Annotated in this window: 142 protein-coding genes and 3 pseudogenes; 70 read left to right on the plus strand and 75 right to left on the minus strand. The window is 71.9% G+C overall.

What is annotated here, in order from left to right; translation table 11 throughout:
- Window positions 1-437: 437 nt before the first annotated feature.
- Window positions 438-893 (minus strand): TerB family tellurite resistance protein, encoded by a 456-nt coding sequence (locus ABZT03_RS09015; protein ID WP_356035959.1) that lies wholly within the window; start codon window positions 891-893, stop codon window positions 438-440.
- Between the two features lie 192 nt (window positions 894-1,085).
- Between ABZT03_RS09015 and tatA the strand changes: the two genes are divergently transcribed.
- Complete coding sequence (gene tatA / locus ABZT03_RS09020; protein WP_356035599.1) at window positions 1,086-1,277, plus strand: Sec-independent protein translocase subunit TatA; 192 nt, start codon at window positions 1,086-1,088, stop codon at window positions 1,275-1,277.
- Window positions 1,278-1,347: 70 nt separating this feature from the next.
- Here the strand turns inward: tatA and ABZT03_RS09025 are convergent, their stop codons facing one another.
- On the minus strand, window positions 1,348-1,821 hold the full coding sequence (locus tag ABZT03_RS09025) for a DUF6114 domain-containing protein (RefSeq protein WP_356035602.1): 474 nt from the start codon (window positions 1,819-1,821) through the stop codon (window positions 1,348-1,350).
- On the minus strand, window positions 1,821-2,504 hold the full coding sequence (locus ABZT03_RS09030; protein WP_356035605.1) for a DUF6230 family protein: 684 nt from the start codon (window positions 2,502-2,504) through the stop codon (window positions 1,821-1,823). Before ABZT03_RS09030 ends, ABZT03_RS09025 begins: the two co-directional genes overlap by 1 nt.
- A 692-nt stretch (window positions 2,505-3,196) precedes the next feature.
- On the opposite strand from ABZT03_RS09030, the gene ABZT03_RS09035 reads away from it, so the two are divergent.
- Window positions 3,197-3,850: a Tat pathway signal sequence domain protein gene (locus ABZT03_RS09035; protein WP_356035609.1), complete on the plus strand. Its 654-nt coding sequence runs from the start codon at window positions 3,197-3,199 to the stop codon at window positions 3,848-3,850.
- A gap of 18 nt (window positions 3,851-3,868) precedes the next feature.
- Here ABZT03_RS09035 and ABZT03_RS09040 read toward each other — a convergent pair whose 3' ends face one another.
- The 3 genes from ABZT03_RS09040 to ABZT03_RS09050 all read right to left on the minus strand — a co-directional run bounded on the left by ABZT03_RS09040 (window position 3,869) and on the right by ABZT03_RS09050 (window position 6,883).
- On the minus strand, window positions 3,869-4,822 hold the full coding sequence (locus tag ABZT03_RS09040; RefSeq protein WP_356035612.1) for a lytic polysaccharide monooxygenase: 954 nt from the start codon (window positions 4,820-4,822) through the stop codon (window positions 3,869-3,871).
- Between the two features lie 556 nt (window positions 4,823-5,378).
- Window positions 5,379-6,233 carry an NAD(P)H-binding protein gene (locus tag ABZT03_RS09045; protein WP_356035615.1) on the minus strand — a complete coding sequence of 285 codons (855 nt, stop codon included), beginning with the start codon at window positions 6,231-6,233 and terminating at the stop codon, window positions 5,379-5,381.
- A complete protein-coding gene (locus ABZT03_RS09050; protein WP_356035619.1) occupies window positions 6,230-6,883 on the minus strand; it encodes a ScbR family autoregulator-binding transcription factor in 654 nt (217 codons plus the stop codon). Before ABZT03_RS09050 ends, ABZT03_RS09045 begins: the two co-directional genes overlap by 4 nt.
- Before the next feature lie 282 nt (window positions 6,884-7,165).
- Between ABZT03_RS09050 and ABZT03_RS09055 the strand changes: the two genes are divergently transcribed.
- The 7 genes from ABZT03_RS09055 to ABZT03_RS09085 all read left to right on the plus strand — a co-directional run bounded on the left by ABZT03_RS09055 (window position 7,166) and on the right by ABZT03_RS09085 (window position 15,239).
- A complete protein-coding gene (locus ABZT03_RS09055) occupies window positions 7,166-8,020 on the plus strand; it encodes a ScbA/BarX family gamma-butyrolactone biosynthesis protein (RefSeq protein ID WP_356035962.1) in 855 nt (284 codons plus the stop codon).
- 91 nt (window positions 8,021-8,111) lie between these two features.
- Entirely contained in the window at window positions 8,112-8,759 is a 648-nt protein-coding gene (locus ABZT03_RS09060) for a ScbR family autoregulator-binding transcription factor (protein WP_356035622.1), read from the plus strand.
- 22 nt (window positions 8,760-8,781) lie between these two features.
- On the plus strand, window positions 8,782-9,990 hold the full coding sequence (locus ABZT03_RS09065; RefSeq protein WP_356035625.1) for a damage-control phosphatase ARMT1 family protein: 1,209 nt from the start codon (window positions 8,782-8,784) through the stop codon (window positions 9,988-9,990).
- A 79-nt stretch (window positions 9,991-10,069) separates the two neighbouring features.
- Window positions 10,070-12,226 carry a germacradienol/geosmin synthase Cyc2 gene (gene cyc2 / locus ABZT03_RS09070; protein WP_356035628.1) on the plus strand — a complete coding sequence of 719 codons (2,157 nt, stop codon included), beginning with the start codon at window positions 10,070-10,072 and terminating at the stop codon, window positions 12,224-12,226.
- Between the two features lie 167 nt (window positions 12,227-12,393).
- The gene (locus tag ABZT03_RS09075) at window positions 12,394-12,963 is read left to right on the plus strand and encodes a PDZ domain-containing protein (protein ID WP_356035631.1); all 570 of its coding nucleotides are present in this window, start codon (window positions 12,394-12,396) and stop codon (window positions 12,961-12,963) included.
- 122 nt (window positions 12,964-13,085) lie between these two features.
- Window positions 13,086-14,225, plus strand: coding sequence for an aminopeptidase P family protein (locus ABZT03_RS09080; RefSeq protein ID WP_356035634.1), 1,140 nt, complete (start codon window positions 13,086-13,088; stop codon window positions 14,223-14,225).
- A 42-nt stretch (window positions 14,226-14,267) separates the two neighbouring features.
- Window positions 14,268-15,239, plus strand: coding sequence for an aminoglycoside phosphotransferase family protein (locus ABZT03_RS09085; protein ID WP_356035636.1), 972 nt, complete (start codon window positions 14,268-14,270; stop codon window positions 15,237-15,239).
- A gap of 76 nt (window positions 15,240-15,315) precedes the next feature.
- Here ABZT03_RS09085 and treZ read toward each other — a convergent pair whose 3' ends face one another.
- Window positions 15,316-17,061, minus strand: coding sequence for a malto-oligosyltrehalose trehalohydrolase (treZ, locus tag ABZT03_RS09090; RefSeq protein WP_356035638.1), 1,746 nt, complete (start codon window positions 17,059-17,061; stop codon window positions 15,316-15,318).
- A 195-nt stretch (window positions 17,062-17,256) separates the two neighbouring features.
- Here treZ and ABZT03_RS09095 point away from each other — a divergent pair, with 195 nt between their 5' ends.
- The 3 genes from ABZT03_RS09095 (at window position 17,257) to ABZT03_RS09105 (ending at window position 19,756) form a co-directional block, all read left to right on the plus strand.
- Window positions 17,257-17,808: a DUF1707 and FHA domain-containing protein gene (locus ABZT03_RS09095; RefSeq protein ID WP_356035640.1), complete on the plus strand. Its 552-nt coding sequence runs from the start codon at window positions 17,257-17,259 to the stop codon at window positions 17,806-17,808.
- A gap of 149 nt (window positions 17,809-17,957) precedes the next feature.
- Window positions 17,958-19,322, plus strand: coding sequence for a M14 family zinc carboxypeptidase (locus tag ABZT03_RS09100; protein WP_356035642.1), 1,365 nt, complete (start codon window positions 17,958-17,960; stop codon window positions 19,320-19,322).
- Window positions 19,319-19,756, plus strand: a complete 438-nt coding sequence (locus ABZT03_RS09105; RefSeq protein WP_356035644.1) for an SSI family serine proteinase inhibitor — start codon at window positions 19,319-19,321, stop codon at window positions 19,754-19,756. Before ABZT03_RS09100 ends, ABZT03_RS09105 begins: the two co-directional genes overlap by 4 nt.
- A 138-nt stretch (window positions 19,757-19,894) precedes the next feature.
- On the opposite strand, the gene ABZT03_RS09110 is transcribed toward ABZT03_RS09105, so the two are convergent.
- The 3 genes from ABZT03_RS09110 to glgX form a co-directional block, all read right to left on the minus strand.
- A complete protein-coding gene (locus tag ABZT03_RS09110) occupies window positions 19,895-21,145 on the minus strand; it encodes a M14 family zinc carboxypeptidase (protein WP_356035964.1) in 1,251 nt (416 codons plus the stop codon).
- Window positions 21,146-21,371: 226 nt separating this feature from the next.
- Window positions 21,372-23,759: a malto-oligosyltrehalose synthase gene (gene treY / locus ABZT03_RS09115; RefSeq protein ID WP_356035646.1), complete on the minus strand. Its 2,388-nt coding sequence runs from the start codon at window positions 23,757-23,759 to the stop codon at window positions 21,372-21,374.
- Between the two features lie 125 nt (window positions 23,760-23,884).
- Window positions 23,885-26,002: a glycogen debranching protein GlgX gene (glgX, locus tag ABZT03_RS09120; protein WP_356035648.1), complete on the minus strand. Its 2,118-nt coding sequence runs from the start codon at window positions 26,000-26,002 to the stop codon at window positions 23,885-23,887.
- 194 nt (window positions 26,003-26,196) lie between these two features.
- On the opposite strand from glgX, the gene ABZT03_RS09125 reads away from it, so the two are divergent.
- The 4 genes from ABZT03_RS09125 to ABZT03_RS09140 all read left to right on the plus strand — a co-directional run bounded on the left by ABZT03_RS09125 (window position 26,197) and on the right by ABZT03_RS09140 (window position 30,618).
- Complete coding sequence (locus ABZT03_RS09125; protein WP_356035650.1) at window positions 26,197-27,012, plus strand: Tat pathway signal sequence domain protein; 816 nt, start codon at window positions 26,197-26,199, stop codon at window positions 27,010-27,012.
- Between the two features lie 53 nt (window positions 27,013-27,065).
- The gene (locus ABZT03_RS09130; protein ID WP_356035652.1) at window positions 27,066-28,385 is read left to right on the plus strand and encodes a copper amine oxidase; all 1,320 of its coding nucleotides are present in this window, start codon (window positions 27,066-27,068) and stop codon (window positions 28,383-28,385) included.
- A 102-nt stretch (window positions 28,386-28,487) separates the two neighbouring features.
- Window positions 28,488-29,726 carry an SAV2148 family HEPN domain-containing protein gene (locus ABZT03_RS09135; protein ID WP_356035654.1) on the plus strand — a complete coding sequence of 413 codons (1,239 nt, stop codon included), beginning with the start codon at window positions 28,488-28,490 and terminating at the stop codon, window positions 29,724-29,726.
- Between the two features lie 166 nt (window positions 29,727-29,892).
- Window positions 29,893-30,618 (plus strand): 3'-5' exonuclease, encoded by a 726-nt coding sequence (locus tag ABZT03_RS09140; protein WP_356035656.1) that lies wholly within the window; start codon window positions 29,893-29,895, stop codon window positions 30,616-30,618.
- A gap of 322 nt (window positions 30,619-30,940) precedes the next feature.
- On the opposite strand, the gene ABZT03_RS09145 is transcribed toward ABZT03_RS09140, so the two are convergent.
- Window positions 30,941-31,813, minus strand: a complete 873-nt coding sequence (locus ABZT03_RS09145) for an aminoglycoside phosphotransferase family protein (protein WP_356035658.1) — start codon at window positions 31,811-31,813, stop codon at window positions 30,941-30,943.
- 343 nt (window positions 31,814-32,156) lie between these two features.
- On the opposite strand from ABZT03_RS09145, the gene ABZT03_RS09150 reads away from it, so the two are divergent.
- Genes ABZT03_RS09150 through ABZT03_RS09160 form a run of 3 tightly spaced genes read left to right on the plus strand, consistent with a single transcriptional unit; the run spans window position 32,157 to window position 35,208 of the window.
- Window positions 32,157-33,092: a sugar ABC transporter permease gene (locus tag ABZT03_RS09150; RefSeq protein ID WP_356035660.1), complete on the plus strand. Its 936-nt coding sequence runs from the start codon at window positions 32,157-32,159 to the stop codon at window positions 33,090-33,092.
- Window positions 33,089-33,922 (plus strand): carbohydrate ABC transporter permease, encoded by an 834-nt coding sequence (locus ABZT03_RS09155; RefSeq protein ID WP_356035662.1) that lies wholly within the window; start codon window positions 33,089-33,091, stop codon window positions 33,920-33,922. The genes ABZT03_RS09150 and ABZT03_RS09155 overlap by 4 nt, the downstream gene beginning before the upstream one ends.
- Entirely contained in the window at window positions 33,922-35,208 is a 1,287-nt protein-coding gene (locus tag ABZT03_RS09160) for an extracellular solute-binding protein (RefSeq protein ID WP_356035664.1), read from the plus strand. Before ABZT03_RS09155 ends, ABZT03_RS09160 begins: the two co-directional genes overlap by 1 nt.
- Before the next feature lie 199 nt (window positions 35,209-35,407).
- On the opposite strand, the gene ABZT03_RS09165 is transcribed toward ABZT03_RS09160, so the two are convergent.
- Complete coding sequence (locus ABZT03_RS09165; RefSeq protein WP_356035666.1) at window positions 35,408-37,648, minus strand: MMPL family transporter; 2,241 nt, start codon at window positions 37,646-37,648, stop codon at window positions 35,408-35,410.
- A gap of 247 nt (window positions 37,649-37,895) precedes the next feature.
- Between ABZT03_RS09165 and ABZT03_RS09170 the strand changes: the two genes are divergently transcribed.
- Window positions 37,896-38,447: a DUF1697 domain-containing protein gene (locus tag ABZT03_RS09170; RefSeq protein WP_356035668.1), complete on the plus strand. Its 552-nt coding sequence runs from the start codon at window positions 37,896-37,898 to the stop codon at window positions 38,445-38,447.
- Between the two features lie 33 nt (window positions 38,448-38,480).
- Entirely contained in the window at window positions 38,481-39,503 is a 1,023-nt protein-coding gene (locus ABZT03_RS09175) for a 2-dehydropantoate 2-reductase (protein WP_356035670.1), read from the plus strand.
- 40 nt (window positions 39,504-39,543) lie between these two features.
- Here the strand turns inward: ABZT03_RS09175 and ABZT03_RS09180 are convergent, their stop codons facing one another.
- The 15 genes from ABZT03_RS09180 to ABZT03_RS09250 form a co-directional block, all read right to left on the minus strand.
- Window positions 39,544-40,293: a sirohydrochlorin chelatase gene (locus ABZT03_RS09180; RefSeq protein ID WP_356035673.1), complete on the minus strand. Its 750-nt coding sequence runs from the start codon at window positions 40,291-40,293 to the stop codon at window positions 39,544-39,546.
- 6 nt (window positions 40,294-40,299) lie between these two features.
- Complete coding sequence (locus tag ABZT03_RS09185) at window positions 40,300-41,211, minus strand: ABC transporter permease (RefSeq protein ID WP_356035675.1); 912 nt, start codon at window positions 41,209-41,211, stop codon at window positions 40,300-40,302.
- Window positions 41,198-42,007, minus strand: a complete 810-nt coding sequence (locus ABZT03_RS09190) for an ABC transporter ATP-binding protein (protein ID WP_356035677.1) — start codon at window positions 42,005-42,007, stop codon at window positions 41,198-41,200. The genes ABZT03_RS09185 and ABZT03_RS09190 overlap by 14 nt, the downstream gene beginning before the upstream one ends.
- Before the next feature lie 12 nt (window positions 42,008-42,019).
- On the minus strand, window positions 42,020-43,132 hold the full coding sequence (locus tag ABZT03_RS09195) for an aliphatic sulfonate ABC transporter substrate-binding protein (protein ID WP_356035679.1): 1,113 nt from the start codon (window positions 43,130-43,132) through the stop codon (window positions 42,020-42,022).
- 231 nt (window positions 43,133-43,363) lie between these two features.
- Entirely contained in the window at window positions 43,364-44,710 is a 1,347-nt protein-coding gene (locus tag ABZT03_RS09200; protein ID WP_356035681.1) for a GTP-binding protein, read from the minus strand.
- A 2-nt stretch (window positions 44,711-44,712) separates the two neighbouring features.
- Entirely contained in the window at window positions 44,713-45,654 is a 942-nt protein-coding gene (gene cysD, locus ABZT03_RS09205; RefSeq protein ID WP_356035683.1) for a sulfate adenylyltransferase subunit CysD, read from the minus strand.
- The gene (gene cysC, locus ABZT03_RS09210; protein ID WP_356035685.1) at window positions 45,651-46,223 is read right to left on the minus strand and encodes an adenylyl-sulfate kinase; all 573 of its coding nucleotides are present in this window, start codon (window positions 46,221-46,223) and stop codon (window positions 45,651-45,653) included. Before cysC ends, cysD begins: the two co-directional genes overlap by 4 nt.
- Window positions 46,220-46,930 carry a phosphoadenylyl-sulfate reductase gene (locus ABZT03_RS09215; RefSeq protein WP_356035689.1) on the minus strand — a complete coding sequence of 237 codons (711 nt, stop codon included), beginning with the start codon at window positions 46,928-46,930 and terminating at the stop codon, window positions 46,220-46,222. Before ABZT03_RS09215 ends, cysC begins: the two co-directional genes overlap by 4 nt.
- Window positions 46,927-47,106 (minus strand): hypothetical protein, encoded by a 180-nt coding sequence (locus ABZT03_RS09220; protein ID WP_356035692.1) that lies wholly within the window; start codon window positions 47,104-47,106, stop codon window positions 46,927-46,929. The genes ABZT03_RS09215 and ABZT03_RS09220 overlap by 4 nt, the downstream gene beginning before the upstream one ends.
- Window positions 47,103-48,800, minus strand: a complete 1,698-nt coding sequence (locus tag ABZT03_RS09225) for a nitrite/sulfite reductase (protein ID WP_356035695.1) — start codon at window positions 48,798-48,800, stop codon at window positions 47,103-47,105. Before ABZT03_RS09225 ends, ABZT03_RS09220 begins: the two co-directional genes overlap by 4 nt.
- Before the next feature lie 126 nt (window positions 48,801-48,926).
- Window positions 48,927-49,010 carry a putative leader peptide gene (locus ABZT03_RS09230; protein WP_309486338.1) on the minus strand — a complete coding sequence of 28 codons (84 nt, stop codon included), beginning with the start codon at window positions 49,008-49,010 and terminating at the stop codon, window positions 48,927-48,929.
- A gap of 127 nt (window positions 49,011-49,137) precedes the next feature.
- Window positions 49,138-49,710: a GNAT family N-acetyltransferase gene (locus ABZT03_RS09235; RefSeq protein ID WP_356035699.1), complete on the minus strand. Its 573-nt coding sequence runs from the start codon at window positions 49,708-49,710 to the stop codon at window positions 49,138-49,140.
- 5 nt (window positions 49,711-49,715) lie between these two features.
- Window positions 49,716-51,020, minus strand: a complete 1,305-nt coding sequence (locus ABZT03_RS09240; protein ID WP_356035702.1) for a hypothetical protein — start codon at window positions 51,018-51,020, stop codon at window positions 49,716-49,718.
- 166 nt (window positions 51,021-51,186) lie between these two features.
- A complete protein-coding gene (locus ABZT03_RS09245) occupies window positions 51,187-52,476 on the minus strand; it encodes a GAF domain-containing protein (protein ID WP_356035706.1) in 1,290 nt (429 codons plus the stop codon).
- A gap of 287 nt (window positions 52,477-52,763) precedes the next feature.
- Window positions 52,764-54,398 (minus strand): acyl-CoA dehydrogenase family protein, encoded by a 1,635-nt coding sequence (locus ABZT03_RS09250; protein ID WP_356035709.1) that lies wholly within the window; start codon window positions 54,396-54,398, stop codon window positions 52,764-52,766.
- A gap of 256 nt (window positions 54,399-54,654) precedes the next feature.
- Here ABZT03_RS09250 and ABZT03_RS09255 point away from each other — a divergent pair, with 256 nt between their 5' ends.
- Complete coding sequence (locus tag ABZT03_RS09255; protein ID WP_356035712.1) at window positions 54,655-55,812, plus strand: YihY/virulence factor BrkB family protein; 1,158 nt, start codon at window positions 54,655-54,657, stop codon at window positions 55,810-55,812.
- A gap of 27 nt (window positions 55,813-55,839) precedes the next feature.
- Here ABZT03_RS09255 and ABZT03_RS09260 read toward each other — a convergent pair whose 3' ends face one another.
- Window positions 55,840-56,679 carry an NAD(P)H-binding protein gene (locus ABZT03_RS09260; protein ID WP_356035715.1) on the minus strand — a complete coding sequence of 280 codons (840 nt, stop codon included), beginning with the start codon at window positions 56,677-56,679 and terminating at the stop codon, window positions 55,840-55,842.
- 111 nt (window positions 56,680-56,790) lie between these two features.
- On the opposite strand from ABZT03_RS09260, the gene ABZT03_RS09265 reads away from it, so the two are divergent.
- Entirely contained in the window at window positions 56,791-57,486 is a 696-nt protein-coding gene (locus ABZT03_RS09265; protein WP_356035718.1) for a helix-turn-helix transcriptional regulator, read from the plus strand.
- Here ABZT03_RS09265 and ABZT03_RS09270 read toward each other — a convergent pair.
- Entirely contained in the window at window positions 57,463-57,867 is a 405-nt protein-coding gene (locus ABZT03_RS09270) for a VOC family protein (RefSeq protein WP_356035720.1), read from the minus strand. The two genes, ABZT03_RS09265 and ABZT03_RS09270, sit on opposite strands and share 24 nt — an antisense overlap.
- A gap of 168 nt (window positions 57,868-58,035) precedes the next feature.
- Here ABZT03_RS09270 and ABZT03_RS09275 point away from each other — a divergent pair, with 168 nt between their 5' ends.
- Complete coding sequence (locus ABZT03_RS09275; protein ID WP_356035723.1) at window positions 58,036-58,689, plus strand: ThuA domain-containing protein; 654 nt, start codon at window positions 58,036-58,038, stop codon at window positions 58,687-58,689.
- Window positions 58,690-58,932: 243 nt separating this feature from the next.
- A complete protein-coding gene (locus ABZT03_RS09280; protein ID WP_356035726.1) occupies window positions 58,933-59,475 on the plus strand; it encodes a peptidoglycan-binding domain-containing protein in 543 nt (180 codons plus the stop codon).
- Between the two features lie 40 nt (window positions 59,476-59,515).
- On the opposite strand, the gene ABZT03_RS09285 is transcribed toward ABZT03_RS09280, so the two are convergent.
- Complete coding sequence (locus ABZT03_RS09285) at window positions 59,516-59,953, minus strand: helix-turn-helix transcriptional regulator (protein ID WP_356035729.1); 438 nt, start codon at window positions 59,951-59,953, stop codon at window positions 59,516-59,518.
- A 236-nt stretch (window positions 59,954-60,189) separates the two neighbouring features.
- Complete coding sequence (locus tag ABZT03_RS09290) at window positions 60,190-61,245, minus strand: LacI family DNA-binding transcriptional regulator (protein WP_356035732.1); 1,056 nt, start codon at window positions 61,243-61,245, stop codon at window positions 60,190-60,192.
- 478 nt (window positions 61,246-61,723) lie between these two features.
- Here ABZT03_RS09290 and ABZT03_RS09295 point away from each other — a divergent pair, with 478 nt between their 5' ends.
- Complete coding sequence (locus ABZT03_RS09295) at window positions 61,724-63,307, plus strand: carboxylesterase family protein (protein ID WP_356035735.1); 1,584 nt, start codon at window positions 61,724-61,726, stop codon at window positions 63,305-63,307.
- Between the two features lie 206 nt (window positions 63,308-63,513).
- Here ABZT03_RS09295 and mmuM read toward each other — a convergent pair whose 3' ends face one another.
- Window positions 63,514-64,464: a homocysteine S-methyltransferase gene (gene mmuM, locus ABZT03_RS09300; RefSeq protein ID WP_356035738.1), complete on the minus strand. Its 951-nt coding sequence runs from the start codon at window positions 64,462-64,464 to the stop codon at window positions 63,514-63,516.
- A gap of 367 nt (window positions 64,465-64,831) precedes the next feature.
- Between mmuM and ABZT03_RS09305 the strand changes: the two genes are divergently transcribed.
- Entirely contained in the window at window positions 64,832-66,004 is a 1,173-nt protein-coding gene (locus ABZT03_RS09305) for a glycoside hydrolase family 43 protein (RefSeq protein WP_356035741.1), read from the plus strand.
- Between the two features lies 1 nt (window position 66,005).
- The gene (locus ABZT03_RS09310) at window positions 66,006-67,415 is read left to right on the plus strand and encodes an RICIN domain-containing protein (protein WP_356035744.1); all 1,410 of its coding nucleotides are present in this window, start codon (window positions 66,006-66,008) and stop codon (window positions 67,413-67,415) included.
- Window positions 67,416-67,430: 15 nt separating this feature from the next.
- On the opposite strand, the gene ABZT03_RS09315 is transcribed toward ABZT03_RS09310, so the two are convergent.
- Complete coding sequence (locus ABZT03_RS09315) at window positions 67,431-69,110, minus strand: rhamnogalacturonan lyase B N-terminal domain-containing protein (RefSeq protein ID WP_356035747.1); 1,680 nt, start codon at window positions 69,108-69,110, stop codon at window positions 67,431-67,433.
- Between the two features lie 189 nt (window positions 69,111-69,299).
- Here ABZT03_RS09315 and ABZT03_RS09320 point away from each other — a divergent pair, with 189 nt between their 5' ends.
- The 4 genes from ABZT03_RS09320 to ABZT03_RS09335 all read left to right on the plus strand — a co-directional run bounded on the left by ABZT03_RS09320 (window position 69,300) and on the right by ABZT03_RS09335 (window position 74,470).
- Window positions 69,300-70,379: a rhamnogalacturonan acetylesterase gene (locus ABZT03_RS09320; RefSeq protein WP_356035750.1), complete on the plus strand. Its 1,080-nt coding sequence runs from the start codon at window positions 69,300-69,302 to the stop codon at window positions 70,377-70,379.
- 261 nt (window positions 70,380-70,640) lie between these two features.
- Window positions 70,641-72,341, plus strand: coding sequence for a DUF2264 domain-containing protein (locus ABZT03_RS09325; protein ID WP_356035753.1), 1,701 nt, complete (start codon window positions 70,641-70,643; stop codon window positions 72,339-72,341).
- 243 nt (window positions 72,342-72,584) lie between these two features.
- Window positions 72,585-73,616 (plus strand): permease, encoded by a 1,032-nt coding sequence (locus ABZT03_RS09330; RefSeq protein WP_356035967.1) that lies wholly within the window; start codon window positions 72,585-72,587, stop codon window positions 73,614-73,616.
- Window positions 73,613-74,470 carry a TIGR03943 family protein gene (locus tag ABZT03_RS09335; RefSeq protein ID WP_356035756.1) on the plus strand — a complete coding sequence of 286 codons (858 nt, stop codon included), beginning with the start codon at window positions 73,613-73,615 and terminating at the stop codon, window positions 74,468-74,470. The genes ABZT03_RS09330 and ABZT03_RS09335 overlap by 4 nt, the downstream gene beginning before the upstream one ends.
- Window positions 74,471-74,525: 55 nt before the next feature.
- Here ABZT03_RS09335 and ABZT03_RS09340 read toward each other — a convergent pair whose 3' ends face one another.
- Window positions 74,526-75,146 (minus strand): TetR-like C-terminal domain-containing protein, encoded by a 621-nt coding sequence (locus tag ABZT03_RS09340; RefSeq protein ID WP_356035760.1) that lies wholly within the window; start codon window positions 75,144-75,146, stop codon window positions 74,526-74,528.
- Between the two features lie 333 nt (window positions 75,147-75,479).
- Here ABZT03_RS09340 and ABZT03_RS09345 point away from each other — a divergent pair, with 333 nt between their 5' ends.
- Together ABZT03_RS09345 and ABZT03_RS09350 are read left to right on the plus strand one after the other, a co-directional pair.
- Window positions 75,480-77,219, plus strand: a complete 1,740-nt coding sequence (locus tag ABZT03_RS09345; protein ID WP_356035763.1) for a PHP domain-containing protein — start codon at window positions 75,480-75,482, stop codon at window positions 77,217-77,219.
- The gene (locus tag ABZT03_RS09350; protein WP_356035766.1) at window positions 77,216-77,731 is read left to right on the plus strand and encodes a hypothetical protein; all 516 of its coding nucleotides are present in this window, start codon (window positions 77,216-77,218) and stop codon (window positions 77,729-77,731) included. The genes ABZT03_RS09345 and ABZT03_RS09350 overlap by 4 nt, the downstream gene beginning before the upstream one ends.
- 120 nt (window positions 77,732-77,851) lie before the next feature.
- On the opposite strand, the gene ABZT03_RS09355 is transcribed toward ABZT03_RS09350, so the two are convergent.
- From ABZT03_RS09355 to ABZT03_RS09380, 6 genes are all read right to left on the minus strand, one after another.
- On the minus strand, window positions 77,852-80,740 hold the full coding sequence (locus tag ABZT03_RS09355; RefSeq protein WP_356035769.1) for a glycoside hydrolase family 2 TIM barrel-domain containing protein: 2,889 nt from the start codon (window positions 80,738-80,740) through the stop codon (window positions 77,852-77,854).
- Window positions 80,741-80,767: 27 nt separating this feature from the next.
- Window positions 80,768-81,661 carry a carbohydrate ABC transporter permease gene (locus ABZT03_RS09360; protein ID WP_356035772.1) on the minus strand — a complete coding sequence of 298 codons (894 nt, stop codon included), beginning with the start codon at window positions 81,659-81,661 and terminating at the stop codon, window positions 80,768-80,770.
- On the minus strand, window positions 81,658-82,623 hold the full coding sequence (locus tag ABZT03_RS09365) for a sugar ABC transporter permease (protein ID WP_356035774.1): 966 nt from the start codon (window positions 82,621-82,623) through the stop codon (window positions 81,658-81,660). Before ABZT03_RS09365 ends, ABZT03_RS09360 begins: the two co-directional genes overlap by 4 nt.
- A gap of 20 nt (window positions 82,624-82,643) precedes the next feature.
- Complete coding sequence (locus tag ABZT03_RS09370; protein WP_356035776.1) at window positions 82,644-83,906, minus strand: sugar ABC transporter substrate-binding protein; 1,263 nt, start codon at window positions 83,904-83,906, stop codon at window positions 82,644-82,646.
- Between the two features lie 218 nt (window positions 83,907-84,124).
- Window positions 84,125-85,369: an ROK family protein gene (locus tag ABZT03_RS09375; RefSeq protein ID WP_356035779.1), complete on the minus strand. Its 1,245-nt coding sequence runs from the start codon at window positions 85,367-85,369 to the stop codon at window positions 84,125-84,127.
- A gap of 117 nt (window positions 85,370-85,486) precedes the next feature.
- Window positions 85,487-86,728 carry an FAD-binding protein gene (locus ABZT03_RS09380; protein WP_356035782.1) on the minus strand — a complete coding sequence of 414 codons (1,242 nt, stop codon included), beginning with the start codon at window positions 86,726-86,728 and terminating at the stop codon, window positions 85,487-85,489.
- A 181-nt stretch (window positions 86,729-86,909) separates the two neighbouring features.
- Between ABZT03_RS09380 and ABZT03_RS09385 the strand changes: the two genes are divergently transcribed.
- From ABZT03_RS09385 to ABZT03_RS09405, 5 genes are all read left to right on the plus strand, one after another.
- Window positions 86,910-88,247: a radical SAM protein gene (locus ABZT03_RS09385; protein WP_356035785.1), complete on the plus strand. Its 1,338-nt coding sequence runs from the start codon at window positions 86,910-86,912 to the stop codon at window positions 88,245-88,247.
- Between the two features lie 357 nt (window positions 88,248-88,604).
- A complete protein-coding gene (locus ABZT03_RS09390) occupies window positions 88,605-90,089 on the plus strand; it encodes a cellulose-binding domain-containing protein (protein ID WP_356035788.1) in 1,485 nt (494 codons plus the stop codon).
- A 241-nt stretch (window positions 90,090-90,330) separates the two neighbouring features.
- Entirely contained in the window at window positions 90,331-91,434 is a 1,104-nt protein-coding gene (gene rsgA / locus ABZT03_RS09395; RefSeq protein ID WP_356035790.1) for a ribosome small subunit-dependent GTPase A, read from the plus strand.
- Between the two features lie 773 nt (window positions 91,435-92,207).
- Window positions 92,208-93,614 carry an Ada metal-binding domain-containing protein gene (locus ABZT03_RS09400; RefSeq protein ID WP_356035969.1) on the plus strand — a complete coding sequence of 469 codons (1,407 nt, stop codon included), beginning with the start codon at window positions 92,208-92,210 and terminating at the stop codon, window positions 93,612-93,614.
- The gene (locus ABZT03_RS09405; RefSeq protein ID WP_356035793.1) at window positions 93,611-94,186 is read left to right on the plus strand and encodes a methylated-DNA--[protein]-cysteine S-methyltransferase; all 576 of its coding nucleotides are present in this window, start codon (window positions 93,611-93,613) and stop codon (window positions 94,184-94,186) included. The genes ABZT03_RS09400 and ABZT03_RS09405 overlap by 4 nt, the downstream gene beginning before the upstream one ends.
- Here ABZT03_RS09405 and ABZT03_RS09410 read toward each other — a convergent pair.
- A complete protein-coding gene (locus tag ABZT03_RS09410) occupies window positions 94,116-94,493 on the minus strand; it encodes a PPOX class F420-dependent oxidoreductase (RefSeq protein WP_356035795.1) in 378 nt (125 codons plus the stop codon). The two genes, ABZT03_RS09405 and ABZT03_RS09410, sit on opposite strands and share 71 nt — an antisense overlap.
- 94 nt (window positions 94,494-94,587) lie before the next feature.
- Window positions 94,588-95,070 (minus strand): DUF456 domain-containing protein, encoded by a 483-nt coding sequence (locus ABZT03_RS09415; protein WP_356035798.1) that lies wholly within the window; start codon window positions 95,068-95,070, stop codon window positions 94,588-94,590.
- A gap of 188 nt (window positions 95,071-95,258) precedes the next feature.
- On the opposite strand from ABZT03_RS09415, the gene ABZT03_RS09420 reads away from it, so the two are divergent.
- Window positions 95,259-97,271, plus strand: a complete 2,013-nt coding sequence (locus tag ABZT03_RS09420) for a protein phosphatase 2C domain-containing protein (RefSeq protein ID WP_356035800.1) — start codon at window positions 95,259-95,261, stop codon at window positions 97,269-97,271.
- 66 nt (window positions 97,272-97,337) lie between these two features.
- The gene (locus ABZT03_RS09425) at window positions 97,338-99,080 is read left to right on the plus strand and encodes a pyruvate dehydrogenase (protein ID WP_356035803.1); all 1,743 of its coding nucleotides are present in this window, start codon (window positions 97,338-97,340) and stop codon (window positions 99,078-99,080) included.
- Between the two features lie 29 nt (window positions 99,081-99,109).
- Here ABZT03_RS09425 and ABZT03_RS09430 read toward each other — a convergent pair whose 3' ends face one another.
- Window positions 99,110-100,744 carry a helix-turn-helix transcriptional regulator gene (locus ABZT03_RS09430; RefSeq protein ID WP_356035806.1) on the minus strand — a complete coding sequence of 545 codons (1,635 nt, stop codon included), beginning with the start codon at window positions 100,742-100,744 and terminating at the stop codon, window positions 99,110-99,112.
- A gap of 173 nt (window positions 100,745-100,917) precedes the next feature.
- On the opposite strand from ABZT03_RS09430, the gene ABZT03_RS09435 reads away from it, so the two are divergent.
- The 3 genes from ABZT03_RS09435 (at window position 100,918) to ABZT03_RS09445 (ending at window position 102,863) form a co-directional block, all read left to right on the plus strand.
- Window positions 100,918-101,538 (plus strand): hypothetical protein, encoded by a 621-nt coding sequence (locus ABZT03_RS09435; protein ID WP_356035809.1) that lies wholly within the window; start codon window positions 100,918-100,920, stop codon window positions 101,536-101,538.
- Window positions 101,539-101,742: 204 nt separating this feature from the next.
- The gene (locus ABZT03_RS09440) at window positions 101,743-102,234 is read left to right on the plus strand and encodes a hypothetical protein (protein WP_356035811.1); all 492 of its coding nucleotides are present in this window, start codon (window positions 101,743-101,745) and stop codon (window positions 102,232-102,234) included.
- A gap of 146 nt (window positions 102,235-102,380) precedes the next feature.
- Window positions 102,381-102,863: an ATP-binding protein gene (locus ABZT03_RS09445; RefSeq protein WP_356035814.1), complete on the plus strand. Its 483-nt coding sequence runs from the start codon at window positions 102,381-102,383 to the stop codon at window positions 102,861-102,863.
- Between the two features lie 122 nt (window positions 102,864-102,985).
- Here the strand turns inward: ABZT03_RS09445 and ABZT03_RS09450 are convergent, their stop codons facing one another.
- Window positions 102,986-104,020, minus strand: coding sequence for a DUF2637 domain-containing protein (locus ABZT03_RS09450; protein WP_356035817.1), 1,035 nt, complete (start codon window positions 104,018-104,020; stop codon window positions 102,986-102,988).
- Window positions 104,021-104,323: 303 nt separating this feature from the next.
- Window positions 104,324-105,169 carry a (2Fe-2S)-binding protein gene (locus ABZT03_RS09455; protein ID WP_356035820.1) on the minus strand — a complete coding sequence of 282 codons (846 nt, stop codon included), beginning with the start codon at window positions 105,167-105,169 and terminating at the stop codon, window positions 104,324-104,326.
- 173 nt (window positions 105,170-105,342) lie between these two features.
- On the opposite strand from ABZT03_RS09455, the gene ABZT03_RS09460 reads away from it, so the two are divergent.
- A complete protein-coding gene (locus ABZT03_RS09460; RefSeq protein WP_356035823.1) occupies window positions 105,343-106,140 on the plus strand; it encodes a GntR family transcriptional regulator in 798 nt (265 codons plus the stop codon).
- 607 nt (window positions 106,141-106,747) lie between these two features.
- Here ABZT03_RS09460 and ABZT03_RS09465 read toward each other — a convergent pair.
- Window positions 106,748-107,530 (minus strand): hypothetical protein, encoded by a 783-nt coding sequence (locus tag ABZT03_RS09465; protein ID WP_356035826.1) that lies wholly within the window; start codon window positions 107,528-107,530, stop codon window positions 106,748-106,750.
- 158 nt (window positions 107,531-107,688) lie between these two features.
- Window positions 107,689-109,362, minus strand: a complete 1,674-nt coding sequence (locus ABZT03_RS09470; RefSeq protein ID WP_356035828.1) for a PucR family transcriptional regulator ligand-binding domain-containing protein — start codon at window positions 109,360-109,362, stop codon at window positions 107,689-107,691.
- Window positions 109,363-109,747: 385 nt separating this feature from the next.
- Between ABZT03_RS09470 and ABZT03_RS09475 the strand changes: the two genes are divergently transcribed.
- From ABZT03_RS09475 to ABZT03_RS09495, 5 genes are all read left to right on the plus strand, one after another.
- Window positions 109,748-110,638: an FAD binding domain-containing protein gene (locus ABZT03_RS09475; protein WP_356035831.1), complete on the plus strand. Its 891-nt coding sequence runs from the start codon at window positions 109,748-109,750 to the stop codon at window positions 110,636-110,638.
- On the plus strand, window positions 110,638-111,222 hold the full coding sequence (locus ABZT03_RS09480; protein ID WP_356035833.1) for a (2Fe-2S)-binding protein: 585 nt from the start codon (window positions 110,638-110,640) through the stop codon (window positions 111,220-111,222). Before ABZT03_RS09475 ends, ABZT03_RS09480 begins: the two co-directional genes overlap by 1 nt.
- 2 nt (window positions 111,223-111,224) lie before the next feature.
- Window positions 111,225-113,633 carry a xanthine dehydrogenase subunit D gene (gene pucD / locus ABZT03_RS09485; RefSeq protein ID WP_356035836.1) on the plus strand — a complete coding sequence of 803 codons (2,409 nt, stop codon included), beginning with the start codon at window positions 111,225-111,227 and terminating at the stop codon, window positions 113,631-113,633.
- A 237-nt stretch (window positions 113,634-113,870) separates the two neighbouring features.
- Complete coding sequence (locus tag ABZT03_RS09490; RefSeq protein WP_356035839.1) at window positions 113,871-115,328, plus strand: NCS2 family permease; 1,458 nt, start codon at window positions 113,871-113,873, stop codon at window positions 115,326-115,328.
- A gap of 52 nt (window positions 115,329-115,380) precedes the next feature.
- The gene (locus ABZT03_RS09495; RefSeq protein WP_356035842.1) at window positions 115,381-116,541 is read left to right on the plus strand and encodes an XdhC/CoxI family protein; all 1,161 of its coding nucleotides are present in this window, start codon (window positions 115,381-115,383) and stop codon (window positions 116,539-116,541) included.
- A gap of 41 nt (window positions 116,542-116,582) precedes the next feature.
- Here ABZT03_RS09495 and ABZT03_RS09500 read toward each other — a convergent pair whose 3' ends face one another.
- The 5 genes from ABZT03_RS09500 to ABZT03_RS09520 form a co-directional block, all read right to left on the minus strand.
- Window positions 116,583-117,023 carry an SRPBCC family protein gene (locus ABZT03_RS09500; protein WP_356035844.1) on the minus strand — a complete coding sequence of 147 codons (441 nt, stop codon included), beginning with the start codon at window positions 117,021-117,023 and terminating at the stop codon, window positions 116,583-116,585.
- Window positions 117,024-117,194: 171 nt separating this feature from the next.
- A complete protein-coding gene (locus ABZT03_RS09505) occupies window positions 117,195-117,983 on the minus strand; it encodes a polysaccharide deacetylase family protein (protein WP_356035847.1) in 789 nt (262 codons plus the stop codon).
- Between the two features lie 211 nt (window positions 117,984-118,194).
- Window positions 118,195-119,643 (minus strand): family 43 glycosylhydrolase, encoded by a 1,449-nt coding sequence (locus ABZT03_RS09510; protein WP_356035850.1) that lies wholly within the window; start codon window positions 119,641-119,643, stop codon window positions 118,195-118,197.
- A 30-nt stretch (window positions 119,644-119,673) separates the two neighbouring features.
- Window positions 119,674-121,197: a family 43 glycosylhydrolase gene (locus ABZT03_RS09515; protein WP_356035972.1), complete on the minus strand. Its 1,524-nt coding sequence runs from the start codon at window positions 121,195-121,197 to the stop codon at window positions 119,674-119,676.
- 153 nt (window positions 121,198-121,350) lie between these two features.
- On the minus strand, window positions 121,351-122,145 hold the full coding sequence (locus ABZT03_RS09520; RefSeq protein ID WP_356035852.1) for a response regulator transcription factor: 795 nt from the start codon (window positions 122,143-122,145) through the stop codon (window positions 121,351-121,353).
- 263 nt (window positions 122,146-122,408) lie between these two features.
- Here ABZT03_RS09520 and ABZT03_RS09525 point away from each other — a divergent pair, with 263 nt between their 5' ends.
- From ABZT03_RS09525 to ABZT03_RS09535, 3 genes are all read left to right on the plus strand, one after another.
- Window positions 122,409-122,858 (plus strand): helix-turn-helix domain-containing protein, encoded by a 450-nt coding sequence (locus ABZT03_RS09525; protein WP_356035855.1) that lies wholly within the window; start codon window positions 122,409-122,411, stop codon window positions 122,856-122,858.
- 149 nt (window positions 122,859-123,007) lie between these two features.
- A complete protein-coding gene (locus ABZT03_RS09530) occupies window positions 123,008-123,541 on the plus strand; it encodes an SRPBCC family protein (protein WP_356035858.1) in 534 nt (177 codons plus the stop codon).
- Window positions 123,541-124,608: an LLM class flavin-dependent oxidoreductase gene (locus ABZT03_RS09535; protein ID WP_356035860.1), complete on the plus strand. Its 1,068-nt coding sequence runs from the start codon at window positions 123,541-123,543 to the stop codon at window positions 124,606-124,608. The genes ABZT03_RS09530 and ABZT03_RS09535 overlap by 1 nt, the downstream gene beginning before the upstream one ends.
- Before the next feature lie 56 nt (window positions 124,609-124,664).
- On the opposite strand, the gene ABZT03_RS09540 is transcribed toward ABZT03_RS09535, so the two are convergent.
- Window positions 124,665-125,279, minus strand: coding sequence for a hypothetical protein (locus tag ABZT03_RS09540; protein WP_356035862.1), 615 nt, complete (start codon window positions 125,277-125,279; stop codon window positions 124,665-124,667).
- A 405-nt stretch (window positions 125,280-125,684) separates the two neighbouring features.
- Here ABZT03_RS09540 and lpdA point away from each other — a divergent pair, with 405 nt between their 5' ends.
- Window positions 125,685-127,097, plus strand: coding sequence for a dihydrolipoyl dehydrogenase (gene lpdA, locus ABZT03_RS09545; protein ID WP_356035865.1), 1,413 nt, complete (start codon window positions 125,685-125,687; stop codon window positions 127,095-127,097).
- A gap of 360 nt (window positions 127,098-127,457) precedes the next feature.
- Here the strand turns inward: lpdA and ABZT03_RS09550 are convergent, their stop codons facing one another.
- Window positions 127,458-128,144, minus strand: a complete 687-nt coding sequence (locus tag ABZT03_RS09550) for an SDR family oxidoreductase (protein WP_356035868.1) — start codon at window positions 128,142-128,144, stop codon at window positions 127,458-127,460.
- A gap of 113 nt (window positions 128,145-128,257) precedes the next feature.
- On the opposite strand from ABZT03_RS09550, the gene ABZT03_RS09555 reads away from it, so the two are divergent.
- Window positions 128,258-128,818, plus strand: coding sequence for a TetR/AcrR family transcriptional regulator (locus ABZT03_RS09555; protein ID WP_356035871.1), 561 nt, complete (start codon window positions 128,258-128,260; stop codon window positions 128,816-128,818).
- A gap of 141 nt (window positions 128,819-128,959) precedes the next feature.
- On the opposite strand, the gene ABZT03_RS09560 is transcribed toward ABZT03_RS09555, so the two are convergent.
- Window positions 128,960-130,213, minus strand: coding sequence for an MFS transporter (locus ABZT03_RS09560; protein WP_356035874.1), 1,254 nt, complete (start codon window positions 130,211-130,213; stop codon window positions 128,960-128,962).
- Window positions 130,214-130,500: 287 nt separating this feature from the next.
- On the opposite strand from ABZT03_RS09560, the gene ABZT03_RS09565 reads away from it, so the two are divergent.
- Together ABZT03_RS09565 and ABZT03_RS09570 are read left to right on the plus strand one after the other, a co-directional pair.
- The gene (locus ABZT03_RS09565; protein ID WP_356035877.1) at window positions 130,501-130,950 is read left to right on the plus strand and encodes a plastocyanin/azurin family copper-binding protein; all 450 of its coding nucleotides are present in this window, start codon (window positions 130,501-130,503) and stop codon (window positions 130,948-130,950) included.
- A 160-nt stretch (window positions 130,951-131,110) separates the two neighbouring features.
- Entirely contained in the window at window positions 131,111-131,647 is a 537-nt protein-coding gene (locus tag ABZT03_RS09570) for a DUF2231 domain-containing protein (RefSeq protein ID WP_356035879.1), read from the plus strand.
- 63 nt (window positions 131,648-131,710) lie between these two features.
- Here the strand turns inward: ABZT03_RS09570 and ABZT03_RS09575 are convergent, their stop codons facing one another.
- Both ABZT03_RS09575 and ABZT03_RS09580 read right to left on the minus strand, forming a co-directional pair.
- Complete coding sequence (locus ABZT03_RS09575; RefSeq protein ID WP_356035882.1) at window positions 131,711-132,466, minus strand: phosphatase PAP2 family protein; 756 nt, start codon at window positions 132,464-132,466, stop codon at window positions 131,711-131,713.
- A 31-nt stretch (window positions 132,467-132,497) separates the two neighbouring features.
- Window positions 132,498-133,166 (minus strand): DedA family protein, encoded by a 669-nt coding sequence (locus ABZT03_RS09580; protein ID WP_356035884.1) that lies wholly within the window; start codon window positions 133,164-133,166, stop codon window positions 132,498-132,500.
- 119 nt (window positions 133,167-133,285) lie between these two features.
- Here ABZT03_RS09580 and ABZT03_RS09585 point away from each other — a divergent pair, with 119 nt between their 5' ends.
- Both ABZT03_RS09585 and ABZT03_RS09590 read left to right on the plus strand, forming a co-directional pair.
- Window positions 133,286-133,657 (plus strand): BlaI/MecI/CopY family transcriptional regulator, encoded by a 372-nt coding sequence (locus ABZT03_RS09585; RefSeq protein ID WP_356035886.1) that lies wholly within the window; start codon window positions 133,286-133,288, stop codon window positions 133,655-133,657.
- A complete protein-coding gene (locus ABZT03_RS09590) occupies window positions 133,654-134,583 on the plus strand; it encodes a M56 family metallopeptidase (protein WP_356035889.1) in 930 nt (309 codons plus the stop codon). The genes ABZT03_RS09585 and ABZT03_RS09590 overlap by 4 nt, the downstream gene beginning before the upstream one ends.
- A 27-nt stretch (window positions 134,584-134,610) precedes the next feature.
- Here the strand turns inward: ABZT03_RS09590 and ABZT03_RS09595 are convergent.
- From ABZT03_RS09595 to ABZT03_RS09645, 11 genes and pseudogenes are all read right to left on the minus strand, one after another.
- A pseudogene (locus ABZT03_RS09595) lies at window positions 134,611-134,811 on the minus strand (CorA family divalent cation transporter); the annotation flags it as partial.
- A gap of 356 nt (window positions 134,812-135,167) precedes the next feature.
- Window positions 135,168-135,550: pseudogene (locus ABZT03_RS09600) on the minus strand (ATP-binding protein); the annotation flags it as partial.
- Between the two features lie 166 nt (window positions 135,551-135,716).
- Window positions 135,717-135,926 (minus strand): hypothetical protein, encoded by a 210-nt coding sequence (locus ABZT03_RS09605; RefSeq protein ID WP_356035892.1) that lies wholly within the window; start codon window positions 135,924-135,926, stop codon window positions 135,717-135,719.
- 79 nt (window positions 135,927-136,005) lie between these two features.
- The gene (locus ABZT03_RS09610) at window positions 136,006-138,219 is read right to left on the minus strand and encodes an autotransporter (RefSeq protein WP_356035895.1); all 2,214 of its coding nucleotides are present in this window, start codon (window positions 138,217-138,219) and stop codon (window positions 136,006-136,008) included.
- A gap of 304 nt (window positions 138,220-138,523) precedes the next feature.
- Entirely contained in the window at window positions 138,524-141,634 is a 3,111-nt protein-coding gene (locus ABZT03_RS09615) for an RICIN domain-containing protein (protein ID WP_356035897.1), read from the minus strand.
- Window positions 141,635-142,052: 418 nt separating this feature from the next.
- Window positions 142,053-142,931: an amidohydrolase family protein gene (locus ABZT03_RS09620; RefSeq protein WP_356035900.1), complete on the minus strand. Its 879-nt coding sequence runs from the start codon at window positions 142,929-142,931 to the stop codon at window positions 142,053-142,055.
- 37 nt (window positions 142,932-142,968) lie between these two features.
- Window positions 142,969-143,316 carry an L-rhamnose mutarotase gene (locus ABZT03_RS09625; RefSeq protein WP_356035902.1) on the minus strand — a complete coding sequence of 116 codons (348 nt, stop codon included), beginning with the start codon at window positions 143,314-143,316 and terminating at the stop codon, window positions 142,969-142,971.
- Window positions 143,313-145,310, minus strand: coding sequence for a hypothetical protein (locus tag ABZT03_RS09630; RefSeq protein ID WP_356035904.1), 1,998 nt, complete (start codon window positions 145,308-145,310; stop codon window positions 143,313-143,315). The genes ABZT03_RS09625 and ABZT03_RS09630 overlap by 4 nt, the downstream gene beginning before the upstream one ends.
- 42 nt (window positions 145,311-145,352) lie before the next feature.
- The gene (locus ABZT03_RS09635; RefSeq protein ID WP_356035907.1) at window positions 145,353-146,264 is read right to left on the minus strand and encodes a carbohydrate ABC transporter permease; all 912 of its coding nucleotides are present in this window, start codon (window positions 146,262-146,264) and stop codon (window positions 145,353-145,355) included.
- Window positions 146,265-146,310: 46 nt separating this feature from the next.
- Window positions 146,311-147,225 carry a sugar ABC transporter permease gene (locus tag ABZT03_RS09640; protein ID WP_356035910.1) on the minus strand — a complete coding sequence of 305 codons (915 nt, stop codon included), beginning with the start codon at window positions 147,223-147,225 and terminating at the stop codon, window positions 146,311-146,313.
- Window positions 147,222-148,583, minus strand: a complete 1,362-nt coding sequence (locus ABZT03_RS09645; RefSeq protein WP_356035912.1) for an ABC transporter substrate-binding protein — start codon at window positions 148,581-148,583, stop codon at window positions 147,222-147,224. Before ABZT03_RS09645 ends, ABZT03_RS09640 begins: the two co-directional genes overlap by 4 nt.
- Window positions 148,584-148,928: 345 nt before the next feature.
- On the opposite strand from ABZT03_RS09645, the gene ABZT03_RS09650 reads away from it, so the two are divergent.
- The 7 genes from ABZT03_RS09650 to ABZT03_RS09680 all read left to right on the plus strand — a co-directional run bounded on the left by ABZT03_RS09650 (window position 148,929) and on the right by ABZT03_RS09680 (window position 161,090).
- A complete protein-coding gene (locus ABZT03_RS09650) occupies window positions 148,929-149,726 on the plus strand; it encodes an FCD domain-containing protein (RefSeq protein WP_356035915.1) in 798 nt (265 codons plus the stop codon).
- A gap of 314 nt (window positions 149,727-150,040) precedes the next feature.
- The gene (locus ABZT03_RS09655; RefSeq protein ID WP_356035917.1) at window positions 150,041-152,119 is read left to right on the plus strand and encodes a family 43 glycosylhydrolase; all 2,079 of its coding nucleotides are present in this window, start codon (window positions 150,041-150,043) and stop codon (window positions 152,117-152,119) included.
- A 105-nt stretch (window positions 152,120-152,224) separates the two neighbouring features.
- Window positions 152,225-154,531, plus strand: coding sequence for a beta-L-arabinofuranosidase domain-containing protein (locus tag ABZT03_RS09660; protein ID WP_356035920.1), 2,307 nt, complete (start codon window positions 152,225-152,227; stop codon window positions 154,529-154,531).
- Between the two features lie 38 nt (window positions 154,532-154,569).
- On the plus strand, window positions 154,570-155,997 hold the full coding sequence (locus ABZT03_RS09665; RefSeq protein WP_356035923.1) for a glycoside hydrolase family 43 protein: 1,428 nt from the start codon (window positions 154,570-154,572) through the stop codon (window positions 155,995-155,997).
- Between the two features lie 106 nt (window positions 155,998-156,103).
- Complete coding sequence (locus ABZT03_RS09670; protein WP_356035926.1) at window positions 156,104-157,669, plus strand: alpha-L-arabinofuranosidase B; 1,566 nt, start codon at window positions 156,104-156,106, stop codon at window positions 157,667-157,669.
- Window positions 157,670-157,700: 31 nt separating this feature from the next.
- Entirely contained in the window at window positions 157,701-159,077 is a 1,377-nt protein-coding gene (locus ABZT03_RS09675; RefSeq protein ID WP_356035928.1) for a glycoside hydrolase family 43 protein, read from the plus strand.
- A 60-nt stretch (window positions 159,078-159,137) separates the two neighbouring features.
- A complete protein-coding gene (locus ABZT03_RS09680; protein WP_356035931.1) occupies window positions 159,138-161,090 on the plus strand; it encodes an alpha-L-fucosidase in 1,953 nt (650 codons plus the stop codon).
- Between the two features lie 95 nt (window positions 161,091-161,185).
- On the opposite strand, the gene ABZT03_RS09685 is transcribed toward ABZT03_RS09680, so the two are convergent.
- Window positions 161,186-161,569, minus strand: a complete 384-nt coding sequence (locus tag ABZT03_RS09685) for a hypothetical protein (protein ID WP_356035934.1) — start codon at window positions 161,567-161,569, stop codon at window positions 161,186-161,188.
- A gap of 342 nt (window positions 161,570-161,911) precedes the next feature.
- Window positions 161,912-163,069, minus strand: coding sequence for a magnesium and cobalt transport protein CorA (locus ABZT03_RS09690; RefSeq protein WP_356035937.1), 1,158 nt, complete (start codon window positions 163,067-163,069; stop codon window positions 161,912-161,914).
- 297 nt (window positions 163,070-163,366) lie between these two features.
- Here ABZT03_RS09690 and ABZT03_RS09695 point away from each other — a divergent pair, with 297 nt between their 5' ends.
- On the plus strand, window positions 163,367-164,473 hold the full coding sequence (locus ABZT03_RS09695; protein ID WP_356035940.1) for a winged helix DNA-binding domain-containing protein: 1,107 nt from the start codon (window positions 163,367-163,369) through the stop codon (window positions 164,471-164,473).
- Window positions 164,474-164,594: 121 nt separating this feature from the next.
- On the opposite strand, the gene ABZT03_RS09700 is transcribed toward ABZT03_RS09695, so the two are convergent.
- The 3 genes from ABZT03_RS09700 to ABZT03_RS09710 all read right to left on the minus strand — a co-directional run bounded on the left by ABZT03_RS09700 (window position 164,595) and on the right by ABZT03_RS09710 (window position 169,387).
- On the minus strand, window positions 164,595-165,386 hold the full coding sequence (locus ABZT03_RS09700) for a serine protease (protein ID WP_356035943.1): 792 nt from the start codon (window positions 165,384-165,386) through the stop codon (window positions 164,595-164,597).
- A gap of 195 nt (window positions 165,387-165,581) precedes the next feature.
- Window positions 165,582-168,389 carry an AAA family ATPase gene (locus ABZT03_RS09705; RefSeq protein ID WP_356035946.1) on the minus strand — a complete coding sequence of 936 codons (2,808 nt, stop codon included), beginning with the start codon at window positions 168,387-168,389 and terminating at the stop codon, window positions 165,582-165,584.
- Between the two features lie 200 nt (window positions 168,390-168,589).
- Entirely contained in the window at window positions 168,590-169,387 is a 798-nt protein-coding gene (locus ABZT03_RS09710) for a helix-turn-helix transcriptional regulator (RefSeq protein ID WP_356035974.1), read from the minus strand.
- 222 nt (window positions 169,388-169,609) lie between these two features.
- Between ABZT03_RS09710 and ABZT03_RS09715 the strand changes: the two genes are divergently transcribed.
- Window positions 169,610-171,274 carry an AMP-binding protein gene (locus ABZT03_RS09715; RefSeq protein ID WP_356035948.1) on the plus strand — a complete coding sequence of 555 codons (1,665 nt, stop codon included), beginning with the start codon at window positions 169,610-169,612 and terminating at the stop codon, window positions 171,272-171,274.
- Window positions 171,271-172,908 carry an AMP-binding protein gene (locus ABZT03_RS09720; RefSeq protein WP_356035951.1) on the plus strand — a complete coding sequence of 546 codons (1,638 nt, stop codon included), beginning with the start codon at window positions 171,271-171,273 and terminating at the stop codon, window positions 172,906-172,908. Before ABZT03_RS09715 ends, ABZT03_RS09720 begins: the two co-directional genes overlap by 4 nt.
- An 88-nt stretch (window positions 172,909-172,996) precedes the next feature.
- On the opposite strand, the gene ABZT03_RS09725 is transcribed toward ABZT03_RS09720, so the two are convergent.
- Complete coding sequence (locus ABZT03_RS09725; RefSeq protein ID WP_356035953.1) at window positions 172,997-173,914, minus strand: hypothetical protein; 918 nt, start codon at window positions 173,912-173,914, stop codon at window positions 172,997-172,999.
- Window positions 173,915-174,137: 223 nt separating this feature from the next.
- On the opposite strand from ABZT03_RS09725, the gene gcl reads away from it, so the two are divergent.
- Window positions 174,138-175,922, plus strand: coding sequence for a glyoxylate carboligase (gene gcl, locus ABZT03_RS09730; protein ID WP_356035956.1), 1,785 nt, complete (start codon window positions 174,138-174,140; stop codon window positions 175,920-175,922).
- A gap of 80 nt (window positions 175,923-176,002) precedes the next feature.
- Here gcl and ABZT03_RS09735 read toward each other — a convergent pair.
- Window positions 176,003-176,096: pseudogene (locus ABZT03_RS09735) on the minus strand (4-amino-4-deoxychorismate lyase); the annotation flags it as partial.

The following is a 176,096-nucleotide window of genomic DNA, read 5'->3' on the forward strand; positions in this document are numbered from 1 at the left end:
GCGTACGGTCGCGCCGCCCTGCGTACGGTCGCGCCGCCCTGCGTACGGTCGCGCCGCCCTGCGTACGGTCGCGCCGCCCTGCGTACGGTCGCGCCGCCCTGCGTACGGCCGGTCCGCGCTGTGTACGGCCGCTCCGTGCTGCCCGGGGTCGCAGGGGGACGGGTGCGCCTGGTCGGCGGCCGGACGGCTGGGTCGGCGGGGCCGCGGGGTCAGCTGACCGTGGGGTCGGCCGGACGGCGGGGTCACCGGACCGTGAAGTCAGCCGTGACGGCCGGACGGCGGGGTCAGCCGGGTCGCCGGGTCGCGGCCCGGCCGCCGTCGCCGGGGCGGCCGGGGTGCCGGACAGGCCGAGGCGGCCGGAGGGGCCGCCGGACCCGGCCTCCCGGCCCCCTGGCCCCCCGACCCCACACCAGGTCTCGGGTCTCAGGTCTCGGGTCTCAGAGATCGAACTCGTGCGGCGGCAGGTCGAGCGAGAAGCACGCTTCGCGGACCACGGCCTGCTCGGTCTTGTCGAAGTCGCCGTCGGCGCCGCCGATGACGATGCCGATCTGGATGACGGCCCGCGCCTCGGCCGGCTTCTTCTTCGCCTTGGCGATCTCCTGGAGCACGCTCACCTTGCCGAAGGCGAAGTCGGCGGTCAGCTTGTTCAGGTTCTCGTCGAAGCGGCGCTGCAGGTCGGTGGCGTCGAAGTTCTTCAGCACCTCGTTGGTGGCGATGAGCTGGGCGACGCGCTGCCGCTCCGCGGGGTCGATGCTGCCGTCCGCCGCCGCGACCAGGGCGCACATCGCCATACTCGCGTCGCGGAAGGCGCCGCTCTTCAGGTCGTTCTTCTTCGCCACGAGCTGGGTCTGCATCGTCGACGCGGACTCCTTGACGCGGTCCCACAGGGCCATCTGTGCTCCAGGTGTGCGTAGTCGTGCCTCTGTCATCTACAGCACTGTGAAAACTCGCCCGGCCCGCGACGAGTTCCCCCAATGCGCCGGTCTTTTTTCGACAAAGGGCGACGGACCTGGGCAGAGCCCGGACAGAGGCCGGCGGTACAGTCGCGCACGGCAGCACCTGTCGCTGGAAGGAAGAGGGCGGTCATGCTCCGCAACGGACTGGAACCCTGGCACCTGCTGATCGTGGCGATCGTGGTCGTCGTGCTGTTCGGCTCGAAGAAGCTCCCGGACACCGCACGAGCGCTGGGCAGGTCCATGCGCATCCTCAAGAGCGAGGCGCAGGCCCTGAAGGCCGACAACGCCCCCACCCCGGCAGACCCCCCGGCATCGGCATAGCGGAACGGAGGCCCGCGGCGCGCCCGCTCGCCGCGCTCGGCCTCCCGCTGTGCCCAGACGGTGTGCACCGCTACGAACGGGCCTCCGCGATCTCCGGGCCCTTCGTGAGGTCCACTTCCGAACTCTTCGCGGCCTCCGCTCGCGCCGCCCGCTTGCGCTGCCGGCGTTCTCGGCGCGGTTCCTGGTCCGGGAGCCAGCCGAAGGTCAGGCAGCTGCCCACGGCTCCCAGGATCAGGCCGACGAAGAAGCCGCCCAGATTCGAGGTGAGCCAGCTGCCGAGGGTGACCAGGATCCCGGTGATGGAGTAGAAGAGGCGCTGGGTGGGGTTGAACAGGATGAGCAGCCCCAGCAGCACCATCACCGTGGGCAGGAGATAGCCGGACAGTGTCCGCGCGCTGCTGTGCAGGATGACGTCGAGCGACGCCTTCTCGGTGAGCAGGATCTCCGCTCCGCCCAGGGTGAGCAGCAGCCCGCCCCAGAACGGGCGGTTGGCCCGCCAGCGCCGGAAGCCGGCCCGGACCCCCTGCCCTGGCAGGCCCGCCATCAGCAGGCCTCGTCGCTGAAGCCGAGCTTCAGGCCGGGCAGCTTGAAGATCCCCGCGGTGGTGGCGTAGTTGGTCTGCCGCAGGTCGTCGATGTGCACGGTCCTGGCCTGCTGGCTGAAGACGCCGGGCTGACCCTTGGGCTTGGCCCTGTTCAGGGTGCTGGCGTCGTTGCCGATCTCGATGTCGTTGAACTCGGCGTTGCCCGTCAGCTGCGTCGAGTCGGTGGTGAGGTCGGTCGCGGTCACGGGGTGCCCCTTGGTCGCGCCGGCGCGGATGACCAGGTTGATGCCGCCCAGGTCGACGCTCTGGCACAGCTTGACGAGCGTCGCGTCCTTGATCGCGGAGGTCACCACCAGCACCTGGCCGCCGGTGTCACCCTCGTTGGGGCTGTCCTTGATCATGTTGTCGAGGTCGCCGTACTGTTCGAAGCCGGTGCCGTCCAGCGAGGTCGCGGTGACCGTGAAGGGCATACCGGAGATCGCGAACTGCACACCGAGCGCACCTTCGGCGGTGAAGATCGCGAGTGCGGCGGCGATCGCGGCGGCCGGCACGGCCATCACCGCGGCCCGCCGCAGTCTGACCTGCCCGCGCCTGCCGGTCTTCGCGGAGGTGTCGGGCACGGAACCGCTTTCGGGGTTCTCGGGTGTGCTGGCGGCGGACGAGGTGTCCGAGGACGAGGCCATGTGCTGCTCCCGTGGGCATAGTCAGTGCGGTTGGGCTTCAGTGGCACGTTGTCCTGGCGCGGACAGCGACTGGGGCCTACGTCTCCTCGCACCTCCCGGCGGTGCAAGGGCTTTCACGTACTCCGCAGTAGCCGACGAGGAAGTTACCGGGGGTTACACCCAAGGGTCAAGGGAGTTGTGGAAAATACGTGTCGGTTGTGCTTCGGGCGTGTGTCGCAGGCCCGCCGGAGGTGCCACGACGCATCAACTCCGTCCCGATCCCTTGACGCTGACTGACCCTCAGGTCTACAACTTGCCCTGGCCTTCCCCGGATCCGTGGCGCCGGATCCGTCACCGCGTGGCATCGTCCACGCGTCTCCCGGACTTCACGTCCAGTACGGGCACGTCCTCGCCCAGGCCGCATCCGGCAGGGGCGCCGCATCGCCCGGATCACATCCGGTACGGGCACGTCCCCGCCCGGACGGAAACCCTCACGGCACCCGCACGGCCGCTTCCCCCTTCGGCCGTGCCGGACCGCCCTCTCGCCCGGCCCGGCCGAACTCCCGCCCCCACGGGTCCTCGGCCGGTCACCGGACGCCTGCCGTTGCCGGCCCGTCGCGTACGGAGAAGGCGCCACGGGCCGGCAGCGGCGGACACCCCGCGTGTCCGTCACTCCCCCCGCACCACCCCACCCCCAAGAAAGAGGCACCCGCATGCGTACGCGAACCCTCCTCGCCCTCACCGGCGCTGTCGCGGCACTCACCCTCCCCGCCGTCGCCCCCGCGTCGGCGGCCGACAGCGCAGTCCTCACCACCGGCGGCCCCGGCGGTACGGCCGTCGCCGTCGGTGACGTCCTCACCGCGCCGCTCGCGACCGGCACGGCCGCCACCCTCTACTCCAGCGCGACCGGCACCAGCGGAATCTCCTGCACGTCCTCGCAGTTCACCGCCACCGTCACCGACAACCCAGCCGCGCCCGGCACGGCCACCGAGTCGCTCACCGCGCACACCTTCGCGAGCGGCAGCTGCACCAGCAACGTCCTCGGCGTCACCAGTGTCACCAGCATCACCGTCAACAACGTGCCGTACACGACCTCGGTGGCCTCCGACGGCACCGTCACGGTGACCCCGGCGAGCGGCTCCACCATCCAGACGACGGCCGTGCTGCGCACCCTGCTGGGCAGCATCACCTGCGTCTACCAGGCGCCCAGCCTCACCGGCACGGCGAGCAACACCGACAACAGCATCAACTTCGCCAACCAGCACTTCACCAAGACGTCCGGCTCGTCGCTGTGCTTCGCCAACGGCTACTTCACCGCGAAGTACGCCCCGGTGACCGACGGTACCGCGACGGTCACCGTCAACTGATCCTCGTAGAAGAGGAGTTCACCGCCGACGAAGACGAAGTGCCAGGGCGGCGCCACCGGTGAGGACGAGCACCGCGGTGGCGCCGCCCGCCAGCAGCGGGGCCGAGGGTCCGCTGGAGGCGGGGTCGGCGTCGGCGGCGACCGGCGTGCTTCCGGGGGCGGTGGCGTCCCCCGCCGGTGGGGTCGCGACGGCCCCCGCCGTCCGTTCGGTCCGCGCGGGGGCCGAACGGCTCCCGGTGGTGGGTGAAGCGCTCCTGCTCGTACGGTCCTTGCCGCCCGTCTGGGAGGCGGACGCGGCCGGAGCGGGCGAACTCTTCTTGCCGGCACCCGAGTTAGCGGACGCCGGGAACACCACGTCGGAGCACGAGTAGTAGGTGTCCGGCGTGCTGCTGTTCTGCCAGATCGTGTACAGCACCTGGTGGCCGGTCCGGTCGGCCGGCAGCTTCGCGCGGATGCGGTAGGCGCCGTCCGTCAGCGCGGGGTCCGTCACCTGTGCGAACGGCTGCTGAGGCAGGTCGGACCAGGCCAGCGGCTTCGTCGGGTCGTAGCCCGGCTTCGTGAGGTAGAGCCGGAACGTGCCGGTGTGGGCGATCGTCGAGGCGTACTTCATCGTCATGGTCGCGCCCGGCGTCAGCCGGGTCGTCGGCCAGTCGGAGCGGGCGAGGTCGAGGCCCTTGTAGGCGGCCAGTCCGCCGCTGCACAACTTCCCGTCCGGGATCGTCTGCCGGTCCCGGCCGCCGACGCCGGCGACGCGCAGGTTGTCCCAGGCCGTGAAGGGCGACCCGTTGGCGGCCACGGCGGCCCGGCACGCGGACGAACCGGACGCGGTCCCGCCGTCGGGGGAGCAGGCGAAGACCCGGCTGACCGGGTCGGTCGGCGCGCCGTGCGCCTGGGCCGGACCCGCCGCCCACAACAGGAGCGGAGCGAGGGCGGCGGCCGCCAGAGCGGTACGGTTTGCGGTCATCCGGGTCATCCGGAACGTCTCCTCGGCCGACGCGGGAACGGGCTGCTCCCCGGTAGTACGGCAATCGGCCCCGCCGCGTTCAGCACGAGCCGCCTGTCATGCGGCGGACGGCGGCGACTTGGCGCGCGCCACCAGCCGCACGGCGACGGACCGCGGAGACCTGACCCACCCGGCACGAGCGGCCCGTCACGCGGTGGCGGCCGGCGCAGACCCGGCGCCCCCGGCGCCACCCGCGGAGGCCCGGCGCCCCCGGCGTCAGACCGCGGTGACCTGAGCCGCCCGGCGTGAGCGGCCCGTCACACGGTGGCCGGCGAAGACCCGGGGCCCCGACGTCCGGTGGCCCCTTCACGCGGTGGCCGACAGCCGTCAGCCGACAGCCGGGACCCGGCGCGAGTCGCCCGTCCGCGGCGGTCGGGACCCGACGCGTCCGGCGAGCGGCTCGTCACGCGACGGCCGGCGGCGCAGACCCGGCTTGTTCGGCGCGAGCGCCCCGCCCAGCGGCGGTCGGCAGCCGAGTCCCTGCGCGCACGCGCCGGCAGGCCGGTCAACCCACGCCCCGCTTCCCTCACCCCCGAAACACCGGCACATGCTCGCGCACCCAATCCCGATAGCAGCGCGCCGGGTGGCCGAGGAGGTGGGCTGTGGTCGGGTCCACCCTGTTCTTCGCGCCCGCGCGTCCGCGGGCGGCGCTTTCCACGAGGGCGTCGGCCACCGGGGCCGGGAGCCGGGTGAGCAGGCGGCGGCGGGCCTCGTCCTCGGTGAGTTCGACGAACCGCAGCGGACGGCGCAGGACTTCGCCCAGGATCTCCGTCTGCCGTACCGCGCTCATCGCCTCGGGCCCGGTGAGCGCGTGCGCCCGCCCAGCGTGGGCGTCCGTCTCCAGCAGGGCCCGCGCCGCCACCTCGGCGATGTCCCGCGGGTCGACGGTGGCGTTGGTCGCGCTGCCGTTCTGCGCGCGCACCACGCCTTCCTCGCGGACCGAGCGGGCCCAGCCGAGCGTGTTGGTCATGAAGGCGCGCGGCCGCAGCAGTGTCCACAACAGCGCGGAACCACGCAGGAGTTGCTCGTTGTGCCGCTGCCAGGTGGTGATGAGGTCGGTCGCCCCGGGGTCGGTGACCGCGAGGGCCGACAGCTTCACCACGTGCCGTACACCCGCCGCCCGGGCGGCCGCCAGGAAGCGCTCGTCGTGGGCGGGCGCCAGCGGGTCGGAGGTGACCAGCAGGGCCGACCGCACGCCCTTCAGGGCCCGGTCCAGGCTCGACCGGTCGTCGAAGTCCCCGCCGGCCACCTCGTCCCGGGGGCCGGCCAGGGCGGCGGCGCGCCCCGGGTCCCGGGACAGCAGCCGCAGCGGGGCCACCCCCGACAGCCGTCGCGCCACCAGGCGCCCGACGGTTCCGGTCGCTCCGGTCAGCAGGATCACGGCCCGTATCCGGACAGTTCGACGCCGGCCAGGATCCGCGATCCCCGGTCCGGTCCGCTGTCCAGGCCGAGCAGCAGCCCCGGCACGGCGATGCTCGGCAGGATGTGGGACCACATGACCGAGATGCGGTGCCCGAGGTCCTGGCGCCCGGTCAGCGCCCGCGACATCTGCTGGATGCCGGCGAACGCGCCCACCAGCAGTTCCACCGTGTCCCTCGGCTGCACCGTGGGCAGCAACTCGCCCTGCTCCCGAGCCTGTTCCATCATGCCCACCAGGAGGTCCGCCCACTGCCGGTAGGGGCCCGTGTGATCGACGCCGGGCGGCGCGCACTGGTCCACGGTCAGCCGCACGCTGCCCTGGAGCAGCGAGTTGTCCAGCAGCCGGTGACCGAACGCGAACGTGATGTCGATGATCTCCTGGAGCCGGCACGGGTGCGGCGGCACGGCCCCGAACGGCAACTGCTCGTCGAGGACCGCCTGGGCGAGGGATTCCTTGGACGGGAAGTGGAAGTACAGCGCACCTTTGGTGACTTCGGCCCGCTCCAGGACCATCGAGATCGTGGTCGATGCGTAGCCGTGTTCGTCGAAGACCGCGCCCGCGGCCTCCAGAATCGCCTTGCGCGTCCGGATGGCGCGCTCTTGTCTCGCCATAAGAGCCCTTCCCATGTGCCGAATCGGCCATCACGGGTCTCATTGAAAACAAACCGTCCGCCTCGTACTCTAGCGCTCACCGGTGCGGCCACGTCGCCGTCCGTCATCGCTTTCGGGGGGTTCCGAGGGAGGAACATGCCTCAATTTCGGCAGCTTGCCGAGACCCCGAAGCCGTACGGTACCGACCGCGCGGCGCCACCGCCCGACCCCGCCGCCGACACGCGGGACGGCACCCACGGGCCGGCCGGTTCTGACGGCCCGCCGGAACCTCTCACGGCCACCGTGCCAAGGGAGTTCGTGCACCGCGCGGCTGTCGCCGAGACCCTACTCACCGGCTGGAGCGGCACCGGGGAGGACCGGTTCACGGTGTCCGCCCAGTGGCCGCGCGCCCACCAGCTGCACGTGTCGCCGGACCGCACGTCGTACGACCCGCTGCTCCTGGCGGAGACCGTCCGGCAGTGCGGCGCACTCCTCGCGCACACCGAGTACGGCGTCCCCCTCGGCCACCGCTTCGTGCTGCACGAACTGCGCCTGACCGCAAGCCCGGAGCGGCTGGCCGTCGGCCCGCTGCCCGCCGAACCCGTCGTCGGCGTCACCGTCACCGAGGTCCGGCGCCGCGGCGGCCGCCCGGCCGCGATGCGCTACGACGCGGACGTACGGCTGGACGGCGACCGCGTCGCCACCGGGTACGTCGACGTCTCGTGGACCGGTGAGAACGTCTACCGGCGGCTGCGCGGCGGCCGTACCCCCGACTCGGTCACCGCCCTCGCCGTGCCGCCCGGACTGTCGCCCGCCGCCGTGGGCCGGGCGGTGCCCGAGGACGTCGTGCTGGCCCCGACCCGCCGCCGCGACCGCTGGCAACTGCGCGTCGACACCGGCCATCCCGTCTTCTTCGACCATCCCCTCGACCATGTGCCCGGCATGCTCCTGCTGGAGGCGGCCCGCCAGGCGGCACAGGTGCGCCGCCTGGCCTCCCGGCCGCCGGTGGCCCTGCGCGCCGTCTTCTGCCGGTACGCCGAACTGGACCGCCCCGTCTGGATCCAGGCGACAGAAGAGGGCAACGAGCACATACAAGTGGTCGCGATCCAGGGAGAGTCGGCCGTTTTTGAATGCCGGGTCAGTACCGGGGGCCTGTGAGCTATCATGCACAGCGAGTAAGAAACAAACAGCATGACCCGTTCTTTTCGCCGCCAGAAGTGTTCCGTTCCGTCCCAGGAGTGTTCAGCCGATGGCGAGGCAGTTACGCGCCGAGCAGACCCGCGCGACGATCATCACGGCCGCCGCGGACCTCTTCGACCGGCACGGCTACGAGTCGACCAGTCTCAGCGACATCGTCGACCACGCACAGGTCACCAAGGGCGCCCTGTACTTCCACTTCGCGGCCAAGGAGGACCTGGCCCAGGCCATCATGGAACTGCAGGCCGGCACCTCGCGCCGGCTGACCAACGAGATGGACGCCAGGGGCTGTTCCTCGCTGGAGGCCCTGATGCGCATCACCTTCGGCATAGCGCGGCTGTCGGTCGAGGGGCCCATCCCGCGCGCCGGGCTCCGGCTGGCCACCGGCGGTGTCGAGGTACGCCCGCCGCTGCGGCACCCCTTCACCGAGTGGCTCGACATCGCCTCCCGCCGGCTCGTCGGCGCGGTCAAGGAGTCCGACCTCCACCCGGACACCGATGTCGACGCCGTCGCCCACTCCCTGATCTGCTTCTTCGTCGGCACCCGGGTGGTGAGCCGGTCCGTCGAACCCGTGCGGCGGCAGCCGCGCCGCCTCGCCGAGATGTGGCGGATCCTCATCCGGGGCCTGGTCCCGGTCCACCGGCGCGCCCGCTACCTGACACTCGCCACCCAGCTGGAGGGGGAGATCAGAACGGCCTGACGTGCGCGGTACGGTGACGCGCATGGCCGACACCCCGCCCGCGCCCGTGATCCTCGGCGACGAACCCGGCTCGTTCCCCCACAGCGTCCTCGCCGAGCGGCACCCCGCGATCATCCGGCAGGTCCGGGACGCCTTCCCGTACGGCCCCGAGCAGCACCGCGCGCTCGACGCGCTGCTCGACAGCTGCACCGGCGGCGTCATCGAACCCCTCCCCGACGACGCGCACGACCTCGGCCACTGGGCGCGGTGGGGACTGCCCGAGTACACCGGCCGGTCCTGGTTCGACGTCCCCTGGCTCTGGTCCGAGAGCTACTTCTACCGCCGTCTGCTCGACGCGGTGGGCTACTTCGGCCCCGGCACCTGGCAGGGTATCGACCCGTTCCGCCCGTTCAAACAGGCCGAGCTCGACGCCCCGGAGACGGACGAGGAACTCGCCGCACTCGACCGCCTCGCCGACCGGCCCGCCGAAGCAGGGCTGCGGGCGCTGCTGCTCGGCTCCCTGTGGGGCAACCGCGCCGACCTCGGCTTCCGGCTCTCCGGACCGCGGGACTCCCCGGCCGCCGCGCCCGGACTGGTGGCCGACGACAGCGAGGCGCTGTGGGCGCTGCTCACCGGGCCCGGCACCCTGTGCCTGATCGCCGACAACGCCGGCCGCGAACTCGTCCCCGACCTGCTCCTCGTCGCCCGGCTCCTCGACGAGGGCCGCGTCGAGCGGGCGGTCCTGCACGTCAAGCCGTACCCGTACTACGTCTCCGACGCCACCCCCGCCGACGTGGTCGACGCGGTCCGCCGGCTGACCGCGGCGAAGGGGGCCGCCGCCGCGTACGGCCGGTCACTCAGGTCCGCCATGGCCGACGGCCGGCTCGTGGTGCGCGCCCACCCCTTCTCCGCCGCCCCGCTGCCGTTCGCCGACCTGCCGGACGACCTCCGCGAGGAGTTCGCCGCGGCCACCCTGACGATCGTCAAGGGCGACCTCAACTACCGTCGCCTGGTGGGCGACCGGCTGTGGCCGCCGACCACACCGTTCGCCGACGTCACCGCCTCCTTCCCCGGCCCCGTCGCCGCCCTGCGCACCCTCAAGTCCGACGTGATCACCGGCCTCGACGCGCGCACCGAGGCCGCGCTCGTCGCCGCCGAGGAACAGCGCTGGCGGACCGGTGGCACCCACGCGCTGATCCAGGTCAGGGGAGAACGGGCCGCCGGGGGCGCAGGCGTACGCGCCGCCCGCTGATTCGCCGCCGATTCACGCGATGGTGTGATCATGTCCGGGCCCGCGGATGCCCCCACAGGGCCCTGGGTAGGGCCCGGCCATGACGCAGCAGCCCTTCGAACTCCCGCACTTCTACATGCCGTACGCGGCGCGACTGAACCCCCATCTCGACGAGGCCCGCGCCCACTCCGCCGAGTGGGCACGCGGGATGGGCATGCTGGAAGGCTCCGGGATCTGGGAGCGCTCCGACCTCGACGCGCACGACTACGGCCTGCTCTGCGCCTACACCCACCCCGACTGCGACGGCCCCGCCCTCTCGCTGATCACCGACTGGTACGTGTGGGTCTTCTTCTTCGACGACCACTTCCTGGAGATCTTCAAACGCACCCAGGACCGCGCCGGCGGCAAGGCCTACCTCGACCGGCTGCCCCTGTTCATGCCGCTGGACCTGTCGGCCCCCGTGCCCGAGCCGCAGAACCCGGTCGAGGCCGGACTCGCCGACCTGTGGGCGCGCACGGTGCCCTCGATGTCCGTCGACTGGCGCCGGCGCTTCGCCGTGGCCACCGAACACCTGCTCAACGAGTCGCTGTGGGAACTGTCCAACATCAACGAGGGGCGCGTCGCCAACCCCGTCGAGTACATCGAGATGCGCCGCAAGGTCGGCGGGGCGCCCTGGTCGGCGGGGCTCGTGGAGTACGCCACCGCCGAGGTGCCGGCGTCGGTCGCCGGGTCACGGCCGCTGCGGGTGCTGATGGAGACCTTCTCCGACGGCGTCCACCTGCGCAACGACCTGTTCTCCTACCAGCGGGAGGTCGAGGACGAGGGCGAGCTCAGCAACGGCGTGCTGGTCCTGGAGACCTTCTTCGGCTGCACCACCCAGGAGGCCGCCGAGACCGTCAACGACGTCCTCACCTCGCGCCTGCACCAGTTCGAGCACACCGCCCTCACCGAAGTCCCCGCGGTGGCCCTGGAGAACGGACTGGACCCCGCCGAGACCACCGCCGTCGCCCGGTACGTCCAGGGCCTGCAGGACTGGCAGTCGGGCGGCCACGAATGGCACCTGCGCTCCAGCCGCTACATGAACGCCCGCGCGGAGGTCACCGCGCCCTGGCAGCGCCTGACGGGCCCGGGCACCTCCGCCGCCGATGTCGGCGCGCTGCTCGCCTCGGCCGGCGCCGAGCGGCTGCGCTCCCACACGCACGTGCCGTACCAGAAGGTCGGCCCCTCCCTGCTGCCGGACTTCCTGATGCCGTTCACCCTGCGGCTCAGCCCGCACCTGGCCGGCGCCCGCGACCGCCTCACCGGCTGGACCCACCGGATGGGCATCCTGCACGAAGGCGTCTGGGACGAGGACCGGCTCGCCGCCGCCGACCTCCCGCTGTGCGCGGCCGGCATCGCCCCCGACGCCACCGCCGAAGCCCTCGACCTCGGCTCCCGATGGCTGGCCTGGGGGACGTACGGCGACGACTACTACCCCCTCGTCTTCGGCGGCCGCCGCGACCTGGCCGCCGCCCGCCTCGCCACCCGGCGCCTGTCGGACTGCATGCCCGTCGACGGCGAGGAGCCCCTCCTCCCGGCCAACGCGATGGAACGCGGACTGACCGACCTGTGGGCGCACACGACGGCGGGGATGACCTGTGACGACCGGCGCGTCCTCAAGGCCGCGGTGGACGTCATGACGGAGAGCTGGGTGTGGGAACTGTCCAACCAGCTCCAGCACCGCGTCCCCGACCCGGTCGACTACCTGGAGATGCGGCGCGCCACCTTCGGCGCGGACCTCACCATGAGTCTGTGCCGGATGGGCCACGGCCCCGCCGTCCCGCCGGAGGTGTACCGCAGCGGACCCGTCCGCTCACTGGAGAACGCCGCCGTCGACTACGCCTGCCTGCTCAACGACGTCTTCTCGTATCAGAAGGAGATCGAGTACGAGGGCGAGATCCACAACGCGATCCTGGTCGTGCAGAACTTCTTCGGCATCGACTACCCGAGCGCCCTCGGTGTCGTCCACGACCTGATGACCCAGCGCATGGAGCAGTTCCAGCACGTCGCCGCGCACGAACTGCCCATCGTCTACGACGACTTCGGGCTGTCGGACGAAGCGCGCGCGATCATGCGCGGCTATGTGGCCGACCTGGAGAACTGGATGGCCGGCATCCTGAACTGGCACCGGGCCGTCGACCGCTACAAACCCGGGTTCCTCGCCCGCCGCGCCCACGGCTTCCTGCCGGACCGGACACCGGCGCTCCCGGTGGGCTGACCGCACGGCGAGCGCCCCACGGCGCACAGCACGGCCGCCGTGGGGCGCTCGCCGTGCGGCGGTGCTCCGTCTCCGGCCCGGTCCCCGCCGCGGGCGCGGACAGTCTCACTCGTTCGTGGATCGTCGCAGGGCGGTGGGCCGGGTAGGGCTTCTGCCGGAGGTGATCCATGGAACAGACCGCGTTGCGGCCCAAGCCCATGCCAGGTCGGGAGTGCGGTGGCGACACCCCGCCCGACCCCGTCCGGCGCCCGCATGCCGCGCGCCGGCGTGGCCGCCGGCTCACCACCCTGCTCCTCGGCTGCCTCGCGGCGACCGTGCTGGTGCTGTCCGGGGTCGGGCTCGGGACGATGGGCGCCACGGTGATCGGCATGAGCAGGCTCGCGGAGGCACAGCGGCAGGCCGACAGGCCCACGGCCGCCGCCCGCCGGGACGTTCCGGCACCGGCCGCCCCGGCGCCCTCGCCGGCCCCCGCGCGGGTCAGCCTCGGCGTGGAGGCCGTGGACGCCGGGAGACCGGGGGCCATGGTGGTCGGCGTGCACGTGCCCGGGCCCGGCTTCTCGGCGGGACTGGTCCGGGGTGACGTCCTGCTGACCTTCGGCGGGACCCGTATCGACTCGGCCGACGACCTGGCCCGGGCGGTGGCCGGGGCACACCCCGGGACCGCCGTCACGCTCACGGTCCGCCGCAGCGGCGGCGGCTACCAGAGGCTCACGGCCACCCCGGGCGTGGTGACGTGAGCGGCCTGCGAGCCCCTCGGCGGACGGAGCGGACGGTCCGCGGCGGCGAACCGGCTCGCGCGGCGACTTCCGTGCGGGCAGGATGCTGCCCGTAGTCCCTTCACCCGCCCAGGGAGACCCGGATGACCGCCAGTACGACCGCGCCGTTCACCGCCGACGACCACCGGGCCCGGATGGAGCGCGCCGCGCGGACCGCCGCCGGGGCCGGGCTGGCCGGGCTCCTGGTGGCGCCGGGACCCGACCTGGTCTGGCTCACCGGCTACGCCCCGACCGCGACCACGGAACGGCTCACCCTGCTGGTCCTCGTCCCCGGACAGGACCCCGTCCTCGTGGTCCCCACCCTGGAGGCCCCGGACGCCGCGAAGGCCGTCGGCGCCCCCGCCCTGACCCTGCGCGACTGGACCGACGGCAAGGACCCCTACGCGGCCACCGCCGACCTCCTGCGCGGCGCGGGCGGCCCGGACGTCTCCTTCGGGATCAGCGACAACGCATGGTCCCTGCACCTGCTGGCCCTCCAGAAGGCGCTGCCCACCGCCGCCTACGCGTCCCTCACCGAGGCGCTGCCGATGCTGCGCGCGGTCAAGGACGCGACGGAACTGGACCTGCTCGCCGCCGCGGGCGCCGCCGCCGACGCGGCCTTCGAGGAGATCCGCTCGGTGGCCTTCGGCGGGCGCCGGGAGTCCGAGGTCGCCGCCGACCTCGCCGCCCTGCTGCGCCGGTTCGGGCACTCCCAGGTCGACTTCACCATCGTCGCCTCCGGGCCGAACGGCGCCAACCCGCACCACGAGGCCGGCGACCGCGTCATCGAACGCGGGGACATGGTCGTCCTCGACTTCGGCGGCCTCAAGGACGGCTACGGCTCCGACACCTCCCGCACGGTCCACGTCGGGGAACCCACCGACGAGGAGCGCAGGGTGCACGACCTGGTGCGGGAGGCGCAGGAGGCGGGCTTCGCCGCCGTCCGGCCCGGGGTCGCCTGCCAGGAGGTCGACCGGGCCGCCCGCGCGGTCATCACCGGCGCCGGATACGGCGAGTACTTCATCCACCGCACCGGCCACGGCATCGGCGTCACCACGCACGAGCCGCCGTACATGATCGAGGGCGAGGAACAGCCCCTCGTCCCCGGGATGTGTTTCTCCGTCGAGCCCGGCGTCTATCTGCCCGGCCGGTTCGGGGTACGCATCGAGGACATCGTCACGGTCACAGAGAGCGGCGGCCGGCGCCTCAACGACACCACACGCGAGCTGGTCACAGTGGACTGACCGGGCCCCCGCACCCCCATCCCCGAAGACGACGGCGCGACCATGACCCAGGCACCGACACCCACCGCGGACACCGTCCGCCGGCTGGTCCGCTCCCTGCTCGACGACGGCGCGGACACCCCGGCCGGCCCGAACGGCGGGAGCGCCACGGACCGCGGCGGACCCCAGGTCCGGCCGGTCACCGAGGACGGGGAGCACCACACGTGGTGGGTCGGCGCCCACCACGTCCTGCGGCTCGCCCCCGACCGGGAGGCCGCCGTCCGCCGGCGGCGCGAACTGCGGCTGCGCGAACTCGTCCGCCCGCACCTGCCGCTCGCGGTGCCCACCAGCGTGGCGCACGGCGAGTGGGCGCCCGGCCTGACCTTCACCCTGGACACCAGGCTGCCGGGCGGTACGGCCGAGGACCACGACGTGTCCGCCGTCGGCGAGGCCGATCTGGCGGGGCTGCTCACGGGACTGCGCGAGGTGCCCGCGCGGCAGGCCGAGACGCTGGGCCTGCCGCGGTCCGCGCCGCGCTCCCTCGAGGCGCTGCGCCTGAGCGCCGGACGCGCCGCCGAACGCCTCGCCCGCGCCGACGAGTTCGACCCCGCCGGCCTGCAGCAACTCACGTCCGCGGCGGCGGTCCAGCTGGCCGCCCAGCCCGGCGGCCAGGTCCTCGTGCACCGCGGCCTCACCGGCGAACACCTCGTGGTCGCCGCCGACGGCCGGGTGCGGGGCGTCCTCGACTGGAGCGCCGCCGCCCTCGGCGATCCCGCCGAGGACATCGCCGGACTCGCGGTCGCCGTCGGCTCGCCCGCCGCCGTCCGCGCCGCCACCCTCGCCGGCTACGGCGCCCGGCCCTGTCTGCGTGGCCTGTGGCTCGCCCGGTGCGACGCCGTCGTCCGCCTCGCCGAACAGGTCGGCCGCGGCGCCGGCGGCCCGACGCCCCTGCTGCGCACCCGGCTGCGGCGCGCCTGGGAGGCCATCCTGCTGGAACGCGTGACGGAACTGCGGGACGACCCGGACGGCTCCTAGCGCCGGAGCGAACCTCGCCTGCCGTGGCGCCGGGGACCGTCGGATCCGGCCGGGCACGGTGATGGGCGGCCCGCGCTCACGTCTGGAGCAGGACCACGGCCGACTCCCCGGGCACGTGCAGCACCCCGTCCGCGCCCGGCGTCCGTACGGGTTCCCACGCGGCCAGCACCCGCGCCCGGCGCGGGCCCAGCGGGATCGCCGCCGGCTTCCCGGCGAGGTTCACCGCCACGCGCACGTCACCGCGCCGGAAGGCGAGCCAGCGTTCCTGCTCGTCGTAGGCCACCTTGATGTCGGCGAGGTCGGGGTCGGTCAGGTCGGCCTGCTCGTGGCGGAGCGCGGCGAGGCGGCGGTACCAGGCCAGCACGCGCGCGTGGGGTTCGCGTTCGGGTTCGGACCAGTCGAGGCAGGAGCGGTCCCGGGTGGCCGGGTCCTGCGGGTCGGGCACGTCCTCCTCGGCCCAGCCGTGCGAGGTGAACTCCCGCCGCCTGCCCTGCCGTACGGCCTCGGCGAGTTCGGGGTCGGTGTGGTCGGTGAAGAACTGCCAGGGCGTGCCGGCCGCCCACTCCTCGCCCATGAACAGCATCGGCGTGAACGGCGAGGTCAGCGTCAGCGTCGCCGCGCAGGCCAGCAGCCCGGGGGACAGCGAGGCCGAAAGACGGTCGCCCTGGGCCCGGTTGCCGACCTGGTCGTGGGTCTGGCTGTAGCCGGTGATCCGGTGTGCGGCCACCCGCGTGCGGTCCAGGGGCCGCCCGTGGTGCCTGCCCCGGAAGCTCGAGTAGGTGCCGTCGTGGAAGTAGCCGCCGGTCAGCGTCTTGGCGACGGCCGCGAGGGGAGCGCGCGCGAAGTCTGCGTAGTAGCCCTGGGACTCACCGGTCAGCGCGGTGTGCAGGGCGTGGTGGAAGTCGTCGTTCCACTGCCCGTGCAGCCCGAGGCCGCCCTCCTGGCGGGGGGTGATGAGCCGGGGGTCGTTGAGGTCGGACTCGGCGATCAGGAAGTGCGGCCGCCCCTGGTCGGCGGCGAGCGCGTCCACGGCCGTCGACAGCTCCTCCAGGAAGTGGCACGCGCGGGTGTCGGCGAGCGCGTGCACCGCGTCCAGGCGCAGTCCGTCGATCCGGTAGTCGCGCAGCCAGGCCAGCGCGCTGCCCAGCAGGTACGCGCGGACCTCGTCCGAGCCGGGTGCGTCCAGGTTGACGGCCGAGCCCCACGGTGTGTGGTGCGTGTCGGTGAAGTAGGGGCCGAACGCGGGCAGGTAGTTGCCCGAGGGGCCCAGGTGGTTGTGCACCACGTCCAGGACCACGCCGAGGCCGAGTTCGTGGGCCCGGTCGACGAAGCGTTTCAGCGCCTGCGGACCGCCGTACGGCTCGTGCACCGCCCACAGCGACACGCCCTCGTACCCCCAGCCGTGCCGTCCGGGGAACGGGCACAGGGGCATCAACTCGACGTGGGTGACGCCCAGTTCGACGAGGTGTCCGAGGCGGTCGGCGGCCGCGTCCAGGGTGCCCTCGCGCGTGTAGGTGCCCACGTGCAGCTCGTAGAGGACGGCGCCCGGCAGCGGTCGTCCGGGCCACTCGGCACGCCACGCGTAGGTGCCGTGGTCGACGACCGCGCTCAGCCCGTCGGGGCCGTCCGGCTGCCGGGGCGAGCGGGGATCGGGCAGCACCGGGCCGTCGTCCAGCGCGAAGCCGTACCGCGTGCCGTCCCGCGCGTCGGCGTCCCCCCTCCACCATCCGGCCCTCTCGGGATCGCGTTCCATCACACGCGTGGCACCCTCGCAATGGAGCGTCACACGGCCGGCCTGCGGTGCCCACACCTCGAACTGCACGGACGGTTCCCCTTCGTCTGCTCACTGTGGAGTAGCACGTCCATGGTGCGTCAAACGCGATCAATGCGCTTTTGGAACACCCCTTTTACGGCAGGTGTCGCCGGGTTTCGCGAGGGATGCCGTCGGGCACGCGCGCGGGGCGGCCGTTGTCCGGTTTTCTGGACACGCGCGGTCCGCTGCCCGACAATCGCGAACGTGACGTCGTCTTTCGAGTTCAACACGTACCCCGCGCGGCTGTCCGACGCGGAGCGCGACAGGGCGCTTCAGGTGCTGCGTGACGGCGTCGCCATGGGTCGTCTCTCGCACGACACCTTCGTGCACCGGATGGAACTGGCGCTGACCGCCCGCCGACCGGACGAGCTGGCGGTGCTCACCGCCGACCTGCCCACCGAGAGCCGGGTCTCGCGCCTGGTCTTCGGCACCGTCGAGAAGGTCTCCGGCTTCACGATACGGCTGCGCAGGGCCTGGCAGGCGGAGCGGCTCCCCAAGCTGCTGCTGCCGCACCCCGGCGACAGCCGGTCGCTGCGCATCGGCCGTGACCCCGCCAGCGGCCTGCGGCTGACCCACGAGACGGTCTCCCGGGTGCACGCCGAACTGCGCCGCCAGGGCGGTATGTGGGTGCTGCGGGACCTCGGCTCCACCAACGGCACGACGGTCAACGGGCGGCGGGTCATCGGCGCGGCCGTGGTCCGCGAGGGCGACCAGGTCGGCTTCGGCCGGATGTCCTTCCGGCTCGCCGCCGACTGAGCCCAACCTCACCTCTGGCCTGGGCTTACTGGGCGTCTTCGGTCGGGCGACGGACCAAAACCCTTTCCGTTCGCCGGTGTTGACGTACTCGTCAACTCGTGACTGACTGTGCCTACACCATGCACACCAGGTGAATCGACGGCACCGCATTGTGGAGGTGTGCCCTGCCGCCCCTCCTCCGCTACCCGGCCGTCGACGAACTCGCGGCCCAGGCGGCCGCACTCGTGGCCCGCCACCCCCGGGAGGCCCGGCTGCGCCGCATCGGCACCTCCCGCGCGGGCTCGCCCCTGCTGATGCTGTCCGTCGGCCACGGCAGCCGGCAGGCCCTCGTGGTCGCCGGACCGCACGCCAACGAACCCGTCGGCGGCGCCACCGTCCTGCGTCTGGCCGAGCGGGCCCTGGCCGACCCCCGTCTCACCGAGGGCTCCGACGCCACCTGGAACCTGCTGCTGTGCCTGGACCCGGACGGGCTGCGCCGCAACGAGAACTGGCTGCACGGGCCGTACACCCTGGGCAACTACTTCCGGAACTTCTTCCGCCCCGGCTTCCTGGAACAGCCCGAGTGGCTGCCCGAGGGCGCGGACCGCGCCGGGCTCCCGGAGACCCGGGCCCTGCTCGACGTCCAGGACGACCTGCGGCCCTTCTTCCAGTGCTCCCTGCACGGCGTCGACGTCGGCGGCGGCTTCGTCGAACTCACCCGCGACCTGCCCGGCCTCGCGCAGCGCGTGGCGCACAGCGCGGCCCGCCTCGGCATCCCCCGCGAACTCGGCCCCTACGACACCCTGTACTGGCCGAGCCTGGGACCGGCCGTCTACCGGATCCCGCCCCCGCGCGTGAGCGACCTGGCCGCGGCCATCACCGAGGCCGCCGTCGAGTCCACCTGGTTCCATCCGCACCGGCACGGCACCGTCACCGCGATCGTCGAGGCGCCCATGTGGGGCGTGGCCGCCGTGGAGGACGCCACCCTCCCCGCCGACCGGGCCGCCGTCCTGCGCACCGTCAGCCACACCCTGCGCCGCGACGCGGGCCACCTGGAGCGGCTCCTCGCCCGGATCAGACCGCACGTCCTGGCCGTGCCGGACGCGGCCCGGCTGCTCGCACCGGTCGACGACTATTTACTGGTCTGCCCGGGTCTCGCCGACACCTGGGACCCCGACGTCGCCGACGGCGCCCGCCCGCTGCCACCGCTGAGCACCGGCCACCTGGCCGCGCTGCGCATCGCCGGACGGCGACTGGCCCTGCGCACGGCCGGGCTGCTGCACCAGCTCGTCAGCCGCGCCGGCACCGACCCGGCCGGCGCGCTGCCGGAGCTGGACCGGCTCGTCGAGGAGTGGTGCGCCGACTACCGCGACGGCTGCGGGGCGCGCTGGATCCCGGTCGCCCGCCAGGTGGAGTACCAGTCGCGGGTGGTGCTCGCCGCGTTCGAGCTCGCCGGCCGGTACGCGTCCGCTGGCTTCCGTTCGGGTGAGCCGGGGTGGGGTTCCGGCGCCACCGTGCCGATGCATCGGGAATGACGGCTTCCTCCACGACACGCACCCTCCCGGCGAAGACGGTCCGCGGCGCCCTGCTGGCCGCGGCCGCACTCCTCCTCGCGGCCCCGGCTCCGGCCCTGGCGGCGACGGCCGGGGACGCCCTCCCGGGCAACTGGCTCTACCTCACGGTCACCAAGGGCGACGCCCTCTCCAGCGACAGCCGCGGCACGCTGCTGATGTGCGACCCGCCCCAGGGCCACTCCCGCGCGGCCGAGGCCTGCGCACAGCTGGCGGCCACCGACGGCGACATCCGCGCGCTCCCGGCCCGGGACACCTTCTGCCCGATGATCTACGCGCCGGTGACCACCCACGCGCGCGGCCAGTGGAACGGACGGCCGGTCGAGTACACGCAGACGTTCTCCAGCGCGTGCGTGCTGGCGGCGCGGACCGGGGCGGTGTTCGCTCTCGACGGCTGACGGCTGACGGCTGACGGCTGACGGCTGACGGCTGACGGCTGACGGCAGGCCGGGTGGCCGGGTGGCCGGGTGGCCTGAGCCGTTCGGCGGGTAAGGGCGCCGCACCCCTGTCGGGATCGGGCGTCGCGTCCGCGGGGCTCAGGCCGCCCGGTCGTGCGCGTGCAGGGCCGCCGCGACGACCGTGCGGGACTGGTGTTCCGTCTGGTGTTCCAGAGGGACCCAGCGGGCCTGGAAGCGTTCCGCGAAGGCGTCGCTCCAGGTGGCCACCAGCCGTTCCAGCCGCGGCGCCGCCGGGTCGCCGGTCTCGTGCAGGACCCGTAGCAGCATGGCCGCCGCGCGCAGCGGAAGCCGGCGGGCGAACGCGTCGACGCTGCCGACGTACGCCCTCGTCCGGTCGGCGGGCGGCAGAGCGGTCCAGTCCGAGGCGAGCCCCGGCGCCAGCGCCAGGCCCCACCGCGCCGCCCGCAGCAGCGGGCCGTCGACACCCTCCAGCCGGGGGAGCACCTCGGCGAGCACCTGTTCCACCTGGGTCGTGTCCCGCAGCAGCCGGCCCGCCAGCCACCGCAGCGCGGCAGCGGGCGCCGGGTGCGGGGCCGGGTCGTCCACCAGGTCGCTCGCCCACATCGGCACCTCGACGACCGCGGTCAGACCGCCGTACCGGTGGACGTGGTGCCAGGTGCTGTGCCGCGCGTCGTCCGGCATGCTCGGGTACGCCACCCCCGCGCCGGGAGCCGGCATCACGTGCACCCCTGGCCCGGTGGCCGGCCAGCCCGCGGCGTCCGAGGCGCCCGTCTCCACCGGGATGCGCAGCTCGGCCGCCGACTTGGCGAACGGCTCGGCGAGCCCGGGGACGTCCTTCGTCAGCTGCACCCAGCTGCCTCCCAGGTCGGTCCCGTGCAGGGTGACCTGGAGGTAGGGCCGCAGCTCGTCGATGACCTGGGTGAGGGTGCGGGTCTCGGGCGGCAGCCGGTCGGGCGGCAGCACCGACGGCGACCACTCGGGCTGCTCGGGCCCCGCCGGCCGGAAGAACCCGCGGTGGTAGTCGAGCAGGCTGCGGGGCGCCGGGGTGACGTGCAGGCTCGCGCCGTCGGGATCCGCGCACAACAGGAAGTGCCAGGACCTGTCGGTACGCAGCTCCCGCTGGAGCAGGACCCGTTCGGCGACGGCGAGGAGGGTGGAGCCGCCGGCCGGTTCGTTGGCGTGGGCGCCCGCCACCACCAGGACGGCACGCCGGGCGTGGCCCAGGGACAGCAGGTGCAGGGGTCTGCCCGCCCGGGAGGTGCCCACCTGTCGCAGGCTGCAGACGCCCGGCCGGTGAGCGGTCAACGCCCGCGCGGACGAGATCATTTCGGTCACGGTGGGGTAGCGCAGCTCCGGCAGGAGACTCACCCCCGTCATGTCCGCCCGGCCTCGCAATCCGCAGTACCCCACGGTCCGGGTGGCCTGTCAAGGACACCGCGGGGGAGGCGCCAGGGGGCGCCCGGAAGCGCGGCCGCCGGCGGGGCGGCCCCCCGCGTCACCACCGGGCGGCGGAGCCCGCCGCCCGCCGGGGCGCGGCCCCCGGCGGCCTGTCCGCCGGAGCCCGCGCCCCATGACCGTCACCTGATCTTCGGCCTCAGTCGGTCCCCGCGTCCCCCACGCGTTCCAGCAACGCCACCGGGAGGTGGTCGAAGAGGTCGGCCGCCCGTACCCGGCCGGTGAACGCGCGGGCCGGGTCCGGGGCCAGCGTGTCGGTCCAGCGTCCCGGGGGCAGGGTGAGCGTGGTGTCGCGCCAGCCGCCCGCCTCCGCCAGGCGCAGCGACAGCCGGGTCACCGCGGTGACCACCTCCCCGGAGCGGGCGAACGCCAGGCAGTGCGCCGCCGCCGGTCCCTCGGCGGTGAGCGGTGTGTAGGTCGCCGAGTCACCGAAGACATCGGGCCGCCGCGCGCGCAGCGCCAGCGCGGCCCGGGTCACCGCGCCCTTGTCGCCGGGTTCGTCCGACGGGGGGAACCCCACCGGCCGCCGGTTGTCGGGGTCGACCAGCGCCAGGTACTCGCCCTCGGTGCCCTGGTAGAGGTCCGGCACGCCGGGCATCGTCAGATGGACCAGGGCCGTCCCCAGCACGTTCGCCCGGACGGCGGGTTCGAGGTCCCGGCGCAGGGCGGCGACGTGCTCCCCGGGCGCTCCGCACGGCCCCGCCGCGACGAAGGCCGCCACCGCCTCCTCGTACGCGGGCTCCTGCTCGGTCCAGCTCGTGTACAGCCCGGCCTCGCGCACATGCTTCAGCAGGGCCTCCCGCACCCGGTCGGGCTCCGCCGGGCCCAGCCCGAACACCGTCTGCCAGGCCGCCCACGCCAGCTGGGCGTCGGGGACGCCTTCGCCGGTGTGCGTCACCTCGGTCAGTACGTCCGCCCAGCGCCGCGGGGACTCGGTGAGCACCGCCAGCGCGGCCCTGACGTCGGCGCTGCGCTTGGTGTCGTGCGTCGACACGACGGTGCCGGTGGCGGGCCAGTCGCGCTGCACGCGCGCGCAGTAGGCGTGGAAGTCCTCCGGGGAGACGCCGGGGCTGCCCGGGTCCCCGCCCACCTCCGTCGCCGCCAGCAGCGGCACATAGCGGTAGAACGCCGTGTCCTCGACGGACTTCGCGCGCAGCGCCGAGGACGTCTGCGCGAACCGCGTCCGGAACTCCACGTGCTCGGGCCCGTCGCCGGCCCTCCCCAGCACCAGGTCCCGTACGACGTCGACGGCGCTGGCCTCCTCGGGCACCGTGAACGCGAGCCGGGCCTCGGCCGCCGCCTCCTCGGTGACGACACGGGCCGGGTCACCGGACTCGTAGGGCCGGTAGACCTCCATCCGGACCAGGAGTTCCTGGAGCGCGGTGCGCAGCGCCCAGGGTGCCCGGTCGCGCAGCGCGGGGTCGGGCGAGGTGGCGCACAGCCGGCCGGTCAGCCGGGTCAGCCGGTCGATCTCGGCGGCGAGCTCGTGCGTGAGGACCTTGTACGCGGCCCGCCGTACCGTCGCCGCCCAGTCACCGCCGCGGTCGGTCTGCGGGGCCGCGAACCGCCGGTACTGCCCGAGGAGCTCGCCGGCCCCGGCGCGGTCGGTGAAGAGGCCGTCGACGTGGCGCAGGGCGTCGTAGCCCGTGGTGCCCGCGACCGGCCAGGAGGCGGGCAGATCCTCCCCGTCGGCGAGGATCTTCTCCACGACCGTCCAGCGGCCGCCGCTCGCCTCGTGCAGCCGGCGCAGATACGTGTCGGGGTCCGCGAGGCCGTCGGGGTGGTCGACGCGCAGTCCGTCGATCACGCCCTCGTGCAGCAGGGTAAGGATCTTGGCGTGGGTGGCCTCGAACACCTCGGGGTCCTCCACCCGCACCCCGATCAGCTCGGAGATGCTGAAGAACCGCCGGTAGTTCAGTTCGGTGCGGGCCAGCCGCCACCACGCCGGGCGGTACCACTGGGCGTCCAGGAGCTGCGGCAGCGGCAGGTCCGCGGTGCCCTCGCGCAGCGGGAACACGTGGTCGTGGTAGCGCAGGAGGTCGCCGTCGACCCGCAGGGCGCCGATCTCCTGGCCGAGCGGGCCGCCGAGCACCGGCAGCAGCACCTGGCCGCCCTGCGCCTCCCAGTCGATGTCGAACCAGCGCGCGTACGGCGATTTGGGGCCCTCGCGCAGCAGACCCCACAGGGCGCGGTTGTGGCGCGGGGACATCGCCATGTGGTTCGGCACGATGTCCACCACCAGGCCGAGGCCGTGCTCCCGGGCCGTCCGGGACAGCGCGCGCAGTCCTTCCTCACCCCCGAGCTCCTCGCGTACGCGCGCGTGGTCCACGACGTCGTAGCCGTGCGCCGAGCCCGGGACCGCCTCCAGGACGGGGGACAGGTGCAGGTGCGAGACGCCGAGCGAGGCCAGGTACGGCACGGCCGCCGCCGCGGCGGCGAACGGGAACTCGGGCTGCAGCTGGAGCCGGTAGGTGGCCGTGGGCGCGCCGCCGCCCCCGGCCACCGGGTCAGGTCGCTCAGATGTCATGCAGACCTACGTACCCGCCCCGCCGCCTTTCGTGTCACCGCGTCCGGAATCCGTGCCCGCGAGGGTCTCCGTCCGTTCCGCGTGATCCGGCCCGGGCCCCCGCGAGAGGGCCCGGGCCGGGCGGCCTACACCGGCCGCTGCAGCACCACCATGCTGCGTTCCACCAGCGTCAGCCGGTCCCCGGCATCCACCTTCCGGCCCTCGTCCGCGGGCACCCCGTCGGTCGAGGCGGTGTCGACGACGACCTGCCACTGGCGGCCGTGGTTGACGGGCACCACGAACTCCAGCGGCTCGGGCGAGGCGTTGAACATCAGCAGGAACGAGTCGTCGGTGATGCGTTCCCCGCGCGCGCCGGGCTCCGAGATCGCGTTCCCGTTCAGGAACACCGACAGCGCCGAGGCCTGCGTCGAGTCCCAGTCGCTCTGGGCCATCTCCTTGCCCTCCGGGGTGAACCAGGCGATGTCCGACAGCTCGTCGTGGGTGCCCTCCACGGGTCGTCCGTGGAAGAAGCGGCGGCGGCGGAAGACCGGGTGGTCCCGGCGCAGCCGCACGATCGCCCGGGTGAAGTCGAGCAGCTCGCTTCCCGGCTCGTCGGCGTCCGGCCACTGCACCCAGGCCAGCTCGCTGTCCTGGCAGTAGGCGTTGTTGTTGCCGTGCTGGGTGCGCGCGACCTCGTCGCCGTGGCTGATCATCGGCACGCCCTGGGACAGCATCAGCGTGGCGATGAAGTTGCGCATCTGCCGGGCCCGCAGTTCCAGCACGGTGGGGTCGTCGGTCTCGCCCTCGGCCCCGCTGTTCCAGGACCGGTTGTGGCTCTCGCCGTCCCGGTTGTCCTCGCCGTTGGCCTCGTTGTGCTTGTCGTTGTAGGAGACGAGGTCGTGCAGGGTGAAGCCGTCGTGGCAGGTCACGAAGTTGATCGAGGCCAGCGGACGGCGGCCGTCGTCCTGGTACAGGTCGGAGGAGCCGGTCAGCCGGGAGGCGAACTCGGCGAGTGCCCGCGGCTCACCGCGCCACAGGTCCCGCACGGTGTCGCGGTACTTGCCGTTCCACTCGGTCCACAGCGGCGGGAAGTTGCCCACCTGGTAGCCGCCCTCGCCGACGTCCCACGGTTCGGCGATCAGCTTCACCTGGGAAACGATCGGGTCCTGCTGCACCAGGTCGAAGAACGACGACAGCCGGTCGACCTCGTGGAACTGCCGGGCGAGTGTCGCCGCGAGGTCGAAGCGGAAGCCGTCGACGTGCATCTCGGTGACCCAGTACCGCAGCGAGTCCATGATCAGCTGGAGGACGTGCGGGGACCGCATGAGCAGGGAGTTCCCGGTGCCCGTGGTGTCCATGTAGTAGCGCGGGTCGTCGGTGAGCCGGTAGTACTGCGGGTTGTCGAGGCCCTTGAAGGACAGGGTCGGGCCCAGGTGGTTGCCCTCGGCGGTGTGGTTGTAGACCACGTCGAGGATGACCTCGATGCCGGCCTCGTGCAGCGCCCGGACGGCCGACTTGAACTCCAGGACCTGCTGGCCGCGGTCGCCCCAGGAGGCGTACGCGTTGTGCGGGGCGAAGAAACCGATGGTGTTGTAGCCCCAGTAGTTGTTGAGGCCCATGTCCACCAGCCGGTGGTCGTTCACGAACTGGTGTACGGGCATCAGCTCCAGTGCCGTGACACCCAGCTCGGTCAGGTGTTCGATGATCGCCGGGTGGGCGAGCGCCGCGTACGTGCCGCGCAGCTCCTCCGGCAGGCCGGGGTGACGCATGGTGAGGCCCTTGACGTGGGCCTCGTAGATCACCGTGTGGTGGTACTCCGTGCGCGGTCGCCGGTCGTCGCCCCAGTCGAAGTAGGGGTTGACCACGACCGAGGTCATCATGTGCGGCGCGGAGTCGAGATCGTTGCGCTCCTCGGGGGCGTCGAAGTGGTAGCCGTAGACCTCCTCGCCCCACTGGACGGACCCGCTGATCGCCCGCGCGTACGGGTCGAGCAGCAGTTTCGCCGGGTTGCAGCGCAGACCGCGCTCGGGGGCGAAGGGGCCGTGCGCGCGGAACCCGTACCGCTGTCCCGGCATGACGCCGGGCAGGTAGGCGTGCCGCACGAAGGCGTCGCTCTCGCGCAGCTCCACCGCCGTCTCCGAGCCGTCGTCGTGCAACAGACACAGCTCTACTCGGTCCGCGGCCTCGGTGAAGACCGCGAAATTGGTGCCGGCGCCGTCGTACGTGGCACCGAGTGGATATGCCTCTCCAGGCCAGACCTGCATGTATTGGACTCTTTCAGCTGTAGCGCGCTGCCGGGTGCCTTGGTTCCGAGTGTCCAGGAAAGTGATGGAACCACCTATGACTTACGTCCCTCTTACCCACTGACCAGTGCGTACGGCGCTCCATGGGGTGCCGTGTGCCGAAGATGTGGGGCAAAACGTACTCCCGGGGACTTGTGGGGGAGTAGGGGGAAGATGTGCGCAAGATAGTGCACCGCCACCTGGGCAAGGTGGTGGCCGGTGCGGCCGTCGCGGTCGCCGGGACCGCCGTGATGGTCGGGATCACCCTGCCGGGCACGGCGGGGGCCGACGAGGCGGGAGGCGCCGGCCAGGGCGGCCGGTCCGCACAGCAGCAGGCGGGCCCGGAACAGGCCGCCGTCAAACCCGGTGTGGTCGAGCAGGCACCGGCCCAGACCGAGCGGGGCACGGGCCGCGACCCGCTGACCGACGACGAGGTGGAGCGCGTCGAGAAGCTCGCCGTGAACCCGCAGCTGTTCAACTCCAGCGAGGACGTCGAGGGCGACCGCGGCCCCGAGCGGCTCGGCGTCGACCTCGCCGAGCCCGAGGACGGCGAGGTGGACGACCCGAACGCACCGCGGCGCGCCGAGGTGTCGTTCTACGACTACCGCGACGACACCCTCGTCACCAGGACCGTCGACCTCGACACCGGCAAGGTCGTGGAGACCGGCACCCAGCACGGCGTCCAGCCGCCGCTGAGCCGGGCCGAGAACGCCGAGGCCGCCGCGCTCCTGATCGCCGACCCGCTGGGCGCGGGCCTGAAGGCGGACTACAAGGACGCGATCGGCAAGGAGCTCACCTCCCCGGACCAGCTGCTGCTCAACGGCGCGGTCTACCGGGCGTCGCCGGGCGCCCAGCCCGCCGTCCTCGACAAGTGCGGCGAGCACCGGTGCGTACGGCTGTTCCCGAAGGCCAAGAACGGGCCGTGGATCGACGCCAGGTCCCTGGTGATCGACCTCAGCGCCCGCAAGGTCGCCCAGCTCGTCCGCGGCTGAACAGCCGTCCTTCCACCTTCGACCTGCTACTCCGGCAAGGGAGTCACCTCTTCATGCGCGTCAACAGAATCGGTCGTGTCCGCAAGGGGGCGGCCGTGGGCCTCTCGCTGGCCGCGCTCGCCGCCGGTGCCACGACGGGCGCGGGACCTGCCGCCGCCCAGCCGAAGGCCGCACCCGCGGCCGCCGCCGACTGCAGCGCCGCCTACCGCATCGAGCAGACGCTCTCCAGCGGCACGACCTGGCGGATGTGCTGGCACTACAACAGCAAGGCCGGGCTCGTCCTGGAGGACATCTCCTACCAGCCCAAGGGCGAGACCAAGCCGATCAAGGTCCTCAACAGCGCCAGGCTCGGCCAGATCGACGTCCCCTACGACGACGGCAGCGTCGAGTACGACGACCTGACGGGCTTCGGGTTCGCGCAGGGCCTGATGAACCTGGCGTCGGGCGAGTGTCCCGGCGGCACCATCAAGACCGTCAAGGTCCCCGACGCCTGGGACCCCGCGCACCCGGACGTCAAGGGCCTGTGCACCACGACCCGCTCCCGCGGCCACGCCTACCGCATGCAGGGCGACTCCGCGAACAAGGTCTTCCAGGCCCAGGGCAAGGACCTGCTCGTCTACACGGTCAACCAGGTCGGCTGGTACGAGTACATGACCGAGTGGCGTTTCCAGGACGACGGCACGATCAACATGAACGTCGGCGCGACCGGCAGCCTCAGCTACGAGGACTACGACGCCGGTGACGGCCGCGGCTGGCCGATCGGCAAGGGCGCCAAGGCCTACGCCACCAGCCACAGCCACAACGTCTTCTGGCGCCTGGACTTCGGCCTCGACGGCTCCTCCAAGACCAAGGTCGAGCAGTACGACTCCAAGGTCACGGCGCCCGCCGCCGGCCAGGAGGCGCCGACCAACAAGACCACCCGCACCAAGGTCACCAAGGAACTCGCGGGCGACACCAAGCCCTACCGCTGGTGGCGCGTGGTCAGCGCGACCGGCAAGAACAAGGACGGGCACGCGCGGTCGTACGAGATCGTGCAGGGGCCCACGACCCGCTACCCGGGACGCAGCTTCACCAAGCACGACATCTTCGTCACCCAGTACAACAAGTGCGAGCAGTACGCCAGCAACAACCCGGGCAACTGTCCCGCCACGGCGGGCAAGTCGGTCGACAAGTGGGTCAACGGACAGACCCTCACCCACCCCGTGGTCTGGATGAACGTGGGCTTCCACCACATCGCCCGGGACGAGGACCAGCAGCCCATGCCGATCCACTGGCAGGGCTTCTCCATCGCCCCGCGTGACGTCACCGCCATGAATCCGCTCACTCCCGCCGAGCTGGCGTCGCAGAACGGACACTGGCAGCCCGGCAGTTGAGAAACGACCTGTCCATCCGGCTGCACCGCCGACCGCTCCCGGAGTACCCTTCCTTGATCGTTGGGACGGGTTGAGCTCGGGGGAGCGGAAGGCGGTGCACGGGTGGGCTCGGGAGGGCTGGAGCTGCCCCCTGGTGACGAGGGTCACGAGGGGAACTCCGCAGACGTCCCGCCCGGCACGGTGTCGCTGGCCCGGCCGATGGACGCGGGTGCCATCGGTCCGGAGCTGGACTGGGACGCCGACGCCTGGCGCGAGGTGCGTACGCGCGCCCAGCGGGCCGGCCGGGCCTACATCTGGCTGAATCTCGTCGAACAGCGGCTGCGCGCCGTCGTGGCGGCCGTGCTGCGCCCCATCTACGAACCCGTGCACGGTGACGAGTGGGTGGTCGCCGCCGCCGGACCCGCCGGCCAGGAGTGGGTGCAGCGCGCCGTCGCCGTCCGCGAAGTGAGCCGCCGCAAGGGCTACTTGCTCGACCCGGCCGACGACAACGTCCTCAGCTTCCTCACGCTGCCGCAGCTGCGCGAGCTGATGGTGCAGCACTGGCCGTGCTTCGCGCCCTACTTCGACGAGCGCCGGGACGTCGAACTCGCCCTGGACGAGCTGGAGGTCACCCGTAACGTCGTCTCGCGCAACCGCGCGCTGTCCGAGGCCGTCCTCGGCCAGGCCGAACGGGCCTCCGCCAAGCTGCTGGAGATGCTCGGCACGGGCAGCGACGTGCCGTCCGCGCGCCGGCTGCCGGTCGACGCGGTCGAGAACCTCGTCGGCGACCGGTACGCGGACGTGGTCGCCGTGCACTCCGACCGGGTCCGGCTCATGCGCCAGTTCCCGGCCGAGGACCTCTTCGCCAGCGCCCGCCGGCTCGACGCGGTCGGTATCGGACTCAACCTGCTCGTGCAGAACTTCTCCGGCAGGCGGCTGGTGCGGCTGGCCGAGTCGGGCTGCCGGGTGCGGCTGCTGTTCCTCAACCCGGCCTCCAGCGCGGTCAAGCGGCGCGAGCGGGAACTCGGCATGAAACGCGGCGAGTTGAGCCGCTCGGTCGAGATGAACATCCTGCACATGCGCCGCGTCCGCTCCCGGCTGCGCGACCCCGGCGCCTTCGAGATCCAGGTCTACGACGAGACGCCCCGCTTCACGGCCTACCTCGTCGACGGCGACGGCTCGGACGGTGTCGCCGTCGTGCAGTCCTATCTGCGGCGGGCGCGCGGCATGGAGGGGCCGGTGCTGGTACTGCGCGGCGGCAGTCGTGTGGTCAAGCCGGGCGACGTGGACGACAGTGGTCTTTTCCCGACGTATCGCGAGGAGTTCGAGGTGGCCTGGGCGGATTCGCGCCCTGTGTCCTGACCCGTTCCGGTTCCGGTCCCGTTTCCCCGTGCCGTTCCCTTCCGTGTTCCCCTGCCCGACTCCCTTGCGCGGGATCGGCGGTGGCAGGCGGCCCGCCGATTGTCAGTGGCCCGTGGGAAGGTGGAGGCCACTGGGGGGAAAGCACCACCGAGAAGGGGGGCCGCCGATGGGCTGGCACCAGGAGCTGCTGGTCGGCTTCGACCTGGAGACCACGGGAACCGATCCGCGCGTGGCCCGGATCGTCACGGCGGCCGTGATCGAGGTCAGGGGCGGACAGCCCATGGGGCACCGCGAATGGCTCGCGGACCCGGGCGTGGAGATCCCGGCGGACGCGGTGGCGGTCCACGGAATCAGCAACGAACGCGCCGCCGGCGAGGGCAGACCGGCCGACCAGGTCGCCGACGCCATCGCGGACGTCCTCGTGGCGTACTGGAAGACGGGCGTCCCGGTCGTCGCCTACAACGCGGCCTTCGACCTGAGCCTGCTCGCCGCCGAACTGCGGCGCCATCACCTGCCGTCCCTGCGTGACCGTCTGGGCGGCGGCCTCGACCCCGCCCCGGTCATCGACCCGTACACCATCGACCGCTGGGCCGACCGCTACCGCCGCGGCAAACGCAACCTGGAGGCGGTCTGCACGGAGTACGGCGTCGCGCTCGACGCCGCCCACGACGCCTCGGCCGACGCCCTCGCCGCCGCCCGGCTGGCCGGCGCGATAGCCGTCCGCCACCCGAAGGTCGCGGCCCTCGGCCCGGCGGAGCTGCACCGCCGCCAGATCGAGTGGTACGCCGAATGGGCGGCGGACTTCCAGGACTTCCTGCGCCGCAAGGGCGACCCGACGGCCGTCGTCGACGGGGTGTGGCCCCTGCGGGAGCCGGCGGACGAGCCGGTCTGACCCGAACGCCGGCCGCCCTCGCGGGTCGCCCGGTGCGGTACGGCCGGCAGGTGCGAGCCGCCCGGCGCTGTACGGCCCGTACGGCCCGTGCGGAGTGACTGCCCGCGGCCCTTCCCTACGCCGGCCGTCCTCGCGGGTCGCCCGGTGCGGTGCGGCCGGCAGGTGCGAGCTGCCCGGCGCTGAACGGCCGGTACGCGCGGGTGGCCCGGCGCCGTGCGGCCCGTACGGGGTGACTGCCCGCGGGCGTACCTCAAGCCGGCCGCCCTCGCGGGTCGCCCGGCGCCGTACGGCCCCACACGGAGTGACCGCTCGCGGGCGTTCGTCAGAACGGGTACCAGCGGACCGTCTCGTCCCCGTGCCGCAGGGATGCCACCCGGCGCTCGAACTCGGCCCGTGCCTTCGGGTTGGCGGGCGCGTGCTGGGCGACCCACGCGCAGCTGGCCGTCTCGCGCGCGCCGCGCAGCACCCGGCAGCCCTCCCATTCGCGCACGTCCCAGCCGTACGCCTCGGTGAAGGAGTCGTAGGCCTCGGCCGGCAGACCGTAGCGGTCCCGGGACAGGGCCATCACCACCAGGTCGTGCTCGCGCAGGTCGGCGGAGAAGGTCTCCAGGTCGACCAGGACCGGCCCGTCCGGACCGACGTGCACATTGCGGGGCAGCGCGTCCCCGTGGATCGGGCCGGGCGCCAGCCGCGGGGTGAGCGCGGCGGCGGCCGCCGCGAAACCGTCGCGGCGCTCGCGCAAATACGCCGCGTCCGCGGGGTCCACGGCGTCGCCGGCGAGCCGCAGCCAGCGCTCCACCCCGCCCAGCAGTTCGCGCGGCGGCAGCGCGAGAGCGTCGGGTGAGGGGGTGGGCAGTGCGTGCACCGACCGCAGCAGTTCGGCCAGATCCCGCGGTCCGGCGGGCCGTACGGCCTCGGGCAGCCGGTGCCACACGGTCACCGGGTGCCCCTCGACCAGGCGCGCCCGGGGGTCGGCCGCCCGCACCGCGGGCACGCCCGCCCCGGCGAGCCACACCGCGACGGCCAGCTCCCGGCGTGCCCGGTCCAGGAGTTCGGCGTCTCTTCCCACCTTCACGACCAGGTCGCCGGCGGCGAAGACCGCGTTCTCGCCCAGGGCGAGCAGCCGCGCCTCACCCGCCGGGCCGGGCAGTACCTCCGCCGCCGCCAGTACGTCCCGCGCCCGCGCCTCGTCCATCGTCCGCCTCTCCGTCCTGTCCGTTCCGTCCGGGTCGGTCCAGTGCCTCTGGTTCGACCGGTGCGTCTGGTCGGTCCGTCGTCCGCCCGGTCCGTCGTCCGCCCGGTCCGCCCGTTCGTCCGGTCCGGTCCGTTCGTCCGGTCCGTCCGCCCGGTCGGACCGTCCGACAGGTCCGGCTTGTCCCGGACCCGGGGTGCCGGGTTTCCGCCATCCGTCGGCCAGTCTGGCATTCGCACAGGTCGGGGCGTACGCACGCTCCCTTGACGAGTCGTCGGGCCTTCACCACCATGACGGGGGCCCGCCGGACAGGGATCGTCACGAGCCGCGCGAAGGAGCACATCACGTGACTTTGGTGACCGCGACGAAGCGGTCGGCGCCCGGTGCGCGGCGCGCCGACGGAGACCGGCGGCCCACCAGCCCCGGGGCCTGGTTCCTGGTGCTGCCCGCGCTGATCCCGATCGTCCTGCTGAGCGTCGGCCCGCTGCTCTACGCGATCGTGCTGGCGTTCACCGACGCCCAGTCCGGGCGCACCGCACCCACCCGGTGGATCGGCGCCCTCAACTTCCAGGACCTGCTGCACGACACGCTGTTCTGGGAGTCGTTCCGGATCGGGCTGGTGTGGGCGGTGGGCGTGACCGTGCCGCAGTTCCTGCTGGCCCTCGGCCTCGCCCTGCTGCTTAACGAGGACCTGCGGATGAGAGGGGTGGCCCGTGCCCTGGCGATCGTTCCGTGGGCGATGCCCGAGGTCGTCGTCGGCATCATGTGGCGCCTCGTCTACGCCCCCGACGCGGGCGTGCTCAACGAGTCGCTCCGCGACCTCGGCCTCGGTGACGGACGGGACTGGCTCAGCGGCCTGTCCACCGCCCTGCCCGCGGTGATCCTGGTCGGTGTCTGGGCGGGCATGCCCCAGACGACGGTGGCGCTGCTCGCCGGGCTGCAGAACACCCCGCGCGAACTGCACGAGGCGGCGGCGATGGACGGCGCGGGCGCCTGGCGCCGGTTCCGCACGGTCACCTGGCCCGCCCTGAGACCGGTCGCCCTGTCGATCACCGCGCTCAATTTCATCTGGAACTTCAACTCGTTCGCTCTGGTGTACGTCCTCACCAGCGGGGGCCCCGGCGGCCGCACCCGGCTGCCGATGCTCTTCGCCTACGAAGAGGCGTTCCGGTACGGCCAGTTCGGGTACGCGGCGGCGATGGGCTGTGTCATGGTCGCGGTCGTCTCGGTGCTGCTCGCCTTCTTCCTGGCCGGCCGGCTCAGGGCGGGTGACGACGCGTGAGGACCAGCGGACGAGCCCGCGCCGGACAGTATCTGGCGCTGCTCGCCTATCTCGTCCTCCTCGCCTTCCCGTTCCTCTGGCTGGTCTCCACCGCCTTCAAGTCGCCGCGTGAACTGGGCAGTCTGCACCCCACCTGGATCCCGCGGCACCCCACCCTCGACAACTTCCGGCAGGCCTTCGACGAACAGCCGCTGCTGCACGCCGCGTTCAACTCCCTGCTCGCGGCGGTCGCGGCCGCCCTGATCGCCGTACTCCTGGCGATCGGGCCGGCGTACGTCATGGCCCGCCGGCGCACCCCGCTCGCACGGGCGGCGACCGGCTGGGTGGTCGTCAGCCAGGCGTTCCCCGTGGTCCTGGTGATCATCCCGCTGTTCCTGGTGCTGAAGACCCTGCGGCTGATCAACTCCCTGCCGGGGCTGGTCGCGGTGTACGTGGTGTGGGCGCTGCCCTTCGCGCTGTGGATGCTCGTGGGATATGTCCGGGCCGTGCCGCCCGAGTTGGAGGAGGCGGCGGCCGTCGACGGGGCCGGGCGGCTGCGGACGCTGGTCTCGGTGACCGCGCCGCTGCTCGCGCCGGGACTGGTGGCGACGGGACTGTTCGCGTTCGTCACCGCGTGGAACGAGTTCTTCTTCGCGCTGGTGCTGCTGAAGACGCCGGAGAAGCAGACCCTGCCGGTCGTCCTCACGCATTTCATCGGTGCGGAGGGCGTCGCGGACCTCGGGCCCCTGGCGGCGGCGGCGTTCCTCGCCACGCTGCCCTCGCTGGTCGTCTTCGCGGTCATCCAGAAGCGGATCACGGGCGGCATGCTCACCGGGGCGGTGAAGAGCTGATGCGCACCAGAACGGGACACCTCGTGGCCCTCGTGCTGGCGCTGCTGCTGGCGGGCTGCACGGGCGGCGGCGGTGACCGCTCCGGTGGCCGGATCACCCTGCGCTTCCAGTCCCTGGCCTGGCAGGAGGAGTCCGTCCGGGCCAACAGGGACCTGGTGGGGGAGTGGAACGCCACCCATTCGGACATCAAGGTCGAGTACGTACAGGGCAGTTGGGACAGTGTGCACGACCAGCTGCTGACCTCCTTCGAGGGCGGTGAGGCGCCGGACATCATCCACGACGCCTCGGACGACCTCGCCGACTTCGCGTACGGCGGCTATCTCGCCGATCTGCGTGAGCTGCTGCCCGCCCGGCTCAAGGCCGACATCCCGCAGCGCAGTTGGCGGACGGCCACCTTCGGCGACGGCGTCTACGGAGTGCCGTTCCTCCAGGAACCGCGCGTCCTGATCGCCAACGCGACCTGGCTGAGGAAGTCCGGTGTACGGATACCCACCCCCGAACGGCCCTGGAGCTGGGCGGAGTTCCGGCAGGTCACCAGGGAGCTGAGCGGCCCGGGCCGGTACGGAGTGGCCTGGCCGCTCAAGGAGCCGGTCTCCGCCACACTCAACCTGTCGCTGTCGGCCGGCGGTCAGCTGTTCCACCGCGGCCCGGACGGCCGGGTCGAGGTCCGTTTCGAGGCGGCCGACGAGGTGGTGCCGCGCACCGTGCGCGACCAGGTCCGCACCGATCACAGCGCGCCCGGATCGACCCTGGGCAGCGGCGGCTCCGACACCCTGCCCGGGTTCTTCGGCGGCCGGTACGCCATGGTCCCGCTCGGGTTCTCCTACCGGCAGCAGATCGCGCAGCAGGCGCCGGAGGGCTTCGACTGGCAGGTGCTGCCCGCCCCGGCCGGAGCCGAGGGGCTGACCCAGGGCGTCAGCCCGCAGACCCTGTCCATCGCCGAGGACAGCCCGCACAAGAAGGCGGCCGCCGCGTTCGTCGACTTCCTGCTGCGGCCCCGCAACATGGTCCGGCTGGCCCTCGGCGACTGGATGCTGCCCACCGGCGCCCGCGCCCTGCGGGACCCGGCCCTGCACACCGCGAAGGACGGCTGGGCCACCGGCACGGCACTCGCCGGCCGGCTGCGGCCGGCGCCCGCGCAGTCCGTCCGCGGCTACCCGGAGTGGAAGGACAAGGTCGCCACACCCGCCTTCCAGGAGTACTACAGCGGAGCCATCGGACTCGACGAGCTGCGCCGACGCCTGGAGAAGGACGGCAACCTGGTACTGGCCCGCTACCAGCGCTGAACACCGGCCCGGAGCACGTCGGACCGGCGACACCGGTGCGACGCCACCCGGCGCCGCCACCCGAGCACGGTCACCGTGCGAGCCTGGCCCGCGCCGGAGCATGGCCCGAGCCGGCACAGCTGAGGGCCCGTCGGCTCCCCCGGAGACCAACGGACCCTCGTTCGGTGGCGGGCCGGATCACTCCGGCCCGCGGGCGGGCTCAGACGCCCAGTCGCTCGCCCTCGTCGTCCCGCACGGCGGGCGCGACGGCCTCCGGCGACTCGTCGTGCGTCAGGTCCGGCAGCCGGTGCAGCCACTTCGGCAGGTACCAGTTGCGCTCACCGAGCAGCGCCATCACCGCCGGCAGCAGCACACCCCGGATGATCGTCGCGTCGATGAGCACCGCGGCCGCGAGACCCACGCCCATCTGCTTCATGGACTGCATCGACAGCGTCCCGAAGATCGCGAACACGGCGACCATGATGACCGCGGCGCTGGTGACGACACCGGCCGTGGTGACCACGCCGTGCCGGATCGCGTCGTTGGTGGTCCGGCCCCGCAGACGCGCCTCGCGGATACGGGAGACCACGAACACGTGGTAGTCCATCGACAGGCCGAACAGGATCACGAAGAGGAACAGCGGCAGCCAGGTGATGATGGCGCCGACGCCCTCCGCGCCCACCAGGGAAGCGCCCCAGCCGTGCTGGAAGACCGCGACGAGGATGCCGTAGGCCGCGCCCACCGACAGCAGGTTCAGCACGATCGACGTGATCGCGATCGTCAGCGAGCGGAACGACAGCAGCATCAGCAGGAAGGCGAAGACCACGACGAACGCGAACACCGGGACGACCGCACCGGCCAGCTGGTCGTTGAAGTCGTGCGAACCGGCGACCTGTCCGGAGATGGGTGCCTGGACGCCGTCGACCTTGCCGAGAGTGGCCGGCCGTACCTCGTCGCGCAGCTTCTCCAGGCTGGCGCCCGCCTTGTCCAGGTCGGAGCCGCCGACCAGCGGGACGTACACGAAGGCGATGTTCTGGGCGTTGTGCAGTTTGATCTCGACCGGTCCGCGCGAGGCGCCCGAACTGACGGCCCGTTCCCGGAAGTCGGCGAGCGCGGACTTCACCTCGGGCGCGTTGATGTCCTTCGCCTTGACGATCACCTCGGCCGGCTCGGAGCCGCCGGGGAAGGCGTCGTTGACCCGGTTGTAGGTGCCCACGATGGGCAGCGAGTTGCCGAACTCCTGGTCCAGCGTGAGGTTCTGGGTCTTCATGCCGACCGCGGGAGCGGCGATCGCCAGCAGCGCGCCGGCCGCCACCACGACACAGACCAGGGGCTTGGCGAGCACGCCCTTGAGGACGGCCGTCCAGAACCGGCTGTCGCGGGTGGCCCTGCGGCGCTTGAGGAACGGAAGACGGCCCCGCTCGACCCGCTCGCCCAGCAGGGAGAGCAGCGCCGGAAGCACGGTCACCGACCCGACCATGGCGACGGCCACGACCATCAGGGAGGCCAGGCCCATCGCCTCGAACTCGGCGAGTCCGGTGAACAGCATGCCCGCCATCGCCACGCACACCGTGACACCGGAGACGACGATCGCGCGGCCGCTGGTGGCGGCGGCGATCCGCAGCGCCGTCTGCGCGTCCCGGCCGGCCTCGCGCTCCTCGCGCTCACGGCGGAGGTAGAACAGGCAGTAGTCGACGCCGACGGCCAGACCGACCAGCAGCATCACCGAGTTCGCGGTGTCGCTCATCGGCATCACATGGCTGACGACGCCCATCAGACCCATCGTCGCCATGATCGCGGTGACCGCCAGGGCCACCGGCAGCAGCGCCGCGACCAGCGCGCCGAAGGCGATGAGGAGAATGCCGAGGGCCACCGGTACGGCGGACAGCTCGGCCTTCTGGAAGTCGTCCCCGAACGCGTCGTCGAACGTCTTCATCATGCTGGCGCCGCCGATCTCCTCGATCCGCAGCGACCCGTGCGCCTTCTGCACCCCCTCGACGGCCTTCAGCACCGGCTCGACCCGCTCGCCCGCGGTGTCGGCGTCGCCGCGCATGTCGAACTGCACCAGCGCGCTGCGGCCGTCCTTCGAGATCGTCCTGGTGTCGTAGGGCGAGGTCACGTCCGTGGCCTTGCCCGTCCCCTCGACCGCACGGACGACCGCGGTGACCGCGGACCTGAACTCGGCGTCGGTGGACGTGACGCCCGCGGTCCTCGCCTGGACGAGCACCGTCTCACTGGCCGGCTCGTCGATGCCCGCGTCCTCGATGATCTTGGCCGCGGTGTGCGTCTCGCCCTTGAGCTGGTCGCTGTCCTTGACGTCGACCCGGCCCGCCGCCGAACCGAGCCCCATCGCCAGGACGACGAACAGCACCCAGATGCCGACCGCCGCCCAGCGGTGCCGGGCGCTCCAGCCGCCGGCTCGGGCCGCGATGCCCCGTACCCGCGTATTGCCGTTCCCCATGACGGGCCTGCCCCCTCGTGTGTCGTGGCAGCTCCCTGCCGCCACCTCCACTTCGAAGGTATGGGCCTGATAAAGCCTTCTCCTCCTGCTGCCCGACGACCTGCCCGGGCCCCGGGTCATCCCCCCGGGCCCCGTTCCCTCACCACTGGGGAGGACCCTGACCCCTTACATCTATCCGGCCGCCTCGGGGACGGTGATCAGGGTGTCCACTCCCGCGCTCCGGGCCCGGCCGCTCTAAGGTGAGCGGATGACGACGACGTACGCGGCCCTGCTGCGCGGGATCAACGTGGGCGGCAACAAGAAGCTCCCGATGGCCGAACTGCGCGCGGTCCTGGAAGCCCTCGGACACGGCGGGGTGGGCACCTACCTGCAGAGCGGGCAGGCCGTGTTCACCAGCGACCACGGCGACGAGGACTCGCACGCCGGTGCCCTCCGGGAGGCGATCGAGAAGCGCTTCGGGTTCACCGTCGACGTCATCGTGCGCGACCACGCCTATCTGCGGGCGATCGCCGACGACTGTCCCTTCCCGGCCGCCGACCTGGAGCCGAAACAGCTCCACGTCACCTACTTCTCCGAGCCCGTCGGCCCCGAGCGGTTCGCCGGCGTCGACCGGGCCGCCCACCTCCCGGAGGACTTCCGGCTCGGCGACCGCGCGCTGTACCTCTACGCCCCCGACGGCCTCGGCCGCTCCAAACTCGCCGAGCAGCTCGCCAAGCCCCGGATCACCAAGGGGCTGATCGCCACCAGCCGCAACTGGAACACCGTCCTGAAACTCGTGGAGCTGACCCGGCCCGTCTGACGGCCGGACACCCGCCTGTGAAAGGCTCCCGGCATGCGCTACATCATCATCGGGGCCGGGGCGGTGGGCGGCACCGTCGGCGGACGGCTCGCGGGTTCGGGTCACGAGGTCGTCCTCGTCGCGCGCGGCGCGCAGTACGCGGCACTGCGCGACGGCGGACTGCGACTGACCGTGCCGGACGGGGAGTTCACCCACCACCTGCCGACGGTCGACGGACCGGGCCCGCTCGGGCCGCTGCGCGAGGACGACGTCCTGGTCCTCACCGTCAAGACGCAGGACAGCGAGGCCGCCCTCCAGGCGTGGGGGCCCGCGCCGGTCGAGGGCGGAGGCACGGCCGCCGAGCGGCTGCCGCTGCTGTGCGCGCAGAACGGAGTGGAGAGCCAGCGCCTGGCGCTGCGCCGCTTCCGTCGGGTGTACGGCGTCTGCGTGTGGCTGCCCGCCACCCACCTCGAACCCGGCGCCGTCAGCGCCGCGGGCAGCCCCCTCACCGGCATCCTGCACCTCGGCCGCCACCCCGGCGGCACCGACGACACCGCCCGGCGGATCGCCGCCGACCTGGAGAGGTCGAGGTTCGAGGCGCCGGTCGTGCCGGACGTGTCGCGCTGGCAGTACGCCAAGCTGCTGTCCAACCTGGCCAACGCCGTCGAGGCGCTGACCGGGCCGGCGCAGGGCCCGGAGGCGGCGCAACTGACCGCGCGGGTACGGGCGGAGGGCGAGGCCGTGCTCGACGCGGCAGGGATCGCGTACGCGAGCGTCGAGGAGCAGCGGGCGGCCCGCGGGGACAGGGTCACCCTGGTCCCGCTGAACGGCCGGGCACGCGGCGGGGGTTCCTCCTGGCAGTCCCTCACCCGGGGCACCGGCACGATCGAGGCCGACCACCTCAACGGCGAGATCGTGCTCCTGGGGCGCCTGCACGGCGTACCGACCCCGCTCAACGAGCTGTTGCAGCGACTCGCGAACACCTTCGCGCGGGAGCGCAGGGCGGCCGGCTCGATGCCGCTGGACGAACTGCTCGCATTGGCCGACGAGGCTGCCCTGCCCGGTCAGAAGTCCTGAGCGGGCTCTCTCCCGCGAGGGTCTCGGGAGACGCGGAACCCTACGCGCCGACCGCCGCGAGCGCCGGCATCCGCGCCTCGTCGTACCGCTGGAGCAGTACCCGCGCCACTTCCGGGGCTGCGCCGAGGACATCCGCGATCACGTCCGCTCCGGCCGCACCGCGGGCGATGCGGTCCGGGAGGAAACCGGGCGCCAGGACGTACGGAGCGACGGCGACCCGTTCGCAGCCCAGCTCGCGCAGTTCCCGCACCGCGTCCTCGGTGCGGGGCAGCGCCGCCGAGGCGAACGCGGGCCGTACGGCACGCCAGCCGGTGCGGCGCCACTCCCGCGCGATCGACGCGATCACGGCGATGGCCTCCGGGTCGGTGGACCCCGCCGAGGCCAGCACGACCCCGGTCGCCGAGCGGTCGGCGTACGTCGACCCGGCCTCGCGCAGCCGGCGTTCCAGCGTCGACAGCAGCAGCGGCGACGGGCCGAGCACCTCCGCCTGCCGGACCCGCAGCCGCGGCGGCGCGTCCCGCAGTACGGCCGGGATGTCCGCCTTGGCGTGGAACGCGCGGGTCAGCAGCAGCGGAAGGGCCACCACGTCCCGCACGCCCTCCGCCGCCAGCGACTCCAACACCCCCTGCACCGAGGGAATGGTGAAGTCCAGGAAGCCGGTCTCCACGCGCAGCCCGGGCCGCAGCGACCGTACCCGCCGTACCAGGGCGTGCACGGTCGCGGCGTGCCGCGGGTCGCGGCTGCCGTGGGCGACGACCACGAGGACGGGACGGACCGGCTTGTCGTTCATGTCAGTTCAGCTCTTCACCAGCAGACCGCGGCCGCGCAGCACCCGCCGCTCCAGCGGACTGAAGATCAGCAGGTCGATGGCGATACCGACGAACAGGATCAGGAAGATGGCCTCGAACACCATGGGCATCGAGCTGGCGTTGCGGCCGTTCTCCAGCAACGCGCCCAGACCGATGCCGAGGTCGGGCGAGGAGGCGATGATCTCCGCCGCCATCAGCGAGCGCCAGGAGAACGCCCAGCCCTGCTTCAGACCGGCCAGATAGCCCGGCAGCGCTGCAGGCATGACGATGTGCCAGGCGCCCTTCAGGCCGGTCGCGCCCATCGTGCGGCCCGCCCGCAGATACAGCGGCGGCACCTGGTCGATGCCGGAGACGAGCCCGTTGGCGATGGAGGGGACCGCGCCGAGCAGGATCACCGCGTACATCATCGAGTTGTTCAGGCCCAGCCAGATCACGGCCGGCGGCACCCACGCCACCGACGGCAGCGACTGGAGGCCGGACAGGACCGGGCCGATGGCCGCGCGGACGAACCTCACCCGCGCCACCAGCAGTCCGAGCGGCGTGCCGATGGCCAGCGCGAACAGGAAGCCGAGCAGACCGCGCGAGATGCTGGTCCAGATGTAGCCGAGGAGCTTGCCCTCCAGCCAGGCGTCCTTGAACTCGCCGCCCACGTCCGCCGGCGAGGGCAGCTTGGAGGGATCGTCGACGATCTTGAACGAGATCAGCGCCTGCCAGACGACCAGCACGACGACGACCGCGACGATCGGCGGAAAGATCTTCTCGCGGAAGGTCTGCCGGAAGGGGGTCCGGCCCGACGCCGAGCTCTCCAGCGCGTCGAGGCCCGCCTCCAGGCCACCGAGGGCCGCGCCGTCCTTGACGGGAGTGGACGCCGGTGAGTCGGTGGTCTCAGTGCTGGCCATGTCGGCGGATCTCCCCACGCAGTTCTTCGGTGATCTCCAGGGACAGTTCGGCGACGGGCGCGTCCTCGATACGGCGGGGCTGCGGAATGTCCACCGCCCACTCGCGTGCCACCCGGCCCGGCCGCGACGACAGCAGCACGACCCGCTGCGCGAGACGCACCGCCTCGCGCACGTTGTGCGTGACGAACAGGACGGACACGCCGGTCTCCGTCCAGATCCGGGTCAACTCGTCGTGCAGCACGTCCCGGGTGATGGCGTCCAGCGCCGCGAACGGCTCGTCCATCAGCAGCAGCCGGCTGTCCTGCGCGAGGGCCCGCGCGAGCGCCACCCGCTGCCGCATCCCGCCGGACAGCTCGTGCACCCGCTTGCCGTACGAGCCCTTGAGCCGGACGAGTTCGAGCAGCTCCTCGGCCCGGCCGCGCCGCTCGTTCTTCGCCACCCCGCCCAGCCGCAGGGCGAGTTCGATGTTCCTGCCCGCGGTCAGCCACGGGAAGAGGGCGTGCTCCTGGAACATCAGCGCGGGACGCCCGTGGGTCGTGATGCTGCCCGAGGACGGGTCGTCCAGACCCGCCACCAGGTTCAGCAGGGTGGACTTGCCGCAGCCCGAGGCCCCCAGGAGGGTGACGAACTCGCCGGGTGCCACGTCCAGCGTGATGTCGTCGAGGACGAGCTGCTGTCCGGCCGGCCCGCCGAAGGACTTCGAGACGTGCTCGATACGGGCCGCATGCTCCACCGACGTGATGTCGTCGGCCTTGGCAAAGGTTGTCGCCATGGTCGTCACCTCCTGGGAACTCATCGGGGTCCGGGCTTACTTGACGCCGAGACCGGCGTCGTCCACCGGGCTCTCGCCCGCGGCCTTCAGCACCTTGTTCAGGAGCGTGAGGTCATAGATGCCGTCCAGCTTCGGGTTCTCCAGCAGACCGGCCTTGACCGCGTGCTCCGCCTCGGTGTTGAGGGTGGAGGCCAGCGGGTCGTTGGTGATCTGGATGGACTTCCACGCCGGGTCCAGGACCTCCGCCGGCAGCGCCTTGCCGGAGTCCGTCTCCAGCTGCTTGTTCGCCGCGGCCTTCGCCTCGTCCGGGTTGGCGCTGATCCACTTGTTGGTCTCGACGGACGCCTTCAGCACCGCCTCGACGGCCTTCGGGTGCGCCGCGAGGAACTTCTGCGACACGATGATGTTCGTGATCACGAACTTCTTGTCCGGCCACAGGTCGGCCTCGTCGAGCAGCACCTTCGCACCCTCGGCGACCAGCTTGGAGGCGGTCGGCTCCGGCACCCAGGCGCCGTCGATGGAGCCCGACTTGTAGGCGTCCGGGGTCACCTTGTTGTCGGTGCGGACGACCGAGACGTCACCCTTGCCGCTCTCCGCGTCGACCTTCCAGCCCTGCTCCGCGATCCAGTTGAGGAACGCCACGTCCTGCGTGTTGCCCAGCTGCGGGGTGGCGATCTTCTTGCCCTTGACGTCCTTCAGGGACTTGATCTTCTTCGGGTCGACCACGAGCTTCACGCCGCCGGAGGCCGAGCCGCCGATGATGCGCAGGTTCTTGCCGCCGGACTTGGTGTAGCCGTTGATCGAGGGGGAGGGGCCGATCCATCCGATGTCGATGGAGCCGGAGTTCAGCGCCTCGATCTCGGAGGGGCCGGCGTTGAAGATCTGGTACTTCGCGGCGGTGGCGCCGAGCTCCTTCTGGAAGAAGCCCTTCTGGTTGCCGACCAGCGCTGTGGCGTGGGTCAGGTTGCCGAAGTAGCCGATCTTCACGGAGTCGAGGCCGTCGATCTTCTTGGACCCGGCGGCGACCTTGGCGTTGGAGTCGGTGTCCTTGGAGTCCGACCCGTAGCCGCAGGCGGCGAGTGTCAGAAGGGGGAGTGCGGCGACCACGGCGAGGCCACGGCGAAGGTATGAGGAGCGGTTGGCAGGCACGGGAGGTGTTCCTCTCGTTGGCCCGGCGGTCACGGTGTTTCAGGTCGTGGCCGGGAGGTCGGCAGGTCTTCGTCGTGTCCGAGACGTCGGGTGGGGGGACAGGGCGCGCAGGCGGTGCGCGTACGTCATCGCGCACATCGCGCGACTCCGCCCTGTCCGCTGCCGAGGGCGCCGCTGCCGACGCGGCCGCCCTCCTTCGCGAACGTGGAGTAGAAGTCCCGGGAGGTCATGTCAGAAGTCCCACCCGTCGTCCTCGGAGTCGTCCTTGACGGGCTCGGGGGACGCGAACGACTCGCCGACCATGCCCGCGGTCAGCGTGGTGCCGTCGCTGGGGTCGATGAGGATGAACGAGCCGGTGCGGCGCGAGTCGGCGTAGGAGTCGACCGGCAGCGGCTCGGCGGTGCGGATCTTCACCCGGCCGATGTCGTTGGCGACGAGCTGCCCCGGATGCGGGTGCAGGGACAGGTCGTCGAGCGTGAGCCGGGACGGGATGTCCTTGACGATCGCCTTCACCGTGCGGGTGCCGTGCTTGAGGAGCACCCGGTGGCCGACGGTGAGCGGCGCGTCGGCGACGTGGCAGACGGTCGCCTCGACGTCCTGCGTGGTCGGCGGCGCGTCCTTGCTGGGCACGATCAGGTCGCCGCGGGAGATGTCGATGTCGCTTTCCAGCAGCACGGTGACGGACTGCGTGGTCCAGGCGACGTCGACGGGCTCGCCGAGCAGGTCGATCGCGGAGATCCTGGAGGTGCGGCCCGAGGGCAGCACGGTGACCGCCTCGCCGACGCGGAACGAGCCGGCCGCGATCTGGCCCGCGTAGCCCCGGTAGTCCGGGTGCTCGGCGGTCTGCGGCCGGATCACGTACTGCACGGGCAGCCGGGCGTGGCAGTGCGCCAGGTCGTGGGTGACCGGCACCGACTCCAGGTGTTCCAGGAAGGTCGGTCCGCCGTACCAGTCCATGTTCGCGGACGGCTCCACCACGTTGTCGCCGGCCAGCGCCGAGATGGGGATCGCGGTGACCTCGGGGACGCCGAGCTCGGTCGCGTACGCCGTGAACTCCTCGGCGATCGCGGCGAACACCGGCTCCCGGTACTCGACGAGGTCCATCTTGTTGACGGCGAGGACCACGTGCGGCACCCGCAGCAGGGCGGCGATCGCGGCGTGCCGGCGGGTCTGCTCGACGACGCCGTTGCGGGCGTCGACCAGGACCACCGTCAGCTCGGCCGTGGAGGCACCCGTCACCATGTTGCGGGTGTACTGCACGTGGCCGGGCGTGTCGGCGAGGATGAACCGGCGGCGCGGGGTGGCGAAGTAGCGGTAGGCGACGTCGATGGTGATGCCCTGCTCGCGCTCGGCCCGCAGGCCGTCGGTGAGCAGCGCGAGGTCGGGACCATCCTGGCCGCGGCTCGCCGAGACGCGCTCCACGGCCTCCAGCTGGTCGGTGAGGACCGACTTGGAGTCGTGCAGCAGGCGGCCCACCAGGGTGGACTTGCCGTCGTCGACGGACCCGGCGGTGGCGAACCGCAGCAGGGTGGTCTCCGTCAGCTGCCAGGCCGGCAGGGGCTCGGTGGTGCTGGTCATGGTTAGAAGTACCCCTCGCGCTTGCGGTCTTCCATCGCGGCCTCGGACATCTTGTCGTCGGCGCGTGTGGCGCCCCGCTCGGTCAGCCGGGAGGCGGCGATCTCGGCGATGACGGCGTCCAGCGTGGTGGCGTCGGAGTCGACCGCGCCGGTGCACGACATGTCACCCACCGTGCGGTAGCGGACGAGCCGCTTCTCGACCGTCTCGTCGCCCTTGGGGCCGCCCCACTCGCCGGCCGTGAGCCACATGCCGGCCCGCTGGAACACCTCGCGCTCGTGCGCGAAGTAGATCTGCGGCAGCTCGATCCGCTCGCGGGCGATGTACTGCCAGACGTCGAGCTCGGTCCAGTTGGACAGCGGGAACACGCGGACGTGTTCGCCGGGCGCGTGGCGTCCGTTGTAGAGGTTCCACAGCTCGGGCCGCTGCCGGCGGGGGTCCCACTGGGAGAACTCGTCACGCAGGGAGAAGACGCGTTCCTTGGCGCGGGCCTTCTCCTCGTCGCGGCGGCCGCCGCCGAAGACGGCGTCGAACTTCTCCGCCTGGATCTTCTCGGTCAGCGGCAGCGTCTGCAGCGGGTTGCGGGTCCCGTCGGGGCGTTCGCGCAGCACACCTCGGTCGATGTAGTCCTGTACGGAGGCCACATGGAGGCGCAGCCCATGCGCGGCGACGGCACGGTCGCGGTAGTCGAGGACCTCGGGGAAGTTGTGCCCGGTGTCCACGTGCAGCAGGGAGAAGGGCACCGCGGCCGGCGCGAACGCCTTCAGCGCGAGGTGCAGCATGACGATGGAGTCCTTGCCGCCGGAGAACAGGATCACCGGCCGTTCGAACTCACCCGCCACCTCGCGGAAGATGTGCACCGCCTCCGACTCCAGCGCGTCCAGGTGGGACAGGGTGTACGGCCGGACCGTGCCCTCCTGCCCCCTGACCTCGGCGGCGGCCGTCATGCCAGTCCCCTCTCGGTGAGCAGCGCGTGCAGTACGGCCGCGGACTCCCGGACCGTCTGGTGCTGCGACTCGATCCGCAGGTCGGGCGACTCGGGCACCTCGTAGGGGTCGTCGACCCCGGTGAGCCCGGTCAGTTCGCCCGCCGCCTGCTTGGCGTACAGACCCTTCACATCGCGTACGGAGCACACGTCGAGCGGCGTCGCCACGTGCACCTCGACATACGCGGCCCCGCTCTCCTGGTGGCGCTTGCGCACGGCCTCACGGCTGTCGGCGTAGGGGGCGATGACCGGGACCAGCGCCGTGACGCCGTTACGGGCGAGCAGTTCGGCGAGGAAGCCGATGCGCCGCACGTTGGTGTGCCGGTCCTCGCGGCTGAAGCCGAGGCCCGCCGAGATGAACTCGCGGATCTCGTCGCCGTCGAGCACCTCGACGAGCCGGCCCTCCTCGCGCAGCCGGCCGGCCAGCTCCCGCGCGATGGTGGTCTTGCCGGCACTCGGCAGACCCGTGAGCCAGACGGTGGCTCCGGTTCTCACGTGCTTCTCCTGGGTGGTGTCGGGGGTGGTCGTCATCCGTGCAGCCCGCACTCGGTCTTGCCGCTGCCGGCCCAGCGGCCGGCGCGCGCGTCCTCGCCGGCCAGGACGCGGCGGGTGCAGGGGGCGCAGCCGACGGACGCGTACCCGTCGGCCAGCAACGGGTTGGTGAGCACGCCGTGTTCGGCGACGTAGGCGTCCACGTCGTCCTGGGTCCAGCGGGCGATGGGGGAGATCTTGACCTTCCGGCGCCTGTCGTCCCAGCCGACGACCGGGGTGTTCGCCCGGGTCGGGGACTCGTCGCGGCGCAGCCCGGTCGCCCAGGCCGTGTAGCCGCGCAGGCCCTCCTCCAGCGGCTGCACCTTGCGCAGCTTGCAGCACAGGTCGGGGTCCCGGTCGTGCAGCCGGGGACCGTGCTCGGCGTCCTGCTCGGCCACCGTCCGGCGCGGGGTGAGCGTGATGACGTTGACGTCCATCACGGCCTCGACCGCGTCCCGGGTGCCGATGGTCTCGGGGAAGTGGTAGCCGGTGTCGAGGAACACCACGTCCACGCCCTTCAGGACGCGGGACGCCAGGTGCGCGACCACCGCGTCCTCCATCGAGGAGGTGACGCAGAAGCGCGTGCCGAAGGTGTCGACCGCCCACTGGAGGATCTCCAGCGCGGAGGCGTCCTCCAGATCGCGGCCCGCCTGCTCGGCGAGCTGCTTCAACTCCTCGGTCGTACGCTCTTCCTGAGCCGTCGTCATATCCGGTCCCCTCCGCTGTCGGCCTGCTTAAGACCCCGGGAAAGCAGCCCGAGGAACTTCAGCTGGAATGCGCGGTTGCAGGCCCCGCATTCCCAGGAGCCGTGACCCTGCTCGCTCGGACGCAGGTCCTCGTCGCCGCAGTAGGGGCAGTGGAAGGGGGCGGCACGCTCGCTCATGACAGGGCCTCCTCGGAGGCACGGGCCGTCCAGGCGGCGAAGCGCTCGCCGTCCTCGCGCTCCGCCTGGAAGCGCTTGAGGACCCGCTCGACGTAGTCCGGAAGCTCGTCGGAGGTAACCTTCAGGCCCCGGACCTTGCGGCCGAAGCCGGCCTCCAGGCCGAGCGCCCCGCCCAGGTGCACCTGGTAGCCCTCGACCTGCTCACCGTTCGCGTCCAGGACCAGCTGGCCCTTGAGACCGATGTCCGCCACCTGGATACGCGCGCAGGCGTTGGGGCAGCCGTTGAGGTTGATGGTGATCGGTTCGTCGAAGTCCGGGATGCGGCGCTCCAGTTCGTCGATCAGCGCGGCGCCGCGCGCCTTGGTCTCGACGATGGCGAGCTTGCAGTACTCGATGCCGGTGCAGGCCATCGTGCCGCGCCGGAACGAGGAGGGCCGGGCGGTCAGGTCCAGCGACTCCAGGGCCGCGACCAGCGAGTCGACCTGGTCCTGCTCGACGTCGAGCATGATCATCTTCTGCTCGACGGTGGTCCGGACCCGGCCCGAGCCGTGCGCCTCGGCGAGCTCCGCGATCTTCGTCAGGGTCGCGCCGTCCACGCGGCCGACGCGCGGGGCGAAACCGACGTAGAAACGGCCGTCCCGCTGGCGGTGCACGCCGACGTGGTCGCGCCAGCGCTCGACGGGGGCGGCGGGCGCCGGGCCGTCGACCAGGGCGCGCTTGAGGTACTCGTCCTGGAGGATCTGGCGGAACTTCTCCGGTCCCCAGTCGGCGACCAGGAACTTCAGCCGGGCGCGGGTCCGCAGGCGGCGGTAGCCGTAGTCGCGGAAGATGCCGATCACGCCGGCCCAGACGTCCGGGACCTCGTCCAGCGGGACCCAGGCGCCGAGCCGGACGCCGATCTTCGGGTTGGTGGACAGTCCGCCGCCGACCCACAGGTCGAAGCCGGGGCCGTGCTCGGGGTGTTCGACGCCGACGAAGGCGACGTCGTTGATCTCGTGGGCGACGTCCAGGAGCGGGGATCCCGAGATCGCCGTCTTGAACTTGCGCGGCAGGTTGGAGAATTCCTTGCTGCCGATGAACCTGCTGTGGATCTCGTCGACGGCCCAGGTGCCGTCGATGATCTCGTCCTCGGCGATCCCGGCGACCGGTGAGCCGATGATGACGCGCGGGGTGTCGCCGCAGGCCTCGGTGGTGGACAGCCCGACGGCCTCCAGCCGGTTCCAGATCGCCGGCACGTCCTCGATGCGGATCCAGTGCAGCTGGATGTTCTGCCGGTCGGTGATGTCGGCGCTGCCGCGGCCGAACTCCTCGGAGATCTCGCCGATCACGCGCAGCTGCCCGGTCGTCAGCCGGCCGCCGTCGATGCGCACGCGCAGCATGAAGTACTTGTCGTCCAGCTCCTCCGGCTCCAGGATCGCGGTCTTGCCGCCGTCGATCCCGGGCTTGCGCTGGGTGTAGAGGCCCCACCAGCGCATCCGGCCGCGCAGGTCGTTGGGGTCGATCGAGTCGAAGCCCCGCTTGGAGTAGATCGTCTCAATGCGAGTCCGCACGTTGAGACCGTCGTCGTCCTTCTTGAACTGCTCGTTGCCGTTGAGCGGGGTGAAGTGCCCCGCTGCCCACTGACCCTCACCGCGGTGACGGCTCACCTTGCGGCGTGGAGTCGCGGCAGCAGGATTCTGCGGGGTGGCGGCCATGGTTCTACGTCCTTCGGGACAGGCGGAAAGCGGCTCTTACCTGCGGGCACGGGCGCATGCGTGTACGTGCGCGGCATTGCGCGGGATAAGGAGACAGAAGCAGGGGATGTCGGGCGGCGCTGCGGCTCAGCTCGCCGGACAGATGGCGCTGGACATGCGGCCGAGATCGACGTGCCGTCGACTCACCAAGGCGATTCCAGTTCCAGACATGACGGAAGCGTGTCACGGCGTTCTGGACACAGTCCAGCTTCGTCCGGCATGTGGACACCCTGGTCCCGAATGGTGAGATCGGGGTGGTGTCGGTCACAGAAACCGGAGCGGCTCGTCCCCGCCCAGGTCAGGAGGGGTGGGCGCCGGGCCACGGTCCGGGCGCCGACACCTCGGCCACCTGCTCGACCTTGGTGTCGAAGAGCGTGAAGCCTCGCCGCCGGTAGTTGTCCATCGCGTGCTCGCCGTCCAGGCTGCAGGTGTGCAGCCAGACCCGCTTGGTGGGCGTCAGGCCCGGCCAGCGGTCCGCGAGGTCCCAGGCCCGGGCGGCACCGTACGACAGCAGGTGCCCGCCGATCCGCCGGCCCCGGAAGGCCGGGACCAGGCCGAAGTAGACGATCTCCACCACGCCGTCGTCCTGCGGCTCCAGCTCCGCGTATCCCGCGGGCGTGCCCCGGTCGTGGGCGACCCAGGTCTCCACCCCGGGCCGGGCCAGGTGCTCCTGCCACCGCGCGTACGTCCAGCCGAGCCGGTCGGTCCAGCGGACGTCACCGCCGACGGAGGCGTACAGGAAGCGGCTGAACTCGGGGGAGGGCACCTCGGAGCGCACGATCCGCACGTCCCCGGCGGGCGCCGCGGCCGGCCGGAGATCGGTGGGTGTGGTCTGCTCCAGGGACCAGGTGGTCACGGCGATGTCGGTCATGCCGGTCAGGGAATCATCTGCCCCAGAGATCTGTCGACCGAGGCCAGGGGCAGCGCGAACAGCACACGCCCCGACTGCGACCACAGCTCGCCGGTCTCCTCCCAGTACGACAGGGACTGCGCGCGCGGGCTCCAGCAGCGCCGGTGCGTCTCGTCCGACCCGCACCGGGTGGCCCTCGCGCCGCTCGTGCTCTGCTGCCACAGGGTGCCGTGCGCGTCCGGGGTGCCGGTCGCGCCGCCCACGTACCAGTCGGAGCGGTACGACAGGACGCCGCCGATCTCGGTCGCCTTGGTCTCGTACGCCTCGCTCGCCCGGACGCCTCCCGCCGGGTCCGCGGCGAGAAGACCGGAGTGCCGCTCGTCCCTGCTGAACGGGTAGCGCCACAGGAGGGCCCGCCGGTCGCCGCCCGCGGGGACCCACTGGTTGGCGGCCAGACTGTCCGGCGCCGTACTGCGGTCGAGCGAGATGCCGTCGAGGCGTGGGGCGCCCGCGCCGCCGGCCAGCCGGTAGGAGCCGACGGCCGGCAGTACGTAGCGGTAGCCGTGCGCCGACCAGCCGCCGTGCACCCGGCCGACGGCGTCGGCGGCGACCGTGGTGCGCTGGATGCGGTTCATGTCGTACACGTACAGGGCGTCGCGGTCCCCGCTGGTGGTGGTGACCAGCAGTTTGTTCTCGTACCAGACCATGCCGGACAGGCGGGAGGACAGGGCGCGGTAGTCACGTCCGCCGTCGACCGGGACGGCGAGCAGGGCCCAGGTGTAGGTGGGGTGGTTCAGGTCGCCCGCGTCGACGAAGGCGATCCGGGCCAGGTCCTGGCCCGTCGTGGCGGACTCCCGCCGGCTCCAGCCGGAGAGGATCACCCGGTTCTGGCCCCACAGGCCGTCGTCGTCGGCGTCACCGGAGGTGGTGACCGCGCCGGGCTGCCAGCCGCGCGTGTCGGCGGCGTCCCAGCAGTAGGCGCGGGTGGCCGCCGGCTCCACCGGCAGCGACTTCCGCTCCCCGGCCGAACAGCCGATCGCCTCGCGCAGACTCCGGTCGGCGTCCGCCAGCACCGCGCCCACACCCACCGGCCGGCCCATCGCCGAGGCGAGCCGCTCCAGCGAGGCCGGTGCCACCGACTGCTCACGCAGCCGCAGTTGGCCCCGGTCGGCGGCGGAGAGCGCCTTGAGGGCGCCGGGACTGTCACCCACCGTGGCCTGCGAGGCGCTGATCATGGTGGCGGCCGCGGTCAGGGCGAGAGCGGTTCCGGCCAGGAAGGCGCGGAGTGCTCTGCCCCGCCTGCGCCTGCGGTGTCGGCCACGTTGCGTCATACGTCCTCCCGAGGCGGGCCAACTGCGCCTGTTGATCCGTACGTTGATCGAGGAGCAGGTGGGGTGGCCCGTACCGGGATGCTACGGCAGTCAGGGGCGGCAAGGGGCGAAGACCCTGCAAATATGCGGAAGATGCCCCGAGAGGGTGCTCAGGGTACGAACGTGCTCACGTTGTGTCATCACGCGTGCGCTCCCCCGCCACCACCGGGGCGGTCGAGTGGGGCAGCAGAGCGCGGGGGTCGGCCGGCCGGAGCACCTCGATCTCCGCGTCTTCGCAGAAACGATACGGCCGGTGTTCCAGGAAGCCCCCCAGATACCGCCGTACCCGCGACATCTCGGCCCGCACGGTCACCGTGCGGGCCGGGTCGCCGAACACCTCCGAGGCCAGCTCGGCGGCGCTGCGTCCGCCGCGCTCCACGGCCAGCAGGTACAGCAACTCCGCGTGCCGCGGACTCAGTTCGTGGGTCCAGGAACCCGCGCCGCCCGACACCGTCACCGAACGGCGGTGCGGATGCGCCAGATCCAGCACGATCCGAGCCCCGCCGCGGGACCGCGGCTCCTCCGTGACCCGGACCAGCCAGCCGCCCGCCAGCGGCTCCACGACGCACTGCCCGAGCGCCGGCAGCCGCCGCGGACCCGCCGACAGCGACCCGGGCAGCGCGAACCGGTTCGTGTACGGCATACCGCTCACCGCGGCCGTCCAGCCCTCCCCGTCCACCACCACCGCCCGGCCGGTCAGCCGCGCCAGCACCGGCGCCGCCACCGCGCGCAACCGCTCCAGCGAAATCTGGTGCCGCTCCCGCAACCGCGCCTCCGCGAGCTTGGCCACCGAGTCGACCCAGGCGAGCGTCGCCGGGTGCATCGTCTCCAGCGGCCCGCTCACGTCCACCACGCCGATCAGGCGGCCGTCCCGCGGGTCCGTGATGGGGGCGCCGGCGCAGGTCCAGGTGGTGTGCGTCCGCACGAAGTGCTCGGCGGCGAACACCTGCACGGGCCGTCGTACGACCGCGGGAGTGCCCACCCCGTTGGTCCCGACGACGTCCTCCCGCCAGTCCGCGCCCAGTTCGAAGCCGATCCCGTCGGCCTTGCGCAGCACGGGGCGGTCGCCCTCACGCCACAGCACCCGGCCGTCCTCGTCCGCGACCACCATGATGTGGTGGGCGACGTCCGCGACGGACAGCAACCCCTCGCGCAGCACCGGCAGGACGTGCCGCAGGGCGCTGCGCTCCCGGCGCCGCTGCACCTCCTCGCGGGACAACAGCCCCGCCCTGAAGTCGTGGTCGGGATCGACGCCGCCGCGCAGCATCCGCCCCCACGACTGCTCGATCACCGGGCGGGGCGCCAGCGGGGCGCGCCGCCCCGACAGCCGTGCGGAGCGCACCTCGCTGAGAACGCGGGCCGCGCCCGCCGCGTCCACGGCGGCGAGCCGCGTCACATCGGCCGGCGAGAGCGGCACGGGTCCTCCCGGGGTAGAGCTCGGCACAACCGGTTCCGGACAGCGCCGCTGTCCGGAAGTCCATCCTGGACGCTCCTCTCATAGTGACGCCCTCTCCGGCCGGAAGGGCACAGTCCGCACACACCGGCCCACAGGTTGCAACCCCCTGCAACCCTGGTGGTCCGCCCCGCTCCTGCCCGAAACTTGGGCGACGCCGTCCCGAGCGGCGTCCGAGGCCTCGAACAGGCCTGGGGGCGGGGGTGGTGCCGTGTCGGCGCAGCACCACCCCCGCGCCGCGTCCTCGCAGCTCAGGACACCGGCCGGGCCCGTTCGACGACGGCGGCCAGCGGGAGAGTCGACGGTAGAGTCCCGAAGGCCGCGCCCGCGTCACCGCCCAGCCGCGCGGCGCAGAACGCGTCGGCGACCTCCGGCGGGGCGAACCGCACCAGCAACGACCCCTGCAGCACCAGGGCGAGTCTTTCGGCCAGCCTCCGCGCGCGTCCCTCGATGCCGTCCAGGTCGGCCAGTTCGGTCAGCAGGCCCTTGATCGCCCCGTCCAGCCGGTGGTCGGCGCCGCGTGCCGCGCCGACCTCCTGGAGGTAGGCGTTCAGCGCGGCCGGTTCCCGCCGCAGCGCGCGCAGCACGTCCAGCGCCTGTACGTTCCCGGCGCCCTCCCAGATCGAGTTGAGCGGCGACTCACGCACCAGCCGGGGCAGCCCGGACTCCTCCACGTACCCGTTGCCGCCCAGGCACTCGGCGGCCTCCACCGCCACCGGCGGACACCGCTTGGTCACCCAGTACTTGGCGGCCGGCACCGCGATCCGCAGCAGCGCACGCTCCTGTTCGCCGCCGTCGTCGTGGGCGGCCGCGAGCCGCAGCGCCAGCGTGGTCGCCGCCTCCGACTCCAGCGCGAGATCCGCCAGTACGTTGCGCATCAGCGGCTGGTCGGCCAGCTTCGCGCCGAACGTCTCACGGTACGAACAGTGGTGGACAGCCTGCGCGACGGCCTGCCGCATCAGCCCCGCCGAACCCAGCACGCAGTCCAGCCGGGTCGCGGCCACCATGTCGATGATGGTGCGCACCCCGCGCCCCTCGTCACCGACCCGGCGCGCCCACGTCCCGTCGAACTCGACCTCGGCGGACGCGTTCGACCGGTTGCCCAGCTTGTCCTTGAGCCGCTGGAGGAGGAACACGTTGCGGGTGCCGTCGGCCAGCACCCGCGGCACCAGGAAGCAGGTCAGTCCCTCCGGGGCCTGCGCCAGCACCAGGAAACCGTCCGACATCGGCGCCGAGCAGAACCACTTGTGCCCGGTCAGCTCGTACGTCCCCGACTCGGCCAGCGGACGCGCCGAGGTGGTGTTCGCCCGGACGTCGCTGCCGCCCTGCTTCTCCGTCATGCCCATCCCGAAGAGGGCGCCGGCCTTCCGGTCGGCCGGTCGCAGCCCCTGGTCGTAGACCATGGACGTCAGCCGCGGCTCCCACTCGGCCGCGAGCCGGGGGTCCGTGCGCAGGGCGGGCACCGCCGCGTGGGTCATGGACAGCGGGCAGCAGTTGCCGGCGTCGACCTGGTTCCACAGCAGGAAGGCCGCCGCCCGCCGCACATGCCCGCCGGGCCGTGCCCAGGCGGCGGTCAGGCCCGCCGAGACGCCTTTGCCGAGCAGCCGGTGATAGGCCGGGTGGAAGGCGACCTCGTCGACGCGGTGACCGTAGCGGTCGTGGGTGCGCAGTTCCGGCGGGTGCTCGTTGGCCTGTGCCCCCCATTCCTGCACCTGGGCCGAGCCGCAGGCCCGGCCGAGCGCCGACAGTTCGCTGCGCACCTCGTCGAGCAGGTCCGGGGCGGTGTGCCGCTCCACGGCCGCCGTCAGGGCGCGGTCGGCGGTGAAGACGTCGTATCCGGCCAGCGGCGGGGGCTGATTGATCACGGTGTGGGTGCTGCCTGCCATGCGGTGGAACGTACCCCGCGCGGCGCATGTCATCGCCGTGACACGGCTCCGGGCGGGGTGGGCGGGGGCCGGGGTGGGCCGGCGTTCGGGTGGCTGCCGAACACCGCGTACGGCCTACCGGATATTGCATACGGCATTCCTGTGCTCCGCTCCAACGCGCTCCCGGTTCCCGCCGCCGCGCGAGCCGCAAGCCGCATCCGGCGGGCAGGTGCCACCGCGGATGAGCGGAGGCCCCCGCGGCGGATACCTTTAGGTCGTGCAGCCAGCAAGTGAATCCTCCGAGCGGTCCTCCGGACGTCTCCACCGGGCGCGTGCCCTGTACCGGAACGTCTCGAAGCGCAGGACTGCCTGGCTGCTGCTGAAGGACACCGTCAACTCCTGCATGGAGTACCGCATCCTGGGCCTCGCGGCCGAGGCCGCGTTCTTCACCCTGCTGTCCGTGCCGCCGCTGCTGCTCAGCATGATCGGCCTGCTCGGTTACGTCGACGACTGGACCGGCGCCGACAGCATCCAGAGCCTGGAGAACAACCTCCTGGAGGCGTCGCGCACGGTCCTGTCCGACAAGGGCGTCAGCGACATCGCGCAGCCGATCCTGCACGACGTGATGAAGGGCGGCCGGCCCGACGTCATCTCCATCGGCTTCCTGTTCGCCCTCTGGTCGGGCTCCCGCGCCGTGAACGTCTTCATCGACACGATCACCGTCATGTACGGCCTCGACGGCGTCCGGGGGATCGTCAAGACACGGCTGATGGCCTTCCTGCTGTTCATCGTGGCCCTGCTGATCGGCTCGGTCGCGCTGCCGCTGATGGTGGCCGGACCGGACGCCGTGGTGAACGTGGTCCCGTGGTCGGCGACCGTCGTACAGGTCCTGTACTGGCCCGTCGTCATCGTGCTGTCCATCGCCTTCCTGACCACGCTCTACCACGTGTCCGTCCCGGTGCGCTCGCCGTGGATCGAGGACGTGCCCGGCGCCCTCGTCGCGCTCGCCATGTGGGTCCTCGGCAGCTTCCTGCTGCGGATCTACCTGACCAGCACCGTCGAGGGCCCGACGATCTACGGTTCGCTCGCCGCACCCGTGGCCGTCCTGCTGTGGATCGGCGTGTCCGCGTTCGCCGTGCTGGTCGGGGCCGCCGTCAACGCCGCCATCGACCGGGTCTGGCCGGCCGCCGCCACCGCCGCGGCCCGAGCCGCCAACGAGCGGCTGCGGCAGGCGCAGGTCGCCGAGTACGTGGCCAGGGCCGCCGCCCGTCGCGAGCCCGGCCTCGAGGCCGACGACGAGGATCCCGACGACCCGGACATGCCGTCCGAGTTCCCGGAGCGGTGGTCCCGGTTCCTGCCCCCGGAGGACGTCACCTCACGGCTGCGGACCCACGTCAAGAGCACCCACCCGCCGCACAAGCCGGACCGCTCCTGATCCGGCTCCCGCGTACGCCCGGTGCGGTCACGGCCGCCAGACTCCGGCCGCCGCGGCCTGGCGGGCGAAGTCCGTGAAGTCGCGCGGCGGGCGGCCCAGCGCCTCCCGCACCGCGTCCGAGGACAGGTAGGCGTTCCGGCCGTCGAGCAGCGACTCGAACAGCTCGACCAGGTGATCGGCCTCCACGACCGGCACCCCCGACCCCGCCAGGTCGTCGCCGTGGCGGCGGGCCGACACGGCCCGGTAGGTCAGCTCGCGCCCGGTCGCGGCGGCGATCTCCGCGACCGCGTCCCCGAAGCTCAGCAGCCGCGGCCCCGACACGGCCAGGCCCTGCCCCAGGTAGCGGTCGCCCGCCGTCAGCACGGCCACCACCACGTCGGCGACGTCCCGTACGTCGATGAACGGCTCCCGCACCGCACCGCCCGGGAACACCAGCTCGCCGCTCCGCCGCAGCCCTTCCAGCAGCGGCCCCTCGCTGAAGTTCTGCATGAACCACGCGGCCCGTAGGACCGTCCAGTCCGCCCCCGACTCGCGCAGCGCCTCCTCGGTGGGCCGCGCCCGCTCCTCGCCCCGCGACGACAGCAGCACCAGCCGCCGTACGCCGATCCCGACCGCCTCGTGTGCGAGCAGGCCGATCCCCCGGGCGGCGTCCGGACCGCCGACGTCCGAGGGGAACACCAGGTAGGCGGCGTCCGCGCCACGCAGCGTCCCGACCCACGTCGAGGCGTCCTGCCAGTCGAAGCCGTGGGCCCGCGAGGCCGGCCGCACGGTCCATCCCGCCGCCCGCGCGGACTCCGCCACCCGGCGCCCCGTACGGCCCGAGGCACCCGTCACCACCAGCGTCATGTTCCGCGACTTGTGCGTCATACAGCCCAGTCAACTGCCGCTCGCCCCGAGCGGCCATCGCTGCACGACCGGCCACCCGCGCGTGAATCGAACGAGGGTTCGGAGTGGGTCGGCGGGGCGTAGCCTGCTTCCGTGTACGCGGAACGGGCCTCGGCGCTGACCGGCGCGGTCGTGTGGCGCAACGTCCTCGACGGCGACCCCGCCGTCCGGCCCGTCCTGCCCGACGGCTGCATGGACCTGCTCTGGGACGGCGGCCGGCTGCTCGTCGCCGGGCCGGACACCCGCGCCCACCTTCCCGGCGCCGGCCCCGCACAGTGGGCGGGCGTCCGGTTCGCGCCCGGCACCGCACCCGCCGTCCTCGGTGTGCCGGCCCGCGAACTGCGCGACCGGCGCGTGGAGTTGTCCGACCTGTGGCCAGCGTCGGAGGTACGGCGCCTCAGCGGCCGCATCGCCGCCGCACCCGACCCCGTGTCGGCGCTGGAAGAGGTCGCGCTGGCCCGCGCGGCGGACGCCGGCCCGCCCGACCCGCTGGCCGGGCTTCTCGTCGCGGCGCTCGACGCGGGCCGGCCGGTCGCCGCGACCGCCGACCAACTCGGCCTCGGCACACGCCAGTTGCACCGCCGGGCACTGGCCGACTTCGGCTACGGCCCCAAGACCCTGGCCCGCGTCCTGAGGCTCCAGCGGGCCCTCGCCCTGGCCCGCGCGGGAGTGCCCCTCGCGGTGACGGCGGCCCGGTCCGGCTACGCCGACCAGGCCCACCTCACCCGCGAGGTGAGGCAGCTCGCGGGCATGACGCCCGGGGAGCTACTCGGCCGCCGCCGGCAGTGAGGCGAACAGGTCCACCCCGTTGCCGTCCGGGTCGTGCACCACCGCGTACCGCTGCCCCCAGAAGGCGTCCCACGGCTTGAGCTCCCCGTGGCACCCGGTGCCCACCAACTCCTCGTACACGGAGTCGACTTCGGCAGGGTCCGCGCACGCCAGGGCGAGCGCGGACCGGCTTCCCCCGGACGGCGGACGCCACCCGGCGTGGAAGGAGCGGACCGTGTCCTCGGTGTCGAGCAACAGCCGCAGCCCGCCCGGGAGTCCGGCCTCGGCGTGCGGCAGCCGCTCGGCGCCGTCGGGGAAGACGAACCCCAGACGCCGGTAGAACGTGACGGAGGCGGCCATGTCGGAGACGACCAGCCCGATGGCATCGAATCGCGGAGTCATGCCGCCACGGTAGGCGCCCCCCCGCACGGCCGGTCTTGAAGAAATCGGACACCAGCGCCGGATCCCGCCGAGCCGCCCGCCGAACCCCGGCCGGGCCCGTTGCGGGGCCTCCCGTTCGGATCGGGCCGGCCTCGCGGGCCCCGGCCCGGTCCGCCTAGGCTCCCGCGCATGGCCCCGCGACTCCTCGTCTTCACCCGCACCGCCGACTACCGGCACGACTCCATCCCGGCCGCCGTCGCCGCCGTACGCGCACTCGGTGACTTCACCGTCGACGCCACCGAGGACCCGGCGGCCCTGGAGGAACCCCTCGACCGGTACGCCGCCGTCCTCTTCCTCTCCACCAGCGGCGAGGTGCTCACCCCGGCGGGGCGCGCACGGCTGGCCGCCTACCTGGAGGCCGGCGGCGGATTCGCCGGAGTCCACGCGGCGGCCTGCACCGAGTACGACTGGCCGTACTACGGTGAACTCCTCGGCGCCCGCTTCGCCCGGCACCCCGCGTACCAGCCCGGCCGCGCCCTCGTGGAAGATCCCGGACATCCTGCCGTCCGACACCTGCCCGCGGTCTGGGAGTTCACCGACGAGTGGTACGACTTCCGCGCCAACCCCCGTCCTGCGGCACGGGTGTTGCTCCGCGCCGACGAGTCGTCGTACGACGGAGGCGGCATGGGGGAGGACCACCCGCTGGCCTGGTGCCGCGGGCAGGGCGACGGCCGGGTCTTCTACACGGCACTCGGCCACGCCGCCGAGGCGTACGAGAACCCGGACTTCCTCGCCCACCTGAGGGGCGGCATCGGCTGGGCGGCGGACACCGAGGGCGGCTGACCCGCCCGCGCCCCGCCGACCAAGCGCCCCGCCGGCCGTCCCACCCCGTCCCACCCCGTCCCCGCGCGGACCGCGCTCGGCGGGGACTCCGCCGCGCCCGGCGTGGACCGTCCCGCGCCGGTCCCCGTGCGCCCCGAGCCCTCGCCGGGCCCGTCGGCCGGCCGTGATTCTTTGCGTGCCAAGCCCATCGAGCCGCCCCGGGAGGAGAACGACGGGGGCCGGCGGTTCGGAAAGGAAGACTTCATGAGCATGCGCAAGCGGACCATCGCGATGACGACGACCCTGCTGCTCGGGGCGGGAGCCACCGGCTTCGCCGCGGCGCCGGCGGCGAACGCCGCCGCCCCCTACCACGGCATCGACGGCAGCGGTGGCGTCAACGACGACTGGCAGGACGAGGAGGACCTCAGCGTCGACGACTACGCCCGGAGCAACGCCACCGCCGTCTGGGAGACCGTCCTGTACGCGGACGGCGCCCAGTGGCAGGACGACGACGGTGACTGGCACCCCTTCAGGAAGAACCAGGTCGACGGCTCGTTCGGCCCGGAGACGGAGTCGGCCACCCAGTGGTGGCAGGACCGCCACGGTCTCCCCGGCTCCGACGGCGTCGTCAACGACGACTGCTGGCAGTCCGCCCAACTCCGCCTGCACGGCCTGTATCCCGGCGGCGTCGTCCGGTACACGGGCTACGCGCGCACCGTCACCTTCAAGCGCGTCGGCGTCAAGTACCGGGTCAAGCTCAGGGGCACCGGCTCCTGGAAGAACGCCTCCTACGACACACTCGGCTGACGACGGCCGCCAACGTACGCGGGGACGGGGGCCCTTGGGGTCACCCGCCCCCGCGGGGCAGCGTCCACAGCAGCCACAGCGCCAGCAGCGCGATCACGGCGAACGAGACGAGGGCCGCCGCCCGCCACCGCCGGTAGCCGACCCCGCCCGCCACCGTCACCCGCACCGGCACCGCCTCGGTGTCCGGCGGCCCGGGTGCTCCCGTCCCGCCGTGCGGCCAGGTCTGGTCGGCCAGTTCCCACAGCGCCAGCAGCCGCCCCTGCTCCACCTCCGCCACCCGGCACAGCGCCTGCACGGCTCCCCGCGGCGGCTGTTTCGCCCCGCTCAGATACCGCTGCCACGACGACTTGCTGTACGCGGTCCGCCGGGCCAGTTCGGCAAGGCTCAGACCCGTCCGGTCCTTGAGTCCGCGCAGCCGCCCGACCAGGTGCCGCGCCTCCCTCGGCAGCGTTTCGGGCAGCGGCCTCCAGCGTGTCATCGTCGTCCCCCAAGCGCTCGCCGCCACCCCTCCCCGGGGCAATGGCCCCTCCCCGCCGCATCGTTCGACGCCCGCTCACGCCGGCCAGTTCCCTGTCCCGCGAGATGAACAAATGTGAGCGAATACGGCGACAGGTGGCACACGTCGACATCCCGAACGCTCACGCAGGTGAACGCGGTGGACCCCCCACCCCGTTCGGGCGGTCGCTCGGGGAAAGCGACCCCTCCGGACAGCTCCTAGGCGCCGGGGCGCCGGGGCGGGACGGCCGTGCTCGCGCGCTCGACCAGGCGCGTCGACAGTTCCGTACGAGTGCTCTCCGGGCGGGCGCCGTCCATCATGCGGACCAGGAGGTGCAGCGCGGTCGCCGCCATCTCCGACAGCGGCTGGCGGACCGTGGTGAGCGCCGGGGCCGCCCAGCGGGCCTCGGGCAGATCGTCGAAGCCGACCACGCTGATGTCCTGCGGCACCCTCAACTCCCTCTCGGCCAAAGCCTGGTAGGCCCCGAGAGCCATCCGGTCGGAGCAGACGAAGACCGCCGTGGGCGGCTCGGGCAGGTCGAGGAGACGCAGCATGGCCCGGCGGGCGAGTGCCTCGTCGAAGCCCGCGTGGCAGACGTACTCGGGACGGTGGCGCACACCGGCGGAGGCCAGCGCCGAACGGTAACCGGCCACCCGCGCGCCGCTGCCCAGCGTGCGCTGGTGCCCGGCGATGACGGCGACGCGTTCGTGGCCCAGCCGCAGCAGGTGCTCGGTCGCCGTGACCCCGCCGTGCCAGTTCGCCGCGCCCACCGACACCACTCCCGGAGGCGGTTCCACGACCGGGTCGATCAGGACGTACGGGATGCGGTGCTGGTCGAGCCAGGCGTACTGGGACGGCGCCGGCTCGGCCAGGTTGAACAGCACCCCGGACGAACCGCGGGTGGTGAGCTTGTCCAGCCAGCCGCGCTCCGGACGGGCGCCGCGCGTCCGGGTCAGGCCCGCCGAGACCACCACCTCCAGACCGAGTTCGTGGGCCGCCGCCTCGACGCCGTGCAGGACCGCCCCCGACCCGGAACTCTCCAGCGAGTGCACCACCAGGTCGACCAGTCCGGACGACTTGAGGGTGTCGAACCGGGGCCTGCGGACGTAGCCGAGCCGGTCCAGCGCCTCCGTGACGCGGCGGCGGGTCTCGGGCGCGACGTCCTCACGGCCGTTGACCACCTTGGACGCGGTGGGTACGGACACCCCCGCCTCCCGCGCCACGACCGCGAGGGTCGGCCCCGCCGTCATGCTCGCGCTCCCCGTACGGACCATCGGGAACCACCTCTCCGGCCCGCCCGAGGGCCATCGGAAGTCTCGACCAGCGCTGCCTGGGCGGCCGAGCGTTCGACCGACAGTAAGCGCTTCCTACCCTAAGTTGACCGCGTGACCCCGGGAAGAGGCCGGGCTTCGCAGGACGTCGGGGCGCTGGGCTTGTGAAACCTCGAAGAGGTCCGTATTCGGTCGATCGCATACGATATCCGGTCGCCGGTCGCCGGTCGCCGGTCGCCGGGATTCCGGCCGGCCCGGTCCGTGCGTCCCCCGAATGGGTGCCAAGCTCGCCCGTACGCAGGAATACCCGCTCATGATGAGGTGCTCTGATGTTCGGGTGATCGGCGACGGACGATCGATCACCGGTGATCGCGTGCCGGGTCGCGGCGCGCGGGTGCGCACGGCCGCCGGCCGGCCGGACGTACACGGCGCGCGGGTCCTCACGCGGTGCGGCGAACGCGGCGAGGAGGCTGGTGTTCGGATGACGGCAGTCCAGGCGGATCCCGAGGTGCGCACCCCGTACGGGGCGGTGCGCGGCCGGTACGAGGACGGCGTCGCGGTGTTCCGCGGTATCCCCTACGCGGCGCCCCCCTTCGGCCCCCGCCGGTTCCGGCCACCCGTGCCGCCCGAACCCTGGGACGGCGTGCGCGACGCGGGCGCCTTCGGGCCCACACCGCCGAAACCGCCCTACTCCGAGGCCTTCGCCCGGCTGCTGTCCGACCCGGTGGTGCCCGGCGACGACTGTCTCAACCTCAACGTGTGGACGCCGGAGCCGGGGCCCGGGGCGCGGCTGCCGGTCATGGTGTGGCTGCACGGCGGCGCCCTCACCCGGGGCTCCTCGGCGGTGCCCGTGTACGACGGGCGCCCCTTCGCCAGGGACGGCGTCGTCTTCGTCTCGGTCAACTACCGTCTCGGCGTGGAGGGGTACGGCCTCTTCCCCGACGCCCCCGCCAATGCCGGGCTGCGCGACCAGTTGGCCGCCCTGGCCTGGGTGCACGAGTCCATCGGGGCGTTCGGCGGCGACCCCGCCCGGGTGACGCTGTGCGGCCAGTCCGCCGGGGCGATCAGTGCCGGCGCCCTGCTGGCCGCGCCGCAGGCCCGGGGACTCGTGCGGCGTGCCGTCCTGCAGAGCGGACCGCCCGAGGCCGCCGACCGGGACAAGGTCCGGCGGATGGTGCGCCGGATGGCGACCCGGCTGAAGATCCCCGCCACCGCCGCGGCCTTCGCCGAGGTCGATCGTGACCTGCTGCTGCGTACCCAGGCCGACGTGGGCCGGCTCAGCAGTCCGGTGCTCGGCGGGCCCGCCTTCGGGATCGTCGTCGACGGCGACCTCGTCCCGCGTGACCCCCTGGCGGCGCTCGTCGAGGGTGACGCGGCGGCCGGCGTCGACCTGCTCATGGGCTGGACCCGTGACGAGTACCGGCTGTGGCTGGTGCCGGGCGGGCTCGTGGAGCGCGTCGACCGGCTCGGCGCCGTCGCGCTGGCCGGGGCCATGGCCCGCTGCCACTGCGGCCACGAGGTGCCGCGCGGCTACCGCGTCCTGCATCCGGGGGCGACCCCCGCCGAGATCGTCGGCCAGATGGTCACCGACCACCTGCTGCGTGTCCCGTTGCACCGGCTCGCCGACGCCCGCCCGGACTCCTCGCATGTCTACGAGTTCGCCTGGCCGTCCAAGCGGCCCGGGCTGGGCGCCTGCCACGCGCTGGAACTCGGCTTCGTCTTCGACACGGGCGACGTTCCCGAGTCGGCCCAGCTCGCGGGGGAGGGGGCGCCGCGGGAGCTGGCCGACGCGATGCACGGGGCGTGGGTGCGGTTCGCGGTCGACGGCGACCCGGGCTGGCAGCACTGGGACGCCACGCATCCGGTACGGATCTTCGGCGACGGTGAACCTCATATTGCATACGGTCCACGGGATGCCGAGTTGGCGGTGTGGGCGGCGGACGCAGTCGCCCGCGAGGGCAGGATCGCGCCTGCGCCCCTCGACGGCGGCCCCACCGCCCGCGGCACGGAGCTCCGCTCGGTCGTACGGCGCCTGCGACTCCCCGGCGCGGTCCGGCGGGACTGAGCGGGCCTGGCCGCGGGAAAACGGGCCCGGGATCGGCGGGCCAGGGTCTGCGAATCGGACGGAGCCTCTGGTGCTGAGCCTGGCTGGGCCGGGCCCGGCGGGGTGAGCCGGACACCGGCCGCCGAACGGCCGGGTCGGTCCGCCAGCGGCAGCGGCGACGGCACCGGTCACGCCGGCGGCACCGGCGACGTCGGCTACGGCACCGGTTACGCCGCCGGCCTCAGCGTGTCCGAGATCGCCGTGATCGCCGTCGGTCCCACCCGGCAGCACCCGCCGATGAGCCGGGCCCCGGAGTCCCGCCAGCCGCGTACCTCGTCGGGCGCGAACGTGGAGCGGCCGGTCCAGGCGCGGGCGTCGGCGTCCCAGGTCTCGCCGCTGTTGGGGTACACGACGACCGGCTTGCCGGTGACACGGCTCGCGATCTCGACGGCGGCGTCCACGTCCTCTGGTGCGCAGCAGTTCACCCCGACCGCGATGATCTCCTCCGCGTCGGCCGCCAGGCCGAAGGCCTCCTCCAGGGGTTGTCCGGCGCGGGTCCGGTCGCCGGCGACGGTGTACGACAGCCAGGCGGGTACGCCTAGTCCGCGCACCGCTCGCAGCAGCGCCTCGGCCTCCTCGGTGTCGGGGACCGTCTCCAGCGCGAGCACATCAGGTCCGGCCGCCGCCAGTACCTCCAGGCGCGGCCGGTGGAACGTCTCGAGTTCCGCGACGCTCAGGCCGTAGCGTCCCCGGTATTCGGAGCCGTCCGCCAGCATCGCCCCGTACGGTCCGGCCGAGGCCGCCGTCCACAGGGGTCGCCGCACCCCCTTCGTCCGCGCCTGCCTGGCCGCCTCTCGCGCCAACTCGACGCTGAGGGCGATGAGTTCGGCGGCCCGCTCCCGGCCCAGTCCGCGCTTGGCGAAGCCCTCGAAGGTCGCCTGGTAGCTGGAGGTGATCGCCACGTCCGCGCCCGCCTCGAAGTAGGCGAGGTGCGCCTGCGTGATCGCCTCGGGCTGCTCGGCGAGCAGGCGTGCCGACCACAGCTCGTCGCTCAGGTCGTGCCCGGCGGACCCGAGCTGGTTCGACAGGCCGCCGTCGAGGACGACCGCGCCGGCGGCGAGGGCCCGGGCCAGGTCCAGGGCGGGGGAGGACGGGGTTTCCGGGAGGTCGCTGGTCATGTCACGACGCTAGTCGACGGACCGGGCGAGAGCCGGGCATGTCCAGTGAGTGAGCACATCACCCACCATGCGGGACGGCGGCGGGCCGCCGCGGGGCGAAGCGGTGAGGCGGAGGCCGACGGCCGTGAGGGTGCCGGCGGCCGCCGGCGACGTGGATGCCGCCGTGCACGCGAGGTGGACGGGCGGCCGGTCGGCCGATGACGGAAAGAGCGCGGTCGATTTTTGTCACGCGCGATCCGTTGACCTCCTCGTAACACACCCGTACCTTTTCGGCGTCCGCGATGAAAGAACTTGTTCGTTATTTCGAACTTTTGGTTGTTCCGAGCATCACCGACCACCTCGTATCCCCCCGCGAGAGGCAGTCCGTATGAGCCGCGACGACGACCTGCCCGACCATCCCGGCCGCCGCCTGATGCTGAGAGGTGCCCTGGCCGCGGGCGCTCTCGTGACCACGTCTTCGACCGCCCACGCGGCCCGCCGGAGGGCCGCCGTCGGCTGCGCCAACCCGCTGGTCCGCAACCGCGCAGATCCGCACATCCTCCGCCACGCGGACGGCCACTACTACTTCACGGCCACCGTCCCCGAGTACGACCGCCTCGTCCTGCGCCGCTCCCGCACCCTCGCCGGGCTGCGCACCGCGGCCGAGTCGGTGATCTGGACCCGGCACCCGAGCGGACCGATGGGCGCGCACATCTGGGCGCCGGAGATCCACCGCATCGGCGGCAAGTGGTACGTCTACTTCGCCTCCGCCCCCGCGGAGAGCGTCTGGGACATCCGCATCTGGGTGCTGGAGAACGCCAACCCCGACCCCTTCCGCGGCAGTTGGATCGAGCGGGGGCAGATCAGGACGGCCTGGGAGACCTTCTCCCTGGACGCCACGACCTTCACGCACCGCGGCTCCCGCTATCTCGCGTGGGCACAGCACGAGCCCGGCCTGGGCGACAACACCGGCATCTTCCTGTCCCGGATGGCGAACCCGTGGACCCTGATCGGACCCCAAATCCGCCTCTCGACACCAGAGTTGGACTGGGAGTGTGTCGGCTACAAGGTCAACGAGGGGCCGTCGGCCATCGCGCGCAACGGCCGGGTCTTCCTGTCGTACTCGGCCAGTGCCACCGACCGGCACTACTGCCTGGGCCTGCTCACCGCGGACGCCGGCGGTGACCTCATGAACCCGGCGAGCTGGTCGAAGTCGCCGACACCGGTCTTCACCAGCAACGACACCACCCGGCAGTACGGCCCCGGCCACAACTGCTTCACCGTCGCCGAGGACGGCCGCAGCGACGTCCTCGTCTACCACGCCCGCCCCTACGAAAAGATCACCGGCGATCCGCTGGACGACCCCAACCGTCACACCCGTGTCCAGAGGCTGCGCTGGAACCGGGACGGCACCCCCGACTTCGGGATCCCCGTGGCCGACACACCAGCGGCCCCGGACGGCGCCGCGAGCCCGGCCGTGGCCACCGGCCCGGCCGACCGCACCACGGACCGGGCCGCGACCGCGCCCCGCCTGATCGACACCGTCAAGGAGAGTGCGTGAGATGAGACGTGCGTACGCGGCCCTGCTCGCCTTCTGCCTGACCCTGCTCGGCGCCCTCGCCATCGCCGGACCGGCTCAGGCCGCACCCCAGACCCTCACCAACGGCACCCAGATCACCGACACTTCGGGCGCGCTCGCGCACGCGCACGGCGGCGGGGTCATCAAGGTCGGCGCCTACTACTACTGGTTCGGTGAGCACCGCGACACCGACAACACCTTCCTCTATGTCGACGCCTACCGCTCCACGGACCTCAGGAACTGGGAGTTCCGCAACCACGTCCTGACCCGCTCCAGCGGCGCCGAACTGGCGAGCGCCAACATCGAGCGGCCCAAGGTCATGTACAACGCCTCCACCGGCAAGTTCGTGATGTGGATGCACAAGGAGAACGGCACCGACTACAGCGAGGCGCGGGCCGCCGTCGCCGTCTCCGACACGGTCGACGGCGACTACGCCTACCAGGGCAGCTTCCGGCCCCTCGGCCAGCACATGTCCCGCGACATCACGGTCTTCGTGGACAGCGACGGCACCGGCTACATGGCCTCCGCCGCCAACGAGAACTACGACCTGCACATCTACCGGCTCACCGCCGACTACACGGGCATAGCGAGCCTCACCGCGAACCCCTGGCCGGGCGGCCACCGCGAGGCGCCGGCCCTGTTCAAGCGGGACGGCGTCTACTTCATGCTGACCTCGGGCGCCACCGGCTGGAGCCCCAACCAACAGCAGTACGCGACCGCGACCAGCCTGACCGGCCCATGGAGCGCGATGACGAACGTCGGCGACGCCACGGCCTACGGCTCGCAGACCGCGTACGTCCTCGCGGTGCAGGGCACTTCGGGCACCTCGTACCTCTACCTCGGCGACCGCTGGGGCAACTCCTTCGGCGGGACGGTCAACGACTCGCGTTACGTGTGGCTGCCGCTGACCTTCCCGACCTCCACCACGATGTCCATGTCCTGGTACCCGGAGGTCACCGTGGACGCCGCCGCCGGAACGGTCACCGGCACGAGTGCCACCTACAACACCCTCATCGCCCGGCACTCGGCCAAGTGCGCGGACGTGACCAGCCAGTCCCTGTGGCCGGGCGCGGTCGTCAAGCAGTACGACTGCAACGGCGGCGGCAACCAGAAGTACTGGTTCAAGTCCGTCGGCGGCGGCTACTACCAGCTGGTGGTGCGCGGCAGTTCGCTGTGCCTGACGGAGAACGCCACGAGCGTCACCCAGGAGAACTGCGCGTCGGCCACCAGCCAGCAGTGGAGCGTGACGGCCTCCGGCAGCTACTCGCTCCTCAAGGCCAGGGCGAGCGGCAAGTGCCTGGACGTGAACGGCGCGTCCACCGCCAACTCCGCCGCGGTCATCACGTACACCTGCAACGGCGGCACCAACCAGCAGTGGACGCGCGGTACCTGACGCCACGTCGGGCATTCAGGCCAGTAGGTCGATCGCGTCGACCGACGTGCCCGCGCTGAGATACGAGGTCGTCCCCGAACCGCTCACCACGTCCATCCTCAGCACGTTGTACCGGCCGGTGTCCGTGAGCCAGGCGCTGGCCGGCACGCTGTAGGTGAACGTGTGGTTGTTGCCCCGGTAGGAACCCACGGTCAGCGACCGGGTGCTCGGCTGCGTGGGCGGTGCGGGGACGGCGGAGGTCCAGGTGTCGTTGACGACGACCTGCGGCCGGCCGTTGGCGTAGGCGGTCGTCACGCCGATCCGCAGGGTGTGCGCGGCGGCGGCCTGCGCCGCGGTCAGCCGGAAGTACACCAGCAGACCGCTGTTGACGTCCTTCCAGAGGTACGCCGGGAAGCCCGAGGTCTCGGTCCCGCTGCCGATCACGACGTTGCCGGTCCAGGGGGCGGCGCGGACGTCCGACGGATGCGCGTACGTCATCAGCGCGGCGTTCTTGAAGCCGGCCGGCGTGCCGTTCCAGTCGCCGATCCGCCAGATCGCGCTCGCGTTGCCGGGGTCGTTCGAGAACGGGACGGCGAGGGTGTTGAGGGTGGTCGTCGTGCCCGCGGCGACGGTCACCGGCGTACTGTATACAGCCAACTCTCCTTTGTGGACCGTCAGCGTGTACGCACCCGGCAGTACACCTCCGACCGAGAAGTAGCCGTCCGAGTCCCGTGCGGAACCCCAGTACTGGGCGGCCGGGTTCGCCAGCCCCACGGTGTACGGCTGCGCGGTGTCCCGCCCGGTGATCCCGACGCCGGCCACCCGGCCCCGGCCGCTCGCGCCGACGTAACCGGTGATGCCGAGCGAGTCCGCCCAGGAGGTGGTCAGGGTGCCGGGGGACAACGCGGAGGAGGGTGCTCCACCGTCCGTGAAGGCGATGACGTAGGGGCCCTGGAGGCCGAAGCGCTGGTCCTCGGTCTGGTTCTCGCCGTAGTAGAGGATCTCGTACAGGCCGCCGCCGTCCGCGCTCTGGTGGCGCAGCAGCGAACGGTAGAACGGGCCGCCGGACGCCTTCTCGTGGTTGCTGCGCACGATCCACAGGCCGACGCCGCCCGCGGACCAGCCGACGTGGTCGTAGTCGATGACCCGGAGCCCGGAGTAGTGCTTGGAGCGGGTCTGGCCGTCGGACTTCCCGAACACGTCCGAGGCCTCGAGGGTGGTGGGCGCGTACGTGTAGGAGTCGGGTTCGTCGTTGAGGAACAGGCCCGCCCTGACGCGCACGATGTAGCGGGTCGCACTGACCGACGTGTCGGCCTTGTAGGTCCACATGTACACGTTGTCCTCGCCGCTGCGGGCCGCGTAGTAGTGCCTCAGCGTGCCGTACGCGACGGAGACCAGGATCGTGGAGCCGGACTGGGCGATGGTCACCGTGGAGCTGCCGAGGCCCGACTCGACGTGCGAGTTCTTGCCGCCGTAGCCCTGGTACTCGGTGCCCCGGTAGACCAGTGAGGTCAGGTCGCCGTTGGCCTTGTCGACCTTGAACACGAGGTGGGCGCCGGTGTCGACGACGTAGTGGGAACCGTCGTCCGACCAGCCGAACCCGGCGGCCGAGGCGGCCGGGGCGAGCGGCCCGGCGAGTGCCGCGGAACCGGCGCCGGCGGCGGTGCCGAGGACGAAGGTGCGGCGTCGGACCGGTCGGTTCGGGGAGCCGGACATGGGGGTGCCTCCTTCGGGAGGTGGGGGTGCGGGTGATTCGTCAGAGTGACAGTTGAATCGATTTCGCGAAAGGGCTTTCACCGGGCCGGGGTTGGTAGTTGTGCGAAAGACGCTCAAGACCTAGAAAGCGCTTGCCGGGAGCGGTACGGTCCACCCGCCAGGCCCAGCAGACCTGCCGGAGGAAGCTTCATGAGACGTTTCAACCTCGCCGTGCTCGCGGCGCTGACCCTGAGCACCGGTCTGACGGCCGCACCGGCCCAGGCCCACGGAGGGCAGCGCCCCCTCGGTCTCGACCACTGCACCGCCACCGCCTGCCACTTCGACGTGCCGCCCGGCACGTACGACGTGACGGTCCGTCTCGGCGGCGCCACCGGGTCGGCCACGAGCGTCGGCGGCGAGACCCGGCGTTCCCTGCTGCCGGAGACGGCCGTCCCGGCCGGGGAACGTGTCACCCGCAGCTTCACCGTGAACGTCCGCACCCCCGAGGGCGAACCGACCGGCCCGGACGGAACTCCCGGCCTGGACCTGACGGTCGGCGGCCCGGCACCCGCCCTGGCCGGCATCCGCGTCACCCCGGCCCGCCCGTACGCCCGGACCACCGCCGACCCGACGGCCCGCGCCGCCCGGCAGCTCATCCTGGTCGGCGACTCCACCGTCTGCGACCAGCCCGGCGCCCCCTACTCGGGCTGGGGCCAGCAGCTGCCGCAGTACGTGCGCCGGGGCGTGCCCGTCGCCAACTACGCGGACTCCGGCGAGAGTACGGTCAGCTACCTTCAGGACCCGCGGCTGTGGGCCACCGTCCGGCCGCTGATCCTCCCCGGCGACCTGGTGCTCGTGCAGCTGGCCCACAACGACAAGACCACCGACGAGGCGACCTACCGGGCCAACCTGGAGACGTTCGTCGCAGGCGTCCGCGAGCGCGGCGGCCGCCCGGTCCTGGTCACTCCGATCGTGCGGCGCTGGTTCAACACCGACGGAACCCTGAACAACGACACCGCGCTTCTGGTCAACGGCCTCGGAGTGAACCATCCTGAGGTGATCCGCTCGGTGGCGGCGGCCCAGGACGTGCCGCTGATCGACCTGACGGCGAAGACGAAGGCACTGGTGGAATCCCTCGGCGTCGAAAACTCCAAGGCCCTGTACCTCTACAACGAGAAGCGCGACAACACGCACACCTCCGCGTACGGTGCCACGGTCTACGCCGGCCTGGTCCGCGACGAACTCCTCGCCCGGCACCTGGTGCCGCGGACCAGGGTGCGGATGGGCTGAGTGCCCCACGATCCCTGGGGCGTCCCGACCGGAACCGGGGCGCCCCAGGCCCCACCCCGCCGACCCGCCGCCACCATCCCGCCGCCACCATCCCGCTGACCGCTGACCGCTGACCGCTGACCGCTGACCGCTGACCGCTGACCGCTGACCGCTGACCGCTGACCGCTGACCGCTGACCGCTGACCGCTCACCGCTCACCGCGGACAGCCGACTGTCCACAGCCGACACCGCACCCCCCACCGCCGACGAGGAAGAGAGCCGATGCATCTGCCCCCCGACGACCGCGTCCTCAGCCCCCGCACCGGCTTCACCCGCGCCCACTGGGAGGCGGCCGCAGACTCCCTGCTCGCCGCCGTCGAGCCGTACGCCGCCGAGGGCGGGGCGCTCTACCACCTGCCGGGCGGGCGGGTCAGCTGGTCGGGCCGGCTCTCGGACGGCCTGGAGGGGTACGCCCGTACGCTGCTGCTGGCGGCCCTGCGCCGGGACGAGAACGCCCTGGAGCGGTACGCCGAGGGACTCGCGGCCGGCGTCGGCGGGGTCTGGCCGCGCATCGAGGACCGGAGCCAGCCGCTGGTGGAGGCGGCGTCCATCGCCTTCGCCCTGCGCATCACCCGCGAGCAGCTGTGGGACCGCCTCGACGACCGAGTGCGCGGGCGCGCCGCGGCCTGGCTCGGCGACGCCCTCTCCGCCGAACCCTGGCCCTGCAACTGGGAGTTGTTCCCGGTGACGGTCGGCGGCTTCCTCCAGGAGATCGGCCACGAGCCCGACGCGTCCCGCAAGGCGGTCGACCGGGGCCTGGAACGCATCGAGGAGTGGTACGCCGGTGACGGCTGGTACTCCGACGGCCCCGGCCGCGCCTTCGACTACTACAACGGCTGGGCCATGCACCTCTATCCGGTGCTGCACGCCTGGCTGGCCGGCGACACCCGCCTGCTGGACCTCTACGGCGGCCGGCTCTTCCGCCATCTGGAGGACTACGCCCGCCTGTTCGGCGCCGACGGCGCCCCGATGCGGCAGGGCCGCAGCCTCACCTACCGTTTCGCGACGACGGCCCCGCTGTGGCTGGGCCAGCTCACCGGCCGGACACCGCTGTCGCCGGGCGAGACCCGCCGGCTGGCCTCCGGCGCGCTGCGGTACTTCCTCGACCGCGGCGCGGTCGACTCCCGTGGTCTGCTGTCCCTCGGCTGGCACGGCCCCGACGAGAGCGTCCTGCAGGGCTACTCGGGCCCCGCCTCGCCGTACTGGGCGAGCAAGGGCTTCCTCGGTCTGCTCCTGCCGGCCGACCACCCCGTGTGGACCGCCACCGAGGAACCGGGCCCGGCCGAGCGGGCGGACGCCGTCACGCCGGTCGCCCCACCCAACTGGCTCGTGCAGTCCACGTGTTCGGACGGCCTGGTGCGTCTGCACAACCACGGCAGCGAGGACGTCCGCTACGACCCCCACTACACGCGCCTCGCCTACTCGACGGTGACGGCGCCCTCGGCGTCGTACGACAACAGTGTGATCGTCGGCGGTGATCCGGGGCGTACCGGCATCGAGCCGCTGGGCGTCGGCGACGGCTGGGCGGCCTCGCGGCACCGGGCCGGCGGCGGCGCGCGGGTCACGACCGTCGTGCTCGCGCACGGGGCGGCGGAGGTGCGGGCCCACCGGGTGACGGGGGCGGCCCAAGGCACGCCGGTGCGCGTGACCGGTTGGGCGGCCGGGGACGGCGTCCGCGCCGAACTCCGGCCGGCCGTCGGCCTCGCCGGCGACCTCACCGGCGAGGCCGGCCCGGACACCGAGGGCGGCACCCTGTTCGTGGCCCTGGCCCGGCTGACCGCCGAACCGGCCCCGGCGCCCCTGACGGAGACGGTGTCCCTACGGGTGAACGAAGCCGGGGAGCTGGAGGTCGACTGGCTCGACGGTCCCGCACTGCGGGTGCGGCTCGACGACGGCGACGTGACGGTCACCACGGTCGGCTGACCGGCGGGCTCGGCCGGGCGGGCCCAGGGCCCGAGGCGTGGGCCAAGGAGGCTCGGAGGCTGGGCGGGAGACAGGTCGGGGAGTCGCGCCGGGGCGGGTGGCCGAGCGGCAGGCGGAGTCCGGGCGGGGGCGTCGTGAGCCCGTGGGCGCGGTGGCCCGGGGCCATTGGGGTGGGACGGTGCGGAGGGGGAAAATCCGGGCCGCTATCTTCGGTGCGGACATCCGACGTGTGGAGCTGGTGTGCTGACGACAGTTCAACGGGCCGAGGGGCCGACGGCCGCCACCGGCACCCCGGCGGGCGCGGCACCCGCCGGCCGCGGCTGGCCCCGGCACTGGCCGCTCCTGCTGGCCGGCGCGGCCGCGGTGCCCGGGACGGCGCTCTTCGCGTTCGGCCGGTGGGGGGACGAACCGGCCGTGCACGCCTGGCGGACCGTCTGCCTCGCCGTCACCCTCCAGGCCCTGCCCTTCCTGCTGCTCGGCACGGCCCTGTCGGGGGCGATCAGCGCGTTCGTGCCGGCTCGCGTGTTCAGCCGGGTGCTGCCCAGGCGGCCCGCGCTCGCCGTCCCCGTCGCCACGGCCGCCGGGGTCGTCCTGCCGGGCTGCGAGTGCGCGTCGGTGCCGGTCGCGAGCAGTCTGATCGGCCGGGGCGTCACCCCGGCCGCCGCCTTCTCCTTCCTGCTGTCGGCGCCCGCCGTCAACCCGGTCGTGCTGACCGCCACCGCCATCGCCTTCCCCGCCAGTCCGGTGATGGTGCTGGCCCGGCTCCTCGCCTCCCTCGCCACCGCCGTCGTGATGGGCTGGCTGTGGCTCTGGCTGGGCCGGGAGGAATGGCTCCGGCCGGCCGTACGGCACACCGGGCACACCCCCGGGCGCAGCCGCTGGACGGAGTTCCGGCGCGGCTTCCAGCACGACTTCCTGCACGCGGGCGGTTTCCTCGTGGTCGGCGCGATGGCGGCGGCCACCTTCAACGTGACGGTCCCGCGCTCGGTCCTCGACACCTTCTCCGGCTCGCCCTGGCTGTCGGTGCTGTTCCTGGCGGCGCTCGCCGTCCTGCTCGCGGTGTGCTCCGAGGCCGACGCGTTCGTGGCCGCCTCCCTCACCGGCTTCTCGCTGCCCGCCCGGCTGACGTTCATGGTCGTCGGGCCGATGGTCGACCTGAAGCTCATCGCCCTCCAGACGGGCACCTTCGGCCGGGCCTTCGCGGTCCGTTTCTCCGCCGCCACCACGGTCGTCGCGATCGTGTGCAGCGTGCTGATAGCGGGCGTGCTGCTGTGAGACGCACCCTCCAGATTCTCCTGCTCGTCCTCAGCGGCCTCGGCGTCCTGCACGCGTCACTCTTCACGGACCTGTACGTCCGATACGTCAAGGAGGGCATGCGACCGCTGCTGGTCGCCTCCGGCGTGCTGCTGCTCCTGCTGGGCGTGGCGGAGGCGTGGTCCCGGCACCGGCCGCCGGACGGGGACACCGGCGACAGCGACGCGCACACGCACTCTCATGGCACCGCGCACCCCCACGGCACCGCGCACCTCCACAGCACCGCGCACCCCCACGAGGACGGCGGCGACCCCCGCGACGAGGGCGCCCGGGCCGCCGGCGTCCACGGTGGGCACGATCACTCCGGGGTGCCCCGGGTGGCCTGGCTGCTGTTCCTGCCGGCGCTGAGCCTGCTGTTCTGGGCCCCGCCCGCACTCGGCGCGTACACGGCGTCCCGGGAACCCGCCAAGGCCGTCACGCACCAGGACGACTTCGACCCGCTGCCCGCGACCTCACCGCTGCCGATCACCCTGAGCGACTTCACCAGCCGGGTCACGCAGGACCGCACGCGGGCCATCCAGGGTCGTACCGTCCTGATGACCGGTTTCGTCACGCCCGGCACGGCGGGCGGCGCCTGGTACCTGACCCGGATCATGCTCTCCTGCTGCGCGGCGGACGCCCAGTCGGTGAAGGTGCTGGTCCAGGGCGTTCCGACGCCGCCCGCCGACAGCTGGGTGAGCCTCACGGGGACCTGGCACCCGGGGGGCACCCTGGGCACGGGTTCGGCGCCGGTGGCCCTGGACGCCCGCAGCGTCAGGAAGATCGCCCGGCCGACGAACGGGTACACGGACGCCCTGCCGATCGGCACCGGCTGACCGCCAGGCCGCGTCTCCCGGCCCGAGGCGGCCGCGCCACGCCCTCGCCGAGAACTCAGCCGTCGCCGTGCCCGACCCGCTCGCCGCCGTGCCCCGCCGGCTGGTGCGTGTCCGCGGGCCAGTGTTCGAGCGCGACGTGCAGGGCGTCGATCGCGCGCTCCCAGGACTTCTCCACGTCCCTGGGGGCGCCGAAACCGCCGCCGGCCTCCAGGGCGCAGTAGCCGTGGAAGGTGGCGCGCAGCAGCCGTACCGCGTCGGTGAGGTCGGGTTCGGCGAGGCCGTACGCGCGGAGCATGCCGTGGGTGATCTCGGCGGTGCGGCGCAGGGCGGGGGAGTCGGCGACCAGGGACTGGTCGATACGGATCTGGGTGGCGGCGTACCGGCCCGGATGCAGGCGGGCGTACGTCCGGTAGGCGTCGGCGAACGCGCGGAGGGCGTCCTTGCCGGCCCGGCCCGCGACCGCGTCGGCGATCTGCTCGATCAGCTCGCCGCCGGCCAGCAGCGCGACGCGGGTGCGCAGGTCCTGGAGGTTTTTGACGTGCGAGTAGAGGCTCGCGTCCTTCACCCCGAAACGCCGTGCCAGCGCGATCAGCGTGACGTTCTCGAAGCCCACCTCGTCGGCGAGTTCGGCGGCGGCCGCGACGACGAGGCCGGGGGTGAGTCCTGCGCGAGCCATGGGCGACCTCCGCGTGCGATGCCGGCAGCCTCGGGCGGCCGGGAGGAGGCCATGATCCCAGTTCCGCGCCGTCCGGGCGGCCCCGGCGGGTCGCGGGCGCGTCCGCGGCCGGGCCGGAAAGGTGCCGGCCGGCTTCCGTACGGGGCGGCAACCGGCGTGACGAACAAGGGCAGTCGGGACAACCGGGAGCCGCGGGCCGATCCGCCGTGTCCGGGGCATTCGGCGCTCACTCCCCGGTCGTCCACCGTTCAGGTTCCGCCTCGATCCTCCACACGCGGCGCCCGCGCACAGCTCGGCGGGCGGCGGACGGCGACGGCATCCAGGAGGCGCATCATGGGGCACGGGCACGGTCACCACCACGGACATGACCACGGCCACGGACATGACCACGGGCACGGCCACGCGGACGGGGTGACGGCGCCGTTGCCCGCCGCCTTCGACGTCTCCGTTCCCGACGACGCCCTGACCCCCGAACAGCAGTCGCGCCGCTCCCTGCTCCGCCGGGCGGGGCTGCTCGGCGCCGGCCTGACGGCCGCCGGTGTGCTTCCCGGCGTGGCCGCCCCCGCGTACGCCGCCACCCCCGCGCAGGCCGCCGACTCCGGCGCCCGAGGCAAGAAGGGCTTCCTGTGGCTGGCCGGCGACCACCACATCCACACGCAGTACAGCAGCGACGGCAAGTACCGCGTCGTCGACCAGGTCCGCCAGGGCGCCCGGCACGGCATTGACTGGCTGGTCATCACCGACCACGGCAGCGAGACGCACGCCCGGATCGGGGTCGACAAGGTCAACCCGGACATCAGGGCGGCCCGCGCCGCCCACCGGGACACCCTGGTCTTCCAGGGCCTGGAGTGGAACATCCCGGCCGCCGAGCACGGCACCGTGTTCGTGCACCCGGGCAAGAACGAGGTCGCCGTCCTCAAGCGGTTCGAGACCGACTACGACGGCAGCGTCCACAACGCCTCCGACTCCACGCCCGCCAACGAGGCCCTCGCGGTCGCCGGCCTCGCCTTCCTCGGGGAGCAGGTCAGGCGCCGCGAGGTCAGGGACGCGCTGATGCTCGCCAACCACCCGGCGCGGCGCGGTGTGGACTCCCCGCACGAGATCCGCGCCTGGCGCGACGCGACCGACGCGGGCCACCAGATCGCCGTCGGCTTCGAGGGCGCGCCCGGCCACCAGGCCGCCGGACTGCCCGCGCCGCTCGGTGCCGGCCGGGCCCGCGGCATCTACGACAACAGCCCGAGCGCCAACTCGTTCGCCGGCTTCCCCCTGGAGAGCTACCGCACCTGGGGCGGCTTCGACTGGATGACGGCCACCGTCGGCGGCCTGTGGGACAGCCTCCTCGCCGAGGGCCGGCCCTGGTGGATCACCGCCAACTCCGACTCCCACCAGGTCTACGCCGACACCGCCGTGCGCGGACCGGGCGGCGACTTCGCCACCGACGGGCGGTACCAGGACCCGGTCTACGGCGGCGGGATCGACATCACCCAGGGCGACTTCTGGCCCGGCCAGTACAGCCGTACGCACGTGGGCGCCGACGGCTTCTCCTACGCGGCCGTCATGGACGGCATCCGCGCGGGCCGCGTCTGGGTCGACCACGGGCAGCTCCTCGACGGCCTCGACGCGCGGGTGTCCGGCGGCGGCCGGTGGGCCACCCTCGGCGGCGCCCTGCACGTGAAGAAGGGCACGAAGGTCTCGCTGACGGTGGACGTGACGACGGCCGGCGGCCCCAACTGGGCGGGTTTCGTACCGTCCCTGGCCCGGGTGGACGTCATCCGGGGCGAGGTGACCGGCCCGGTGGCCGACCGGGACACGTTCACCACGCCCACGGCGAAGGTCGTCCGCTCCTACGACGTGGACAAGGCCACCGGCACGGTCCGGCTCACCCACGACCTCGGCCGCGTCGACCGCCCGCTGTACGTCCGGCTGCGCGGCACCGACGGCAACCGGTCCGCCGTCGGCGCGAGGGGCGCGGCGGTGGACCCCGCGGGCCCGGCCATCGACGTCGCCGGTGACGCCGATCCGTGGCGCGACCTGTGGTTCTACGCCAACCCGGTGTGGGTCCTGCCGTCGTGACACCGTACGTCCTCACGGTGGACGCGGGCGTGCGGGACCTGCGTGCCGCCGATCACCTGCTGCACTCCCTGTCAGCCGAACTCGCCCTGACCGAGGGCACGTTCGGCTGCACCCACCTGCTGCGCGAAGGGCGGCCGCACGTCGGTCTGTCCTTCGCGCTGCCGACCGAGCCGCTCCTGCGCACCGCCCTGGAGCGGCTCGGTTCCGGAGGGTACGAGGTGGCGCCCGGCGTTCCGGACGCGGTGGGCCGCGCGGTGCTCTATCCGGGGGTGTCGGCGCTCACCGGCACCCTGTCGGTCGCGGACCTGCTCGACCGCTCCGCGATCGACCGTGTGACCGTCCTGGGGTCGGGCTCGCGACAACCCGACCCGGCCACCGTGCTCCTGACGAACAATCACGTACGTCCGCAGTTTCAGGACGGGGAGCTGGTCCTCACCGCCATGCCCGCCGCGGCCGGCGCCCTCGTCCCCTTCGAGGTCCCCGACCCGACCCCGTGCTGCGCGGACCACTGACCGAAGCGCGGTCGGCGGCCCACCCGTTGACCCCTGCGCGGTGCCGCAGGCCGCGGTGCCACAAACCGTCGATCGATCAGTCGACCGCTCATTTCGCAGCCCGGACGCGTTCGGCCGGGGTCACCGGTCGAGAACCGAGAACACGAAGGAGAACTCCGTCGGCTCCGCCCGCAGGAAGTACTGCGGCAGCGGGCCCGGACCGCAGGACTGCGAGCCGATGCCGTGCTGCCCGTGGTCGAGGTTGACCCACACCGTGTCGCCGGGCGTGAGATCGGTGAGGTGGGCGGCCGCATCCAGCCGTTCGTTCGTCCAGCGGCGCGCGCTGAACCAGAACGCCGGGTCGCCCTCGACGCGCAGACCACCGATCTCCACCCAACGGACGTCGGAGCGGGCGCCGTTCTCCTGCGGGCGCACGTACGGCGTCTGCAGCGCGTCGACCGTGGACTCCCAGCGGTTCAGCGCGGCGGCCGCCCTGGTGTCCGGGTACGCCTCACCGGGACCGCCGCCGAACCAGCGCACCCGGTCCGCCGAGCCGGGCAGCCCGAGGCGGACGCCGAGCCGGGGCAGCGGGAGCGTCCACTCGCCCTCGGGGGACACCGACACCGTCAGCCGCAGCCGGTTGCCGTCCGAGGTCCAGCGGTACACCGTGGCCAGACCCAGCTCCCGGGCGGCCGGCGCCACCCGGGTCCGCACCGTCAAAGCGTCCTCGGCCGACTCCACCGCGTCCAGGCGGTGTTGCATGCGGTGCAGGCCGAGCGTGCGCCACAGGACGCCGTAACGGGTGTCGGACTGCCACTCGGCGCCCTCGTCGTTGTCGGTGGTGGCGCGCCACACGTCCAGACGCGGGCCGCTCACCTCGATCCCGCCGATCGCGGTGAGCGCGCCGGTCCGGGCGTCGAAGCGGGCCGGGCCGAGGGTGATGTGCCCGTCGCCGCGCACCGGGCGGCCCGTCGCGGTGAGGCGCGGCAGCGGCCGTGGCGCGACGGGGAGTTGACCCCAGGCGACCCGGTGGCCCTTCGGCGCCCACGCGGTGTCGGCGGCGAGCAGCGCGCTCACCGTCCACTGGGTCTCCGCGCTCCGCGGGCCCGCGGGCGGCTCGGGCAGCTTCACCTCGGCCGACTCGCCGGGCGCGAGCGGCGGCACGGACAGCGTGCCGGCCTCGACGGTCTCGCCGTCCACCTGGTAGGACCACTCGAAGGCGAGGGCCGACAGGTCCGCGAAGTCGTGCTTGTTGGTGACGCGGACGGTGCCTTCGAGACCGTCACCGTCGATACGGACCGGCTCGACGACCTTCTGGTACTCGACGAGCCCGGGGGACGGGCTCCGGTCGGGGAACAGCAGCCCGTCGCAGACGAAGTTGCCGTCGTGCAACTCCTCGCCGAAGTCGCCGCCGTAGGCGTAGCCCAGCTCCGGGTGCCTGATGCCGTGGTCGATCCACTCCCAGACGAAGCCGCCCTGGAGCCGCTCGTACCTCTCGAACAGCTCCTGGTAGTCGGCCAGTCCGCCGGGGCCGTTGCCCATGGCGTGCGCGTACTCGCACTGGATGAAGGGCAGTTCGCGGCGCTTCTCGGTGCCGCCGTCCAGGCCCCGGCCGATCGTCTCGACCTCGGCGTGGAAGGCGTACATCCGCGAGTACATGTCCGTGTCGCGGCAGTTCCAGTCGCCCTCGTAGTGCACGAGGCGTCCGGCGTCCCGGGCGTGGATCCACTCGGCCATGGCGGTCAGGCCGCGGCCGGTGCCGGCCTCGTTGCCGAGGGACCAGATGACGACGGACGGGTGGTTCTTGTCCCGCTCGACCATGCGGGCCGCGCGGTCCAGGAGGGCGGGCGTCCAGCGGTCGTCGTCCACCGGGTTGTCGCGCCAGTCCTGCTCGGTGAAGCCGTGGGTCTCCAGGTCGCACTCGTCGATGACCCACAGGCCGTACTCGTCGCACAGGTCGAGGAAGGCCGGGTGCGGCGGGTAGTGCGAGGTGCGGACGGCGTTGACGTTGTGCCGCTTCATCAGCAGCACGTCCTCACGCATCGTCTCCAGGTCCAGGGCGCGGCCCCGCTCGGGATGCCACTCGTGCCGGTTGACGCCCTTGAAGAGGATCGCGCTGCCGTTGACCTTGATCAGGCCGTCGGCGAGTTCGACGGTGCGGAAGCCGACGCGCAGCGGCACCCGCTCGCCCTCCGTCACCAGTTCACCGTCGTACAGCCGGGGTGTCTCCGCCGTCCACGGCTGGACCGGGACCGTCACCGCGTCGCCCGTCGCGACATCGATGTCCAGGTCGGGCACGGTCACCCGGCCGTCGACGTCGGATTCGACGCGCAGGGTGCCCTCGCCGGAGCGGTGGTCGTAGGAGGCGTGCACGAAGAAGTCGAGCGCGCTGCCCGCGGGGCGGTGCAGCAGGGTGACGTCACGGAAGATGCCCGGCAGCCACCACTGGTCCTGGTCCTCCAGGTACGAGCCCGCGGACCACTGGTGGACCCGGACCGCCAGCACATTGCCCGCGCTCTTCAGCAGATGGCCGACCGCGAACTCGTGCGCCAGCCGCGAGCCCTTGAACTCGCCGATGTCGGTGCCGTTGAGCCACACCCGCGCACACGACTCGACGCCGTCGAAGCGCAGCACCGCGCCGCCCGCGTCCGGCCCGGACGGCCAGTCCGCAGGCAGGTCGAAGGTCCTCAGGTGGTCACCGGTCGGGTTGTCGGTCGGCACGTGCGGCGGGTCGACCGGGAACGGGTAGAGGTGGTTGGTGTAGATCGGGGACCCGAAGGCCCCGTCGCCCTGGAGGACCCAGTGGCCGGGGACCGTGACCTCGGCCCAGTCCCCGGCGTCGAACCCCTCCTCGGCGAACGAGTCGTCCTCGGCGTCGGCCGTCGCGGACAGCCGTAGCCGCCAGCTGCCGTTCAGCGACAGGGACTTCGCGTCCGAGGACGCGTACCAGGCGCGGGGCGGCAGGGCGCCGCTGCCCGGTGAGACGTCCTCGACGTAGCCGACGGCAGTGGGAGAGGTGCGGAAAGACATCGGTCTCCAGGTTCGGGGGAGTGGGCGTCAGCCCTTGATGCCGGTCTGTGCGATCCCCTGCACCAGCCAGCGCTGGAGGAAGAGGAACACGAGCAGCAGGGGCAGGATGGAAATGGCGGTGGCCATGAAGATCAGGTGGTAGTTGACCGTCTGGTTCGTCATGTACGACGACAGGGCGACCTGGACGGTCCACGCGCTCGGGTCCTGACCGATGACCAGCGGCCACAGGAAGGAGTTCCACCCGTTGATGAAGGTGATGGTCGCGATCGCCGCGAAGAAGTTCAGCGAGTTGGGCACCACGACGCGCCAGTACGCGCCCCAGTAGCCGAGTCCGTCCACCCGCGCCGCCTCCTCCAGCTCCTTGGGGAACCCCAGGAAGTACTGCCGGAAGAGGAAGCAGGTGAAACCACTGAACAGGCCCGGGATGATGAGACCGCGGTAGGTGTCGACCCAGCCGAGGGACGAGACCAGCACGAAACTCGGCACGAAGGTGACGGCGGCCGGCACCATCAGGGTGAACAGGACGGCGTAGAAGATCTTGTTGGCGTGCCGGTAGGGGATGCGGGCCAGGCCGTAGCCGGCCAGCGAGCACACCAGCAGCGTGCCGGCGGTGTGCAGCACGCCCACCACCAGCGAGTTGACCATCGACTGGCCGAAGTCGACCGTGGTGTCGCGGAACGGCTCGGTGATGTTGCTCCACCGGATGTCGGTGGGGAAGAACTTCCAGTTCTCGCCGGTGATGTCGGGGTCCGTCGACAGGGAGTTGCGGACCAGCAGGTAGAAGGGGACGAGGAAGAGGAAGGCGGCGACGCCGGTGGCGAGGTAGAGGCCCGTGGACCCCATGACCGCGCCGCGCCGCCTGCGCGCCGGCGCTTTCCCGGGCGGTGGCGTCCGCCTCACCTCGGGTGCGGTGGTGGTCACCTGGACTCCTCCCTCCTTCCGATTCCCATGAGCTTGCCCTGGAACAGGGTCACGACGACGATCAGCAGGGTCAGCATCACCGCGCCGGCGCTGCCCGCGCCGTAGTCCTGGTTCTGGCCCAGGGCGGTGTAGTACAGCTCGACCAGCGGCGGCCGGCCCCAGGTGGTCTTCGACAGGAGGTTGAAGAACTCGTCGAACGCCTGGTAGGCGGCCACCAGGAGCAGCAGCACCACGGCCGTCGAGGTCGCCCGCAGCTGGGGCAGCGTGATGTACCAGAAGGTCTGCCAGCCGCGCTTGGCGCCGTCGATCGCGGCGGCCTCGTACAGCTCGCCCGGGATGTTCTGCAGCGCCGCCAGGAACAGGATCATGAAGAACCCGGACTGGAGCCAGAGCCTCGCGGTGAGGATGACCAGCCAGTACCACGGCGGGTCGGGGTTGGCGAGCCAGGCGATGTTGTCGACGCCGAACCAGCCGATGACGGTGTTCGCCAGACCGAAGCGGACGCCGTTGAAGAGGGACATCTTCCAGATCAGCGAGGCGGCGACGTAGCTGCACGCGGTCGGCAGGAAGAAGACCGAGCGGAAGAACGCCCGCATGAAGCGCAGCCGGTTCACCAGCATGGCCAGGCCCAGCGACAGGGCCCAGGTGGTCGGCACGATGAACGCGGCGAACACGGTGAAGGTGCCCAGCGAACCGACGAAGTCGCTGTCGCCGAGCATGAAGCGGTAGTTCTCGAATCCGACGAACTTGTCCGGGGTGACGGTGAAGCGGGCCTCGAAGAAGCTGAGCCAGATGCTCCAGCCGATGGGGACGTAGACGAAGATCACGAGCCCGACGAGGAACGGGCCGGTGAAGAGCCAGAAGTTGAGGGTGCTGCTGCCCCGCAGCCCCCGCCGCAACGACGCCCCGGAGGGCTTCGCCGGGACGGGGCGCGCGAGGTCGGGTGTGGTGGTCGTCGACATGGCGCTGTCCGTCCGCCGGCCTATCCGAACAGCTTCTTGAGCTCGCGGTCCACCGTCTTGTCGGCCTTGTCGAGAGAGGCCTCCGGATCCCCGCCCTTGCGCACCGAGTTGGCGAACACGTCCTCCAGCGCGGTGATCATCGCCTGGGTCCAGCCGATGTTGTCGAAGTGCCCGTAGTCGGTGAAGAGTTTGACGCCCTCGGCCGGCAGGCCCGACTTCAGCTTGGTGGCCGACGCGGCGATCGAGGTGCGCGGCGGGATGTGGAAGCCGTAGGAGGTCGCCCAGTCCTCCTGGTACGTCTTCTGTTCGATCCACAGCCACTTGACGTACGCCTTGGCCGCCTCGACGTTGTCGCCCTTGGCGTTGACGAACATCGACCAACCGCCGTTGTACACCGAGGGCTTGCCGCTGTCGGTGACCTTCGGGAACGGGAAGACGCCGATGTCGTCGCCGAGCGTCTGCTGGAACTGCGGCATCGCCCACATGCCGCAGAACTGCATCGCGCACAGACCCTGGTTGAGCGCCGACGGGTCCCAGTAGTCGGCCGGGGCGTCCAGGAGCAGGTGGCCGCTGGTGAACAGCTTGCGCATCTTCTTGATGCCCTCGATCACGCCGTCCGTGTGGTAGGCGATCTGGTTCTTGTCGTCGAGGGTGTCGGCGCCGGCGGACCAGATCATCGGGTTGATGACGGCGTGCAGGTCGTTGCCGAGGAACAGGCCCTTGACCTTGCCGGTGGTGAGCTTGGCGGCCGCCTCGACCAGTTCGTCGAGGGTGGTGGGCACCTTGACGCCGGCCTTCTCCAGCAGCGAGGGCCGGTAGAAGAAGAACTGCGGGTCGTCGATCATGCGGACGCCGTACATCTTGCCGTCGACCGTGTGCGACTTGATGTCGGCCTGGTTGAAGTCGTCCTTGACCGGCTCGATGATGTCGGTCAGATCGGCCACCTGCCCGCTCTTCACGAGCTGGATCTGGGGGTGGAACTCGAAGAGGTCCGGCGCGTTCTTGGTGAGCAGTGTCGCGAAGAGCTTGCTCTCGAAGTCGGAGCCGGTGATCCACTGCGTGTTCACCTTGGCCTTGTCGTACGCCGCCGCGTACTTCTTGATGGCCTGCTCGGTGCCCGCCTCGCCGTAGGCGTGGAAGAACTGGGTGAGGTTCGTCCCCGAACCGCCGCTGCCGCCACGGCCGTTGTTGCTGCCGCAGGCGGCCAGCGTGCCGGCCGCGGCCAGGCCCGCTGCTGCCTTGAAGAGTGACCGGCGGTCCCAGTTGCTGCTCATTGCCGACATGGTGACGTCCTTGTCTCGAGTACGGCGGTGGCTCCACGGCGTTGCGGCCGGGCGGCTCGATTCGGCTTGCGGAGCGGGACGTTAACCTTCGGCCAATCCTTCGGCAAGGGGTTGGACGAAGTCTGTTCGAAGCGTTGTGTGGCGTTCGGGATACCGGACGTGACGGTGGGCGGGTCGCCGCAGCGCGATCCGCGCGTTCGTGGAGTGTCCGGCCCTCGTCAGGAAGGGCGTACGCCGCGGCCTCTCGCGGGCGTGGTGCGCGCCGCGTTGCGCTGGCCCACCGACTGGAGCGCGCCCTCGAGGGCGAAGGTCGCCGCGCCCAGGCACACCGGGTCGGTGGGGATGGGCGACAGGACGATCTCGGTGGCGGCCAGCGGCCGTCTCAGCGCGTGCCTGGCCACGGCCTCCCGCACCTCCGCCACCAGCGGCGCGCCGAGGGTCGCGGCCACCCAGCTGCTCAGCACGACGACCTCGGGGTTGAACAGGTTCACCAGGTCGGAGATGCCGGCGCCCAGGTAGCGGGCGGTGTCGCGGACCACCTTGAGCGCCACCGGATCGCCCTCGGCGACCCCGCGGGCCAGCGCGTCGACGGTCGCCGTCTGGTCCTCCGGGTGCAGCAGGGGGCTGCCCGGGCTCAGCTCGCGCAGGTTCAGCATGATGCCGGGCGCGCCGACGTACGTCTCCACGCACCCGTGGTTGCCGCAGTGGCACAGCCGTCCGTCCAGGACCAGCGTGGTGTGCCCCCACTCGCCGGCGCTGTTGCTCACGCCCCGGTGCAGCCCCCCGCCCAGGACGAGCCCGGCGCCCACCCCGGTCCCGAGGTTGACCACCACGGCGTCCCCGCGGCCGCGCGCGGCACCGAACCACAGCTCGGCCACCGCGCAGGCACGCAGCGGATTGTCCAGGTAGAGGGGGTAGGAGATGTGCTCGGAGAGCAGGTCGAGCAGCGGCACGTCGTGCCAGTCCCAGTTGGGCGCGTACTCCGAGATCCCGGTGTCGCGGTCCACCTGGCCCGGCACGCAGACCCCCACGCCCAGCACCCGCGCGCCCTCGATCCCGGCCTGGGCGACCACCGAGCCGACGGCCGCGGCGACATGCCCGACCACCTGCTCGGGGCGGCTCTCACCGGGGCGCATGTCCTCCTCGGCGCGCGCCAGCACGTTCAGCCCGAGGTCGAAGAGCTCGACATGGACGTACGTCTCGGCGATGTCCACGCCGATCAGGGCGCCCCCCGACGCGTTGACGGCGACGAGACCCCGGGGCCGGCCCCCCGCCGAGTCCTCGAACCCGACCTCCGTGATCATGCGGAGGTCGAGCAGTTCGCCGACCAGCGTGGCGACCGTCGCCAGACTCAGTCCGGTGGCGGCCGCCAGCTGCTGGCGGGAGGTGGGCGAGGCGGCGACGAGCTGGCGCAGCACCCCGTAGCGGTTCGCGGTCCGGATGTCACGTGAGGTGCGCTTCATGGGGCCGGCCCCCGTCCTTTCGACTCCGGCGGACCGGGGCAGAACGGCACCGGCGCGGCGCCAGGCTATGGGGCGCCGGGACTTACTACAAGGGGTTAGGAAAGGGGTTTTACAAAGTCAGGAGCCCAGCAGGTCCCGGACGAACACGTTGCTGAACTTACCCTCCGGGTCCAGGTCGCGGACCAGCGCCCGGAACTCGTCCAGGCGGGGGTAGCGGCCGCGCAGCACCCGCGTCGGCACGGTGAACACCTTCCCCCAGTGCGGGCGGGCGTCGAAGGGGTCCAGTGCCTCCTCCACGCGCCGTACCACCGGCAGCACCGCCGCGGTGTCCTCGATCCAGGTGAAGTGCGCGGCGACCGTGTCCCGTCCGTGCGACGGGCTCAGCCACTGGGCGTCGGCGGCGACGGTCCGCACCTCGCAGGTCTGCAGTACGGGGGCGACCGTCTCCCGGATCCTGTCGATCGCATACAGCATGTCGACGGCGAACCGGCGCGGCAGCAGGTACTCGGACTGGAGCTCCGTCCCGCTGCTCGGCGTGAACTCGGCCCTGAAGTGCGGCAGCCGCTCGTGCCAGGGCCCCGGCACGCCGAACTGCTCGGTGCAGTTCACCGCCGGCATCCCCGGCACCGGATGCAGCGCCTCGGTGGCGGGCGCCGCCCACGGAAAGTCCGGGAGGGGCTGGTCGGTGCGCCGCTTGCGCCACACCTGCCTGAAGCCCGGCTCCCGCCAGTCGGTGAACAGGCTCACGCTGTACGCCGACGCCGCCACCGTCTCGAAGTCCAGGCCGGCCAGGGGGAGTTCGGTGAACAGGTGCTGCTCGACCTCGAAGCCGGGCTCCAGGTCGAGGGTGAGGGCGGTGACGACACCGAGGGCGCCGAGGGAGGTGACGGCGCCACCGAAGCGCGGGTCGTCCCGGCCCAGGACGACCGTCGAGCCGTCCGCCGTGACGATCTCCACCTCGCGCACCGCTGACGCCAGCGACCCGTTGGCGACCCCCGAACCGTGTGTGCCGGTGGCGACCGAGCCGGCCACCGAGATGTGCGGCAGGGACGCCATGTTCGCCAGCGCCAGCCCGCGGTCGTGCACCCGGCGGGCCAGCTCCGCGTACCGGACGCCGCCGCCGACCCGCACGGTACGGGCCGCCGTGTCGATCTCCACCTCGGACGGCAGGGCGTCCAGCGAGAGCAGCACGCCGCCGGGGCCGGGCTCGGCGATCTCGTTGAAGGAGTGCCCGCTGCCCAGCACCCGCACCGCGGCATGGGCGGCGACCAGGGCCCGCAGCTCCTCCGGGGAGCGCGGGCGGTGCAGCTCCCCGGCGAAGGTGATGTTCCCCGCCCAGTTGGTGACCGTCTCCGTCATCCTGCCGTCCCTCCCGAGATGTGCGTCTGCGCCGACCCTCTCATCCGGCGCCGCCCCGCCGCGCACCGGCCGTCGCCCGTTTTGCCGCACCCCGCGCGTCGGAGGGGGCCCCGGCACGGCCGGCGCGCAGGCGGGGGCATACCGTGAGGAGTCGTACGCCCGAGCCGCAAGGAGATGACGGATGGGCAGCCGTACCGCGCTGGTCGAGGATCTGATGGAGCGCTTCCCGCACGTACCGCGGGAGGCCGTCTTCAAGGAGGACCTGCTCCGTGGCGGGGTGGCCTTCGACCCGTCCGCCCTGAGCGACAACGAGAAGGGCGAGGTCAAGCCGAAGTCGTACTTCATCTTCAGCTTCGACCACGGCACCCTGCCCGAGCTGGGCGAGGCCGCGCTGCGGCGCCCGCCGGAGGAGATCATCCTCACCGGCGGCCCCTACGACCTGCGGCGGACCGTGGTCTCCGTGCGGGTGAACCCGTCCTCGCCGTACCGCGTGGCCGCCGGTGAGGACGGCCTGCTCGGGCTGTACCTCGACGGACGGCGGATCTCCGACGTCGGGGTGCCGCCCATGCCCGAGTACTACCGGCACACCCTCGCGAACGGGAAGTCGGTCATGGAGGTCGCCCCCACCATCCAGTGGGGCTACCTGATCTACCTCACCGTCTTCCGGGTCTGCCAGTACTTCGGCGCCAAGGAGGAGTGCCAGTACTGCGACATCAACCACAACTGGCGACAGCACAAAGCCGCCGGTCGACCGTACACAGGAGTCAAGGACGTCGAGGAGGTCCTCGAAGCCCTGGAGATCATCGACCGCTACGACACCGCGAAGGCGTCCACCGCCTACACGCTGACCGGCGGCGCGATCACCTCCAAGCTCCAGGGCCGCGACGAGGCCGACTTCTACGGCCACTACGCCAAGGCCATCGAGGAGCGCTTCCCCGGCCGGTGGATCGGCAAGGTCGTCGCCCAGGCCCTGCCGCGCGACGACGTGCAGCGCTTCAAGGACTACGGCGTGCAGATCTACCACCCGAACTTCGAGGTGTGGGACCGCCGCCTGTTCGAGCTGTACTGCCCCGGCAAGGAGCGCTACGTCGGCCGCGACGAATGGCACCGGCGGATCCTCGACTCGGCCGACGTGTTCGGCGCGCGCAACGTGATCCCCAACTTCGTGGCGGGCGTGGAGATGGCCGAGCCGTTCGGCTTCACCACGGTCGACGAGGCGATCGCCTCCACCACCGAGGGCCTGCGCTTCTTCATGTCGCACGGCATCACGCCCCGCTTCACCACCTGGTGCCCCGAGCCGACCACCCCGCTCGGCAAGGCCAACCCCCACGGCGCGCCCCTGGAGTACCACATCCGGCTGCTGGATGCCTACCGCGCCACCATGGACGACTTCGGCCTGGCCTCGCCCCCCGGCTACGGCCCGCCCGGGCCCGGCCGTGCCGTCTTCTCCGTCAGCTCCTTCATGGACAGCCTGCCCGCCCGCGAGCCCGCCGAGGACCCGGACGAGGTCCGCGCCTAGGACCTGCCGCTGGGTTCAGGACGGGCTCGCGCCCGGTCCGAACAAAGATCCTTCAGAGCGGTGGACCGTCCTTCCGGCGGGGGCGGGAGGGCCGGAAAAGGAATCAAGTGGACCGGCGTCGATACTTTTCGGCGTTCCTTCCGTATAACTCCGGTAGTAACGAGAAACGGGTGCGGGAACACCGGACGGAGGCGGCCGGGGCGGGCGAGCCCGGCCGCGAATCGGCCGACGTCTCAATTGAATACGGCGCTTGTCAGTTGTGCGGAAAACGTGAAAAGCTCTTCTCCTGCCCCGAGGTTCCCCCCAACTCCGTTGCCAATATGGTGAGTTGACCTCGCTTGTGGATGCAGGAGACCCATGCCCGACCTGCCGACCCCCCAGGACGCCGCTGAGGCCGCACTGTTCTCCGAGTGCTGGGACGCCGTGCTCTCCTACGCCGATCTGTGCACGGCCGGCTCCACCGCGGCCACACAGCTGGCCACCGAGGCGTTCGCCCTCGGCATGCGTGAGGTACGCACCGCCGACACCGGCCTCGCCCGCGGCGCCGCCCGCCGCTCCGCCCGGCTGCCCATGATCCCCCTGCTGCTGACCGCCGTACGCAACACAGCGGCGGTCTGGGAGGAGCAGGGCCAAGGACACCGCCTCGACCCGGAGTTGCGGCTGTGGCTGCACTCGGACGGCGCGGCCCGCTACACCGGACCGCCGCTGCAACGGCCGCTCGCCCTGCGCGGCCTGCGCGACCTCCAGGAACCCGACGCGGCGCTGCTGTGGCTGGCCGAGGTGGAGGCGCTGCCGCTGCCCGTGGTGGCCCGCCGGCTCGGCCACGACCCGGCCGCGATAGCGGAGGAACTCGCCCAGGTGCGCGGCCTGTTCCGGGACCGCTGCCACCGCAACCACCTCGACACGCCGATGACCGGGCAGTGCCGCAGCTACGCCCGGCTGCTCGACGCGGTCACCCGCTCGCCCGCCGCCGACACCCCCGTGGACCTCTCCCGGCACATGGCCCGCTGCGTGGAGTGCGCCGAGGCCGCCGCCTGTCTGCGGCTGCACGGCGGCGGACTGCCCGGGGCCCTCGTCGGCGGCGTCATCGGCTGGGGCGGCCTCGCCTACCTGGAGCGCCGCCGCCGGGCCGCCGAGGTCCGCCTGGGCGCCGGACGCCCGGACCCGGTGGACGCACAGGGCGGGGAGACCGGCTCCGTCGCGCACAAGGCGCGGGTCGTGCGCAACGGCCTGCTCGTCGCGGCCGTCCTGGTCTCCCTGCTCGCCCTCGCCGTCTCGATGATGCCCATGGGCGACGACGGTGCCCAGGCCTCCGGCGACTCCAACCGCCAGCCGGTGGCCGACCCCGGTGTGTCCGCGCCGGCCGTCGACCCGCTGCCGTCCGGCTCGAAGAGGTCGTCCGCGAAGGGCGAGCCGAGCGCGTCCCGGTCGGGCGGGGGCGGCAAGGGGAGCAAGTCCGACCCAGAACCCCAGGGCACCTCCGCCTCGACCGCGGGCGGCGAACCGGGCGACGGCGAGAGTGAGTCGGCCGGCTGCGAGTTCCGGTACGAACTCGTCAACCAGTGGCCCGACGGCTTCCAGGCCACCGTCACCGTCACCAGCGTCCGGGCCCTCGCCAACTGGCGGGTGTCCTGGGCCTTCCGGGACGGCCAGAAGGTCAACCAGATGTGGGACGCGAGCTTCGCCCAGAACGGCTCGCGCGTCACCGCGGCCGCCGCCGACTACAACAAGTCCGTCCCCGCCGACGGGACCCTCACGTTCGGGTTCCTCTCCTCGTGGCAGGGCAAGAACTCCCCCGCCTACGGCTTCGAGTTGAACGGCACGAGCTGCACGAAGGCCTGACCCGGAAAAGGTGTTGAGGACCGGGGAAGCACCGGTCTAGAGTTGCCGCGCGGCACGCCGGACGGCGTGCCGAAGCGCGGACGAGTGGAATCGAGGAGGTGTCGACCGATGGCTGTCATTGCGATGGGCGCTGCCCGCATCAGTGAGTTCATCAAGTCCACCTCCGTGGCCGCCGGCTGACACCACGAAACCTCCGCGCCCGAGCGCGCGGTGCCGGGGCCGCCCCTGTGAAGGGTCACCCTTGTCTTCCACCTCTGCCACTTCTGCTTTCTCCGCTCTCGTCCCCTACGGCTGGGACGAGGCGTGGGCGGACGAGTTCGCCCCGCACGAGCCCGAGGGTCTGCTGCCCGGACGTGTCGTCCGGGTCGACCGCGGGCAGTGCGACGTCATCACCGCCGACGGTCCGGTGCGGGCCGACACCGCGTTCGTCACCCCCAACGATCCGCTGCGCGTCGTGTGCACCGGCGACTGGGTCGTCGTGGAACCCGGCGGCAACCCGCGCTACGTACGGACGTGTTTGCCGCGCCGTACCGCCTTCGTGCGCTCCACCTCCTCCAAGCGGTCCGAGGGGCAGATCCTCGCCGCCAACGTCGACCACGCGGTCGTCGCCGTGTCGCTGGCCGCCGAACTCGACCTCGGCCGCATCGAACGCTTCCTGGCCCTGGCCTGGGAGTCCGGGGCGCAGCCCGTGGTCGTCCTCACCAAGGCCGACCTCGTGCCGGACGCGGTGACCCGGGCGTACCTCGTCCAGGACGTCGAGACGGCCGCGCCCGGCGTGCCGGTGCTGCCGGTCAGCGCCCGGGACGGGCACGGGCTCGACGTGCTGGCCACCGTCGTCTCCGGCGGCACCTCCGTGCTGCTCGGCCAGTCCGGCGCGGGCAAGTCGACGCTGGCGAACGCCCTGCTCGGCGCGGACGTGATGGACGTCCAGTCCATCCGTGACGTGGACGGCAAGGGCCGCCACACGACCACCACGCGCAACCTCCTCGCCCTGCCCGGCGGGGGCGTGCTGATCGACACCCCGGGCCTGCGGGGCGTGGGTCTGTGGGACGCCGAGACCGGTGTCGGGCAGGTCTTCTCCGAGATCGAGGAACTCGCCCGGCGGTGCCGTTTCCACGACTGCGCGCACGGGTCCGAGCCGGGATGCGCGGTGCTCGCCGCGCTCGACGCCGGCGAACTGCCCGAGCGGCGGCTCGACAGCTACCGCAAGCTCCTGCGGGAGAACCAGCGGATCGTCGCCAAGACCGACGCCCGACTGCGGGCCGAGATCCGCAAGGACTGGAAGCGGAAGGGGGCGGAGGGCCGGGCGGCGATGGAGGCGAAGCGGGGGAGCCGGCACGCGTAGGCGTGTGTGCGGCGGCCGGCCCGTGTCCGGGGACCGGGCAGCCGCCGCAGGCCGCCCCCTGCCGTCCGGCGCTTCGGTTGCGGGCGACACCGCGGGGCGCGGCGGCACGGTTGCGTGCGGGGGACTCCGCCGAGGGCGGCGACTCTGCGTGCGCGGTGATCTGCCGCGTCCGGTGACACGGGCACCGGCTCCCAGCTGTCGCCGTGTCCCGGCCGCCGCTGGCGGGCCGCGACCGCCGGCCTGGCGGTTCTGCTGTGTGCGGGGGCTCCGCCGTTCCGGCGATGCGGGGCATGTGCGGGCGGCGGCGTTCTGGGGGTCCGCCGTGCGGCGACTCCGCGTGTGCGGCGTCGCCGTGCGGCGACTCCGCGTGTGCCGCGACATGGCAGGGTGCGGCTCCTGCGCCGGGGCCGGCGGCACCGCCGGGTGCGGCCACTCGGCCGGGTCCGGTGGTGGCGTCGGCCGGGGCCGGCCGTTGTTGCGGTGACACGGCCGTGGCTCCGCCGTGTGCGGCCCCTGCGGCGGGCCGGCGGCACCGCCGGGTGCGGCCACTCCGCCGTGTCCGGTGCACCGGCGGCTTGGGCGCGCCGCTGTAGCGGTGACGGGGCACGGCTCCGACCGCTGCGGCCACTCCGCCGTCCCGGTGCGCCTTCATGGACGCGGACCGCGTTCCCTCCGGCGAGGTGCGCCCGGTCGGGTCGGGTCGGGTCGGAGGTATCGTCGCGTCCGATTTCCGCCAGCCGTGTGGTCGGGCGTCGCTCACACTGGAGGGCGTGATGGACGAGGACAGCAGGTACGAGGCGGTGCGCAGCCGGGACGCCCGGTTCGACGGCGCGTTCTTCTTCGCCGTCGAGACGACCGGGATCTACTGCCGGCCCAGCTGCCCGGCGGTGACGCCGAAACGGCGCAACGTGCGCTTCTTCGCGACGGCCGCCGCCGCGCAGGGCTCGGGCTTCCGGGCCTGCCGGCGGTGCCGCCCGGACGCCGTGCCGGGCTCCGCCGACTGGAACGCCCGAGCCGACGTGGTGGGGCGGGCCATGCGCCTGATCGGCGACGGTGTCGTCGACCGGGAGGGCGTGGCCGGACTCGCCGAGCGGCTCGGCTACAGCGCGCGCCAGGTGCAGCGGCAGCTCACCACCGAGCTGGGCGCCGGACCCGTCGCGCTGGCCCGCGCCCAGCGGGCGCACACCGCGCGCGTCCTGCTGCAGACCACCGAGCTGGCGATCACCGAGATCGCCTTCGCGTCGGGGTTCGCCAGCGTGCGCCAGTTCAACGACACCGTCCGGGCCGTGTACGCGGCGACCCCGAGTACCCTGCGCGCCACCGCACCCCGCGGCGGCCGGGCGGACCGGCGGGCGGCCACCCCGGCCGCGGGCATCCCGCTGCGCCTCGCCCACCGCGGGACGTATCAGGCCGGTGCCGTCTTCGACCTGCTGGAATCCGAGGCGGTGCCCGGCCTGGAGGAGATCAGCGGCCCGCGCGGCCGGCGCACCTACCGGCGCACCCTGCGCCTGCCCCACGGCACCGGCATCGCCGCCGTGGACGAGCGGCCCGGCGGCCCCGGAGCGGCGCCCGGCGCCGCGCACCCCGGCGGCTGGCTGGACGCGCGCGTCCACCTCACCGACCCCAGGGACCTGACCACCGCCGTCGGGCGGCTGCGGCGCCTGTTCGACCTCGACGCCGACCCGTACGCCGTCGACGAACGGCTCGGCGCCGACGAGCGCCTCGCCCCGCTGGTCGCGGCCAGCCCCGGGCTGCGCTCGCCGGGCGCGGCCGACCCGGAGGAACTCGCCGTCCGGGCACTGACCGGCCGGGCCGGGGCCGAGCGGCTGGTCCGGCGGTACGGCAAGGTCCTGGACGCCCCCTGCGGCAGCCTCACCCACCTCTTCCCCGAGCCCGCCGTGCTCGCCGGGGCCGAGCCGCACGGACCGCTGGGCGCGCTCACCGCGGCCCTCGCGGACGGCGCCGTACGCCTCGACCCCGGGGCCGACCGGGAGGACACCGAGCGCGCCCTGCTCGCGCTGCCCGGTCTGGACGCCCGTACGGTCGCCGCCGTCCGTACCCGCGCCCTCGGTGACCCGGACGTCGCGCAACCCGGTGTCGACGTCCCCGACAGCTGGCGCCCCTGGCGCTCCTATGCCGTACGACACCTGCTCGCAGCAGGGGAGTTGGAGTTCTCGTGAACACCCCGACCTACTGGACCAGCGTGGACAGCCCCGTCGGCACACTGCTGCTGACCGCCGGCCCGTCCGGCGCCCTGACCTCGCTCTCGGTCCCCGGCCAGAAGGGCGGCCGCGGCGTCCAGGACGACTGGCTGCACGACCCCGGCCCGTTCCGGACGGCCGGGGAGCAGCTCGCCGCGTACTTCGCCGGCGACCTCAAGGAGTTCCGGCTGGAACTGCGTCCCGCCGGCACCGAGTTCCGGGAGCGGGTGTGGGACGCCCTCGACTCCGTCCCCTACGGCGGCACCGTGACCTACGGCGAGATCGCCGCCCGGATCGGTGCCCCCAGGGCCGCCGTACGGGCCGTGGGCGGTGCGATCGGCGCCAACCCGCTGCTCATCGTCCGGCCGTGCCACCGGGTGATCGGCGCCGACGGCTCGCTGACCGGGTACGCGGGCGGCCTCGACCGCAAGACGCGGCTGCTCACCCTGGAGGGCGTCCTGCCGCACCCCGTCGGCGGGGTCACGGCGCCGCCTCCTCCAGCCCCCAGCTGTGGATCCGCCGCGGCACGACCCGGATCACCTCCTCGCTGAAGTGCGGGCCCAGCTCGTGCGGGCCGGTCAGGAGTTCCGCCTCACCGCGGATCTCGACACCCCGCACCTTCCAGGGCCGCAGACTGACGACGTCGTCGACGACCAGGGCGACCTTCGGGTTCTGCCGCAGATTGCGCCACTTCTTCGTACGGCCCATCGCCATGCCGCCGATCAGGATCGTGCCGTCGTCCTGCGGGAAGAAGCCGACCGGGTTGGCCTGCGGCTGGCCCTGGGCGTCGACGGTGGCGAGCCGTCCCAGCCGCTGCGACCTGAGGTAGGCGCGTTCGGCCTCGCTGAATGCGGTCATGGCAGCCAGCCAAACACGCCGGGCGGACCCGGCGCATCGTCTTCCGGACCTACGTCCGAGGTCCCGGGCGCCCCCGGCTGGTCGCGGCCCGCCCTCACCCCGTGAGCACCGCACCCAGCCACGCGCCCATGATCAGCAGGCAGGTGAAGAGTTCCGCGAGGACGCTGGAGCCGCCCGAGCGCATCGCCGTCCGCAGCGACGCCATCGCCTCGCCGTGCCGGCCGAGCCGGAGGCGCTCGCAGAGATAGATGCCGCCCATGAATCCGGGGATCGCGCCCAGCACCGGAAGCAGGAAGAAGCCGGCCAGCGCCCCGGCCCCGGCGTACACCGCCATCCGAGGGGTGGCGCCGCTCGCCCGCAGCTGTCTGGGCGGCAGCGCCCAGCGCACCACCTGACAGACGAGCAACGCGACGGTGGCGCCCACCAGGAGCCACCAGGCGACCGGCCGGGAATCCTTCAGCGCCCACCACAGGACCGCGGCCCACACAAGCCACGACCCCGGCACCCCGGGCACCAGCACTCCGCACAAGCCGAGCAGGAGGACCGCACCGACCAGCAGGAGGTCCCACACTCCCATCTGACCAGCCTGCCGGAGAGCGGAGGAAGGCGCAGGTCAGCCCGGCCCGCCGGGCGGCCCCCGCACGCGACCCGCTTCCGTATCCCCGTTCGACATGTCACCCGACGCGCCGTGCGCCGCCCGGGAGTCGGACCGGATTTTCCCGATGCCCCGTTTCCATCCCGGCCGACCGGTGGACAATTGGGGGCATGAGTCAGCAGGGGGGAACGCCCGCCGGTCACGAGGACGACTGGTGGAGGCAGCTGTACGAGGACTCCACCGGGGACACCGGCCCCACGGCCGCGCCCGATTCACTGGACGACCGGTTCGCGTCGGCGGCGGAAGCGGTGGAGGCGGCGGACGTGGTGGAGGCGGCGGACGTGGTGGAGGCGGCGGACGTGGTGGAGGCTGCGGACGCGGTGCAGGCGGTGGAAGCGGGGGACGCCGGACCGTGCACGCCCGAGGCCCCGCCCCGCGCGCGGCCCGCGCCGGACACCCCGCCCCCCGCTCCCTGGGAGCCGCCGTCGGGCGCGCCTCCCCTCCCCGCGAGCTTCCCGCGCGGGCCGGTACCGCCGGGATTCGTCGGGCGCGCACCGGACGCCCGTACCTCTTCGGTGACCGACAGCCACCCGTCACCGCGGCCCCCGGCCCCCGCGATCCCCGCTTCCCGGACGCCCCCGGAAGCGCCCCGGCCCACCGCCGCGACCCCCACCGCGGACGAGGGCCTGGCGCCCGACCGCTCCAACGGCCCGGCAGCGGGCCGCGCGTGGGACGCCGGTCCGACCGCGGGCCGGGAGACCGACCGGGACGGCGGTCCCCACGGCGACAGCGACCCCCGCTTCACCGGCCCCGGCGGGTCCGGCGCCGTGCCTGATACCGATCGGGGCGCCGGTCCGGCCTCCCCCCGCGGGGCCGACTGGGGCGCCGGTCCGGCCTCCGGCCGTGGGGCCGACTGGGGCGCCGGTCCCTACGGCGACACCGATACCCGCTTCCCCGACCCCGGCGGTGCCGTGGCCGATGCCGATCGGGATGCCATCGCCGCCGCCGCGGAGGCCGCCGAGGCCGTGCAGGCGGGACCCTTCTCACGGGCCTGGCCGTCGGGCGCCTTCGCCGACCGGGCCGCTCCGGACGTCGTCCCCGCCCGGACCCCGCCTGATCCCGGCCCGACCACGCCGGACCCCGCCGCCGCGGCCGAGGGCGGCGGCGAGGCGGCGGGCCGTACCGCCACCCGCGTGGACGTTCCCGCCCCGGCCCCCGTCGGCGTGGACTACGTCGGTTCCGGTCCGCCGACCTACGACGCGGAACCCACCGCTCTGCCGCCCGCCGACCCCGACGACCTGGACGACCTGGTGGCGGACACCGTCCTCGACGGGGCCCGGTACGGCGCCTGCACACTGCGGGCCGTGTCCGGGCGCGGGGACTCCGCCCGGTTCCGGGGGGAGCCGCGCCGGGACTCCCTGCTCACCGCCCGCTTCGGGACCGGCGACCAGACGCTCGTGCTGGTCGCGATGGCGACGGGCGCGCGGGCCACCCCGGGGGCGCACCGGGCCGCCGCCGAGGCCTGCCGGTGGATCGGCCGGGCCGTCGGCCGCAGCCACGCCCGGCTCGCCGAGGACATGAGGGCGGGCCGCCGCGGCGACCTGAAGTCCGGGCTGCACCGCCTCACCGACCGCAGCCTGGGCCGGCTGCGTGCCAGCGCGGCCGAACAGGGCGTCGGCCCCGACGAGTACGCGGCCAGCCTGCGCTGCCTGCTGCTGCCGGCCGACCCCGACTGCCGTACCCGCGTGTTCTTCGGCGTCGGCACCGGCGGACTGTTCCGGCTGCGCGACGGGGAGTGGCAGGACATCGAGCCGAGGGTCGCCGACGTCACCGGCGAACCGGTCGTCGGCTTCGGGTCGCCGCCCGCCGAGACCCCTCAGGGCGACCGGCTCACCATGGACCTGGGCATCCCCACCCCGCCGAGCCCCTACGAACCCGCACCCGAGCCGCCCCGCGAACCGTTCCGTTTCCGCGCCTCCGTCGGCCGCCCGGGTGACACGCTCCTGATGTGCACCGACGGGCTCGCCGAGCCGTTGCGGGGCGAGCCCGAGCTGTGCGGATACCTCACCGGCCGGTGGGCCGGGCAGGCCCCGCCCGGTCTCGCCTCGTTCCTCACCGACGTCCAGGTCCGGGTCAAGGGATACGCGGACGATCGTACGGCCGCCGCCGTTTGGGAGGCATGACGGCGGACGGTGTGAATTCATGGATGCTGCGGGGATCTCCGGACACCGAAGGGGCACGGAAGCACCATGGCCAAGCAGAACGTCGCCGAGCAGTTCGTCGACATCCTCGTCCGCGCCGGAGTGAAACGCCTGTACGGCGTCGTCGGCGACAGCCTCAACCCGGTCGTGGACGCGGTCCGCCGCAACGCCGCCCTCGACTGGGTGCACGTCCGCCACGAGGAGACCGCGGCCTTCGCGGCCGGCGCGGAGGCCCAGATCACCGGCAGGCTGACGGCCTGCGCCGGCTCCAGCGGACCCGGCAACCTGCACCTCATCAACGGCCTGTACGACGCCCACCGCTCCATGGCGCCGGTCATCGCCCTCGCCTCGCACATCCCCTCCAGCGAGATCGGCCTCGGCTACTTCCAGGAGACCCACCCCGACCAGCTGTTCCGCGAGTGCAGCCACTACAGCGAGCTGATCTCCAGCCCGAAGCAGATGCCGAGGCTGCTGCAGACCGCGATCCAGCACGCGGTCGGCCAGTCGGGCGTCAGCGTCGTCGCCCTCCCCGGAGACATCGCCGGGGAGCCCGCGCCCGAGAAGGCCGCCGAGACCGCCCTGGTCACCTCGCGGCCCAGCGTCCGCCCCGGGGACACCGAGCTCGACAAGCTCGTCGACATGATCGACCAGGCCGAGAAGGTCACCCTGTTCTGCGGCAGCGGCACGGCGGGCGCGCACGCCGAGGTCATGGAGTTCGCCGGCAAGATCAAGTCCCCGGTGGGACACGCGCTGCGCGGCAAGGAGTGGATCCAGTACGACAACCCCTACGACGTCGGCATGAGCGGTCTGCTCGGCTACGGCGCCGCCTACGAGGCCACCCACGAGTGCGACCTGCTGATCCTGCTCGGCACCGACTTCCCGTACAACGCGTTCCTGCCCGACGACGTCAAGATCGTGCAGGTCGACGTCCGGCCCGAGCACCTGGGCCGCCGTTCCAAGCTGGACCTCGCCGTGTGGGGCGACGTGCGGGAGACCCTGCGCTGTCTCACCCCGCGCGTGCGCACCAAGGACGACCGGCGCTTCCTCGACAAGATGCTGAAGAAGCACGCGGACGCGCTGGAGGGTGTCGTCAAGGCGTACACCCGCAAGGTCGACAAGCACGTGCCCATCCACCCGGAGTACGTGGCCTCCGTGCTCGACGAACTCGCCGCCGACGACGCGGTGTTCACCGTCGACACCGGCATGTGCAACGTCTGGGCGGCCCGCTACATCTCACCCAACGGCCGCCGCCGCGTGATCGGTTCCTTCTCCCACGGCTCGATGGCGAACGCGCTGCCCATGGCGATCGGCGCGCAGTTCACCGACCGGAGCCGCCAGGTCGTCTCCATGTCGGGCGACGGCGGGTTCTCCATGCTCATGGGCGACTTCCTCACCCTCGTGCAGTACGACCTGCCGGTGAAGGTCGTCCTCTTCAACAACTCCTCGCTCGGCATGGTGGAGTTGGAGATGCTGGTCGCCGGACTGCCCTCGTACGGCACGGCGAACAGGAACCCCGACTTCGCCGCCGTGGCCCGTGCCTGCGGTGCCCACGGTGTGCGCGTCGAGAAGCCCAAGGACCTCGCGGGCGCCCTCAAGGACGCGTTCCGGCACAAGGGCCCGGCCCTGGTCGACGTCGTCACCGACCCCAACGCCCTGTCCATCCCGCCGAAGATCAGCGCCGAGATGGTGACGGGGTTCGCCCTGTCCGCCTCGAAGATCGTGCTGGACGGTGGAGTCGGCCGGATGCTGCAGATGGCCCGCTCCAACCTGCGCAACGTGCCGCGGCTGTAGGGGAGTCGGCCCCAGGAGCGCGTCGGTCGTCAGTCGGTGGGCACCCAGCGGCGCTCTCCCGCGTCGTTCGACCCGTACCAGTAGCGCGGCAGCCCCTTGATGCCGCTGGTCCGGAACGGGCGGCCGTGGTCGTCGACGCGGACCGTACCGGTGCGGCCCTGCGAGGACCAGTCGAGTTCGAGGTACCAGTCGCAGGCGCAGTTCTCGGTCCGCGCGGTGACCAGCAGGACCTCCGGGTCCTCGGCGGACACCCGGTAGGGCATGCTCACCGCGGGGATCGTGTGCTCGCTGTCCGCCCCGGCGACCGAGCGGGCGATCGGCCGGTCCTGGTCCAGGTCGACGGCGAAGTAGCGGGGGCTGATCTCCCCGCCGCAGCCCTGCTCCATGGCGTAGACGGTGCCCCGGACGGGGGCCGCGCGCCCGACGACCCTGACCCGCAGCGCCTCCAGGACGACGGCCGTCGAGGACCGCCCCTGGACCGAGATCCGTACGTTGGTCTCCCGCCCGTGCACCGCGCCCTGCGTCGCCGCCCAGGGGGCGGCGTCCTGGGCGGCCGGTGGCGGCGGAACCTGCGCGGGCGGCTTGTCGATGACGTAGTCGTGGGCGCATCCGAGCGCCCACACCTGGGAGTCGGCGGACCAGGTCAGGGGGACGCCGGCGGAGTCCTGCCCGCCCGGTGCGGAACCGCCGCCGGACTCGGAGCCCTTCCGCGTCCCGGTTCCCGAACCCGGGCGGGACGCGGACGCCTTGGCGTGGGCCGAGGGCGACCGTGTCACCGAGGCGCCGGGGGAGGGGCTCGCCGGGGCGGCCGACGGCGAGTGGAGGGTGACGGGAGCCGAGCTGCGGGAGGCCGGCGGCGCCTGGGCGGTACCGCCGTCCGGATGACGGTCCGCCGACAGGGCCGAGAGGCTGCCCAGGGTGACCGCCAGCACGGTGGCCGCGGCCGCGGTGACGGCGGTCCTGCGACGCCGGTACCAAGGGCGCCGGAGCGGAGCCGGCGAAGTCCCGGCCCGGGGCGAGGACGCGAGGGTGACCGGCGTCCGCGACGACTCCGGGATGCCTGTGGGCTCGTGCGTCGGCGACGACTCCGGGACGTCTACGGGCTTCTGCGTCCGCGACGGATCCGCGGTGTCCCTGGATTCCCGCGGCCTCGAGGGCTCCGGGCGTCCGGACGACTCGAGCGGCTCGACCGGTCTTGGGGGACCGGTCGGCTGCGGCGGCTCCGGTGATTCCGGTGCGTCGGCGGATCCGGTGGTGCCGTCGGCGGGTCCGCCGGAGCCGTCTGCCTCGTCGGCAGGTCCGCCGGGTCCGGCCGTGTCGTCGGCGGGTTCGGCGACGCCCTCGGCAGGTCCGGTGCCGCGGGGGCGCTGGCGGGCGGCCACCGCCTGGAGCCACACACGGTGCAGCTCCAGGCGCTCGTCCGCCGACGCCCCGCACAGGACGGCGAAACGTTCCACGGGCGCGTAGTCGAGGGGCACCGCCTCACCGGCGCAGTAGCGGTGCAGCGTGGAGGTGTTCATGCTCAGGCGGCGGGCCAGCGAACCGTAACTGCGGTCCGTGCGCTCCTTCAGCCGCCGCAGCAGCGCCGCGAACTCCTCGACGTCCTCGTGTGCGGGCACCGTACCCCCGTCTCCCGGCCCGGGACGGCATCCCAGGCACTCCATATACCTGCACGTCAGACGGCCTGGGACGGTTCCACCGTCGCCGATCTGGCTTCGGTGGTTGCGCCTGCCGGTCCCGTGCGCCGATGCTTCTGGTGTCGCACCGACCACCGCCGGACCGACCAGCCGGCCGCCGCGACTTCCGACACCCAGGTACTTCATCACGGGGGACACCCATGCCCACAGGCATTCGAGCGGGGACGCTCACCGCAGTCGCCGTCGCGGCGCTCGCCGCAGGCGCCACGCTCGCCGTACCGGCGGACGCGGCCACCAGGGCGCCCGGCTTCCTCAGGGCGGCGGACCTGCCGCCGCAACCGTCCTCGCCGTGGACGGCCGGCAAGGTCACCGCCGGGGTGCCGGAGGAGGTGGAGAACGACCAGTGCCTGAGCAGGGCGCTGGGCGGCGGTTCCGGCACCTGGTACCGGAACTTCACGACCGACCTCGACACCGCCGCCCGGCAAGTCTCCGTCCAACTGCCGGACGTCCGCGCCGCCAAGGGCCGCTTCTCGCGGCTGGACAAGGACATCAGGTCCTGCCCCCTCCGGATCGAGAGGGCCGACCCGGAGGTCGAGGCCACGCTCAAGGACTACGGCTCACTGCCCGTCGAGGAGGGCGCCCACGTCTACGGCCTGCACACCGAGACCTCCTGGGGCGCGACCGACATCCGCCTGCTCTCGGTCGGCCGGGACGGCCGCACGGTGACGGTCGTGGACTGGGGCCGGTTGGGCGACTTCCGGGACGCGCCGGTGAAGGCCTTCAAGAAGACGACCCGAACCGCCGTCGAGAAGCTGCACTGACCGTCCGGACCACACCGACCGACCGGACCACCGGACATGCCGTCCGGAGCAAGGTCCGCCCTCCCGCCACGGGGGTCGGGAGGGCGGGCCCCGCACCCGTTCGGCCGCGCACGCGCACGGCCGAACGACACGACCCTCGCCCAGACCGGGCACGGCGACCCTCGCCGCACCCGACCATCACGACCGAACACGGGGAACACTCAGATGACCAGCAGCACCACCGCCCGCCGTAGCACCCGCCGTCCCGTCCGCCGTACGGCGCTGACCGCGAGTCTGCTCGCCGTCGCGCTCGGCCTCGGCGCCACGGCGCAGGCGTCCGCCGGCGCGCCGCGTTCCGTCAGCGGCAAGCCGTCCGACTCCGTCACCCGCATCGCCGACTTCTACGGCGCCTACATCGACGCCCAGAGCGACCCCGACCACGGCGGCAACCTCGCGCGGGAACTGCGCACGTACTACCTCACCGCCTCCTTCGCGCGGCAGCTGAAGGCATGGGAGGCGGACAACCACGCGGACGGCGTCCTGCGTGCCCAGAACGTCCCCCTCAAGTGGAAGGTCACCGACAACGGCACCGCCGACCACACCGAGGCGGGCATCACCCTCACCTGGGGCGGCGGCAGGACCACCAAGCTGGTCGTCGACATGACCCGCGGCCACAGGATCTTCCACATCGGCACCAAGGGCGCCGAGTCCCGTTAGCCGCCGGGGGACCGCCTGATTCCGGCCAGTTTCGCGAGCCGGGGACCTCACTCGGTACCGGCGTGTCTGGCGCGTGCCCCACTGGGCATGGATCCCGTGAACGTGTTCGAGCAGGGGGAACCGACATCGGCACGCGGGCGGGGGTCATGGAGAGGCAGGTACGGGGAGGCGGTCCCACGGCAGTTGGGACCTTCTCGGCGAAGACGGTGAGGGGCGAGGCCGCGAGCGCCACGGAACAGGCGCCGGCACCTCAGCTCAGACGCAGACTCGGGCGGGCCGACCTGCGGGCGGTGCCCGAGGCCCGCCGGGCACTGCGTGAGCTGTTACGGACCTGGGGGAGGCCCGGACGATCGGAGATAGCCGAACTGCTGACCAGCGAACTCGTCACCAACGCGGTGATCCACACCGACCACGACGCCCTGCTCACGGCCACGGTGGGTCCCCGCGGACTCAGGGTCGAGGTAAGGGACTTCGTGAGCCGCAGACCCCGGTTGCGGGTACCGATCGCCGACGACGGTACGCACGGCCGGGGCCTGCTCCTGGTGCAGTCCCTCGCGGACGCGTGGGGCGTGCGGGTGCACGGGGTGGGCAAGTCGGTGTGGTTCGAGCTCGACGCCCAGGCGGCGTGAACGGCAACGGGAAGGGGGCGTGACCGGAGTGGTCACGCCCCCTTCCCATGTCGGCCGTTTCGGGGCCCGTTCCGAAAGTCCCGTCGCCCGTCGGGCAGACGACGCCACTTTCGAAACACGCCCTAGCCGAACTGCTGCTCGAGGTCCTTGAGCTTGCGTTCAAGGGAGTCGAGGCGCGGGAGAGCCATTGTGTCGTCCTCCGCGGTGAGGTCCACGGTGTGCGACTCGGAGCCGCTGCGGACCGGCTGCAGCGAGGCCCGGGCGCGGGAGGGGAGTTCCGGCGCTATGGCAGGCTCCGAGGAAGCCTGGGCGGGAGCCCGCTCCAGCGTGGCCTGGGCCTCCAGCTGCCGGCCGCGGCCGACGATGCCGCGGTGGCCCCGGCTGATCGCCTTGAGCTGGGCGCGCTCCACCCGCTGCTGGTCGCGTCGGCGCAGCCGGGTCGCCTCCTTCTCGCGCTTGTCCTCGCGGACCTCGTCGACCGCCTCGTCCAGGCTGCGCACGTTCTCCAGGAGCATCAGCGACCACGCCTTGTACGTCTCGCGCGGGGCACGCAGCCAGCGCACTATACGGATCTGCGGCAGCGGGCGCGGCACCAGACCCTGCTCGCGCAGGGCGGCCCGGCGGGTCTGCTTCAGCGCGCGGTCGAAGAGCACCGCGGCCGAGAGGGACATGCCGGAGAAGAACTGCGGCGCGCCGTCGTGGCCGAGGCCCCTCGGAGCGTGCACCCAGTTGAACCAGGCCGCGGCACCCGCGAACGTCCACACGAGTATCCGGGAGCCGAGGGCCGCGTCACCGTGGCTGGCCTCGCGGACCGCGAGCACGGAGCAGAACATGGCCGCGCCGTCCAGGCCGAACGGCACCAGGTACTCCCAGCCGTTGGTCAGGCCGAGGTTCTGCTGGCCGAAGCCGACCAGACCGTGGAAGGACAGCGCGGCGGCGACGGCCGCGCAGCAGAACAGAAGAACATAGGAGGCCGTGCCGTAGATGGCCTCCTTGCGCCTGCGGCGCTCCTCGGTGCGCTCCCACGAGTCTTCCGAGCCCGCGTTCTCCCCCGAGGAGCGCTTGCCGCGCGCGAGTACCGCCACCGCCGCCAGCATGCCCAGGAGCAGCACGGCGCCCGGAAGCAGCCAGTTCAGCGATATGTCGGTCAATCTCATCTGGGGTCCCTTGCATTGGGATAGGGCGTAACGCCCGCCATAGTGGCCCAATTCCACCGGTCCTCAGGGGGTTTCGGGGCAAGAGGCCGCCAAGGAGGTGCAAGGGGATGCCCAGGGCGGCGTTCTGCTCGAACTGCCGCTTGAGGGGCGGGAGTTGAGTTCGAATAAGACTACCCGTCCGGGTGGTTCCACGGAAAGTTCCTGCGACAAGTGAGGAAGTTGTGAAGTGCCTGTAACCGGAGCGGTGGCCTGTTCGCGGCTGATCCTAGAGGACGCCTGGTCGCGGGGTTTCCTGAGGGTGCCTCAACTGACGGCGGCCAACGCCGGCTTGGAGCCGCGGCTCGTGTCGCGGGTGCGCGGGCAGGTGCCGCAGGTGTCCTCGGGACTCACCGTGTAGAACATGCAGCAGCTCGCCCGGTCCCGGGTGGGCGCCCCGGTGTCCGGGCCGGGCTGCTCGCGGAAGGCGGCCGAGCCGACGTAGGGCCGGGTCGCACCCGGCAGCAGCAGCCCGAGTTCCCGCACCGCCCGCTCCGGCTCACCGAGCAACTGGGCGACGTACCAGAGCCCTTCCACGACCTCGTCGGTCGCCATGCCCCACAGGGCGCGGCCGTGGCGCCGCGTGCGCGGCCCGAACGCGGCGAGCACGGGCTCCAGGTGCTCGGCGACGGCCGCCCGCACCTCGCCGCGCAGGGCCTCCTCGCCGGCCACCACCCGGGCGCCGGGCAGCGCCGCCGCGGGGTCGCCCGGCAGGCAGGCGAAGCCGGCCGGGCGTACGGCCATGCGGCCCAGGGCGAGACCGGGGGCGGTGCGGTCGTAGGAGACGTCGGTCACGGGCAGGCGCGGCACCCGGCGGTGCAGGAACCAGGGCACGGTGATCAAAAGGCAGGTGGGCCAGGCGTACCGGTGCAGTCCGAAGCTCGCCACGACGTCCGGGCGCGCCCGCTGTCCGTGGTCGCGCAGCACCTGTGCGTCGTCATGGGCGAGGAAGGCGTCGAGGGCGACGCCGCCCTCCGCGAGCGCGGCGGCGCCGATCCAGCCGCCGCCGCTGGGGAGTTCGGTCCCGGCGGGCCACTCGGTCACCGCGAGCTGAGGCAGGACCTCGGCGAGCCGGGCGTACGCGCCCGCGAGGGCCGTGGAGGGTACGGGCATGCCGAAACCGCCGATCCGTGAACGCCGTGAGCGGACTGGGTTTGCCAGGTAAGGCTAACCTTATCTGAAATCGGGAGTATGTGAACTGGCGGCTTCTGCGCCTATGGTGCTTGACGGACGAGTAACAACCAGCCGTAATGACCCCAAGTACCGACACGTCCGGAGGAGGACCCGTGAAGCAGGGCACGAAGGGCTCCGCCGCCACGGGCATCCCCGATCCGTCCGCCGCGGTACGGGTGCCGTCTCAGCCGCGGGCCGGGGACGTGGAGCGGGAGCGGCTCGCCGCGCCCGGCGCGGCACGGGGCGAGCACACCCACAGTGAACAGCCGCTGCACCGGCCTCGCGCCGTCGTCCAGCGGTCCTCCGTGCGCGGGCAGGTCCTCGACGCGCTGCGCACCGCGCTGGTCACCGGCGACCTGAGGCCGGGCGAGGTCTACTCGGCGCCCGCGCTCGGCGACCGCTTCGGCGTCTCCGCGACGCCGGTCCGCGAGGCCATGCAGCAACTCGCCCTGGAGGGCGCCGTCGAGGTCGTCCCCAACCGCGGCTTCCGGGTCGTCGAACGAGGGGCGCGGGAGCTGGCCGAACTCGCCGAGGTGCGGGCCCTGATCGAGGTGCCGGTGATGCTGCGGCTGGCCCGCACGGTGTCCGCCGACCGCTGGAGCGCGCTGCGGCCCGCCGCCGAGGCGACGGTCCGCGCGGCGTCCTCCGGCTGCCGCGCCACCTACGCCGAGTCCGACCGGGCCTTCCACCGGGCGATGCTGTCCCTCTCCGGGAACGAGCAGCTGGTGCAGGTCGCCGACGACCTGCACCGCCGCGCCCAGTGGCCGCTGGTCGGCGCCCCCGCCTCCCGGGGCCGCGGCGACCTGGTCGCCGACGCGGCGGAACACGTCACGCTCCTGGACGCGCTGGTCGTGGGGGACCCGGAGGCGGTCGGGAACCTGATCGCGGCCCACTTCACCACGACCCTCTGACCGACGGTTCCGACGGCGGCCGGACCGCCCGACCGCGACCGGGCAGCTCCACCTCGACCACGTCGCCCGACCGTGAGGGATGGCTCGACGGCGACCGCACCGCCAGACCGCGATGGGACGACTCGACGGCGACCGCACCGCCAGCCCGCGATGGGACGGCTCGACCGCGCCCGACGGCGACGGGACGGCTCGACGGCGACCGGATCGCCCGACCGGAACCGGGCCGCCCCACCGCGACCGGACGGCGCGACCGCGACCGGGCCGTCCTACCGAGACCGCACCGCGCACCGTGACCGGATCGCCCGACCGGAACCGGGCCGCCCCACCGCGACCGGATGGCGCGACCGCGACCGGGCCGTCCTACCGAGGCCGCACCGCCCACCGCGACCGGATCGCCCGACCGGAACCGGGCCGCCCCATCGCGACCGGACGGCGCGACCCCGACCGGGTCGCCCTACCGAGACCGCACCGCCCACCGCGACCGGGCAGCTCCACCGCGACCGGACGGCGCGTCCCCGACCGGGCTGCCCTTACCGTGCCCCCCGCGACCCCAGCGCCCCAGCGCGACCGTCGGCCGGCAACTCCTTCCGCCTGGCGGTCGTTTTCCCTACGCCGTCGCCGCCGGTGGTGCCGGTGGGGTGAGTTGGCGGGCCAGCCAGGTCGGGACGCCGCCGAGGAGGCGGAACAGGCGGCCGGCCTCCTCGCGGAGCCGGGACGCCTCCGGCTCGGTCTCCGCGTCGGCCAGCGAGGCCAGCGCGGGCGCCGTGCCGACGAGGTAACCCAACTCCTCGCGGATACGCAGGGATTCGGCGAACCCGTGCCGGGCCTCGGCCAACTCGCCCTCGCGCAGGGCGAGTCCGGCGAGGTGGCGCCAGGTGAAGGACAGCAGCAGGGGGTCGGCGTGCGCGGCGGCCCCGGCGTGGGCGCGACGGTAGGCCGCCCGCGCCGCCTGCGGTGAGCCGGCGAGGTTCTCCGCGAGCAGTCCGCGCCGGAAGTCCAGCAGGGCCCGGGCGGCGGCCCCCGGCGGGATCAGCGCCGCCGCCCGTCCGAGCGCGGCCCGGGCCTCGTCGGCGCGGTCCCGCACGCCGTGCAGCGTGGCCGCGTAGGCCAGTTGCCCCCGTTCGCAGGCCGCGGCCCCGCGCTCGTCGTCGCCGTGGGCCAGCGCCTCGGCCGTACGCAGCGCGTCCTCGGCCTCCTCCCAGCCCTGCTCGGTGTACAGGCACCGCTCCACGAGCAGGCCGGCCCGTTGCAGCGCGGCCGCCGCGGTGTCCGGCCGGAGCAGGGCGGCGGCGTCGGCCCAGCAGGCGCGTGAGCGCAGCCGCCACACCGCCGTCTGGAGTGGATCGTCACCGGCGGTCGTTCCGTACCCGGACATGGCGGCAGACGCCACATTTTCCTCCCCAAGATCCCAGCACGTCGTCGAGCTGTGAGCGGTTGCGGCATCTCAGCACGAATTCCGGCGCCCGGCCAAGAGGGTGGGTGAAAGAATTCACAAAGTCGTGGGACGGCAGGCCCTCCGACGTCGGCCGGTCCCGCCCGCGGGCGACGTCAGCTCATCCGCAGCGCCAGGAAGAAATCGAGCTTGTCCTCCAGCCGGGACAGGTCACGGCTCGTCAACTGCTCGATCCGCCCCACCCGGTAGCGCAGCGTGTTGACGTGCAGGTGCAGCCGGGCCGCGCAGCGCGTCCAGGAGCCGTCGCAGTCGAGGAAGGCCTCCAGGGTGGGGATCAGCTCGGCGCGGTGCCGGCGGTCGTAGTCCCGCAGCGGGTCGAGCAGCCGCGCGGTGAACGCCCGCCGGACGTCGTCGGGGACGAACGGCAGCAGCAGGACGTGCGAGGCCAGTTCCTGGTGCCCGGCCGCGCACACCCGGCCCGGCCGCGCCGCCGCCACCCGCCGGGCGTGCCGGGCCTCCTCCAGCGCCCCGCGCAGCCCCTCCGCCGAGTGCACGGACGCGCTGACGCCGAGGGTGAGCCGCCCGTCGCCGTCGAGGCCGGCCGACAGCGGCAGCCGTACGGACTCCAGGAGCGCGTCGGCGAGGACCCCGCCCTCGGAGCCGTCGTGCTCGCTCGACACCGCCGGCAGCGGTACGAGCGCGACGGCCTCGTCACCCGTGTGGGCCACGGCGATCCGGTCGGACGGCTCGGGGCCGGTGGCGTGCGGGTCGACCAGGATCTCCTCCAGGAGCGACTGCGCCACCGGGCCGCTCTCCACGTCGGCGCCCTCCCACTCGACCCGGGCCACCACCACCTGCCAGTGCGGGGCCGCGCCCAGCCCGGGCAGCAGCACGGGTGCCGCGACCCGCAGGCGCGCGGCGATCTCGGCGGGCGGCGCGCCCGTCTGCACCAGTTCGAGGACCTCCTGCGCGAGCCGGCGCCGCACCGTGCGCCCCGCGTCCCTCCGGTCCCGCTCGACGGCGATCAGCTGGGTCACGCCCTGGAGCAGGTCGAGTCGTTCCCCGGGCCAGTCCCCGGCGTCCGCCTCGACGGCCAGCAGCCAGTCGGACAGCACCGTCTCGCGCACGTCCCGGGCGCCCTGCGCGGAGCGGCCGCCGCCGCGGACCGGGAAGAGGGAGTACGCCGTGGTCCCCAGGACCAGCCGGTGCGGCCCGCGCCGGCCGGTGCGGGCCGCCGCCAGGTGTTCGGCCGCCAGTGCGGCGCACACCTCGGCGGGCAGCGCGGGGCCGGCCGCCTTGGAGCCGGCGATCAGCCGCCCGGCCGGGGACAGCACCCAGGCCCGCAGGTCCAGGTCCGAGCCGAGCAGGTCGAGGACCACGTCGGGTCCGCCGCCCGCCGGGCCGGAGGTCATCATCCGGCGGTGCCGGTCCACGACGGCCGCGAGGTCGCCGGCCCGCTCCCCGGAGACCTGCCGTACGACGTGCTCGGTGATGGTCGCGAAGGCCACCGACTCGTGCACGGCGAACAGCGGCAGCCGGTGCCGGGCGCAGGCGAGGACGAGGTCCTCGGGGACGTCCCCCAGCTCGGCCTCGCCGGCCGCGAGGGCGGCCACCCCGGCGGCCACCAGGATCCGGACGAACGGCTCGGAGTCCGCCGCGTCCCGGCGCCAGGCCAGGCCGGTGAGGACGAGTTCCCCGCCCGAGAGGTAGCGGCTGGGATCCCGCAGGTCGGTGGTCATCACCCCGCGCACGGTGCGGTCCAGCTCGTCCCCGCCGCCGAGCAGCCGCAGGCCCAGCGCGTCGGTGTCCAGCAGTGCGCGCAGCCGCATTCTCGTCGCCGCCGTTCCTTGTCTCGAAATCTACGATGCATCTTGAGGGACTCGTGGGGAGTCATGGTGACGGGCCCGCCGCCGGGCCGGCGACCGGTGTCCGCCGCCTCCCGGGCCGTGTCCCGGCTGTGTCCCAGGTCACGGGGGGCGTGCCTCGCGTTTCCGGAGGAAAACGAGGAGGTTACCGAGGTTCTCCGTTCATACGAATCTACAAGATGCCCGCCCTGGCCAGCCAACTCCTTCATGGTTTCCGTGACTGACCCCATCGGAGTGCCGCGCTGTGTACTGACGTCGATCCGCGTAAACAGCACATGAACGAGCCGGGCCCGCCGCACACGATCTGGCTTGATCCGTACGCCCCACGAGACGAAGAAGAGAGCCGGTCATGGACTTCCTTCGCCCCGCCAGCTGGGAGGAGGCGCTCGCCGCGAAGGCAGCGCATCCCACCGCTGTGCCGATTGCGGGTGGCACCGACGTGATGGTCGAGATCAACTTCGACCACCGCCGGCCCGAGTACCTGCTCGACCTGAACCGGGTCGGCGACCTCTACGAGTGGGAGGTCGGCGAGGAGAGCGTGCGGCTCGGTGCCTCCGTCCCGTACGCGAAGATCATGGAGCACCTGCGCGGCGCGCTGCCCGGCCTGGCCCTCGCCTCGCACACGGTCGCCTCCCCGCAGATCCGCAACCGCGGCGGCGTCGGCGGCAACCTCGGCACCGCCTCCCCGGCCGGTGACGCCCACCCCGCCCTGCTGGCGGCGGGCGCCGAGGTCGAGGCCGAGTCGGTGCGCGGCTCGCGCCTGATCCCCATCGACGCCTTCTACACCGGCGTGAAGCGCAACGCGCTCGCCCCCGACGAGCTGATCCGGGCCGTGCACGTCAGGAAGGCGGACGGCCCGCAGCAGTACTCCAAGGTCGGCACCCGCAACGCCATGGTCATCGCCGTGTGCGCCTTCGGCCTGGCCCTGCACCCCCGCACCCGTACGGTCCGCACCGGCATCGGCTCGGCCGCTCCGACCCCCGTCCGGGCGAAAACCGCGGAGGACTTCCTGAACGCCGCGCTCGACGAGGGCGGCTTCTGGGACAACGGAAAGATCATCACCCCGTCGGTCGCCAAGCAGTTCGCGGAGCTGTGCGCCGCCGCCTGCAACCCGATCGACGACGTCCGGGGCACGGCGAGCTACCGCCGCCACGCGGTCGGCGTCATGGCCCGCCGCACACTGACCTGGACCTGGGAGTCGTACCGCGGCACCGCCGCCCGCACGGAGGGAGCCGCGTAATGCGCGTCAGTTTCACGGTCAACGGCCGCCCGCAGGAAGCCGACGACGTCTGGGAGGGCGAGTCCCTGCTGTACGTGCTGCGCGAGCGGATGGGCCTGCCCGGCTCCAAGAACGCCTGCGAGCAGGGCGAGTGCGGCTCCTGCACGGTCCGCCTGGACGGCGTTTTGGTGTGCTCCTGTCTGGTCGCGGCCGGCCAGGTCGAGGGCCGCGAGGTGGTCACCGTCGAGGGCCTCGCCGACTTCGCCAAGCAGCGCGCGGAGCAAGGCGGTTGCGCGTCGGGCGCCTGCGGTACGTCCCTCCAGGACGCCCGGCGGTGGGCCGCCGAGGGGCAGGACTCCCACACCGGCGAAGGCACCGAACTCTCCGCCGTCCAGCAGGCGTTCCTCGACGCCGGCGCCGTCCAGTGCGGCTTCTGCACCCCGGGGCTGCTGGTCGCCGCCGACGAGATGCTGGAGCGCAACCCCAACCCCAGCGACGCGGACATCCGCGAGGCGCTCTCCGGCAACCTGTGCCGCTGCACCGGCTACGAGAAGATCATGGACGCGGTCCGCCTGGCGGCCGCCCGACAGGGAGAGGCGGTCTGACGATGCCCCGTGACGCCGCGCCCACCGGCGCTCCCCTCGGCACCCCCACCAAGGTCACCCAGGGCTCCCCGGCCAAGGGCGGCATCGGTGAGTCCACGCTCCGCCCGGACGGCACCCTCAAGGTCACCGGCGAGTTCGCGTACTCGTCCGACATGTGGCACGAGGACATGCTGTGGGGCCAGATCCTGCGCTCCACGGTCGCGCACGCCGAGATCGTCTCCATCGACACGAGCGAGGCGCTGAAACTCCCGGGCGTGCACGCCGTCATGACGTACGACGACCTGCCGACCGACGTGCGCACCTACGGCCTGGAGATCCAGGACACCCCGGTCCTCGCGCACGGCAAGGTGCGCCACCACGGCGAGCCGGTCGCCGTCGTCGCCGCCGACCACCCGGAGACCGCCCGCCGCGCCGCCGCCAGGATCCGGGTCGAGTACCGCGAACTGCCCGTCGTCACCGACGAGGCGTCCGCGACCGCGCCGGACGCCGTCCTGATCCACGAGAACCGCGACGACCACCACGTCGGGCACGTCCCGCACCCCAACATCGTGCACCGCCAGCCGATCGTTCGCGGCGACGTCGCCTCCGCCCGGGAACGCGCGGACTTCGTGGTCGAGGGCGAGTACACCTTCGGCATGCAGGACCAGGCGTTCCTCGGCCCCGAGTCCGGTCTCGCGGTGCCCGCCGAGGACGGCGGCGTCGACCTCTACGTCGCCACCCAGTGGCTGCACTCCGACCTGCGCCAGATCGCGCCCGTGCTCGGCCTGCCCGAGGACAAGGTCCGGATGACGCTGTCCGGCGTCGGCGGCGCGTTCGGCGGCCGCGAGGACCTGTCGATGCAGATCCACGCCTGTCTGCTGGCGCTGCGCACCGGCCGGCCCGTGAAGATCGTCTACAACCGCTTCGAGTCCTTCTTCGGCCACGTCCACCGGCACCCGGCCAAGCTGTACTACGAGCACGGCGCCACCCGCGACGGCAGGCTGACGCACGTCAAGTGCCGCATCGTCCTCGACGGCGGCGCCTACGCCTCCGCGTCCCCCGCGGTCGTCGGCAACGCCTCCTCGCTCGGCGTCGGCCCCTACGTCGTCGACGACGTCGACATCGAGGCCATCGCCCTCTACACCAACAACCCGCCCTGCGGCGCCATGCGAGGCTTCGGCGCGGTCCAGGCGTGCTTCGCCTACGAGGCCCAGATGGACAAGCTCGCCGACGAAGTGGGCCTGGACCGGGTCGAGTTCAGGCAGCGCAACGCGATGACCCAGGGCAGCCTGCTGCCGACCGGGCAGGCGGTCGACTCGCCGGCCCCGGTGGCCGAACTCCTGCGCCGCGTCAAGGCGATGCCCCTGCCGCCCGCGCGCCAGTGGGAGAGCAGCGAGGGCGCGGACGTACGGCAGCTGCCCGGCGGTCTGTCCAACACCACGCACGGCGAGGGCGTCGTACGGGGAGTCGGCTACGCGGTCGGCATCAAGAACGTCGGCTTCTCCGAGGGCTTCGACGACTACTCGACCGCCCGGGTCCGCATGGAGGTCGTCGGCGGCGAACCGGTGGCCACCGTGCACACCGCGATGGCGGAGGTCGGCCAGGGCGGGGTCACCGTCCACGCGCAGATCGCCCGCACCGAGCTGGGGGTCGCGCAGGTGACCATCCAGCCGGCCGACACCCGGGTGGGCAGCGCCGGTTCGACGTCCGCCTCACGTCAGACGTACGTCACCGGCGGCGCCGTGAGGAACTCCTGCGAGCTGGTCCGCGAGAAGGTCCTGGAACTCGGCCGCCGCAGGTTCGGCACCCACCATCCCGCCTGGGCCACCGCCGAGTTGGTCCTGGAGGGCGGCAAGGTCGTCACCGACGGCGGCGAGGTCCTCGCCGACCTGGTGGACGTCCTGGAGGACGAGGCGGTCGAGGTCGAGGCCGAGTGGCGGCACCGGCCGACCGAACCCTTCGACCTGCGCACCGGACAGGGCAACGGCCACGTCCAGTACTCCTTCGCCGCGCACCGCGCCGTCGTCGAGGTGGACACCGAGCTCGGCCTGGTCAAGGTCGTCGAACTGGCCTGTGCCCAGGATGTCGGCAAGGCGCTCAACCCGCTGTCCGTCATCGGTCAGATCCAGGGCGGCACCACCCAGGGGCTCGGCGTCGCGGTCATGGAGGAGATCATCGTCGACCCGAGGACGGCGAAGGTGAAGAACCCCTCCTTCACGGACTACCTGATCCCCACCATCCTCGACACGCCGACCATCCCGGTCGACGTCCTCGAACTCGCCGACGACCACGCGCCGTACGGGCTGCGCGGGGTCGGCGAGGCACCCACCCTGTCCTCGACCCCGGCCGTCCTCGCGGCGATCCGCGCCGCGACGGGTCTGGAGTTGAACCGGACGCCGGTACGCCCCGAACACCTGACGGGTACGGCGTAGCGTCCGCCCGCCGCCGCGAGGGGCCGTGCACCGGGTCCGGGAAACCCCCGGACCGCACGGCCGACGCGGCGGCACCCCGCACCGGATCTCCGCTCCACCGGGCCGACTCCGTTGCGGGACCGCACAGTTGAAACGATCACGTTCGTCTCGGGCCGTCCCCCGGGCCGTCCATTCCCAAATCCCGCAACCGCCGCAGGCGACCGCGGGTGTCCCTGTGAACCTTGGGAGTAGGCCCACATGACCCAGCAGTCCCTGGAGCCGGAGACCGTCGCCGACGACGCGGGTGAGGGAACCCTCGTCCCGGCCGGCCGGTCCTGGCTCGACCGGTACTTCCACATAACCCGGCGCGGCTCGTCGGTCGCGCGTGAGGTGCGCGGCGGCGTCACCACCTTCATGGCGATGGCGTACATCCTCCTCCTCAACCCGCTGATCCTGTCCGGCAAGGACGTGGCGGGGCACGCGCTCGGCCAGAACGCCCTGATCACCGCGACCGCGTTCGCCGCGGCCCTCACCACGCTCCTGATGGGCTTCTTCGGCAGGGTGCCCCTGGCGCTCGCCGCGGGCCTCTCGGTGTCCGGAGTGCTGTCCTCGCAGGTCGTCCCCCAGATGACCTGGCCGCAGGCCATGGGGATGTGCGTGCTGTACGGCGTGGTCATCATGCTGCTGGTCGTCACCGGCCTGCGCGAGATGATCATGAACGCGATCCCGCTCGCGCTCAAGCACGGCATCACCATGGGCATCGGCCTGTTCATCGCCCTGATCGGCCTGGTGAAGGCCGGCTTCGTGCACCAGGGCGAGGCGACCCCGGTCACCCTCGGCCCGGCCGGCGAACTGTCCGGCTGGCCCGTCCTACTCTTCGCCGTCACCCTGCTGGCGATCTTCATGCTCCAGGCGCGGGGCATGCCCGGCGCCATCCTGTTCGGCATCGTCGGCGGCACCGTGCTGGCCGTGCTGCTCAACGCGCTCGGGGTCGTCGACCCGAAGCAGTGGGCGAGCGGAGCCCCCGCCCTGCACGGCAGCGCGGTCTCGATGCCGGACTTCTCGCTCTTCGGGAAGGTCGAGTTCGGCGGCTGGGGTCAGGTCGGCGCGATGACGGTCGGCATGATCGTGTTCACGCTGGTGCTGGCCGGCTTCTTCGACGCCATGGCCACGATCATCGGCGTCGGCACGGAGGCCGGACTCGCCGACCGGCAGGGCAGGATGCCGGGCCTGTCGAAGGCGCTGTTCATCGACGGCGCGGGCGGCGCGATCGGCGGCGTGGCGGGCGCGTCGGGGCAGACCGTGTTCGTCGAGTCCGCGACCGGGGTCGGCGAGGGCGCCCGCACGGGGCTGTCCTCCGTGGTCACCGGCCTGTTCTTCGCCGCCTGTCTGTTCTTCACCCCGCTGACGGCGATCGTGCCGGGCGAGGTGGCCGCCGCCGCCCTGGTGGTCATCGGGGCGATGATGATGACGAACGCCCGGCACGTCGACTGGGCGGACCGGGCCACCGCGATCCCGGTCTTCCTGACCGTCGTGATCATGCCGTTCACGTACTCCATCACGGCGGGCGTCGCGGCCGGTGTCATCGCCTACGTCGCCATCCGCGTCGCCCAGGGCAGGGCGCGGGAGATCGGGGCCTTCATGTGGGGCCTGGCAGTGATCTTCCTGGTCTATTTCGCCCTCTACCCGATTGAGGGCTGGCTGGGCGTTCACTAGGAACAGGCCGGCCGCCCCATTCCGACACTCACCCCTGGCAAGGAGACCGAAGATGCTGGACATCGCCGAGGAGCTCGACCGGTGGGTCGGGCAGGGCCGCGACTTCGCCGTCGCCACGGTGGTGGCCGTCGGGGGCAGCGCCCCCCGGCTGCCGGGCGCCGCCCTCGCGGTGGACGCCGACGGCACGGCGATCGGCTCGGTCTCCGGGGGCTGTGTGGAGGGCGCCGTCTACGAGCTGTGCCGGCAGGCGCTTCAGGACGGGGACACGGTCATCGAGCGCTTCGGCTACAGCGACGAGGACGCCTTCGCCGTGGGGCTGACCTGCGGCGGTGTCATCGACGTCCTCGTCACTCCGGTACGGGCCGGCGACCCGGTCCGTACCGTGGCCGCCGCCGCGCTGTCAGCCGCCGCCCGCGGACGGGCGGCGGCGCTGGCCCGGATCGTGACCGGCCCGGCGGAACTGACCGGCCGCGCCCTGCTCGTACACCCCGACGGCTCCTACGACGGCGGTTTCGGCGCCCATCCCGAACTGGACCGCACGATCGCCGCCGAGGCCGCCGCCTTCCTGGACACCGGCCGCACCGGCACCCTGGAGATCGGTGAGCGGGGCTCGCGCTGCGGGGCGCCGCTGACGGTGCTGGTGGAGTCGTCCGTGCCGCCGCCCCGGATGATCGTGTTCGGCGCGATCGACTTCGCGTCCGCCCTGGTCAGGGTCGGCAGGTTCCTCGGCTTTCACGTGACGGTGTGCGACGCCCGCCCGGTGTTCGCCACCCGGACCCGCTTCCCGGAGGCCGACGAGATCGTCGTCGAGTGGCCCCACACCTATCTGGAGCGGACGTCCGTGGACGCCCGCACGGTGCTGTGCGTCCTGACCCACGACGCCAAGTTCGACATCCCCCTGCTGCGGCTCGCGCTGCGCCTGCCGGTGGCGTACGTCGGCGCCATGGGCTCGCGCCGCACCCACCTCGACCGGGAGGCGCGGCTGCGGGAGAGCGGCGTGAGCGAGCTGGAGCTGACCCGGCTGAGGTCCCCGATCGGCCTCGACCTCGGCGCCCGTACCCCCGAGGAGACGGCTTTGTCGATCGCAGCGGAGATCGTCGCGCACCGGCGTGGCGGCAGCGGTGTCCCGCTGACCGGCGCCCACACCCCGATCCACCACGACCCGGCGGACACCGCTCGGGCGCCGGCGGGGCGGATCGGGTCGGTGGCCTGAACCGGCCCCGGCGGGTTCCAGCGGACCCCGGCCGTCCGCTGTCAGGGCGTCCTGAGCAGCCGGTTCGCCGCCCGTCCGAAGACGTACCGGGCGGCGGCACCGAGCGCGGGGTCGGCGAGGCCGGGCAGCGGGCGGACGCTGACGTCCTCGCGCCACAGCACGCGCGCGCGGCCCCCGGGCCCCGGCCGCACCTCGATCTCGGCCCAGCCCCTGACGATCCGGCCGCGCTTCTCGATCCGGCACAGGCCGGGTTCGCCGTCCACCGGAGGGCGCCAGACCGTCACCTCCATCAGGTCGTCGACCGACAGGAGGCCGAGTCCCGACCGGGCGACGAAGCGTGTCCCCTCGTGCGTCGGCGGGGGCGTGAGCACGCTGACCCGGGTCAGCGGGACCACCTCACCGTGGCGGGGCCACTCCGTGAGCCGGCGCCACGCCTCCTCCGGGGAGAGCGGAGCCGTACGTTCGATGAGGATGTTGACCACGGAAGGATCTTAGGCAGCCCGACCCGTGCGTCCACGCCTTCGGGGCCGGCTCACACGCATGGCCCCATGTCGTGTGGGCGCGCCGGCGTAGCCGGGAGGGCGGCCCGCGCGCGTCGGGCGCGCGCGGACGGGACGATCCCTACGGCGGCTGCCGGCGGCTGGCGAGACGCCTCAGGGCCGGTACACCTTGCCCGGTTCGGCCGTCCCCGGCGCCAGCAGCTGCGGCACGGTCACGAACACGTACCCCCGCTCCTTGAGGGCGTCGATGATGCCGGGCACGGCGGGGACGGTGCCCTGGTAGATGTCGTGCAGCAGGATGATCCCGTCCCGGGACGACTGGGCGAGGACACGGCGGGTGATCAGGTCCGAGTCGGTCGTCGTGTAGTCCTTGGCGGTCACGCTCCACAGCACCTCGGAGAGGCCCAGCTCGCGGCAGATCTTGTGCACCGTGTCGTCGGTACGGCCCTGGGGCGGCCGCATCAGGGTGGGGCGCCGTCCGGTGAGGCGCTGTATCTCCCGGTTGGGGCGCTCCAGTTCGGCGCGTATCGCGTCCGGTGCGATGCGGGTGAGGATCTTGTGGTCCCAGGTGTGGCTGGCCACCTCGTGCCCCTCGGCCGCCATCCGCCGCACGAGGTCCGGGTACGTGTCGATGTGCCGCTTGCCCAGCAGGAAGAAGGTGGCCGGGACGCGCTTGGCCTTGAGGATGTCCAGGAGGCGGGCGGTGTTCTCGCTGGGTCCCGCGTCGAAGGTCAGGGCGATGCACTTGGCCTCCCGGCAGTCCACGCTGCCGAAGCGGGCCGGAGCGCCGCCGGCCGCCTGGGTCCGGGCGGCGCTCGGCGCGACGGCGTCGACGTTCGCGCACCCGGTGAGGGACAGCGCCAGTGCGGTGGCCGCGGCGAACAGGGCGGCGGCACGCAACCCGCCGCTCGTTCTTTCCGTCTTCTTGTTCGATGAAGGCATGTCCGGACTATACACATCGAGTATATACGAGGTGTATAGTGGCTCGGCGCAGGCCCGACTGGCCTCCCCGGCAGGGCGGTTGACTCAGAAAACGGCCGGAAGCCGTCCGGCCGTGCTCGGCTCCGAGGCCGCGGCGGACGCGCCCCGAGTGCCCGGACACCCCCCGTACTGACGGGCGGGTCGGGCCCCGGTCGGGTCGATCACCCGCTGGTCACTGGGTGTAGAACGTGGCGTCCCCCCTGTCGGTCGCCGTGCCCGGATTCTGCACGTACAGCAGGTAGTCGTAGTGACGGACGTAGCGGCCCGCGTAGTTGTACGACTCGTAGGACACGCCCGCCGGGTCGGCCAGCCCCGCCCGCCGGTAGAACGCCGCGTCGGCGGCGAACGACGCCGTGCCGTCGTCCTTCTCCAGCCACACCTCGAAGTTGCGGTGCCGCAGGTAGTAGCCGGGAAGGTTCGCCGACTCCAGCGAGACCGTCCCGCTGCCCGTCAGCCCCGCGACCACACGGAACTGCGAGTCCGCCAGCGGGGAGACGTCCGCGTCGATCCGGGCGCGGTAGTCGTGGTGGCGGACGAACCGCGACGGGAAGTTGTACGAGGACAGGCGCTGCGGCGTCACCCCGTCGGCCACCGGCACACCGAAGTCCGGGGTGCCGTCGGCCTTCCAGTACAGCTTCTGCACACGGGTGCGCCGGTTGGGGTCGTTGAGCGGATCGCCGCTGATGTCACGGTAGTTGCGGTCGTGGTAGACGAGGATGTCGCTCCGGCCGTCCTCCGAGACGGTGAAGGAGTTGTGACCCGGCCCGTACTGGCCGGTGTTGGCGTTGCTCGTGAACACCGGCGTCGGGCTCTTGCTCCAGGACGCCGCGTCGAGCAGGTCGGCGCTCGCGGAGGCGCTCAGCAGTCCCAGGCAGTAGTTGCTGTCGGTGGCGCTCGCCGAGTACGACATGAACACCTTGCCGCCGTGCTGGATCACCGCCGGGCCCTCGTTGACCTTGTATCCGGTCGTCTCCCAGGAGTACGTGGGCCGCGACAACCGCACCGGAGTGCCGCTGATCGTCCAGGGGTTGGCCATCCTGGCGAGGTACAGGTCGGTGTTGTTGTCGAGGGACGGGTCGTGCTGCGCCCAGGCCAGATAGCGGACGCCGTTCACCACGAAGGTGGTGGCGTCGAGGGAGAAACTCTCCCACAGGGTGGTGATCTGGCCCTTCTCCGTCCAGGCGGCGGTGAGCGGGTTGGCGCCGGTGCCCTCCAGGACGTACATCCGGATGGCCCACACGTCGCTCGTGGACCCGGCGGCGAAGTACACGTACCACTTGCCGTCGATGAAGTGGATCTCCGGAGCCCAGATGTGGGCGCCCATCACCCCGCTTGCGTGCTTGGTCCAGATCGTCGTCTCGGGCGCGGTCGACAAGCCCTGGAGTGTGGTCGCCCGGCGCAGCACGATGCGGTCGTACTCGGGCACGGTCGCCGTGAAGTAGTAGTAGCCGTCGGTGTGCCGGAAGATGTGCGGGTCGGCGCGCTTCTCCGCGATCGGGTTGGTGTACGTCACGGCGGGGGAGTCGGGCACGGCGGCCCGGGCGGTGCCCAGCGGGCCGGCGAGGCAGCCCGCCACCGCCACGAGGACGGCGAGGAGCAGCCGAACGGCGTTACGTCTCAAGGGAGTTCTCCAGGTGGGGGGAAGGTTCGGTCAGGTCGTGGGGACCAGGCGCCACTGCTGGCAGGTGTTGTTCAACCACGTCCACTGCCGTACGTCGGTGCCGTCGGCGGTGCCGCAGTCGGCCACGTCGGCGACCTTGCCGCTGTTCTCGTTGACGATCCGCACGTAGTCGCCCGTGGCGGTGAAGACCAGCCGGAAGCGCTGGCACGTGTTGTTCAGCCAGGACCACTGCCGCAGATCGGCGCCGTCGGCGGTGGAGCAGTCGGCCGCGTCGAGCACGCCGCCGGTGGCGACGTCGACCAGCCGGCTGGTGTCGTCCCCCTGGTCCTCGATCCGCCACTTCTGGTTGGTGCCGCCGGTGCAGGTCCACTGGAGGACCTCGGTCCCGTCGGCGCCGCTGCCGCCCGCGAGGTCCAGGCACTTGCCGCTGTTGCGGTTGACCAGGGTGTACGAGGTCGGCGTCGCCGCCGTCTCACCGGACGGGCCGGGCAGCGAGGCGCCGAGGGCGACGGGCGTGCCGAAGTTCGGCGTGCCGTCCGCGTTCCAGGTGAACTTCTGGGCGCGGGTGGTCCGTCCGTTGCCGCAGCCGCCGTTCGCGGAGGAGTTGGCGTGGTAGACGATCCAGTTCTCGGTGCCGTCGGGCGAGGTGAAGAATCCGTTGTGCCCGGGGCCGTACACGCCGCCTGCGTCCGCGCGCTGGAAGACGGGCGTCTGCTTCTTGGTCCAGGACGCCGGGCTCAGCGGGTCGGAACCGGTCAACTCCAGCTGCCCGAGCTTGTAGTCGGGGGTCTGGCAGTAGCTCGCCGAGTAGGTCAGGAAGGTGCGGCCGTCGTGGTAAAGCGGCTCGGGGCCCTCGTTGACCGGCGCGCCCGAGGTCTCCCAGCTGAGGGTGGGGCTGGAGATGACCGTGAAGGAACGGCTCGCCAGGGTGTACGGGTTGCTCATCGGCGCGATGACCAGGCTCTGGGTGCTGCCGTTCACCGACCCGCTGCCGACGAGGTACAGGCTGCCTTTCGCCTGGAGCACGGTGGCGTCGATCAGCCAGCCGCCCGGCGAGAGGTTCGACCCGGTGAGCGAGCCCTTGTAGGTGTAGGGACCCAGCGGGTCGGTGCCGGCGCTCTCCAGGACGTGCGTGCGCTGCGAGTCGCAACAGGCCACGCCGCTCTGGGCGGCGGAGTAGTACAGGTACCAGTGGCCGTCGAAGAGGTGGAGCTCGGGCGCCCAGATGTTGGTGTCGCGCGTCGAGGTGGTGTCGGACCACACCTGGACGGTGGGTGCCGTGGCGAGGCCCGCGAGCGTCGGCGACTTGCGTATGCCGAGGACGCCGGTGAACGTCGTGGTGATCAGGTAGTAGTTTCCGTCGTGGTACTGGAGCCAGGGGTCGGCGCCCTTGGACGACTTGAGCGGGTTGGTGTACGGCCGACCCGCCGCGGCGGTGGCCGGCTGCGTGAACGCCACCAGGGCGACCAGCGCGGTGAGCACACACAGGAGCAGCGGGGCCGGACGCCGGGGACCGGATCGTCCCGGGCGCGGCGGGGCATGCGGATGGGGCATTCGAGGCATACGCGACCGTTCCTGTCCGTAATATCGAACGTGGTTCGTGAATTCGATCAGAAGATAGGGGCGGGGCATGTCCCGGTCAACGGTTTCGCCAGGACCGGCCGGTGTGGCCGTCGCGGGCGGAAGGCGTCGGATCGCCCGGGGGCGTCAGGGGGGCCGTACCAGTCCCGACTCGTAGGCGAAGACGACCGCCTGCACCCGGGCCCGTGCGCCGATCTTGGTCAGGATGTTGCTGACGTGGGACTTCACCGTGGTCGGGGCGATGGACAGGCGCCGTGCGATCTCGGCGTTGGACCAGCCGGAGGCGACCGCGGTCAGCACGTCGCGCTCACGCCCGGTCAGGGATCCGAGGCGCAGTTCCTGGCCGGTCGTCGGGGCGGGGCCCTGTCTGCGCACCACGTCGATGAGCTCGCGGGTCAGGCCGGGCGGGATGACGGCGTTCCCGGCGGCGACCGCGCGCACGGCGGCGACGAGTTCGGCGGGCAGCGCGTTCTCGGGCAGGAACCCGCCGGCGCCCGCGCGCAGGGCGGCGTGAGCGTATGCGTCGAGTCCGCCGGTGCCCAGAAGCAGCAGGCGGGGCGCGTGTCCGCCGGCTCCGGCGGAACCGCGGACCGGCGGGACGAGCAGGGCGCGGGGGTGGGTGATCCGGCGAATGGTGGCGATGACGGCCGTACCGTCCAGGTCGTTCGTGCCGCTCCCGCCGTCGGGCATGCGGCCGTCCAACAGGACGACGTCGGGGCGCAGTTCGTCACTCGCGCGGACCGCCTCGGTGCCGCCGGACGCCTCGCCGGCGACGCTCAGACCGCTCTGTGCGGTGAGGAGCATGCGCAGTCCGAGGCGTTGCAGTGCCTGGTCGCTGACGACGAGGACCGCGGTCGTGCCGGTCGCTCTCGCCGGGGAGAGCCCGCTCGCCGTGGACGGCCCGGGGTGTCGCTCGGGCATGAGCCCTCCCGTCTGAACGAAACGGTATCGTTCACCTTGGATCCTCAGACTAGCCCCGCCACTATCGAAACGGCACCGTTTTCTTTGTGCTCCGGGTCACATGCGCGAGGGTCGAGGCGCCATGGCCGTCGAGGTCGGGTCGCCGTCCCCGTCGAGCCCGCAACCGCAGCTCACCTGCTGGGTCTCATCGCGCAACGCGCCGTATGCTGGCCGCCATGAGGCGGACATCCTTTGCGCAGTGGCCTTGCTCCATCGCCCGGACCATGGACCTCCTGGGGGACTGGTGGACCCCACTGGTGCTGCGCGAGGCGTTCTACGGCATCCAGCGCTTCGACGCGTTCCAGCAGGCGCTGGGGATCGCCCGCAACACCCTGACGGACCGGCTGCGCCGCCTGGTGGACGAGGGGCTGCTGGAGAAACGGCCGTACCAGACGGAACCGGTCAGGTACGACTACGTCCTCACCGAGAAGGGCCGCGACTTCTACGGCGTCCTGCTGGTGATGAACCGGTGGGGCGACCGCTGGCTGGCCGGAGAGGCGGGCCCGCCGGTCACCACGCTGCACGAGACGTGCGGCCGGGAGAGCCACGCCGAGGTGGTGTGCGCGGACTGCGGCGAGCCGATGACCGCCGACAACACCCGCGCCCGGATGGGCCCCGGCTACCCGCCGCACCTGGCCGAACGACCCGACGTGCGCGAGCGGTTCACGGGCTGACCCGGCGGACGCCCCACGGTTCCCCGATGGGTCCTCGGCGGTCGCGCCGGGGTCCGTCCACCCTTGACAAGTTAGTCTATCTACGCAACTTTACTGGTCAGGGCCTCACGGGATGGCGAGGCTTCAAGAGCGGGGAGGGCCGCAGGATCATGGAGTGGACGGGAGCGCGCTATGCGGACAAGCCGACGGTCGAGGTGCGGACCTGGATCGCCGCCCCGCCGGAGCGGGTCTGGACGCTGGTGTCCGACATCGAGCTGATGCCGAGGACCAGCTCCGAACTGCAGTCGGTGGAATGGCTGGACGGCCGCGACGCGCCCGCGCTGGGCGCCCGTTTCGTCGGCCGGAGCAGCCACGCGTCGCTGGGGGAGTGGGCCACCACGTCCCACATCGTCGAGTACGAGCCGTACCGCCGGCTCGCCTGGGCGGTGGAGGACCCGCACCACCCCACGGCGATCTGGCGCTTCACCCTGGAACCCGGGAACGGCGGCACGCTGCTGCGGCAGTGGATGCAGATGGGGCCGGGCCGCTCCGGCCTGTCCTTCGCCATCGACAGCATGCCGGACAAGGAACAGAAGATCGTCTTCGTACGCATGCGGGAGTTCGAGGCCAACATGGCCGCCACCGTCGAAGCGATCAAGAAGCTGGCAGAGGATGCCCAGGCGCCGGGAGAGGCGAGTCTGTGATGCGTACGTCCACCACGATCGAGGCGTCCGGGGGCGACTGGCGGGAGACCGTCGACTACGTCACCGAGGCGGAGCGGCTCGGCCTGGACATCTGCTGGGTCGCGGAGGCCTGGGGCTCCGAGGCGCCGTCACCGCTCGGCTACCTCGCCGCCAGGACCGAACGCCTGCTCCTCGGCTCCGGGATCATCCAGCTCGGCACCCGTACCCCGGCGGCCATCGCCCGCGCCGCGATCACACTGTCGCAGATCTCCGAAGGCCGCTTCCTGCTCGGCCTCGGCCCCTCCGGGCCGCAGGTGATCGAAGGGCTGCACGGCGTGCCCTTCGCCCGGCCGCTGTCCCGGATGCGGGAGACCGTCGACATCGTGCGCCGGGCCGCCTCGGGCGAGAAACTCTCCTACTCCGGACGGGAGTTCCAGATCCCGCTGCCGGGCGGGGAGGCGAAGCCCATGCGTCTGTCGATGCGCTCCGACCACGACATCCCCGTCTACCTGGCGACCCTCTCACCGAAGATGCTGCACCTGACCGGTGAGGTCGCCGACGGCTGGCTGGGCACCAGTTTCGTGCCCGAAGGCGCCAAGGCCGCCTACTTCGACCACATAGACGAGGGCCTCGCCGCGTCCGGCCGTACCCGCGCCGACCTCGACATCTGCCAGGGCGCCGAGGTCGCCTTCGCCGACGACGAGGACGCGCTGCGCGCCATGGTGGCCGGCCGCAAGAAGGAACTCGCCTTCAGCCTGGGCGGGATGGGCTCCGCGACGACGAACTACTACAACAGCGCCTACAGCCGGCAGGGCTGGGCGGACGTCGCGGCCGAGGTCCGCGACCGCTGGCAGGCCGGGGACCGCGACGGCGCCGCCGGCCTCGTCACCGACGAGATGGTCCTGGCGACCACCCTGATCGGCACCGAGGCCATGGTCCGCGAACGCCTGCGCGTATGGCGCGAGGCCGGCGTCGACACCGTCCGCCTCTACCCCGCAGGCGAGACCCTCGACGCCCGACTCACCACCCTGGGCCGGGCGATCGACCTGGTCCGGGAGGTGGAGAAGGGGGAGGCTGTGACGCAGTAGCCGCGCGACTCCGTCCGGGACGGCTCAGACGGTCCGGGCTGACGCTGCGCCCTGATCTACCAGTTGGTCAGGTCGACCAGGAGATCGCAGTGCGGGTCGTCCGGGGCCGGCCGCCGGTACTGCTCCTCCCCGACGAGGGAGGGGAGCGAAGCGAGGAGCGCCGTGGCGGGTGTCGCGGTCAGGCGGATGTCGGCGCCGAGGATGCCGGGCCGGTCGGGACGCCGCACGTACAGACGCAGCAGACCGTCGCCGTGCATCAGGAAGCCGATCAGGAAGGGGTCCTCGTCGTCGCCGGGGGCCGCCAGGGCGTGAACGGCCGTGAGTGCCCTACCCTGTTCGGGTTCCGGGTCCGGAGTGATCTCCTCCGGGCGCAGACGGATGAGGGTCATCCCCATGACCTCGCTGACATCGCTGCTGCTGTAGAGCTGGGGTCCGGTCAGGACGGTGCGCAGCAGGCCGGGGACGTGGTACGGGCTCACCGTGTCGTGGGGGATCTCGTACAGGAAGTCCCGGCGGTGCTCGTCGTCGCCGGCGCGGATGGCGACACGTACGGCGCCGGGCGCGGGCAGTACGCCGCGCAGGCGGCAGTACTCGGCGACCGGAGCGTTCAGGTGGTATAGCAGGCGGCGGGTCATGTCCGCCTGCTGCTCGCGGTCTTCGGGATCGGTCACGGATGCTTCCAGACGGGGCACTTGTCGGTCGGTCGGTCGCGGCGGAAGGCGTTGGCGACGCCGATCTTCCGTCCCCCGACCTGCGGTGGACTCGGGGCGCCGCATGCGAAGGCGACACCGCCGTACTTCGGGTGGCCGTGGAAGTCGTCGCGGGTCAACGTCGTCGTGAACGGACGCGGCCAGCGTAGAGCACTGGCGGATGCCGGGACGGTGGGTGAGGTGGTCCCGGCTGAAGGGGGAGGTGCCGCATCGGGTGACGACGAGACGACGTGACGGCCGTCAGGGTCGGTTGTGTTGCGGGGTACGCGCTCGTCCCGGAGGTTGAATGGGTTGCACAGGCTGTCCGCCGGGAGCGGGGCGGGTCTCGCAGGAGGCGGCGTCGCTCCCACCAGAAAGGAACGTTCCATGGATGAGCAGGGCGAGCACTTCGACGTCGTCGTCCTCGGGGCCGGACCCGGCGGGTACGTCGCCGCGGTCCGCGCTGCCCAACTGGGCAAGAAAGTCGCGGTCGTCGAGGAGAAGTACTGGGGCGGCGTCTGCCTGAACGTCGGCTGCATCCCCACCAAGGCGCTGCTGCGCAACGCCGAACTGGCGCACATCTTCACCCGCGAGGCGAAGACCTTCGGCATCAAGGTCGACGGCGAGGTCTCCTTCGACTACGGCGAGGCGTTCCGGCGCAGCCGCAAGGTGGCCGACGGCCGGGTCAAGGGCGTCCACTACCTGATGAAGAAGAACAAGATCACGGAGATCAGCGGGCGCGGCACGTTCCGTGATCCGCACACCCTCGACGTGGCGGAGTTCGACGGCTCGACGCGGACCATCGCGTTCGACCACTGCGTCATCGCCACCGGCGCCACCCCCAAACTGCTCCCCGGCACCCGCCGCACCTCCCGCGTGGTGACGTACGAGGAGCAGATCCTCGCCGAGGAGCTCCCGCGGTCCATCGTGATCGCGGGCGCCGGCGCGATCGGCATCGAGTTCGCCTACGTCCTGCACAACTACGGCGTGAAGGTCACCGTCGTCGAGTTCCTCGACCGGGTCGCACCCCTGGAGGACGCCGAGATCTCCGCCGAACTCGCCCGTCAGTACCGCAAGTTGGGCATCGACGTCCTCACCTCAACCCGGGTGGAGTCCATCGACGAGTCGGGCCCGCAGGTCCGGGTCACGGTCACCGGCAAGGACGGCGCCCAGCAGGTCCTGGAGGCCGACAAGGTCCTCCAGGCCATCGGCTTCGCCCCCAACGTGACCGGCTACGGCCTGGAGAACACGGGCGTCGCCCTCACCGAACGCGGCGCGATCGACGTCGACGGCCGCTGCCGTACCTCCGTCCCGCATCTCTACGCCATCGGGGACGTCACCGCCAAGCTGATGCTCGCGCACGCCGCCGAGGCGATGGCCATGGTCGCCGCGGAGACCCTCGCCGACGCCGAGACGATGGAACTCGACTACGCGATGATCCCGCGCGCCACCTTCTGCCAGCCGCAGATCGCCAGTTTCGGCTGGACCGAGGCGCAGGCCCGGGAGAAGGGTTTCGACGTGCGGGTGGTCAAGTTCCCCTTCACCGCCAACGGCAAGGCGCACGGTCTGGGCGACGCGAGCGGCTTCGTGAAGCTCATCAGCGACGGCCGCCACGGCGAGCTGATCGGGGGGCACCTGATCGGCCCGGACGTCACCGAGCTGCTGCCCGAGCTGACCCTGGCCCAGCAGTGGGACCTCACCGTCCACGAGGTGGCCCGCAACGTCCACGCCCACCCGACGCTGGGCGAAGCGGTCAAGGAGGCGGTCCACGGACTCGCCGGTCACATGATCAACATGTAGGGGGCGCGCCGGTGCCTGGGGCGTGGTGCGTGCCGCTTGCCGACCAGGACCTTGAGCGGCGGGGGCACAGCGCAGGTGCATGTGCGGGCGCAGTCGAAGTCGCAGGCACGGTTCGGCGGCTGTGGGCTGTGGGCTGTGTACGGCAGGTCGTGTGCCGTGACCTGTGTACGGCTCACTGCATACAACGAACTGTTTATCGCGCACTGCGTACAACGAACTGTGTACGGCGCACCGCGTACGGAGGCCCGCGCACGGCGGCCCATGCGCTGCGGCCCGTGTACTGCCCACGGTGGACTGCGGACTGCATACAGAAAGCGACCGTCCCCGGGATGACGTCCCGGGGGCGGTCGTGCAGCCACGTCAGGCCGCGCTCGGCGCCGTCGCGAGGGTCTGCTTGACGTACCGCGTCGTGTCGTCGGCGAGGATCTCGGTCAGGCCCTGTTCGAGGCCGGCCAGCGCCTGGGCGGCCACGTCCGCGGGGTCGGTCTTCTGGTCGGCGGGGATGCCGGAGGCCATGTCGGTGTCCATGTATCCGACGTGCAGCGCCGAGACGCTGATGCCGCGCGGGGCCAGCTCCTCCCGGGCCGCGTTGGTCAGCGCCCAGGCGGCCGCCTTGGCCGCCGCGTAGGCGCCGAGGCCGGCGGGGTGCAGCCAGGAGAGCACCGACAGGACGTTGAGCACGGCGCCACCGCCGTTGCCCTCGATGACAGGCGCGAACGCCCGCGTCACCGCGAGCGGGCCGAAGAAGTTCGTCTCCATCTCCAGTCGCACCCCGTCCACGTCGCCGGCGAGCAGGGGTGTGGCGGTGGAGATGCCGGCGTTGTTCACCAGCAGCGTGGCGTCCGACGCGATGCGCGCGGCGGCCAGGATCGACTCCTCGTCCGTCACGTCCAGGCGCAGCGGGGTCACGCCGGGCAGGTCGACTGTTTCGGGCCGACGGGCCGCCGCGTACACCTTGGCGCCGCGCTCCACGAGCTGTGCGGCCAACTGGCGGCCGAGGCCCCGGTTGGCACCGGTGACGACGGCGACGGTGTCCTTGAGTTCCATGTCCGCTCCCAGTGCTGGGGGACCCGGACGACCGGATCCCTAATAGATTATGCTCACAATCTAAACCGGAGTCTAGGATAGATTGCAACCGACATCCAAATGGGAGGTGGCCGATGGGTCGCGTGTCACAGGCGCAGGCGCGGGAGAACCGTGAGCGGGTCGTGCGGACCGCCTCCCGGCTGTTCCGTGAGCAGGGCACACAGGTCGGCGTCGCCGAGCTGATGAAGGCGTCCGGACTGACCCACGGCGGCTTCTACAAGCAGTTCGCCTCGAAGGAGGCGCTCATCGACGAGGCCACCGCGCTGGCCTTCGGCGAACTGAACGAGAGCCGCACGGCCGCGGTCGAGTCGGGCAGCGATGAACGCGCCGCCGCTCAGCGGGCGTTGGTCGACACCTATCTCTCCGTCCAGCACCGCGACAACCCGGCGGAGGGCTGCCCCGTCGCCGGGCTCGCCCAGGACATGGCGCGCGACAGCGGCAGTCGCGAGGCCCACCGGGTCTACGCCGAGGGAGTGGGTGACTTCGCCGAGTGGCTCGCCACCGAGGACCAGGACGGAATCGCCCGGCTGTGCACGATGGTCGGCGCGCTCGTCCTCTCCCGCGCGACCAGGGACACCCCGCTCTCCGAGGAGATCCTCACGGCCGCGCGCACGGCGCTGACGGAGACCGGCTGAGCGAGGACACCCGGGCGGCTCCCACTCCGGTCGGGAGTCGGGGGTCGGGGCCGGGGCGAGGGCCGTCCGAGGTGAACGCGGTCCCGGAAAGAACGCTGGCCGCGTCGACTGACCGGTGTCAGCGGCGCACCGGGTGACCGTTCACCCGTCCCCCTCCGCCGTCCCCGCGTCCGCCCCCGCCCCCGCGCCCGTTTCCGCCTCCGCCTCCGCCGCGGACTCGGTCGACGTCGGGCGGCGACGGCCGAACGCCAGCACGGCCCCCGCCCCGATGACGATCCCGAGCGCGGCGAAGCCGTAGGGCAGTGTGGTGAGGGAGGCCACCGCGGCGACGAGCAACGGGCCGCCCGCGTCGCCGAGTTCGCGGCCGAGTTCCGCGGCGCCCATGGTCTGGCCCAGGCGTCCAGGACTGGTCGAGGAGGCCAGCGCGGCGAAGCCCAGCGGGGTGATCAGCCCCGTGCCGGCGCCGATCAGTGCGGCCCCCACCAAAACGCCGGTGAGGCCGGGCAGCATCGCGCCGGCCAGCCCGGTCGCGGTGACCGAGAGCCCCACCGCGAGACCGGAGCGGGTCGCGAGCCGTCCCTCGTCCAGGGCGCGACCGGCACGCGGCTGCACGACGGCCGCACAGGCCGCGAGCACCGACACGGCCGCGCCGGTGGCGACGGTGCCCAGTCCTGCCGCACGCCCGAGGACGGGCAGGAAGCCCACGCCGACCGAGAGCGCGGCGGTCGCCGCGGCCAGCGCCGCGGTCGGGGCGAGGAAGACGGGATCGGCGAGCCGCCGGGCCAGGTCCAGCACCGTCTGCCGAGCCTTCGGCAGTGGGCGTACGACGGGGACGGCGAGCGCGGCCCAGCCGGCGACGGCCGCGCCGAGCACCGCGAGGACGGCGAACAGCAGCGTGAGACCGCCCGCCCGCACCAGGACGCCGCCGAGCAGCGGGCCGAGCGTGTAGCCGACGGACTTGTAAAAGCCGTAGCTGCCGAAGGCGCGGCCGTGTTTCGCGGCCGGGTTGAGCCGGGCCACCAACGCGGAGGCGGAGGGGGAGAAGGCGGAGGCCGCGGCGCCCTGGCCGAGGCGGGCCGCCCACAACCAGCCGGGGCTGTCCGCCACCACGTAGAGCGCGGAGGCCGCCGCGAACGCGACGAGACCGCCGAGCAGCACCGGACGGGCGCCGATCCGGTCCGCGAGGGTGCCGAAGACCGGCTTGAGCAGCACCTCGGCGCCGTCGTACAGGGCGAGCAGCCCGCCCAGGACCAGCAGCGAGGTGACCGCGTCGTGGGAGAACCCGCCGAGGTTGGCCGCGATGCCGTGGGCGCCGAAGGCCGTGGTGAAGCCGGCCGCGTAGAGGGGCCACATCTGACGGGCCGGAGCTGCCGAGGCCGCGGGTGCCGCGCTCATCGGCCGGCACCGTTCGGCGGGTCGGGGGGCGCCGCACCGTCGCGCCGGGCGGGCGCCCCGCAGGCCGTCCGCCGGGACGGCACCGCGCGATCCCCGTTCCCGGGGACGGGCGGCAGCCCCGCAGCATCCCTGCTCGACACGCTCGACACGCCAGTGAACGTAGCAGCAGCCCTCGCTGTCGCTGAACCCCAGGACGTACCTGTCCGTATCCGTAGGAGAGGTCTCATCTCGTGACACACGCGGACAACAACGGCCGCTCGCGGGGAGCCTCGCGGGAGGTGAGCCACATGGCGATCCCAGCACCCACGGCCCGTACGGCACTCCGCGGCGCGGCGGTGGCCTTCTGTTCCGCTCTCGTCCTCGGCGCCTGCTCCAGCGGAGGCGGCGGGGGCGGGGGCGGCGGGGGCGGCGGTCAGTCGAGCAGCCCGTCCGGCTCCGGTGCGCACACGGCCGGCCACGGGACCCGGGTGACGGTCATCGAGACCGAGTACGGGCTGAAGCTGTCCCGGTCGTCGTTCACACCCGGCACCTACACCTTCGTGTCCGACAACGCCGGCAGGGTCACGCACGCCCTGTCCATCGACGGGCCGGGTGTGCAGGACGCCAGGACCAAGAACATCCAGGGCGGCCAGACGGCGACGCTGACAGTGACCCTCCAGAAGGGCACCTACGACGTCTTCTGTCCCGTCGACGGTCACCAGCAGCTCGGCATGGACCAGCACATCAAGGTCGGCTGAGGCAACGGCGGCGTCCTGTCGCGTACTTCGCCCCGGTTGCCGGTGCGGGCTGAGAGGAAGCTGAGAACTTCCTGTGTCAGGCTGACGCGCCCCACCGGCCGCCACGGGGAGACCGTGCGCGCGTCGGCTTCGCCCGGTCCCTTCCTGGAGGAAACACCCGATGAGCCTCACCGTGGTCAACGGTCTGCCCGCACACGTCCTGATCGTGCACTTCGTCGTCGTACTCATTCCCCTGTGCGCGCTGGCGGTCGTGGTCGGCGCGGTGTGGCCGAGTGCCGCCCGGCGCATGGGAGTCGTGCTGCCGCTGCTGGCCCTGGTCACCCTGGCGAGCGTGCCGCTGGCCTCGCACGCGGGGGAGTGGCTGGAGGAGCGCGTGGCCGGCACCGCCCTCGTGCGCAGGCACGCCGAACTCGGCGACGGACTGCTGCCCTGGGCGGCGGGCCTGTTCCTGCTGGCGATCGTGGTCTGGTGGGCGGCCCGCAGGTCGGCCGCGGCGGAGGCCGGTTCGGCGGAGCAGGCCGGGCCTGTCGCGTCCCGGTCCGCGTCGGTGGTCCGGGTCGCGGCGGCGGTGCTGTGTGTCGGGGTGGCGGCGGGCGCCGTCGTGGACGTGTACCGGATAGGCGACTCCGGGGCGAAGGCCGCCTGGCAGAACGGCTACTCGAAGACCGCCCAGGACGACCGGAACGACAACGGCTGACGGCCCCCACGTACACGGTCGCTCCCGGGCGGGCCCCGCCACACGGTCACCGCGACCACCGGCCTATTCGGCCCGCCCGGGCCGCGGCCCCACCTCACCTGGGCCTGATCCTCCGTCCCGGTCGGGCTCCCGCGCGGGGGTCGCCGTCGGTTCGGCGGGAGCCTGCGCGGGCCGGGTGAGGAACCGGTCGGGCAGCGACCAGGCCAGAACGCACAGCCACATGCCCAGCCAGCCGATGCTCAGCAGCCAGCCGCCGATCACGTCGGTGAACCAGTGCACCCCGAGATAGACGCGGGTCAGTCCGACCAGCACGGCCCAGCAGCCCGCGGCGACGGCGAACAGAGTCCTGCCGTGCGGGGAGCGCAGAAGCACCGCCAGGATCAGCAGCCCGGCGGTGAGGGCCGCCGTGGTGGTGTGTCCGGAGGGGAATGCCCAGCCGGAGGCGTGCACCTCCCAGTCCGCGCGGGGTGGGCGGGCCCGTGCGACCAGCGTCATCATGCCGTAGCGCACGGTCTGTCCCGAGGCGAGGCAGCAGACGGCGAGGCCGGCGGCGAGCAGCCGGTGACGCGTGGTGCGGACCGCGAGGACGCCGGCCAGCACGGCGAGCGCGTACGGCACGGGGCCCGTCCCGGTGGCGGTGACGGCGCGGGCCAGTGCCACGGCCACACCTGGGCGGTGGGCCACGGACCAGGCGTGCAGCGCGTGGTCGGCGGGCAGCGGGCTTCCGTCGCCGAGCAGGAACAGGGTCAGCACGCAGAAGCCCATCAGCGCTCCGACGCCGACGCTTCCCGCCAGATCGGCGACCTTGCCCCGGCTCATGACGCCACCGGCGGCACACGCGGTGCGATGGTCATCCGCGCGCCTCCTTCGCCTTCGCCGCCCGCCGGGAGCGGTACACCTCGGAGGCCAGCGGAATCAGCGAGACGACGACGATCACCGCCACGAGCGGCAGCAGATACCGGTCCACGTCGGGGATCGCGGACCCCAGCGCGTACCCGGCGAGCGTGAGGCCGAGGCTCCAGGCGAGCCCGCCGGCCGTCTGCCAGACGGTGAACGTGCGTACCGGCACCCGCAGCGCGCCGGCCATCGGGTTCAGCACCGTCCGCACCACCGGCACGAAACGGGCCAGCACGATCGCCTTCGCGTAGCCGTACTTCTCCAGCAGTTCCTCGGCCCGCCGCGCCCCTTCGTGCAGCCGGGCCGAGGAACTGCGGGCGAGCAGCGCGCCGCCTCCTCTTCTCCCGAGCACGTAGCCGCACTGCGCGCCGGCGAGCGCACCCACGGCGGCGGCGGCCAGCAGCGGCCCCAGCGACAGCCGCACCCCGCTGTCGGCGGTGCCGGTGCACAGCAGCCCCGCCGTGAACAGCAGGGAGTCGCCGGGCAGGAAGAAACCGATGAGCAGACCCGTCTCGGCGAAGAGCACCACACCGACGCCCAGCACTCCGAAAGCGGCCAGCAGTGAGTGCGCGTCGAGCACGTTCACAGCGAGCTGCGACGATAGGTGCATGGGTGTGTTCATCGTCGTGAGCCCCTCAGTCCGGACGCGGCGGGTGCGGCGGTACGGCTCCCGCCGCGTTGACTACAATCCTGTAGACGGTCTACTGAACTGTAGACGATAGCGGGGGGAGGATCGTTCCCATGACCGACACCAACGACGAGCGACGGCCGGCCGGCGAACTGGAGGCCGCCGTCATGGCCGCGCTCTGGGCCGCCGGCGCACCGCTCACACCGGGCCGGGTGCAGCAGGAACTCGCCTCCGACCTGGCCCGTACGACGGTGACGACCATCCTGTCCCGGCTGCACGAGAAGGGCGTCGTCGACCGCGAGCAGCAGGGACGCGGGTACGCCTACTACCCGGTCCACGACGCCGCCGGGCTGACCGCGCGGCGCATGCACGGCGAACTCGACCGGGACGCGGACCGGGAGACCGTTCTGGCGCGGTTCGTCGCCCAGCTCAGTCCGGACGACGAAGAGGTGCTGCGCCGACTGCTGGAGGGCGAGCAGGCATGATCCTTCTGCTGCTGGTCCCGCTCCTGGTGCCGCTGGCCGTGCCGCGGGTGGCGCGCCGGGCCCTCGACCGTCTCGCGCCGGTCACCGCGCTGTGGGCGCTGACCGCCGCCTGCCTCGCGCTGGCGGGGGCGTGCGTGGCGGCGCTCGGTGCCGTCGTGCTGACCGCGGTGCTCAAGATTCCCGCCTTCGCCGCGCTCGGCCAACTGGTCCATCCGCTGCGCACGCCTTCGGACCTCGTCGTCGTCCCCGCGGCCGTGTCGGCGGCCGGGGTGCTGACCGTCGGGCTCTGGGCGCTCGGTCGTTCGGCCGTACGACAGGTCGTCGCCTTCCGCGCCGCCCGCACCCAGGCCGACCGGCGCCCCGCCGCCGGTGACCTGTGCGTCATCGACTCGCCCCACCCCGACGCGTACGCGCTGCCGGGACGCCCGCACCGCATCGTGGTCACCACCGCGATGCTGCGCAGCCTCGACGCGGCCGAGCGTGAAGCGCTCTTCGCCCACGAGCGCGCCCACAACGCCGGGGGCCACCACTACGCCCTCGCCGCGGCCGAACTCGCCGCCCACTGCCACCCCGCCCTGCGCGCGACCCGTGCCACCGTCCGGCTCGCCGCGGAACGCGCCGCCGACGAGGTCGCGGCCACCGCGGTCGGCGACCGGCGCCTGACCGCCCGTGCCATCGCCCGCGCGGCCCTCGCCGGCCGGCACTCCCGCTCCACGCGCCCGGCCTTCACCCCGGCCGCGACCACCGGCCCCGTCCCCCAACGGGTCGCCGCCCTCCTGACTCCGCCCGGCTCCCGCCCGCGCGCCGCCCGCTGGACCGCCCTGCTCCTCGCGGCCTGCGCGGCGCTCTCGGTCACCACCGCGACCGCCGGCGTGCTCACCGTCCACCACGAGGTGGAGGTGGCCCAGGGCGAGGAGAGCCCCTAGGGGCCCGCCCCGCCCCCGGAGCCGGCCTCAAAGCCAGTCGCGCCGCTTGAAGATCACGTACAGGCTGACGCAGACCACCCCCATCAGGCCGATCGCGAACGGGTATCCGAACCGCCAGCTCAGCTCGGGCATGTGGTCGAAGTTCATGCCGTAGATCGTCCCCACCAGGGTCGGCGCGAACAGGATCGCCGCCCAGGACGAGATCTTCTTGAAGTCCTCTTCCTCTTCCGGCTGACCTGGTGGTTCGTGTTCCGAATGCGCCCTGACCTGCGCTGGTGCACCTTTCTGGATCTTTCACGGTCGCGCAGCTTTGTGCGCCCGATTCTCCCCAGGTGCTCCCCAGCGGGCTGGATTCTCCCCAGATTCTCCCCAGCTGGCACTGTGCCGCGGGCATTGGGGCGCGGCTCAGGGCTGCCCCGCGTTGTCACTCCATGTGCCAGGTGGGCCGCGGGTGTTGGGCTTGGAAAATGACGCTCGTGACGCTCATCCTGATGGGGCGTCAGGCGTTCTGGAGCGGTGGTCAGGTGTTCCGCCAGGTACGCGAGCAGGGCTGGGCCTTGGGGGTCCGTGACGCTGGTGCGTGCTCAGGCGGGCCGGGCGGGGGCCCGTGGATCGACTTTGAATCCGCCTTGCGGGGTGGGCTCAGCGGTGAGGCTGCCGTCGAGGAGTTCGGCGCGTTCTTTGAGACCGATCAGGCCGTGGTGGGCGCTGGGGCAGCGGGACGGACGGGCGGGTGGGGGCGGTGTTGGTGACGGTGACGCCGAAGTGCTGCGCGTCGTGCCACAGGCGGACCTCGGCACGGGCGCCGGGGGCGTGTGCGCACGTTGGTGAGAGCCTCTTGGACCGTGCGGTAGATGGTGCGCTGGGCCGTGGTGCTGATGTGGGGCGGGAGTTCGCCCGTCAAGGTGGTCTCGATGCCGCTGTTGGCGATCAGCTGCTCGAGGTCGGCGAGGGTGGGCTGGGGAGTGTTCTGTCCGGTACGCCCGTGGCGGCAAGGCAGTCTCGCCTGGGCGAGGGCCTGCTGGCGTCGGTGGGACGCGGTGACGTCTCTGGCAGCCTGCGGACGGAGACACTGCCAGAGACGAACACCTGCGGGTTGTGCACCCAGGTCGACGCGGAGTGCGCGTTGGCGGTCAGCCGGCCAGCCGCGGGTCGTCGCCCGCGGCCACCCGGGCGCGGGCACGGTTCAGATCACCCTCGTTGTGCAGCATCCCGGGATGCGTGAAGGTGTCCGGCGCGGCGTGGGCGGTGACCTCGCCGCCCACGGCCCCGGCCGCTGCCGGCCCTCCGGTCAGTTGCAGGATCCTGCGGCGGCTTATGCGGTGTTTGTTGTGGTGAGCCATGTACGCCTCCTTGCGGGGGGAGAGGAGTTTTGTCCGGGCTCATGGGCGGGAGTGGTGAGGCGGACCCGCGGCCCGGCTGTCAGGGGGCCCGGTGACTGCCGCGACGGCTGCCTCGGCGGCGTCGGGCGGCGAAGAGCAGGGCGAGTGCCGCGAGGGGGAGGGCGCCGGCCAGGGTGGTGGTGCGCCAGGGGAAGGAGGTGCCAGCGGAGGAGTTGGGGGTGTTCCGTGGTGCTCCCTCGGCGGCGCCAGCAGGTGTTCCGGAGGACTTGGTGCGGGCCAGGGCCACGTCGTTGCCGTCGCCGCCCTTGTACGTGAGGGCGTACTCGGTGCCGAGCACGGTGACCTTCGCGCCTTCTGCGAGCCCGGTGAAGGTGCCGGAGATCTTGTCGGAGCCGGAGTTGGAGACGAGTACCGTCTCGGTGCCGCTCGTGGGCGCCTTCGCCTTCGGGTCGACGTGCAGGTGTCCGGCGAGGGTCACCTTGCCGGTGACGTGGAGCGGCTTGCCGTCGGCCCGGACGGTGAGTCGCGCCTCGCGGGCCTGGGTGTAGTCGCCCTTGACGGTGAATGCCCCGGTCATGCTTCCGGTGGCCCGCAGCTCGCCGCCCTGGAAGGAACCGGAGAGGTCGCCGGACGCGGCCGTGTCGGCGACGGTCAGCTTCGCCTCGTTGCCGTAGCGGACCGTGGCGCCCTTCGCCAGAGCTACGTTCCGCAGTGTCTGGTCACCGGCCTTGGTCAGGTCCAGCTTTGTGCCTGCCGCGGCGAGCAGCACCGCGCTGCTCGACTTCAGGCTGCTGTCGGCGCCGGTGAGGGCGAGGGTGCCCTTGGTGACCTTCGTCGGCCCGGTGTAGGAGAGTGCTCCGGTCAGGCTGGTGGTGGCCGCGCCTACCTGGGTGAAGGAGCCGCTGCCGCTGATCTTCGACAGGGTGAGGGGCGTGGTGGCGTTCTGGGATATCAGGGAGCCGTTGTTGACGACCCGGTACAGGGGCGCGTCCGTCAGCAGCCCTCCGTCACCGCCGGCCTTTCCGCTGCCGAGTCGGAGGGTGGCGCCCTTCTCGATCGTCGTGGAGCCGTTGTAGTGCTGGACGGCCGCGAAGGTGACGTCGTTGCCGTGTACGCCCTTGATGACGATGTCGCCCTGGCCCGGGGCGGAGAGTGTGTCGTGGAACCTGCCGCCGCCGATCGGGGCGCCGAGTGTCACCGGGCCGTTGTAGGCGAAGGCGAGCGTGGAGCGGGACCTGGCCGCCAGCAGATTGATGTAGACGGTCTGCGCGGTGCCGGGCATGAAGATCTTGTCGGTGGTGCCGTCGCCCCACTGGACGTTCGCGCCCTTGATGTTGGTGCCGCGCTTGTTGATGTTCTTCGGTACCGGACGCCAGTTGATGTCCGGGTCGCTGAGGGTGGGGTCGGTGTCGCCGCCCTGGTCGCTGTGGCTGTACTGACCGGTCAGGATCACCTTGCTGCCGGGCCGGGACTGGACGTTGATGTCGCTGCCGTACTCGCGCTGGTAGAAGTTCTGCCGCAGCGTGATCGTGTGGTTCAACGGGGTGTCGACGGTCCAGGTGCCCTGGTTGAGGACGGCGTGGGCGTTCGGCAGCGACACCGGGAACTCGGGTGCCCCGGCGTCCATCTGCGTGCCGTTGTCGATCACGCCCGAGAACGGATGGGTCCCGGCCAGCTGGAGCTTGCCCCACATACCGCGGGGCTGGGTGATCAGGCCCGCGCCGCTGAGGGTGCCCAGGTTGAAGGTCCGTGTCAGCGAAAGGCGCAGGGTGCCGTCGACGCGGATGTTGTCCTGGTTGAGCGCGAAACCGGGGGTGTTGTACGGGAAGCGGCCGATCAGCCCGGTGCCGCCGCCCGTCCCGTACTGCAGCGTGGCACCTCGTTCGACGGTGACGGCGGGCGGGTCGGGCTGGTCGACGGTGACGTACGGATGGTTGCCGCCCTGAACCTTCGCCGACTGCCGCTGCCGCGCCTTGGGCAGGGTGAAGTCGCTGTCCCTGGTGAGGATCAGGGTGCCGGTGCCGCCGATGCGCAGCGTGCCCTCGCCGCTGATGACGCCCGGGAATGTCGTGGTCCCCGACGGGACACGCACCAGGGCGTCGCCGGTCAGCGTCACATCGCGGCCCGCCAGGATCTCGGCGGTGATGTCACCGCTGCCGCCTGCCGCGTACGCGCTGTGCCACGGCGTCAGCGAGGCCAGGAGCCCCAGCGCGGCGGGCAGCGCGGCGCGTCGGGAGCAGCGGCGGTGGGCGGGTCCCTCGGCGGCGGGCAGGTGAATCGGGGGATTGCGCATGGACGTGACTCCGGTGAGCGGGGTGGGGGGGCGACCGGGGGACCAGCTGCTTCTGGTGATCAGGGCCGCACCGGCGAGGAGCCTGGCGCGGCCAGGCTCCTCGCCTTGGTCGTTCGCGTGCACGGACACGACACCAATAGGTTCGAAATACCGGACGCTGTACGGCTGACTGGTCGAAGTCCCCGATTGTGGCACTGGGGGAGGTGGGGGTCAATGTGTGTGGCGTTCGTGAACTTCTTATCCTTTTGGCCCAGTTGATGCAGGTCTCAGTGGCGGGCCACGCCCATGCGGGGCCCGTCCCGCGTCAGTCCACGTCCATGACCTGCCACAGCTGACTGCCGGCGTTCGTGTCCGTCGTCTGCACGAGCTGCGCGCCTGCGGCCGTCGACGAGCCGGACACCGCGAGGAGCTTGCCGCTGTTCGCGTTTTTCATCTCGTAGGAGCCGTTTTCGTTGGCGACCGGCCTCCAGTGCTGGCTCGCACTGTTGTGGTCGGGCTGCTGGATGACGGTCGCACCGTCCGCGGTGGACCCTCCGGTGACGTCCAGCAGCTGACCGCTGTTCAGGTTGACGAGCTCGTACGTGCCGTCACCCACCGCAACCCACCGCCACCGCTGGTTCGGCGCCCCGGTGTCGTTCCACTGGATGATGTTCGCCCCCGCGGAGGTCGATCCGCTGGAGACGTCGATCGCCTTGCCGCTGTTCTTGTTGAGGATCTTGTAGAACGTGTTCGCGGCGGGGAAGGAGAGAGAGGCGAACGCGTCCAGAGCACAGACGGTGTTGGAAGAGGACGCGTTCTTGGTGCCGGTGCAGACGACCTTGATCGTGTGGGGGCCCGCGGCGAGATCTGCCTTCTCGAACAGCGGCACTTGCTTGGTCACCGTCGGGGCGTAGGCGTCGATGCCCGACTGCGCCAGAGTGCCGTCGACGTAGACGTCGACCTTCCCCATGTTCGGCTGCTTCATGCCGAGATACCGAATGCCCGTACCCGTGAAGGCGTACTGGACGTAGTCGCCCGCTTTGTTCGTGTAGCGCTCGGACCCGTTGAAGTCCTGCGTGTCGTTCCAGTTCGACCAGCCCGGGGAGTAGGTGAGGCTGGAGTCCTTGTCGTCGGCGTAGGTCCAGCGCTGCCGTACGAGCGACTTTGACGCGGGTGACGCATTCCCCTGGGCGTCCACGACGTAGAGCCGGTAGTCGCCGGCTGTCGGCGGGACCCCGATGGTCGTGGCGGTTCCGGTCGCCTTCGTCATCGTGGGGCCGACGGCGAACCTCGTCGTCCCCGAGGGGGCCAGCCAGAGCGTCCTCGTCGCGTCACCGACGGTGCGGACGGGGATGGATGACACGCCCTTGCCGGTGAAGGTGCTCGCGGGCAGGGCGTAGTCCTGCAGAGCCACCCTGCTTGAGGGGACGATGTCCTTGTAGGCGTCCTCCGGGCCGGAGTTCACAGTGATGGCGTACGCCTGCGAAGGCCAGACGTTGTCCGCGTACGCGTGGACGTCCTCGATCGTGCTGTTCGGGACGTTCTTGTTGGCCATCTTGTTCACGGTGCCGTAGGTGTTGGTGATCTTCAGGTCGTGCTGTCGGCCCCAGGTGCCGGAGTTGATGGTGTATGCCACGCCCGGGTCGACGTCGAGCACGTTGTCGTGCTCGTTGATGTACGCGGAGCCTTCGTCAGGGTGGAGTCCGTACTTGTGGCCCGCCGGAACACCCTGGATGTAGTTGTCGCTGATCTCGGTGCCCGGCTGGCTGCCCAGGGTGTAGATGGGAGCGGAGTCGCCGAGCACCTGCATCGTGTCGATGATCTGGTTGTGGCTGATGGTGTTGTTCTTCGCCGTGGTGGTCGGGACACCGGGGCGGATCGAGTTCTCCGAACCGTCGAAGTTCCACCATCCCCAGCCGAGCGTGATGCCCGCCCACGGGGATTTCTCGATCCGGTTGTGCTGCACGGACAGGGAATCGGGGAAGTACGCCGAGACGGGGCTGGACCCCTGGAACAACACCGCGCTGTCGTAGAGGTAGTTGTTCGCGACGGAGATGTTCTTGCAGACGCCCTCGACGTTCACCGGGTACTTCTCGTTGTTGGTCGAGGTGTGGTCCCCGATGTACACGTGCTGGGGATGTCCCACGGTGATGGCGGAGCCGGCGATGTCGTTCGTGATGTTGCCGGTCAACTGCGAGTCCTTCACGTCGTTGACCAGGTGGATGCCGTCAGCGCCGGTGTGCTGCACGGTGTTGCGCACCAGGGCGATCCCGTCGGCGTTCTCGATCTCGACGGCCCCCCGCGGCAGGTCGACGTTGCGGTAGGTGTAGGCGTGGAAGTTCTTCTTCGCGTACACGGTCGAGCCGGCGTTGCCCTGCTGGCCCTGCCGGAAGACGGAGCCCGCGACCTTGACCAGGTTCCAGTCGGAGTGTTCGACCGTGAGCCCGGAGAAGGTGATGTTCCGCGCGTGGTCGGTCGTGGACGTGCCGGCGATCTTGATGAGGGTGGACACTCCGGTCGGCGCGAAGACCTGCGCCGACGACATGTCTTCCGAGTCGGGCTTGTCGTAATACAGCGTGTGCTTCGCCTTGTCGAAGTAGAACTCCCCCGGCTGGTCCAGGAATTCGTACGCGTTCATGAAGGTGTGGCTGCCGCCGGGGTTGAAGTTGCCGTTCGGCGGCCCCTGGGCGATGGCCGCGCCCGGCTGCTGGAACAAGGCCACGCGCTGGGTGCCGTCCGTACTCGTGGTGATCTGGCGGACGCCCACGATGGCCGTGGTCCAGGTCGTCGCCGACTTGATCTCGACGTCGTCCTGGTTGGAGGCGACGGCGGGCAGATCCGAGAGGCCGTACTTGGCTCCGTCGCACTGCGACCCCGACTCCCAGGCCCAGGGTGCCTGGCCGGCCGTGATCGAGTAACTCCCGTAACAACCAGCCGAGTTGATTGTCTTCGATGCCATCTGGGCGCGCTTGCCGTTCACGTAGAGCGCGCGGAGCTTGTCGTCGCGGTCCAGCGGGGCCTTCCAGATGTTGCCGCTGTGTCGTGTCCAGCCGGTGACCTTAACGCCGCCGTCCAGTACCGGCTTCTCGCCCGGGTAGGCGGCGTACGTGACACGGTGACCGTTCGTTCCGGAGTCCGCCGACGTGAAATCGATCGTGCTGTTCACCGGGTAACTGCCGCCGCGCAGATACACGTTGATGTCTCCGGTCATGTTCTTGTTGACCGTGCGCACGACGTCCCGTGCGTGCTGGAGCGTCTTGAACGGTGCGGTGATGGTCCCGGCATTGGTGTCGTTGCCGCCAGGGGCGACGTAGTAGGTGGCCTGGGGCGCGGCCGAGGCCAGGGTCGACGTCGTGAGGGATGTCAGCAGCGCCGCGGAGAGAGCAGCGGCAAGGAGTGCTGACGAGGTGCGGAGGGTGGACGTGAGGGGCTTCATCGTCTGCCCCTCCTGCCAGTTCGGGCAGTTCGGACGGTTCGGAAAGTCTTCATATGGCGGCTCCAAGATGTGGTCGGTGTGAGGGGAAGCGGCTCTTCATCGCCGTCGGCCCGTGAGCGTCCCGAGGGCCGAGAAGCGTCGGTCACCGACGACGGGCGCTTCCCCTTCGCATGCCGTCGACAGGCGCCGCGGAGTCTCCATCGGACGCCGGGCTGACGGCGGCGCCGTGGATCCCGCTGGTGACGGGGGTGTCAGGTCTGATCAGCCCCTGGCATCGGAGGTCGTCCCAGAGCGCCTGGGGTACCTCGGGCCGGGCGGCGTACTCGGTGCGGGGGCCGTGTTCAGAGCGCCGGCGGCGGTGTAACGGACAGCGAGAGTCATCGTGTTCTCAGGGTCCCTTCAGCATGGGCGCCGACGGTCAGACGCGAACCGGTAGCCGGTAGAAGGCGGTCGCGGTGCCGGCGAGGAGCGCATGGATCACGCTCTCGCTACAGTCGGTGAGCAGTTCGTCGACGGTCGCGGCCCAGCGGTTCCAGCCGCCCGCGAGGTTCGCGACTGGCCAGTCCGAGCCGAACATCAGCCGGTGGGGGCCGAACGCGGTGAGCAGTGTGTCCCAGACGGGGCGGATGTCACCCGTGGTCCAGGTGGTGTGGTCGGCTTCGGTGATCAGTCCGGACAGCTTGCAGACCACCTGCTCGTGTGCGGCAAGCCGGTGCATCTGACGTCGCCAGTCGGCCAGTTCGCCGCGGGCGAGGGGCGGCTTGCCGGCGTGGTTGAGCACCTGGGGCAGGCCGGGGAAGCGTTCGGCCAGGTTGATCGCCTGGTCGAGCTGGTGGCTGCGGACCAGTACGTCGTAGGAGAGTCCGCGGTCCCGGACCGCGGCCAATCCTCTTTCGACGTCCGGACGTTGGAGCCAGCCAGGGTCCGTCTCACCCTGGACGAGATGACGTAGGGAGCGCAGACAGGTGCCGCCAGGTCCGGCGAGCAGCTGGTCCAGGACCTCACCGATGGAGGGAGACGTCAGGTCCGCCCAGCCGACCACCGCCTCGATCAGCGGCTCGTGTGCGGCGAGGGCGAGCAGGTCCTGGGTCTCGGACACGTCAGGCATGCACTGCACGGCCACCGTGCTGTGCAGGCGGCGGCCCGCGACGGTGCGGGTCGCGGTGGAGCGCAGGTCGGAAGGTGTGAAGGTGCGGCGGATCGCAGTGAGGCCGGGGTCGTCGAGCCAGGGTTGCGGACGCTGGTCGAGGTCCCACAGATGGTGGTGGGCGTCGATGAGAGCGGGGGTGGGGGGCATGGCGGGTTCCAAGTCGGTCGGTACGGTACGGGTCGAGTCAGTCGGTGTCGTCGTCGACCGGCTGTCCGAGGTGCCAGATCTCGGTGAGTTCCGTCCACTGGCGGGAGTCGCCCCGGTCGGGCCAGGGCTCCTGGCAGGGGTCGGTGAGTTGCCACCATCGCTGGGTCTCGGGGTCGGCTTCGAGGGTGGCCATGTCGGTCTCGAAGTCGTCGCCGTGGTACTCGAAGTAGGCGAACAGCGCGTCACCGTGGAGGTAGATGCTGTAGTTCCGGATGTTCGACCGGTGCAGGGCGGCTTCGACGCCGGGCCAGACGGCGGAGTGGAGTGTGAGGTACTCCTGCCGGTGTTCGGGCCGGAGTCTGATCGTCTGGGCGACGCGCTTCATTCCGTGTGCTCCTCCGTTCCCGGGGTGAGCTCTTCGTCCTGGCTCGTGAACGGGGTGCCGTAGCTGGGTGCGTTGGCGCGCAGCTGGAGGCGCAGGACGAGCCGGATGCGGGTGGACGCGGGGAGCCGTACCGTCAGAAAGGCGCTGTCACAGGGTCCTTCTCTTTCGGTGACGACCGGTTCGGTGTGGCCGTAGTCGTACATGTCGCCGATCCAGCCGTCGTCTTCGCAGATGGTGTGGCGGACTGCGGTGATGGTGTGTTCGGCGAAGGCGCCCGCCTGGACGATCACCGTGCGCCCGGCCTCGGGAGAGAGGTTCACCAGCTCGACGGTGGTCGCCTCGGGGTCGATGGAGGTGACCAGAGCGGCGACGTCCGGCGGCAGGCCGGCGCGGCGGGCGTCGGCGTCGTGGTAGCGGAGCCGGGCCTGTTGCAGGCCGCCTCCGTACAGCACCTGCGGGCCGCCCCAAGTGAGCTGGACGAGGGCCTCGGTGACGACGGGGTTGGACTGCTGCCAGACATGGATGTCGGCCTCGGGCACGTCCAGGTCGCGGTAGCGGTCGATGCGCCGCAGGCGATGGCGGACCTGCGCCTGGGCGGCCGCGAGGATGCGCTCGGGGTAGCCGGGGTCGTCGCCGGCGAGGAACGCGAACCACGCCTTCTCGTGCCCGGATTCCTCCTTGGCGCGGAACGGCCGGACGGTGCGCCAGTCGATGCCGTCTGCCTCACGCAGCCGCTCCAGACGGGATCGGTCGGTGTCGGAGGCCGTGTGGTGCCACAGCGCCACCGGCACCGGCGAGGTGACCGGGTTGTAGTCGAACCAGCCCAAGTCGTTGTGCCGGAAGGGAAGATGGAGCGTTGGCGTGTGGCTGTCCGGGCCGAGTTCGGCCACCCACTTGGAGGGGAGGCTGGAGTCCGCCTCGATGTGAGGCATCACCTTGCCACGGCCGATGAGGGTGTCGAGGGTGGTCGCGACCATGGACAGGTAGTCGTCGTCCCCGGTGACGGTGGCCGCCGCGAGTGCCGCGACACAGGCGGCGTGGCCGACGCTGTGCCAGCCGTGCGGCCAGGACCAGCCGTAGTGGCCGCCGTACCAGCGGCCCTCCATCAGACTGCCGACGACCCCGTCCGGTCCGGCGTTGTCCGGGATCAGACCGCCGTTCGCTTCGGTGCGCTCCCGCCATGCGTCGACGTACTCGACGATCCAGTCGTGGTACCGGTCCTCGCCGGACAGGATCCAGGCGTTGAGGACCAGTCCGGCCGCGGCGAGGTTGACTGCCGTGTCGCCGACGCCCATCCGGTCGCGCATCTGTGCGCCGAGGCGCGGGTCCTCGGACAGCGGGTAGGGTCCGTCGGCCGCCTCGGGGATCCACTCGAGCGGATAGCCGTACGTCTGCCCTTCCTTGAGCAGCCAGGGATAGACGTCACCGTCGAACAGGCCGGTGCGGCGAGGGTCGCTGCCGTTGTGCGGGCGGGTGATGATCCGGTGCGCGGGGTCGTAGTTGCCGTGGGCCGGGTCGACGTACAACTCGGCGAAGTGCAGGGCGCGTTCGGACCAGCGGTCCGGAGCGGCCATGCACAGGAAGTAGAGCAGCAGCAGGCTCTCGCCCTGGTGGAACCAGTCGTAGCCGCGCTCGAACTCGTCATGCAGCATGCCCAGTTCGGTGAGCTGGCGGGTCACGCCCTCCCAGTGCTGTTCGCTGGCGGACAGCAGGTCATCGGCTCCGCCGAGGAGGTAGAGCTGGGGCCAGTTGAAGAACACTTCGTAGAAGTCGTCGACGCCGTCACGGGTGGTCAGCCGCCCGGCGTAGTGCAGGCGTCCGTCCGGGCCGGTGAAATCCTGGTCGAAGCGGCGCCACGCGTGGTCGAGGAGGTCGAACAGGGCCCGCTGGGCCACCGCCCAGCCGGGTGGTTCGAGCAGAGGCACCTTCGCCTCGATCTCGGGTGATGGGGCCGGATCATCGGCCGGAGCGCGGTCGGCGGAGTGGGAGGACATGGGAGGGATCTCCGTTCGGGGCGGCGGCGGGATGGGCACCGCCTACTCCTTGGTGGCGCCGGCGAGCATTCCGCTGACCAGGAAGCGCTGGGCGAAGAGGAAGACAATCAGTACGGGCGTGATGGCCACGAGCGTCGCGAGCGCCAGCTGCGGGCGCTGGATCGCCAGGTCGCCGACGGTCGCGTTGAAGGACGGCACGTTGCTGAGCAGGGTGGCGACGCCCACCTGGATCGGCATCTGGCTGCTCTCGGGCAGCATCACGTACGGCAGGAAGTAGTTGGTCCAGTTGGCGACGAAGCTGAAGAAGCCGACGAGCGCGATGACCGGGGTCGCCAGCGGCAGCGCGATGTGCCGGAAGACGCCGAACTCGGAGCAGCCGTCGATCCGGGCGGCGGCGAGGAGGTCTTTGGGCACGGCGGTGGAGAAGTAGATGTACGTCAGATACACGCCGAACGGATAGAACGAGTACGGCAGGATGATCGACCACATCGTGCCGATCAGATGCACCGCGTTGATCTCCAGGAACAGGGGCACCACCAGCGTGGCGGTCGGCATGAGCATCACGACCAGCGTGGCGATCAGCATGGTGTGCCGGCCGCGGAACTCGGTCATCGCGAGGGCGTATCCCGCGGGGATGGTGACAGCGAGGGTGATGGCCAGCGAAATCAGCGCGTAGAGCGTTGAGTTGCCCAACCACTGCATGACGGCGTTGTCCTGGAACGCCGTGAGCGCGTGCCAGTTGGCCTTGAAGGCATGCCAGGAACCGAAGGACAGCGGGTTGTCGTGGACGAGTTGCTGGTCGGTCTTGGTGGCCGCGAGGAGAAGCCACACCACGGGCAGCACGAAGAACACCAGGAACACGGCGAGTACGCAGCCGGACAGCAGCCGAGGCACCAGACGACGCGGGGAACGAGGCCGCCGGGGGTTGGGGGCCTCGTCGTGAGTTCGGCTCATGGCGCGTGGTTCCCGTTCCGTGCGCGGTACGGAGGCGGCAGGGGTCTCAGTCGGCATCGAAGAACCCCGAGCGTGTGACGAAGAGGGCGGCGGCCGACACACTGACGACCAGGAGTTCCACCGAGATCGCGGCGGCGCCGTTGACGTTGTTCATCTGGAAGGCGAAGTCGTACGTCAGTTGATTGAGCGAGTAGTCGCGGCCGGCCACGCCCACGCTGGCGAGGGAGAGCAACTGCGGCTCGACGAAGAGCTGGGCGCCGCTTGCGAAGGCCAGGATCACCATGTAGACGATCCACTTGCGCAGCATGGGGATCTGCACGTGCCAGGCGGTCTGCCAGGCGCCCGCGCCGTCGATTCGGGCGGCTTCCATCACGTCGGTGGGGATGTTGTTGAGCGCGCCGTACATGACGACGATCCAGCCGCCCGCGCCGGTCCAGAACGCGATGATCGTGAACAGCAGGGGCAGATGACCGGGCGCGATCACTTCGCCGAAGGTGTCGAATCCCATCGTGGCGAGCAGCGAGCTGACCGGGCTGACGGTCGGGTCCAGGATGAAGAGCCACACCAGCACACTCGCCGCGCCGGCGAGCGCTCCGGGGATGTAGTAGAGGAAGCGCAGGGACTTGCTGACGGTGCCCGAGGAGAGACGGTGCAAGAGCAGGGCCAGGGCCACCACGAACACCACGAGGGAGACCAGCCAGAAGAGCAGGTACAGCGCGACATGCTCCACGGCGTCCATGAAGCGGAAGTCCTGCGCCGTGGTGACGAAGTTGGAGAACCCGGTGAACGCTCCGCCGGCGTTCGTGAAGGCGAAGTAGATGGCGTACCCGGTGGGCACGACGCCGAAGGCGATCAGCAGGAGTACGTACGCGGCGACGAAGGCGATGCCGGCCCGGCTCTGCCGGGCGGGACCGCGAGGCCGCCGGTGGGCAGAGCCCGACGAGGAGTGGGTGAGGGTCACTGGGAGACCTTGTATCCGTTGGACTTGGCGTACTTGACGATGGAGTCCTGCCAGGCGGGCAGCAGCGAGACGATGGACTTGCCCTGGGTGATACCGGGCTTGACGGTTGCGGCCCAGATCGCCTCCTGGCTGAACTGGCCCGAGCCCCAGTCGGGCCAGACCTGGGAGGACGCGGCCTTGAGCGCGCCCAGGTCGCCGGCGAAGTAGCCCGCGGCGTCCTGCCCCTTGAGCCATGCCTCGGCGGCCGGCGCATAGGCCGGAAAGCCTGGCGCCTTCTCGCCCTGGTAGGTGTTGTCGGTGGTGACCCACTTCAGGAAGCCGGTGGCAGCCTTGATGTGGGCGGAGTGCTGGGACAGCAGCCAGGTGCCGCCGCCGACGTTGCCGGTGGAGCGCGAGGTCTCTCCCTTCCACTGCGGGATGGGCGCCGCCGCGATCGTTTTGGCCGGGGTCTTGAAGGTGCCCTTGAATACCGCCCCGCCGTACCAGGCCGGGCCCGGCATCAGCAGCACCTTGGCGGCCTTGTTCTTGCCGAAGTCGGTGCTGAAGACCCCGCTGGTGGACATGGACTTGTTCTTGATCAGTACGTCCATGAGCCGAGCCATCTTCGTGCAGGCATCGCTGGAGGTGTTCACCGACACCGCTTTCGGCCCGGTGATGTGGTTGGCGCCGCACTTGCTGGCCCACAGGTAGATCTCGGGCGTGAAGGCGTCACCCGCGTCACCCACCAGATAGCCGGGGTGCTCCTCGGCCACCTTCTCGCCGAGCCGCTGGTACTCCTCCCACGTCGTGGGCACCGTGTAGCCGAACCTCTTCAGCAGCGGCGCGTTGTACCAGAGCACGGCCTGGGACAGGTCGTTGCGCAGGCAGTAGACGGTGCTCTTGACCGTGCAGACGTCGTTGGCGCCGCGGGCGAAGCCGGTGAGCCTCGCGGCGGAGATCAGCCCCTTGTTGAGCGGCGCCGCGAAGCCCGCGTCGACCGCCCAGGTCACCTCGTTGTTCTGTGAGCTGAAGACGACGTCCGGCCAGCCCTTCTTGGTGCGGTTGAAGAGCTGGACCTTGGTCTGGAGGTAGTTCGAGCCGTTGGCGTCGCCGTCGTAGGTGACGATGTCCATCTTCACGTTCGGGTGCTGCTGCTGGTACAGCTTCGCGGCCGCCACCCGGGTCGCGTCCACCCAGACCGTCAACGTGCCGTCCTTTTGCGGCACTTGGGCGAAGCCGTCCTTGGCGGTCGTTCCCGCACTGCCTCCGCCGCAGGCCGTCATGGTCAACACCAGCGTGGCGGCGCAGCCGGTCAGCAACGCCGCACGTTCTTTGCTGAGGGCTCTCTTCGGGCGGGGCGCGGGATTGTCGACGGTCATGAGTGACTCCACTGGGTTTACGGGGTGCCCCGAGTAGATCGGGGGCGCCGCTTGGAAGGGCCGACGACACGGCGGGCGGCTGTCCGCTGTCAGTGGGGACGAAATTAGCCGCCTTATCTGGGGACTCGTCAAGGTGTGTGCAGCGATCCTTCGTGGATCTGAGGAGATGTCATGAGAGTTATGCAGGCTTATGGCCCATGAAGGGCGCTTACCTCTCTACACTTCGGAATCTGCGTCGCATGCGTGGGACTTGATGAGTGCGACTCATTGAGGGCCTTAAGTTACGCTGCTGTCGCCTTACAGCAGCGAGTCGCGTTCGCCGCAGGCATCCGAGAGGGAGCGCAGATGAACGACGTGCCAGCGATCGAGACGGCAGTGCCGGCCCCGGCCCTTCCCACTGCACCCGCGGCGGAGAACGGCTCGGACGAGCGGCGCGGCTACCGTCCCGGGTACGAGATCGCGGCAGAACGGATCCTCGAGTACATCGCCGAGAAGGGGCTCGAGGTAGGTGCCCGGCTTCCCACGGAGATCGACCTGGCTCAGATGCTGGGGACCAGCAGGGCTGTGGTGCGCGAGGCCGTGAAGATCCTTTCGGCGCTGGGCCGTGTGCGGGCCCACAAGGGGCGGGGCCTGTTCGTCGAGGACGACGAAGGCATGCTCATCACCAGTCGCTGGGGCGGATTCTTCCGCCCCGTCGACCTCGACCACGTGCTGATGCTGTTCGAGTTCCGCAGGGTGCAGGAGATGTCCGCCAGCAGTCTGGCGGCCACCCGCGCCACCCCTTCGGAACTGCGCATCATCGAGGTGGCCGTGGAGCAGTGCCGCCACGGGTTCGTCCACCACCAGGTCGACGTGTTCAACCAGGCGGACGACGACTTCCACACGGCCGTGTCCGTCGCCTCGCACAACACCTTCCTCGTCAGCGCCGTGCGCGACGCGCGCCGTCTGCAGCGCCAGTCCAGCGCCATCGGAATCCACAACACCCTCGGAGAGAACACCGAGTTGGCGGTCGAGGAACACGAGGCGATCTACCGGGCCATCCGTGACGGCCGCCCAGAGGAGGCGGCGCAGGCCACCGCGGCACACCTAGACAGAACCCTGGAGGACTACCGCCGCGAGATCCAGCGACGCCTGTTCGGGTAGCGCCGCTCAGGGCTGCGACGCGGCGTGCGGGGCGGCGCCAGGTGCCGCGTCGCGCGCGAAAAATAGGTGTGAGCCGTGGTTCCGTCAATGTTTCCGACGGGTTTCCTCCCGGCGCGTTTCCCGTCGGCATGCAGACGGAAGCGCCTTTCTGTCACGGCCGTTGACTTCCGGCCGTGACCGCGCTTACGTTCGGCGCCGACCGCGTCCGACAAACCGATCGGTGTTCGAAATATCGGTCATTAGCAGTGCGGGAACCGCCGCTCCCCGCATCTGCGTACGGCACGCGTTCCGCGTCGAAGAACCGCCCCCACACGATGGCTTCCGACGAAGGACAGGTCGTGGACCTCACCAGACGACAGCTGGGCCGACTCGCCACGGTCGGCACCGGATCCCTCCTCCTGCCGGGCCTGATGCCGTCCAGCAGAGCGGCGGTGACACCCGCACCGCCCTTCGGGACGTGGGGCGATCAGGGCGACGGCACCTACGTCAACCCCATCCTCCCCGGCGACTTCAGCGACTGGGACTGCATTCGCGTCGGCGCCGACTACTACGGCATCACCAGCACGTTCGGGTATGCGCCCGGGGTGGCCGTCCTGCACTCGAAGGACCTGGTCAACTGGCGGACGCTCGGTGGCGCGGTCGATGAACTCACCGCCATCGGACCGGAGTTGAACTGGGACCGCATGAACCGCTACGGCCGCGGTGTGTGGGCCGGGGCCATCCGTCACCACGCGGGGCGGTACTGGCTGTACTTCAACACCCCCGATGAAGGCTTCTTCATGACGTCGGCCCCGTCGCCGACCGGCCCCTGGGAGCCGTTGACGGCCGTGTGGCGGACGTCCGGCTGGGACGACCCGTGCCCCTTCTGGGACGACGACGGACAGGGCTACCTGGTCACCACGCACTACTCGGACAGCTACAAGATCCACCTGTTCAAGCTGTCCGCGGACGGGAAGTCCCTCGTCGGCCCGTCCACCGTCATCCACCAGTCGCCGGGCAGCGAGGCCAACAAGCTGTACAAGATCAACGGTCTCTACTACCACCTCTACAGCGAGGTGAAGTCCGAGGGCCGGGTGCTCATGATGAACCGCGGCCCCAGCCTCTACGGCCCGTTCGAGACCCGTCAGTTGGAGCACGTCGACGCCTCGGTGGACCGCGAACCCAACCAAGGCGGCCTGGTGCAAGCCCCGGACGGCTCCTGGTACTTCGTGACGCATCACGGCCACGGTGACTGGGAGGGGCGTCCACTGTCCCTGCTGCCGGTGACCTGGGTGGACGGCTGGCCGATCCTCGGCGCGGTGGGCGCGGACGGTATCGGCACCATGGTGTGGACGGGGCAAGTGCCCGCCGGCGGCACACCGGGACTGCCCGTCGATGCGCTGCCCGCCGTGGTGACCAGCGACCTGTTCACCGGCCCCCGCCTCAAGCAGCAGTGGGAGTGGAACTACCAACCGCGCGCGGACTACTGGTCGTTGACCGAACGCCCCGGCTACCTGCGGTTGAAAGCGTTCGCACCGCTGAGGGCCGACAACCTGACCAAGGTCGGCAACACCCCTACCCAGCGGGCGCTCCGCACGACGGGCGGAGCGGCGGTGACCGTCCGCCTCGAACTGGCGGGCCTGGCCGACGGCCAGCACGCCGGACTGTGCCACTACGCGGCCACCTACGCCGGGCTGGGTGTCCGGCGCTCCGGAACCACCACCACACTCGCGCACAACGTCGGTGGCAGCCTGACCGATGGCCCAGTGATCGCCCAGAACTCCGTGTGGCTGCGCACCACGTGGGATGTGAACGGAGTCAGCCGCTTCTCCTACAGCCTCGACGGGGACACGTTCACCACGTTCGGTGGCACCTACCAACTCAGCTGGGGCGGTTACCGCGGTGACAGGATCGGCCTCTACACCTACAACCCGAACGGCACCGGCTACGTAGACATCGACTCGGTGCAGTACGCCATCGCCCCCACCAGGCCCTATACGTGCGTCAGCGTACGCAGCGGCAAGGTCGTCGACGTATCCGGCGCCACGAACGCCGACGGCGCCGCCGTGATCCAGTGGCCCGCCACCGGCGGATCGAACCAGCACTGGACCTTCCAGTCCACGGCGGACGGCTACCACACCATCACCTGCGTACTCAGCGGCAAGGTGCTCGACGTGGCGGGGTCGTCCCTGGCCGACGGTGCGCCGGTCGTGCAGGCGACGGCCGACGGCCGCACGAGCCAGCAGTGGCAGTTGACCCCGGGGGCCGGTGGCGCATTCGTCCTGGTCAACCGCAACAGCGGCAAGGTGCTCGACGTCAAGGGAGGCAGTACGGCCGACGGCGCCGCACTGATCCAGTACCGCGACGTCGGCAGTTCCAACCAGCGATGGACCTTCCAGCGCGTCACCGGCTAGGAGCCCTGTGGGCGAGGCCGGGGGAGTGTTGCCGGCCTCCGCGGCCTTCGCGAGTCGGCACAGCAACGACCAGTCAAGCAGTCTCTCGTCACGGAAAGGTGCAAGATGTCTTCCTCAGTCAGCAGACGGCGGCTTCTGCACATAGCCGGGGCCATCGCCGCGGCCTCCGTCACCGGTTCCACCCTCGGCAGTTCCACCGCCCGCGCCGCGGGCGCCTCCCCGCGGGCTGCCGTCGGGGTCCTGGCGCAGCCCTTCGAACTCGGCCAGGTCCAGCTCACCGCGAGCCGGTGGCTGGACAACCAGAACCGGACGCGGAACTACCTGCGGTTCGTCGATGTCGACCGGCTGCTGTACAACTTCCGCGCCAACCACAAGCTGTCCACCAACGGCGCTGCCGCCAACGCCGGTTGGGACGCACCGACGTTCCCGTTCCGCTCCCACGTCCAAGGACACTTCCTCACCGCGTGGGCCCAGTTGTACGCCGTGACCGGGGACACGATCTGCCGGGACAAGGCGACGTACATGGTGGGGGAGTTGGCGAAATGCCAGGCCAACAACAGTGTCGCCGGTTTCGGCGCCGGGTATCTCTCCGGCTACCCCGAGTCCGACTTCACCGCACTTGAGCAACGGACCCTGACCAACGGCAACGTGCCGTACTACACCCTCCACAAGACCCTTGCCGGCCTCCTCGACGTGTGGCGCCACATCGGCAGTACGCAAGCGCGGGACGTACTGCTCGCCCTGGCGGGATGGGTCGACCGGCGCACGAGCAGGCTGAGCGGTGCTCAGATGCAGGCCATGCTGGCGACCGAGTTCGGCGGCATGAACGCCGTACTGACCGACCTCCACCTGCGGACCGGTGACGCGCGCTGGCTCACCGTCGCCCAACGGTTCGACCACGCCGCGGTGTTCGACCCCCTCGCATCCAACCAGGACACACTCAGCGGACTGCACGCCAACACCCAGGTGCCCAAGTGGATCGGCGCTGCCCGGGAGTACCAGGCCACCGGCACCACCCGCTACCGGGACATCGCCACCAACGCCTGGAACACCTGCGTCGACGCGCACACCTATGCCATCGGCGGCAACAGCCAGGCGGAGCATTTCCGCGCTCCGGACGCCATCGCCGCCTACCTGACCAAGGACACCTGCGAAAGCTGCAACACCGTCAATATGCTCACGCTCACCCGCGAGTTGTTCACGCTGGACCCGAGCCGGGCCGCGCTGTTCGACTACTACGAGCGGGCGTGGCTGAACCAGATGATCGGCCAGCAGAACCCGGCCGACGACCACGGCCATGTCACCTACTTCACCCCGCTCAACCCCGGGGGCCGACGCGGTGTGGGCCCGGGGTTGGGCGGCGGTACCTGGAGCACCGACTACGGCACCTTCTGGTGCTGCCAGGGCACGGGCCTGGAGACGCACACCAGGCTGATGGACTCCATCTACTTCCACCGTGACAACACGCTGACCGTGAACCTGTTCGTGCCCTCGGTTCTCAACTGGGCGGAGCGCGGCATCACGGTCACCCAGACCACCGCGTACCCCGTCAGCGACACCACGACCCTGAAGGTCACCGGCAGCGTCGGCGGAACCTGGACGATGCGCATCCGCATCCCGAGCTGGACCACCGGCGCCACCATCAGCGTCAACGGCGTCGCGCAGACCGTCCCCACCACCCCCGGCAGCTACGCCACCCTGAGCCGCTCATGGACCTCCGGCGATACGGTCACCGTCCGCCTGCCCATGCGGATCGTCATGCGCGCGGCCAACGACAATCCGAACGTCGCGGCGGTCACCTACGGCCCGGTCGTCCTGTCCGGCGACTACGGCGACTCGGCGCTCAACGCCCTGCCCGCCCTGACCACGTCATCGATCAAGCGGACCAGCGGCGGTTCGCTCGCCTTCACCGCCACCGCCAACGGATCCACCGTCAACCTGGGCCCGTTCCACGACGCGCACGGCCACAACTACACCGTCTACTGGAACACCAGCTCCACCGTCCGGCTCGCCAACGCGGGCAGCGGTCTGGTGCTCGGCATCCAGAACATGTCCACGGCCGACGGCGGCCGCGCTCTGCAGTGGAACGACACGGGCACGGCCGACCACGACTGGGTCCTGGTCACGGACGGGAACGCGGTCCGCTTCCGCAACGCCCACAGCGGCAAGGTGCTCGGTGTCCTCGACATGTCCACGGCTGACGGCGCCACCGTCCTGCAGTGGTCGGACAACGGCACCGCCGACCACAAGTGGACGCTGCTCGACCAGGGAGACGGGACCTACAAGATCCGTAACGAGCACAGCGGCAAGTTGCTCGCCATCGCGAGCAACTCCACGGCCGTGGGCGCGTTCGCGGTACAAGCCCCGGACGACGGCACTGCCGACAACCGCTGGCGCATCGTGAGGAGCTAGCCCCCGCCCTTTCCTCTTGTACGAGGCAGGAGACACGCATGTCCGTGGTTCTCTCCCGGCTGGCGGCGATTCTCGTCGCCGTCGGTCTGATCTTCACCTCCCTCACCCTCGGTAATACCGGGCGGGCCGCCGCCGCCGAACCGGGCTACCTGATGGTGCACTTCACCGGCGACTCCGCGACCGGTCAGACGCTGTATCTCGCGCACAGCACGGACGGCCTGCACTGGAACGACCTCAACGGTGGAGCGCCGGTTCTGCGCTCCACCATAGGCACGCGAGGGGTACGCGACCCCGCGCTGATCCGCTCTCCCGACGGAAGCCGGTACTGGATCGTCGCGACCGACTTGTGTATCCGCTGCGGCTCCACGTACGAAAAGGGCAGCCCCAGCCTCGTCGTATGGGAGTCGACCAACCTGGTCACCTGGTCGCAGCCGCGGCTGCTCAACGTCGCAGGGGCGATCCCCGACGGGCGCAACGCCTGGGCCCCTGAGGCGATCTGGAACCCCGAGACCAACGACTACGTGCTGTACTGGGCCACGAACGCGACCTTGAACGGCGTCCTCAAGTACCGCATCTACTCCGCCCGCACCAGTGACTTCCGCACCATCACCACCCCGCAGGTCTACATCGACCCTCCCGGCGCCACGCCGGTCGTCGACACCCAGATGACCGAGGTGCCGGCCGGTGTCGGTAAGTACCGCTACGTGCGGGTCTCCGGAGACGGCCGGAACACGGTCGAGGGCAGCAACTCGATCCTGGGAACGTGGACCAACCTCGGTGACCTCTCCAGCCTCGGCCTCACCGGGAATGTGGTCGAAGGCCCGGTCTGGATGAAGTTCAAGGACCGCGACGAGTGGGCCCTCTACATCGACTACAACGCTCCGAACGGTGTACGCGAATACCGGCCGATCCTGACGACCAACCCGTTCGACGTCAGCTCCTACCGGCTTCAGGAACCGACGAGTTACGACATGGGCGGCACCCCGAAGCGCCACGGCGCGATCATGTCGCTCACGGCCGCCGAGGAGAGCCGCGTGCTCGCCCGCTGGCCCAGCACCCCGGCCGAGCGGCTCCAGTCGTACAACTTCCCGGACCGGTACGTACGCCACACCAACTTCGACGTGCGCATCGACCCCGATGTCAGCCCCGCCGACGACGCCCAGTTCCGGCTCAGGCCCGGCCTGGCGGGCTCCGGCACCGTCTCCTTCGAGTCGGTGAACTACCCGGGCTACTTCCTGCGGCACGCCGACTACGACTTCCAGCTCGCCCACGAAGACGGCACCAGCCAGTTCGCCGCGGATGCCACCTTCCGGAAGATCGCCGGTCTCGCCGACCCGTCCTGGTCGTCGTTCCAGTCGTACAACCACCCCGACCGGTACCTCCGGCACTACGCCTACCAGCTGCGCCTCGACCCGATCAGCACCGCGACGGGCCGCAGTGATGCCACCTTCCGCGTGACGAACTGACCCGCGGTCGCAGGCGGCAGGGGCGTCCCGTCCCGGCGCGCCTGCCTCAAGTCCATTGCCTGACAGCCCAGTTCACCCCACCCCACATCTGGTGAAGGAGTAACTCATGGTCAAGCCACGGCTGTTCCGCCGTGCAACACGCGCCCTCCTCGCGGCGGTCGCCACCGCTGTGCTTAGCGGCGGCCTGCTCACCGCCACGACGACCATCGCACAGGCCGCAGCCCAAGGGCCGTGCGACATCTACGCCGCGGGCGCCACCCCCTGCGTCGCCGCGCACAGCACCACGCGCGCCCTGTACGGGAACTACAACGGCCCGCTCTACCAAGTCAAGCGCGCCTCCGACAGCGCGACCAAGGACATCGGCCTGCTGAGCGCCGGCGGATACGCCGACGCCGCCGCGCAGGACTCCTTCTGCGCGAACACCAGCTGCGTCATCACGGTCATCTACGACCAGTCCGGCAAGGGCAACAATCTCACCCAGGCGCTCAAGGGCCACTGGCCCGGGCCGGCCGAGGGCGGGAACGACAACCTGGCCAACGCGTTCGAGGCGCCGGTCACCGTCGGCGGGCACAAGGCGTACGGCGTCTACGTGGCCCCCGGCACCGGCTACCGCAACAACAACACCCACGGCATCGCCACCGGCGACCAGCCCGAGGGCATGTACGCCATCTTCGACGGCACGCACTTCAACGGCGGCTGCTGCTTCGACTACGGCAACGCCGAGACGACCGGCAACGACGATGGCAACGGCACGATGGAGGCCCTCTACTTCGGCAACAGCACGGGCTGGGGTTACGGCAGCGGCAACGGTCCCTGGGTCATGGCGGACATGGAGAACGGCCTGTTCTCCGGGGTGAATACGCGCTTCAACGACATTCCCTCCGTCAGCCACCGCTTCCTGACGGCCACGCTCAAGGGCGGCCACAACCAGTGGGCCACCCGCGGTGGCAACGCCCAGTCGGGCGGCCTCTCCACCTACTACAGCGGCGTACGTCCCAACGCTTCCGGCTACAACCCGATGAAGAAGCAAGGCGCGATCATCCTCGGCATCGGCGGCGACAACAGCGTCACCGGCCAAGGCACCTTCTATGAAGGCGTCATGACCTCGGGCTACCCCTCGGACGCCACCGAGAACGCCGTCCAGGCCAACATCACCGCCGCCGGTTACAGCAGCGCCACGACCGGCACCGGCACCCTCACCCCCGGCTCGCGGGTCTCCCTCAAGGCCACCACCGCACCCTGCTGCACCTCGCAGTACCTCCACCGCAACGCCGCCGACAGCACAGTCGGCATCTCCGACGTCAACTCCTCAAGCCCCACCGCCGACAAGGCCGACGCCACCTGGGTCGTCCGGACCGGACTGGCCAACACCTCCTGCCTGTCCTTCGAGTCGGTCGGCAAGCCCGGCCAGTTCCTGCGTCACTCCAACTACCGGCTCCGCGTGAACGTCGACGACGGCGGGAGCTCGTTCGCGAAGGACGCGACCTTCTGCCCCACCGCGGGCAACAGCGGGACCGGCCAGTCCTTCAAGTCGGTCAACTATCCGACGAAATTCATCCGCCACTACAACTACGCGGCCTACATCGCTTCCAACGGCGGCTCCAACACCTGGGACTCCACGACCTCGTGGGCCCAGGACACCACCTGGCTCACCGCAGCGCCCCTGTCCTGACGAGCTGATCTGACGACCTTGGAGCCATGAGATGACCGCATCGTCCCTCCCGTCGCGCCGGCTGTTCCTCGGCATGGCGGCGACAGTGCCCCTGTCCCTGGCCGGAGCTCTGACCATCGGCGGCGAGTCGGCGAGGGCCGCGGCCGGCTCCCCGTTCGTCATGGGCTACTTCACCGAGTCCCCGAGAGGACTCGGCACGAGCTACGGCCTGCACCTGGCAGTCAGCACCGACGGACTGCAGTGGATGCCGCTCAACCAGAACAAGCCCGTCGTCACCCCGACCGGCGGTGACGGCGGGCTGCGCGACCCCTTCATCCTGCCCAAGCGGGACGGCACGTTCGTCGTCCTCGCGACCGACCTGAAGGGCACCGACTGGACGAAGAAGAGCCAGGTCATCCACGTATGGGACTCTGCGGATCTGCGGTCCTTCGACAACTACCGGCTGCTGAAGCTGCATGAGATGGACACGCACAGCTGGGCTCCCGAGGCGTTCTGGGACGCGTCGCGCGGCCAGTTCGCGATCATCTACTCGGCCGTCAACAGCAGCGGCCACAACGTGATCATGGTGAACTACACCACCGACTTCCACACGGTGACGCCGCCGCAGGTCTTCTTCGACCCGGGCTACGACGTGATCGACGGCTCCCTGGCCATGAACGTGGGCGGCGTCAACTACCTCTACTTCAAGGCCCGTAACCGACTCGTGGGCGCGAGGTCCACCTCCCTCGAACCCGCCAGCTTCACCGTTTTCACCTCGGGCCTCGCACCGCAAGGCGGCATCGAGGCCCCGATCCTCGCCCAGGCCGCCGGCAACTGGTACCTGTGGGGCGACGCCAACGCGACGTTCTACGCGTGGCAGACAAGTGATCTGTCCACCGGCACCTGGGCCGCCACCGACCGACGCGTCTACACCCAGCCGCTGAACTCCAAGCACGCCACGATCCAGCCGATCTCCCCGGCGGTGTACGACGGCCTGGTCGCCCAGTGGGGCAAGCCCGCCTGGAACCGGCTGAAGTCCTACAACTACCCGGACCGGTTCTGGCGGCACGCCGACTACGTCGGCCGCATCGACCCGTACCCCTTCGACCCGTACACCGACTCGCAGTGGAAGCTGGTGCCGGGCCTGGCAGACGCCTCCGGCGTCTCCTTCCAGTCCGTCAACTACCCCACCCGCTACCTGCGGCACATCGACTACCTGCTCCGGCTGGACGTCAACGACGGCACCTCGCGCTTCGCCCAGGACGCCACCTTCCAGGAGACCGCCGGGCTCGCCGACTCGGCCTGGGCGTCGTTCCGCTCCCACAGTCACCCGGACCGCTACATCCGGCACTACGACTACGCGCTGCGCATCGACCCGATCTCCACCGCCGTCGGGCGGGCCGACGCCACCTTCGCCATCGGGTACTGAGACGACCGCCGCCCAGCCGCGCCGCACCGAACATCAACCACTCGAACATGGAGTACACACATGTCCTCAGGGAGACTGTCCCGTCGCACCCTGCTGGGTGCCGCGGGCGCCGCCGTCGCGGCGACCGCGCTGCCGACGATGCCCGCGTTCGCGCCCCTTGTGGCGCAGGCCGCCGCCGCAGACCCGCAGACCAACCTGGAGAAGCTGGCGAACATGCGCTTCGGCATGTTCAACCACTTCAGCCTCGGCACCTTCACCAACGAGGAGTGGGCGGCGCCGAACCAGAGCCCCGCCAAGTTCGCTCCCCCTACCGTGGACTGCGCCCAGTGGGCTACCGCAGCCGCGGCGGCGAAGATGAGTTACGGCCTTCTGACCACCAAGCACCACGACGGGTTCGCCCTATGGCCGAGCGCCCACGGCACCCAGAACGTCGCGAACAGCGGCTACCAGCACGACGTGGTGAAGGCGTACTCCGACGCCTTCCGGGCCAAGGGGCTGAAGGTCGGTTTCTACTACTCGATATGGGATCGCACCTACGGCGTCGAGGCGTGGGAGAGCCGGCACAAGGTGACCGGTCTTGAGATCACCGATGCCATCCAGCCCGCGGACATGACCTTCATCCTCGGCCAGATCACCGAACTGCTCACCAACTACGGAACCATCGACCTGTTCGTCACCGACGGCTACGCCTGGCAGATGGGCCAGCAGGCCGTCTCGTACCAGCGCATCCGCGAGCACGTGAAGTCCCTTCAGCCGGACATCGTCATGATCGACCACGGGGGGATCGCCGAGCCTTTCCTCGGCGACGCGATCTACTTCGAGGAGCCGGGCGGCATCACCGCGCCCGCCGGGAACACCTATGCCTCCACCCAGGGCCAGACGATCAGCAGAGGCTGGTTCTGGCATCCGTCGACGGCGACCGACGACCCGATGAGCAAGGCCGCGATCCTGTCCCACCTGGCGGACCTGGAACCGAAGTACACCTCATTCATCCTCAACTGCCCGCCCAACCGGGAAGGCAAGCTGGACACCAACATCGTCAACCGGCTCGCCGAGGTCGGGGCCGCCTGGAGCCCCGACACCTCCAGGCCCCCGCTGCCGAGGCAGATGCCGCGCGCAGAGCACCCGGTGACGCCGGTCAGTGCCTACGCGACGGGGTTCCGGGACGGCGAGGGGCCGCTCCACGCCATCGACGGGCTGAGCGACAGGAACTACGAGACCTGCTGGTCGACTTGGGGACTTTCACCGGCCCTGCCGCACGCGATCACGATCGACCTCGGCGGGGTGTGGAGCAACGTCTCCACCCTGGAGTACCTGCCCAAGCAGTGGGACCGCTCGAACACCACCGACGGCGACATCACCTCGTACACCATCTCCACCAGCACCGACGGCAAGGAGTTCACCCAGGTCGCCACCGGCACCTGGGCCGGCGACCGCGCCACCAAGGTGGCCGAATGGCCCGCCCGGAACACCGGCTTCGTGCGGATCAAGGTGAACGCGGCCACCGGTGGCTACGTCAACGTGGGCGGCGTGCGGATCGGCGGCCGGACGGCCAAGCCTGCACGGGTGTCCGGCACGTTGCCCGGCGACGGCACCGTCTACCGGCTCGTCGCCCGGCACAGCGGCAAGGTCGCCGACGTGAAGGGCGCGGCCACCGCGAACAACACTCCCGTCCTTCAGTGGCCATGGCGCGACAAGACCAACCAGAAGTGGACCTTCGCCGGTACGGGCGACGGCTACTACGAGCTCAAGGGTGTAGGCAGCGGCAAGCTGATGGAGATCTCGGGTCTCTCCCGCGCCGACGGTGGCGGCGTCGGCATCTGGTCCGACGGCGACGCCCCCCAGCAGCACTGGGCGGTCACGCCCACCGAGGACGGTTGCTACTTCCTCGTCAACCGCTACAGCGGGCTCTGCCTGGCCGTCGACGAAGGCAGCACCGTCGACGGAGCCGTCATCGAGCAACAGCCGTACGCGTCACTGGCGAGCCAGCAGTGGCGGATCATCGCCCTGTGACCTTCCCATCCCGATGGTGGGCGCGCCTTGAGTGCCGTCCACCATCGGGGGCCCGGCGCTCCGATCTCCTCGTCGACATCTTGACCCGCTCCCGCTCACCGGGTGCGGGAGGCGAGCTCGGGGAAGGCGTCCTCCCACACGGTGCGCACGGTGCGGCCGGCGAGGGTGCGCAGTACGGGCCACAGCTCGAGGAGTAGATCCCGGTTGAGGTAGCGGGGCAGGTCGTCGTGCAGGCCCTCGTGCAGGACGGTGCGGTACAGGCCCATGCTCTGGCGAGGTTTGTCCAGGTCGTACGAGGTCATCCCGGACCATGCCAGGTGCAGCGGCAGCTCCACGACGCCGTGGGCCGGTCCGTGTAGCTCGTCCAGCGACTCCGGTAGACGGCGCCGGAACTTCTCCCGGTACAGCGCGAGGTCCTCGGCGTCTGCGCCCGAGAGGTTCCTCGGCCGGGGTCCGGTGTGCTGCGGGTGGGAGGCCATGCCTCCACTATGGCGGCCGCAGAGGGCCAGAGGCTTGTGGCTCCGTCCATGGAGCCAATGTCACTGTCTGTTGTCCATCGCGGATGCAGCAACGGACACCGGCGAGACGCGTGGCGCGGAACGGGGCGGCGACGAAGGTGCTGGTACAGGGCCCGTGTCGTCGGCTGATTCTCCCCAGCGCCTTCAGGAGGACAAAAGTGCTGGTCAGGGGCTCAACGGAGGCAGGTAGACGAGATCACCCGCATCTCTTCTCCCCAGGGACTCCCCAGAGCCGATTCTGGCCCGATCCGTGACCGGTGCGAGAGCAAAGGCCGCACAAGAACTGAGCTCGGCGACAGGGGCTCAGAGCCAGTCCCGCCGCTTGAAAATCACGTACAAACTGACGCAAACGACCCCCATCAGGCCGATCGCAAAGGGGTATCCGAAGCTCCAGCCCAACTCAGGCATGTCCTCGAAGTTCATGCCGTAAATAGTTCCAACCAGCGTCGGAGCAAAGAGAATCGCCGCCCAAGCCGAGATCTTCTTGATCTCCTCGTTCTGTTCGAACCCCGCCTCCGCCAACGCCCGCATCTCCGCGTTCTGTTGCTGGGTGACGAGGGTCGCGTTCACCGTGAGGATGTCCTGCAGGGCCTGGCGGAAGCCGTCGACGCGTTCGCTGGTGTGGGTCACGTGGTCGGCGACGTCGCGGAGGTAGCGCTGGAGTTCCTCGTCGGTGCGGTACTTCGCGAAGCCGGCCATGAGACCGTGCAGCATGCCGACGAGGGGACGGGTGGCGCGCTGGAACTCGACCATCTCGCGGGAGAGTTCGTAGATGCGGCGGGAGACCTCGGGGTCGCCGCGGAACACCTCGGTCTCGATCTCGTCGATGTCGTTCTGGACGCCGGCCACGACCGGCGCGTAGCCGTCGACCACCGCGTCGAGGATCGCGTACAGCACCGCTTCCGGGCCCAGGTTCAGCAGTTCCGGCGTCTCCTCCATGCGGCGGCGGACGGTCGAGAGGTCGGGGGCCGCGCCGTGCCGGACCGTGATGACGAAGTCCGGTCCGACGAACACGTGCAGTTCGCCGAAGTCGACCTCCTCCGGGGCGTCCAGGTAGCGGGCCGCGCGCAGGACGACGAAGAGGGTCTCGCCGTAGCGCTCCAGTTTCGGCCGCTGGTGTGCCTCCATCGCGTCCTCGACCGCGAGCGGGTGCAGGTCGAACTCCGCTGCCAGCGTGAGCAGTTCGCTCTCGGTGGGGCGGGCCAGACCGATCCAGGCCATGCCGGAGGGCTGCTCGCGCAGCTCGCGGAAGGTGTCGGCGAGGCCGGCGGGGGAGGAGACGCGTACGCCGTCCCGGTAGAGGGCCGCCTGCACGATGCTGGGCGGTTCCGGCTCCGGCGCGGGCACCCCGGTGCCGGCCGGCGGCCGCTCGTGGGGCGGCGCGGGCGGCGGGGCGAGGGCGCGGCGCCAGGCGGACTTCACGGGGTTCTTCGCGGTCGGTCGGGCGCGTCGCTCGGGCATCGCGGCTGCCTCTCGGTCCGGGCGCTTCGGTCGGTCGCCGCGGGGACGCGGGTGGTGCGGCACGCACCGCACCGGAGGGGCCCCGCCGCGCCGGGCGGCCGTACGCGCCGGGCCCCGCTCACCCGCTGGTCAGGCACCGCGGCCCGCTCCGGGCTGTGCGGCGGGACGGTCTGGCCACCCTGGGCGTGATCACGGGCAGGATATACGGGATGAACGGGATCGGAGCGGTCGGCCGGTTCCGGATTCGGCCGGAGTCGCGGACAGAGGGTGTCCGCAAGCGACACTAGCGTGCGGGACATGACGAAGACGCCCGTGACCGCTCCGCTGCTCGACGCCCGCGCGCTGAACCGCGCGACCCTGGACCGCCAGCTGCTGCTGCGCCGCTCGTCGCTGTCCGCCCGGGACGCCGTGGAGCACCTCCTCGGCCTCCAGGCGCAGAACGTCAAGCCGCCCTACTACGCGCTCGCCGCCCGGCTGGACGGCTTCACCCCGCAGGAGCTGTCGGGTTTGATGGAGCGCCGGGACGTCGTCCGGATCGTCACCATGCGCTCGACCATCCACACCCACACCGCCGACGACTGCCTCACCCTGCGCCCGCTCGTGCAGGCCGCGCGGGACCGGGAGCTCGGCGGCTTCCGCAAGGGTCTCGAGGGAGTCGACCTCGACCGGCTCGCCGTACGCGCCCGGCATCTCGTCGAGGACGGGCCGCGCACCATGAAGGAGTTGCGCGAGGCGCTGCTCACCGAGTGGCCGGACGCCGACCCGCAGGCCCTGGCCGTCGCCGCCCGCTGCCGGCTGCCCCTCGTGCAGGTCACCCCGCGCGGGCTGTGGGGCCGCAGCGGGCAGGTCGCCCTCACCACCGCCGAACACTGGCTCGGCCGCCCCGCGCGGGCCGTCCCGGAGCCCGGGCCCACCGTGCTGCGCTACCTCGCCGCCTTCGGTCCGGCGTCCGTCAAGGACATGCAGACCTGGGCCGGCCTGACCCGGCTGCGGGACGCCTTCGAACGCCTCCGCCCCCGGCTGCTCACCTTCCGCGACGAGCGGGGCGTGGAGCTCTTCGACCTGCCGGACGCGCCCCGCCCCGACCCCGCCACCCCGGCCCCGCCCCGCTTCCTGCCCGAGTTCGACAACCTGCTGCTCTCGCACGCCGACCGCACCAGGGTCGTGCCGCCCGCCCACCGGGGCCGTTCCTGGCAGGGCAACCAGGCGTACAGCACCCTGCTGGTCGACGGCTTCCTCGCCGGCGTGTGGCGGCTGGAGGAGACCGCCCTCGTCGTCGAGCCGTTCGGCACGCTCGGCCGGGCCCGGCGCGAGGAGGTCGCGGCGGAGGGGGAGCGGATGCTGAGGGTGATGCACCCCGGGGAGTCGTACGACATCCGCTTCGGGACGGTCGTACGACGCTGACGGCGGACGGACCGGCGAGGCGCGGAGCGGGGACGTGGACAGGGGGCGTTGCGGGCCGCTCGTGGTGGCTCGCAACGCCCCCTGGTTCATACCTGAGGAGTACTCAGGAAATCTTCTGGGGCTAGGAGTTGACCTGCGTGGTCACCAGGCTGGAGAAGGTGGTCAGCCGGGTGTAGACACCCGGGTAGCCGGCCTCCGCGCAACCCTCGCCCCAAGAAGTGATCCCTGCCAGGACGCCCCCGATGAGCAGGGGACCGCCGCTGTCGCCCTGGCAGGTGTCTACGCCACCGGATGAGTATCCGGCGCACACCATGTCGCTCGCGACGAAGTCGGAGCCGTAGGAACTGCCGCAGCTGGAGTCGGACACGATCGGCACGGTCGCGGTCCGCAGCTGGTTGGAGGAGTTGCCGCTCTCCGAGGTGGTGCCCCAGCCGATGATGCGGGCGGTGGTGCCCGCCGCGTACACGCCGGTCTGGGAGGAGGAGACGTAGGACGCCGTGGTGTACGGCATCGACGTCGACAGGGTCAGCACGGCCACGTCGTCGCCGTTGGTGGCGTCCGTGTAGCCGGGGTTGACCCAGATCCTGCTGACCCGGGAGACGGTGCCGTTCGTGCCGTTCAGGTAGGTGCGCCCGCCCACGACGCGGACGCTGCCGGTGGTCTCGCCGACCATGCAGTGGGCGGCCGTGACCACCTTGGTCGCCGACACCAGGGTGCCGCCGCAGAACTGGTTCTGCGAGGCGTCGGTGATCTGCATCATGAACGGGTACGTCGTCGTGGTGGTCGTCGAACCGCCCACGATGGGCTGGGGGGCCGCCACGGCGGTGGGGGCGCCGAGCAGTGCGGTCGCGGCGGCGGCAGCGGTCGCGGCGACGACGGCCGCGGTCCTTCTTGCGCGAGTGGGCCCGAACATGAGTCTCCTCAGTGGGGGTAGCCGGTGGGGGGACGCGCGGGTGGGACCGGGAGTCGCGGGAACGACCCCCGTATGCCCGGGCGAGCGGCATGCCCTTACGCTAGGACCGGGTGCACCCTCGTCCCAATGAGGGAACCCCCTAAGGGAGTTGGGCAGGGTTAACCCTCGGTCGCGCTCAGTGAACCGGGGCCGGCGTCACTTCGGGTGGCGTCCCGCCGCCAGCCGGACGATGTCCACCCGCGAGCGGATGCCGAGCTTGCGGTAGACCCGGGTGAGGGTCGCCTCGACCGTCTTGACGCTGATGAACAGCCGTCCCGCTATCTCCCGGTTGGTGGCGCCCTCCATGACCAGGGCCGCCACCTGACGCTCCATCGCGGCGAGCCCGTCCAGCGCGTCGAGCGCGGGGGCGGGTGCCGGCGCGGGCTTCGCCGGGGCGGCAGCCGCGGCCGCCTCCACCTGGCGCAGCCAGGGAAGCGCGCGGCAGCGCCGGAAGAGCCGGGCCGCCTCGTCGTAGGAGGCCGGCACGGTGGTGGTGCGCAGCGAGGCGAGCGCGAACGCGGCCCGTGCCTCCTCCAGGCCGTAGCCCAGCTTGGCCAGCCGGTCCTGAACGGACGTCAGTTGCGCGACGGCGGCGTCCTCGTCACCGCGCGCGGCCCGCACCAGGGCCTCGGCCCGGTCCAGTACGGCCAGGACGCTCTCGCGTTGCAGCCGCAGCGCGTGTTCCCGCGTCACGTTGACGACGTCCTGGGCCTCGGCGATCTCGCCGACGCGCACCAGGGCCTCGGCGAGGTCGCCGTGCCAGCGGCCGCGCGCGGGGTCGGTGATGCCGAGGGCGTGCTCCAACTCCCGTACGCGGCGCAGCGACCGGACCGTTCCCTCGGGGTCCCCTGCGACCAGCTGGGCGTGGCCCAGGGCGGCCAGGGTGCGGGATATGTACATCTGGTCGCCGTCCTCCTCGGCGTGCTCCACCGCTTCCCGGGCCAGCGCCAGGGCCCGGTCGACGTCCCCGCCGGAGGCCTCCGCGAGGGAGGTGAGCAGGGCGGAGGCCACCCGGCCGATGCCGGAGTCGCGGGCCAGCCGCAGACTCTCGCGGGCCAGGTCGAGGGCCCGGCCGCAGTGGCCCGAGCGCAGTTCGGTCTCGGCGAGCAGGCGCAGGAAGTGCACCTCGCTCTCGACCATGCCGCGCCGGCGCACCTCGCGCAGCAGCGCGGTGACGGTGTTGCGGGCCTCGGTCAGCTGGTCGCTCATGATCAGCCAGCGGAAGCGGGTCGAGCCCGCGCCGTTGTGGTGGCACGCCACCTGCGGGTCCTGGGGTTCCTTCAGGGCCCGTTTGATGGTGGCGGGCGCGTCCGGGTGGCCCATCAGGGTCTCGGTCTGGGCCTGGAAGGCGAGCGCGAGCAGTTCGGTGCGCCGGTCGCCGGCCCGGGCGGCCAGCTCCGCCGCGTGCGCGGCCTGCTCCCGCCCTTCGGCGAAGTCGCCCTCGACCACGAGTCCGCGCCAGGCGAGCTGGTAGTGGACCAGGGCGAGCAGCCCGGGGTCGTCGCCGGCGTCGGCGAGGGCCTGCGGATAGACGGCGTCCACGTCGCCGAGGGCCTGTCCGGCCGCCTCGATCACCACCATCCAGGCCCGGACCCGGTCGGCGGGGACGGTGGCGCGGCCCAGCACGTCGTGGGCGATGTCGCGGGCGAGGTCGACCTCACCGGAGGTGATGGCGTCCTCGGCGGCCTGCAGCCGACGCTCGTCCGGGGCCGGGGTGCTGTCGGCGGGGGTGTGCCGGGCGGCGAGCAACCCCATCGAGGCGGCCACCGAGGGCGCCCCGCGGTCCCGGGCCAGGGTGGCGGCCTCGGCGAGGCGGGCGGCCACGTCGGGGTCGGTGCCGGTGGTCGCCAGGGCCAGGTGCCGGGCGCGTTCGATGGGGTCGGAGGCGGCGGTGGACAGCGCGGCGTGCGCGGCCCGCCGGTCCTGGGCGGGGGCCTCGGCGTAGAGCGCGGCGGAGATCAGCGGGTGCGCGAACCGTACGGCGGGACCCTCGGGCTCCGTCGCGAGCAGCCCGAGCTCGGCCGCCTGGGCCGTCTCGGCCTCGGCGTTCTCCCGGCCGGCCGCGTGCAGCAGGGCGACGGTGGGGCGGGCGCCGGCGCTGGCCACGAGCAGGGTGCGGCGGGCCTCGTAGGAGAGCATCTCCAGCCGGTTCAGCACGAGGGCGCGCAGCGAGGTGGGCACCGGCAGCGGCTCGCCCGGCCGGGGCGGTGTCGGGTTCTCGGCCAGCGCGCGGCCCAGTTCGAGGGCGAACAGCGGGTTGCCGCCGCTGGTGCGGTGGATGTCGCGGACGGTGGAGCGGGGCAGACCCGTGTAGCCGCGGTCGTCGAGCAGAGCGGAGACCTGGGCGCGGGTGAGCGCGCCGAGCCGGACGGCGATGGTGTCGGGTGGGGACGCGCGTAGATGGCGGTCGTACTCCTGGCCCTCGGTCCGCACCGCGAAGAGCATCTGGACGGGGGTGTCGCCGAGGCGGCGGGCGGCGAAGCCGAGCAGTTCCGCACTGGCCGGATCCAGCCACTGGAGGTCGTCGGCGACGACCAGGACGGGCCCCTTGGTGGCGAGCGCGCGCAGCGCGGACAGTACGGCCAGGCGCAGCGCGAGTCCGTCGCGCTGGAGGGTGGACTCGCCGCGGCCGGTGAGCGCCGACTCCAGGGCCGTGCGCTGGGCGGCGGGGAGCTGGTCGGAGACCTCGCCGAGGCGCAGGCCGAGGAGGTCGGCCAGGGCCAGGAAGGGGAGGTGGGATTCGGACTCGGTCGCCGAGCAGCGCAGCACGGTGCGCGCCGACTCGCCGTATTCCGCGGCCAATGACCGCAGGACGGTCGACTTTCCTATTCCGGCGGGGCCGTGCAGCAGCACGCTGCCACCCCGCCTGAGCTGGTCACGAGCTGCCGTGAGCAGCTCCTCCCGGCCGATGACCAGGTCGGAGCGGCACTTGGCAGACTCCTGGAAGTCCCGTCGCACGGTCACCGCTCCCCTCCCATGTCGTGTTACGGCCAAATTCTAGGCAACAACTCTTTGAAATTCGGACGGACGGAGTGGTGAGGGATATAACAACCAGGTCAGGCATGGACAAATTCAGTGAGTGTCGCAATGAATACCGCATACCGCATACCGCTCAACTGTTGTGTTCATGCCAAATCCCCGAGAGCGCCGGAAAGCCCACCCGCCTACGGCAGCACCCCCGCCCGACGTGCGGCGACGACCGCCTCCCCGCGGGTACGGGCCCCGAGTTTGCGCATCGCCGAACGCAGATATCCCTTCACCGTCTCGGCCCGCACCCCCAGCCGGTCCGCGGCCGCCGCGTTGGTGGCCCCCGCGGCCACACACGCCAGCACGTCCAGCTCCCGGGGAGCCAGACCCGCCCCCGGCGCCGCCGTCGGCCCGCCCGCCAGCAGGTCGCAGGCGCCGAGCAGCTCGGCCCGCAGCGCGGGATCGGTCAGCCGGGGCGCCAGCGCCCGCAGCGCCGCGTGGGCCTCCCGCACCCGCTCCAGCGCGGCCCCCGCCCCGGGTTCACCGGCCGGCTCGGCCCGCGCGGCGGCCAGCACCGCCCGCGCCTCGTCGCGTACGGTCCGCGCCTCGTCCCGCAGGACCAGCGCCTGCTCCACGTCCCGCGCCGCCTGCATCGCGGCACTCAGCGTGCGGTCGCCCAGCGGCTGGGCCGTCCGCAGCGCGCCATACAGCACGCCGCGCACCCGCCGACGTACGACGACCGGCACCGCCAGCACCGAGCGCAGACCCTCGGTGGCGACGGCGGTGTCGTACTCGTGGCTGATCTGCCGTGAGGAGGAGTAGTCCGTCACGGCGCAGGGGCGGGCCAGGGCCACGGCCTTGCCGCCCAGGCCGTTGCCGGCGGTCACCGCGAGCGCGCTCAGCGCGGGGGTGGCGGTGCCGCACAGCTCGCTGATGCGCATCTGCGGCCGCCCGCCGTCCACCAGACCGCCGAAGGCGACCGGGAGCCCGGTCATGTGCCGCAGCCGGATCAGCGCGCCGCGGATCTCCACGGCTCCGGTTGCCCCGATCGGGTCTACTGCCACTGCCTCACCCCTTCTGTGCGGCGCACACCCCCGTACGGGGGTAGTGAGACCTGCATCACGGATTACACGATGGCAGAGAGCCGCCCGGCAATGGTCCGGCACCGAGCGGGCGTGCGGCGAGCCCCCGAGGTGGACGACCGAAGAGGAGTACAGATGACGACGGAGTCCTTCCGCAGCGCGCGGGATTTCCTGCTGGCCCACCGCGAGGACTGGACCACGGCCTACGAGGGCTTCTCCTGGCCCCGGCCCCGGCACTTCAACTGGGCGCTGGACTGGTTCGACGTCATCGCCGAGGGGAACGAGCGGACCGCGCTGCACATCGTCGAGGAGGACGGCACCGAGACCGTGCGGTCCTTCGCCGAGCTGTCCGAGCGCTCCGACCGGGTCGCGAACCGGATGCGCGAGTGGGGAGTGCGCCCCGAGGACCGCATCCTCGTCATGCTCGGCAACCAGGCCGAGCTGTGGGAGACCGCCCTGGCCGCGATGAAGCTGCGCGCCGTCGTCATCCCCGCCACCCCGCTCCTGGGACCCGCCGACCTGCGCGACCGGGTCGAGCGCGGGCACGTCCGGCACGTCCTCGTGCGTGCCGAGGACACCGGCAAGTTCGACGAGGTGCCCGGCCGCTACACCCGGACCGCCGTCGGCGGGGCCCCCGCGGGCTGGCAGGCGTACGAGGACGCGTACGCGGCCCCGGCCGGCTTCACACCCGACGGCCCCACGCTCGCCGACGACCCGCTGATGCTGTACTTCACCTCCGGCACCACCGCCCGCCCCAAGCTCGTCGAGCACACCCACGTGTCCTATCCGATCGGGCACCTGGCGACCATGTACTGGATCGGCCTGCGACCCGGCGACGTGCACCTGAACATCTCCTCGCCGGGCTGGGCCAAGCACGCCTGGTCCAACCTGTTCGCGCCGTGGAACGCGGAGGCGACCGTCTTCCTGCACAACTACACGCGCTTCGACGCCCCCCGTCTGCTGGCGGAGATGGACCGCGCCGGCGTGACCACCTTCTGCGCCCCGCCGACCGTGTGGCGCATGCTCATCCAGGCCGACCTGACCCAGCTGCGGACCCCGCCCCGCGAGGCCGTGGCGGCCGGTGAACCGCTCAACCCCGAGGTCATCGAGCAGGTCCGGCGCGCCTGGGGGGTGACCATCCGGGACGGCTTCGGCCAGACCGAGACCGCCGTCCAGGTCTCCAACAGCCCCGGGCAGCTTCTCAAGACGGGCTCCATGGGCCGGCCCAGCCCGGGATACCGCGTCGAACTCCTCGACCCGGTCTCCGGTGCCCCCGGCGCCACCGAGGGCGAGATCGCCCTCGACCTGTCCGCGAAACCGGTGGGCCTGATGACCGGCTACCACGGTGACGCCGACCGTACGGCCGAGGCGATGGCCGGCGGCTACTACCGCACCGGAGACATCGGCTCCCGGGACGCCGACGGCTACATCACCTACGTCGGCCGCGCCGACGACGTCTTCAAGGCGTCCGACTACAAGATCTCCCCCTTCGAGCTGGAGAGCGCGCTCCTGGAGCACGAGGCGGTCGCCGAGGCGGCCGTCGTACCCGCCCCCGACGAACTGCGCCTGGCCGTACCCAAGGCGTACGTCGTCCTCGCGGAGGGCTGGGAGCCCGGCCCCGACACGGCGAAAACGCTGTTCGAGCACTCCCGGCAGGTGCTGGCCCCCTACAAGCGGGTCCGCCGGCTGGAGTTCGCCCCCCTGCCCAAGACCGTGTCCGGCAAGATCCGCCGGATCGAGCTGCGTGAGGCCACGGCCGCCGGCTCGACCGGCGAGTACCGCGAGGAGGACTTCCGGTGACCGAACTCCCGCACGGTGACGGGCCGTTCGCCCGGCCGTCCTACGCGCACGGCACGAGCGGCACGGCGCTGCTCGGCGACACCATCGGGGCCAACCTGGACCGGACGGTCGCGGCCTGGCCCGACCGCGAGGCCCTGGTCGACCTGCCGTCCGGCCGGCGCTGGACGTACGCGCGCTTCGCCTCGGACGTCGACCGGCTGGCCCGCGCCCTGCTGGCCGCCGGGATCGAGGCCGGCGACCGGGTGGGCGTCTGGGCGGTCAACTGCCCCGAGTGGGTGCTCGTCCAGTACGCCACCGCCCGCATCGGCGCCGTCATGGTCAACATCAACCCGGCCTACCGCACCCACGAGGTCGAGTACGTCCTGCGGCAGGCCGGGGTCCGTCTCCTCTTCGCGTCCCTGCGGCACAAGAGCAGTGACTACCGGGCGATGGTCGAGCAAGTGCGCCCGCAGTGCCCGCAGTTGCGGGAGACGGTGTACATCGGGGACCCCGGCTGGGAGGCGTTCACCGAGCGCGGGACCCCCGACCTGGAGGAGCGGCTGCGCGTGCGCGCGGGCGAACTGTCCTGCGACGACCCGATCAACATCCAGTACACCTCGGGCACCACGGGCTTCCCCAAGGGGGCGACCCTCTCCCACCACAACATCCTCAACAACGGTTACTTCGTTGGAGAGTTGATCGCCTACAGCGAGCGGGACCGGGTCTGCGTACCGGTGCCCTTCTACCACTGCTTCGGCATGGTGATGGGAAATCTCGCGGCGACCTCGCACGGTGCCTGTCTCGTCATCCCGGCGCCGTCCTTCGACCCGGCGGCGACACTGCGCGCGGTCCAGGAGGAGCGCTGCACCTCCCTGTACGGCGTCCCCACCATGTTCATCGCGGAGTTGAACCTGGCGGATTTCGCCGGCTACGACCTGACCTCCCTGCGCACCGGCATCATGGCCGGTTCGCCCTGCCCGGTGGAGGTGATGAAACGGGTGGTCGCCGAGATGCACATGGCGGAGGTGTCGATCTGCTACGGCATGACCGAGACGTCCCCGGTGTCCCTCCAGACGCGCCGGGACGACGACCTCGAACACCGCACCGGCACCGTCGGGCGCGCCCTGCCGCACATCGAGACGAAGGTGGTCGACCCGGCCACCGGGGTGACCCGACCGCGAGGCGTGGCAGGGGAGTTGTGCACCCGGGGCTACAGCGTCATGCTCGGCTACTGGAACGAGCCGGAGAAGACCGCCGAAGCCGTCGACGCGGGGCGCTGGATGCACACCGGCGACCTGGCGGTGATGCGGGAGGACGGCTACGTCGAGATCGTCGGCCGCATCAAGGACATGATCATCCGGGGTGGGGAGAACATCTACCCGCGCGAGATCGAGGAGTTCCTCTACGCCCATCCCAAGATCGCGGACGTACAGGTCGTCGGAGTGCCGGACGAGCGCTACGGCGAGGCGGTCGTCGCCTGTGTCATCCCGCGCGATCCGGCCGATCCGCCGACCCTGGAGGACGTGCGCGCGTTCTGCGCGGGACGGCTGGCCCACTACAAGGTCCCGGCCGGACTGCGCGTCCTCGACGCCTTCCCGATGACGGTCTCGGGCAAGGTGCGCAAGATCGAACTGCGGCAGGGGTACGGCCTGTAGGTCCCGCCGGCCCGACGGTGCGGCGCGTCGGCGGTCTCGCCAACCGCGGCTCATGCCCGCCGGTTCCGTTCATGCGCGCCGGTTCCGTTCACGCGCCGCCGGGCTGCCTCGGACCGGTGGCGCCGGGCTGTCCCGGGCCCGTGGCGTCGAGCGCGCCGGCGGCGGTGTTGACGGCGCGAGGCGCACCCGTCAGGTCGAGCACGAACAGGGGGATCCCGAGGGCGTCGGCGCGGGCGCGGGCGTCGGCGGTGTACCCGGCGAGGCAGAAGCAGACGCAGTCGACGGACTCCGTCATGGCGGCCAGCCACAGGCACTCCACGTCCCTGAGCGGGACCGGGCGCACCGTCGGTTCCACCCGGGCCAGCAGGCCGCGGGCGGCCAGTGCGACGCCGGAGGGGGCGTACCGGCCTGCTCGGTGGACGTCCCGGTGGCCGAGCCACCGCAGATAGAGGGCTGCGGCCGTGACCGCGTCGCGCGCGGTGCGGATCGTGACGGACCGGAAGGCCGGGCGCCGGCGCGGGGGCGGTGGCGGTGGCGGGGTGCCGATACCGGGGTGACTGCCGGCACGTGGCCCGTGACCGGTCCTCGGCCGGTTGTCGGTTTCCGGCGGGGTGTCGGCCGGCGGTGGCGTGTCGGCCGGCGGTGGGGTGCCGGTCCTCGGTGGGCTGTCCGTCCTCGAAGGTGTGCCGGTCTTCGGCGGGGTGTCGGTCCTCGCTGGGCCGGGGGCCGGGCCCGTGTCCGGGTGGGGCCGGGCCACCGGTATGCGCAGGACCGTCCCGCAGGAGCAGCCGAGTTCCGGCCGGGGCCACTGGTCGCGGCGGCCGCAGGCCGTGCAGCGGACGACGACCCACTCCTCGTCCCAGGTCCGGTGGGTGACCGGCGTCGGCGGGGCGTGCCGGTCCAGCGGCGGGGCGACGGGCGTACCGCACGCGCAGGGATACGACGGTGGCGCGTAGAGCTGCTCGCGCCGGCAGGCCGGGCAGCGCACCGGCACGCTCTCGGACATGGCCCCATCGTCCTCCACGCGGCCCCCCGCTGTCCGCGCTTTCCCGGCTCCGGTGCCCCCTTGACGGTGTGCGGCCATCCACTTACATTGCTTCCAGATAGCAGAAAGTAAATTCCACAATACGGAAACGTGGATGTGGAAACACCAGAATCACGGGAACCGGAAGAGCTCACCGCGGGGCGCGACGGGAGTGCGAATCCGACAGCCGAGGCAGGAGTACTCGATGGCTCGTATGACCGCTGCCCGCGCGGCAGTTGAGATCCTCAAGCGCGAAGGCGTCACCGGTGCGTTCGGTGTCCCCGGCGCGGCGATCAACCCCTTCTACGCGGCGCTCAGGGACTCCGGCGGCATCCAGCACACCCTCGCCCGCCATGTGGAGGGCGCCTCGCACATGGCGGAGGGCTACACCCGCACCCGGCCCGGCAACATCGGCGTGTGCGTCGGCACCTCCGGACCGGCCGGCACCGACATGATCACCGGGCTCTACTCGGCGCTCGGCGACTCCGTCCCGATCCTGTGCATCACCGGCCAGGCCCCGACCGCCGTGATCCACAAGGAGGACTTCCAGGCCGTCGACATCGCCTCGATCGCCGCGCCCGTGACCAAGATGGCGGTCACCGTCCTGGAGGCGGCCCAGGTCCCCGGGGTCTTCCAGAAGGCCTTCCACCTGATGCGCTCCGGCCGCCCCGGGCCGGTCCTCGTCGACCTGCCCCTGGACGTCCAGCTCACCGAGATCGAGTTCGACCCGGAGACCTACGAGCCGCTGCCGGTCTTCAAGCCGGCCGCGACGCGGGCGCAGATCGAGAAGGCGCTCGGCATGCTGAACGCCTCGCAGCGTCCGCTGATCGTGGCCGGCGGCGGGGTCGTCAACGCCGACGCCTGCGAACTGCTGGTGGAGTTCGCGGAGTTGACCGGCATCCCGGTCGTCCCGACCCTGATGGGCTGGGGGGCCCTGCCCGACGACCACGAGCTCAACGCCGGCATGGTCGGCCTCCAGACCTCCCACCGCTACGGCAACGCGACCTTCCTGGAGTCCGACTTCGTCCTCGGCATCGGCAACCGCTGGGCCAACCGCCACACCGGCAGGCTGGACGTCTACACCGCCGGCCGCACCTTCGTGCACGTCGACGTCGAACCCACCCAGATCGGCCGGATCTTCGCCCCCGACTACGGCATCGCCTCCGACGCCGGAGCCGCCCTGAAGCTCTTCGTCGAGGTGGCCCGTGAGACCGAGGCGGCCGGCCGGCTGCCCGACCGCTCCGCATGGGCGGCCGCCGCGCAGGAGCGCAAGGCCACGCTCCAGCGCCGTACCCACTTCGACGACACCCCGATGAAGCCGCAGCGCGTGTACGAGGAGATGAACAAGGTCTTCGGCCCGGAGACCCGGTACGTCTCCACCATCGGCCTCTCGCAGATCGCCGGCGCCCAGATGCTGCACGTGTTCCGGCCCCGGCACTGGATCAACTGCGGCCAGGCGGGCCCCCTCGGCTGGACGATCCCGGCCGCGCTGGGCGTGGCGAAGGCCGACCCGGAGGCGACCGTGGTCGCCCTCTCCGGTGACTACGACTTCCAGTTCATGATCGAGGAGCTGGCGGTCGGGGCGCAGCACAAGATCCCGTACGTCCACGTCCTCGTCAACAACGCCTACCTGGGCCTGATCCGGCAGGCGCAGCGGGCGTTCGACATCGACTTCCAGGTCAACCTGGAGTTCGAGAACCTCAACTCGCCCGAACTGGGCGTCTACGGCGTCGACCACGTCAAGGTCGCCGAGGGGCTCGGCTGCAAGGCGATCCGGGTGACCGACCCGAACGAACTCGGCGCGGCCCTGGAACAGGCCAGGAAGCTCGCCGCCGAGCACCGGGTGCCGGTCGTCGTCGAGGCGATCCTGGAACGCGTCACCAACATCTCCATGTCGACCACCAACGACATCGGCAACGTCGTGGAGTTCGAGGAGATGGCCACCGAGCCCGGCCATGCGCCGACCTCGATCAGGACGCTGAAGGTCTGACGCCGGGGCGCTCCGCGCGCCGTAGCCGAAGGGTGGCCGGTCCCTGACGGGACGGGCCACCCTTTCGCAGCCGCAGCCGCGGTCTCCTTGGCGCCGGTCCACTCGGCGGCCAGCGCCCGGGTGATACCGGCGAGGCAGCCGGAGGCGAGCGGCGGGGTGTGGATCTCGCCGTCG

Origin of the sequence: Streptomyces sp. NPDC005574 (assembly GCF_040605435.1) — a bacterium.
In the GTDB taxonomy this organism is placed as follows: Bacteria; Actinomycetota; Actinomycetes; order Streptomycetales; family Streptomycetaceae; genus Streptomyces.

Coding starts and splice junctions, on each gene's coding strand:
- ABZT03_RS09015 (WP_356035959.1), bottom strand. CDS start 893: ATGGCCCTGTGGGACCGCGTCAAGGAGTCCGCGTCGACGATGCAGACC.
- tatA (WP_356035599.1), top strand. CDS start 1,086: ATGCTCCGCAACGGACTGGAACCCTGGCACCTGCTGATCGTGGCGATC.
- ABZT03_RS09025 (WP_356035602.1), bottom strand. CDS start 1,821: ATGGCGGGCCTGCCAGGGCAGGGGGTCCGGGCCGGCTTCCGGCGCTGG.
- ABZT03_RS09030 (WP_356035605.1), bottom strand. CDS start 2,504: ATGGCCTCGTCCTCGGACACCTCGTCCGCCGCCAGCACACCCGAGAAC.
- ABZT03_RS09035 (WP_356035609.1), top strand. CDS start 3,197: ATGCGTACGCGAACCCTCCTCGCCCTCACCGGCGCTGTCGCGGCACTC.
- ABZT03_RS09040 (WP_356035612.1), bottom strand. CDS start 4,822: ATGACCCGGATGACCGCAAACCGTACCGCTCTGGCGGCCGCCGCCCTC.
- ABZT03_RS09050 (WP_356035619.1), bottom strand. CDS start 6,883: ATGGCGAGACAAGAGCGCGCCATCCGGACGCGCAAGGCGATTCTGGAG.
- ABZT03_RS09060 (WP_356035622.1), top strand. CDS start 8,112: ATGGCGAGGCAGTTACGCGCCGAGCAGACCCGCGCGACGATCATCACG.
- ABZT03_RS09065 (WP_356035625.1), top strand. CDS start 8,782: ATGGCCGACACCCCGCCCGCGCCCGTGATCCTCGGCGACGAACCCGGC.
- cyc2 (WP_356035628.1), top strand. CDS start 10,070: ATGACGCAGCAGCCCTTCGAACTCCCGCACTTCTACATGCCGTACGCG.
- ABZT03_RS09075 (WP_356035631.1), top strand. CDS start 12,394: ATGGAACAGACCGCGTTGCGGCCCAAGCCCATGCCAGGTCGGGAGTGC.
- ABZT03_RS09080 (WP_356035634.1), top strand. CDS start 13,086: ATGACCGCCAGTACGACCGCGCCGTTCACCGCCGACGACCACCGGGCC.
- ABZT03_RS09085 (WP_356035636.1), top strand. CDS start 14,268: ATGACCCAGGCACCGACACCCACCGCGGACACCGTCCGCCGGCTGGTC.
- ABZT03_RS09105 (WP_356035644.1), top strand. CDS start 19,319: ATGACGGCTTCCTCCACGACACGCACCCTCCCGGCGAAGACGGTCCGC.
- treY (WP_356035646.1), bottom strand. CDS start 23,759: ATGACATCTGAGCGACCTGACCCGGTGGCCGGGGGCGGCGGCGCGCCC.
- glgX (WP_356035648.1), bottom strand. CDS start 26,002: ATGCAGGTCTGGCCTGGAGAGGCATATCCACTCGGTGCCACGTACGAC.
- ABZT03_RS09130 (WP_356035652.1), top strand. CDS start 27,066: ATGCGCGTCAACAGAATCGGTCGTGTCCGCAAGGGGGCGGCCGTGGGC.
- ABZT03_RS09140 (WP_356035656.1), top strand. CDS start 29,893: ATGGGCTGGCACCAGGAGCTGCTGGTCGGCTTCGACCTGGAGACCACG.
- ABZT03_RS09145 (WP_356035658.1), bottom strand. CDS start 31,813: ATGGACGAGGCGCGGGCGCGGGACGTACTGGCGGCGGCGGAGGTACTG.
- ABZT03_RS09160 (WP_356035664.1), top strand. CDS start 33,922: ATGCGCACCAGAACGGGACACCTCGTGGCCCTCGTGCTGGCGCTGCTG.
- ABZT03_RS09165 (WP_356035666.1), bottom strand. CDS start 37,648: ATGGGGAACGGCAATACGCGGGTACGGGGCATCGCGGCCCGAGCCGGC.
- ABZT03_RS09170 (WP_356035668.1), top strand. CDS start 37,896: ATGACGACGACGTACGCGGCCCTGCTGCGCGGGATCAACGTGGGCGGC.
- ABZT03_RS09175 (WP_356035670.1), top strand. CDS start 38,481: ATGCGCTACATCATCATCGGGGCCGGGGCGGTGGGCGGCACCGTCGGC.
- ABZT03_RS09180 (WP_356035673.1), bottom strand. CDS start 40,293: ATGAACGACAAGCCGGTCCGTCCCGTCCTCGTGGTCGTCGCCCACGGC.
- ABZT03_RS09185 (WP_356035675.1), bottom strand. CDS start 41,211: ATGGCCAGCACTGAGACCACCGACTCACCGGCGTCCACTCCCGTCAAG.
- ABZT03_RS09190 (WP_356035677.1), bottom strand. CDS start 42,007: ATGAGTTCCCAGGAGGTGACGACCATGGCGACAACCTTTGCCAAGGCC.
- ABZT03_RS09200 (WP_356035681.1), bottom strand. CDS start 44,710: ATGACCAGCACCACCGAGCCCCTGCCGGCCTGGCAGCTGACGGAGACC.
- cysD (WP_356035683.1), bottom strand. CDS start 45,654: ATGACGGCCGCCGCCGAGGTCAGGGGGCAGGAGGGCACGGTCCGGCCG.
- cysC (WP_356035685.1), bottom strand. CDS start 46,223: ATGACGACCACCCCCGACACCACCCAGGAGAAGCACGTGAGAACCGGA.
- ABZT03_RS09215 (WP_356035689.1), bottom strand. CDS start 46,930: ATGACGACGGCTCAGGAAGAGCGTACGACCGAGGAGTTGAAGCAGCTC.
- ABZT03_RS09220 (WP_356035692.1), bottom strand. CDS start 47,106: ATGAGCGAGCGTGCCGCCCCCTTCCACTGCCCCTACTGCGGCGACGAG.
- ABZT03_RS09225 (WP_356035695.1), bottom strand. CDS start 48,800: ATGGCCGCCACCCCGCAGAATCCTGCTGCCGCGACTCCACGCCGCAAG.
- ABZT03_RS09230 (WP_309486338.1), bottom strand. CDS start 49,010: ATGTCTGGAACTGGAATCGCCTTGGTGAGTCGACGGCACGTCGATCTC.
- ABZT03_RS09235 (WP_356035699.1), bottom strand. CDS start 49,710: ATGACCGACATCGCCGTGACCACCTGGTCCCTGGAGCAGACCACACCC.
- ABZT03_RS09240 (WP_356035702.1), bottom strand. CDS start 51,020: ATGACGCAACGTGGCCGACACCGCAGGCGCAGGCGGGGCAGAGCACTC.
- ABZT03_RS09250 (WP_356035709.1), bottom strand. CDS start 54,398: ATGGCAGGCAGCACCCACACCGTGATCAATCAGCCCCCGCCGCTGGCC.
- ABZT03_RS09260 (WP_356035715.1), bottom strand. CDS start 56,679: ATGACGCACAAGTCGCGGAACATGACGCTGGTGGTGACGGGTGCCTCG.
- ABZT03_RS09270 (WP_356035720.1), bottom strand. CDS start 57,867: ATGACTCCGCGATTCGATGCCATCGGGCTGGTCGTCTCCGACATGGCC.
- ABZT03_RS09275 (WP_356035723.1), top strand. CDS start 58,036: ATGGCCCCGCGACTCCTCGTCTTCACCCGCACCGCCGACTACCGGCAC.
- ABZT03_RS09280 (WP_356035726.1), top strand. CDS start 58,933: ATGAGCATGCGCAAGCGGACCATCGCGATGACGACGACCCTGCTGCTC.
- ABZT03_RS09285 (WP_356035729.1), bottom strand. CDS start 59,953: ATGACACGCTGGAGGCCGCTGCCCGAAACGCTGCCGAGGGAGGCGCGG.
- ABZT03_RS09290 (WP_356035732.1), bottom strand. CDS start 61,245: ATGGTCCGTACGGGGAGCGCGAGCATGACGGCGGGGCCGACCCTCGCG.
- ABZT03_RS09295 (WP_356035735.1), top strand. CDS start 61,724: ATGACGGCAGTCCAGGCGGATCCCGAGGTGCGCACCCCGTACGGGGCG.
- mmuM (WP_356035738.1), bottom strand. CDS start 64,464: ATGACCAGCGACCTCCCGGAAACCCCGTCCTCCCCCGCCCTGGACCTG.
- ABZT03_RS09305 (WP_356035741.1), top strand. CDS start 64,832: ATGAGCCGCGACGACGACCTGCCCGACCATCCCGGCCGCCGCCTGATG.
- ABZT03_RS09310 (WP_356035744.1), top strand. CDS start 66,006: ATGAGACGTGCGTACGCGGCCCTGCTCGCCTTCTGCCTGACCCTGCTC.
- ABZT03_RS09315 (WP_356035747.1), bottom strand. CDS start 69,110: ATGTCCGGCTCCCCGAACCGACCGGTCCGACGCCGCACCTTCGTCCTC.
- ABZT03_RS09320 (WP_356035750.1), top strand. CDS start 69,300: ATGAGACGTTTCAACCTCGCCGTGCTCGCGGCGCTGACCCTGAGCACC.
- ABZT03_RS09325 (WP_356035753.1), top strand. CDS start 70,641: ATGCATCTGCCCCCCGACGACCGCGTCCTCAGCCCCCGCACCGGCTTC.
- ABZT03_RS09340 (WP_356035760.1), bottom strand. CDS start 75,146: ATGGCTCGCGCAGGACTCACCCCCGGCCTCGTCGTCGCGGCCGCCGCC.
- ABZT03_RS09345 (WP_356035763.1), top strand. CDS start 75,480: ATGGGGCACGGGCACGGTCACCACCACGGACATGACCACGGCCACGGA.
- ABZT03_RS09355 (WP_356035769.1), bottom strand. CDS start 80,740: ATGTCTTTCCGCACCTCTCCCACTGCCGTCGGCTACGTCGAGGACGTC.
- ABZT03_RS09365 (WP_356035774.1), bottom strand. CDS start 82,623: ATGTCGACGACCACCACACCCGACCTCGCGCGCCCCGTCCCGGCGAAG.
- ABZT03_RS09370 (WP_356035776.1), bottom strand. CDS start 83,906: ATGTCGGCAATGAGCAGCAACTGGGACCGCCGGTCACTCTTCAAGGCA.
- ABZT03_RS09375 (WP_356035779.1), bottom strand. CDS start 85,369: ATGAAGCGCACCTCACGTGACATCCGGACCGCGAACCGCTACGGGGTG.
- ABZT03_RS09380 (WP_356035782.1), bottom strand. CDS start 86,728: ATGACGGAGACGGTCACCAACTGGGCGGGGAACATCACCTTCGCCGGG.
- ABZT03_RS09385 (WP_356035785.1), top strand. CDS start 86,910: ATGGGCAGCCGTACCGCGCTGGTCGAGGATCTGATGGAGCGCTTCCCG.
- ABZT03_RS09390 (WP_356035788.1), top strand. CDS start 88,605: ATGCCCGACCTGCCGACCCCCCAGGACGCCGCTGAGGCCGCACTGTTC.
- ABZT03_RS09400 (WP_356035969.1), top strand. CDS start 92,208: ATGGACGAGGACAGCAGGTACGAGGCGGTGCGCAGCCGGGACGCCCGG.
- ABZT03_RS09410 (WP_356035795.1), bottom strand. CDS start 94,493: ATGACCGCATTCAGCGAGGCCGAACGCGCCTACCTCAGGTCGCAGCGG.
- ABZT03_RS09415 (WP_356035798.1), bottom strand. CDS start 95,070: ATGGGAGTGTGGGACCTCCTGCTGGTCGGTGCGGTCCTCCTGCTCGGC.
- ABZT03_RS09420 (WP_356035800.1), top strand. CDS start 95,259: ATGAGTCAGCAGGGGGGAACGCCCGCCGGTCACGAGGACGACTGGTGG.
- ABZT03_RS09425 (WP_356035803.1), top strand. CDS start 97,338: ATGGCCAAGCAGAACGTCGCCGAGCAGTTCGTCGACATCCTCGTCCGC.
- ABZT03_RS09430 (WP_356035806.1), bottom strand. CDS start 100,744: ATGGAGTGCCTGGGATGCCGTCCCGGGCCGGGAGACGGGGGTACGGTG.
- ABZT03_RS09435 (WP_356035809.1), top strand. CDS start 100,918: ATGCCCACAGGCATTCGAGCGGGGACGCTCACCGCAGTCGCCGTCGCG.
- ABZT03_RS09440 (WP_356035811.1), top strand. CDS start 101,743: ATGACCAGCAGCACCACCGCCCGCCGTAGCACCCGCCGTCCCGTCCGC.
- ABZT03_RS09445 (WP_356035814.1), top strand. CDS start 102,381: ATGGAGAGGCAGGTACGGGGAGGCGGTCCCACGGCAGTTGGGACCTTC.
- ABZT03_RS09450 (WP_356035817.1), bottom strand. CDS start 104,020: ATGAGATTGACCGACATATCGCTGAACTGGCTGCTTCCGGGCGCCGTG.
- ABZT03_RS09455 (WP_356035820.1), bottom strand. CDS start 105,169: ATGCCCGTACCCTCCACGGCCCTCGCGGGCGCGTACGCCCGGCTCGCC.
- ABZT03_RS09470 (WP_356035828.1), bottom strand. CDS start 109,362: ATGCGGCTGCGCGCACTGCTGGACACCGACGCGCTGGGCCTGCGGCTG.
- ABZT03_RS09475 (WP_356035831.1), top strand. CDS start 109,748: ATGGACTTCCTTCGCCCCGCCAGCTGGGAGGAGGCGCTCGCCGCGAAG.
- ABZT03_RS09480 (WP_356035833.1), top strand. CDS start 110,638: ATGCGCGTCAGTTTCACGGTCAACGGCCGCCCGCAGGAAGCCGACGAC.
- pucD (WP_356035836.1), top strand. CDS start 111,225: ATGCCCCGTGACGCCGCGCCCACCGGCGCTCCCCTCGGCACCCCCACC.
- ABZT03_RS09490 (WP_356035839.1), top strand. CDS start 113,871: ATGACCCAGCAGTCCCTGGAGCCGGAGACCGTCGCCGACGACGCGGGT.
- ABZT03_RS09495 (WP_356035842.1), top strand. CDS start 115,381: ATGCTGGACATCGCCGAGGAGCTCGACCGGTGGGTCGGGCAGGGCCGC.
- ABZT03_RS09505 (WP_356035847.1), bottom strand. CDS start 117,983: ATGCCTTCATCGAACAAGAAGACGGAAAGAACGAGCGGCGGGTTGCGT.
- ABZT03_RS09515 (WP_356035972.1), bottom strand. CDS start 121,197: ATGCCCCATCCGCATGCCCCGCCGCGCCCGGGACGATCCGGTCCCCGG.
- ABZT03_RS09520 (WP_356035852.1), bottom strand. CDS start 122,145: ATGCCCGAGCGACACCCCGGGCCGTCCACGGCGAGCGGGCTCTCCCCG.
- ABZT03_RS09525 (WP_356035855.1), top strand. CDS start 122,409: ATGGACCTCCTGGGGGACTGGTGGACCCCACTGGTGCTGCGCGAGGCG.
- ABZT03_RS09530 (WP_356035858.1), top strand. CDS start 123,008: ATGGAGTGGACGGGAGCGCGCTATGCGGACAAGCCGACGGTCGAGGTG.
- ABZT03_RS09535 (WP_356035860.1), top strand. CDS start 123,541: ATGCGTACGTCCACCACGATCGAGGCGTCCGGGGGCGACTGGCGGGAG.
- lpdA (WP_356035865.1), top strand. CDS start 125,685: ATGGATGAGCAGGGCGAGCACTTCGACGTCGTCGTCCTCGGGGCCGGA.
- ABZT03_RS09550 (WP_356035868.1), bottom strand. CDS start 128,144: ATGGAACTCAAGGACACCGTCGCCGTCGTCACCGGTGCCAACCGGGGC.
- ABZT03_RS09555 (WP_356035871.1), top strand. CDS start 128,258: ATGGGTCGCGTGTCACAGGCGCAGGCGCGGGAGAACCGTGAGCGGGTC.
- ABZT03_RS09560 (WP_356035874.1), bottom strand. CDS start 130,213: ATGAGCGCGGCACCCGCGGCCTCGGCAGCTCCGGCCCGTCAGATGTGG.
- ABZT03_RS09565 (WP_356035877.1), top strand. CDS start 130,501: ATGGCGATCCCAGCACCCACGGCCCGTACGGCACTCCGCGGCGCGGCG.
- ABZT03_RS09570 (WP_356035879.1), top strand. CDS start 131,111: ATGAGCCTCACCGTGGTCAACGGTCTGCCCGCACACGTCCTGATCGTG.
- ABZT03_RS09575 (WP_356035882.1), bottom strand. CDS start 132,466: ATGAGCCGGGGCAAGGTCGCCGATCTGGCGGGAAGCGTCGGCGTCGGA.
- ABZT03_RS09580 (WP_356035884.1), bottom strand. CDS start 133,166: ATGAACACACCCATGCACCTATCGTCGCAGCTCGCTGTGAACGTGCTC.
- ABZT03_RS09585 (WP_356035886.1), top strand. CDS start 133,286: ATGACCGACACCAACGACGAGCGACGGCCGGCCGGCGAACTGGAGGCC.
- ABZT03_RS09590 (WP_356035889.1), top strand. CDS start 133,654: ATGATCCTTCTGCTGCTGGTCCCGCTCCTGGTGCCGCTGGCCGTGCCG.
- ABZT03_RS09605 (WP_356035892.1), bottom strand. CDS start 135,926: ATGGCTCACCACAACAAACACCGCATAAGCCGCCGCAGGATCCTGCAA.
- ABZT03_RS09610 (WP_356035895.1), bottom strand. CDS start 138,219: ATGCGCAATCCCCCGATTCACCTGCCCGCCGCCGAGGGACCCGCCCAC.
- ABZT03_RS09615 (WP_356035897.1), bottom strand. CDS start 141,634: ATGAAGCCCCTCACGTCCACCCTCCGCACCTCGTCAGCACTCCTTGCC.
- ABZT03_RS09620 (WP_356035900.1), bottom strand. CDS start 142,931: ATGCCCCCCACCCCCGCTCTCATCGACGCCCACCACCATCTGTGGGAC.
- ABZT03_RS09625 (WP_356035902.1), bottom strand. CDS start 143,316: ATGAAGCGCGTCGCCCAGACGATCAGACTCCGGCCCGAACACCGGCAG.
- ABZT03_RS09630 (WP_356035904.1), bottom strand. CDS start 145,310: ATGTCCTCCCACTCCGCCGACCGCGCTCCGGCCGATGATCCGGCCCCA.
- ABZT03_RS09635 (WP_356035907.1), bottom strand. CDS start 146,264: ATGAGCCGAACTCACGACGAGGCCCCCAACCCCCGGCGGCCTCGTTCC.
- ABZT03_RS09645 (WP_356035912.1), bottom strand. CDS start 148,583: ATGACCGTCGACAATCCCGCGCCCCGCCCGAAGAGAGCCCTCAGCAAA.
- ABZT03_RS09650 (WP_356035915.1), top strand. CDS start 148,929: ATGAACGACGTGCCAGCGATCGAGACGGCAGTGCCGGCCCCGGCCCTT.
- ABZT03_RS09655 (WP_356035917.1), top strand. CDS start 150,041: ATGGCTTCCGACGAAGGACAGGTCGTGGACCTCACCAGACGACAGCTG.
- ABZT03_RS09660 (WP_356035920.1), top strand. CDS start 152,225: ATGTCTTCCTCAGTCAGCAGACGGCGGCTTCTGCACATAGCCGGGGCC.
- ABZT03_RS09665 (WP_356035923.1), top strand. CDS start 154,570: ATGTCCGTGGTTCTCTCCCGGCTGGCGGCGATTCTCGTCGCCGTCGGT.
- ABZT03_RS09670 (WP_356035926.1), top strand. CDS start 156,104: ATGGTCAAGCCACGGCTGTTCCGCCGTGCAACACGCGCCCTCCTCGCG.
- ABZT03_RS09675 (WP_356035928.1), top strand. CDS start 157,701: ATGACCGCATCGTCCCTCCCGTCGCGCCGGCTGTTCCTCGGCATGGCG.
- ABZT03_RS09680 (WP_356035931.1), top strand. CDS start 159,138: ATGTCCTCAGGGAGACTGTCCCGTCGCACCCTGCTGGGTGCCGCGGGC.
- ABZT03_RS09685 (WP_356035934.1), bottom strand. CDS start 161,569: ATGGCCTCCCACCCGCAGCACACCGGACCCCGGCCGAGGAACCTCTCG.
- ABZT03_RS09690 (WP_356035937.1), bottom strand. CDS start 163,069: ATGCCCGAGCGACGCGCCCGACCGACCGCGAAGAACCCCGTGAAGTCC.
- ABZT03_RS09695 (WP_356035940.1), top strand. CDS start 163,367: ATGACGAAGACGCCCGTGACCGCTCCGCTGCTCGACGCCCGCGCGCTG.
- ABZT03_RS09700 (WP_356035943.1), bottom strand. CDS start 165,386: ATGTTCGGGCCCACTCGCGCAAGAAGGACCGCGGCCGTCGTCGCCGCG.
- ABZT03_RS09710 (WP_356035974.1), bottom strand. CDS start 169,387: ATGACCGGGCTCCCGGTCGCCTTCGGCGGTCTGGTGGACGGCGGGCGG.
- ABZT03_RS09715 (WP_356035948.1), top strand. CDS start 169,610: ATGACGACGGAGTCCTTCCGCAGCGCGCGGGATTTCCTGCTGGCCCAC.
- ABZT03_RS09725 (WP_356035953.1), bottom strand. CDS start 173,914: ATGTCCGAGAGCGTGCCGGTGCGCTGCCCGGCCTGCCGGCGCGAGCAG.
- gcl (WP_356035956.1), top strand. CDS start 174,138: ATGGCTCGTATGACCGCTGCCCGCGCGGCAGTTGAGATCCTCAAGCGC.